Origin of the sequence: Stenotrophomonas sp., from assembly GCF_035634915.1 — a bacterium.
In the GTDB taxonomy this organism is placed as follows: Bacteria; Pseudomonadota; Gammaproteobacteria; order Xanthomonadales; family Xanthomonadaceae; genus Stenotrophomonas.
The window spans coordinates 113,347-338,955 of the sequence record NZ_DASQCB010000018.1 but is presented as its reverse complement, the minus strand read 5'-3'; the positions used below and the strand labels follow the sequence as shown (position 1 = coordinate 338,955).

Below are 225,609 nucleotides of genomic sequence, written 5' to 3'. Positions count from 1 at the left end.
ACAGGATGCCCGTGAAAGCCGCAGGACGTTGGATGACAGGATGTGCCATGGCGCTGCTGGCGCTGTGGGTTGCCGGTCTGTTCGCCTACCAGTTGCCGGGTCCCGGCTGGCTGTCGGCGGGCGTGGCCGCGCTGTGGCTGCTGGCAGCGCTGTACGCGGCCTGGACGGTGGCGCGCGGCAGGCGCAGCCGTCGCTGGAACGGTTTCTACCTCGCCTCGGTCGTGCTGGCAGGCGCGTGGTGGCTGCTGCTGACCCCGCGCCAGGACCGTGACTGGGCCGACGACGTTGCCCAGCGCCTGCATGTGGCCTATTTCGACGGACGCCATGTGGTGCTGGACAACGTGCGTGACTTCACCTGGCGCACGGAAACCGATTACGACGCGCGCTGGGTGCGCCGCGAATACGACCTGGACCAGCTGCGCTCGGCCGATCTGGTGCTGTCCTACTGGATGGGCCCGGCCATTGCCCACACCCTGGTCTCGTTCGGTTTCGACGATGGCCGCCACCTGGTGTTCTCGCTGGAGATACGCAAGGAACAGGGCGAATCGTTCTCGGCGCTGGGTGGCTTCTTCCGTCGCTTCGAGATGACCCTGGTCGCTTCGGAAGAGACCGACATCCTGCGCACGCGCACCAATGCCCGTGGCGAGGATGTCTACCTGTACCGCCTGCATGGGCTGGACCGCGGCCAGCTGAAGGCGCTGTTCGCCGCCTACCTCGATGAGGCGAAGCAGCTGGACGCTGCGCCGGCGTTCTACAACACCGCCACCAGCAACTGCACCACGATCGTGTTCGACCTGGCCCGGCATATCGCCCCCGGCCTGCCGCTGGACTATCGCCTGCTGCTGTCCGGCTATCTGGCAGAGTATGCACAGGAGGTTGGTGCATTGATGCCCGGTGTGCCGTATGCCGAGCTGCACGCCAAGGGCCGCATCACCCAGCGCGCGCTGCACATGGCACCGGGCGAGAACTATTCCACCGTCATCCGCTGCGGTATTCCCGGCACCGGGCAGGACCCGCAGCAATGACCCTCGATTTCCCGATCCGCTGGCAGCGCGTGCTGCCGGCGCTGCTGGCTGCGTTCGTTCTGCTGGGTGGCAGCGGCTGTGCCATGGTCACCGTCAAGCAGGTCGCGTCCAGCGATTCGCTGGTGAACAAGCGTGCCGACGTGCTCAATACCGGCAAGCTCAGCCCGGCCTCGCGCGAGACGCTCAGTGCCGCCGGTCTGGACGAATCGCAGTGCGAGAAAGACTTCCTGGTCTGCCGCAGCACGCTGCTGATGACCGATGACCTCAACGTCGAGCAGCGGTTGTCGACGCTGTCCGAGCTGTGGGTGAAGACCGCGCTGGCACTGACCCCGAAGAAGCACGCCGTCGGCGAGCCACCGATGAGCGACGCCGCGCTCGATGCGTGGCTGGAAGCGGCGCGTTACGGCTATGCGTATCTGTTCTTCAGTGGCCGCTCGCCCTCGGACCGCGCGTTCGAGGACCGGCAGACGCAGGTGCGCGATTACTACAACTACGCAGCGGAAAAGGCTGCCGTGGTGCTGTTCGCGCGGGCCCGTGCGGCGGCGCTGGCCGGCGAGGATTACACCCAGCCGATGTCCGCCGGCAGCTGGACGCTGGCGGCGAACTACCAGCAACTGGCGCTGAAAAGCATCCCCTCGCAGCTGGTGCCGGCCGGCACGGTCAGCTTTGTCGGCCTGCGCAGCACCTACCGCCGCGATGGCTTCGGTGCCGAACTGGTGATGATGATGGACCGGCCGAAACTGGTGGTGCCGGTGGTGGCGGCCGATGGCCCCAAGGCCGAAACCGGCCAGGTTGCGGACGAGGCTGCACGTGGTGGTCGTCATCGTCGAGGCGACGGCGTGCCCGGGTTCAGCGAGATGTCCGCGATCAATGTCACCGCACTGCTGCGCTTCCAGGGTGAGACCTTGGACGATGTGATGCGCACGCGGCGGGTCGAGCTGGATGCGTACTCGCCGGAAGCGACCGAGCGCATCACCCTGCATGGCGAACACGTGCCGCTGGCCGGCAACTTCACCGCGGCCTACGGCCTGTGGCTGGCACAGAGCGGCTTCGCCACGCAGTCGCTGCGCACGTTGTTTGGGCTGAGCGAGGGCATCGGCGAGCCGCACATCTACCTGATGCAGCCGTGGGACCCGAACCGCCGCATCATCTTCATGCTGCACGGGCTGGCCAGCAGCCCGGAGGCCTGGGTGAACCTGGCCAACGAGATCATGGGCGACCCCGAGCTGCGCCGGCAGTTCCAGGTGTGGCAGGTCTATTACCCGACCAATGCGCCCATCGCCTTGAACCGCTACGAGATCGCCAACGCCTTCAACGACACGTTGAAGCACTTCGACCCCAGCGGAAACACGCGCGCGTCGAAGGACATGGTCTACATCGGCCACAGCATGGGCGGTGTGCTGGCGCGGCTGCTGGTCAGCGATTCGGGCGATGTGCTGTGGAACGATCTGCTGGCCAGCTATGACCTGAAGGGCGAGCGCCTGAAGCGCGTGCAGAGCAAGCTGGGACCGCTGCTGCATTTCAAAGCGCAGCCGAACGTGGAGCGCGCGATCTTCATCGCCGCCCCGCACCAGGGCACCGATATCGCCGGCAACAAGGTCGGCCGCCTGATCGGCCGCCTGGTGCGCCTGCCGCTGACCATCCTGGGCAAGTTCGAGGATGTGTTCCTGGCGCTGGCGCAGGCCGAGCAGCAGGTGGATGGCACCGCCAAGCCGAAGATCCCCAACAGCATCGACAACCTCAAGGCCAGCGACCCGTTCGTGAAGGCCGCCGCGCAGCTGCCGATCGAGCCGGGCCTGAAGTACCACTCGATCATCGCCCAGCGCAAACCGGAACTGCCGCTGGAGAAATCCGACGATGGCCTGGTGCCGTACTGGAGCGCGCACCTGACCGGTGCGCAGTCGGAAAAGGTGATCATCTCCGGGCACAGCGTGCAGGAAAGCCCGCAGGCGGTGCTGGAAGTGCGGCGCATCCTGCACCGGGACATTGATGAGGTGGGGGCCGATATCCGACCCCAGACAGCCACTACACCCGCCGCGCCACCACCGCGCCCAGCACCGCCAGGCCCACCGTGATTGCCAGGCACAACACATAACCGGTGTGCGGTGCCTGTTCGACGAACAGCGCGAACAGCGCCCCTGACAACGCCAGCGCGGTGGCCACGCACAGGGCCTCGCTCAGCTGCAGCGCCGAACTGTTGCGGCCCTGTTCCTGCGGCGCGGACAGTGACAGCGTGAGCACCGACAGGCTGGCGTAGATCATGCCCATGCCGAATCCGGTGACGGTCCAGCCGAGCAGCGCGACGGGCAGCGGCACCGCATTGAACAGCACGGCCAGGGTGGCGGTGATGCCGAGGGTCATCAGCACCGTGCCCACGCGCAGCAGCTGCTGCCGCGACCAGCCGCGCTGCTGGTGGCCCTGCAGCCACGAGCCGCTGAACCAGCCCAGCGCCCCCAGGCTGAGCACGGCGCCGGCCCAGCTCGGTGACAAGCCGCGCTCGCGCTGCAGCAGCAGGGGCAGGTAGGCTTCGCAGGCGAAGAACGCTGCCGCCGCCACGCCACGCAGCGCAATCACGCTGGGCAGGCCACGGCGCAGGCGCAGCGTGCCCGCAGGCAACAGGCGGTGCCCGCACAGCAGCAGGCCGAGCACCGCCACGCCCATGCAGGCCAGCGCCAGCACGCCCTGCTGCTGGCCGCCGAAATACAGCAGCAGCGCAGCCAGGGATGCACCGATGGCCCAGCGCACGACATCGCCGCTGCTGTCCTCGTCGCAGGTTTCAACGGGCGCTTGCCGCGCCAGCGCCGGCCGCAGCATCAACGCTGCCGGGATCGCCAGCAGCGGCACGATCAGGAACACCCAGCGCCAGCCCAGGTGCTGCACGATCAGGCCGCTCAGCGCCGGCCCGACCATCGACGGCACCACCCACCCGGCCGAAAATGCAGCGAACACCTTCGGCCGCAGCGCCTCGGGATAGTTGCGGCCGACCATCACATACAGCGCCACCGAGATCGCGCCGCTGCCCAAGCCCTGCAGCAGGCGTCCGGCCACCAGCGTGCCCATGCGCGTGGCCAGGCCGGCCAGCAGCAGGCCCAGCACGAAGCAGGCCAGTCCCCACCACAACGGGCGGGCCGGTCCGCTGCGGTCGGTCCATCGCCCGGCCACGGTCATGCCCACCACGCTGGTGGCCAGCGTGCCGCCGAAGGCCAGCGCGTACAGGCGCAGTCCATCCAGCGCCTCGGCCACGGTGGGCATGGCAGCGGCCACGGCCAGCGCTTCGAAGGCGAGCAGGGCGACCAGTACGACCATGCCGATGGTGGTACTGCGGTGGGCGGGGGAGAGGATGGAATCGTGCGCCGGAGTTGCCGTCGCCGGTGCTGCGCTGGGGGTGTTCATGCGGGGAAGATGCTCGGGCCGCGCTTGTCATCCGGCGGCGAAGGACGCAGCATGACACCTGAACCATGGTTGAGGTCAAGCGATGCAGGAACAGGAACTGAGCGTGGGCGAGGTGGCCCGCCGCAGCGGTGTTGCGGTGTCCGCGCTGCATTTCTACGAGCGCAAGGGCTTGATCAGCAGCCTGCGCACGGCGGGCAACCAGCGCCGCTATGCGCGCGACGTGCTGCGCCGGCTGGCGGTGATCCGCGTTGCACAGCGGGTGGGCATGCCGCTGGAAGCGGTGGCGCGCGCGTTCGAGACCCTGCCGCAGGGCCGCGCGCCGACCAAGGCGGACTGGGCGCGCTTGTCCGCCCGCTGGCAGCACGAGCTGGAAGAGCGCATCCACATGCTGCAACTGCTGCGCGATGAACTGACCGGCTGCATCGGCTGCGGCTGCCTGTCGCTGAAGCGATGCCGCTTGGCCAACCCAGACGACGTGCTCGGCGAACGCGGCGACGGCCCCATGCGCTGGGGCTGACAAAAAGGGGACGGAGCCTCCGGTAGCGCCGGGCCATGCCCGGCACAAAGGAAAAAACGACTTAATCCCCTCCGTCCCCTTTTTCTACCAGACGGTGAGGGTTTCGCCGCTCTGGATGCCTTCCACCGCGCGCTGGAAAGCCAGTGCCGCGCGCTGCGCGGGTACGGCTTCGAAGCCGGGGAAGTAGGGACCGTAGGACGCCAGCGACTCGGCCAACACGTTCGGGCTGACCGCGTTGATGCGCAGGCCGCGCGGCAAGAGTTCCAGCGCGGCGGCGCGCACGAAACCCTCCAGCGCCTGATTCACCGCAGTGGCGTTGACGCCGTCGCGGATCGGCTGCGCGCTGATGATGCCGGTGGTGAGGGTGATCGAGCCGCCCGGGGTCAGGTGATGCTGTGCCGCCAGCGCCAGCCGTACCTGGCCGAGCAGCTTGTCCTGCAGGCCGCTGTTGAACTGCGCGGCGGTCATCGCCTGCAGCGGGCCGAAATGCACGTTGCCGGTGGTCGAGATCACCGCGTCCACCGGGCCGGTCTGCGCGAACAGGGCCGAGACGCTTTCATCGTCGGCCAGGTCCACGCGCAGCGCGCCGCTGCGGCGGCCGGCGGCAAGAATCTCGTGATGCTGGCCAAGGTGGCGGGCGACCGCCTGGCCGAGGGTGCCGCTGGCACCGACAAGCAGGATCTTCATCGTGGCGTCCTCATGGGGAAGAACTGCAGTCTGCGCCGTCGGACATGGGTTTGGTAAGCGGCGTATGATTCGCATATTCCTAACCAAGGGTTAGCAATGGATACCTTGCGCTGCATGCAGGCCTTCGTGGCCGTGGCCGAGCACGGCAGCTTCGCGGCCGCCGCCGTGCAGCTGCAGGTGTCGGCGGTGATGGTCGGCAAATACATCCAGCAGCTGGAAGCGCACTTGGGTACCGCATTGCTGCAGCGGAACACCCGCCACCAGCGGCTGACCGAAGCGGGCGCGGCCTATCTGGCCGGCTGCCGGCAGGTGCTGGAGCAGGTGCAGCAGGCCGAGGCCGATGTCGCCGGGCTGCAGCGGCAGCCGCAGGGCCTGCTGCGGATCAGTGCGCCCACCACCTGGGGCAGCTGCGTGCTGGCACCGCTTTTGTCGGGCCTGCTGCGCGCGCAGCCGCTGCTGAACATCGAACTGGACCTCAGCAACCGCCGCGTGGATCTGATCGAAGACGGCTTCGATGCGGCGATCCGGGTCGGGCCGTTGCCCTCGCAGGAACTGGTGGCGCGTCCGCTGCCGCCCTATGCGATGAGCCTGTGCGCGTCACCGGCCTATCTGCGCCGGCGCGGGACGCCGCGCACGCCCGCCGACCTGGCCGGGCATGACTGCCTGAGCCACCTGGCTTGGCGCGGCGGCCATGGTTGGCAGCTGGCCAATGGCGAACAGGTGGATTGGGATGCGCGGCTGGCCAGCAACGATGGCTATGCGCTGCGCGAGGCGGCGGTGGCCGGGGCGGGGCTGATTCTGCAGCCGACCGCGCTGCTGGCTGTGGATATCGCGGCGGGGCGCCTGAAGCCGCTGCTGCGCGGGTACGTGCCGGAGCCGCGGCCGATGCACCTGATCTACCTGCCGGACCGGCGGCCCCGCCCGCGGCTGCAGTGCTTCGTGGAGTATGTGCTGCAGCACCTGGGGTAGATCGACGCCATGCGTCGATGCCGGCGTGTCGGTGCACCGGGAAGGCTCCATCCACGCATGGCGTGGATCTACTGGCCGGTGGATCGAGGCAGTACGTCGATGTCGGCGTGTCGGTGCACCGGGAAGGTTCCATCCACGCATGGCGTGGATCTACTGGCCGGTGGACCGACGCAGTACGTCGATGTCGGCGTGTCGGTGCACCGGGAAGGCTCCATCCACGCATGGCGTGGATCTACTGGCCGGTGGATCGAGGCAGTACGTCGATGCCGGCGTGTCGGTGCACCGGGAAGGTTCCATCCACGCATGGCGTGGATCTACTGGCCGGTGGACCGAGGCCGTACGTCGATGCCGGCGTGTCGGTGCACCGGGAAGGCTCCACCCATAGGGGTCAGGGCCCTTTGCGGTGGCAAAGGGATCCGACCGCGACGGGTCAATCATTCGCCGCCGACAACGCCCGCCCACGCTGCTGCGCCGCGCGCAGCGCCCTGGCCACCAGCGTCTCGAAGCCATCGGCCTGGAAGCTCTCGATCGCGGCCTGGGTGGTGCCGTTGGGCGAGGTCACCCGGCTTCGCAGTTCGGCCGGGCTTTCACCGGCTTCGTCCAGCATCCGCGATGCACCCAGCAGGGTCTGCACCACCAGGGTGCGTGCCGCGTCGGCCGACAGGCCCTGGGCAATGCCGGCCGCCTCCATCGCTTCGGCCAGCAGGAACACATACGCCGGGCCGCTGCCCGACACGGCGGTGACCGAATCCATCAAGGCCTCGTCATCAATCCACACCGTGCGGCCGGCGCTGGCCAGCACGCGATCCGCCTGCGCCTGCTGCTGCGCGTCCACCGTCGGCGTGGCATACAGGCCGGTCACGCCGGCGCCCAGCAGGGCAGGGGTGTTGGGCATTGCACGCACCACCGGCAGTGCACCGCCCAGCCAGCGCTGCAACTGCTCGCTGGTGATGCCGGCGGCAATCGATACCACCAGTGGTGCCTGCGCCTGGGCCAGGGCCTGCAGCGATTGGCAGACCGCGCGCAGCACCTGCGGCTTCACTGCCAGCAGCCAGGTCTGCCCCTTCGCGGCGGCGTCGGCGGCGTTTTCGTGGGTCTGCACGCCAAAATCAGCGGCCAGCGCCTCGCGCAGTGCGTCCACCGGTTCGGCCACGTGGATCTGCGCCGGCGGAACGCCCTGGCGCACCAGCCCGGCAATCAGGCTGCGGGCCATGTTGCCACCGCCGATGAAGGTGATCGATTCAACTGTCATGCGCAATTCCTTGGTTCAGGCTGGGCGCGGGCGCGCACCGAACAGGGCGGTGCCGATGCGCACCAGGGTGGCACCTTCGGCGATGGCCTCGGCGTAATCGCTGCTCATGCCCATCGACAGGGTGTCCACCTGTGGATGGCGCGCGGCCAGCGTCTGGAAAAGTGTGCGCATGCGCACGAAAGCATCGCGGCGGCGCTCGGCTTCCGGCCACGGCGCGGGAATGGCCATCAGCCCGCGCAGGCACAGCGTGGGTTCGGCGCTGATGGCTGCGGCCAGTGCGTCCACGTCCTGCGGCGCGCAGCCGTGCTTGCTGGACTCATCATCGATGTTGACCTGGATGAGCACGTTCAGCGGCGCGCGCCCGGCCGGGCGGTGGCGGGCCAGGGCGGTCACCAGCTTGGGCCGGTCCACGCTCTGCACCCAGTCGAAGTGGCTGGCCACGGCCTCGGCCTTGTTCGACTGCAGGTGGCCGATCAGGTGCCATTCCAGCCCCAGCGCCTGCAGCGCCTGCATCTTGGCCAGGGCTTCCTGCACGTAGTTCTCGCCGAAGGCGCGCTGTCCCTGCGCGGCCAGGGCGGCCACGCCCTCGGCCGGCTGGGTCTTGGAAACCGCCAGCAGGCGCGGCGGTGGCCGCCCGGCGGCCTCGGCGGCGTTGTGCAGGTTGCTCAGGATCTCGGGCAGGGCAGTGGCCACGTAACGCGTTCCAGTGTGACAGGAGGCTATACTGCCGCCAGGGGAAAGATCCTTCCAGTCGAAGCCGTTATTGGGGAGTAGCCGCTCATGGATATCGCCGAACTGTTGGCGTTTTCCGTAAAGAACAAAGCGTCCGACCTGCACCTGTCCGCAGGCCTGCCGCCGATGATCCGCGTGGACGGCGATGTTCGCCGGATCAACATCCCGGCCCTGGACCACAAGCAGGTCCATGCGCTGGTGTACGACATCATGTCCGACAAGCAGCGGCGCGACTACGAGGAATTCCTCGAGGTCGACTTCTCCTTCGAGATTCCGTCGCTGGCCCGTTTCCGTGTCAACGCCTTCAACCAGAACCGCGGCGCCGGTGCGGTGTTCCGTACCATTCCCTCCGAGGTGCTCACCCTGGAGGACCTGGCCTGCCCGCCGCTGTTCCGCGAGGTGATCCAGCAGCCGCAGGGCCTGATCCTGGTGACCGGCCCGACCGGTTCGGGCAAGTCGACCACGCTGGCGGCGATGATCGACTACATCAACAAGAACGAATACGGCCACATCCTCACCGTCGAGGATCCGATCGAATTCGTGCACACCTCGCAGAAGTGCCTGATCAACCAGCGCGAAGTGCACCGCGATACGCACGGCTTCAACGAAGCACTGCGCTCGGCGCTGCGTGAGGATCCGGACATCATCCTGGTGGGCGAACTGCGCGACCTGGAAACCATCCGCCTGGCGCTGACCGCCGCAGAAACCGGCCACCTGGTGTTCGGCACCCTGCACACCAGCTCGGCGGCCAAGACCATCGACCGCATCATCGACGTGTTCCCGGCCGGCGAAAAGCCGATGGTGCGCTCGATGCTGTCCGAATCGCTGCGCGCGGTCATTTCGCAGGCGCTGCTGAAGAAGGTCGGCGGCGGCCGTACCGCCGCGTGGGAAATCATGGTCGGCACCCCGGCCATCCGCAACCTGATCCGCGAGGACAAGGTCGCGCAGATGTACTCGGCCATCCAGACCGGCCAGCAGTACGGAATGATGACCCTGGACCAGCACCTGCAGGACCTGGTCAAGCGCAGCCTGATCACCCGCAACCAGGCGCGCGAGTACGCCAAGGACAAGCGTCTGTTCGAGTAAGGCGGGGCAATGCCGGGGCGGCGCGCGTGCATGCCGCCGTCCCGCGATGTCCAGTCCACCGACCGATTTCTGGCACATGCCCATTGGGAGCCCGCCATGAACAGCACCGCCAGTACTGCCAGCACCATCGATTTCACCTCCTTCCTCAAGCTGATGGCGCACCAGCGCGCCTCGGACCTGTTCATCACCGCCGGCATGCCGCCGGCGATCAAGGTCAACGGCAAGATCTCGCCGATCACGCAGACGCCGCTGACCCCGCAGCAGAGCCGCGACCTGGTCCTCAACGTGATGACTCCGGCCCAGCGCGAGGAGTTCGAGAAGACCCACGAATGCAACTTCGCCATCGGCCTGTCCGGTGTCGGCCGCTTCCGCGTGAGCTGCTTCTACCAGCGCAACCAGGTCGGCATGGTGCTGCGTCGTATTGAAACGCGCATTCCGACCGTGGAAGAGCTGAGCCTGCCGCCGATCATCAAGACGCTGGCGATGACCAAGCGCGGCATCATCCTCTTCGTCGGCGCCACCGGTACCGGCAAGTCGACCTCGCTGGCGGCGATGATCGGTTACCGCAACCAGAACTCGACCGGCCACATCATCACCATCGAAGACCCGATCGAATTCGTGCACAAGCACGAGGGCTGCATCATCACCCAGCGCGAAGTCGGCATCGATACCGACAGCTGGGAAGCGGCGCTGAAGAACACCCTGCGCCAGGCGCCGGACGTGATCATGATCGGCGAGGTGCGCACCCGCGAGGGCATGGACCACGCCATCGCCTTCGCCGAAACCGGCCACCTGGTGCTGTGCACCCTGCATGCCAACAACGCCAACCAGGCGATGGACCGCATCATCAACTTCTTCCCGGAAGACCGCCGCAACCAGCTGCTGATGGATCTTTCGCTGAACCTCAAGGGCGTGGTCGCGCAGCAGCTGGTTCCTTCGCCCGATGGCCGTTCGCGCAAGGTGGCGATGGAAATCCTGCTGGGCACGCCGCTGGTGCAGGACTACATCCGCGACGGCGAGATCCACAAGCTCAAGGAGCTGATGAAGGAATCGGTGCAGCTGGGCATGAAGACCTTCGACCAGAGCCTGTTCGAGCTGTACCAGGCCGGCGAGATCAGCTACGAGGACGCGCTGCGTTACGCCGATTCGCAGAACGAAGTGCGCCTGCGCATCAAGCTCAGCCAGGGCGGTGATGCGCGCACGCTGTCGCAGGGCCTGGATGGCGTGGAGATTTCCGAGGTCCGCTGATCGCCACGGGTGCCATCGGGCGCCCCTGACGCCAGGGAGGGCGGCATGCGTGCGATGGTGGTGGTGATCCTGATGGCGGCCGCGCTGCTGCAGCCGGCCTGCAGCCGGACGCCGGCATCGGCCGCGGCGCCCGCGCCTGTGGCCCAGAACTGCGAGGATCCGCAGGCACAGCAGTGGTATGTGCCGGAGGCCGAGATATTGCTGCCGGCCCAAAGGGAACTGCCGCCTTTCCCTGGTTTCCATGCTTCAAGCACGACCGACTACGTGCGCCAGCTGCGCTGGATCGATGGGCTGCCCGAGCCCTCGTTCCGATGCGGACGCCTGCCTGTGCAGGCCTACCGCTTTGCCTGGATTCCCGCGTTCTTCTCCGGCATCACCGTACGTGCGCAGCGCAATGCGGCGGGGCAGGCGTGGATCATTGCCCGTGGTGGCCCGGGGCTGGAGCCGCACCTGCAGCCACCGCGTCCACCGGGGTTCGAAGAACCGGACGTCACCCGCTGGGCATGTCCGCCGCCGCGTGCGTTGAGCGAGCGCGAATGGGCATCCGTCGTTGCCGCGTTCGCCGCGATGCAGGGCGAGGACGAACGGTTCGGTCTGGATGGTTCGACGTGGGCGTTCGAGTCGCTGCGCGGCGGCGAGCAGCGACTGTTTACCCGTTGGGAACCCCGTGATCCAACCTTCCGCAACGCCGGGCGACTGATGACGGAGCTGGCCGGATGCACCGACGCCCTGCAGGCGCTGGGGTGAGTTGAGCAGCACTGGCGCCGCTCCTGCGCCTCTGCGATAGTCGCGCTGTCACCGCGTTCGCGGGACAGGGGGAGCCGGCACCATGCCGGCGCGACACACAGGGTTGCACATGGAATTGCACGATCCGTACCGGGCGCCGTCCACTGCGGCGCCTCCGCCGTTGCCTGCTGCCCAGGGGCCGGTGGACATGGCCGCCATCGCCTTCAACAGCGAGGGCCGGCAAACGACGGCAGCGACCATCGCCGCCGGATATTCCTCCGGCCTTATCGTGCGCCGATGGTTCGCCACCATCATCGATTCTGTCGCGTTGGCGCTGATCTTCGTCGTCCCCAATGCCCTGCTGCGCGAGTCACTGGCGCAGGTGTTCCTGTCCGTGTCGCTGCTGCTGCTCGTGGCTTATTTCCCGGTCATGGAAACCCAGTTGGGTGGTTCGCTGGGCAAGCTGGCCACCGGCACGCGGGTGGTGAACCTGCAGGGCGCGCGGCCATCGTGGGGGCAGTCCATCATCCGCACGCTGATGCGGCTGATCGAGGTCAACCCCGCCTTGATCGGTGGTATCCCGGCGGGTATCGCGGTGCTTGCATCGAAGCATCACCAGCGCCTGGGCGACATGATGGCCCATACCTACGTGCTGCTTCGCGAAGACATCGACCGCGTGCGCAGAGCGTCGCGCCCGGGTGCCGCGCAGGCGTGATGCCGTTGGCCCTGCAACCGGCCTGAACCACGCCGGCACCCTGCCGGTGCGATCACACAACCACACCACACAACGTTTGCACATGGACATGCACGACCCTTACCGCGCGCCGGCGTTGACGCCCGTGCCGCCACCACTGCTGCCTGCTGCAGCGCGCAGCTTCGAGGTCTCCACCGCTGCGGTGTACTACTCGCCCTCGACGATGAAGATCGCCGCGCTGTCGCTGGCCACGCTGGGGCTGTACCCGTTGTACTGGTTCTGGCAGAACTGGCGCGCCATCAAGCGCGAAACCGGCGGCACCCAGTGGCCATGGGCGCGCGCACTGTTCTCGCCCATCTGGGCATTCTTCTGCTTCAGCGACCTGCGCGACATCGCCCAGTCGCGTCGGCGGCAGCTGGCATTTGCGCCGGGCCTGCTGGGGGTGCTGTTCTTCCTCCTCAATTTCGCCGGGCGCCTGCCCAGCGGCGGCTCCCTGCTCTCGCTGCTGACCTTCGTGCCGCTGCTGCCCGTCAACAGTCTGCTGCGCCGCTACCACATGGATGAGAAAGTGGACATGGAGCGCATGGATCGCTTTGGTGTCTGGCACTTTCTGGTGCTGCTGGCCGGTGGTTCGCTGCTGTTGCTCGCCATTGTGGCGTTTGTAGTAGGCGAAGTGGATTGATGAAATCCAGTCATGACCGACTGCCATCCAGGTCGTTCTATCCAGCAGGGGGAGGGGCGTATCGTCGTCGTTCCCCCTCTGGAGCACGACGATGCAGACACGTGAACTCGGCCGCAGTGGCCTGAAGGTTTCCGCCCTTGGCCTGGGCTGCATGGGCCTGAGCCACAGCTATGGCCCGCCGGTCGAGCACGGCCAGGGCATCGCCCTGCTGCATGCTGCCGTCGAGCGCGGCGTGACCTTCTTCGATACCGCCGAAGTCTATGGCCCGTACACCAATGAAGCTCTGGTCGGCGAGGCACTGGCGCCGTACCGCGACAAGCTGGTGATCGCCACCAAGTTCGGCTTCAAGGACGCCCGCACCGATACCGGCCTGGACAGCCGCCCGGAGAACATCCGCGCGGTGGCCGAGGCCAGCCTCAAGCGCCTGCGCACCGACCATATCGATCTGTTCTACCAGCACCGGGTGGACCCGAACGTGCCGATCGAGGACGTGGCCGGTACCGTGCGCGACCTGATCGCCGAAGGCAAAGTCGGCCACTTCGGCTTGTCCGAGGCCAGTGCGGCGACGGTGCGTCGTGCGCATGCGGTGCAGCCGGTGGCCGCGGTGCAGAGCGAGTACTCGCTGTGGTGGCGCGAACCGGAACGCGAACTGCTGCCGACGCTGCAGGAGCTGGGCATCGGATTCGTGCCCTTCAGCCCGCTTGGCCGTGGCTTCCTGACCGGCACCATCACCGCCGATACCACCTTCAGCGAGAACGATTTCCGCAACACCGTGCCGCGCTTTGAAGTGGAAGCCCGTCGCGCGAACCAGGCGCTGGTGGATCGCATCGGGACGATTGCCGCGTCCCGTGGCGCCACCCCGGCGCAGGTGGCACTGGCCTGGCTGCTGGCGCAGGCACCGTGGATCGTGCCGATTCCGGGCACCACCAAGGTCCATCGCCTGGAAGAAAACCTGGCCGCTACCGAACTGGGGTTGTCTGCGGACGAACTGCAGCGCATTGCACAGGTCCTGGAAGAAGTATCGATCGTCGGTGAGCGCTACAACGCACAGCGTGCGGCGCAAGCCAAGGGCTGATCTGATCTGATCTGGGCTGTGGTGGGTGCGGACCGTTGGTCCGCACTCCTTGCCCCTCACCCCATCGGCCCGCGCAGCGCGTCCAGCACCGTGCGCATGGCCACGCTGACGTGGCGGCGCGACGGGTAATAGGCATAGTAGCCATCGAAGGTCGGGCACCAGTCATCCAGCACCGACTGCAGGCGGCCCTGTTCCAGCAGAGCCAGCACCTGGTCCTCGGGCAGCCAGGCCAGGCCGCTGCCGGCCAGCGCGGCTTCGCGGGTCATGCCCATGGTGTTGAAGGTCCATTGCCCGCTGACGCGCACGCTCAGCTCGTTGCCATCCTGGCCGAAATCCCAGGGCATCAACCCGCCGTGCGTGGGCAGGCGAAGGGTGATGCAGTTGTGCGCGGCCAGGTCGTGGGGATGGCGCGGCACCGTGTGCTGGCGGAAGTAAGCGGGCGCACCGACCACGCGCATGCGCAGCGGCGGGCTGATCGGTACCGCCACCATGTCACGGGCCAGGCGCTCGCCCAGGCGGATGCCGATGTCATAGCGTTCGGCAACGATGTCCGCCAGCGCGTAGTCGGCGGTCAGTTCAACATTCAGATCGGGGTACTGCTGCAGCAGTGGGGCGAGCCGCGGCCAGGCCAGGTATTCGGCAGCGTGGCCGGTGGCGTTGATGCGGATGGTGCCGGCAGGTCGCTCGCGGTACTCGGCCAGCGCGGCCAGTTCGTGCTCGATCTCGGCCAGGCGCGGAGCGAGGGTTTCGAGCAGGCGCGCGCCGGCTTCGGTGGTGGATACGCTGCGGGTGGTGCGGGTGAGCAGGCGTACGCCGAGGCGTTCTTCCAGGCCGCGCATGGCGTGGCTGAGGGCGGACTGGGACACGCCGAGCTGGGCGGCGGCCTTGGTGAAGCTGCCCTGGCGGGCAACGTGGACGAAGGCCTGCAGGTCGTTGAGGTTTTCGCGGGGCATGAGGGGATGATACGGCCGGGCTGCGCCCGGCACCTGCCGAAGCAACGGCAACGTCAACTTCAAAAGCTGGCTATCCGAGGGTTGGCGGGGTGGGTCCGGTTGAGGGGGACGCCGTGAACCCGTCCATGGGGGCTTGGTCGCCGCATCCATGCGGCTCACACCCCCTCAACCGGACCCACCCCGCCTTCGACAGTTTCCCGCGAGTTGTCAGAACGGCAACCTACTTTGGTGGGTGCCGACCGTTGGTCGGCACTGGGTCGGACGTGTGGGTATGTCGATTTCTGCGTCTGTGGTTCGTCGAATGAATGACTTTCAACGGGAGCTGCACATGAGCACTGACACCAAGCCGAAAGGCCCGGCCTCGTACTTCCCCTCCATCGAGAAGACCTACGGCCAGCCGGTGGCGCACTGGCTGGGCCTGCTGGCGAAGAAGCCGGGCCTGAAACACATGGAACTGGTCAGCTACCTGAAGAGCGAACACGGCCTGGGCCATGGCCACGCCAACGCCCTTGTCGCCCACCACCTCAACGCCCAACGCTGACCCACCGTAACTGAGCGAAGCGACCCGCTACTGCTCTTGCTTTTCTTTTTTCTCTTACGTGGCTGGACGCACCCGGAACCTGTCAGAGGTCGGGTGGGGTGGGGGCGCGGGGGTGTCCGCGGCATGGATGCCGCGGCCAAGCCCCCAAGGACGGGTTCACGGCGTCCCCCGCGCACCCACCCTGCCCGGCCAAGCGCGGCTGTTGCTGCCAACCCGCCCAGCCACGAGGGGCTGCGCCGTTCGCGGGCAAGCCAACTGAACGATTTCATCTGCAACTGTCACCCGGATCGTGTCTAATACCGCTCCCCACCTGCGGTCCCCACCCGAATGTCCCTCCAATCCCATGGCCCGGCGCCGTGCGACGACGCTGACGGCCACCTCGTCACCGCCGGTCCGCTGACCCCGCCGCCCGACAGCGCCGGCACCCCCGCCGACGAAAAAGCGCTGCGCCACTCGGTCGCCGAGGACGTGCAGGGCATGGTGCTGGCCATGCTGGTGGCCTCGCTGGGCCTGGCCATCTTCGCCAAGGGCGGGCTGATGATCGGCGGCATGGCCGGCGCCGCCTTCCTGCTGCACTACGCCATGGGCTGGAACTTCGGCCTGGTCTTCGTGCTGGTGAACCTGCCGTTCTACTGGGTGGCCGTGCGCCGCATGGGCTGGGAATTCACCCTGAAGACCTTTGCCGCGGTCACCGCCTGTGGCGTGCTGACCGACATCCTGCCGCGCTGGGCCGATTTTTCGCATATCGCGCCGTTGTACTCGGCGCTGGTGGGCGGTGCCCTGTCCGGCCTGGGCATCCTGTTCTTCATCCGCCACCGGGCCAGCCTGGGCGGCATCGGCATCCTGGCGGTGTACCTGCAGCGCACCCGCGGCTGGAGCGCCGGCAAGGTGCAGATGTCCTTCGATGCCTGCCTGATGGTGGCCGCGTTCTTCGTGCTGTCGCCGTCGAAGGTGATGTACTCGGCCATCGGCGCGGTGGTGCTCAGCCTGGTGCTGATGTTCAACCACCGCCCCGGCCGTTACATGGGCGTGTAACCGCACACACCGCGTTCGCCGGGCCATGCCCGGCGGATGTGCGTCAGCGGCCCGCCGCCTGCACCCACGGCGGGGCCAGCTTCAGCAGCCGCGCATGCACCGGGCAATCCTCGGCGTGCGCGCCGGGCAGGTAACCCAGGCTCATCAGGAATTCGCCGGTGATCTCGCCGCCGGTGAAGCGGAACGTCTTCTTGAACAGCTTCACCCAGTCGGCCTTGCTGCGCGGGTGGTGCGCGTCCAGCCACGCGGCGAAGCTGCCATGGCTGGCCCGCAGCTGCTGGATCACCTGTGCGTTGTGGATCGCGGCCAGCACCTTCAGCCGGTTGCGGATGATGCCGGTGTCGGACAGCAGCCGTTCGATGTCCTGCTCGGCATAGGCCGCCACGCGGTCCACGTCGAAGCCATCGTAGGCCGCACGGAAGCCCTCGCGCTTCTTCAGGATGGTTTCCCAGCTCAGCCCGGCCTGGTTGATCTCCAGCACCAGCCGCTCGAACAACTCGCGCTCGTCGCGCTGCGGGAAGCCGTATTCATTGGCGTGGTAGAACTCATGCACCGGGTGGCCCGGGGCGATGCGGCAGTATCCGGACAAGGTGTTCTCCTGGCGGGCGGGCGTCCCATTATGCGCGGCGTGCAGGCGCCGGAGGCGCCCACCGGCTAGAATGGCCGCATGTCTGTAACGCCTACCTCCCTTGCCGATCACCTGCTCGTCGCGCTGCCGTCGCTGATCGACGCCACCTTTGCCCGCAGTGTCGCGCTGATCTGCCAGCACGACGAGAACGGGGCGATGGGTGTGCTGGTCAACCAGCCCTCCGAATACACGCTGGGCGAAGTGCTTTCGCAGATGGACATCACCACCGGTGATGATGAGCTGCAGGCGCGCATGGTGCTCAATGGCGGTCCGGTCCATCCCGAGCGTGGTTTCGTCATCCACGACGATGCGCGCGACTGGGATTCCAGCCTGCGCGTGGGCCAAGGCCTGTATCTGACCACCTCGCGCGACATCCTCGAAGCGATGGCGCGCGGTGAAGGCCCGGCCAATGCCGTGGTCACCCTGGGATGTGCCGGCTGGGGGGCAGGGCAGCTGGAAAGCGAGCTGTCCGAGAACAGCTGGCTGACCGTGCCGGCCGACGCCGAGCTGTTGTTCCAGGTGCCGCTGGAGCAGCGCTGGCAGGGCGCGGCCTCGCGCATCGGCGTGGACCTGTTCCGGCTGACCGATTACAGCGGCCATGTCTGAGCCGGCCGCCCCCGCCCCGGTTCCTGCCGCGCCGGTCATCCGCCGCGATGGCACCGTGCTGGGCTTCGATGTCGGCTCGCGACGGATTGGCGTGGCCATCGGCAGCGCGTTCGCCGCGCATGCCCGTGCCGTGGCCGTGGTCGATGTGCACGGCAATGGCCCCGACTGGGCTGCCGTGGAGCGCCTGATCAAGGAATGGAAGCCCGACGGCCTGGTGGTGGGCGATCCGCTTACCCTCGATGGCCAGGACCAGCCCAACCGCAAGCGCGCGCAGGGCTTCGCCCGCCAGCTGCGGGAACGTTTCAAGCTGCCGGTGGCGATGATCGACGAGCGTTCCAGCTCGGTCGAGGCCGCCCGCCGCTTCGCCGTCGAGCGCGCCGAAGGGCGCAAGCGCCGCCGTGATGCGGCTGCCCTCGACGCCGTGGCTGCGGCGGTGATCATCGATCGCTGGCTGTCGTCCCCTGACGACGCCACCCCCATTCCCTGACTGCACGACTCCCGCCATGACTGCCCAGCAACTCGATGCTTCCGGACGCCTGCGCCACCTGCTGACCCTTGAGGGCCTGCCGCGCGAAACCCTGCTGCAGCTGCTCGACCGGGCAGGGCAGATCCGCGATGCTGCCGTCGGCCGCGTCGGCAACAAGCGCCAGGTGCTGGCCGGTTCGGCGGTGTGCACGCTGTTCTTCGAACCCTCCACCCGCACCCGCAGCTCCTTCCAGCTGGCTGCCCAGCGCCTGGGTGCGGACGTGCTGAACTTCGATGCCTCCACCTCGTCGACGCGCAAGGGCGAAACCGCCTGCGACACGCTGAAGAACCTGGAAGCGATGGGCGTGCGCGGCTTCGTGGTGCGCCACCCCGATGACGGCGCGGTGGCTGCGCTGGCCGCCGCAGCCGGCGAGGGCACCGCCCTGGTCAATGCCGGCGACGGCCGCAGCTCGCACCCGACCCAGGGCCTGCTGGACATGCTGACCCTGCGCCAGGCCAAGGGTCCGGATTTCTCCAAGTTGAAGGTCGTGATCGTCGGCGACGTGAAGCACTCGCGCGTGGCCCGCACTGACCTGCACGCACTGCGCACGCTGGGCGTGGGTGAGATCCGCGTGTGCGGCCCGCAGTCGCTGCTGCCGGACGATGAAACCCTCAAGGGCTGCGTGGTCGGCGAGGACTTCGACGCGATGCTGGAAGGCGTGGATGCGCTGATGATGCTGCGTCTGCAGCGCGAACGCATGGAAGAAGGCCTGGTGCCGTCGCTGGAGCAGTACCACGCCCAGTACGGCCTGAACGCCGAACGCCTGGCGCGCGCCGGCAAGGATGCAGCCGTGCTGCACCCGGGCCCGATCAACCGCGGCGTGGAAGTGACCGACGAAGTGGCCGACGGCCCGCAGTCGTGGGTGCTGCGCCAGGTCGCCAACGGCGTCGCCGTGCGCATGGCCGTGCTGGAAACCCTGCTGGGCTGACCGCTGCCCGGGTGGGGGCAGCGCTCTGGTGGGTGCCAACCTTGGTTGGCACACCGCTCTGGTAGGTGCCAACCTTGGTTGGCACTATCGTCAGTGCCAGTGGATCCCAGACAACCACTTGGCAATTCCACCTCCCATTCGCACCACGCGTGCCGATACTGCCCGACCTGTGCCGCCAACCCAGCTCTGATCGGGTTACCCATCAGATACATCGCATGCCCGTACAGCGATTCATCTGATCGAATCGCGTGATCGTGATAGCCGCCCTGCCAGAAACGCCCGACTCGCCCTAAATATCGATTCACCTGCTGTGCCGTGCGCGACTTGAAACGCTTCATCACCGTTTCAAGTGTTCCTGCGCGCAGTTCTAGCAGCCAATGAATGTGGTCGGGCATGACCACGTAGGCAATGGAACGGGTGAAGCCTTCCTGATCGAGGCGCTGAAATTCGCGGATAGCCAGCTCTGCAGCAGCATCGCTGGCAAGCAACGGAACGCGGCCATGCACAACGGTGGTGAGGATGTAGCTGAGGCCGATGCCGGAATGACGGCCGAGCAGAAGTCGGGGGCTGTTCATGGAAGCAAGCATGGGCGGGCCTGCCTGCGGTGAACATCGGGGAATGACTTGGCTTTGGGTAAGCGTATGCCAACCAAGGTTGGCACCTACCAGAAGCTGTGCCAACCAAGGTTGGCACCTACCGAGCGCCGTCGGTCGCTATCGGGCTTCCATGGCGTCGATGTAGGCCAGCTCGTTCAACGATTTCGGGTCGTTCGGCTGGATCTCCAGCACCTGCTCGAAGGTGGCGCGGGCCTTCTTCAGTTCGCCCAGCTCGATGAGGGTAAAGCCGATGCCACGCAGCGCCACCGGGCGGCTGTTGACCGACACGCCGTCGCGATCTATCAGGGCCAATGCGCGCTGGTAGAAGCCCAGTGCATCCTGCGGGCGCCGCAGCTGTATCAGCGCAACTCCCATTTCGTTGAAGCTTTCCGGATCAAGCGGTGCCAGTGCGATGGCTTCTTCCAGTACCACTACCGCATCCTTGAAACGGCGTTGCTCCACCCGGATGTAGGCCAGCTGCTGCAGGGCCGAGGCGCAGGTGATATCCAGCCATTCGGTGGGCATGCCGTCAGTGTGTTCGGCCAGGTACTGCTCGTACTGCCGGCGCGTGCTGAAGGCCAGGGCGCGCCGCCCGGGTGTGTCGCGCTGCGCGCGGCAATAGGACAGCGGTGCCTGCAGCTGCTGCTCGGCCGCTTTCAGATCGCCGCTTCCAGTGATGCGCTTGGCGTTGCGGACGTCGCCGCGCAGATGATGGCCCAGGCCATTGTCGACGCCCTGCCTGACCGGTTGCAGCGTGGTCAGGTGGAAGGCTGGTTCCGCTTCCTGAGCCTGCGTCTGTGCACTACATGCCAGCAGCACACACAGTGCCGCCTGCAGCATCCCTGCTTTCATGGTCCCGCCCCCTGATGCGCCGCCACCGGCGCCGTCCGGGCAGCCTAGCAGGCCGTGGACCGACCGTCAGCGCTTCTGCGCGAACAGCCATGCCCACATCGCCGGGTCGGCGTAGGTCGCGTCCCAGGCGTTGTGGTTGCCGTCGGGGTATTCGGTGTAGCGCACGTCACGCGCACCAGCCGCCTCGAACGCTGCATGCAGGCGGCGGTCATCGGCCGGGGGCACCACGTCGTCCTGCGCGCCGTGGAAGATCCAGATCGGGGTCTGCTGCAGGCGCTGCGCGATTGCTGCGTAGGGATCGGCTTCGTGCGCCACCTGTTCGACGAACAGGGTCGGGCGCACCGCGCGCGGGGCCAGCACCGCGCCGCAAACCGGCACGATCGCCGCAAAACGCTGCGGCTCGTCCAGGGCGATGTTCCAGCTGCCGTAGCCGCCCATCGACATGCCGGTCAGGTACTGCCGCGCCGGGTCGGCACCGAATTCGGCGATCGCCGCATCCAGCGCGGCCATTGCCACGCGGTTGTTGCGGCCGCTCCATTCCTCGTCGGCGGGCACCTGCGGGAATACCGCCAGCGCCGGAAAGTCGGTGGCATGCTCGCGCAGGTACGGGCCCAGCCCGGCATGGGTCTGCTTGACGCCATCGCGACCGCGCTCACCCGAGCCGTGCAGGAACAGCACCACCGGCAGCGAACCGGGCGTGCGTGCCGCCACCGCGGGAATGAAGACCTGGTAGTAGGCGGTCTGCCCATCCACCTTCACCGCGCGTGATTCGAAATGGCCACGCGCGCTGTCGGGCGTGCTGGCGCAGGCGGCCAGCATCAGCAGGGACAGCAGCGGCAGCCAGCGCAGCAACGGACGGACCATGACGTTTCCCCAAGGGTTGGAAGCGTTTTCATGGTAGTGGGTCCGCGCCCGTTGGGCATCGTGCAGCGCGTCACTGCGGTCGCGGGAAACTGGCGATGATGTCCAGCTGTTCCTGCGCCTCTGCGTTGCCCTCGGCGGCGGCGGCCTGCACCTGCGCCATGTCCGGGTGCAGCACCACCAGCAGCGGGTTCTCGCATACCGGGCAGTCGTACTCGGTGGCGTCCTCGTCCAGCTCCATCACCATCGCCCGCGAGCTGCCTTTCCATTCGCAGGCGGCACAGGTGTGCATCTGCTCGCGCCAGCCGGGCTGGAAGTAGTTTTCAATCGTCGTGGCCATGGGCGCGTCCGGAGAGTATTGCCGTTGGGGTCAGAGCCCTGCTGCGCAGGGATCCGACCCCGTGCGGGGTCAGTGCAGCAGGATGAGGGTGGCCAGGCCGAGGAAGCTGAAGAAGCCCATCACGTCGGTCACCGCGGTCACCACCACGGTACCGGCCACGGCCGGGTCCACGTTCATGCGCTTGAGCAGCAGCGGCAGCAGCACGCCCGCCAGCGCAGCGGCCAGGAAGTTGATGATCAGCGCCAGGGTGATCACCAGCGACAGCAGGGCGCTGTGGAACCACACAAACGCGATCAGGCCCACCAGCAGGCCGATCAACGTGCCGTTGATCAGCGCCACGCGTGCCTCCTTCCACAGCAGGATGCGCGCATTGCTCTGGCCGACCTGGCCCAGGGCGATGCCGCGCACCATCAGGGTCAGCACCTGCACTGCGGCGTTGCCGCCCACGCCGGCGACGATCGGCATCAGCACCGCCAGCGCCACCACCTTCTGCAGGGTCAGTTCGAACTGGCCGATCACACTGGCAGCGAGGAATGCCGTGCACAGGTTGATGCCCAGCCAGACCACGCGGCCGCGCACGGCACGCTTGATCGGCGAGAACAGATCTTCTTCCTCGTCCAGGCCGGCGGCGCCCAGCGCCTGGTGCTCGGCCTGCGAACGGATGATGTCCACCACGTCATCGATGGTGATGCGGCCGAGCAGGATGTTGTTGTCGTCCACCACCGGAGCCGACACCCAGTCATGGTCGGAGAACTGCCGCGCCACCTCCTGGTCGCTCTCACCGACGTCGATGGCCGGCTGTTCGTCATCGATCAGACGGTTGATCGGCGTGGTGTCCTCGTGGGTGACCAGCGCGGCCAGCGACACGCGGCCCAGGTACTGGTGGCGGCGGCTGACCACGAACAGGTGATCGGTATGGTCGGGCAGTTCGCCGCGCAGGCGCAGGTAGCGCAGCACCACGTCGACGTTGACGTCGGCGCGCACGGTCACCACGTCCGGGTTCATCAATCGGCCGGCGCTGTCCTCGGGGTAGGACAGCACCTGTTCCAGGCGCTCGCGGTTCTCGCGGTCCATCGACTTGAGGACCTCGTCGATGACCGTATCGGGCAGGTCTTCGACCAGGTCGGCCAGGTCATCGATGTCCAGGTCTTCGACCGCGGCGATGATTTCGTCCGGATCCATGTCCGCGAGCAGGCTCTCGCGCACTTCCTCGCCGACGTGGACCAGCACCTCGCCATCGTCCTCGGGATCGACCAGCCCCCACACCACTTCGCGCTTGCCGGGCGGCAGTGATTCGAGCAGGTTGCCGATCTCGGCCGGCGCCAGGGTATTGACCAGACGCCGCACCGGACCCAGCCGACCACTGTCCAGTGCATCGGACAACAGCCGCAGCTGGCGCGCAGTCTTGTCGTGGCGTACAGCTTCAGCCATCGCAGCTCCCGCGGGAAGAGAAAAGCCGCGATCCCGGCAAGGATGCGGCAACAGGGGTGTTCAGCGCGTCATTATCGCAAGCCGATGTTTCAACGCATACCCCGCCGGGCACGGCCCGGCGAGGGTGGTCAGACCGCGTCGGCCACCAGCGCCAGCCAGCGTTCGATGCCGCGGCGGTCGCGTGCGGCCAGCAGCTTCGGTGCACGTGCGCGCAACGCGCCCAGGTCGGCTTCGCGGATCGCGCGGCGCACCTCCAGCAGCGTGCCCGGGTGCAGACTGAACTCGGTCAACCCCAGCGCCAGCAGCAGCGGGGTCATGCGTGCATCACCGGCCATCTCGCCACACACTGCCACCGGGATGCGGTGGCGCGCGCCGGTATCGATGACCATCTGCAGCAGGCGCAGCACCGCCGGGTGCAGCGGCGAATACAGCTCGCCCAGCGCCTCGTTGTTGCGGTCGGCGGCCAGCAGGTACTGCACCAGATCGTTGGTGCCGATCGACAGGAAGTCGACCAGGTCGATGAAGCTTTCCAGCGCCAGTGCAGCGGCCGGGACTTCGATCATCGCACCCAGCGGCACGTGGTCGGACACCATGTGGCCTTCGCCGCGCAGCTGCTCGCTCAGCTTGAGCATGCGCCGGCGCACCGCCAGCAGTTCCTCGCGGGTACTGACCATGGGCACCAGCACGCGCAGCTTGCCGTAGGCCGAGGCGCGCAGGATCGCACGCAGCTGGGTGTCGGACACCTTCGGCCGCGCCAGCGACAGGCGCACGCCACGCAGGCCCAGGGCCGGGTTCTCCTCGTTGCTCAGGGTCAGCCCGGTGCGGTCGGCCTTGTCCGCGCCCAGGTCCAGCGTGCGGATGGTGACCGGCCGCCCGCTCATGCCCAGGGCGGCATCGCGGTAGGTCTGGAACTGTTCTTCTTCATCGGGCAGCTCGTTGCGCTGCAGGAACAGGAACTCGGTGCGGTACAGGCCCAGCCCCTGCGCGCCCAGCGCGTGCGCCTGGGTCACGTCCTCCAGCGATTCGGCATTGGCCAGCAGGGCGATGTCGACCTGGTCGCGGGTACGGCTGGGCTTGCTGCGCAGGCGGCCCAGCTCACGCTGCTCGCGCGCATGCTCCTTCAGCCGCGCGCGGTAGTCGCGCAGGTTGTCGGCCTGTGGGTTGACGGTGATGCTGCCATCGGCGCCGTCGATGATGAGCACGTCGCCATCGGCGATGCGGCTGAGCAGCTGCGGCACGTTGACGATGAGCGGCAGGTGCAGGCTGCGGGCGAGGATCGCGCTGTGCGACAGCGCGCTGCCGGCGGCGGTGACGATGCCGACCACGCCCTGTGCCTGCAGCTGGGCCAGCTCGGACGGGGCGATGTTGTCGCAGACCAGGATCTCGCCGGCCAGGCCCTTCACCAGCGGCGGGCGATCGGGTTGCAGGAAGGCGTGGATGCGGCCGATCACATGATCCAGGTCGTCCATGCGGCTCTTCAGGTAGGCATCGTCCATGCCATCGAAGACCTTGGCCAGGCGGTCGCGCTGCAGGCGCAGCGCGTAGCCGGCACTGTAGGGACCGCTGCGGATCAGTTCGTCCAGGCCGTACAGCAGTTCGGGATCGTCCAGCAGCAGGGCGTGCAGGTCGAGGAACTCGCCGACATCCTGGCTCAGGGCGCCGTGCAGGCGCTGGCGCAGTTCATGCATTTCCGCGCGGGCTGCATCCAGAGCGCGGTGCAGGCGGGCCAGTTCAGCGTCCACCTGCTGCGGCGCGACGCGTTGCTCGGCCACTTCCAGAGCATGCGGCAGGCGCACCCGCGCCCGTCCCATCGCCGTACCACGTGCGGCGCCGTGGCCGGCCAGCAGCTGCACCGGCCGTTGGCCGGTGGCAGGTTGGCCGGCACGTGCGCGCGGCACGCTCAGCTGTCCTCGTCGAAGCGGCGCTCGAACAGGTCGACCACGGCGTCCATTGCCGCGGCTTCATCCTCGCCGTTGATGCGGATGGTCACCGGGGTGCCCTGGCCGGCGGCCAGCAGCATCACGCCCATGATGCTCTTGGCGTTGATCTCACGGCCCTTGGCGGCCATGGTCACGTTGCAGCGGAATGGGGCCAGCGTCTGCACCAGCTTGGCGGTGGCCCGGGCATGCAGGCCCAGGCGGTTGCTCACGGTGAGTTCTCGTTCAAGCATCGTCGACTATCGCTCCATTACGGGTGCCCGCCGCGGCTGTGGCGGGCAGTTGATCCAGTCCCTGTTCCGGATAATTCATCACCCGCAGCAACATCGGCAGACTCAGCGCCGACACCCGGCGAACCGGGGTTCCCAGCCGGGCCAGCTGCCCGGCAAGGTTGGCGGGGCTGGCGCCGTACAGGTCGGTCAGGATCAGCACGCCTTCGCCTCCATCGACCCGGCGCAAGGCAGCCGAGGCGAGCGGGAGAAGGGCATCCAGGTCTGCGTCGAACGGTACTTCGAAAGCTTCGGTTTTCAGCGGCAACTGCCGCAGGAGCCGGGTCGCCACGTCAAGCAGGGCGGTCCCGACCCCAGGATGTGTTACGAGGAGAATGCCACAGGTCATTACTGCACGTTAACAGGTCGAGGTGAATTGGCGATAGCAGCAGCAGAGGGGCACTGTGTCCCGTATTCAGCGTTGCCGGGGTCGGAGCCATTTTCCGTTGAAAAAGGATCCGCCCCCATCGTGTCGACCAAGGTCGACACCCAGCAACAGCACGGCAGCCCGGCTGCGCTCAATCCTGTTCGCGGTGGTAGGTCGCCACGTCGTCCCAGCCCTGCTCACGCGCGTGCCGCGCCATGCGTTCGGCCAGGAACACCGAGCGATGCTTGCCGCCGGTGCAGCCGAAGGCCACGGTCACGTAGCTGCGCGTGCCATCGCCCAGCTTGGGCAGCCAGGTATCGAGGAAGTCCATCAGCTGGCCGAGGTAGCGCTGCACGTCCGGCTGCGCTTCAAGGTACTCGCGCACGCCCGGCTCACGGCCGCTCAGCGCACGCAGCCTGGGGTCCCAGTGCGGGTTGGGCAGCACGCGCGCATCGAACACGAAGTCGGCCTCGGCCGGCACGCCTCGCTTGTAGGCGAACGATTCGAACAGCAGTGACAGGCGCGTGGCGTGGCCCATCGCGAACTCGGTGATGATGCGTCGGCGCAGCTGGTGCACGTTCAACGCGCTGGTGTCGATCACCACGTCGGCCTCGCGGCGCAGCGGCGCGATCACCTCGCGCTCGCGGGCGATCGCCTCCGGCAGTGACAGGCCCAGCTGGCTCAGCGGGTGTCGGCGACGGGTATCGGCGTAGCGCTTGAGCACGGCCTCGTCGCTGGCCTCGAAATACAGGACCCGGGTCTGCACGCCGGCATCGGTGGCCAGCTGGCGCCAGTTGGCCAGCTGGCTCAGGTCGGCCTGGCCGCGCACGTCGATGCCCACTGCCAGCCGGCGTGGTGCGCCACCGTCATGGTTGTCCAGCACGCTGCGCACGAAATCCGGCAGCAGCTGGATCGGCAGATTGTCCGAACAGTAGTAGTCCTGGTCCTCGAAGGTCTTCAGGGCGACGGACTTGCCCGAGCCGGACAGGCCACTGACGATGATCAGGGTCGGGGCGGTGGAGGGGGCGGTGTTCATGGACAGGCTCTTGGGGGCTCAGGGTGTTCGCCGTTCCAGCAGGTTGCTGTGGCGGGCGATGAACATCGCCGCCGGGTCGATACCCTTGGTACGTAAAATGTGCAGGCGGGTGGCCGCCTCGGTCAGCACTGCCAGGTTGCGGCCGGGCATCACCGGCAGGGTGATCAGCGGCACGTCCAGGTCCAGCACGTGGCGGGTGCCCGAATCGCCGGTCAGGCGTTCGTAGCCGTGCGGGGTCGGCTCGGTCATCGGCTTGGTCAGGTGGACGATCAGCCGAAGGTACTTGTTCTTCTTTACCGCCGTATCACCGAACATCTCGCGCACGTTCAGCACGCCCAGGCCACGCACTTCCAGCAGGTCCTGCAGCAGTTCCGGGCAGGTGCCATCGAGCACGTCGGGGGCGATCTGGGTGAATTCGGGGGCATCGTCGGCCACCAGGCGGTGGCCACGGCTGAGCAGTTCCAGCGCCAGCTCGCTCTTGCCCGACCCGGCCTCGCCGGTGATCAGCACGCCGATGGAATAGATTTCCATGAATACGCCGTGCAGGATCACCCGCGGCGCCAGCGTGCGTGCCAGGTGGTAGGACAGGTGATTGAGCAGTTCGTGGCCGCGCTTGGGCGAAAGCCACAGCGGCGTGCCGGATTCATCGGCGGCCGCGCGCAGGTCTTCCGGGCAGGGCTGGTTGCGGGTCAGCACCAGCGCCAGCGGGTGCGACTGCATGATCTTCTCGATGGTCTCCCAGCGCTGGCGCGGTTCCAGCGCATCCAGCCAGGACAGTTCCTCGGTCCCGAGGATCTGCACCTTGTTGGGGTAGATCGCATTGAGGTAGCCGGCCAGCGAAGGGCGGCGCGAGACCGTGTTGCCGGCTTCCAGCTCGCGCTTCTCGCCGGCCTTGCCGGCGGCCCAGCGCAGGCCCAGCCGCTCGCGCTGCTGGTCGAACAGTTCGCGTGCGGTGATGCTGGTATTCATGCGGCGCTCGCCGGTGGGGTGAGGTCCAGGGCTTCGCGCAATGCCCGTGCATCGCCCGCCGCGCGAAGGGCCGCGCGTATGGACGGCGTCGAGAACAGCTCGGCCAGTTCGGACAGCAGCATCAGGTGCTGGTGGGTGTAATGGGCGGGGACGGCCATGGCGAATACCAGGTCCACCGGTTCATCGCCGCCGAAATCGACCGGGGTCTGCAACCGCAGCAGGGCGCCGCGGGGGCGGTCCAGGGCGGGGGCCCGGCCGTGGGGAATGGCGATGCCGCACCCGATGGCCGTACTGCCCAGGGCTTCGCGCTGGCACAGGTTGAGGTAGATCTGTTCGGCGTTGGCCTGGCGGCAGGCCAGCAACCCGGCGGCGGCCTGCAGGACGCTGTCGCGGTCGGTGGCCGTGCAGAGCTGGGTCTGCACGGCCGCCAGGAGGTCAGTCAGTGGCATGTCTGCGGGGAGCGGTGGCGATCAGCCACCATTGTCGCCCACCGGCAGCGGTGCGTGCTGCTGTTTTTTCTCCTTGTGCTTGATCACCAGGCGGTCAAGCTTGTCCGCCAGCACATCGATGGCGGCATACATGGTCTGGCCGCCGGCTTCGGCGTGCAGGGTCTGGCCGGGAATATTGAGGCTGGCGTCGACGTGGTGTTCGGTCTTCTGCAGCTTGAGGGTGACCCGCGCTTCGCAGTGCTGGTCGAAGTGCTTTCCGACCCGGGCCAGCTTTTCTTCAACATACGACTGCAGGGCCGGGGTGACTTCGACATCTTTGCCAAACGTTTCGATGCGCATCGGGTTTCTCCTGTGTTCGGATGTGCCAATGAACCTCTCCGCCGGGCGCGGCGGCGCGTCAAGCGATTCTGACCCTTTCGTGCGAGGCGGAGATGTTCATGGCCTCACGATACTTCGCCACGGTGCGCCGCGCTACTGGGATTCCCGACGTTTTGAGCAGGTCAGCCAGCTTGGCGTCAGAAAGCGGCTTGCGTGGGTTTTCGTCATCGATCAGGCGGCGGATCATCGCTTGGATGGCGGTGCTGGAGGCTTCGCCACCACCTTCGGTGTCGATGCCCGATGCGAAGAACGCGCGCAGCGGCAGGGTGCCACGCGGCGTACGCACGTGCTTGCGGGCGATCGCCCGCGAGACGGTGGATTCGTGCAGGCCCAGCTCGGCGGCAACTTCACGCAGGGTGAGCGGGCGCAGCGCCTGTTCACCGAATTCGAGGAAGCCGGCCTGCTGCTGGATCAGGCTGCGCACCACCCGCAGCAGGGTTTCACCGCGCGCCTGCAGGCCCTTGAGCAGCCAGCGCGCTTCCTGCAGCTGGGCACGCAGGTAACCGGCGTCGGCCTCGCCACAGCGGCGGATCATCTGTTCGTAGCCACGGTGGATGACCACCCTGGGCCCGGCGTGGGCGGCCAGCGCGGCGCGCCAGAGCCCGTTCTGCCGCCACACCACCACGTCCGGCACCACGAAGGTGTCCTGCGCCAGCGGCGCGATCTGGGTGCCCGGGCGCGGGTCCAGCGAACGCAGCAGGGCAACAGCGGTCTCGACCTCGGCCAGCGGCTGCTTCAGTTCGTGGGCCAGGCCGGCCACGCCGCTGCGCGGCAGGCGCTCCAAGGGCCCTGCGGCCACCTGCCGGGCCAGCGCCAGGCCGGGGGTGTCGGCGGGCAGCACGTCCAGCTGCAGCTGCAGGCATTCGCCCAGGCTGCGTGCGGCCACGCCCACCGGGTCGAAGCGCTGCACCTGGTGCAGCACGGTGAGGATCTCGTCTTCGCCGGCGTGGATGGCCGGCAACAGGGTTTCGGCGATGGTCGCCAGCGGCTCACGCAGGTAGCCGTCTTCTTCCAGCGCATCGATCAGTGCGGCGCCGATGCTGCGGTCGCGCGTCGACAGGTGCGACAGATGCAGCTGCCACAGCAGGTGGTCGGCCAGCGTCTCCACCTCGGCCACGCGCTCGGCGGCGCTGCCGGTGTCTTCGTCGTCGTCGAAACTGCCGCTGCTGCCGGGGTTGCTCCAGTCCAGCTCGGCCGGGGCCCAGTCGTCACCGCTGGCCGCGGCCGGTTCCGGCGGCGCGTCGCTGTCGGTACCGCTGTCCTCGGCACCATCGCCGGTGGTACCGGTGCCTGCATCGCTGCTGTCGGCCCAGTCCAGCAGGGGGTTGCTTTCCACCGCCTGGGCGATTTCCAGCTCCAGCTCGGTGGTGGACATCTGCAGCAGCTTGATCGCCTGCTGCAGCTGTGGTGTCAGCACCAGCTGCTGTCCCAACGATGTCTGCAGCCGAGTCTTCATGCCTGTGCCGAAACGGAAGGGAAGGGCCCGGCGGCCGCGGTCACAGCTTGAAGGAGTCTCCAAGGTAGACGCGACGGACGTCGGCGTTGTCCAGGATCGCCTCCGGCGAGCCCTGGGCCAGTACGGTGCCCTCTGCGAGGATATACGCGCGGTCGCAGATTCCCAAGGTTTCGCGCACGTTGTGATCAGTGATGAGCACACCGATGCCGCGCTGCTTGAGATGGGTGACGATGCGCTGGATCTCGCCGACCGAGATCGGATCGACACCGGCGAAGGGCTCATCGAGCAGGATCAGGCGGGGCTTGGCGGCCAGTGCGCGGGCGATCTCGCAGCGGCGGCGTTCACCACCGGACAGGCTGGCGCCGAGCTGCTCGGAAACATGACCCAGCTGCAGCTCGTCCAGCAGGCTGTTGAGCTCGCGTTCGCGGCCGGCCGAATCGAGGTCATCGCGCAGTTCCAGTACCAGGCGCAGGTTGTCGGCCACGGTCAGCTTGCGGAACACCGACGGTTCCTGCGGCAGGTAGCCCACGCCCTGCTTGGCACGCGTATACATCGGGTCGCCGGTGATGTCCTGGCCGTCCAGCACGATGCTGCCGGCATCGGCTTCGACCAGTCCCACGATCATGTAGAAGCAGGTGGTCTTGCCGGCGCCGTTGGGGCCGAGCAGGCCGACCACTTCACCGGCATCGAGGGTCAGCCCGAAGTCCTTGACGACTTCGCGCTGCTTGTACTTCTTGCGCAGGCCCTTGGCGACAAGCATTACTTCTTGCTCCCGGCCGCCGGTGCCGCAGGCGTCTTGTTCTTGGGCGGAATAACCGTACGCACGCGGCTGCCGTCACCACCGGAATTCATCTCGCCGCTCTTCATGTTGTAGACCATGCGCTGGCCGGCGTTGGTGCCGCGCGCGCTGGTGACCTTGTAGTTGCCGGTCAGGGTGACGGTATCGCTCTTGACGTCGTAGTCGATGTTGTCGGCCACCGCATCAACCCACGTTCCGTCATCCAGCTGCTGCTTCATCTTGGCCTGCTTGCCGGTGAATACGGCACGCACGGCTTCACCGTCCTTCATGTAGATCTCGGCCTGCGCCGAACGCAGGTCCAGCGTGCCCTGGGTGATCACCACGCCCTGCGAGAGGGTGGTCTTGCCATCCCCGGTGAGCGAACCGGACTGGGCCCCGGCGTCGATGTGCATGTCTTCGTTGCGATCGCTGGATTTGGCGAACGCAGCGGCGGGAACAAGAAGACTGAGCGCGAGTACGGCTGCAAGGGAAATCTTCATCGGGGTCCGTTCTACCGGTGGGGGCGCGCGGCGCGGGCCGCGCGGCCGGGTGGGTGCTGGCTGCCTCGCGCCTGTCGCCAGGACGTCGCGGGCAGACGGCGGAATCAGCGTTTGGGCGTGTAGCGGCCCTTGGACTGGCTGAGGAAATGATACGTGTTGTTCTTCGAATCCACCTCGAAGCCGACGCCGGACTGCTCCATGCCCGGGCGGGTCATGGTCACCCTGGCATCGGTGCGGGCGCGGCTTTCCTTCGGGAACACATCCAGGTGGTCGGTACGGAAGGTGGTGGGCACCACGCCGGGGGCGGCCGGGCTGTCACCGGCCACATCGCCGCGCAGCTTCATCTGGTCGCCCTTGGCGCTGAGCCAGCCGGTCTGTGCGCGCAGGGTCCAGTGCTGGCCCTCCTTGTCGGGCATCTCGAACAGCGGGGTGGTGATGTTGATGGTCTGGTCGCCGCGCTGGCGCTCCAGCAGCGGCGCGCGCAGGGTGGTCGATTCCTTGCCCTGTTCGTCCAGCGCCACGATCTGGAAGTCGTGCAGGATGTAATCCACGCCGACCTCCTGGCCGGTCTGCACCGGCCCCTTGTCGCGGTTGCGCAGGGCGGCCCAGCTGCTCAGCAGGGCCGCCAGCAGCAGGCCGATGCCGAGCACGGTGCGCCAGTTCAGCGTCGGAGCATTCATGCGCCGAACCTCGCCAGCACCGTATCGATGTGCCCCTGCGCGGCCAGCAGCACATCGCACAGCTCGCGGGCGGCGCCACGGCCACCGTCGCTGCGGGTCATCCAGTGCACGCGCTCGGCAATCCACGGGTGGGCATTGGCCGGGGCCACGGCCAGGCCGACCGCACCCAGCGGCGCCAGGTCGGGCAGGTCATCGCCCATGAAGGCCACCTGGTCCAGGCCGATGCCGTGCTGGGCGCACAGCGCCTGCACGCTGGCCAGCTTGTCGCCCACCGCGATCTGGGTGTCGATGCCCAGGTCGGCGCCGCGCCGCAGCGCGGACTGGCTGTTGCGCGCGGTGATCAGCACGGGGTGGATGCCGTGCTGCTGCAGCAGTTTCAGACCCAGACCATCCTGCACGAAGTACGCCTTGCTCTCGTTGCCATCCTTGTCGTAGTACAGCCGACCGTCGGTGAGGGTGCCGTCCACGTCGAAGCAGGCCAGGCGGATACGGGCCGCAGCGGCATGCAGGTGGGCAGGGAAGGCGGGCAGCGGGGACCAGGGCATCAGGGCATCAGGCTCGATTGGGGCGGGTGCGGGGTACAGTCTGAATGGGGTCTACCGACTCTCGGTTAAACCACCCGCGCCCGCAACAGGTCATGAATGTTCAGCGCGCCGACCGCCCGGCCCTGGCCATCGACCACGATCAGGCCGTTGATCTTGTGGGTTTCCATCAGCCGGGCGGCTTCCACCGCCAGCTGGTCGGCGCCGATGGTGCGCGGGTTGCGGGTCATCACCTCGGCGATCTTCGCCGTACGCACGTCCAGCTCGGTGTCCAGCGCGCGGCGCAGGTCGCCGTCGGTGAACAGGCCGATCAGCACGCCCTGGGCATCGACTACGGCGGTCATGCCCAGCCGCTTGCGGCTCATCTCCACCAGGGCCTGGCTGAGGCTGGCTTCGGCATCGACCTTGGGCAGGTCATCGCCGCTGTGCATGACGTCGGTGATGTGCAGCAGCAGGCGACGGCCGAGGCTGCCGGCCGGGTGCGAACGGGCGAAATCGTCAGCGGTGAAGCCGCGTGCGTCGAGCAGGGCCACGGCCAGCGCATCGCCCATCGCCAGCGAGGCGGTGGTGCTGGAGGTCGGCGCCAGCGCCAGCGGGCAGGCCTCGGCCGGCACGCTGACATCCAGGTGCACGTCGGCGGCCCTGGCCAAGCTGGACTGCGGCCGGCCGGTCATGGAAATCAATACGTTGCCCTGGCGCTTGAGCACCGGCAGCAGCATCAGCACCTCATCCGATTCGCCCGAATAGGACAGCGCCAGCACCACGTCGTCTTCGGTGATCATGCCCAGGTCGCCGTGGCCGGCCTCGCCCGGGTGCACGTAGAAGGCCGGGGTGCCGGTGGAGGCCAGGGTGGCGGCGATCTTGCGGGCCACGTGGCCGGACTTGCCCATGCCGGTGGCGACCACCCGGCCGCGGCTGCCCAGGATCACCCGGCAGGCCTTCTGGAAGGCCTCGCCCAGCCCGCTGGCGACGGCCTGCAGCGCCTGCTGCTCGATCTCGAACACGCGGCGGCCACTGGCCACCAGGGCGGCAGGATCGACGGAACGGGGGGGCAGGGAGGACTCGGCCATGCGGACGCCACGCAGCGGAAGTAGAATGAGGGTTCATTTTATTAGGAAAGCCCGTTGGACGCCGACACCATCCGCAACCTGATCGAAACCGGCCTGCCGGGCGCCCGCGCCGACGTGCGCGGTGACGATGGCGTGCATTTCGAAGCGACCGTGGTCTGCGAGGCCTTTGCCGGCAAGATGCCGCTGGCCCGCCACCGGATGGTCTATGCCACCCTGGGCGACCTGATGGGCGGCGCGATCCACGCGCTGGCGCTGAAAACCGTGACCCCGGCCGAAGCCGGCTGAACCGCAGAAGATTCCCAATACATGGCCAAGATCGTTGTGACCGGCGGCGCTGCGCTGCACGGTGAAGTGAGCATCTCCGGCGCGAAGAACGCCGTCCTCCCCATCCTCTGCGCGACCCTGCTGGCCGATGCGCCGGTGGAGATCACCAACGTGCCGCACCTGCACGACGTGGTCACCACGGTGAAGCTGCTGGGCGAACTGGGGGCCAAGGTCACCATCGACCAGGGCACCCTGTCGCGCGGCAGCGCGATCGTGGTCGACCCGCGTCCGGTCAACCAGCACGTGGCACCGTATGAGCTGGTCAAGACCATGCGCGCCTCGATCCTGGTGCTGGGCCCGCTGCTGGCCCGCTTCGGCGCGGCCGAAGTGTCGCTGCCCGGTGGCTGCGCCATCGGTTCGCGCCCGGTCGACCAGCACATCAAGGGCCTGCAGGCGCTGGGTGCGGACATCGTGGTCGAGAACGGCTTCATCAAGGCCACCGCCAAGCGCCTGAAGGGTGGCCACTTCACCTTCGACATGGTCAGCGTCACCGGCACCGAGAACGTGCTGATGGGTGCGGTGCTGGCCGAGGGCACCACCATCCTCGACAACTGTGCGATGGAGCCGGAAGTGACCGACCTGGCCCACTGCCTGATCGCGCTGGGCGCGAAGATCGAGGGCCTGGGCACCGCCCGCCTGGTCATCGAGGGCGTCGAGCGCCTGTCCGGTGGCCGTCATGAAGTGCTGCCCGACCGCATCGAGACCGGCACCTTCCTGGTGGCCGCGGCGATGACCGGCGGCAAGGTGACCGTGAACCGCGCGCGCCCGAACACGATGGACGCGGTGCTGTCCAAGCTGGTCGAGGCCGGTGCGAAGATCGAGACCACCGAGGACAGCATCACCCTGGACATGCAGGGCAAGCGCCCGAAGGCGGTCAACCTGACCACGGCGCCGTACCCGGCCTTCCCGACCGACATGCAGGCGCAGTTCATGGCGCTCAACTGCGTGGCCGATGGCGTGGGCGTGATCAACGAAACGATCTTCGAGAACCGTTTCATGCACGTCAACGAACTGCTGCGCCTGGGCGCGGACATCCAGGTGGAAGGCCACACGGCGATCGCCCGCGGCCACGAACGCCTGAGCGGCGCACCGGTGATGGCCACCGACCTGCGCGCCTCGGCGTCGCTGATCCTGGCTGGCCTGATGGCCGACGGTGACACCACCATCGACCGCATCTACCACCTCGACCGTGGCTACGAGAACATCGAAGAGAAGCTGTCTTCGCTCGGTGCCACCATCCGGCGCGTGCCGTGATCCTGCGCGGCCGCTTCAGCCCCCGCCGCAAGGCGCTGCTGGCCCTGGTGCTGATCGTGCTGGCGTGGCTGGGCTATGCCTGGTACGCCAACCTGGCCATCACCAAGGGCATCGAGCAGAAGGACATGGACTGGAATGGCGATGGCACGGTCAGCCGTGACGAGATCATCCAGTCGTTCTATGCCGTTGCGGTGAATGACAGCCAGGAAGGCAACCGCCATTGCCGCACCTTCGTCTGGCGCAGCAGCGGCCAGCAGATCCGGGTGGACTGCCGTACCGAGTTCACGCCGGCCGCCGCCGAAGAGAAGAAGTAAGAAAAACGCCCGCGCAAGCGGGCGTTTTTTTGTTGGACGCGTATCCACGCATGGCGTGGATCTACTGGCGCTCTGCCCCGGACGCGTCAGTTCAGCGCCTTGATGGTCAGGTCCAGCGCGTCGCGGCCGCCTTCGCGCTGCAGGATGCGGGTCGGCACCGGGAACTCGGGCACGATCCAGGCGATCTGTTCCTTGTCGCCATCCACGCGCGAGACCTTGGTGGCCTGGTAGCTCTTGCCACCCACGGTCACTGCTTCCTTGCCCACGACCTTGTAGGTCATGTTCTTGATGCGGCCTTCGTCGACCATGCGATAGGTCAGCGGCTTGCCGGCGGCCAGATCGCGGGCGATCGCCAGGTTGATCAGCAGCGCATCCATGTCACCGGCCTTCAGCGCGACCGGTCCGGCGCGGTCCGGCTTGATGTCGCCGGTCCAGGTGGCCTGGTTGCTGGTCCAGTTGTAGTTGGCCTGCACGTTGCGCTTCTTCACCAGCAGCGCCGAGCGGTCCTGGCTGCTCAGCGGACGCAGCTGGCCACGCACCTCCTCGAACACGGTGCTCTGGCTGAGGTCGGCCAGCTGGTTCTTCACCTGCAGGTTGTAGCGCCACTTGCCGGTGCCTTCATTGGCCAGGGTCATGGTGCCGTTGGCCTGCATGCCCATGTAGCTGGCCAGGTAATCAGCCTTGAACGGCTGCAGGGCCATCGCCGGCAGGCTGGCCACCGACAGTGCGGCAGCAGCGATCCAGGTCAGCGGGCGGGTCAGGGTCGTCATGCTCATACTCCTTGGTATTCGATCAGGCGCAGGTCGACACGGTCCTCGCCATCTTCGCGTTGCAGGATGCGCACCGGAGTGGGGACACCGTTGGCGATCCAGAGAATGGTTTCGTTCTTGCCGCCGTTGGTGCGGTACACCTTCAGTGCGTTGTAGGACAGGTCGCCGACCTCGACGTTCTCGGTCTGTGCGGCGGCCTGGTAATCGTGCTGGCGCACCTTGCCCAGTTCGACGTAGCGGTAGTGCATCACCGCGCCGGGGCGGGCGTCGCGCATCAGCGACAGGTTCAGCAGCAGCGCGCTCTGGTCACCCGGCTGCAGCGGGATGGGCTGGGCGCGGTCCTTCTTCACGTCACCGCTCCACTGCGCGGTGCCGGCTTCCCAGTTGTAGGTGCCCACCGCCTTCTTGCCCAGGAACAGGCCCTTGCGCACGGTGCTCTGGCTCAACGGTGCGTAGACGCCATTGCGCTCCTCAAACACGGTGCTCTGTTCCAGGTTCAGGCCGAGCACGCTGGCGAATCCGCGGCGGCCGACCACCTGCATGTCCACCCGCCACTGGTTGCCGCCGGTGTGGGTGACCTGCATGGTCGCATCGCCGGCCTCCTTGCCCTTGTAGAAGGCCTGGTAGGTGGCCGTGAACGGCTGCAGCGGCGGCGCTTCCCAAGCCATCGCCGGCAGCGCGGGCACGGCCGGGGCCGGCGGCGCCTGCACCATGGGCGCCGGTTCGGCCGACGGCGGGGTCTGCGCCCAGGCGGCACAGGCAAGCACGGCGAGCGGCAGCAGCAGGACGTTGCGCAACGGAATCGTGTTCTTCATGGCGGGCAGGAACCGCAGGAGGAGGCAGGATGCCAGCCCCGCAGTCAGCAGGGCGTGTGCACGGGCGTTACCGGTTCAGGTTTCCGGCGGAATCTAGAGCCAACGGGCTAAACAGGGGGTGACCGTCGAAGATCGGCTGCCCCTCCCGTTCAGCCAGGCGCCCGCCGCACAGCAGCTGCAGGGTGGCGATCAGCAGCGGGTGCTCGACCGCCAGGACCCGTTCGGCCAGGCGGGTTGCGTCATCTCCGGGCAGCACCGGCACGCGCACCTGGGCCAGCACGGCCCCGGCATCCAGTTCCGGCACGACCAGGTGCACGCTGGCGCCGTGTTCGGCATCGCCGGCTTCCAGCGCCCGGGCATGGGTGTGCAGGCCCTTGTGCAGCGGCAGCAGCGACGGATGGATGTTGACCAGGCGGCCACTGAAGCGCTGGACGAACCCGGCGCCGAGGATGCGCATGTAGCCGGCGCAGACGATCCAGTCGGGCGCAGCGGCCTCTACGGCATCGCCCAGCGCCTGTTCGTAGGCGGCGCGGTCGTTGAAGGACTTCGGCGCCTGCGCCCAGCGCTGGCCGGGCCCGACCCGTTGCAGCGCGGCTGCATCGGGGCGGTCGGAGAACACCCCCACCACCTCGGCCGGCAGGCGGCCGGCGTCGATCGCATCAAGGATGGCCTGCAGGTTGCTGCCACGGCCGGAGGCCAGTACGGCGATGCGTGCGGTCATGCGACGGCGGCCATCGGGGATCTCAGGTACGGGAACGGGCGTTGGCTTCGAAGGCCGCCTTCACCTGCGGCCGCAGCAGCACGACCAGGGTGAACACGCCCAGCACGGTGCCGAACGGGGTGAACAGGCAGGCGATGGCGGCCACCACCATGCACAGCAGGTGGCGGCGCCGCTGCTTCAGGCAACGCCCGGCATAGGCGATGAAGCCCGCCAGGCCGAGCCCGAAGGACACCGCGCAGCCGCCCATGATGATGAACATCCAGCCCATGAACTGCTGCTCGTGCAGCGGCGTGGCCTGGCCGTTGGAGTTCATCGGCAGGGCGCCGCTGAGCATGGCGATGCCCATCACGATGTGCATGCAGAAGATCAGCCCGAACACGGCGGCCAGGCCGGCCACCACGTAATGGAAGATCGACAGCAGGCGCAGGTGGTCGAGGTCCTGCGCGGTCAGTGCGGGCGCCACCGGGGCCGGGGGCGGCACCGGTGCGGCGGACAATGGGGGCGTGGCGTCCATGCGGGCTCCTTGGGTGTCGATCAGGCGATGCGGACGCGTTCGGCGCCGCTGGCGGTGACCACCTGGCCGATCGGCCAGTGGTCCAGGCCCTGCGCCTGCACGGCTTCGGACACGGCAGCGACCTGCTCCGGGGCGACGATCAGCACGAAGCCGATGCCGCAGTTGAAGGTGCGCCACATTTCGCTGTCGACCACGGCGCCTTCCTTCTGCAGCCACTGGAACACCGGCGGCAGCGGCCAGGCCGACGCCTGGATGTCCAGGCCGAGCCCCTCGGGCACGACGCGGATGATGTTCTCGGTCAGGCCGCCACCGGTGATGTGGGCCATGCCGTGGATGGCCGCACCGTGCGACTTCAGCAGCGACAGGATCGGCTTGACGTACAGGCGGGTCGGCGCCATCAGCGCGTCGACCAGCTTGACCCCGTCTTCCAGCTCCAGGTCGGCCGGCTGGCCGGCGCGGTCGTAGATGCGGCGCACCAGCGAGTAGCCGTTGGAGTGCGGGCCGGAGGAGGCGATACCGATCAGCACGTCGCCGGCGGCCACGCTGGCGCCATCCTTCAGTTCGCTCTTCTCGACGGCAGCCACGGTGAAGCCGGCCAGGTCGTACTCGCCCGGGGCATACATGTCGGGCATTTCAGCGGTTTCGCCGCCGATCAGCGCGCAGCCGGCCTCGGTGCAGCCGTTGGCGATGCCGCCCACGACCGCTGCGGCGGTGTCGATGTCCAGCTTGCCGGTGGCGAAGTAGTCCAGGAAGAACAGCGGCTCGGCGCCCTGCACCAGCACGTCGTTGACGCACATGGCGACCAGGTCGATGCCGATCGTATCGTGGCGGTTCAGCTGGTGGGCCAGCTTCAGCTTGGTGCCCACGCCGTCGGTGCCCGACACCAGCACCGGCTCGCGGTACTTGTTGGACAGGTCGAACAGGGCGCCGAAGCCGCCCAGGCCGCCCATCACTTCCGGGCGGAAGCTGCGCTTGACCAGGGGCTTGATCCGCTCGACCAGCTCGTTGCCGGCGTCGATGTCGACGCCCGCGTCACGGTAGGTGAGAGGGGAGGGGGCGGAAGACGGGGTGTTGGTCACGGGCGTCGGCGCTGGCAGGGGTTGAACGGGCGATTTTAACAGGCCGCATTGGCGCAAAGTCCGTATTCGGGCAACAATTCCCCCCGGATACGTCGAGCCAATGGATGTCCTGATGCGCCGCAGCCTTATTCTCACCCTGCTCCTCGCGCTGTGCCTGCCGGTGGCCACGATGGCCCAGAGCGGCCTTCGCACCGAGGGAGATGTCGCCACCGCCAGTGGTGCCTACGAGGCCGAAGTGCCCGTCAACAGCCAGGCCGAGGCCGACCGCAACGGGGGCCTGGCCCGCGCGCTGGGCGTGGTCCTGGGCAAGCTGTCCGGCGACCGCAACGTGATGTCCCGCCCCGGTGTGGTGCAGGCGCTGCGCAACGCCAAGGACTACGTGGCCAGCTATGACTTCAAGCAGGACCAGAGCGTGGGCGCCAGTGGCGCGCCGAGCTACCGGACGCTGCTGGTGGCCCGTTTCCGCGAAGATGATGTCGACGCGCTGGTGTCCGCCCTGGGCCTGCCGCTGTGGCCGCAGCCGCGGCCCAAGCCGGTGGTCTGGCTGGCGGTGGATGATGGCAGCGGCCCGCGCCTGGTAAGCGTGCAGCAGGCCAATGCGGCCCGTCCGCTGCTGAACCGCGCCATCGAGCGCGGCTTCAAGCTGGGCCTGCCCAGCGGTGGTGCGGCCGAACAGGCCCTGGCCGGTGCCATCTGGCGCCAGGACAGCGCTGCGGTGGCCCGCGCCTCGTCCCGTTACTCGCCGCCGATGCAGCTGATCGGCAAGCTCTACCGCGCCAATGGCGGCTGGCAGGCCGACTGGGTGTTCGTCGACAACGGCCGTGAGCTGAACAAGTGGACCAGCAAGGACGCCAACGCCATGCGCGCCATGGCTGCCGGTGCCGATGGCGCCGCCGATGCCCTGGTCAAGCGCTACGCCAAGGCCGGCGCGGCCACCGGTGCGGCCGGCACCTACCGGATCGTGGTGACCGGCATCAGCAGCAGCGAGGAATACCTGCGCCTGGCCGCCGGCCTGCGCCAGGTGCCGGTGGTGCGCAACATCACCCCGCTGCGGGCGACGGCCGACCACCTGGAGCTGAATCTGGAAATGACCACCGGCCTGGCCGGCTTCAACCGGATGCTGGGCGACAACGGCGTGCTGGTGCCGTCGGCGACCCTGCCGGCCCTGCCGGCGCCGATCGATGACAGCACCGGCGCGCCGCAGGCGGCCCCGGTCAGCAACGAGTACCGACTGCGATGACCCAATCCCCGGAAGCGGAAATCGCGCAGTTCCTGCGACGGCTGAAATACGTGGCCGTCGCCCTGCTGATCGGCTGGGTGGTGTGGCTGCTGGCCCCCATCCTGACCCCGTTCGTGCTGGCGTTGGCGCTGGCCTGGCTGGGCGACCCGCTGGTGGACCGCATCGAGGCTACCGGCCGTTCGCGCAACACCGGCGTGGTGCTGGTGTTCGTGGCGATGGTGCTGGTGGTCACCGCGCTGCTGCTGGTGCTGGTGCCGATGATCGAGCGCCAGATCACCACGTTGATGGCCGCCGTGCCGCAGGCGCAGGCCTGGCTGATGCAGACCGGCATCCCGTGGTTCGAGCAGAAGACCGGCCTGGAAGTGATGCAGTGGATGGACCCGGACCGGCTGATCGAGTGGGTGCGCAGCCACTGGCAGCAGGCCGGCGGCTTCGCCACGACCTTCATGGGCTATGTCTCGCGCTCGGGTTTCACCGTGGTGACCTGGATGGTCAACCTGGCGCTGCTGCCGATCCTGGCGTTCTACTTCCTGCGTGACTGGGACAAGCTGGTCGAGCGCGTGGCTTCGGTGATCCCGCGCAACCACATCGGCACGATCACCAACCTGGCGCGCGAATCCAACGAGGTGCTGGGCGCGTTCATCCGTGGCCAGTTCCTGGTGATGGTGGCGCTGGGCGTGATCTACGCCGCCGGCCTGTCGCTGGTCGGCCTGAAGCTGGGCCTGTTGATCGGCCTGGTGGCCGGCCTGATCAGCTTCATTCCGTACCTGGGTGCGACCACCGGCATCGTGATGGCGGTGGTGGCGGCGCTGGTGCAGGCACAGGGCATCGACCTGAAGCTGCTGCTGCTGGTGGGCGTGGTGTTCACGGTGGGCCAGCTGCTGGAAAGCTATGTACTGACCCCGCGCATCGTCGGCGACAAGATCGGCCTGCACCCGGTGGCGGTGATCTTCGCGGTGATGGCCGGCGGCCAGCTGTTCGGGTTCCTCGGCATGCTGCTGGCGTTGCCGGTGGCGGCGGTCAGCAACGTACTGCTGCGCTATGCGCACCAGCGGTACCGCCAGAGCGAGCTGTACGTCGGCGAAAAGCCTGCGATCGTGCTTGATGGCGTGATCGACGCACCCCATATCATCCTCGACCCCTACGAGAACGGCCCGGACCCGAAGTGATTGGTGTGCCGCAACTTCCGCTGGCCCTGCATTACCCGCGGGACCAGCGCCTGGAGACCTTCATCGGTGCGCCGGATGGCGCACTGGCGCAGCTGCATGCGATCGCGGTGGGTGCCAGCCACGACTGGGTCTACCTGGAAGGTGCGGCAGGCACGGGCAAGACCCACCAGGCGCTGGCGATGTGTTCCAGCGCGCAGCAGGCCGGGCGCCTGCCGACCTACGTGCCGCTGGCCGGCGCGGTCGGCCGTGTGACGGCTGCGCTGGACGGGCTGGACCAGCGCGAGCTGGTGGCGCTGGACGGCCTGGATGCGATTGCCGGCCACCGCGAGGACGAGATCGCGCTGTTCGACTTCCACAACCGCGCGCGTGCGGCGGGAGTGACCGTGCTGTACACGGCGCAGCGTGCGCCGGGCGAGCTGGGCCTGGTGCTGCCGGACCTGCGTTCGCGGCTGGGCCAGTGCGTGCGGGTGCTGCTGCAGCCGCTGGACGAGGAAGGCCGGGCGGCGGTGCTGCGCGAGCGCGCGCTGCGGCGCGGGCTGGCGATCGACGAGGCGGCCATCGAGTGGCTGCTGTCGCACACCGGGCGCGAGCTGGGTGGGCTGATCACGCTGCTGGACTGGCTGGACCGGGAGTCGCTGGCGGCGAAGCGGCGGATCACCGTGCCGTTCCTGCGCCAGGTGCTGGAAGAAGGCCGGCCCCGGTACTGAGGGTGGGGTTTTCTTTGCAGGGCTGCTGCCCTGCACCCGCTGCAAGCCAGAGCAACGTCAACGTCAAATGCGTGCATTCCGTGGGTTGGCGGGGTGGGTCCGGTTGAGGGGGACGCCGTGAACCCATCCATGGGGGCTTGGTCGCCGCATCCATGCGGCTCACACCCCCTCAACCGGACCCACCACGCCTTCGACAGTTGGCCGGTGGCCTCGGGATTCGACCTTGTGATGTGCTCCGCTCTTGGTAGGTGTCGACCTTGGTCGACACAGGCGAGCGAGCGCAGCGACGCGATCCGCTTCTGCTTTTCTTTTTCTTTTCCGTGGCTGGATGCCCACGGAAATTGTCCGTGGCCGGGCGGATGGGTTGCGCAGGGGCGCAGGCGCCATGGATGGCGCCTACGAGCTTACAAGGACGTACTTGCAGCGTCCCCTGCGCAGCCCATCCGCCCGGCCAGACGTCAGTGATCCCAACGCATCACGCATCCAGCTACGAGGGGCTCAGCCGTTCGCTGCCAACTCCGCGTCCAGCGCACGCAGCCGATCCACCGTCCCGACATCGGTCCAGCGCCCGCGATGGTGCTGCCCGGTCATCAACCCCTGCGCCATGAAATGCTTCTGCAGCGGCACCACCGAGAACTTCGGCGGCACGCGCTCACTGCCCGGCGCATCGCCGATCACCGCGCGCCAGTCCGCCACGATCGACGGCCGGTACACGCCGATGCCGGCGTAGGTCAGGCATGGCCCGGCGCGGTCGTGGTGCAGCTGGCCCTGCGCATCCAGGCGGTAATCGCCCCCGGGATGTTGCGCCGGGTTGTCCACCAGTACCAGGTGCGCCTGGCCCTGCGGTTCGGCGGGGAGGCTGGCGAAATCGAAGTCGGTCCAGATATCGCCGTTGACCACCAGGAACGGCGCATCGCCCAGCAACGGCAGTGCGTTGAGAATGCCGCCGCCGGTTTCCAGCGGGGTCTCGCCTTCGTGCACGAAGTGCAGCTGCAGGCCCCACTGGCTGCCATCGCCCAGCATGGCCGGGAACTGCTCGGCCAGCCACGCGGTGTTGACCACCACCTCGCGCATGCCCAGCGCGGCCAGCCGCTCCAGGTGCCACACGATCAGCGGCTTGCCAGCCACCGCAAGCAACGGCTTGGGCGTGTGCAGGGTCAGCGGACGCATGCGCTCGCCGAGGCCGGCGGCGAAGATCAGCGCTTTCATCAGCGCACCACGCGCATCGGGGCGGCCAGATCGGCCAGCGCCGGTTTGATGCGCCCGTCCAGCAGCTGCTGCAGCGCGGCCAGCTCGGGGTAGCGCGGCAGCACTTCATCCAGGTAACCGATGAAGCGCGGCACGTCGTCCAGATAGTGGCCCTTGTTGTCGCGGTAACGCAGGCGGCTGAAGATGCCCAGACACTTCAGGTGCCGCTGGATGCCCATCCAGTCGGCATCACGCAGGAAGGTGGCGCGGTCGGGCACCGGCAGGCCAGCGTCGAGCGCGCGCTGGTGGTACTGCGCCAGCCAGGCGTCCACGCGTGGCAGCGGCCAGCTCAGGAACGCATCCTTGAACAGGCTCACCGCGTCGTAGGCGATCGGGCCGCGCACCAGATCCTGGAAATCGAGGATGGCCGGGCCGTCGTCGACCGGCATCAGGTTGCGCGGCATGTAGTCGCGATGGGTCATCAGCTGGGCCTGGCCCAGCGCGTTGTCCATCAGCAGGCGCTGCGCCTGCTGCAGGCTTTCAGCCTCGACGCCCTCAAGGGTGACGCCCAGGTGGCGCTGCAGGAACCATTCGTCGAACAGGCCGGCGTCACGCTGCAGCAGCGCTTCGCCGAAGCGGCCGAAATCTTCCGGCACCGGGATCGCCTGCAGGCGCAGCAGCTGGTCGATGGAACGGCCGAACCAGGCATCGGCATTGCGCTCATCCAGCACCTTGGCCAGGGTCGGGCCGCCGAGGTCTTCCAGCAGCAGGAAGCCGGCCTCGAGATCCTGGGCGAGCAGGGTGGGCACGCGCAGGCCGTGGTCGTGCAGCAGGCTGCGCATGCGCAGCCACGGCTGCGGATCCTCCAGGCCGGGCGGGGCATCCATCACGATGTGGCTGCCGCCCGTGCTGGTGGTGCGCCAGTAGCTGCGCAGGCCGGCATCGACCGAGGCGCGTTCGACCACCGCGTTGGCGTCGTCCAGCTGGGTGCGGGCCCACTGCAGGCGCTGCGCGCTGCGCTGGGGATCGGAAGCAGGTTCGGTCATGCAGGCGGTTCCGGACGCGACGGGCGCGCCAAGCTCAGGGGAAAGAGAGGAAAGGGATGTCAGCGGCGTGGGGTGAACAGCCGCATCAGCGCCAGCACGGCCACCGCGCCGACCACTGCGCCGAGGAAACCGGCCGGCTCGCCGGGCGAATACCAGCCCATGTACTGGCCGAACCAGCCGGCCACCAGGGCGCCGACGATGCCGAGCACGATGGTCAGCAGGCAGCCCATGCGGTTGTTGCCGGGCATGAAGAAACGCCCGAGCAGGCCGACGAAGAAACCGACCAGCAGGATGTACAGCCAGCTGCTGCTGCCGAACAGACCATTCATGTGCATGCGTTCCGCTTGGGGTGGACGCAGCCTAGCAAGGCCAGGCTGCGTCCGTCACGGGTGCGCGATCAGCAGCAGCCGTGGTCGCCATGACGGGTGCCGCTGTCGGCCGCGACCGGCGAACCGCTGGTCTCGCCACGCAGGCTGGCGGCGTAGTGTTCGCTGATCACCTTGGACACGCAGGCGGTGACCTTCTTGCCCATCGGGATGTGCAGGAATTCGTTCGGGCCGTGTGCATTGGAATGCGGTCCGAGCACGCCGGTGATCATGAACTGGGCGCCCGGGAACTTCTCACCCAGCATGCCCATGAACGGGATCGAGCCGCCTTCGCCCATGTACATCGCCGGCTTGCCGAAGAAGGCCTGGCTGGCGTCGTCGATGGCCTGGGTCAGCCACGGCGCCATGGCCGGGGCGTTCCACCCGGTGGAGGCCTTTTCCAGGTCCAGGGTGACCTGTGCGCCGTTCGGCGGATCGCGCAGCAGCGCTTCCTTCAGCAGCTCGCCGCAGGTCTTGCCGTCGGCGGTCGGCGGCAGGCGCAGCGACAGCTTCACCGAGGTCTGCGGGCGCAGCACGTTGCCGGCCGATTCCAGCGGCGGCATGCCGCCCACGCCGGTGACCGACAGCGCCGGGCGCCAGGTGCGGTTGAGCACCAGCTCGGCCAGGTCTTCGTTCATCGGGCGCAGGCCGTCGACCATCGGGAACTTCTCGAAGATCTCGGTATCGACCACTTCGGCGGCACGCTTGGCCTGGGCCTGGCGCTCGGCCGGGATCTCCACATTCATGCCGTCGATCAGGATGCGGCCGGTGTCCTGGTCCTCGATGCGCGACAGGATCTGGCGCAGCAGGCGGAAGCTGGACGGGATCACGCCGGAGGCATCGCCGGAATGCACGCCTTCGTTGAGCACCTTGACGGTGAAGTTGCCGCCGGTCAGGCCGCGCAGCGAGGTGGTGCACCACAGCTGGTCGTAGTTGGCGCAGCCCGAATCCAGGCAGACCACCAGCGACGGCTTGCCGATGCGGTCGGCCAGGTGGTCGACGTAGGCCGGCAGGTCGTAGCTGCCGGACTCTTCACAGGCTTCGATGAGGACCACGCAGCGGGCGTGCGGCAGGCCCTGGGCCTGCAGGGCCAGCACCGCCGCCAGCGAGCCGAAGATGGCGTAACCGTCGTCGGCGCCGCCGCGGCCATACAGCTTGTCGCCGCGCAGGACCGGGGTCCACGGGCCGAGGTCGTCATCCCAGCCGGTCATTTCCGGCTGCTTGTCCAAGTGGCCGTAGAGCAGGATGGTGTCGTCGCCGGTCTCGGCGCCGGTGGCGGGAATTTCCAGGAAAATCAGCGGGGTGCGGCCTTCCAGGCGCACCACCTCGACCTTCAGGCCGGGCAGCTGCTGGGCCTTGGCCCAGTTTTCCATCAGGGTGACCGCCTGTTCCATGTAGCCGTTCTGCACCCAGTTGGCGTCGAACATCGGCGACTTGTTGGGGATGCGGATGTAGTCGACCAACTGCGGGACGATCTCGCTGTCCCACTTGTCATTGACGAATTGGCCGAGCTTGGCGCTGTCCATCTGAAACTCCGGTTGCATGGGCATGTGATGCCGCCATTCTACGCCTGTGCCGGGGGTAGGGTTTTTCCTACAGCACGTCGGGTATTTGGCTGGCTTTTAGAAATCGGTGAAACCGATAGGCTGTGCACATGTGGTGACGGATACTGTTTCGACCGACGGGATTGCCGGTCGGGGCGGCCAGAACCACAAGGAGATACACGTCGTGCCTTGGTCAGTCGTGTTCAGGGCGTTGGTGCTGGGGATGTGGATGGTGGGGGCGCAAGCCGCCGAGCCGATCAACATCAACCGGGCTGATGCCCAGGCGCTGCAGCAGGGATTGACGATGGTCGGGGCCGTCAAGGCAGCGGCAATCGTCGAGCACCGGCGCAGACACGGCCCGTTTCACCGCGTCGAGGACCTGACGCAGGTGAAAGGGATAGGGAAAGCCATCGTCGAACGGAATCGACAGCGGATCACCGTCGGCAGCGGGATGTTGCCAGCGGATCCGGTACCCGGATCGGTACCGGTGCGCTCCGTACCCAGGCGTTGACAGCAGGATCGTCGGGACCGGCAGGAGGCTGGTTCACCGGACACGGACAGGAAGGCCGTGACCACCGACCGTCGCAGGGATGCGGCACCAATCACCAGGATGGTGGCATCACAGACCTGTGGAAGGGGCTGAGATACAAACAGGACGAACGCGGTCGCGTGCAGGATGCAACGCCGCCCTCACAGCGCAGGATGCGAGGGGGCGGCAGCAGACCGACAAGGATGTAACGAGTGCCCGGTACGACACATGGCTGTGTCGCCGGGCATTTCTCTTTCTGGCAGGGGCACGGTGTGGTCGAGGCATGCACCGCCAATGGTGTAGGTTGAGGGTTCCCCCACGGATTGGAACCTGCTGGATGCGCCTGCCCCGTCTGCCCCGTCTGCCCCTGATGCTCGCACTTGCCCTGGCCCTGCCCCTGATAGCGCAGGCGGCGACGCCGGCTGCCAAGAGCACCACTGCCACCGCCGAGGTGCGTGGCCCGACCGATCTCAAGCCCGGTGAATACCTGTGGCACCCGGAAGTGTCGCCGGCCGGGCCGATTGTGCTGGTGGTCAGCCTGGATGAGCAGCGCGCCTACGTGTACCGCAACGGTATCGCCATCGGCCTGAGCACGATCAGCTCGGGCAAGACCGGGCATGAAACGCCGACCGGGGTGTTCACCATCCTGCAGAAAGACAAGGACCACAAATCCAACCTCTACAACAGCGCGCCGATGCCCTACATGCAGCGGCTGACCTGGGACGGCATCGCCCTGCACGGCGGCAGCCTGCCCGGGCACCCGGCCTCGCACGGCTGCGTGCGCCTGCCGCAGGCCTTCGCGCAGAAGCTGTTCAGCGAAACCCAGCGCGGCGACACGGTGGTGGTGGCCGATGCCAAGAGCGCACCGATGACCCTGGCCTATCCGGCGGTGCTGGCCCCGGTGAATGCGCGTGGCCAGGCCCTGCCGGAAACCGAAGGTGCGAGCCCGGGCAAGGCCTGGTGGGATGATGCGGCCGCACCGAGCGGCCAGGTCGGCATTCTGGTCAGCCTGCACGACCAGCGCCTGTACGTGCTGCGCGACGGCGTGATGATCGGCGAATCGCCGCTGCGTGCCGATGCACTGCCGGCATTCCAGGGCACGACCCTGTTCGTGATGGGCCAGGGCTTCAGCGCAACGCCGAGCCCGCTGGACACCCAGCAGCGCCTGCACCAGTGGACCGCCTACCCGCTGCTGGGCCAGGACCGTGCGCAGGCCACCCCGGACCTGCTGGCCACGCCGTCGCTGCCGATGGCGCTGCCGGCCGATTTCGCCCGCCAGCTGTACCAGGTGCTGGTGCCGGGCACGACCCTGCTGGTCACCTCGCTGCCGGCGGTGCGCCCAAGCGCGGCTGAATCGGGGTTGCAGCCGGTCTTGGAATCCGAGCCGGCCACGCCCACCTCGAAGAAGTCCTGAGTGAATACCGTGTGCCCATGATTGCTTCACGCACGCGCTGGCGGGTCGCCTGCGGTCTGCTCGCGTTTCTTGCCGCGGGTGGCGCGATGGCGGCGGCACCGCCGGCCACTGCAAGCACCGACGACCTGACCGCGCTGCTGGCGCGCACGGCGCCCAACGCCGACCGCCACGTACTGAAGCTGGCGGCTACGGCACTCCGCTGCGCGCTGCAGCGGCCGGAACTGGGCATCAAGGCCGAGCGGCTGGGCGTGATCGATTATTCGCGGCCGTCCACCGAGCAGCGCCTGTGGGTGTTCGACCTGGCGCGGCAGCGGCTGCTGTTCGAGGAATGGGTGGCGCACGGCCGCAACAGTGGCGGCAACCGCACCGAACACTTCTCCAACCGTGATGGCAGCTTCATGTCCAGCATCGGTGCGTTCACCGCGCAGGAAACCTACATGGGCGGCAACGGTTATTCGCTGCGCCTGGATGGGTTGGAGCCAGGCTTCAACGACAAGGCGCGCGACCGGGCCATCGTCATCCACGGCGCGCCCTACGTGAACCCGACCATGGCCCGGCTGCAGGGTCGGCTCGGCCGCAGCCTCGGCTGCCCGGCCGTGCGCCTGTCGGTGTCGCGGCCGCTGATCGATTCGCTGCGCGGCGGCACCCTGGTGTTTGCCTACTATCCCGACCCGCAATGGCTGCAGCACTCGCAGCTGCTGTCGCCGCAGTGTGGTGAAGCAGGCGGCGTCGCTACCCGGTGATGCGCGATCGCGCGCGGCATGATGCAATGCGCGCATGGACATGGATTCTCTGCTGCGCACCCCGAGCCAGGTGATTTCCAGCCTGGACTACCGCCGCGAACGCTGGCGCAATGGCTTGGGCTGGACCCGCGAGATCCTGCGCCTGCCCGCGCAGGGCGATGACTGGGCGTTGCGCCTGTCGGTGGCCGAGATCGAACAGGACGCTGCGTTTTCCGCGTTCCCCGGCGTGGAGCGCGAGCTGGTGCTGCTGCAGGGCAATGGTGTGCGCCTGCGTTTCGCCGATGGTCGCGTGGCCGAGGTGCTGCCGCCACACGGTCGCGTGCGCTTTGCCGGTGAAGAAGCGCTGGACGGCGAGCTGGTCGATGGCACCACCCACGATTTCAACCTGATGTGGAAGCGCGGGCGGTTGCAGGCGGAGCTGCTGCATCGGCCGTTGGTAGGTTCGATGTTCTTCTTCTGCGAACCGGGCGTGGCCTGGGCGTTGTACCTGCTGGCCGGGCATGCGGAATTCGGTGCGGACAGTGGGTTGCCGCCGATGCAGGCCGGGGATGCCGCGTGGTTGGGTGCCGGTGAAAGGCGGCGGCATGCGTTGCAGGGCGGCGGCGAGTTGTTGGCGATACGGGTAACGACCGCCGGCTAGCGCCGGGCCATGCCCGGCGTGATGGGGTGTCATCCACGCATGGCGTGGATCTACTAGTAGACGTCGCGCCGGTAACGACCGGCCAGCAGCAGCGCTTCCTTGCCGTCGGCACCGAGCACCTGTTCGATCACTGCGTCCACCGCGGGGGCCATGCCCTGCAGGCTGCCACAGACCAGGATCGTGGCGCCTTCCTCCACCCATTGCCGCAGCGTCGCGGCCTCGGCCAGCAGTCGGTCCTGCACGTAACGGTGCGCGCCGCCATCGCGACTGAACACCGCATCCAGCCGGGCCAGCGTGCCGTCGGCCAGCATCGCCTGCAGTTCGTTGCCGAAATGGAAATCGTGTGCGGCCGAGCGTTCGCCGAACAGCAGCCAGGTGCGGCGCGCGCCATGGTGGGCACGTTCGTGCAGGTGCGCGCGCAGGCCGGCGATGCCGGTGCCGTTGCCGATCAGCAGCAGCGGCACCTCGGCCGCCACGCCGTGGAAATTCTGGTTGCGGCGCAGGCGCAGCTGCACGGGCTGCTGCAGCGCGGCGTGGTCGCACAGCCAGCCACTGCCGATGCCCGGCGTGCCGTCGGCGCGCAGCTGGCGGCGCAGCAGCAGTTCCAGTGCGCCATCGGCCATCACCGAGGCAATCGAGTATTCGCGGTGCGGCAGCGGCTGCAGTGCAGCCAGCAGCCCGGGCAGGTCGCCCGGTGCCACCAGGCTGGGCAGGTGCGAGCGCACGACGCGATCCAGCAGGGTGCTGCCATCGTCCAGGGGCAGTTCCGGATTGAAGTGGCGTTCGACCAGCCAGGCGCGCGTGCTGTCCTCGGCATGCTGCGGGCCGACTTCGGCGATATCGCCGGCCTGCCACCGCGCATCGCTGTCGGCCGGTGGCTGCAGGCGCAGCCAGTACACCGGCCCGCCGAGGCTGCCGGGGTTGAGGTGTTCGCGCTGCAGCAGCGGCCACGGCTGGTAGTCGGCCGGGCTCCAGTCGGGCAGTTCGCTGGCGCCGCCGCCGATCTGCCCCAGCAGCTGCTGCCAGTGGCGCAGCGCGGCCGGATCGGCGTTGTCGACGTCGATCGCATCGAACATCGGGTGCGCGCCGTGCTGGCGCAGCCAGTCATCGAGCTGGTGGCCGAACGCGCAGAAGTGGCCGTAGCTGCGGTCACCCAGTGCGAGCACCCCGAACTGCAGGTGGCCCAGCGTGGGCGCAGTACTCATCACCCGGCGCAGGAAGGGCAGGGCGTGGTCGGGGGCATCGCCTTCGCCGGTGGTGCTGGCGATGAACAGTGCACGCTGGCTCTGCGCCATCAGTGCAGCGTCGACTTCGTGCAGGCCGCGCACGCGCACCGGCAGGCCGGCGGCGCGCAGGGCCTCGGCGCTGCGTTCGGCCAGTTCGCGGGCAAAGCCGGTCTGGCTGGACCATACCAGCAGCAGGGGGGCGACATCACCGCTGGCGGCGTCATCGCGCGGGCGGCCGCGCCACCACAGTGCGGTGCAGGCCAGCGCATACAGCGCCGTGGCCAGCAGCGCGCCCTGCCAATGCCGCGCAGGCGGTGCGCCCTGCCACCAGGTTTCGCCCAGGTGCAGGCGCAGCAGTGCGTAGCCGGCCACGGCCAGCAGCACCATCACGATCAGGTTGCCGAGCATGGCGCGCGACGGTCGACCGCTCATGCGGCCTGCTCGTCGAGCAGGCGCTGGAAGGCGCTGCTGAGATGTTCGCGCGGGCCGTCGATGGCCCGTTCCAGATAGCGTGCGGCCAGGCCTTCGCGCTCGGCCAGGGCCAGGCCCTGTTCGCGGCCGAGGACGGTCAATGCGGTGGCCCAGGCATCGGCGTGCATCGCATCGTCGGCCACCACGGTCACGGCGGCGGCGACCTGGCGCACCGGCATGCCGCTGCGCGGGTCCAGACTGTGGCTGTAGGCCTGGCCATCGGCCTGGTACTGGTGCCAGCGGTCGCCGGAGGTGGCCACGGCCTTGCCGTCCAGTGCCAGCACGCGCGGCGGCGTGTCGGTGTGCGCGTCTTCTTCCGGCGCCGATTCCACCAGCACGCGCCACGGTTGCCCATCGGGTTTGCGGCCGTAGCCGGCCAGTTCGCCGCCCACTTCGATGAGCGCAGCGGTGATGCCCTGCGCGCGCAGCCAGGCGGCAACGTGGTCGACACCGAAGCCCTTGGCAATCGCAGAGAGATCCAGTTCCAGGCCACCGGGTTGCAGCAGCGCGTCATCGCGCCACTGCAGCTGCTGCCAGCCGCAGCGGGCACGGGTGGCCTGCAGGGTGGCGGCGTCGGGCACGCGGCGAGGGCCGGCCTGTGCACCGAAACCCCAGAGCGCGACCAGCGGGCCCAGCGTCGGATCGAACGCGCCCTCGCTGGCGGCGGCAATGGCCTGCGCGGCGGCCAGCACATGGCGGGTTTCGGCCGGCAGCGCGCACCACTGGCCGGCGTCGGCGCGGTTGTAGCGGCCAAGGTCCGAGCCAGCTTCCCAGGTGCTCATCTGCGCGACCACCTCATCCAGGCGCGCCTGGATGCCGGCATGCAGCGGGTGCAGGTCGCGCTGGCGGGGGACCACCAGCGACACACTCCAGGTGGTGCCCATGGTGGTGCCGCCGAGGCGGGCGATGTCGAGCAGGGAATCGGTCATGGCGGGCGTTGCAGGCGCGATGCCGGGATGGGGGCCCGGCACCGCGGTCCACGTCATTGCGGCAGCACTTCCAGGGTGGCGACGTAGCTCAGGCGGCGCTTGGCGGCCTGCTTCACCGAGGTCTTGTTGTCTTCGGTGCCGGTTTCCAGCCAGTACATGCCGGCTTCCGGCCAGGTCACCTTGATCTCGCCCTTGGCGTCGCTGGTCAGCTTCAGCTCGTCCTGCGCGTTGCGGTAGCGGGTGGCGCCACGCACGATCTCGAATTCCAGGCCGGCGGTCGGCTTGCCATCCACCAGCACGCGGAAGGTGGCTTCCTCGCCGGCGAACAGATCGTTCGGATGGCCCACGGCCACCAGTTCGATGCCGCGGTTGGTTGGCTTCAGCGCGGTGTCGTTCGGCGCGCCGTTGGTGACGAAGGTTTCCACGCGACCCACCGACTGGCTCACTTCCAGCTTCTTCGCATCCTTGGGCAGTTCGCCGAAGGTCGCGGCGGTGCCGCGCCAGCGCTTGCGCTCGCCGTTCTGTTCGTAGGTGGCGAACAGGCCGTCATTGACCGAGGCGATGCGGTAGGTGCCCTGCTGCTTCAGTTCCAGATCGAACACGCTGCGGTATTTGCCGGTGGCCGGGTTCTGCGGCTGCACGTTGCTGCCGTCCGGCGCGGTGATGACCAGCGATTCCAAGCGCAGCGGCACGTGGTTGAAATAGAACAGGTCGTTGGAGACGGCGCCGTCGACGGTGATCCACGGCGCGTTGCCGGCGATGACGGTCTGCGAGGGCAGCAGCCAGGCCTTGTGGGCCAGGGCGGAAAACGGAAGAGCAGCGGCCAGGGCGGCGGCTAGGACGAGCGTGCGCTTCATGCGGAAGACTCCAGGGACGTTGGGTGGGTGGGGTCAGAGCCCTTCCTGCGGAAGGGATCCGACCCCGGGTCAGGCAATCAGGGTTTTACGGCCAGGGTGACCTGGCCCAGTTCGGTGGCGCCCTGCGCCTTGCCGTTCTGCGCGGCAGTGGCCGGCCAGGTGAAGGGGATCTTCAGCAGTTCGCGGCCGCCGACTTCGCGCACCGCTTCCACCACCAGGGTGTAGCTGCCCGGGGCCAGCTGCTTCAGTGCCGGCTGCTGGTCGCTGAAGGACAGTGCGTGCTTGCCGGCCGGGCGGGTCGGGCCGGTCACGCCGTCGACCGGCACCTGCAGGGTGCGGCCGCTCTTGCGCCACCACTGGCGCAGGTCGGGCAGCCACTTGCTGCCATGGCCTTCGCTGTTGCCGGTCTGCTGGTACCAGACCGACAGGTTGGCGGCGACCTTCTGGTCGGCGCCTTCCAGCCACACGGCCACATACGGGCGGTGGTATTCGGCGACGTTGAGCTTGGGCACTTCGACGTTGATGTCGAGGGTGGCCGCATAGGCCGGCGAGGTGGCCAGCAGGCCGCTGAGGGCGATGGTGAGGGTGACGCGCATGGGGCGGCTCCGGAGGGAACGGATGGAAGTCAGTGGATCAGCAACAGGGCGATCAGCAGCGGGATCATCAGGCCCAGGCCGACCAGCGGCCAGGTCATGCGCCGCTGCCGCGCATGCAGGTGCAGCAGGAACAGGCCGGTGATGCAGAACACCAGGCAGGCCACCGCGAACAGGTCCAGGAACCAGCCCCACGCCGGGCCGGCATTGCGGCCCTTGTGCAGGTCGTTGAGGTAGGACACCACGCCGCGCGAGGTCGATTCGAATTCCACCGCACCGCTTTCGCGGTCGATGCTCAGCCAGGCGTCGCCGCCGGGGCGCGGCAGCGACAGGTAGATCTCTTCCGGCGACCATTCGGCGGGGCGCCCGCCGATGCCGATGTCCAGCTGCGCATCCAGCCATTGCCGGGCGGGCAGCGGAATGGGCGCTTTGCCGTCTTCGCGGTCACCCAGCGCGCCCAGCAGCTCGGCCGGCAGTTCCAGCTTCTGGTTCTGCACCTGCGGCGTGGCTTCGATCTTAGCCGCGTGGTTCAGGGTCAGGCCGGTGGCCGCGAACAGCAGCATGCCGATCAGGCACACCGCCGAGCTGATCCAATGCCACTGGTGCAGCGTACGCAGCCAGAAGCCACGGCTTTGTTGCTGCTGCACGGCGGAAGAGGCAGGACGGCTCACGGCGTTTTTCGGGGCGGGTGAAGACTACCCATTACAGCATTAATGAGAATGGCTCGCAATTAGATGTCGTTGTGTATCCCGTGCGGAGGAGCCCGGGTAGTGCCGGCCGCTGGCCGGCAAACCCGCAATGCCGGCCAGCGGCCGGCACTACCCCGAGCGCGGTCAGAACTTCGCGTTCAACGAGATCCAGTAACTGCGGCGCTGGTCCTTGGTCGCATAGTCATCCACGCAGTTGAACTCGCTCTGGCTGATCAGCAGGCACGACTGCGAGACGAAGTTCTTGTCCAGCAGGTTGTTGATGCGTGCATTGAAGGTCAGCCACGGGGTGGCGTCCCAGCTGCCGCCCAGGTGGAAGATCGTGTAGTCCTGGTAGTAGCGGTTGTGGCTGGCGCCGTTGGCATCGAGGATCGTGTCGCGGTAACGGTCGTAGCGGCCTTCGCCGATCAGCGACAGGCTGATGGCATCGTTGAGCTGCCAGTTGAGGCTGGCATTGGCCATGTGCTTGGCCGGGGTGGTACCGGCGATCGGCAGGCCCTTCTGTGCGCCGCTGGTCTGCTCGCTCTTGGTCCACGTGTAGTTGCCGCGCAGCTGCAGGCTGTCGAGCAGGTCGACGTGTGCGGCCATTTCCACGCCACGCGTTTCGGCCTTGTCGATGTTCACGCTCTGGGTGAAGGTGCTGTAGCCCAGTTCCGCCCAGCCCGGGCCGATGTCCACGCAGTAGCCGCTGCCGGCCGGGGCCACTTCGCAGTTCGGGAAGGTGCCGCCACTGGCGATCTTGTCCTCGAATTTGTTGATGAAACCGGTGACGTTCAGGCCCCAGCGCTGGCCTTCGTAATATGCGGCCAGCTCGTAGTTGGTGCTGGTTTCCGGCTTCAGGTTGGGCGAGCCCACCAGCGGCAGCACGCCCTGGCCGCCGAAGCCGCTGATGCCGGGGAACAGCTGGTCCGGGCGCGGGGTCTTGTAGCCGGTGCTGACGCCACCCTTGAGGGTCCAGGCGTCACTGGCATTCCACACCAGGTAGCCGCGCGGGCTGACATGGCTGCCGAACACGTTGTGGTCGTCGTAGCGCAGGCCGAAGGTCGCAGTCAGGGTGTCGGTCAGCGACCAGTTGTCCTCGGCGAACAGCGCCCACATGCGGTGCTTCTGCTTGGTGTTGCTGCGGTAGCCGGCGCCATCCATGCCGAACACGCCGTCGATCATGTCGGTGTCGTTGTACTGGCCGCCGACGGTCAGCTTGTGCGCGCCGAAGTCCAGGTCGAGCATCGTGTCCAGCACGTAGCCTTCCAGTTCCATGGTGCGCAGCGGACGCGGCAGGAAGGCCTGCAGGCGCGCCATCTCTTCGGCGTTGAGCGCACCAAGTGCGTTGGCGCGGCCGGCCGCGCAGTTGCTGGCGGCGCCGGTGCGCTGGCAGACATCGTTCCACAGGGTCTGCAGGTTGGCGCGCTCGTCCAGGGTGAGCGGCAGCGAGCGGCCGAGGTTGTTGCTCTTGCTGTGGGTCAGCGAGGTCTGCCACGTGCCGAAGCTGTAGCGACCCTGGTGGGTCAGCGACAGCTGGTCGCGCTCGTAGCGCTGGTAGGCGGTGTAGCCCACGCGCGGCTGCACCACGCGGCGGGTGATCGTGCCGCTGCCGTTCGGGTTGGGGATGACCGCGTTGCCGACGCGCCACAGGCTGGCCAGGCTGTCCAGGGTGCCGGTCTGGCCTTCACTGTTGTCGTACTTCTGCCGCGAGACGTCGTAGTCCAGCCACAGCTCGTGGTCGTCGTTGATGCGGAAATCCAGGCGCAGGCCGGTGTTCCAGTTGGTGTTGGCCACCGACTTGCCACCGCCACCGAAGCCGACGCTGCGCTCCCACAGCGTGCCATCGGGCAGGGTCAGCGCATCCCATTCGGGGTTGGAGGCCTTGGCGTCGTAGTAGCTGCCGCGCACGGCCATGCTGACGCGGTCCTTCAGCAGCGGGCCGCTGAGGTAGACATCGGTGGTGCGCGCGTCGCCGAACTGGTCGTCCTGCTGCACGGTGAAGCCCTGGCTGAGCGAGCCGTGCCAGCTGTCCTGGTTGCGGCGGGTGATGATGTTGATGACGCCGCCCATCGCATCCGAGCCGTACAGGGTGGACATCGGGCCGCGCACCACTTCGATGCGCTCGATGGCGTCCAGCGGCGGCAGGTAGGAGAACTGGCCGCCGCCGAAATTATTCGGGTACAGCTGGCCGACGTTGCTCTGGCGGCGGCCGTCGATCAGCACCAGGGTGTATTCGGACGGCAGGCCACGCATGGAAATGGTCGCGCGGCCGTTCTTGTCGGTGGCTTCCAGGCCGACGTCGATGCCTTCGACATCGCGCAGTGCATCGACCAGGCTGGTGTACGGGCGCTTGGCCAGTTCCTCGCGGCTGACCACGCTGATGCTGGCCGGCGCATCGACCACCTTCTGTTCGAAACCGGCGGCGGTGACCACCACCTTGTCCAGGGTCTGCGGGGCGGCGGCCTCGCCGTTTGCGAAGGCGGGGCTGGCGAAGGCGGCCAGCACGGCGCTGGTCAGCAGGTGGCGGGACAGGGACGAACGGACACGATGGCGCTGGGCCATGGCAGTAACCTCGAGAGATGCAGGGTGATGCGATGCCGGGCGCGGAATGCGCGGCATGCACGGGTAGCCCCGGTCAGGGGCAGCAGGGATGCAGCGGGGGATGGAGCAGGCAGCGGCGCGCAGGAGCGACCGCAGGCGCGGTCACGCGGGGCCGGAGATCAGGCCAGCGGTGGCGCTTGGCCGCGTTGCTGGCGGCGCCCGGGCGCATCGGCCCAAGGCATGTCCGGCGCGGCCAGCGGCCAATGCGGACGCACCCCGGCGTTGGCCGGGGCGAGGGGAAGCAGATCCAGTTCGCTGCGCAGCCACTGGCTGGCCAGCAGCAGCGGCGGTGGCGGCGCCTTGTCAGCCGTCTTGGTCGGCGTGCAGACGCAGCGGCGCAGCTTGGCCGGCGCGTCTTCTTCCACCGGCACTTCACCCCCGCGGCCTTCCATCGGCTGCTGCCAGGCCTGCGCAGCGGCGTCAGCCTGCCCGTGCGGCAGCAGCGGCAGGGTGCCCAGCAGCAACGCCAGCATCGCCACCCACAACAACAGGCTGGCCAGCGCCGGGCGATGACCGCGCATGGCGGTACCGAACTGCACGAGGCGAAGCGGGCGAGGGCGGAACGGGCGACGCAAAGTGGGCTACCCTTGGGCTAGGCCGGACCATCCGGCGTCAACGGGGCGTGATTGTAATGAGAGCCGTTAGCAGTTGCAAATGAGAACGATTGTCAAAATTGCGTTGTGGCCCGCCGCCGCCCTCAGACCTCGCTCCAGCGCCGCAGCAGGTTGTGGTACACACCGGTCAGCTGCAGCACCGCGCCGGCATCGCCGCCGGTCTGCCGCAGGCGTTCGATGGAAGTGTCCATTTCCCACAGCAGGCGCCGCTGCGCATCGTCGCGGACCATGCTCTGCACCCAGAAGAACGAGGCCACGCGCGCGCCACGGGTGACCGGGTTGACCTGGTGCAGGCTGCTGGACGGGTACACGATCAGATCGCCGGCCGGCAGCTTCACTTCGTGCTCGCCGTAGGTATCGCTGATCACCAGTTCGCCGCCGTCGTACTCCTCCGGCGCGGACAGGAACAGGGTGCAGGAGATGTCCGAGCGCAGCTGTTCGCCCTGGCCCAGGTTCATCACCGCGCCATCGACGTGGAAGCCATAGGTGCCGCCGCCGCTGTAGCGGTTGAAGCGCGGCGGCAGGTATTTCAGCGGCAGCGCGGCACTGAAGAACTGCGGGTGGCGGGCCAGCGCGACCAGGATGATCTCGCCCAGTTCGCGGCGCAGTGGCGAGGCCTCGGGCAGCTGCTGGTTGTGCTTGGCCTGCGCGCCGAGGTGGCCAACGGTCTCGCGGCCGTCGGTCCAGTCGGCGGCATCCAGCTGCTGGCGGAAGCGCGCGACCTGTTCGGCGCTGAGGATGTCGGGGAGGTGCAGCAGCATGCGGAGTTCCTCAGTGAGGCGAGGGCGCGACCAGGGCGCGCACCTGCGGATGCGGGGAAGCGGCCAGCTCCGGCACGATATGCGCCATGAACGCCGGGCTGCCGTGGGCCAGCGCCTTTCGCAGCCAATGCACGGCCTGGTCGACCTGGCCGGCCTGCAGCAGGATCGAGGCGTAGTTGGCCTGGCCGCGGAAATCGCCGGCCTCGGCCGCGCGCTGGTACCAGGCCAGCGCAGCCTGCGGGTCGCGCTCGATCTCCAGGCCGTCTTCCAGGTGGCGCGCCAGCAGGTTCATCGATTTGGCATGGCCCAGGTACGCCGCGCGGGTGTACAGCGCCAGCGCTTGTGCACGGTCCTGGCTGACGCCGCGGCCGGTGGCCAGCAGGTTGGCCAGGTTGTACAGGCCCCAGTCCAGGCCGGTGTCGGCCGCGCGCCGGTACCACACGGCTGCCAGGCTCGGGTCGGCCACCGTGCCCTGGCCCAGTTCATGGCAGCGGCCAAGCATGTTCATCGCCATCGGCGCGCCGTTGTTGGCCGCAGTTTCATACCAGAGCAGGGCCGCATCGGCGTCCTGCGTGGTGCCGCGGCCTTCCATGTGCAGCTGCGCAAGCAGCAGCTGGGCTTCCACCTGGCCGGCCTGTGCGGCCGCATGCACGTGGGCGAACGCGGCTGCCGGGTCGTGCTGTAGCAGCGCGGCCAGGGTGTCGCTGTCGATGGGGGCGGGGGACGCCATGCGTGCAGTATCACCGTAAACAAAAACGGCGGCAGGAGAACCTGCCGCCGGGTAGTGCCGGGGTTACATCAGAACGTGACGTTCAGTGCGAGGGTGGCCGAGCGACCCGGGGCGATGCTCGCGTAGTGCGAGGCGTAGGCCTTGGTGAAGTAGGTCTTGTCGGTCAGGTTCTGCACGTTCAACTGCACGCTGATGTTGTCCTGGATCGCGTAGCTGGCCATCGCATCGAAGCGCGTGTAGCTGGGAATCCACTTGGTGTTGGCCACGTCGCCGTACTGCTTGTCCGAGTAGTTGGCACCGGCGCCGACGGTCAGGCCGAACGGGAAGCGGTAGGTGCTCCACAGGGTCGCGCTGTGCTTGGCGGTGTTCGGGAACACGTTGCCGTTGTACGGCGACGGGATGTAGATGCCGCTCGGGCAGGTACGGCCGGACACGGCGCAGACGTAGCCGTTGTCCTTCAGTTCCGAATCCAGGTAGGTGTAGCCGCCGTACAGGCTCCAGGCATCGGTCAGCTGGCCGGTGAAGCCGAGTTCGACGCCGTTGATTTCCTTCTTGCCGGCGTTCTGGCTGGTGCCGTTGTCGACGGTGACGCGCGCGTTGTTCATCACCGTGTGGAATACCGCAGCGGTCAGGTTCAGGCGGTTGCCGAACAGGTCCCACTTGGTGCCCAGTTCCAGGTTCTTCGTATCCTGCGGCTTGAGGTCGGCCACGGCCGCGCTCAGGCCATCGGAACCGTCACCACCGTCCATGCCCGGCGGGGTGGAGGAGGTGCCCCAGGACAGGTAGATGCTGCCGTTGGCCGCCGGCTTGAAGACCACGCCGGCCTGGTAGTTCAGGAAGTCGTTGTCATTGCGCACGCGGGTCGGCGCGGCGTTGGCGACCGGGGTGGTCAGGGTGGTGCTGAAATCGTCGTAGCGCAGGCCCAGGTTGACGCTCCACTGCGAGGTCAGTTCGATGGTGTCGAACAGGTAGGCCGAGGTGGTTTTCGTGCGCTGCTCAACGTCCAGCGCCTTGTCGCTGCGGTACACCGCATGGGTGGCCGACCACGGATCGTTCGGGTTCGGGTTGGCGAAGTCGGTGCAGTTGTAGCCGGTGGCCGCGCCGCTGGTCGGGCACTTGCTGCTGTTGGTCAGCGGGTTGTTGGTGCCCGGGGTCATCAGGTAGCTGCCGCGGGTCATCTTCTCGTCGCTGTATTCCGCGCCGGCGCTGTAGCTGTGCTTCAGCGCACCGGTCTGGAAGGCGCCGGTCAGGCTCAGCTGGTCGGCGAAGCTCTTGACGTCCACCGCGCGGCTGTTGGTGCGGCGCCACAAGGTGCCGTAGTTGTTCGGGTTGCCCTGGCTGTCGTCCGGCTGGGTCCACAGGTAATCGTTGCTGGTGTTGCCCAGGCGCGCGATGTTGCGCAGCTTGTGGCCACCGAAGTCATAGCTGCCATCCAGGGTGCTGATGTCGGCGCGGGTGCGCTGGAAATCGCGGTCGACCAGGCCGTAGTAGTTGTTGCGGTCGGGCACCATCGGGCGGCCGTCGACCCACTTGGATACCGGCGCGCCGTTCGGGTTGCCGTACGGGAAGCCGCCGGCGTCGGGCAGGTCGTCGCTTTCCATGTGGTAGTGGCTGGCGATCAGCTGTGCCGGGCCGTCCAGGCCGAAGGCGATGGACGGTGCAATGCCCCAGCGGCTGACATTGGCCGCGTCACGGCCGGCGATGTCCGACTCGTGCTTCATCAGGTTCAGGCGGGCGGCGATGCCATCGCCCAGCATGTAGTTGGCATCGACGGTGCCGCGCGCGTAGCTGTCGGTACCGATGCCCATGCTGGCGCTGGTCTCGTTCTTCAGCTTCGGGGTCTTGCTCACCAGGTTCAGGCTGCCGCCGCCGGAATCGCGGCCGCCGTAGGCCGAGCTCGGGCCCTTGACCACTTCCACCTGTTCCAGGTCGAAGATTTCGCGGGTCTGCGAACCGACGTCGCGCAGGCCATCGACGAACATGTTGCTCTGCGAGTCGAAGCCGCGGATGAAGGGACGGTCACCGGTCGGGTTGCCGCCTTCGCCGGCACCGAAAGTGATGCCGGGGACCATGCGCAGTGCGTCCTGCAGGTTGGTCGCACCGGTCTCGGCGATCAGCTTCTCCGACACGATCGACACCGACTTGGGGGTGTCCAGCAGTTCGGCGGTGAACTTGGGCGAGGACGGATTGAACCAGCTGCCGCGCACCTGGATCTTGTCCAGGTCGGTGGCCTTGCTGGAGCCGGCATCGTCGGCTGCCTGTGCGGCCAGCGGCGCGAAGCCGGCGGCGAGGGTGGCGGTGGCGAGCAGCGAAACGCGCGGGGCGTGCTTGCGGGAGGTGATGTGGGTCATGGGCTGGGTACGGGTGACGTGGCTATCGAATGAGCGCGAGCCGCCGCGCGGTGATGGCGTGGCAGCGGGTGCGGGATTGGGATCTGGGTAGCGGCAGGCGATGCCTGGCGGGCAGTACAGACGGCGCAAGGCGCGCGGCAACGGCCGCGGGGCGCCTCAGCAGGCGTGCGGTGCGGGGGGCGCGTGGCCGGGGTTGAGGCGCAGTGTCGGGTCGGGCTGCTGCCAGCGCAGGGCATCGGAAGGCCACAGCGGTACATGGGCGACCAGCGGCGGACGCGCCGGGGTCACGCCAGCGCAGGCGGCGCCAGCTTCAGCGTCGAACGGCTTTTCAGGCGCGGGGGCGACGTGGTGCGGGCAGCCTTCGCCGGCCGGGGCGGGAGCGGGCACGGCCTGCGCACTCTCGTCCAGCTGGGCCTGCCAGCCGCCCTGGGCACCGACGCTGTCTGTACCGCGGCCTTCCTGCAGTGCCGACCAGCCCAACCACAGCGTCAGCAGCGCGGCCACAAGCAGGGGCAACCCCTGTCGGGCGAGCTGGCACAACGTGGCGGTGGGCGCGGGCGAGGCCATGGCGCAGTCGGTGACAAACCGTTACGAATCCGTTGCGCAGGATAACATCAACGATAATGATTCGCATATGCGCGCTTGGCAGGGGTAGTTGGGCGGCGCGCAGGGGGCCTGGGGGAGGCAGTAGATCCACCCCATGGGTGGATGGCGGTCGGCAGGGGGCATCGGCGCCCCCGCTCGGATCAGTCCCGGTCGTCGCGGGTCCAGATCGCGTCGTGCTCGCGCTTGGTCGGGAACTTGGGTACCGCGGTATAGGCCGGGGCGCACAGGGCACGGCCATCACGCACATCGAACCGGGCGCCGTGCAGCACGCACTCGATGCTGCCTTCGGCGGTGTTGAATTCGCCCGAGGACAGCTCGAATTCCTCGTGCGTGCACTGGTCTTCCAGCGCATACAGCTCGCCATCGAGGTTGAACACCACGATCGGCGTGCCGGTCACTTCATCGAACACGCTCTTCATTTCGCCCGGCAGCAGCTCGGCGCCGGCGCAGACGAAGGTCCAGGTGTCGCTCATGCCGAAGCCCCGGCCAGTGGCTTTTCCAGGATTTCAAAGCGCAGGTCGTCGCGCTTGGGAATGCCGAAGCGTTCGTCGCCGTACGGGAAGGGCTTCTTGATGCCGGTGCGCTGGTAGCCACGGCGCTCGTAGAAGGCGATCAGTTCATCGCGCACGTCGATCACCGTCATCTGCATGACCGGCACGTTCCATTCGCGCGCCGCATGGGTTTCGGCTGCTTCCATCAGCTGCTTGCCGACGCCACCGCCCTGCTGGGCCGGGTCGACCGAGAACATGCCGAAGTAGCCCTTGCCGTCGACATCGGCGACGTGGGCGCAGGCGACCAGGCAGCCCTCGCGTTCAGCCAGCAGGATGGTCGAGCGCGGGCGGTCCAGGTCGCCCTGGATGCCCTCGGCGTCGATGCGGGCGCCGTCCAGCAGGTCGGCCTCGGTGGTCCAGCCGGCGCGGCTGGCGTCGCCCCGGTAGGCCGAGGTGACCAGGGTGATCAGGGCGGGGATGTCGGCCGGCGTGGCGGCACGGAAAGTCAGGGTGCTCATGCCGCCATTCTAGGTGGGGCGGGGGCGCCCGCAAAATGGTGCGGGGTCAGATCCCTTCTGCAACGCAGGAGGGCTCTGACCCCCCATCCCCTTCAAAACAGCGGCAGTATGGGAACGTGGATCCAGGGAGGATCTTGAGGACATGACCATGCGATTCGACGCTGTTGTCTCTGTTCGCTTCCTGTCGAGCGCCGAGGGCGGGAGGCGGGGTGACATCGTGGGGCAGGTATACGCCTGCCCGCTGTTCGTGGCGGGCCGTGCATTTGAGTGCCGCGTGCTGTTGCAGCAAGGCCGCGCCGTGCTTGGGGACAGCTACGAACTTCCCGTTGCGTTTCTGTGCCCGGAGGAGGCGCTTGCCGTGGCCAACGAGGGAGCCGATGTCTCGCTGTGGGAGGGAAGGACGATTGCCAGTGGCCGGATACTGCGTGTCCTGCCCACGAACACCCTGATTTCGGCAGTGGGGGCGATGTCCCTTCGCACTGCGGATCTGCACGGCAGCGCTGAGGAATGACCAGAATGATGCATGCCTGGGAGGCCATGGCTACCGCGTTTCAGAGGTCGGGCCAGCCGAAGTTGGCGATAGCGGTGCTTGCGGTGTCGGCGTGCTCAGGGCAGACCGACACGGTCGTGGTCGTCAGCAACGTGGGCTCCCAGCGCATCGATGCGGTGCAGCTCGACGCTGGCGGACAAGTGACTGGACTCGGGGTGATCGATGCCGATGCACAGGTGTCGATGACGCCGGTGGTCCAGCAGGACTCGTCCGTATCGGTGCGCTATCGGGAAGCCGGCCGCGACGTTGCGTGCCACGGTGATGTGTACCTGACGCAGAACCTGCGCGCACGCATCGAGGTGCAGGTGGGCGAGGGCACGTGCAAGGTCGTGGACGTCACCCGCTAGCCGGGTGACCGAAGTCAGATCCCTTCTACCTACCCGGCGCCAGGCAGTAGCCCGACTGCCGCGCGCGCGGCGCTCGCAGATGCTGGGGTCATATCCCTTTCGCAGCGCGAAAGGGCTGTGACCCCACCAGCGTCTCCTTCAACCGCCGCTGCGACTGCAATGCCCGCCGTATCACCGCCAAGTCACCCGCTGGAACACCCTGCTCGATGAACTCCGCATAGCGGCTGCGCCGCGATTCCACATCAGCGGCAATGAGCTCGAACGCCGAATGCGGCGCGAGCAACGCATTCGCCCGGCCTTGTGCGTTGGCACGATAGCTCGACCAGCGATAGTCTCCGGGGTGCGTAACCATCCCCGCCCGCACCGGGTTGAGCTCGATGTAGCGCTGGCAGGCGAGCAGATACCGATCCGTATCAATCACCGTGGAATGGAAACGTCCTTCCCAGAGGCTGCCAGTGCGGCGTTCGCGCTCATTTACATGGCGCACGTAGGTGCGGTTCACTGCCTGCATCATCCGTGACATCCCGCCGGGTGCGTCGGGAGTCACAAGTAGGTGGACATGGTTGCCCATGAGCACATAGGCGTGAATCCTGCAGCGGTGTTCGTGCGCGCAATCGCGAAGCAGACCCAGATAAAGCGCGGGGTCACGGTTGCTGAAGAAAACGACCTGGCGGTCATTTCCGCGCTGGACGATGTGTTGCGGGAAGCCGGGGGCATCAATACGACGCGGCCGTGGCATGGGTGTCTCCGGAAGCCAAGGGGTCAGAGCCCTTCGCTGCGCGAAGGGATCTGACCCCAAGCATTCGCCAGAGTGACGTGCGTGACAGTCGGTTGACTACGTGACGTTGGGTAGGGAAATGGGGTCAGCCCAGCAGCTTGCGCACCTTGGTCAGTGCGGTCATGAAGCGCTCGATCTCGGCGTGGGTGTTGTAGAACGCCAGCGAGGCACGGCAGGTGGCGGCGACGCCGTAGTACTGCAGCAGCGGGTGGGCGCAGTGCTGGCCGGAACGCACGGCCACGCCTTCCAGATCGAGCAGGGTGGCCAGATCGTGGGAGTGCGCGCCGTCGATCAGGAACGAGACGACGGCTGCCTTGTCCGGCGTGGTGCCGAAGATGCGCAGGCCTTCGATCTTCTGCAGTTCCTCGGTGAAGTGCGCCAGCAGTTCCGCCTCGCGTGCTTCCACGTGCTCCAGCCCAAGGCCGTCCAGGTAATCGGCGGCCACGCCCAGGCCGATGAAGCCGGCGATGTTCGGGGTGCCGGCTTCAAACTTGTGCGGGGCGTCGTTGAACACGGTGCCGTCGAAGCTGACTTCCTTGATCATCTCGCCACCGCCGAGGAACGGCGGCATGGCGTCGAGATGTTCGCGGCGTGCCCACAGCGCGCCGGTGCCGGTCGGGCCGCACATCTTGTGCCCGGTGATGGCGTAGAAGTCGCAGCCGATCGCGGCCACGTCGACTTTGCGGTGCGGCACCGCCTGCGAACCATCGACCACGGTGACGATGCCGCGCTTGCGCGCTTCACGGCAGATCTCGCGCACCGGGTTGACCGTGCCCAGCACGTTGGAGACGTGGGCCACGGCCAGCAGCTTGACCTCGGGGGTCATCGCCTTGCGCAGCGCGTCCAGGTCCAGCGCGCCATCGGGGGTGATCTCGGCCACGCGGATGGTCGCGCCGGTGCGCTGGGCGACCAGCTGCCACGGCACGATGTTGGCATGGTGTTCCATGCGCGAGACCAGGATGACATCACCGGCCTTCAGCCGCGGCAGCGCCCACGAGTACGCCACCAGATTGATGGCGAAGGTGGTGCCGCTGCACAGCACCAGCTCGTTGCTGCGCACGTTGAGGAAGCGGGCCAGCTTGTTGCGCGCGCCCTCGTAGGCGTCGGTGGCCTCGGTGCCCAGCGCGTGCACGGCACGGCTGACGTTGGCGTTGTAGCGGCGGTAGAACTCGTCCACCGCGCCGATCACCTGCACCGGCTTCTGGCCGGTGTTGGCGTTGTCGAAATACACCAGCGGCTTGCCGTGCACTTCGCGCATCAGCAGCGGGAAGTCGAGGCGGACGCGGTCCCAGTCCGGCGTGCCGGCAGGGCTTTCGATCGGGCGCGGCGTGGACAGGTTCATGCCACACCTGCCTCGGCCAGGGCCTTGTCCAGGCGGCGCGCCAGCTGCTCGCGCAGGGCCTCGGGCAGCACCTTCAGCGGCTCGTGGCAGAACGCGGCACTCAGCAGCGCCTGTGCCTGCGGCTGCGGCAGGCCGCGCGAACGCAGGTAGAACAGCGCGTTGGCATCGAGCTGGCCGACGGTGGCACCGTGGGCGGCCTTCACTTCGTCAGCGTCGATCACCAGTACCGGCTGGGTGTCGATCTCGGCGTCGGCCGACAGCAGCAGGTTCTTGTTGGACAGGTTGGCGTCGGTGCCGTCGGCGCCTTCGCGGATCTGGATGCCACCATGGAACACCACGCGGCTGCGGTTGGCGGCCACGCCGCGCCACAGCAGCTCGCTGCTGGTATCGCGGGCGATGTGGTCGATGCCCAGGCGGGTATCGACGTGGCGGCGGCCATTGCCGAGCAGCACGCCGTTGGCGGTCAGCTGGGCGTTGTCACCTTCCAGGCGCACGTTCAGTTCGTGGCGGCTGAGCGCGGCGCCCAGTTCCAGGTCGACGCGGTGGTACTGGGCATCGCGTGCCAGCACCGCATCGGTACGCAGGAAACTGGTCTGGCGCGCGCTGCCAGCCTGCACGCGGGCGTGCTTGAGCACCGCATCGCGGGCGACGTGGGCATGCAGCACGGTGTTGTCCAGGTGCGCCGAGTCGCCCACGCTGAAGCGGTGCTCGACCACGCCCAGGCTGGCGCCGGCACGCAGTTCGATCAGGTGGCGGTGGTGCCAGGCCAGGTCGGTCTCGCCGGCCACGCTGGCGAACACCAGCTGCAGCGGCACTTCGACCTGCACGCCTTCGTCCACGCGCAGCACCACGCCTTCATCGGCCAGCGCGGCATTCAGGCGGGCGAACACTTCGTCGCTGCGCTCGTAGCGGCGGCCGAGGAAACGCGCGGCATCCTCACCGGCGGCCAGCGCCGAGGACAGCGGTTCCAGCTGCACGCCGGCCGGCAGGCCGTGGGTGTCGCTGAGCGCGTCGCTGAGGCGGCCGTTGACGAACACCAGGCGCGGCGCCGGGATGTCTTCCAGCACCGCTGCATCCAGCACCGGCGGCGACAGCGGCGCGGCGGCGAAGGCACGGCGCTCCAGCTGGCGCAGCGAGGTGTACTTCCAGGCTTCGCTGCGGGCGGCCGGCAGGCCATCGCGCAGCACGGTGTCGAGCACTTCGCGGCGCGCATCGCTGCCGCAGAAGGCCTGGGCCATCGAGTCGAGCAGGGCGCTCATCAGACCGCCGCCTCGCGCACCACGCGATCCTTGAGGAAATCGTAGCCGTGCGCTTCCAGCTCCAGGGCCAGTTCCGGGCCACCGGTCTTGACGATGCGGCCATCGGCCAGCACGTGCACCACGTCCGGCTTGATGTAGTCCAGCAGGCGCTGGTAATGGGTGATGACCAGGAACGAACGGTCGGCCGCGCGCAGCGCGTTGACGCCGTCGGCCACGCTCTTCAGCGCGTCGATGTCCAGGCCCGAATCGGTTTCGTCGAGGATCGCCAGCTTCGGCTCGAGCACGGCCAGCTGGAAGATCTCGTTGCGCTTCTTCTCGCCACCGGAGAAGCCTTCGTTGACGCCACGGTGCAGCAGTTCATCCTTCAGGTGCAGAACGGCCAGCTTCTGCCGCACCAGCTTCAGGAACTGCATGGAATCCAGTTCGTCCTGGCCGCGCGCCTTGCGCTGGGCATTCAGGGCTGCGCGCAGGAAGTAGGTGTTGTTCACGCCCGGGATTTCCACCGGGTACTGGAAGGCCAGGAACAGGCCGGCGGCGGCGCGCGCTTCCGGATCCCGGTCGAGCAGGTCGCTGCCTTCGAACTGCACGCTGCCTTCGGTCACTTCATAGCCGTCACGGCCGGCCAGGACATTGCCCAGGGTGGACTTGCCGGCGCCGTTGGGGCCCATGATGGCGTGCACCTGGCCGGGCTTCACTTCCAGCGACAGGCCCTTGAGGATTTCCTTGTCGCCGATGCGGGCGTGGAGGTTTTCGATCTTCAGCATGGTGGGGATTTCCGTGGGGCGGGCCGCGGCCCGCCGATAAAGAGAATGCGTTTGCGAGGGGCAGGGGCGGGCGGTCAGCCCACCGAACCTTCCAGCGAGACTTCCAGCAGCTTCTTGGCTTCCACCGCGAACTCCATCGGCAGTTCGCGGAACACCTGCTTGCAGAAGCCGTCGACGATCATCGACACCGCGTCTTCCTGGCTGATGCCACGGGCGCGGCAGTAGAACAGCTGGTCGTCGGAGATCTTCGAGGTGGTGGCCTCGTGCTCGACGGTGGCGCCCGGGTTCTTCACCTCGATGTAGGGGAAGGTGTGGGCACCGCACTGCTTGCCGATCAGCAGCGAATCGCACTGGGTGTAGTTGCGCGCGCCATCGGCGTTGCGGTCGACCTTGACCAGGCCGCGGTAGGTGTTCTGGCCGCGGCCGGCGCTGATGCCCTTGCTGACGATCTTGCTCTTGGTGCGCTTGCCGACGTGGATCATCTTGGTGCCGGTGTCGGCCTGCTGGCGGTGATGGGTCAGCGCCACCGAGTGGAACTCGCCCACCGAATCGTCGCCCAGCAGCACGCAGGACGGGTACTTCCAGGTGATCGCCGAACCGGTCTCGACCTGGGTCCAGGTGACCTTGCTGCGCGCACCACGGCATTCGGCACGCTTGGTGACGAAGTTGTAGATGCCGCCCACGCCGTTCTCGTCGCCCGGGTACCAGTTCTGCACCGTGGAGTACTTGATCTCCGCATCTTCCAGCGCGACCAGCTCGACCACCGCAGCGTGCAGCTGGTTCTCATCGCGCATCGGCGCGGTGCAGCCTTCCAGGTAGGAGACGTAGGCCTTGTCCTCGCACACGATGAGGGTGCGCTCGAACTGGCCGGTGTGGCCGGCGTTGATGCGGAAGTAGGTGCTCAGTTCCATCGGGCAACGCACGCCCTTGGGAATGAACACGAAGCTGCCATCGGAGAACACCGCCGAGTTGAGCGCGGCGAAGTAGTTGTCGCCCACCGGCACCACGGTGCCCAGGTACTGGCGCACCAGCTCCGGGTGTTCCTTGATGGCCTCGGACATCGAGCAGAAGATGATGCCCTTCTCGGCCAGTTCCTTGCGGAAGGTGGTACCGACGGACACCGAGTCAAACACCGCGTCCACCGCCACGCCGGCCAGCTTGGCACGCTCGTGCAGCGGCACGCCCAGCTTGTCGTAGGTGTCCAGCAGTTCCTTGGGCACGTCATCCAGCGAGGCGTACTTCGGGCCCTTCGGCGCGGAGTAGTAGCTGAGCGCCTGCAGGTCGATCGGGGCGATCTGCAGCTTGGCCCAGTTCGGCATCGGCATGGTCAGGAAGTGGCGGTAGGCGTCCAGGCGCCACTGCGTCATCCATTCCGGCTCCTCCTTCTTGGCCGACAGGGCACGGATGGTGTCCTCGTCCAGGCCCGGCGGCAGGGAGTCCGATTCGATCTCCGTGATGAAGCCGGCCGAATACTTGCGGCCGAGCTGCTCATGGATCTCGCGGTTGGGGGTGTCGTCGTGGGCGACGGTTTCAATGGTTTCGGTGGCCATGGGGGGGCTGCCTACGGATCAGGAGACGACATCGACAGCGATGCTGCGGCGCTGTTCGTCATCGACAAGGGGAAGGGGGGGCAGGATCTGGGCAAGGGTGACATCGCGCAGGGCCTCGGAGACCACGTCGTTGATCAGCCGCCAGCTGCTGCGCGCGCCGCACTTGGGCGCCATGCCGCACTGGTGGTGGTCGTGGCTGCATTCGGTCAGGGCCAGCGGCCCTTCCATGGCTTCGACCACTTCAAAGAGCGAGATCTCGATGGGCGGGCGGGTCAGCCGGTAGCCGCCGCGGACACCGCGCAGGCCCTCGACCAGGCCGGCCTGGGCCAGCGGCTTGAGCACCTTGCTGACGGTCGGCGGTTCCAGACCGGTGAATTCGGCCAGCTCGGTCGCACTGAGTACTTCGCCCGGGCGGGCGGCGAGTACGGTCAGCACGACGGTGGCGTAATCGGTGAGTTTGGTGACGCGCAACATGGGGGATGCGAGTGGTTCTTAAAGCGGACTGAAATTGTACGCTTTTCTTCGCCAGCATCCAACCCGGCCATTCAGCCGGCGCTCGGGGCGGTCGTCGGCCGACCGGGATCTACGCACCGGGGCGACCGGGGCGACATGCTGCGGCATGGGGGCTGTTTTCGCAATCACCCGTAATGGGTGAGAATCAGGGCTCCTTTCGCTGCAGACCTCACCTTGCCGATGCCCAAGAAGATCCAAGCCCGCAAGTCCGCCATCCATGGCAACGGCGTGTTCGCCGTGGCCCCGATCAAGCAGGGCGAGCGCGTGATCCAGTACAAGGGCCTGCTGCGCAGCCACGGCGACGTCGATGCCGACGACAGCGGCGACGTGGAAAGTGGCCATACCTTCCTGTTCACCCTCAACGATGACTGGGTGATCGACGCCAACTACAAGGGCAACGACGCACGCTGGATCAACCACAGCTGCGACCCGAACTGCGAGGCGGTGATCGAGGAAGACGAGGACGGCGACAGCCGTGGCGACAAGGTCTTCATCGAAGCGCTGCGCGATATCAGTGCCGGCGAGGAGCTGACCTACAACTACGGCATCGTGCTGGCCGAGCGCCACACCGCCAAGCTGAAGAAGATCTGGGAGTGCCGCTGCGGTTCGCCCAAGTGCACCGGCACGATGCTGCAGCCCAAGCGCTGACCGGTATTTGTAGAGTCGAGCATGGCTCGACTTTACAGGTCCGCCTCCACCTGCCGTGCACGGCAGGGTCACCGCCGTGCAATGGCCTTCGGCCGACCCTGTGGACTCCTCATCTTCTGGAGTACACGCCATGGCGCAGCGTCTGAGCGGCAAGCAGGTTGCCATCCTCGCCACCCACGGCTTTGAACAGTCCGAACTGATCGAACCCAAGCATCTGCTGGAAGCGCAGGGTGCGACGGTCACCGTGGTTTCCCCTGCGAAGGAGGCCAGCATCAAGGGCTGGAAGGACAAGGACTGGGGCGGCTCGGTGGCCGTTGACCTGCCGCTGGACGAGGCCGATGCCGGGCGCTTCGATGCGCTGCTGCTGCCCGGCGGGGTCATCAACCCCGACGCCCTGCGCACCGATGAGGCCGTACTCGACTTCATCCGCAGCGTGGCGGACGCCGGCAAGCCGGTCGCGGCGATCTGCCATGGTCCCTGGCTGCTGATCAACAGCGGGCTGGCCAAGGGGCGCGAGGTGACCTCGTGGCCGTCGCTGCAGCAGGACCTGGCCAATGCCGGTGCACGCTGGCGCGATGCCGAGGTGGTGGTGGATGGAAACCTGATCACCAGCCGCAAGCCGGACGATATTCCGGCATTCAGCAATGCGGTGGTCAAAGCCTTGGCCGCGTGATGCATTGCTGGTAGTGCCGGCCAGCGGCCGGCACTACTCTTATTTGCCGAGAAGGCCGGCCGGCACCAGGCTGCCCAGGTTCTGGTTGAAGGTGACCACCAGCTTGCCGTTCTTCACCTGGGCCGACTGCACCTGCAGAGCACCCAGCACGCCGGCCACGGCGGGGTCGAGCTTGTAGATGGGCTCGCGGCGCGCGTAGTCGCTCAGCGCGGCATTGAGCAGGGTGCGGGTGCGCGAATCGAGGCGGCCGCCCTGGCTGGCCGGGGTGAAGTCATCCACGGTCGGTTCCTGCAGGTGGAAGCCCTGGGTCTGCGCGTCGTAGCGCAGGCCGCTGCTGAGCTTCACCTTGCCCAGGTTGGTGGGATTGCCACCAGCGGTGGCCAGGGCCAGGTCCATGCCCAGGTTCAGGCGCTCGCCGGCCGGGAGGCTCAGCTGGGGGTGGCTCATGGTCAACGCGATCAGGCCGCCCAGTGCGTCCTGCGTGCGCGGGAAGCTGCCGTCCAGATACTGCTGTACGTCGCTGGCGCCGACGGACAGTTCGCGCCCGCTGATCGAGGGCGCGGCCTGTGCACCGATCGCCGCGGCGATCAACACGGTGGACGCAGCAAGGCGGGTCATCAGGGAGCGCAGGCGCATGGCAGTGGCCGGGGGGATGAATGAGGCCTACAGAGTAGCTTTGCCCGCTGAATCCTGCGTGCATGACGCGGCGGCGGTTCAGTCCAGCGTTGGCTGCAGCTGCGCCGACTGGATCTGCCAGCCCTGGCCGTCGGCACGCGGTTGCACGCGGTACCACCCGTGGTAACGGAACTGGCCTTCACCGGTGGACGCACGGATCCGCACCGGCACCTCCAGCAACCGCGGTGGCTGCTGCGCATCGCGTGGCACCGCCGGGTCGCTGTCCAGGCGAAGGTTGCGCACGTCCGGCAGCAGGCGCAGCACGGCATCATCGGCACGCCGCGCATCGGGCGGGGCGATGGCCCAGGCGTCGTCGATGCCGGCCTGATTGCCGTTGAGGAGGTCCAGCACGTAGCGGTTGAGCAGGCGCGCGGGGGATTCGCCGCCGGCAGCCACCGCGCCATACAGCGGGTCGATGCCCAGCTCGGCGACGGCGGGGGCTTCGTCGCTCACAACGGGGGCGCGCGCATCGGCGTCGCTCCGCCGGTCACCGGGGCGCGTCAGCGCCGATGGATCGGGCGGGGGCGGGTTGGAGCAGCCGAGTACGGCCAACGATGCAGCCAACAGCAGGATGGTACGCATGTCTGCCTCCTCCCCGAGGCGACCTGGAGAGGGGCAGTGTATCGGCTGGGCGGGGATCAGCGCGATGCGGGCAGCTGTTCCAGTGCATCCAGCGCGGGCAGCACCTGTGCCGCGACCGCTGCCAGCGCGTGGCCGTCGGTGTCGGCATGGCGCTGCACGATGTCGCGCAGCAGCTGGGTGGCGACCACCAGGGTGGCGCGCTCATCACCGCTCAGGCCGGCAGTGCGCGGGGCCGATTCCAGCAGGCGCATCAGGTCGCGGCTGGCGCGGTGTTCCAGTTCGATGGTGCAGCGCCCGGTGCACGGGTGCCCGTCCTTTTCAATCGGGGTCACCGAGATCCGGTAGCGGGTGGAGGGGCTGGCCATGAGGAGGTGCTCGCCTGGGTGTGGAGGAATGGTCCCACCATAGGCAAGGCGGCGGCTGGCGGCGATGGCCGGGGCTGCACGCAGTGTTCCACCCGGTTCGTTCCGGGAAGCAGAAGCCGGGGCGCAGCCAAGGCTGGCGCGGGTGTCGGCGGGGCAGTGCGGGTGCGGAAACGCTGTGTTGCGGTTTGCGTTGGGGGCATCCGATTGTGCCCAGACAAAAACGGGACGGCCTGCGCCGTCCCGTCGGAAGCTGCCGTTGGGCGCGCGCTTAGAGCGCGGCGTCCTTGAGCTTCTTGAGCGGGCGCACCTTCAGCTTGGTGGTGGCCGGCTTGGCAGCAAACCACTGCTCTTCCTTGGTGAACGGGTTGATGCCCTTGCGCTTCGGCTTGGCCGGCACATTGACGGTGGAGATCTTCAGCAGGCCCGGCAGGGTGAAGGAGCCTGCACCCTTCTTGTGGACCGAGGAAGCAACAGCGCTTTCCAGCGAGGCCAGCACCGCGCGCACGTCCTTGGCGACAACGCCGGACGCTTCAGCGATGTGTGCAACCAGGCCCGACTTGGTCAGCACTTCCTTGATCGGCTTCGGAGCGGCCGGCTTGGCGGCAGCCTTCGTCGCGACTTTCTTCACTGCCTTTTTCGGGGCAGCCTTCTTAGCGGTCTTTGCCATGGTTTCCTGTTCCGTGAACGGTTGGTTGTGTGGTCGGCGCCGAACCCCGTCGGCAAGCGCAATGTAGGGCAACTCTCGAGCGCCGCCAATAGCCCGGAGCGCTGAAAGTGCATGTTTTTTCATATCCAGGCCGATTCAGTACATGTCCGGACGCGGTCAAACAGGGCCTGCGCTGCACTGCGCAAGACACGCGGCCGATCATGAAAAGTGCGCGAAACCCCTGAAAACAAGAGGAAAATTCGTTTCGCGCTGGCCAGGAAGTGTCCACCGGGACTGGCCCCGGACAGCGGCATGCCCTGCGACGGGGCGACGCAGGGCTAACGCGTGCCGTGCGAGGGTGGCCGTTCATCACCGCCACGCAGGAGCAGCACATGGGAATCTCGCGACACGCCACCGCGCACTGGGAAGGGGACCTCAAGTCGGGCAAGGGTCAGTTGAGCACGCCGCAGAGCGGGCTGCTGGACAAGACCCGCTATGGTTTCAACAGCCGCTTTGGCGATGAGAAGGGCACCAACCCGGAGGAACTGATCGCCGCCGCGCATGCCGGCTGTTTCACCATGGCGCTGTCAGCCAAGCTGGGTGACGCCGGGTTTACACCGACCTCGCTGGATACCGAAGCCAAAGTCGATCTGTCGATGGAGGGCGGTCCGCAGCTGTCGCAGATCCGGCTGAAGGTGAAGGCCGTGGTGCCGGGCATCGATGCCGCCCAGTTCCGCGCGATTGCCGATGATGCCAAGCAGAACTGTCCGGTATCCAAGGCGCTGAGCGCGGTGCCGATCAGCCTGGAAGCCGAGCTGGGCTGAGGGGCTGCGACCCTGTAGAGCCGAGCCCGCGCCCGGCTGAGGCAGCGACCGCGATCTGGCCGAAGAACAGCCGAGCGTGGGCTCGGCTCTACAACCCATCACCTACCAATCAAGGGTGCCGCTGATCACCGTCTGCACCTGGCCACCGGACCACACCTCGCCGTCCTCATCCACGCGCAGGGTCAGCCGCGCATCGTGGCCGACCTCGCGGCCCTGGCTGACTTCATACGGTTCGCGGCCGCGCGGCAGCACGCCACGCAGGTCCAGCCAGGCTGCCAGCACGGCGTTGGCCGCACCCGAGGCGGCATCCTCGAAACGCCGGCCGTTGCCGACGAAGGCGCGCACGGCCAGGTCGAACCCCTCGCTGCCATCGCTGAAGGCATAGGCAAACACGCCCATGCTGTCGGTGGATTCGGCCAGCGTGGCGACAGCATCCCAGTCCGGCTGCAGTGCGCGCAGTGCGCCTTCATCGGCCACCTGTACCACCCACCAGCTGCGCCCGCCCTGCATGCGTGCCGGTGGCAGTTCGCCCAACGGCCAGCCGTGCAGTGCCGCCTGCAGACGGGGATCATCGGCCTGTACGGTTTCGGCCAGCTGCGCGCGCGGGGTGCGGATGGCGATGCGCTGCCCGGCGCCTTCGCCGATCACCTGCAGCGGCAGCGCACCGGCGATGCCGTCCTGCACCAGCACGCCATCGACCGGCGCGGCCAGGCCGGCCTGAAGTACCGCGTGGGCGGTGCCGACGCTGGGGTGGCCGGCGAACGGGACCTCTTTCTGTGGGCTGAACATGCGCAGGCGGTAGCTGCTGCCAGTGGTCTGCGGCGCGAACACGAAGGTGGTTTCCGGCAGCCGGGTCCAGCGCGCGATGGCCTGCATGGTGGTGTCGTCCAGGCCTTCGGCGTCGAGCACCACGGCCAGCGGATTACCGGCGCCGGCGCGCGGCGAGAACACATCCAGTTGCAGGAAACGGCGTGCGGACATCGGGGAAAGCTCCAGATTCAGATAGCGCGCAGCTTAGCGCGCCGATGTAGAGCCGAGCCCATGCTCGGCTGTGTCGGGGCATGAGAAGCAGCAGCCGAGCGTGGGCTCGGCTCTACATCCAGCGGATCTGGCCGTCGATCACTGGCTGCACCTGGCCGCCGATCCACACCGTGCCTTCTGCATCGACGCGGACGTGGACATGGCCGTCGCGGCCGACTTCGCGGCCCTGGCTGGCCACATAGGTAGCGCTGCCACCGGGCAGGGCGCCACGCTCGCGCAGCCAGGCGCCGATCAGCGCATTGGCGCTGCCAGTGACCGGGTCTTCGGGAACGTTCACCGCATCGCCGGGGCAGAACGCGCGCACCACGCGGCTGTGTCCCGCGGCGCTTTCATCGGCGAACACCGCTACGCCGGTCGCGCCGGTGGCATTGGTCCAGTCGCGCAGGGCGGCCATGTCCGGGGCCAGGCCGCGTACGGCGGCGGCATCGCGCAGCGGCAGCAGCCACCAGCGCGGGCCGTTGTCCCACAGCTCGGGTGGCTGGCCGCCCGCGGCCAGCGCCTGCAGTGGTTCCGGCACCGCGCCGGGGGCAGTCTGCAGGCGGCATGCCGGCGGGCTGGCCAGTTCGATGTGCGGGGCATCGGCGGCACCGCTCACCCGCACCGGCAGCAGCCCTGCTGCGCACTGCTGGACCAGCGCGCCGTCGCGCGGCGTGGCCAGGCCGCAGGTCACCGCCGCCCAGGCCGCACCCACGCTGGGGTGGCCGGCAAAAGGCAGCTCGCTGCCGGGGGTGAAGATGCGGATGTGGTAATCGGCACCGGCGACGCTGGGCTGCAGGAAGAACACCGTCTCGGACAGATTCAGCCAGGCGGCCAGGGCCTGCATGCGCCCGGCCGACAGCCCGTCGGCGCCCAGTACCACGCCCAGCGGGTTGCCGCTGCCGGGCTGGTGGGCGAAGACATCAAGCTGCAGGTAGCGGAAGGCGGCCATCGGCGGGTCCATTGGGCTTAGAATCGAAGGTTCCGCCCCCTCGGGCGGCTCCCCCACATTACACATAGCCTATCCATGTCAGCTTCCCCCCTTGTCGATCGTTGGATCGTACTGAAGTTCGGCGGCACCTCGGTGTCGCGTCGCCACCGTTGGGACACGATCGGGAAGCTGGCGAAAAAACGCGCGGAAGAGACCGGTTCGCGCGTGCTGGTGGTGGTCTCGGCGCTGTCCGGGGTCACCAACGAACTGACCGCGATCGCCGATGGCGCGCCGGACAGCCGCGACCGCGTGGCCGCCCTGGTCGAACGCCATGAGGGCTTCCTGGCCGAACTGGGCCTGGGCCGCGAGGTGCTGGGCGAACGCCTGGCCGCCCTGCAGGGCCTGCTGGATGACCCGCGTGCGGCCACCCGCCCGCTGGAATGGCAGGCCGAAGTGCTGGGCCAGGGCGAACTGCTGTCCTCGACCCTGGGCGCGGCCTACCTGCACGCCTCGGGCCTGGACATGGGCTGGATGGACGCCCGCCAGTGGCTGGATGCGATGCCGCCGCAGCCCAACCAGAGCGACTGGTCGCAGCGCCTGTCGGTGAACTGCCAGTGGCGCGCCGATGCGGAGTGGATGCAGCGCTTCCGCGCGCAGCCGACCCGCCTGCTGATCACCCAGGGCTTCATTTCCCGCCATGCCGACGGCGGCACCGCCATCCTCGGCCGCGGCGGCTCGGATACCTCGGCGGCGTACTTCGGCGCGCTGCTCGGCGCCAGCCGCGTGGAAATCTGGACCGACGTGCCGGGCATGTTCAGCGCCAACCCCAAGGACGTGCCGGACGCGCGCCTGCTGACCCGCCTGGACTATTACGAAGCGCAGGAAATCGCCACCACCGGCGCCAAGGTGCTGCACCCGCGCTCGATCAAGCCGTGCCGCGATGCCGGCGTGCCGATGGCCATCCTCGATACCGAGCGCCCGGAACTGCCGGGCACCAGCATCGATGGCAGTGCCGCACCGGTGCCGGGCGTGAAGGCGATCAGCCGCCGCAACGGCATCGTGCTGGTGTCGATGGAAGGCATCGGTATGTGGCAGCAGGTCGGCTTCCTGGCCGATGTGTTCGGGCTGTTCAAGAAGCACGGCCTGTCGGTGGACCTGATCGGTTCGGCCGAAACCAACGTCACCGTGTCGCTGGACCCGTCCGAGAACCTGGTCAACACCGATGTGCTGGCCGCGCTGTCGGCCGATCTGTCGCAGATCTGCAAGGTCAAGGTGATCGTGCCGTGCGCGGCCATCACCCTGGTCGGCCGTGGCATGCGTTCGCTGCTGCACAAGCTGTCGGACGTGTGGGCCACCTTCGGCCGCGAGCGCGTGCACATGATCTCGCAGTCGTCCAACGACCTGAACCTGACCTTCGTCATCGACGAGGCCGATGCCGATGGCCTGCTGCCGATCCTGCACGCCGAGCTGATCGACAGCGGCGCGATGCCGGTGGAAGAGACCGAAGTGTTCGGCCCGCGCTGGCGCGAGATCGCTGGCACCGTGCGCCCGCGTGGCACGCCGTGGTGGCGTGGCCAGCGTGCGCACCTGCTGCAGCTGGCTGACGCCGGTACGCCGCGCTACGTCTACCATCTGCCGACCGTACGTGCCCGCGCCCGTGCGCTGGCCGCGATCAAGCCGATCGACCAGCGCTACTACGCGATCAAGGCCAACAGCCACCCGGCCATCCTGCAGCTGCTGGAAGCCGAAGGCTTCGGCCTGGAATGCGTTTCGCACGGCGAGCTGAAGCACGTGTTCCAGCACCTGCCGGAACTGTCGCCCAAGCGCGTGCTGTTCACCCCAAGCTTCTGCCCACGCAGCGAGTACGAAGCCGCGTTTGCGCTCGGCGTCACCGTCACCGTGGACAACCTGGAAGCGCTGCAGCGCTGGCCAGACCTGTTCCGCAACCGCGAAATCTGGCTGCGCGTGGACCTGGGCCGTGGCGAGGGCCACCATGCCAAGGTCCGCACCGGCGGCAAGGATTCCAAGTTCGGCCTGCCGATGGCGCGCGTGGACGAGTTCGTGCGCACCGCCACCGATCTGGGCACCCGCGTGGTCGGCCTGCACGCGCACCTGGGCAGCGGCGTGGAAACCGCGCAGCACTGGCGCCTGATGTGCGATGAGCTGGCCGGTTTCGCCCGCCGCATCGGTAGCGTGGAGACCATCGACATCGGTGGTGGCCTGCCGATTCCGTACAGCGAGGAAGACGAGCCGTTCGACCTGGACGCCTGGGCCGCAGGCCTGGCCGAAGTGAAGGCGCTGCACCCGGCGTTCCGCCTGGCGATCGAGCCGGGCCGCTACCTGGTGGCCGAATCGGGCGTGTTGCTGACCCATGCCACCCAGGTGGTGGAAAAGGACGGCGTGCGCCGCGTTGGCCTGGATGCCGGCATGAACACGCTGATGCGCCCGGCCCTGTACGACGCCTGGCACGACATCGAGAACCTCAGCCGCCAGGGCGGTTACGCCGAGGCAGCATTCGATGTGGTCGGCCCGATCTGCGAGTCCAGCGATGTGTTCGGCAAGCGCCGCAAGCTGCCGGTGTCGACCGCGCCGGACGACGTGATGCTGATCGCCGACGCCGGTGCCTACGGCTACGTGATGTCCAACACCTACAACCAGCGGGCGATGCCGCGCGAAGACGTGATCGAATGATCGCTGCCCTTCGCGCCCTGCACCCGCCCACCGACACGTCCTGCGCCTTCGCGCGGGACGTGCCTGACCGCGCTTGAACTGGATTCACCATGACTGCTTTCGATAAACACCAGGTTTCCCGCTTCCGCTTCGTCCGCTGCGAGTTCGCCGCGGATACCGGCGTAGCCAGGCTGGTCTACGCCTTCGACGATGGCCCGGAGATGGTGGAAACCATCACCGTGCCCGGCGCGCCGTTCGTTCTGGACGAGGCGCGCGCGGCCGCCGTGCAGCGTGCGCTGCAGCTGCTGCACCTGATCGCCGGCGTCAGCTACTACAAGGCAGGCGTACCGGAAACGGTCAGCATCGACAGCTATGCGATCGATGCCGATACCGCGGCGCTGGTGGAAACGGTCTACCTCAACGGTTTGGGAGAATTCGCCTACCGCAACGGCCTGAACCTGCGCGGGCGTTTCCGCCTGCCAGTGCAGGGCGAGGCGGTGCAGGCGCCGGCACTGGGCCTGCAGCCGCACGCGCTGGTGGCCATCGGCGGTGGCAAGGATTCGCTGGTCAGCATCGAAGCGCTGCGCCGTGCCGGCGTGGACGAGACGGTGACCTGGATCGGCGGTTCGCAGCTGATCCGCGCCTGTGCCGAGCGCACCGGCCTGCCGACCCTGAACCTGGGCCGCGCGCTGGCGCCGGAGCTGTTCGAGCTGAACCGCCAGGGCGCGTGGAACGGGCATATCCCGGTGACCGCGGTGAACTCGGCGATCATGGTGCTGGCCGCGCTGCTGCAGGGCGTGGACCAGGTGGTGTTCTCCAACGAGCGTTCGGCCAGCTACGGCAGCCAGATTCCAGGCACTGGCGAAGTGAACCACCAGTGGTCCAAGGGCTGGGCGTTCGAGCAGGCCTTCGGCAACCACGTGCAGAAGCAGGTGGCCGCCGATCTGCAGTACTACTCGCTGCTGCGCCCGATGTCGGAGCTGGCGGTGGCCCGCCAGTTCGCCAAGAGCGATTTCTACGACGCGCATTTCTCCAGCTGCAACCGCAACTTCCACATCCTCGGCGAGCGCCCGGTGAACCGCTGGTGCGGCGTCTGCCCGAAGTGCCACTTCGTGTTCCTGGCGCTGGCCCCGTTCATGCCCAAGACCCGCCTGGTGCGCATCTTCGGTCGCAACCTGCTGGACGACGCCGGCCAGGCCGGTGGCTTCGATGCGCTGCTGGAGTTCCAGGACCACAAGCCGTTTGAATGCGTGGGCGAAGGCCGCGAATCGCGTGCGGCGATGGCCACCCTGGCGCAGCGCCCGGAATGGAAGGAAGACGTGCTGGTGAAGCGCTTCTGCAACGAGATCCAGCCGCAGCTGGATGCCGCTGAACTGGAACTGGCACCGCTGCTGCAGCTGCAGGGCGAGCACCGCATTCCGGCCGCGCTGTGGGAACGTGTGCGTGAAGATTTCACAGCTTGAAGGAAAGCGCGTTGCGCTGTGGGGCTGGGGTCGTGAGGGCCGTGCGGCGTTTGCCGTGCTGCGCGCGCGCCTGCCTGCGCTGGCCCTGAGCCTGTTCTGCCCGGCCGCCGAGGCCGAGGCGGCGCGCGCAGAAACGCAGGGGCAGCTGGACGTGCGTGGCGAGCCCTCGGCGGAGGCGCTGGCCGCGTTCGACGTGGTCATCAAGTCGCCCGGCATCAGCCCCTACCAGCCGATCGCGCTGGCGGCGGCAGGGCAGGGCACCGCCTTCATCGGCGGCACCGCGCTGTGGTTTGCCGAGCACGCGGCTGAAGATGGCATCGTGCACGACACCGTGTGCGTGACCGGCACCAAGGGCAAGAGCACCACCACCGCGCTGGTGGCGCACCTGCTGCGTGCGGCCGGCCACCGCACCGGTCTGGTCGGCAACATCGGCCTGCCGCTGCTGGAGGTGCTGGACCCGCAGCCCGCGCCCGACTACTGGGCGGTGGAACTGTCCAGCTACCAGACCGGCGAAGTGGCGCGCAGTGGCGCCCGCCCGCAGGTGGCGGTGGTGCTGAACCTGTTCCCGGAACACCTGGACTGGCACGGCAGCGAGCAGCGCTACATCGAGGACAAGCTGCGGCTGGTGACCGAGGCCGCGCCACGCATCGCCGTGCTCAACGCCGCCGATCCGCATCTGGCTTCGCTCTCGTTGCCTGACAGCGACGTGGTCTGGTTCAACCAGCCGCAGGGCTGGCACATGCGCGGCGACATCGTGCACCGTGGCGAGCAGCCCGTATTCGATACCCGCAACACGCCGCTGCCGGGCCGCCACAACCGCGGCAACCTGTGCGCGGTGCTGGCCGCGCTGGAAGCGCTGGGCCTGGATGCCGTGGCGCTGGCACCGGCAGTGCAGGATTTCCGCCCGCTGCCCAACCGCCTGCAGCGCATCGGCGCGGCCGCTGGCCTGACCTACGTCAACGATTCGATCAGCACCACGCCGCACGCCAGCCTGGCCGCGCTGGAATGTTTCGCCGGCCAGCGCATTGCGCTGCTGGTGGGCGGGCACGACCGTGGCCTGGACTGGAGCGACTTCATGCAGCACATGGCGCACGATGTGCCGCCGGTGGAGATCGTGACCCTGGGCAGCAACGGCCCGCGCATCCACGCGATGCTGCAGCCGCTGGCCGATGCCGGCCGCTTCGGCCTGCATGCTGCCGGCGACCTGCCCGAGGCGATGGCGCTGGCACGTGCGGCGCTGGGTGCGCAGGGCGGGGTGGTGCTGCTGTCGCCGGGCGCGCCGAGTTTTGGTGCCTATCGGGATTACGTGGCGCGCGGTCGCCACTTCGCCGAACTGGCCGGGTTCGACCCGGACAGCATCAGCGCGATTCCGGGCCTGGGCATCGGCTGATCCACGAGAAAGGGCGTGCGGTAGTGCCGGCCGTTGGCCGGCAACCTCTGCAGAACCCATCCACGCATGGCGTGGATCTACCGGGGGTGGATGTACCATGCAGGCCTCCCCGGACGGACCCGGACGCCCGCATGTGCACCTTCATCACCGTGTTCCTGCCCACCACGCTGGCCCACGATACGGCTGCTGCGATCTTCACCTGCAGCGGCCGTCGCCTGTTCGCACAGGCATCGCCCAGCCTGCAGGCCGCGGTCGGGCCCGGCTGGCAGCCGTGGCTGAGCGCCGCGCACTGCGATTGCGGTACCGCGCTGGCGTCGGCGCGGGCCGAGCCGGAATGGAAGGGTGATGCCGAACGCTGGCGGAAGAAGGGCTGGAGCGAGGCCAAGATCGCCCGCGCGCTGGCCGGGCAGCTGGCGCATTTCGAGCAGGAACGACAGGCGCGCCAGAGCGAAGGCCTGGCCGATGCCGGGCAGTGGTTGCTGCGCATTGATGCCCTGCTGCAGACTGGCGCGGCGCGGATTGGGTTGCTGGTACGCGACTACGACGGCGCGGTGGGCGCCCGGCAGCCGCCACCGCCGGAATGTCATTGGTCGCGGGGCCAGCTGGCCGCAGCGGATCTGCTGGCGCTCGCGCCGGGCACGTTGCATTGGATCGAGCGCGGGTGAGAGCGCGTGACCCCCATCCACGCATGGCGTGGATCTACTCGATGAACCTGTAATCGCGGTCGATCAGGTCCTGCAGGTAGGCATCGAAGCTCGGCGCGATGACCGCATAACTGTCCGGATCATGCAGGTAGCGCACCACCTGGCCGACGCTGCCGCCCGGTGCCGGGTCGAAATCCAGGTACAGCATCGAAGTGCCACCGTTGTTCATGCAGTGCGAGAAGCACAGGCGGCGGCTCATCGGCAGATCGCCGTCGATGCCGTCGCCGAGAATCTCCGGCTCGTCGTCCAGCCATTCCTCGTAGATGGACCGGATGCTGTCGTCCCACTGCCGCTGGTCGTCGAAGATCTGCGCGACCGAGCGCAGGTAGTAGGGGTACCCGCCGCCCTCGACATCCGAACCCAGCATCAGCACGCAGACCTCGCCACCGGGATACTTGCGGAAGTGCGTGCCATCGACCCAAGACAGCAATGCCAGCAGGCTGTCCGGCACCTGCGGCCATTGCGCGCGCAGGCGCTGCAGATCCTCGGTGCTGGCGCCCTGGACGTGCGCCCATTGCGCCGCGTCCTCGGCCGGCAGGCGCGGGACAAGGCCAGACAGAAAGCGATCAACAAGATTCATGAAAAAAAGGGACGGAGGGGATTAAGTCGTATCCAACCACACCTGCGTCACGTCGCCAATGCAGAATGCGACCCGGGAGGGTGTTCTGCGACTTAATCCCCTCCGTCCCCTTTTTTCACTGGAGCAGGCGCATGAACCGTTGGCGGTGTGGTGTGGCGATGGTGCTGGGGCTGGCGGCGATGCCGGCCTGGGCGGCGATGAAGACCCAGACGGTGGAGTGGAAGCACCAGGGCACGACCTTCAGTGGCGTGCTGGTCTATGACGACGGCGACAACGACAGGCGCCCGGGCCTGGTGATGGTGCCCAACTGGAAGGGCGTGAACGCGTCGGCCATCGAGAAGGCCAAGCAGCTGGCCGGCGATGACTACGTGGTGCTGGTGGCCGATGTGTACGGCAAGGGCGTACGGCCGAAGACCGATGCCGAGGCGGGCCCGGTGGCGACCAAGCTGCGCAACGACCGGCCGCTGCTGCGTGCGCGTGCGCTGGAAGCGGTGAATGTACTCAAGGCCCAGGCCGGCAAGGCGCCGCTGGATGCCAGCCGGATCGGGGCAGTGGGCTTCTGCTTCGGCGGCACCACGGTGCTGGAACTGGCCCGTGCCGGTGCGCCGCTGGCCGGCGTGGTCAGCCTGCATGGCGGGCTGGGCTCGCCGCTGCCGGCGCAGGCCGGTGGCAGCCATCCCTCGGTGCTGGTGCTCAACGGCGCCGACGACAAGAGCGTGACCGCTGAGGACATCGGCAGCTTCCAGAAGGAGATGGACGCGGCCAAGGTCGATTGGGAATTCACCAACTACAGCGGCGCGGTGCACTGCTTCGCCGAGCGCGATGCCAACAGCCCGCCGGGCTGCCAGTACAACGAACGGGCTGCCAAACGCGCGTGGAAGGCGCTGGATGAGTTCTTCGAGGAGCGGTTCATGTAGCGTGTAGCGTCGAGCCATGCTCGACTGTTGAAGGCGTGCCGACCAAGGTCGGCACCTACCGGTGCTTCTGTGCCGACCGAGGTCGGCACCTGCCGGCTGTTGTGGGTGCCGACCGTTGGTCGGCGCACCTTCACCGGTCAATGCGAGCGCTGCACCGCGTAGCGGGCCAGCCCGCGCAGGGCGGCAACCGCATCGTTGTCGCCAAGGCCGTCGAGCGCGCGCTCGGCGGCTTCGGCGTATTCCTCGGCACGGCGGCGGCTGTAGTCCAGGCCACCCGTGGCGTGGATGGCGGCCAGCACTTCCGGCATGGCCGAGGCGTCGCCGTCCTGCACGATGCTGCGCAGGCGCTCGCGGGTGGCGTCGTCCGAATGGGCCATCGCGTGGATCAGCGGCAGGGTGGCCTTGCCTTCGGCCAGATCGTCGCCCAGGTTCTTGCCCAGTTCCTCGGCATTGGCCGAGTAGTCCAGCACGTCGTCGGCAATCTGGAAGGCGTAGCCCAGGTGCATGCCGTAGTCGTACAGGGCCTGCTGGGTGGCTTCGTCCACGCCGCTGGCCAGCGCGCCCAGGCGGGTGCCGGCAGCGAACAGCACCGCGGTCTTGCGTTCGATCACGCGCAGGTAGGCCGCTTCGTCGGTGTCCGGGTTATGCACGTGCAGCAGCTGCAGTACTTCGCCTTCGGCGATGCGGTTGGTGGTGTCGGCCAGGATCTGCATGACCGGCATGCGGTCCAGTTCCACCATCAGCTGGAAGCTGCGCGAATACAGGAAGTCACCCACCAGCACGCTCGGCGCGTTGCCCCACAGGGCATTGGCGGTGCTGCGGCCGCGCCGCAGGCTGGATTCGTCCACCACGTCGTCGTGCAGCAGGGTCGAGGTATGGATGAACTCGATGATCGCCGCCAGCTGGTGGTGCTCCGGGCCGGCCTGGCCGACCGCGTGGCCGGCCAGCATCACCAGCATCGGGCGCAGGCGCTTGCCGCCAGCGGAAATGATGTGGTCGGCGATCTGGTTGATCAGTACGACGTCCGAAGACAGCCGGCGGCGGATCAGGGCATCGACGGCGGCCATGTCGGCTGCGGCAAGCGACTGGATCTGGGGCAGGCCCAGGGCGGGGCGGGTGTCTTCGGTGATGGTCATGCGATCAGGCTTTCAGGCTCGCCGCCAATTATAGGGTCTGGCCGTGAAATCGGGCGGAACTTGGCAGGACGGGCCATTTCGCGGGCCGTTGGCCGGCCCCGCGGCGTGAATACGTATGCAGGCAGCGCCATGCCCCGGAAGCCACCGCTAAGCTTGCCGGAGTTGGTTTTCGGCCCGCTGCCGGTGGGTCCCGCATGCCCGGAGGGGGGCTGTCGATGTCGCACAATCCATGGTGGCGCGGAGCCGTCATCTACCAGATCTACCCGCGCAGCTACCTCGACGCCAGCGGCGACGGGGTCGGCGACCTGCCGGGCATCATCCAGCGCCTGGACCACATCGCGGCGCTGGGCGCCGATGCGATCTGGATCTCGCCGTTCTTCAAATCGCCGATGGCCGATTTCGGCTATGACATTGCCGACTACCGCGACGTCGACCCGCTGTTCGGCAGCCTGGAGGATTTCGACCGCCTGCTGGCCAAGGCGCACGGCCTGGGCCTGAAGGTGATGATCGACCAGGTGCTCAGCCATACCTCGCTGGAGCATGCCTGGTTCCGCGAGAGCCGCCAGGACCGCAGCAACCCCAAGGCCGACTGGTACGTGTGGGCCGACCCGCGCGAAGACGGCACCCCGCCCAACAACTGGCTGTCGCTGTTCGGTGGCGGTGCCTGGCAGTGGGAGCCGCGCCGCGAGCAGTACTACCTGCACAACTTCCTGGTCGACCAGCCGGACCTGAACTTCCACAACCCGGACGTGCAGCAGGCCACCCTGGACAACGTGCGGTTCTGGCTGGACCGCGGCGTGGACGGCTTCCGCCTGGACGCCATCAACTTCTGCTTCCACGACGCGCAGCTGCGCAATAACCCGCCCAAGCCGGCGGACAAGCGCGTGGGCCGTGGCTTCAGCCCGGACAACCCGTACGCCTACCAGTACCACTACTACAACAACACCCAGCCGGAAAACCTGCCGTTCCTGGAGCAGCTGCGCGCGCTGCTGGACGAGTACCCGGGGGCGGTGAGCCTGGGCGAGATCTCCTCGGAGGACTCGCTGGCCACCACCGCCGAGTACACCCAGGATGGCCGCCTGCACATGGGCTACAGCTTCGAGCTGCTGGTGGACGACTACAGCGCGGCCTATATCCGCGATACGGTCTCGCGCCTGGAAGCGGTGATGACCGAGGGCTGGCCGTGCTGGGCCGTGTCCAACCATGACGTGGAACGGGCCGTGAGCCGCTGGGGCGGCCGCCCGTCCGACCCGCGCCTGGCCCGCATGCTGGTGGCGATGCTGTGCTCGCTCCGCGGTTCGGTCTGCCTGTACCAGGGCGAGGAGCTGGGCCTGGCCGAGGCCGAGGTGGCCTTCGAGGACCTGCAGGACCCCTACGGCATCACCTTCTGGCCGAACTTCAAGGGCCGCGACGGCTGCCGTACCCCGCTGCCGTGGACCGACGCCCCGCTGGCCGGCTTCACCACCGGCAAGCCCTGGCTGCCGATCCCGGCCGAGCACCGGGCGGCGGCCGTGGCCGTGCAGGACACCGACCCAAGTTCGGTCCTGGCGGCCTTCCGGGCCTTCCTGGCCTGGCGGCGGACCCAGCCGACCCTGCAGCACGGGGACATCCGTTTCCTGGACAGTGCCGAGCCAGTGCTGCTGTTCGAGCGTATGCTTGCAGATGAAACCCTCCTGCTGGCCTTCAACCTGTCGGCCGAGGCGGTCAGCCACCCGCTGCCGGCCGGTACCTGGCAGCAGGTGGCCGTACCGGGCCCGGATGCGGGCACGGTCGAGGGCAACGAACTGCGGCTGCCGCCGCGCGCGGTGTATTGCGCACGACGCAGCTGACCGATTTCTCCGGTGGCGGTACTTGCGGGGACGGGGCCGAAGCGCCCCGTCCCTTTTTTGTGGGTGGCTGTTGGCCGTCACTTTCCAACTATTGGAATGGAACCGGCCGGGATGGGCGTGGACACTGGTGGCCCCTACATGGTGGACCTCCGATGCGTTCCTTTGCTTCCCTGACCCGAGTGTTGTTGCTGGCAGTGGCGCTTTCCGCTGCATGCCCCCTCTCCGCCACACCCATCGTGATCGTGGGGCCCGCGCTGGAGGATGCCTTTGAGGGGGCTGACGTGGTACCTGGCCTGAAGCAGCTGCTCGGGCCGGAGTACCTGGCGTTCCGGCGCAACTTCGATGAGTCGGCGGTGCCGGTGCCGTTGAAGGATGGGGGCCTGCTGCTTGATGGGTGGCGATTGGGATTTCCCTCACATCACGCAGCTGCCGTGGTGGTCTACCCCGATGGGACGCTGCATGCGGCCTACTACAACGCTGAAGATCGAGTGGTGCGGTACTTCTCCACATCGGGTGGACTTCAGCACCGCGCACTGCTGGTCTGGGCAAAGCGATTTGACCTGCCTCTGGATCAATCGCCTTCCCCTCACCGTTCTGTGGAAGAGACTCCCAGAGCATCCGTGCTGGCAGTGCCGAGTTTGGAAGAGCAGGCAGCCATGCGATCGGTGGCCGCCGCGATCTGGTCTGCCGAGCTGGCCTCGGGTTGGAACATGAATACCGAAGTGGGGCGCGTTCTCGGTGAGGCCACCAAGCAGATCATGGACTGCTCTGCCGCCTTCAGCCTCGTGCCAAAGCCTGCGGGCTGGGTGCCAGGTTGGGCGTATGTTGCGCAGACATCGGTCCAGATCGTCGCCTATGTCACGGGTGCGTCGGCGCATAGGGTCTACCGATCCTGTGTCATTGCTACCGCCAGTCGCCAGCGCTCGTTCATCGAGTTTGCCTCGGGCGGGTTCTGAGCACGGAGCGACGGCATCGTGTGGGAACTGCTGGGCCAGATTGTTTCCGTTGTCCTCAACAATGTGGGCCACGCGCTTGGCAGGTTCAGTGGTCGTGTCTTGCTGGCGCTGATGCTGGTCATTGCGATCAGCTGCGCCTTTCTCATCCCGTAATCTTCTGGCGGGCGCATCCACGCCATGCGTGGATGCATTCAGTAGATCCACGCCATGCGTGGATGCGGTGGCTGGAGCGGTGTCGATGCGCAAAAGAAAACCCGCTGCCTGCGCAGCGGGTTTCCGGTCCTGCTCCCCTTGTTGCGTCGCCGGGCATGGCCCGGCGCTACCGGTGGGGTGCCGGCCAGTGGCCGGCACTGCCGATCATGCTCAGAACTTGTAGTTCACGCCCAGCACGTAGGTGCGGCCCCACTCGATGTACTCCAGCGGGCGGTCCTTGGTGCCGGCATAGGTGCGGTACGGCTCGTTGGTCAGGTTGCTTCCCTGCAGCAGCAGGGTCAGGCCACGCATGGCGCTGCTGTCGCTGAAGGTGTAGCTGATCTGCGCATCGGTCACGTTCTCGCCCACCACGTAGCGCAGCGTGCGGTTGCCGTTGAAGTTGCCGATCTCACCGATGAAGTCCGAACGACGGCGCTGGCTCACGCGTGCTTCGAAACCGTTGCGCTCGAAGTAGGCGGTGAAGTTGTACACGCGGTCGGACAGGCCGGGCAGGCTGATCGGATCCGAACCCACGCTGGAGGCGCTTTCCGGGTCGAGGATCTTGATGTCGCTCTTGTTGAAGGTGGCGCTGGCCTGCACGCCGAAGCCACGCAGGCTCTCGGTCAGCATGTCCAGCGGGAACGATGCGGTCAGTTCCAGGCCCTTCAGCGTGCCGCCCTTGCCGTTTTCCGGGGTGGAGAACGTACCGGTGGTCAGCACCGGCACGGTCATGCCCGGCGGCGGCACGTAGCTGCCCAGCAGGTCGGTGAAGTCGTAGTCGTCCACCGACTGGGTGTAGACGTAGCTCTTCAGGTCCTTGTAGAAGATCGCGGCGGCCACGTAGGCCTTTTCACCGAAGTACTTCTCGTAGGACAGGTCGAGCGCAGTGGCACGCCACGGATCCAGCAGCGGATTGCCGCCGCTGCCGCCGGGCTTGCCGGTGGCGGTATCCACGCCGAATTCCAGGCCGGCACGCATCTGGTCCACGCGCGGGCGTGCGACCTGCTTGGCCGCGGCGAAGCGCAGCGTCTGCTGGTGCGGGAACATGAAGGCCAGGTTCAAGCTCGGCAGCCAGTCGTTGTAGGTCTTGCCGTTGGAATACGGCTGGATGTTGCTGCCGGCCGGCTGCGAGCTGTCCCAGTAGCGCGAATCCGAGCTCTGGTCGGTGTGCTGCATCTGCACGCCGATGTTGCCGCGCACGCCTACGTCACCGATGTCGGTATTGAGGTTCAGGCGCGCCCAGGCGGTGGTGATCTTTTCCTGCACGACCCACGACTTCGGGATCAGGTAATCGAGGTTGTCGACCGGATCGAAGGTCATGTAGCGGCCGACGGCCGCCGGCACGTTCCACGCCGGGATGTAACCGATGCCGGCAAAGCCCAGGTTGACCGGCGAGTACTGCAGGTCCGAGGCGATGTTGGCATCGCCCTGTGCGCCCAGCAGGATGTTGCCTTCGGACTGGGTCTTCACCTTGCGGCGGTCGGCGTAGTTCACGCCCACATCGATGTCCGGCGCCCACGAGGCGATGGCCTCGGGCAGGCCGATGGTCGCGGCCAGCTTGGCACCCTTCAGGCGGTCTTCCACCTGCGGCACCTTGCCGTAGCCGGAGCCGTAGATGGTGTTGGTCAGGAACAGCGCATCGGGGTTGGAGTAATCCAGGCCCGGGGTGATCTGCGAGAAGCCATTCGGGCGGATCTGCAGGCCGATGGTGTCCAGCTGCGGCATCGGTGTGAGCTGCAGGTTGTTTTCCAGGTTCAGCTCATCGCGCGTGGCCTTGGAGTAGTTCACATCGGCGACCAGCTTGACGCTTCCGAAGGTGAACTCGTTGTTCCAGCCGAACGCGTCGATCTTGTCCTTGCGCTTGTTGTACATGCCGCGCACCAGCGGGTACACGCCGCTGGCGGTGCCACCGGTGAAGGTGCCATCGGCATTGACCTGCGGGTTGCTGATCAGCAGGCCCGGGGTATAGCCACCGTTGTAGTTGCTCAGGTTGAGCTCGAACTGGTTGGCGGTGTCGATCTGCTCGGCTTCGGTGTGGAACGCATCGAAGGTGCTGGTCCAGGCGTTGTTCGGCCGGAACTGGATGGTGGCCATCACGCCGTCGCGCTTGTTGTTGCCGGTACGGCGCAGCGCCTTGATGCCATCGGAGAAGTAGGTACCCGCGGCCACGCCCGGACGATTGCCGTTGGTGGTCTGCTCGGTGGTCCACGGCTCGTACAGGCCGACCTGGTTTTCCTGGATCGGGTTGTCGCTGTGCGCGTAGCCGATCGAGATGCCCAGGGTCTTGTCGAAGAACTGGTCGATGTAGCTGGCGCTGAAGCGGTTGCCGAATTCATCGACGTTGGCGGCTTCGCCGAGCGAGCTCTTCTGCAGGCGGCCGCTGACGGCGATCACGCGGTCGGGGAAGCTGAGCGGGCGCACGGTCTGCATGTCGATGGTGCCCGACAGGCCCTGGCCGACCAGGGCGGCGTCCGGGGTCTTGTAGACGGTCACGCCGTTGACCAGTTCCGAGGGGTACTGGTCGAACTCGACGCTGCGGTTGTCGCCGGTGCTGACCACTTCACGCCCGTTGAGCAGGGTGGTGGCGAAGTCGGGCGACAGGCCGCGCACGCTGATGACCTGTGCACGGCCGGCCACGCGCTGGGCGGCCAGGCCGGGCAGGCGGCCCAGCGATTCGGCGATGCTCACGTCGGGCAGCTTGCCGATGTCTTCGGCCGAGATCGCTTCGACCACCGAGGTGGCGTCCTGCTTGATTGCGATGGCGTTCTCGATGCCGCGGCGGATGCCGGTGACCTGCACGGTGTCCAGGTTGGTGGCGGACTCGCCGGTGGTGGCGGTGTCGGTGGACTGCGTGGACAGTGCCGATGCCAGCGACGGCACCAGTACAACGGCCAGCGCCAGACTCAGCGCGGTGCGCTTGTGGTTCAACATTTTCCCCTCCCAGGCAATGTTGTAGAGCATCTTGTGGTCGTCCCGGCGGTGCCGTGGACGTGCGACGCGGTGGCCGCTGTCGTCGCCGCTATGGTAGGCAGCGGCTTCCCCGCGGGAATCACCCTGCATACGTATTCAATGGCTTTCACAGCGTTGTAATCGATTCCAGTGTCCGTATTCCAACCCCGGCGCTGCGCGCCGCCGCCCGAGCGCGGGCCCGGGCACTACGGTGTAGAGCCGAGCCCACGCTCGGCTGCTCTCAGAGCGGGGTGAACCGGATCGCCTGGCCGCCGCCCGGTGCCAGTACCAGGGTCAGGGCATCGGCGCTGGTCACCTCGCGCGTCTCGCGCTTGAACGCGAACGGATTGCTGCGGAAATCCGCGCCTTCGCCATCGCGATAGATCTCGGCGCGGTAACGCACGCCCGGTTCGAGGAAGCCCAGCGACACCGGCAGCACGCGGCCGTGTTCATCGGTGATGCTGCCCAGGAACCAGTCGCGGCTGTTGCGGTCGCGGCGCACGATGGTCACGTAGTCGCCAACTTCGCCATCGAGCACGCGGCTCTGTTCCCAGTCCACCGCCACGTCCTCGATGAAACGGAACGCCTCGCGGTGCTGCAGGTAGTGCTCGGGCAGGTCGGCGGCCATCTGGATCGGGCTGTACAGCACCACGTACAGCGCCAGCTGGCGGGCCAGCGTGCTGGGAATGGCCTGGCCGTGGCGACCCTTCAGGCTGAGGATGCCGGGCGTGTAATCAAACGGCCCGGCCAGCATGCGGGTGAACACCAGGTTGACCTCATGTTCGGGCGGGTTGGGCGGCTGGCCCCAGGCGTTGTACTCCATGCCGCGCGCGCCTTCGCGCGAGATCCAGTTCGGGTAGGTGCGGCGCAGGCCGGTGTCCTTGATCGGCTCGTGCGGGTTCACCGACAGGTGCCGCTGTGCGGCCTCCTGCACCACCTTCAGATGGTGGCGGGCCATGAACTGGCCGTCGTGCCACTCGCGCCACAGCGGACCGCCGGCGGGACTGCGGCGGTCGATCTGGCCGTCATCGCAGACGTAGCCGGTCTTGAACTGGTCCACCCCCAGCCGCGCATACAGGTCCAGCGCGGCACCGAGCTGGTCTTCGTAGTGCTCGATGGCGCAGCCGGTTTCGTGGTGGCCGATCAGGTGCACGCCCTTCTTCAGGCCGTACGCGGACAGCGCCTCGATATCGAAGTCCGGCGTGGCGCGGGTGAAATCGAAGTCGTAACCGTTGCCGACCCACATGCCGTCCCAGCCGGGATTCCAGCCTTCCACCAGCACGCCGCGGAAGCCATGGGCGGCGGCGAAGTCGATCACCTTCTTCGTCTTCGCGGTGGTGGCGGCGTGCTTCGGGCCGGTCGCCCAGCTTTCGTTGTCCAGGTGCATCGACCACCACACGCCCAGGTACTTGGCTGGCTTCACCCAGCTCACATCGCCCAGCGCGTTGGGCTCGTTGAGGTTGAGGATCAGGTCCGACTCGACCAGGCCGCCGGCGCGGTCGGCGATCTGCAGGGTGCGCCACGGCGTGGCGAAGGGCAGGGTGCGCCGCACTTTCCAGCCTTCGGCCGAGGGCGAAAGCTGCGCGCGCAGGCGCTGGCCCTCGGTGCGGCGCAGCCACATGCCGGCGTAGTCCACCAGCGCGGCCTCGTGGATGGCCACGTGCAGGCCATCCACGCTGCGCAGGGTCATCGGCGTGTGCACCAGCGGCACCTCGCGCAGCGGCGTGCGCTGGTACAGGTATTCGTAGTGGATCGGTTCGCCGGCCGGAATCCACCAGGCGGTCGAGTCGGGCGCGATGGCGAACTCGGTCAGCTCGTCATCGATGATCGCCTCGCGCAGGTTGGGCTGCTCGGGGAACACATAGCGGAAGCCGAGGCCGTCGTCGTACACGCGGAACACCACGTCCAGGCGGCGCTTGCTGCCGGTGGTCTCGGCCAGCTGCACGGTCAGTTCGTTGAAGTGGTTGCGGGTGACCCGGCGCTCGCCCCAGGGCTGTTCCCAGCTGTCATCGACGCTGCGCCGCTGTTGGCCGAGCAGGGCGAAATCGCGGTCGAGGCGGCCGTCGCGCAGCTCGAAGCCGAGCTTGGAATCGGCCACCACGGGTTCGCCGAAGCGTTCGACGCGGTAGCGCGCGGTGCCACCGTCCAGCACCAGGCTGACCGTGAGCACCTTGCCCGGTGATTCAACGCTGGCGACCTGTGGCGCGGCCTGGGCCACGGTGGCCAGGCCCAGCAGGGCCAGCCCGGACAGATGCGCGAACACCGCGCGTAGTGCAGCAGATGAAGCCGGCATGTCCCCTCCCAAGGCGCCATTGGCAGACCAGGACCATAAGCCAGCGCGGTGGCCGGTCTTCACGCAACGGCGATGAATACGTATGCAACTGGCCGCAGGCCGCAGCGCCGCGTCTACCATGGGGCCAAGGCACCTTGAGGGAGGCGCCGCGCCCGCGCACCGTCATGGTGGCGCGGACCCACAACGGTGCAGAGAGGGAGGGAGGTCGACGGGCGCAAGCCGGTCTGCCGCTTCGATGCTGAAGATCATTTGCCTGACGGCTGCCCTCGGGGCAGCGCTGGGAACGACCGCGCACGCGGCCGACCTGGAATTCAACGGCCGCCATGCGCGCGCCGAAGCCGCTGCCAAGGGCAGCTTCGTGCTGCATGCGCCCAAGGGGGACGTGCAGATCGCCGCCGCGCCCATGCGCAGCCAGACCGCCAGCGTGATGTTCGACGCGCTGTTCGCACTGGCCCAGCAGGACATGGACCAGGACCGCGTCGATGCGATCCGCGATCCGTCCTTCGACGAAGGCCGCCCGGTGCCGTGCGAGTGCTTCCAGACCGGCGCGCGCTGGCCCTATGTGTGGACCCGCGATCTCAGCTTCGCCGCCGACCTGGCCCTGGCGAAGCTGGACCCGCAGCGCACCCGGCAGTCGCTGCAGTTCAAGCTGTCGGCCGCGCGCGATGGCCATACCCCCGGCCTGTTCGTGGCCCAGGACACCGGCTCCGGTGGCAGCTGGCCGATCAGCAGCGACCGCGTGGTGTGGTTCCTGGCCGCGCGCCACCTGCTGGATGATCCGGCCTTCGCCGACCAGGTCTGGCAGGCGCTGCAGGGCACGCTGGCGCAGGACCGGGCGATGGTGTTCGACGCGCAGATGGGCCTGTACCGCGGCGAAACCTCGTTCCTGGACTGGCGCGAGCAGACCTACCCGGACTGGACGCGTGAGAACGTGCGCTTCATCGGCGATTCCTACGCGCTTTCCACCAACGTGCTGCACTACCAGGCCCTGCGCCTGGGTCAGCAGATGGCCGCGCAGCTGGGTGTCGAGCGCAGCGAGCAGTACAAGGCCTGGGCAGATGCGCTGGCGCTGCAGATCGATGCACGCTTCTGGCGGCAGGACATGGGCCAGTACATGAGCTACATCGGCGAAGCGGCGCACCCGGTGCCTTACGCCAAGGTCGACCTGCTGGGCCTGTCGCTGGGCATCCTCGCCGACGTGCTGCCCACCGAACGCGCGCAGCGTGCGCTGGCCGCCTACCCGATGGGGCCGGCCGGTAGCCCGGTGGTGTGGCCGCAGGAAGCGCAGCAGCCGATCTACCACAACCGCGCCATCTGGCCGTTCGTCAGCGCCTATTCGCTGCGCGCCGCGCGCAAGCTCGATGATGCCCCGCGAATCGCCGCCGAGATCCGTTCGCTGATGCAGGGCGCGGCGTTGGCCGGTTCCAACATGGAGAACTACGAACTGGTCACCCAGGCCGTGCACGTGGACGAAGGTGCGCTCAGCGGCCCGGTGGTCAATTCCGAACGCCAGCTGTGGTCGGTGGCCGGTTACCTGGCCATGGTCAGCGAAGGCGTGTTCGGCCTGCAGGACGATGGCAGCGTGCAGCCCAAGCTGCCGGCCAGTCTGGTGCCGGACCTGTTCGGAAAGCAGCGCCGCATCAGCCTGGACGCCAACGGCAAGCGCTACGTGCTGGAGCGGCCGAAGCAGCTGGGCGACGGCCTGCTGGTGGCCGGCAAGGTGAAGACGCGCGGTACCACCACCACCGTGCAGCTGGTGCCGGCCGCTGCCGCGCCACGTGCGGCCGTGGCCAGCGCCGATGCCAATGCGCGCGCACCGGCGACGCCGGCTGCGCCGCAGGCCAGGCGCAGTGGCAAGGGCTGGACCGTGGCCGTGGCCGCCGACCAGGTGCTGTGGCAGGACGGCAAGGTCGTGCAGCCAGCCAAGGGCGTGGCACGCGTGGGCGACGATGGCCTGCAGCATTGCCTGAGCCTGACCCGTCGCGAGGGCGCGCTGGAATCGCTGCACAGCCCGATGCTGTGCGTGGGCCCGCAGCAGGTGCTGCGTGGTGATCGCCAGTGGCGCTTCAACAACGCCAAGGCCGGTCACGTGCGCCTGCGCCTGCAGTACAACAACCCGAACGGGCCGATCAACACTGGCGTGACCGCCGCGGTGAAGCAGTTGAACCTGCAGTGCGCGGGCAAGCCGGCGCAGCGACAGACCGTCACCCTGCCGCACAGTGTGGCCGCGCAGGAATCCACGGCGGTGAGCTTCGCCGTGCCCAAGGGCCGTTGCACGGTCACGCTTGAGGAAGGCTTCAACATGAGCGCACTGCAGCACTTCGCGCACTACACCGGCGGCAAGGGCGGGCGCGAGGGCGTGCTCAACCAGGCCCAGGTGCAGGCGCTGAAGGTGGCACCGGTCGCGGCGGTCGAGGGCGCACGATGAGCCGTCCCGCCAAGCCGCAGCTGTCGTTCTGGCAGATCTGGAACATGTGTTTCGGCTTCCTCGGCATCCAGTTCGGGTTTGCCCTGCAGAACGCCAACGCCAGCCGCATCTTCGAAACGCTGGGTGCATCGCAGGACGCGGTGCCAGGGCTGTGGATCGCCGCGCCATTGACCGGCCTGCTGGTGCAGCCGGTGGTGGGCTACCTGTCCGACCGCACGTGGACGCGCTGGGGCCGACGCCGCCCGTTCTTCATGATCGGCGCGGTGCTGACCACACTGGCCCTGCTGGTGATGCCCAACTCGCCCACGCTGTGGATCGCCGCCGGCACGCTGTGGGTGCTCGATGCCTCCATCAACGTGTCGATGGAACCGTTCCGCGCCTTCGTCGGTGACCAGCTGGCGCCCCGCCAGCGGCCCACCGGCTATGCGATGCAGAGCTTCTTCATCGGCGTCGGCGCCATCGTCGCCAGCTTCCTGCCCTTCATCCTCACCCACTTCGGTGTCAGCAACACGGCGGCGCCGGGTGAAGTGCCCGATTCGGTGCGCTATGCGTTCTATTTCGGTGCGGTGGTGCTGCTGGCCGCGATCAGCTGGACGGTGTTCAGCACGCGCGAGTATTCGCCCACCGAGCTGGCCTCGTTCGACGATGCCGAACCGCCGGCGCACCATGCCGGCGCCACCATCACCGGGCCCGCGCCCTGGGGCCAGGTGGCGCTGTGGCTGGGCCTGGGCGTGCTGCTGGCGTCGCTGATCGCCTGGCGCCAGGGCGACAGGATGCTGTACGTGCTGGCCGGCCTGTGCGCGGGCTACGGTCTGCTGCTGGCATTGGCCCGTGTGCTGCCCGGCACGCACATGCTGGCCGCCATCGTCGGCGATCTGCGCGCGATGCCGGTGACCATGCGGCGCCTGGCCTGGGTGCAGTTCTTCTCGTGGTTCGCGCTGTTCGCGATGTGGATCTTCACCACCGCGGCGGTGGCCGGTACCCACTTCGGTTCCACCGATCCGCAGTCGGCAGCCTACAACGAAGGTGCCAACTGGGTGGGCGTGCTGTTCGGTGCCTACAACGGATTTGCCGCGCTGGCCGCACTGCTGATCCCGCCGATGGTGCGCGCGCTCGGCCTGCGCTGGAGCCACCTGGTCAACCTGTGGCTGGGTGGGGCAGGGCTGATCTCGATGATGTTCATCGACGATCCGCGCTGGCTGCTGCTGTCGATGGTCGGCGTCGGCTTCGCCTGGGCGTCGATCCTGTCCCTGCCATATGCCCTGCTGTCGGACAGCGTGCCGGCGGCGAAGATGGGCGTGTACATGGGCATCTTCAATTTCTTCATCGTGATCCCGCAGCTGGTCGCGGCCAGTGCGCTGGGCTTTGCCCTGCGTGCGTGGCTGGGTGACCAGCCGATCCACGTGCTGGTGCTGGGCGGCTGCAGCCTGCTCGTCGCCGGCCTGTGCGTGCTGCGGGTTCCGTCCCGTCCGGAGGTGGTGTGATGCGTTGTGTGTTGGCTGTTGCTGTTTCCCTTGCCCTGTTCGCCGGCCAGGCCGTGGCCGCGCCGCGCCCGGACTACGTCGGCACCACCGAGCCGTTCGCCAGCGATGCGGTGTACTTCGTGGTCACCGATCGCTTCGTCAACGGTGATACCTCCAATGACCACCGCGACCAGGGCGGCAGGCATCGCACGTTCGACATCCCGGTGCCGTGCCCGGACAAGGTCGACGGCAATATCGGCTACCTGGGCGGCGATTTCCGCGGCGTGCTCGACAACGCGCAGTACATCCGCAACCTCGGCTTCGGTGCGGTGTGGATCACGCCCATCGTCGACAACCCGGACGAGGCCTTCACCGGCAGCAAGCCGATCAGCTGCACCAGCACGCTGACCGACCGCGGCAAGACTGGCTACCACGGTTACTGGGGCATCAACTTCTACAAGCTCGACGAACACCTGCCGAGCAAGGATCTGGATTTCGCCGGCCTCAACAAGGGCCTGCACGCTGCCGGCCTGAAGGTGGTGCTGGACATCGTCGGCAACCACGGTTCGCCGGCATGGACCATGCCGAAGCGGCAGCCGCAGTTCGGCCAGATCTTCGACAAGGACGGCAAGCTGATCGCCGACCACCAGAACCTGCCGCCGCAGAAGCTGGACCCGAAGCACAACCCGCTGCACGCGTTCTACAACAACATCGGCCCGGTCGACAGCAAGGACGGTTCGATCTTCGACGGCAACCTGGCCGAGCTGTCCGACTTCAACCAGGACAACCCGGCAGTGATGGATTACCTGGTTGGCGCCTACCTGCAGTGGACCGCGCAGGGCGTGGACGCGCTGCGTATCGACACCATCGGCTGGCTGCCGCACCCGTGGTGGCACGAGTTCGTCAACCGCATCCGTGCCGCGCATCCGGGCATGTTCATGTTCGGCGAGGCGTTCGACTACAACGCCGCCAGCATCGCCGAACACACCTGGCCGGCCAATGCCAACGTCAGCGTGCTGGATTTCCCGCTGCGTGGCGCGCTGGAACAGACCTTCGGCACCACCGGCAAGGGCTTTGAGACGCTGGCCGAACCGCTGCACCTGACCGGCGGCCCGTACGCCAACCCGTACGAGCTGATGAGCTTCTACGACAACCACGACATGCCGCGCCTGCAGGCCAGCGACACCGGCTTCATCGACGCGCACAACTGGCTGTTCACCGCGCGCGGCATCCCGGTGGTCTACTACGGCTCGGAAACCGGCTTCATGCGTGGTCGTGCCGAACATGCCGGCAACCGCGCCTACTTCGGCCAGCAGCGCGTGGATGACGCGCCGCAGAGCCCGATCTTCGCGCCACTGCAGCGCATCGCCAGGCTGCGTGAGGCCACCCCGGCCCTGCAGCGCGGCCTGCAGGTGAACGAGCGCCTGCAGGGCGATGAGGCGGTGTTCTTCCGCGTGCTGCAGCACGGCGATGTGGCGCAGACCGCACTGGTGCTGCTGAACAAGGGCGATGGCGCGCGCAGCATTGAAGTGGATCGCTTCCTGCAGCCCGGTACCTGGCGCGACGCGATGGACGGCGGCGAGCTGAAGGTACAGCGCTCGTTGAAGGTGCAGGTGCCAGCGCACGGGGTGAAGGTGTATGTGCTGGACGCCCCGGTGCGGCAACCCGCGCTGCAGGCCGAACTGGACAAGGCCATGGCTGACCAGCAGGCGCGCGACCAGCGCCTGAAGCGGTAGTGCCGGCCGCTGGCCGGCAGCCCCGGATGGATGGCATATTCAGCTGCCGGCGAGCGGCCGGCACGACAGCAAGGATGGGCTGAATGATGCGACGTCTGCTGGTTTCGCTGGGCGGTGGTGTGGCTACCGGTGCCCTGATCGCGGCAGTGACCTTCCCGTGGCTGGCGCGCACTGCCGCCATCGCCATGCCGCGCACGTTCAACGTCCATCTGTGGGACGCGCTGGTCGTATTCGGCCTCGGCGCCAGCCTGGTAGCGCTGCCGCTGACGCTGCTGGGCTTGCGCCTGACCCGGGTGCGAGGCACCGATGTGGCGACCCTGCTGGTGTCGGCCCTGTTCGCGCTGGTCGTCGCACTGAAGATGATGGACGCGCTGTACGCGGGCGGCAGCGTGATGCTGGCATGGGCCGTGGGCATGCTGTTGGCCGCGCTGCTGCACGGCCTCTGGCGGTCGTCTGGCCAGAGCCCGGTCCCCGCGCAGTAGAGCCAGGCCATGCCTGGCGGGAGCCCCGTGCAAGCTGTAGAGGCGAGCCTACGCTCGGCTGCGCTTGGCTGCGCTTGGGAGGGCAGAGGCAGCCGAGCATGGGCTCGGCTCTACAATAGGCCCCCCTGACTCCCTGCCGTACCGCCATGACCGACCTCTCCCCGCAGACCCCGATCGAGACCCTGCTGAAGGCCGCGATGGACGGCGCAGTGCCGATCCGCGCCTTCATGGAAGCCTTCGTGGCCTCCGAGGTGGTGCTGCTGACCGGCAGCCTGGTCACCCCCGATGGCAGCGGCTTCGACCCGCTGCTGTTCGACAAGCAGGGCACCCTGCACGTGGCGGTGTTCACCGATCCGGCGCGGGTGGGCATCCACGGCCAGCAGGCCCCGCACCAGATCCGCTGGCTGATGCTGGACGTGCTTCGCCGCGTGCCCGGTGGCTACGGCGTGGTGGTCAACCCCGGCACCACGCTGGGCTTTGAGATCTCCGCCAGCGGCGTGGGCGAGATCCTGAAGGATTTCGCGCAGGGGTGAGCAAGGTCTCCGGAATGGACTCGATGGCCCGCGCTGCCTCCCACCACGAACGGCGGGCGGCCATCTGGCTGGCGACTGGCGTGGCTCTGTCGATGGTGATTGGGTTGACGCTTGCATTCGGCTTCAATATCGACAACAGCCCCGCGCCGCTGCTGGCATGGGTCGGCAGCTGGGGCGCAGCGTGGCATCTGTACCGCCGTGCGCGGTTGCAGGGGCGCGGGGCATGGTTGTTGGGCGGCTTTGCCATGCTGGGGCCAGTGCCGGCAGTTCTGGTCCATCTCTGGTTGCGCTGGGCGTAGAGCCACGGAGGTCGATGCTGGCCATGCCGGTGTTGCGCAGGGCTGCCGCGTTCGTCGAGTCGAGCTTGCTCGACTGCTTCTGCAGACAGCAGTCGAGCAAGCTCGACTCCACGGAAGGGGTTGCCAGGCATGGTCTTGCACCACTTCAGACCGGGTAGTAGAGCAGGGCGGAGCCCTCGGCCAGTGCTTCTTCGTAGAAGCCGGAAAAGCCACGGTAGGCGTCGGTGTTGAGCGCGTCCACCTGGAGACGGCCACAACGCAGGTCGCGTATCTCATCGAAGCCAAAGCGTTCGCATTCGGTCACGGCCAGGTCGAAGGCATCACGCTCTTCCTCCTGCCTCAGGAACAGCAGGGCGTTGTGGACCACGCCGATGTCAGGCGCGTTCCATTCAAACTCCGACGTGCCGGCATAGCGGCCGGTGAATCCATAGACCATCACGATCACGTTGTCTCTCCCGCCGGAACAGCGGAGGTGCCGGCAACCACCGGCACCCCCGCCTGCATCACATCGACACCTTCTTCCGGTTGTCGTCGCTGTCGCGGTCGATCAGCTTGTTGTACGGATCGAACCCGGCTTCATCCGGCCTGGCGTCCACGGTCACCGTGATCGTAGGGCCGGCCCCGGTGATGTGATGGCGCTGCAGGTACAGCACCTTCTGGTCACGCTCCTTGCCGGAAGGACCCTTGGCGAACACACCGATCTCAACCCAGTCGTCCAGCGGGGCCGGCGTTTCCTTGCCCTGGCCGTCGGCGTACACCTTGGCCGCGTGCAGTTTCAGGGTCACATCAAAGCGGCCATCGTCACGCTTGCGCGCGCTGGCCGATTCCAAGCGGTTGTCGTACAGGGTGATCTTCTCGAACAGGTCGGTCAGCAGCTGCTGGCGGTCGGCCGGTGTTTCCGCGCGCAGGTAGGCCACCAGTTCCCGCGAGGTGGTGTACGGCGGCTGCTGGTAGCCCTTGTCCTGCAGGAAACGCTGCAGTGCGCGGTTCACGGCAGCTTCGCCGATCTCTTCGCGCAGGCGGTAGAACACCAGCGAACCCTTGTTGTAGTGGATGTACTGCTGGTTCTCCACCCGCTCCAGCGGCAGTTCCCCGATGCGCTCGCTGCCACGTCCGGCCAGGTAGCGGTCCAGCTCGGTCTTCAGGAACTGGCGCATGTGCGCGCGGCCGTACTCCTTCTCCATCACCATCAGCGCCGAGTACTGCGAAAGCGATTCGGACAGCACCGTCGCGCCCTGCACATTGGCGCCGATCACCTGATGCGCCCACCACTGGTGCGCGATCTCATGGGCGGTCACGTAGAACACGTAGTCCACCTTGTCCGGATCGCGCAGGTCAGCGATGAAACCAATGGACTCGGAGTAGGGAATGGTGTTGGCGAAGGACTGAGCGAAACTGCGGTAGCCCGGGAACTCGATGATGCGCACCTGGCGGTGCTGGTAGGGGGTGAAGTTGGCCTCGTAGTAGGCCAGCGACTTCTGCACGGCCTCGATCATCCGGTCCACGTTGTAGGGGTGGGCCGGGTCGAAATACACCTCGATCGGGATGTCCTTGTACATGCCCTTCTTCACCTGCCAGCGTGCTGACAGATAGGCATAGAAGTTCAGCATGGGCCGGTCCATGGCGTAGCTGAAACAGCGGCGGCCATCGACCGTGGCTTCCTTCTGCAGGTAGCCCGGGGCCAGCGCGACCTGGTCCGGCGCAGTGCAGATGGTGGTGCGGAAGTCCAGCCAATCCGCGTCGTCGGAAATATAGGTATTGGCACGTGCCGCTTCATCTTCCAGCTTCGGCATGCGGGTCGGTTCGCCCAGGCCACGCTTGCGTCGCTCGTTGCGGTCTTTCAGCTCGCTGTTCTCGTCGTAGCCGAAGGACGGCAGCATGCCGCTGTTGAAGAACGTACCGTTGTCCACGATGTTGCTGGGCGCCTGGCTGGCCGTGATGCCCCTGGGCTTCTGTTCGACGCGGAAGTGCACCAGCCGCTGTTCGCCGGGTTGCAGCGGCGCAGCCAGCCGATAGATGCGGTAGCCCAGGTCTACGTCCTGGAAGGTCAGGCGCTGCCCGCCAAGGTCGACCTTGACCAGCTCGCGGTCGTCGCCCATCGAGATGTGGATGTCGCTGATCGGCGTCGCGTGCGTGTTGCGTATCGTCCAATCGGCGTCGAGCGTCATGCTCTGCGTTTCCGGACGCAGATCCACGCGGTTGTCGATGGCGATGATGCGTGGCTGCGGCAGGTTCCTGTATCTGGACAGCTCGCGCTCGTAGCGCACCTGCAGATCACGCTGCTGGTCCGGGGAGACGAACTCATTGCGGATGTTGGTGCTCCAGTACAGCCAGCCGCCCAGAGCGACGAAGGCCAGCAGGGAGACTGCAAAGCCGGCGCCGGTCGGGCCGCGCAGGCGGTGCCTGGCCAGCTTTACCCGGTCACGCAGGCCGGTGCCCACGCCGCGCACCCAGAAGGCCGACGCCAGGAACAGCAATGCGACCAGCAACAGGGCCCAGTAGCCTTGGAACACCAGCTGCCCGGGCAGGAAGTGGCCGTAGCCGTTCATGTCCGAATACGGTGCGTTGGGCCAACTGCCGAAGTTGTACAGGTTCTGGGTGTAGTCCAGCAGCCCCAATGCGACCTGGGCGATCATCACCACGATCAGCAGCGCGTAGCCGAAGAACTTGTTGTTGGTCAGCACCTGCAGGACCAGTGCCAGCCCGCCCATCAGGATGTAGAACACCGAGCCCAGTGCCAGCGCCTGCAGGTACAGCAGCGGCTGCAGATGGGTATAGCCCTGCGCCAGCTGCAGCACCATCGACACCACCGCGCCGATGAGCTGGAACGTGGCGACGATCACCACCAGCGTGGTGAGCCGGGCCAGCAGCGGTACCCAGTTGGGTACGGGCATGGCGTCGCTGACTTCGTTGAGGCGGACGCTGCGTTCCTTCCAGATCAGTTCGCCGGAATAGAACAGCACGATGATCACCAGCAGCCAGCTGTACGCCTGCTGCAGCGCCGTGAGCATTTCGCTGGTGACCGGCCAGATCGGCGTGCCGTACAGCGAACTCTGGTGCAGCGCGCCGGGGATGAAGTTGGCCAGGCCCAGCACCAGCAGCACGATGAACGGCACGCTGCGCAGCACGCCCACGGTGTCGAAGCGCACCTGGCGCAGGAACTGGCGCCAGCCGGTAGCGGCGGTGAACACCGGGCGCACACGCGGCGCCACGATCTGCACCGGACGCGCCGCATCAGCACCGGCCACGGCATTGCGCCGGCCCCAGCGGCGACGCCCGCTGCCGGAACGTTCGGTGCGGAAGACGGCGAAGGTGGCAGCGAACAGCGCCGCGGCCACGCCCAGCCACAGCGCACGGTTGGCCAGCAGGTAGCCGGCCATCTGCGGCAGCTGGGTGTTGCTCTGCTCGGCCGCCCAGTAGCGTACGGTACGGCCCAGCGCACGCATGCCCAGCGGTTCGGTCAGCGTGGCGATCCAGACGTTGTCGATGTCGCTCAACAGCGACGCGCTGACCCCGTACAGCACGAAGTACACGATCAGGCCGATGTAGACCCACAGGATCGAGCGGGTTGCCGCGGCCAGCAGCGAGAGCAGGGCGGTGGTGAACACCACGTTGGGCAGGACGATCCAGGTGAATGTCCAGACGTAGGCGCCCAGCGATACCGGGCCGACCCGCGCCTTGTCCACCCAGGGCATCAGCGGCCCCAGCAGGATGCCGAGCGCGATGATGAGATAGACCACCAGGCTGGCGCAGATCGCCGCCAGGATGCGCCCGGTCAGGTAGTCGCGACGCTTGATCGGGCTGGCGAAGATCAGTTCGGCCGTACCCAGCTCGAAGTCGCGCAGCAGGGCATTGCTGACGAACATCGTGGACACCAGCATGCACATCATGGTGAACACGCCCATGAAGCGCGCGATGACGATGGGCGCGTTGCTGTGCACGTTGCCGGCGCCGCCGCCGATCTGCACGGCTTCGGTGGAGGTGGCGGCGAAGGCCAGGGCGGCAAACAGGAAGGCCAGCAGCCACAGCAGCGGCGATCGCAGCTGCTCGCGCAGCTCGAAGCGGAAGAAGGTCAGGATCATGGTCTGCTCCGCTCAGGCCGCGCGGGCACGCGCCTGCAGGCGCAGGCGCTGGAAGTAGACGTCCTCGAGATCGGGGGCCACCGCGCGGAAGCCATCGCCGGGATCGCTGGCACTGTGGATGTGGATGACCGGGCGACCGCCGACCAGGCGGGTGGACAGCACCACGTAGCGCGCCTCATGGTCAGCCAGCTCGGACGGCTCCACCTGCTTGCGCCAGACCTGGCTCTGCAGCGCGTCGATGGCGTCGCTCGGGCTGCCGGTCAACAGCACCTCGCCCTTGTTCATGATGGCCATGCTCGGGCACAGGTCGGTGACGTCCTCCACGATATGGGTGGACAGGATCACCGCCACGTTCTCGCCGATCGCAGCCGGCAGGTTGAGGAAGCGGTTGCGTTCCTCCGGGTCGAGGCCGGCGGTGGGCTCATCGACGATGACCAGGCGCGGGTCGCCCAGCAGCGCCTGGGCGATGCCGAAGCGCTGGCGCATGCCGCCGGAATAAGTGCCCAGCTTGCGCTTGCGTGCGTCCCACAGGTTCACCTGCTGCAGCAGGCCATCGACCACCTCGCGGCGCTGCGCGCGCTGGGTCAGGCCTTTGAGCACCGCGAAATGCTCCAGCAGGTCCACTGCGCTGACCTTGGGGTAGACGCCGAAATCCTGCGGCAGGTAGCCCAAGCGGCGGCGCACGGCGTCCTTGTCGCGCAGCACGTCGATCGGCGATTCACCGGGGATGGTCAGCACCGCGCTGCCACTGTCGGCTTCCTGCAGGGTGGCCAGGGTCCGCATCAGCGAGGATTTGCCGGCGCCGTTGGGGCCCAGCAGGCCGAACATGCCGCGCGGAATGTCCAGAGTGACCGCGTTCAACGCGTGGACGCCGTTGGCGTAGGTCTTGGACAGCGAGTCGATCTGCAGCATGCGGCGTACACCTCTTCCCTGTGTGTGAAGAGCCGTTTATCGCGCTGAATACGCTGTTGGTCAATGCCGAAGGTCATGGTTCGTGCCCGAGGGGCGGACGTTGGCGGTGAGATCAACCTGAACGCGGTCCCAAAGCGGCCTTCGATCACACAATGCCTCTACAGCGGCCTCGCTAGGCTTTCATCATCTTCAAAGCCATGCAGGCGCACATGCGGATCGCCACCGGAGTGGAAGGACTGGACACGATTCTGGGCGGCGGCCTGCCGCAGGCCCGGCTGTACCTGCTTGAAGGTCCACCCGGCTCAGGCAAGACCACCCTGTCGCTGCAGTTCCTGCTGGAAGGCCTGCGCCGGGGCGAGCAGTGCCTCTACATCACCCTGTCCGAGACCGCCGAGGAGCTGCGCGAGGTCGCCAACGCGCACGGCTGGTCGCTGGAGGGCCTGCACCTGTTCGAGCTGGGCTCGGCCGAAGGCGCAATGGGCAATGGCCGCCTGCAGTCGGTGCTGCACTCCTGGGAAATGGAGCTGGACGAGACGGTCAACATGATCATGTCCAAGGTGGACAGCATCGGGCCAACCCGGGTGGTGTTCGATTCGCTGTCCGAGCTGCGCCTGCTGGCCCAGGATTCGCTGCGCTACCGACGGCAGATCCTTGCGCTCAAGCAGTTCTTCGGGCCGAAGAGCGCCACCGTCATCCTGGTCGATGATCTGACCTCTACCGGCGAGGAGCGCGATGGCCAGCTGCACAGCCTGTGCCATGGCGTGATCTCACTGGAGCGGCTGACCCTGGATTTCGGCCCCGCGCGCCGCCGCATGCAGGTGCAGAAGCTTCGTGGTGTCGAGTTCGTCGCCGGCTACCACGACATGGTCATCCGCCACGGTGGCCTGGACATCTTCCCGCGACTGATCGCCTCGGAGCACCATGGGCGCTTCCTGGGCACGCCGATCAGCAGTGGTGTTCCGGAAATCGATCAACTGCTTGGTGGAGGCCCCCTGCGCGGCACCTCCACGCTGTTGACGGGCCCGGCCGGCAGCGGCAAGACCAACGTTGCCCTGCAGTACGTCTGGGCCGCGTGTGAACGGGGCGAGCGCGCCTGCATCTTCGAATTCGATGAGCGAGTCGGCACCCTGCTGGCCCGTGCCAAGGCGCTGGACATCGACCTGCACAAGCATCTGGACAGCGGGCTGCTGGAGATCCTGCAGATGGATCCCGCCGAGGTCTCACCCGGCGAGTTTTCCTGGAACCTGCGCAAGTCCGTCGAACAGCGCAACTGCAGCGTGCTGGTCATCGACAGCCTCAACGGCTACGTGACCGCCATGCCGCAGGAAAAACAGCTGATGCTGCAGCTGCATGAGATGCTGTCCTATCTCAACCAGAAGGGCGTCGTCACGTTCCTGGTCAACCCGCAGCACGGCCTGGTCGGCACCATGTCCACCGGCAGCCTCAACGTGTCCTACATCGCCGATGCGGTGGTGTTGTTCCGTTTTTTCGAGGCCAAGGGCCGCATCCGAAAGGCCATCTCGGTCATCAAGAACCGCGGTGGCGCGCATGAGGACACCATCCGTGAACTGAAGATCGATGGGCGCGGTATCACCGTCAGCGCACCGCTGGCCGACTTCCAGGGCATTCTTACCGGGACGCCGGAATTCGTCGGCGATGGCGCGGCGCTGCTCGGCCAGTCCGATGCCCGATAGCGGAGCAGGAGGGCCGGTTGTCCGCATCGTTGCACCGTTCGGGCGTGACGCTGACAGCATCGCGGCGGTGCTCGGCGCTGCGGGCCTTGCCACCAGCATTGCGCCCAACCTGGAAGCGCTGGCAAGCCAACTCGACGACAGCACCGGGCTGGTTGTCGTCACCCAGGAAGCGATGGCGCGTGGGGGCGATGCGTTGCTGCCGGCATTGCAGCAGCAACCCACCTGGTCGGATATTCCCTTCATTCTCCTGCGCTCCGCGCGGTCTTATCGCCGCCCCACACGTGATCCATTGCTTCCTTCATCGATCAACGTCGTTGAGATGGACAGGCCGCTGGGCAGTGTCTCCCTGCTCAGCGCGGTACAGGGTGCCTTGCGCGCACGCGACAAGCAGTTCCTGGTGCGCGACCAGCTGCAGGCGCTGGCTGATGGCCGGGCTGCACTGGCGCGCAGCGAGTCCGAACTGCGCCTGATCGCCGACACGATGCCGGTGCTGATCGCTTTCGTCGATACGACGATGTGCTTCCGCTTTGCCAACACCGCCTATGAAGACTGGTTCGGCCTGGCCACCGGCGAAGTGATCGGCCGCCACGTGCGCGACGTCATCAGTGAACCCGTCTGGCAGCAGCGCAGGCCGGCGATGGAGGCGGCGCTGCAGGGGCAAGGCGCGGTGTTCGAGATCGAATGGCCACACCGCCTGCGCGGTCGCCGCGACTGCGAAGTGCGTTACGCGCCTCGCCGCGATGCGCAGGGCCACGTCGATGGCTTCCATGTGTTCGTCACCGATATCACCACCGCCAAGCTGGCCCTGGCCAGCAGCCAGCAGCACGCCCAGGCTCTGGAAGCGAAGGTGGCCGAGCGTACCCGCGAGCTGGAAATGCAGATGGCCGCGCGCGAGGCCAGCGAGGCGGCACTGCGCCAGGCGCAGAAGATGGAGGCGATCGGCCAGCTGACCGGTGGCATCGCCCATGACTTCAACAACATGCTGACCGGCATCCTGTCGGCGCTGGATATCGTGCGGATGCGCCTGGAAATGGGCCGGGTGGATGACCTGGATCGCTTCCTCGACACGGCGACCGCATCGGGCCAGCGGGCGGCCGCGCTGACCCAGCGGCTGCTGGCGTTCTCCCGCCGGCAATCGCTGGACGCACGACCGGTGGAGATCAACGCGCTGCTGGAATCGGTACAGCACCTGCTGCGCAGCACGCTGGGCGAGTCGGTGCGGATCATTGCCGAACCCAGCGCCGGTGAACTGCACGCCACCCTCGACGCCAACCAGTTCGAGAGCGCCATCCTCAACCTGGCCATCAACGCCCGCGATGCGATGCCGCATGGCGGCCAGCTGACCCTGCGCACTGCCTCAGCCAGTGTGCGCGAGGGGCAGTATCCGGCCGTGCCGGCCGGGCGCTACGTGCAGGTGGTGGTGGCCGACACCGGGGCGGGCATGGCGCCGGCCGTGGTCGAACGCGTATTCGAGCCCTTCTTCACCACCAAGCCCATCGGCAAGGGCACCGGCCTGGGCATGTCGATGGTCTACGGCTTCATGCAGCAGTCCGGTGGCCATATCGCCATCCAATCGCAGGTGGGCGAGGGCACGGTGGTGTCGCTGTTCATGCCGATGGACGAGGCGCCCGGGGCCAGCGCGCCGGCAGCGGCCACGCAGGCGATCCGCCGCGGTGCCGGCCAGTCGATCCTGGTGGTGGAGGACGATGCCCAGGTACGCATGCTGGTGACCGTGGTGCTGGAAGACCTCGGCTACCACACCCAGGTGGTGGGCGATGCCGATGCGGCGATTCCGATCCTGGCCTCGGCGCAGGCCATCGACCTGCTGGTGACCGACGTCGGCCTGCCCGGCATGAACGGCCGGCAGCTGGCCGAGATCGCCCGGCAGTCACGCCCGTCGCTGCCGGTGCTGTTCATGACCGGCTATGCGGAGAAGGCCCAGGAGCGCGCATCGTTCCTCGACGAAGGCATGGCGATGATCGCCAAGCCGTTCCTGTTGGATGAATTCAGCGCTGCAGTGCGTACCGCCATGCCGGGAGCCCGGTAGAGTCGAGCTTGATCGACTGCCGTGCCTGTCGATTCCCGTCGGTGCGCCGATCGGTCATCATCGGGCGCTATCCAGGGAAAGGGAGCAGGGCGTGGGCGGATATCTGTTGCTGAAGGACGATTTCGAGGCGCGCATCCGCCTGCTGGCACCTCAAGAAGGCGGCCGCCGCCACCCCGCGTACAACGGCATCCGTTGGGACTTCGCCTATGCCGATCCGTCGGGCGAGCTTGAGCTGTTCATGATCTTCCCGGAGTTTCTGGGCGAGGATGGCCAGCCTCTGGTCGGTGACATCGCATTGCCGGTCGGCCCGTGGCTGCGGGCAAGGATGCGTATCGTGAACCGGGAACTGCGGCAGACCCTGCATCGCGATCGGATCGCCGAGGGCGTCCGCTTCCATTGCCATGAGGGCCCGCACGTATCCGCGGTAGGGGAAGTCACGCGGATTACCGGCTTGCACGAGACCCTGTAGAGCCGAGCCATGCTCGGCTGCCGTTGCTCGGCGCTACATCCGCTGCGACGACTCGCGCACCACCAGCTTCACCGGAATGCTCAGGCTCTCTACCGGCTGGCGGCCGATCAGCGCCAGCAGTTTCTCCACCAGCAGCTGGCCCGCCTGTTTGGTGTCCTGCTGCACGGTGGTCAGTGCCGGCGACACCGAGGCTGCCAGCGGGATATCGTCAAACCCGGTCACCGCCACGTCCTGCGGCACGCGCAGCCCGGCTTCCCGCAGCGCCCGCATCGCGCCGATGGCGATCAGGTCGCTGGCGGCGCAGATCGCATCGATGCGTTCGCCGCGTGCCAGCAGCGCCTGGCAGGCTTCCTGCCCGGACGCCTCGGTGGTGATGGCATCGTGCTGCAGTGCCGGGTCGGCGGCCAGGCCGTGCGTGCGCAGCGCCTCGACATGGCCGCGGTAGCGCTCCTCGAATTCCGGGTAATGGCTGGAGGCATGGCCGAGGAAGGCGATGCGGCGGCAACCCTGCTGCAGCAGGTGGGCGGTGATGTCATGCCCGCCCTGGAAGTTGTCGCTGCCGATCGACACGCCTGGTTGGCCGGGCAGGGCGGCGCCCCAGCGCACGAAATGCGTGCCCTGTTCGACCAGCCGCTGCAGGCGGTCGCGCGACTGGTGGTAGTCGCCGTAGCCGAGCAGGATGATGCCGTCGGCCTTGTTGCTGTCCTCGTAATCGGCCTGCCAGTCGGTGGACAGTTGCTGGAAGGACACCAGCAGGTCCTGCCCGTGCAGCGCGCAGGCGCGGGTGATCGAGCCCAGCATCGAGTGGAAGAACGGGTTGATCAGCGAGTCGTCATTGGTCGGGTCTTCGAAGAACAGCAGGGCCAGCGTGCCGGCATTGCGCAGGCGCAGGCTGGAGGCGTTCTTGTCGACCTTGTAGTTCAACTCGCGGGCGATGCGCAGGATGCGCTCGCGGGTTTCGGCATTGACCATCGGGCTGCCGCGCAGGGCACGCGACACCGTGGGCTGGGAAACTCCGGCCAGGTGGGCGATGTCCAGGGAGGTGGCTTTGCCTTTGATGGTCATGGGCGGTGCGGGTGGAGGGATTCATGGATGATGCCACGGGTGGCCGGCGCTGGCCCTGACCCTGTCCTGTGGGGCGGGGCGGACGGACAGTGATTGACCGTCCCGCGACAGCCGGGTTGCTGGTGTGGGGCGTCGGCTGGCATGTCCCGCCGCCGACGCAGTGCAGGGCCCGGTGGGGGATGGGGCCACATTCCGGCCGTCGTCGGGGGCTTTCCTGACCGGGCGCACGGCGGCAGCGATGATAAGATGGCGTATTCCTGCATCCCCCAATTTCAACGGGGGCGGCCCCGGCCACTGCCTCCCGTCTGGAGGACGTGCTATCACTGGCGGCCTGCCCCTGTACAACGGACGAACACACCTATGGCGCGTGGCATCAACAAAGTCATCCTGGTCGGCAACCTCGGCAACGACCCGGACGTGAAGTACACCCAGGGCGGCATGGCGATCACCCGCATCAGCCTGGCCACCACCAGCGTCCGCAAGGACAAGGATGGCAACCAGCAGGAACGCACCGAATGGCACCGCGTGGTGTTCTTCGGCAAGCTCGGCGAAATCGCCGGCGAATACCTGCGCAAGGGCAGCTCGGTCTACGTCGAAGGCAGCCTGCGCTACGACAAGTACACCGGCCAGGATGGCGTGGAGAAGTACTCCACCGACATCATCGCCGACGAAATGCAGATGCTGGGCGGCCGCGGTGATGGTGGCGGCGGTGGCGGTGGCGGCAACTACGGCGGCGACCGTCCGCAGCGCCAGCAGGCCCCGCGCCAGGAATACGGCGGCGGTGGCGGCGGCCAGCGTGGCGGCCAGGGCGGTGGTTACGGCAACCAGGGCGGTGGGAACCAGGGTGGCGGCTATGGCAACCAGGGTGGCAATCAGCGCCCGCAGCCGCAGCAGGCCCCGCCGATGGACGACTTCGCGGACGACGATATTCCGTTCTGATCGACAGTCTGGTTGACGCCAGCACAGAACCCCGGCAAGGCCTTTGGCCTGCCGGGGTTTTCTATTGCACGTTGTGGCGTCGATCACCCCACCGCGTTCATCCACTCCACCGCGTCATCGCCCCCGGGAATGCGCATCGGCGCATTCTCGTCGGTCACCGCGCGCCACACCGCTTCGGCCACGGCCTGCGGCGTGGTCACCGGGCCGCTGCTGTCGCGGAAGCTGGCCAGCACGCCCTGCACCAGCGGCCCATAGGCCGGGTGCTCCACGCCGCCCAGGTGCGGGAACGCGTTTTCGCCGAAGCGCGTGGTCGGCGAGCGGCCGGGCAGCACCAGGCGCACGCGCACGCCCAGCGGCGCGACCTCGATGGCCAATGACTCGGTGAAGGCATTCACCGCCGCTTTGCTGGCGCTGTAGACGCCAACCAATGGCAGCGCCTTCACCGTCACCGTGGAGGTCACGTTGACGATCACGCCATGGCCGCGTTCGCGCATCTGCGGCAGCACGGCCTGGGTCATCGCCAGCGTACCCAGGGTGTTGGTGTCGAACAGGGCGCGTGCCGTATCCAGCGGTGTCAGTTCCACCGGCACCGGTGCGCCGAAGCCGGCGTTGTTGACCAGCACGTCGATCGGGCCGGCTTCGGCGATGGCGTGCGCGATGCTGGCCGGGTCGGTGATGTCCAGGGCGAGCACGCGCAGCTGCTCGGACGCAGGCAGCAGGTCGGTGCGCAGGGTGCGCAGGGTGGCGATGACCTTCCAGCCACGATCGAGGAACAGGCGGGCGGTTTCCAGCCCGAAGCCGGAGGAACAGCCGGTAATCAGTACGGTTTGCATCGGGTCCATCTCAGCGGGAACGAGTGACCATGGTCGGCCCCGCTGGCTGGACGGGCTACAATGGAGCGTCCGTATTTCCTCGTCGAGCGTCCAGTGTTGTCCGATCCGCTGTCCGAGGTCGTTTCCCTGCTGCAGCCCACGGCACGCTTTTCCAAGCGGGTCGAGGCGGCCGGCGAGTGGTGCGTGCGCCGCGAAGGCGAGGGCGAGCCGTTCTACATGGCGGTGCTGCATGGACAGTGCCGGCTGTCGGTGGACGGTGGCGCGCCGATCACCCTGCAGACTGGCGATTTCGTGCTCGTGCCGGCCCTGCGTGAGCTGGTCAACACCAGCATGCAGGCGCCGCCGGACATCAGTCCCAGCCTGCCGATGCGCATCGCCGAGGGCCACTTCCGGGTGGGGCGCGAGGACGGACCGGCAGCGTTGTGCGCGCAGATCGGCCACTGCGGTTTCGCCTCGCCGGACGCTGCCTTGCTGGTCTCGTTGCTGCCACGCCTGCTGCATGTACGCGGCGAGCCGCGTCTGGCCATGCTGGTGCAGATGGTGGGCGAGGAGGCGCGCGCGCAGCGGCCGGCCCGCGATGTAGTGCTGGAACGCCTGCTGGAAGTGCTGCTGATCGAGGCGCTGCGCAGCGGCATGGACAGCGTCGGCGGCAGCGGCCTGGTGCGTGGGCTCGGCGATGAGCGGCTCGCCGCTGCGCTGCGTGCGCTGCACGCGCGGCCACAGCATGCATGGACGGTGGCGGAGCTGGCCGGGCAGGCAACGATGTCACGCTCGGGCTTCGCCGCGCGTTTCATGCATGTGGTCGGCGTGGCACCGATGGAATATCTGCTGCAGTGGCGCATGGCGTTGGCCAAGCGCCTGCTCGTTGACCGCTCGCTGAGCCTGGAGCAGGTGGCCGAACGGGTGGGCTATGCCAGCGCCGTCACCTTCGGGGTGGCCTTCGCGCGGTTGGTCGGGATGCCTCCGGCGCGGTTCGCCCGCCTGCGCGGTGCAGGCGCCTGAACGAACGTTCAAAGCCTGCTCCGGAACCGCCATGCCGATCCACTACCATGGGCCACCCCCGTGGAAGCCCTGCCATGACTGAAGCACGCCTCGCCCTGCCCAAGCCGCCCGCTGCCCGCATCGCCGCCTGGCTGCTGATGCTGCTGGGCATGTGGCTGGCGCTGAAGCTGGGGCTGGTGGTCACCCTGTTGTCGGGCCTGCTGGTGTTCCAGCTGACCCATGTGCTGGCCAATAGCGTGGAAGGCAAGCTGCCGCCGGGGCGCGCGCGTGCGGTGGCGGTCATCGTGCTGTCGGCGGTGATCATCGGTGTGCTGGTGCTCGCCGGTATCGGCGTGGCCTCCTTCTTCCGCAACGAAACCGGCGGCCCGGACGTGCTGCTGGCGCGGCTGATGGACATCCTCAACACCTCCCGGCACCAGGTGCCGGCGCTGCTGCAGCCGTACATTCCCGAAGACCTGACCCGACTGCGCGAGGCACTGAACGAATGGGCCGCCGAACACCAGCGGCAGCTGGGCGTGGCCGGTACCTCGGTGGTGCAGGTCGGGGTGCGCATCCTCATCGGCATGGTGCTGGGCGCGATGATCGCCCTGTACGACGAGCTGCCGCTGCCGCAGATGGGCCCGTTGGCGCAGGAACTGATCGGCCGCACCACCCGCTTGGCGGTTGCCTTCCGCCAGGTGGTGTTTGCCCAGGTGAAGATCTCCCTGCTCAATACGGTGTTCACCGCGGTGTTCCTGCTGGGCGTGCTGCCGCTGTGCGGCGTGCACCTGCCGCTCTCCAAGACGCTGGTGCTGATCACCTTCCTGGCCGGCCTGCTGCCGGTGGTGGGCAACATCATTTCCAACACCATCATCACCATCGTCGCGCTGTCGGTGTCGTTCTACGTGGCGGTGGCTGCGCTGCTGTACCTGATCGTCATCCACAAGCTGGAGTACTTCCTCAACGCGCGCATTGTCGGCGGTGAGATCCAGGCGCGGGCCTGGGAGCTGCTGCTGGCCATGCTGGTAATGGAAGCGGCGTTCGGCCTGGCCGGGCTGGTGGCCGCGCCGGTGTTCTATGCCTACCTCAAGCGCGAGCTGGTCGACCAGGGCTGGATCTGAGCGCTGACCGCAGCGGCGCGCGGCAACGGTTGTGCCGCGCAGCATGGATTTTCGTGCACCGCGTCTTGCAAAAAAAATAATTCCTCCCTTATGGTGCAATCGATTGCATTGCGGTGATTCTTCAGCGTATGTACCGGTTGGGAGGCCGGCAAGTGGATGTCCATCCATTCAGTCGAACCGGTGCCGGCGCCGGGCATCAGCCGTCGCGACGCGCTGCGCACGGCGCTTGCGGGCGGATTGGGTCTCGGCCTGGCCGCGGCCGGTGCATTCCCCGCCACGGCCGCCACCGCGCCGCTCAAGGGCAGGCTGAAGCAGTCTGTTGCCCGTTGGACATTCCCGCAGCTGTCGGTCGGCCAGCTGTGCCAGACGGTCAAGGGGATTGGCTTTGACGCAATCGACCTGGTTGGCCCGGAAGACTGGCCTGCGTTGAAGGCCCATGGCATCTACAGCGCGATGTGCAACGGTGCCGAGCTGGGCCTGACCAAGGGCTTCGCGGGCAGCGGATTCCACGATGAACTGGTGGCGCGCTACACACGGCACATCGACCTGGTGGCCGATGCCGGGTATCGCAACCTGATCTGCTTCTCCGGCAACCGCAACGGCATGGATCCGCAGCAGGGCCTGGCCAATGCCGAAGCCGGGCTCAAGCGCATCCTGGGCCATGCCGAAAAGCGCGGCGTGGTGCTGGTAATGGAGCTGCTGAACTCCCGCGTCGACCATCCCGACTATCTATGCGACCACTCGGCCTGGGGCGTGGAGCTGTGCAAGCGGCTCGGCTCGGACAATTTCGGCCTGCTCTACGACATCTACCACATGCAGATCATGGAGGGCGACATCATCGCCACCATCGGTCGGCACCACGCGTGCTTCAAGCACTACCACACCGCCGGCGTGCCGGGCCGGCATGAGATCGGCGACCAGCAGGAACTGAACTACCCGGCCATCTGTCGCGCGATCCGCGACACCGGTTTCGATGGGTATCTGGCTCAGGAATTCACGCCTGCAGCGCCCGATCCCGTTGGCTCATTGCGCGAGGCGATCCGTCTCTGCGACGTCTGAAACGATATCCACCCAGGTGATAGACCCATGGCAGATAATCATTACGACGCCATCGTTGTTGGCTCGGGAATCAGTGGCGGTTGGGCGGCGAAGGAACTGACCGAAAAAGGTCTGAAGGTCCTGATGCTGGAACGCGGGCGCAACATCGAGCACGTGAAGGACTACGTCAATGCGATGAAGGAGCCCTGGGACTTTCCGCACCGCAACCGGCCTACCCAGGCGATGAAGGCCGCCTTTCCGGTCCTGATGCGCGACTACGGCCTGGCGGAGAACCTGGAGGGCATGTGGGCCGATGAACAGGACTCGCCCTACATCGAGACCAAGCGCTTCGACTGGTTCCGCGGCTACCACGTCGGTGGCCGTTCGCTGATGTGGGGGCGGCAGAGCTACCGCTTCTCCGATCTGGATTTCGAAGCGAACCTCAAGGACGGCATCGCCACCGACTGGCCGATCCGCTATGCCGACATCGCGCCCTGGTACGACTACGTGGAGAAGTTCGCCGGCATCGCCGGCACGCGTGAAGGGCTGGACGTGCTGCCCGATGGCGAGTTCCTGCCGCCGATCCCGCTGAACATCGTCGAGAAGGACGTGGCTGCACGGATCAGGAAGGCCTTTGGTGGCACGCGCCACATGATCCATTCGCGCACTGCCAACATCACCAAGCCGATGCCCGAGCAGGGCCGGGTGAACTGCCAGTACCGCAACAAGTGCATCCTCGGCTGCCCGTTCGGTGCGTACTTCTCGACCCAGGCGGCCACGCTGCCGGCGGCGATGAAGACCGGCAACCTGACCCTGCGGCCGTTCTCGATCGTCAAGGAAGTGCTCTACGACAAGGACCGCAGGCGTGCGCGCGGGGTGGAAGTCCTCGACGCCGAGACCGGCCAGACCTACCAGTACACGGCCAAGGTCATCTTCCTCAATGCGTCGTCGTTCAATTCGACCTGGCTGCTGATGAACTCGGCCACCGATGTCTGGGAAGGTGGGCTGGGCTCGTCGTCCGGCGAACTCGGGCACAACGTGATGGACCATCACTTCGGTGCGGGCGCATCGGGGCGCGTGGAAGGCTACGACGACAAGTACTACTTCGGTCGCCGTCCCTGCGGCTTCTATGTTCCGCGCTTCCGCAACGTGGCCGCCGACAAGCGTGGCTACCTGCGCGGCTTCGGCTACCAGGGCGGTGCCAGCCGAAACGGCTGGTCGCGCGAGATCGCCGAGCTGAACATCGGTGCCGATCTGAAGGAGGCCCTGAGCCTGCCCGGTGACTGGCGGATCGGCATGACCGGTTTCGGCGAAATGCTGCCACACCACGACAACACCATCCGCCTGGACCACGCGCGCAGGGACAAGTGGGGACTGCCGGTGCTGGCCATGGACGTGGCCATGCGCGAGAACGAGAAGGCGATGCGCAAGGACATGGCGGCCGATGCGGCCGAGATGCTGGAGGCCGCCGGTGTCAAAGACGTGGAGATGCACGACAACGACTACGCGCCGGGCAAGGGCATCCATGAAATGGGCACCGCGCGCATGGGTCGTGACCGGAAGACCTCGGTCCTCAACGCCAACAACCAGGTCTGGGATGCGCCCAATGTCTATGTCACCGACGGTGCCTGCATGACCTCCAGTGCCTGCGTGAATCCTTCGCTGACCTACATGGCGCTGACCGCGCGCGCGGCCGACCACGCCGTGCGCGAACTGAAAGCGGGGAACCTGTGATGGACCGCCGTGAACTGCTGAAGATGATTGTCGCCGCCACCGGTGCGGCGATGGTCGGCCTGCCTGCGCTGTCCAGTGCCAGTGCCCCCACTGCGGGTGCTGCCTTCTCCGCTGCGCAGATCGCCACGCTGGATGAGATTGCCGAAACCATCCTGCCGCGCACGCGCACACCGGGCGCGAAAGACGCGGCGACGGGCGCTTTCATGGCGCAGTTCGTCAGCGACTGCTACACCGCCCAGCAGCAGGCGACGTTCCGTGCAGGCCTGGCGGACATCGACAAACGTGCCGGCGGCCGATTCGTTGCGCTGACGCCGGAAGCGCGGACCCAGCTGCTGCGTACGCTGGACGCGGAGGCCCGCAGGCGTGCGGTGGAGGTGAGCGAGACCGGCACCGCTGAGGCCGACAAGGCGAAGCTGCATCCATTCACGATGATCAAGCAGTTGGCCATCTTCGGTTTCTTCACCTCGAAGCCGGGCGCGACGGACGTGCTGAAGTACGTCGCCGTGCCTGGCCGCTATGACGGCGACATGGCCTATACGCCCGGCACGCCGGCCTGGGCGACCAGCTGATGGAGTACGACAGGATGATCAGAGCTTTCCTGATGACCGCAGGTGCGCTGGCTGCGGCGCCGGTCTTTGCACAGGCTGCTGCCGGCCCCGATCGCGATCCGGCGAAGACCGAGGTATGGGCGGCCGTAGCCGAGGTGGCCACGCCCGCAGGCGCGGCACCGTCCAATGCCATCGTGCTGTTCGATGGAAAGGACACGTCGGCCTGGGAGGCCGAGCAGGGCGGGCGCGTACCGTGGACCGTGGCTGACGGCGCGATGACCGTGGTTCCCGGCAGCAAGGGCATCCGCACCCGGCAGCGCTTCTGCGACATGCAGCTGCACGTGGAGTGGCGTACGCCCAGCGACATCAAGGGATTCGACGGCCAGAACCGCGGCAACAGCGGCATCTTCCTGCAGGAGCTGTATGAGCTGCAGGTGCTCGACAGTCACGAAAACCCGACCTACGCCAATGGCCAGGCCGGTTCGATCTACAAGCAGGCCATGCCACTGGTGAATGCCTCGCGTGCGCCGGGTCAGTGGCAGGCCTACGACATCATCTGGAAGGCGCCGCGTTTCTCGGCCGGTGGCGGGCTGGCCTCGCCGGCGCGCATCACCGTGCTGCACAACGGTGTGCTGGTGCAGAACGACACCGTGCTGGCGGGCAGGACCGAGTACATCGGCGCGCCGTCGTACTCGCCGCATGGTTGCGCGCCGCTGTACCTGCAGGAGCACGCCTCCAGGGTCAGCTACCGCAACATCTGGGTGCGCGAGCTGTAACGCGCGCCTACTTCGCCAGGAAGCTGGCGAGGTCATCGATCTCCTGCGCGGACAGCTGGGAGAAGGGCGGCATCAGGCCGCCGCCCTTGCTGATCTTTTCCTTGATCTGCGCAGGCGGCAGGCGTTTGCCGATGTCGGTTAGCGCGGGGAATGTGCCGGGCATGCCGGCACGATCGGCACCGTGGCAGGCCACGCAGTTCGTCGCGTACAGCTTGGCGCCGGCAGCAGGGTCTTCCTTGGACCACGCCGGCAGCGCATGGGTTGCCGCGCACAAGGTCAGGGCCAGGGTCAGGACAGTTTTCAAACGAAGCTCCTTGGCCGGCTAGCGCGATGCGCGGGCGGGCAGGCTGACGGTCAGGTGTTCACGCAGGTAGTCGGCGCCGGTCTGGATCACCTTGGCCGGGTCACGCGGCTGGTCGTGCTCGACGATGTACCACGTCACGCCCGCACGGGCGGCAGCCGGCAGGATCGCGTTCCAGTCGAGTACGCCCTGGCCGACGGCGGCGAATCCGCCTTCGTCTTCGGCCTGGCCTTTGGGCGCGTTGTCCTTGGCATGCACTGCGAACAGGCGGCCGCGGAACTTGCCCAGCATCACCACCGGGTCGTGGCCGGAGCGCGCCACCCAGGCCAGGTCCAGCTCGGTCTGCAGGTTCGGGCCGGCGGCTTCGAACAGCAGCTCCAGGCCGGTACGGCCATTGAAGTCGACCAGCTCGAAATCGTGGTTGTGGTAGGCCAGGCGCATGCCCTTGGCGCGCACGCGTTCGGAGATGCGGCCCAGTTCCTTGCCCAGCGCTGCCCAGCCGGCGGCATCGCTCGGCCGGTCCTTGCTGTCCAGGTAGGGCACCACCAGCGTGGTGTTGCCGATGGCACGGTTGAAGGCCACCACCTTGTCGAGGTCATTGCGCAGGTCGGCCAGTGCCGTGTGCGAGGAAATCGCCTTGATCCCGTACTTGTCGAGCAACTGCTTGAGTTCGGCCGCGCTGACGTTCTGCGTGCCGACCGTTTCCACCGCATGCACGCCTGCGTCGTGGACGATCTTCAGCTGCTGGTCGAGCGTGCCGGCGTTGCGCAGCGTGTACATCTGCACCGCGATGGGCTTTCCAGGGCTGCCGGTTTCCGCGGCGAAGGCGGGCAGGGCGGCGAGCAGCAGTGCGAGGGTGGCGATCCTGCGTGTTGGAGCCTTCATCCGTAGATCCTCCCGGGGTTCATTCGAGGGTGGTCCAGGCGCGCGACCTGGCCGATGCGATGACGCGGTCGACGATCCGCGCCGAGCGCGCGCCGTCTTCGAAGGTAGGCAGGCCCTGCGGCGTCTCGCCGTCGATGGCGCGATAGGTGTCGGCGACGAAGGCCTCGAAGCACTGCGCGTAACCCTGCGCATGGCCTGGCGGCAATGTAGACAGACGACGCTGCTCGGCGCTGCCGGCGCCGGGGCCACGCACGAAGGATTCCTCGCGCTGGTCGGGCCGACCGATCCACAGCCGCTCGGGATCTTCCTGGTTGAACGCCACGCTGGCCTTGGCGCCATCGATCTCGAACCAGAGGCGGTTGTGGCGCCCGGCCGAGACCTGGCTGACGGTCAGCGATGCCAATGTGCCTGCGCCGGTGCGGAACATCGCCATGGCCACGTCCTCACTGGACACCGCCTGCGTCGCGCCGCCTGCCGCAGGTGCGCTGAAGCTCTGCGCACCCTCGGCGCTGCGCTCGGCGATCACCGTGGCGAAGGCCGCGCTGACCTCGGCGAAGCGCTCGCCGCTGACCCATTCCACCAGGTCGCACCAGTGCGAGCCGATGTCGGCGAACACGCGCGAGGTGCCGCCCAGCACCGGGTCGACGCGCCAGTTGTTGCTGGCCGGGTCGAGCAGCCAATCCTGCAGGTAGCTGCCGTGGATGAGGTGCAGGGGCCCGAGGTCGCCGGCGGCGATGCGTGCGCGGGCCTCGCGGACCACCGGGTGGTAGCGGTAGACGAAGGGCACCGTGGCGACCAGGCCGCTGGATGCAGCCAGCGACGCCAGCGCCTGCGCATCGTCGAGGGTCGTGGCCAGCGGCTTTTCGCAGATCACGTGCTTGCCGGCTTCCAGTGCGGCCTGCGCCATCGGCCGGTGCAGGTGGTTGGGCGTGCAGATGTGCACGACCTGGACCTGCGGATCGGCGATCAGCGCTTCGATATCGGGGTAGGCGTGCGGCACATTCCACGCCCGCGCCACCTCCTGCGCGCGCTGCGGAGAGGACGCGGCCACGCCGCGTACTTCGGCACCGGCGAGCACGGCGGCGCGGCGGTGCACCGCGGCGATCATCCCCGTGCCGACAATGGCGATTCCAAGCTTTGGCATCGGCGTTGTTCTCAGCGTGTGGTGGCTGCGGCGGCAGCGGCGGGGCGGTCGCGGAACAGCAGCAGGAAGGCGACCAGCACGACCAGTGCAACGCCGGCCGGGAACAGCCAGATCTGCTGCCAGTCCGGGCCCGCGGCCGTGGTGTAGTGCTCCACCACCGCGCCGGACAGGAAGGTGCCGATCAGCATGCCCACGCCGTAGGTGGCCAGGGTGATGAAGCCCTGCGCGCTGCTGCGTGCTTCAGGACCCGCATGTGCATCGGTGTAGATCTGCCCGGTGACGAAGAAGAAGTCGTAGCAGATGCCGTGAAGGACGATGCCGATCACCAGCAGCGAGAAGCCGCCACCGGCATCACCGAAGGCGAACAGCGCATAGCGCACCACCCACGCGGCCATGCCGACCGCCAGCATGGTTTTCACCCCCAGCCGCACGAACAGGAACGGCATGGCCAGCATCAGCAGCACTTCGGACACCTGGCCCAGCGACTGCAGGCCGGCCGCGCCGCGCACGCCCAGGTCGTTGAGGTAGGGGTTGGTGAAGTTGTAGTAGAACGACAGCGGGATGCAGATGGCGATGGACGCCAGGAAGAACACCAGATAGGCGCGCGACTTCAGCAGGCGCAGCGAATCCAGGCCGAGGATCTGCCCGAGCCCGGCGTCGCGCTGCTTCGCCAGCGGCGGCGTGTGCGGCAGGGTGAAGGCATACAGCCCCAGCAGCAGCGATGCCAACGCGGCCATCCGGAAGGTGAGTTCAAGCCGGTGCGCCTGCTCCCAGCCCAGCCAGCCGATCAGCACGCCGGCGATGATCCAGCCGATGCTGCCGGCCACCCGCACCAGCGGGAACTGCTTCTCGGGCGACTGCATGTGCCGCATCGCCACGCTGTTGGCCAGCGCCAGGGTCGGCATGAACAGCAGCATGTAGCCCATCACGCAGGCGGAGAACATGCTGAAGCTGGTCGCGGTGGACGCCAGCCACATCAGCACCGCCCCGGCCAGGTGCAGTACTGCAAGGATGCGTTGCGCGGCGAAGTAGCGGTCGGCAATCAGGCCGACCAGGAAGGGCGCGACGATCGCACCGATGGACTGGCTGAGGAAGGCGGTGGCCACCTGGCTGGCGCTGGCCCGCAGCGGGCCCTGCACCAGGTAGGTGCCGAGGGTGACGAACCACGCCCCCCAGATGAAGAACTGCAGAAACATCATCGCGCCCAAGCGCGACATGGCGTGCGTCATGGCTTGCCCTCCCGGGGCGGTGTCAACTCAGATGCCCAGCATGCGGTGCAGTGATGCGGCGTCGGTGCCGCTGTCGGCGAAGTCGTCGAAGGCGCGCTCGGTCACCCGGATGATGTGGTCGCGGATGAAGGCGGCGCCCTCCCGTGCGCCGTCCTCGGGGTGCTTGAGGCAGCACTCCCACTCCAGCACCGCCCAGCCGGGGAAGTCGTACTGCGCGAACTTCGAAAAGATCGCCTTGAAGTCGACCTGCCCATCACCGAGCGAACGGAAGCGGCCCGGACGGTCGATCCAGTCCTGGTAGCCGCCATAGACGCCGCTGCGGGCACTGGCGTGGTACTCCGCGTCCTTGACGTGGAAGATGCCGATGCGCGGGTGGTAGCGGTCGATGAAGCCGAGGTAGTCCATCTGCTGCAGCAGCAGGTGGCTGGGGTCGTAGAGGATCTTCGCGCGCGGATGCTGGTCGACCACTTCAAGGAAGCGTTCGAAGGTCGCGCCGTCGTGCAGGTCCTCGCCCGGGTGGATCTCGAAGCACAGGTCGACGCCGCAGGCATCGAAGGCATCGAGGATCGGGTGCCAGCGGCGGCCCAGTTCGGCGAACGCTTCTTCCACCAGGCCCGGCGGGCGTTGTGGCCAGGGATACAGGTACGGCCAGGCCAGCGCGCCGGAGAACGTGGCATGTGCGGTGAGCCCCAGGCGCTGGCTGGCCTGTGCTGCCAGCATCAGCTGATCCACCGCCCAGGCCTGGCGGGCGGCAGGCCTGCCACGCGCGTCTGCCGGGGCAAATCCGTCAAACAGGCTGTCGTAGGCGGGGTGGACCGCGACCAGCTGGCCCTGCAGGTGGGTCGACAGTTCGGTGATCTGCACGCCGTGCCCGGCCAGCATTCCAGCCACGTCGTCGCAGTAGGTCTGGCTGCGCGCCGCCTCGGCCAGATCGAACAGGTGGGGCGCGGTGGTGGGGACTTGTAGGCCAGAATAGCCCAGACCCGCAGCCCATCCGGCCAGCGTGTCCAGTCGATCAAAAGGAGCTTTGTCGCCGATGAACTGCGCCAGGAACAGCGCTGGACCCTTGAGCGTCTTCAAGGTGATTCACCCCGCATGCAATCGATTGCATTACCCTAGCATGGGCCTCCCGCAGACCCGTTGTGCAGTGCACAGCGCACAGAAGAGCTGAGAACATGGCAACCATCTACGACATCGCCAGGCACGTGGGCGTCTCCGCCGGCACGGTGTCGCGGGCCTTGTCACGGCCGGACAAAGTGCTGCCGGCCACGCGCGCGCGTATCGAGGAGGCGGCCGCCACGCTGGGCTATGTGCCCAACACGGTGGCCAGAACGCTGAAGACCCAGCGCAGTGGCAAGATCCTCGTTACGGTGCCGGACATCGCCAACCCGTTCTTCGCGCAGATCCTGCAGGGCGCCGAAGATGCGGCGCAGACGGCGGGCTACGCGGTGCTGCTGGGCGACACCCAGCACCAGCCCGACCGTGAGGAGCGCTACGCGCAGATGCTCCGGCGCAACGAGGCCGATGGCCTGATCGTGCTGGGGCATCGGCTGCCGCCCACCGCGCGGGAGATCGTGCGGGCGCAGGGAGCGGCTGCGCCGGTGGTCAACGGCTGCGAGTTCGATCCCGCGCTGGGCATTCCCAGCGTGCACATCGACAACGCGGCGGCCGCACGCGCGGTGATGGAGCATCTGTATGGGCTCGGCCACGAGCGCATCGCCGTGGTCGGCGGGCCGCCGGACAATCCGCTGCACCAGCAACGGCTGGAAGGGGTGCGCAGTGTGGGCAAGGCACGCGGCCGGCTGCGCAGCCTGCGCGTCGTGCCGGGTGATTTTTCGCTGGAATCGGGCCACGCTGCCGCAACGGCGCTGCTGGCCGGTCCGCAGCCACCGACCGCGGTGTTCTGCTTCAGCGACCAGATGGCACTGGGTGCGCTGGCGGCCTGCCGCGATCTGGGCATCCGCGTGCCGGACCAGTTGTCGATTGTCGGCTTCGATGATCTCGCCTCGTCCCGCTTCCTGACACCGCCGCTGACCACCATCCGCCAGCCGATGCGCGACATCGGTGCCCGCGCGGTCAACCTGCTGCTGGCCATCATCGAGCGGGTGGATGTACCGCTGCAGCGGACGCTGGATTTCAGCCTGATGCTGCGCGGATCCACAGCGGCGCCCAATGAAACGGCAGCGCCGGGCCATGCCCGGCGGCTCAGCCCGCCGTAGCCACACCCGCACCCGCCCAGTCCGCCAGCTCCGGCGCCAGCGCATGTTCCACTGCACGCCGCAGCAGGGCCGGGGCGATGTAATGGCGGTGTACGGCATCAATCAGCGCCATGTACACACGGCCGAACCGGTTATGCGTCTGCACGCGCGAGCCCAGGCTGATCTGCACGGTGCCGTCGTCGTTGAGCTGCACGCGTACGCTGCTGCGGAAGCGCAGGTGGCGGTCATCCGCACCGAGCAGCACTTCCGCACTGCGGTCATCGTCATCCACGCGCGCGTCCAGCACCGGGAAGCGGCTGGCGAACAGGCGGCTGCGGTCGGTGGACAGCAGCGACGATACCGGGCAGCCCAGCGGCGAGGTACGCAGGCGCAGCGGCGCGACCAGGCGATTGCGCAGTGCCATCAAGCGGCCGACGCCGCCGGGTGGATTGCGCAGGAACCCTTCCAGCACCCCGGCCAGCAGCGCAGAGGCCGAGCGCTGCGTGCAGTGCCCGCTGCGCAGGGTCAGCACGGTCAGGTCCTGGTAGTGGCTGTGTGCCAGCGCACCGGCCAGCAGCCCCTGCGGGTCAGGGTGGCCACTGTGCACCGGGTAGCGCGGGGTGCTGCGTTCGACGAACCCCTGCAACGGGCGCAGATTGATCTGCCGCAGCGGGCCCAGCAGTGAACGGGTCTGCGCGCACAGGCGCGCGCGCAGACTGGGCGGCGCGGCCTGCAGTGACAGCTGCAGCAGGGGCGCGGTAGCCAGCATGGCCGCGCTCGGCCAATGCGCTGGCGGCAGCACGTCGGTCAGGCTGGGGATATCGGCGCGGTTGGCCTGCACCTGCGCACGCGTGGTCTCGCTCATGGCCCCGGCCAGTTCATTGCTGTGGCACGACAGCGCGAACAGGGCAGGGTGGGCGGCATGGTTGGAGGCAAACTGGTGCCAGGTGCCACCGCCGAAGCGCACGGTGAACAGGCAGTCCGGCGGAATGCGGATGCGCCGCAGGCTGCGCAGGAAAGCCGCCGGGTCGTTGGCCAGCTGCGCGTCGGCGACGGTGGCGAAGCGCAGTTCGGCCCCCGCGCTGCCGGCGATGGCGGTGAACATGCGCGGGCCGGCATGGCGATGGAACGGGTGGCCACCGCCGGCGACCACGAAGCTGTACAACGAGGACGCATCGCCGTGCTGCAGGTGCATCCCGCCCAGGCGCGCGGAGGGTTCATCGAGCGCATCGATGAAGGCCGGGTGGTGGCGCTGTCGTTCCCCCGCGTCCTTCACCAGTGCATCGCCGGCGCCGATGCCGAGCTGGGCGATGAGGGTGACTTCAATGGGGCCGATGCCATCCTGGGCAGGCAGCTGGATACCTGGAAACGAACGGTGGTTGCGGGTCGTACCAGGCATCGTCGTGCTCCTTGTCAGCGGGCAGGGGATTTGCGGCGGGCGCGGGCTTCGCGCTTGAGCGGGCCACCGACCGGACACACTTCGGCCGCCCAGGAGAACAGCGTGTTGGCCAGGCGCTCGGGGACCTGGCGGAAGTACACGAACTGGCCGCGCTTCTCGCGCTCGATGAGGCCGGCGTCCTCGAGGATGCGCAGGTGGCTGGACAGCGCAGGCTTGCTGAAGTCGAAACGCTCGGCCAGTTCGCCCGCGCTCAACTCACCGGCACTGAGGTAGGCCAGGATCTGCCGGCGGGCGCCGGAGGCGAGGGCTTCGAAGATGCGGTCCATGGGTTGATAGTTAACTAATTCGTTAATTGATGATCCGGCGAGGCCGGGCGCGTGTCAAGCCGTCCTGCCCGGAGACGGCGATTCATCCAATCGTTCTCGATGTGGTATATCGTTTATCGATAAATCCATCCCGGGCGGCGAGGCTGCCCCACACCGGAGGCTGCTTGACCGCTCGTCCCGCCCGCGCCGAACCCGCGCGAGGCTTGTTCACCCTGGCCCAGACCGCCGTGCAGGCCGTGCGGGCAATGTGCTGGCTGGGCATCCTGGCCGCGCTGCTGGCCGTTCCCCTGGTGGCCTACGACCGTCGCTGGCTGCTGGACAGCGTGCATGACACGCACGCCGCGGCCGTCCACGGCAGCGATCTGTTCCTGCATTTCTGCATCGGCTTGGGCAGCATCGTTGCCTTGCTGGTGCTGTGCCTGGTGTTCCTGCGGCACCTGTCGCGCCTGCTGCGCTCGGCCGCCGGCGCGCGCCCGTTCACCCATGCCAATGCGCAGCGCCTGCAGCGCATGGCCTGGCTGATGCTGGCGATGGAAGTGCTGTCGATCATCATCGGCGTGTACGCCTCCTGGATGGGCCCGGACTTCGCCTGGATGGAAGTCGGTGGCGGCATGTCCATCACCGGCCTGATCGCGGTGCTGATGCTGTTCGTGCTGGCGCGCGTGTTCGCCGTCGGTGCGGCCATGCGTGATGACCTCGACGGTGTCATCTGATGGCGATCGTCATCACCCTGGACCGCATGCTGCAGGAACGGGGCATGACCCTGTCCGAACTGGCCGGGCGCATCGACATCACCCTGGCCAATCTGTCCATCCTCAAGACCGGCAAGGCACGCGCCATCCGCTTCTCGACGCTGGATGCGATCTGCCGCGAGCTGCAGTGCACGCCGGGTGACCTGCTCGGACACGACCCGCTGCAGGCGCACGACGACAACTGAAACACCCCTCTCTCCCTTACCTCATGAAGAAACGGAACCGAAATGGAATGGTTGGCTGACCCCTCGATCTGGATGGGCCTTGCGACCCTGATCGTGCTTGAGATCGTGCTCGGCATCGACAACCTGGTGTTCATCGCGATCCTGGCCGACAAGCTGCCGCCGCACCAGCGTGACCGCGCGCGGGTGATCGGCCTGGGCCTGGCCCTGCTGATGCGCCTGGTGCTGCTGGCCGCGCTGGCGTGGATCATGAAACTGACCGAGCCGCTGCTGACGCTGTTCGATCACAGCTTCTCCGGGCGCGACCTGATCCTGCTGGGCGGCGGCCTGTTCCTGCTGTTCAAGGGCACCATGGAACTGCACGAGCGCCTGGAAGGCCGCCAGCACGAGGACAACGGCAAGAAGGTCTATGCCAGCTTCGCGATGGTGGTGGCGCAGATCGTGGTGCTCGACGCGGTGTTCTCGCTGGACTCGGTGATCACCGCCGTCGGCATGGTCGACAACCTGGGCGTGATGTATGCCGCGGTGACCATCGCCATGGTGCTGATGCTGCTGGCCAGCAAGCCGCTGACCCGCTTCGTCAACAAGCATCCCACCGTGGTCGTGCTGTGCCTGGGCTTCCTGCTGATGATCGGCTTCAGCCTGGTGGCCGAAGGCCTGGGCTACAAGATTCCGAAGGGCTATCTGTACGCGGCCATCGCCTTCTCGATCCTGGTGGAAGCCTTCAACCAATGGGTGCGCTTCAACCGCGAGCGCAACGAGCGCCGCCAGCCGTTCCGCCAGCGCACCGCCGATGCAGTGCTGCGCATGCTGGGTGCACGCCCGGCCAACGGCCACGATGACGCCGGCGAAGAGGAGCACGGTGATGCGGAGGAGCGCCTGCAGCCGGCCGAGCACGAGATGATCCGCAGCGTGCTGGGCCTGGCCGACCGGCCGGTGTCGAGCGTGATGACGGTGCGTGCCGACGTGCAGTGGATCGACCTGGCGCGTGGCCAGGACGACGTGGTGGCGCGCCTGGTGGCGTCGCCGCATACGCGGCTGCTGGTGGGCGAGGGCGACCTGGACAGCCTGCGCGGCGTGGTGCAGAGCCGCGACCTGCTGGCCGACCTGCTGCAGGGCCGGCCGCTGCAGCTGGAGGGCAACCTGCGCGCACCGCAGTACGTGCTGTCCAGCGCCAGCGCATTGCAGGCATTGGAACTGATCCGCCAGCACCCGGTGCCGCTGGCGGTGGCCGTGGACGAGTACGGCAGCGTGGAAGGCCTGGTGACCGCCAACGACCTGCTGGCGGCGATCGCCGGCGACCTGGCCGATACCCAGGACGAGCGCTACGGCGTGGTGGCGCAGGGCGAGGACCAGTGGGAAGCCGACGGCGCACTGACCCTGGACGACCTGCAGCGCCTGGCGGGCGTGTCTCTGCCGCGCAGCAGCGATTACATGACCATTTCCGGCCTGGTGCTGGACCAGCTGGGGCGCCTGCCTGACGAGGGCGATGCCGTGGACGTGGCCGACGTGCGCATCACCGTGCTGGCCATGGAGAAGCGCCGCATTGCCCGCCTGCGCCTGCAGCGGCTGACGCAGCCGTAACGCGCGGCGCATTTTTTGTAGAGTCGAGCCATGCTCGACTGCCGTACGCAGAAGCAGTCAAGCAACGCTCGACTCTACCCATTGCAACCTCCGCCCGTCACCATGGCGGGCCCCACGTTCTGGAATGCCGCAGTGCTGAGTACGATTGGTTTGTTGATGGGCCTGTACGTGGCCTGGCGCCTGTTCTGGCCGCTGCGTCTTCCGCTGTGGGCCAAGGCCCTGTTGTCGCTGCTGCTGGTGGGCCTGGCCGTGCAGCTGCGCATCGTCGCCACCTTCTGGGGCACGATGGCTTCGCCGGAAATCCCGAAGATGGCCATCGCCGTGCTGGCCACCGGCTCCACCGCCGTGCTGCTGCTGGCGCTGGCGATGCTGCTGTTCGATGCCGGCCTGCTGTTGGCGCGCGTGCTGCGCCTGCCGCGAGCAGTGTCGGCCCTGCGTACGCCGTTGCTGCGTCCGCTGGCTGCAGGTGTCGCCCTGCTGCTCAGTGCCTACGGCGTCAGCCAGGGCATGGCGGTGCCGAAGCCGCGTCAGGTCGAGGTGGCCATCAAGGATCTGCCGGCAGCGTTCGACGGCTATCGCGTGCTGCAGCTCACCGACATCCACGCCAGCCGCCTGCTGACCGGTGACTGGGTGCGCCAGGTGGTGGCCGAAAGCAATGCGCTGAAGCCCGACCTGATCGTGATCACCGGTGACCTGATCGATGGCACGGTGGATGCACGCCGCGATGATTTCCGTCCGCTGGGCGACCTGCAGGCGCCGGACGGGGTGATCGCCATCACCGGCAACCACGAGTACTACGCGCAGTACAGCGAGTGGATGCAGGCCTTCCGCGCGCTGCACATGCAGGTGCTGGAAAACAGCCATGCCCAGGTGCGGCGTGGCGATGCGGCGCTGACCATTGCCGGCGTCACCGACCCGGTGGCGGCGCGCTACGGCCTGCCGCTGCCCGACCTGCAGGCGGCGCTGGCCGGAGCCAATCCGGCCGCACCGGTGATCCTGCTGGACCATCGCCCGCGCAATGCTGCCGATGCGGCCGCGCGCGGGGTGAAGCTGCAGCTGTCCGGCCATACCCATGGTGGCCAGATCATCGGCATGGACCAGCTGGTGAAGCGGGCCAACGGTGGTTTTGTCTCCGGCCGCTACGAGGTGGATGGCATGACCCTGTACGTGAGCAACGGCGCTGGCCTGTGGGCCGGCTTCCCCGCGCGCATCGGCGTGCCTTCGGAAATCACCCTGTTCACCCTGCGTCGCGCGCCGTGATGCCTGCCAAGGGGCGGATCCCTTTGCCAACGGCAAAGGGCTCCGACCCTGGTTGGCAGGTGCACCACGCCGTCACCCCGGCCGTGACACCCTCCGGGCATGAATGAAATGACGGCGGCGCGGCAGCGCTCGATGTGGGTCGCGGGCCTGTCCACCGTGGTGGAGTGGTACGACTTCACCCTGTACCTGTATTTCGCCACCGTGTTGTCGCGGGTGTTCTTCGGTGGTGGCGAGCAGGCAATGCTGGTCACGCTCGCGGGCTTCGCCGTCTCCTACCTGATGCGCCCGCTCGGCGCGCTGTGCTTCGGCCACCTCGGTGATCGCCTCGGCCGGCGCTGGATGCTGCTGGCCTCGATGGCACTGATGGCCGCAGCGATGCTGGCCACCGCCCTGCTGCCGACTGCGGCGACGGCGGGTACCACGGCGGGCGTGCTGCTGCTGGTCCTGCGCTGCGTGATGGCCTTTTCGGTGGGCGGCGAATACACCGGGGTGGTCGCCTACCTGCTGGAGAGCGCGCCGGCGCGTCGTCGCGGCCTCATGACGTCGCTGGCCTCGGCGGCCAGTGAAGTAGGCGCGCTGCTGGCGGTGGCGATCTCCGCGGTGACGGTGGCGATGCTCACGCCCGCACAGCTCGATGGCTGGGGCTGGCGCATTCCGTTCTTCGTCGGTGCCGCGCTGGCGCTGGTGATCCTCATCGCGCGCTCGGGCATGCACGAATCGCCCGAATTCGAGCGCCAGCGGCGCGAGGGCAGCATTCCGGCGACGCCGCTGCGCCACGTACTGCGCAACCATCCCGGCGCGGTGGCGCGCACCTTCGCGATTTCCGCACTCGGTTCGATCACTTACTACGTCGGCATCACGTATGTGCCGGCCTTCCTGCACGCGCAGGGGCACGATGAAGGCGATGCGCTGTGGCTGTCGACCGTCGCGGCGGTGGCGGTCATCGCCATCACGCCGCTGTGCGGACTGCTGTCCGATCGCTTCGGGCGGCGACCGCTGCTGCTGGGCCTGACCGTGCTGGCGGCGCTGCTGCCGTTGTCGATGTTCGCCTGGATGGCCGAGGCCGCGCCGCTGGGCATCGCGCTGGCGGCGGTGGTGCTGGCCTGCGTGGCGGGTGGCATCAGCGCGGTAGCGGCACCGGCCACGGCCGAGCAGTTCCCGGGCGAGGGCCGGCTGAGCGGGCTGGCACTGGGGGTGACCATGGCCACGGCGGTGTTCGGCGGTGCGACACCGTGGCTGGCGCAGTGGTGGGTGGAACGCAGCGGCTGGACGGCGGCGCCGGGCGCGATGATCGCGCTGGTGGCGGTGCTGGTGCTGCCGGTGCTGTGGACCCTGCCCGAGACGACCCCGGGCAGGGGCAGGCGCTAGGCGATCAGACCGCCAGGGTCTGCGCGATGTCGGCCAGCACGGCCGGTGCGTCCACGCCGATGGCGATCGACTGCAGCACGTGGCCATCCCACACGCTGGGGCCGAAGGCCAGGCCTTCCGGCTTGGGGATGGTCATGCCGCGGGCAACGCCGTCGGTGGCCACGCGCACGCTGGCGCGCTCGAACTGGAACAGCTCCGGGCGGGTCAGGGCGATGCAGGCGCAGCAGTCGTGCACGACCATGCCCTTGTGCCCGGCCTGCAGGTAGAAGTCCACGTAGTCCTGCGACAGCGCACGCACCAGCTCGGCATCGGCACCGCCGATGGCGGCCAGCGTGTCCAGGCCGTCACGGTCCATTTCCACGCGGGTGGTGACGTCCAGGCCGATGGCGGTGACCGGCCACTGCGCGGTGAACACGATGTCGGCCGCTTCGGCGTCGCCCCAGATGTTGGCCTCGGCGGCCGGGGTGATGTTGCCGTTGACGTGGAAGGCGCCGCCCATCAGGACCACGCCGCGCACCAGGCCGGCGATGTCCGGGGCCTGCTGCAGGGCCAGGGCCAGGTTGGTCATGCGGCCGACCGCGACCAGGGTCACCTCGCCCGGGTGGGCGCGGACCAGGTCGATGATCAGCTGGTGGGCCGGGCGCGCATCGGCGGCCACGTCCAGCGCAGCCGGCACCGGGTGGTTGCCCAGGCCATTGTGGCCATGGATGTGCACCGGCCAGGCTTCCGGGGTGGCTTCGGGCTGCAGCGGGCCGGCGGCGCCGCGCGCGACCGGGGCGGCAAAGCCCCATGCCTGCTTCAGGTACAGCGCGTTGTGGGTGGTCGAATCCACCGACGCGTTGCCGAAGGTGGTGGTGACGCCGACCAGGTCGATCTGGGCGTGCTTGTGCAGGTAGAGCAGGGCCAGCGCGTCGTCGACGCCCGGATCCGTATCGAAAATGACTTTCAGCATGTTGTTGTTCTTCTTCTTCCGTGTGGTGCAGGGGGGCCGGCGGGACCCTTGGGGCCGGGCCGGCGCGCCCTACATTGTCCCATCTTCATGACAGGCAGGGCGAACCGGGGGCGCGGCGGGGGCATAATGCCGCCACCCCCTGCGCAAGGAGCTGCGCCATGCTGGTTGTCACCCTGGTCCTGATCGCCCTGGTGCTGGGCCTGAATCTGGTCGCCACGTATGTGGTGGTGCGGCGCGAGGATGTGTCGGTGGGAGGGCGGACGGTGCAGCTGCTGCTGGTCTGGCTGCTGCCGCTGGTCGGGGCGATCCTGTGCATGGCGATTGCCACTGCCGATGGCTCGGTCAACCGCAGTGAGGGCAGCTACGCGGGCAGCTACGATTCCTCGGGCGGGGATGCCGGTGACGGCCACAGCAGCCACAGCCATGGCGGATCGGACTGCAGCAGCGACAGTGGTGGCGGCGATGGTGGCAGCTGCGGCGATTGAGGCGATGTAGAGTCGAGCTTGCTCGACTGCTTCCGAAAAGCAGTCGAGCAGGCTCGACTCTACAGAATAGCGGTCAGCCGTGGTTCGTCGTGGCGGGCCACAGAACAGCGGTCAGCCGTGGTTCGTCGTGTCGGGCAACAGCCCGCTCAGCCGCCGCCTTCGGTCGGCAGCGGTGCGGGCACGTTCAACAAGCCACCATCGGCCACGTACGCGGCCAAAGCCTGGCCCTGGCTCAGCAGGTGGCGTTCCATCGTGCGTTCGGCCGCCTGGGCGTCACGGCGGCGGAAGCAGTCCATCAGCTCGCGGTGCTCGGCCAGCGACTGCGCGGTGCGGCCCGGTGCCAGCAGCTGGCGGCCACGGTGCATCTTGAGGATGCGGTGCAGGTCGTGGGTGATGCGGATCAGCCACGGGTTGCCGGCGTAGTGCTGCACGGTTTCGTGGATGAGGTAGTTGTTGCGGTAGTACTCGGCGATGTTGCCGTTGGCGGCCGCCGCTTCCATTGCCGCATGCAGGTCTTCCAGCTGCTGCACGCCGGCATCGTCGATGTGCTTGACCGCCTCATGCGCGCAGCGGCCTTCCAGCATCGCCATCACCGGGAACAGCTGGTTGAGGTCTTCCAGGGTGAGTCGGGTGACCCGCGCACCGCGGCCGGCATCGATCTGCACCAGGCCTTCGGCGGCCAGCAGCTTCAGGGCCTCACGCAGGGGCGTGCGGCTGATGCCCAGTTCCTCGCACAAGGCCGGTTCGTCGATCCACTCGCCCGGCGGCAGCCGGTAATCGTAGATGCGCTCGCGCACGTGCTCGGCCACCTCTTCGTACAGAGGTGCGCGCTTCTTCGGTGAACGCGGGGCGGGTGCGATGGCCATGGTGGAAAGTGTACTGCATCCCTGCGTGGAACCTGTAACGCGATACGACCGACCCGGAAAACGACGGGCAAAACCGACTCTACCCAGCCGAAGTCGGCCCGTGCATTGAAGGGCGCCGGAATCGTCCGGCGCCCTTCGCGCTCACATCCAGCCCGGTACCACGAATACCAGCCAAGCCAGCAGGGGGCCAAACGCCACCACCAGGCCGCTGTACACCAGGAAGCGGCGGAACAGTGTCTCGCGCTCTTCCTTCGCGGCCGAGGCCACCACCAGCGCGCCGTTGGTCGAGAACGGGCTGACGTCGACGATGGTGGACGACACCGCCAGCGCGCAGATCACGCCGGCCGCACCCAGGTGGCCCTGCAGCAGGAACGGCACCGCCAGCGGAATGGTCGCGCCCAGCACCGCCGCCGACGAGGCGAATGCAGACACGATGCCGCCGACGTAGCACACCAGCAATGCACCCAGCAGCGGGATGCCGATGCTGGACACGCCATTGCCGATGAAGTCGACCGCGCCGGCATGCTCGAGCACGCCGATATAGGTCACCACGCCGCAGATCAGCAGCACCGTCGACCAGCTGATGCCATCGACCGCTCCCTTCTGGCTCTGCGGCGACAGCAGCGCCAGCGCCACCGCAACGGTGATCGACACCAGACCAACGTTGAGGTTGTAGATCAGTGCGGCCACGCCCAGGCCGAGCAGGCCGATCAGGGTGAACAGACGCTCGCGGGTGAAGCCCACTGCATCCAGCGCGGCCGGGTCATTGGACAGCGTGCCACCACCGGCCGACACCAGCGCGCCGTGGCCTTCAATGGCGAACTGACGCGACGACGCCTGCGGACCACCGGCCATGGCCAGCTCGGCATTGCCTACGATGCCGCTGGCGGTGATCGAACCGCGGCGCATCAGCGCAATGCCACCGAAGGCCAGGAAGCAGATGATGGCCATCATGAAGTTGAAGCCGAGGCTGGTCAGGAACACCGCCATCTCGGTCACTTCCAGGCCGGCCTTCTGCACCACGCCGTTGGTGATGCTGCCGTACACGCTGATCGGCGAGAAGCCACCGGCCTGTGCACCATGGATCACCAGCAGGCCCATCATCAGTGGGTTGATGTGGTACTGCTTGGCAAAGCGCAGTGCCACCGGGCCGATGATGGCCACCGCAGCCGGGCCCAGCGCGCCGAAGGCGGTCAGCACGGCGGTGATGACGAACATCACCCACGGAATGGCCACGATGTGACCGCGCACGGCTTTCACCGCCCAATGCACCAGCAGGTCGATGGTGCCGTTCTTCTGCGCGATGGCGAACAGGTAGGTGATGCCGACCAGGGTCAGGAACAGGTCGCCGGGGAAACCTGCAAGGACTTCCTTGCCGCCCATGCCGACGAACACACCGCCGATGATGAAGGCCAGCGCGAAGGCTACCGCACCCATGTTGATGGGCATCGCGGTGGCGACGATGAACATGATCACCAGACCGATGATCGTTGCGATTTGTGGACTCATGCGCCCTCCCAGACACGTGACTCACGTACAGCTTCGATGGAGACCCGCCATCCCGGGGTAAGGCGTCGTACAACGTGATGCGTGATACGTACTGCTCGAACCCGTTACTGCAGCCGCGCCAGCGCGCTGCGGACCCATGCCGCCGCGCCGTCCAGGCTCTGGAACTCTTCCACCGCGCGCACCTCGCAGCACGGGTAGGACGGCGCGACCATGCGCGCCAATGCATTGCCCGGGCCCAGCTGCAGGAATACCCGCGCGCCGCGCTCGAAGGCCTGGCGCATCACCTGCGCCCATTCAATGGTCTGTGCCAGCTGCGCCGACAGCGTGTTCACCGCTGCCGCGCGGTCCCGCACCGGGCGCGCATCGATGCCGGCCAGCAACGGCAGGCGCGGCGCCTGCAGCGCCGAGGCATCGAGTGCGGCGGCGAAGGGTGTGACGGCAGCGTGCAGCAGCGGCGTATGCGCGGGAACCTGTACCGGCAGCGGGCGGATCTCCGCACCCTGCGCGCGCGCGGCATCGGCCAGCGCCTGCAGGGAGGCCCGCGTGCCGCCGACGATGAAGTGATCGCGGCCGTTGGCAATGGCCACGTGCGCGCCGTGTGCATCGCACAGCGGCTGCAACGTGTGGCGCTCCAGCCCCAGCACGGCCTGCAGGCCTGCATCGGCGGGGCTGGCGGCATCCATCAGCCGTGCGCGCTGCGCGGCCAGGGCCAGGCAGGTGCTCGCATCAACGCTGCCGGCAACCGCATGCGCGGCCAGTTCACCGATGCTGTAGCCGGCCACCAGCAGCGGTGCCGGCAACGCATCGCGCAGGCCGTGCCAGTGCGCCAGCGTTGCGGCACACAGCAGGGGCTGCGCCAGCGCGTTGTCGAAGCGTGCTTGGTCGGCGGCGGCCGCGGACACATCACGCCCGAGTACAGCGCTGGCCGGCGCCAGCACATCGCGGGCCGCAGGCAGATCGCGCACGCGGTCGAACATCGCCGCGTGCTGCGCGCCTTGTCCGGGGCAGAGCAGGGCCAGACTCATGCGCCCTCCTGCTGCAGCAGGAACCAGCTGCAGGCCAGCAGGTCGGCGCTGCCACCCGGGCTCAGGCGGCGCGCGACGAAGCCCTCGCCGATGCCGCGCAGGCGTGCCTGCCAACCGGGTGCGAAGGCACCGCCCGCGTCGATGAAGCGGCGCGCCTGCTGCTGCGCCCAGGCCAGGCCTTCGGTGCCGCCCCGGTGCAGCAGGTTCAGATCGTCCACCTGCGCGACCAGCTGCATCAGGGTCTGGCACATGGCCGCATCACGCGCCAAGCCGTTGTGCAGGGCATGGCGCAGGGTCGGTACGGCCAGCTCGCGCAGCATGGGGTAACCGGCGGCGGCCTGTTCGCGCACGCCCGGCACGCCATGGCGCAGGCGCGCGCGCTGGCCGGGGCTGGAGGCATCCAGCGGCGCCGCGGCGAACGCATCGGCCCAGTGCCGCACGGCCAGGCAGACCTGCGCGGCCGGCGCGGCGTGGCCCTGCTGGCGGCGGCAGCGAGCGGCAGCGGCGACCAGCAGGCCCAGGCTGAAGATGGCACCGCGATGGGTGTTGATGCCGCCGGTGGCGCGCAGCATCGCGTGCTCGGCGGCGATGCCGTGCGTGCGCAGGAGGGCGAACGGCGCATCAGTGGCACCGGCCTCGGCGATCGCGGTGAAGTAGTGGCGCAGCGCGAACAGGCTGCGCAGGAAAGTGCCAGCATCCATATCGTCATGGCTGCCGGTATCGAACGGCGTGACCAGGCCCGGCTTGGGTGCGCAGGCCAGTTCGGCATGCAGGCTGGCGATGGCCAGTCGGCCCAGGCGTGCGCTGTCGACGCGGCGCGCGACGGGGCGGGTGGCGTGGGTCAGAGCCAGAGCGTTCATGCGGCCACTCCGGTGGCCACGAACAGCCGCTCGCGGGCTTCCAGCGCGGCACCTTCCAGGCGCTTGACCAGCACCTGGCGGCTGCCGCCGGCGTACTCGCGCCAGTTCACCGCGCCGCCGTCAGCCAGGCACAGTTCGCCGTCCACACGACGGCCGTGCTCGGCTTCCCACTGCTGCAGGCGTGCCACCAGTGCGTCGGCCTGCGTGGTGGCGTCCACCTGCCACAGCAGATCGATGTCCGATGCCGCATGTACATAGGGCAGGCCACTCAGGTGCTGCCAGGCGAACGCACCGAACACACGGGCCGGCGCAAGGCGTGCCAGGGCGTGCAGCGCGGCCTGCCAGTCGTTGGCGACGCCGGTGGTGAGGATGGCTTCCAGCGTCGGCGGCGGGTGCTGGCGCAGCACGTCATGCAGCGGTACGCGCAGGGCCAGGCGCTGCTTGCCTTCGCTCGGCGGCAGCGGCACGCCCAGGCGCAGGCGAGGGTCCGGATCATCCACGGCGCGCCGCGCCACCATGGCCGGCAGCCCCTGCGCGAACCACGCCGCCAGACGCGGTTCCTGCGCGGCCACATCGGCCCGCCAATCGGCATGCGCCGACAGCCAGACCAGTGCGTGGCGGGCGGGCCGGTCAGGCATCGCCGCGGGCCACCGCAGTGCAGACATCGGCCGCCAGCGCACGTCCGCCACGTTCGGCACCGCGCGCGGCACGCAGGTCGCCGTCGCTGGGCGTGCGCAGCGCCTGCAGCAGGTGCTGGGCGAGGTCGCCATCCCACAGCGATTCGACCGCACCCATCGCCACATAGTTGGCCACGCCCGGTGCGAACACCGGCGAGGTCTGGCTGAGGGCCTGCAGCTTTTCCAGCGGTTGCTTGGTCACCCGCGCCATCGCGCGCAGGTCCATCACCCGCACCTGCGCATCGGGCAGCGCATGGATGTGGTCGGCCATCAGGCCGAAAGACAGGAAGCCGCCGCTCACCGATTCGCCGTAGACCAGGGTGACCAGGCGCGCGCCACGTCGGCGTGCCAGGTCGAGGGTCTGCGCGAGGTGGGCGAAGCAGCCGTTGATGCCCAGCAGTTCATCGCGGCGGGCCAGACGCTGGCCGGCAGTGTCGGCCAGCATCACGATCGGCCGCTGCGGATGCGTGGCGGTACTGGCCAGCACGGTCTCGGCCAGGGCCAGCGCATGGTCGACGCCGACCTCGATGCGGTCGGTGGTGCCGATCACCGTCACCTCGCCATCCTCGGTGGTGGCCGTGCCGGTCAGCACCGAATCGTGGATGTCGATGCGGTGGCCGCGCGGGAACAGGGCGTCCAGCAGGGTCTGCAGCGGGGCGCTCATGGCAGGCTCCGGTCGGCGGTGGCGGCGAGGAAAGCCTCGGTATCCAGCAGCGGCAGGCGCTCGGGCTCGGCGATGCCCTGGCGGGCCCAGATCTCGAGTCCATCGCGGCAGTCGCCCCAGGCCTGCACGCGTGCCTTCAACGCGGCGTGGCGGGCCTGCAGGTCGGCCAGCGCAGCGTCGGTATCTGCGCTGACGGCGTCGGCCTGCAACGCATTGGCGGTGGCGCGGGCGAAGGCTTCGATGGCGTCGGGCACCAGCACCTGCGCCTGGTCGATCAGGTAGCGGTGCTTGCCACCGGTCACCCGCCAGACCAGTGCGCGGTCGCGCGAATCGAACTCTTCCACGCCGCGCACGGTCTCGATCACTTCCGGCCCGGACAGCGACAGCCGGCCTTCCTCGGACATGATGACGGTGGTGCAGCAGCGGGCGACGATGCCCATGCCGCCGAACGCGCCGTTGCCGCTGCCGATCAGGGCCACGACCGGAACGCCGGCGGCGCGTGCGCCCAGGGTGGCGCGCATGATTTCGGAGATCGCGATCAGCCCGGCATTGGCTTCGTGCAGGCGCACGCCGCCGGTATCCAGCAGCAGCAGCACACCGTCGGGGCGGGTTTCCGCCGCACGGCGCAGCAGCCCGGTCAGCTTGGCGCCGTGCACTTCGCCGACGCCACCGCCCATGAATTCACCCTGCTGCGCGGCCAGCAGCACGCGCTTGCCCTGCAGCGTCGCTTCGCCGACGACGATGCCATCATCGAAGGCGGCCGGCTGGTCGAGCTGGGCCAGGTGCGGGCTCATCACCCGCCGTGCGGGGCCGAGGAATTCGCGGAAGGAACCCGCATCGACCAGCCCGGCGATGCGTTCGCGTGCATCGGCTTCGTAATAGCTGTGGCGTTGTACGTGGCTCATGGGGTGCCTCCGGCCAGCAGGGTTTCCACGGCCTGGTCCAGGCGCAGGCTGACCACGGCCGGGGTCGCGCCGGCATCGTTGATCGACACGCGCACATCGCGCAGCGGATGGCGCTGGGCGAAGTCGGCAATGACCGCCTGCCAGATGGTGCCGAAGCCCTGCGCGGCGGTGATGATGCGCACCGTCATCGCCCCGTCCTGCGTGGCGGGTTCCAGCAGGATTTCCAGGTTGCCCGAGGCGAGCACGCCCACCAGCACCGCATCGCGCGGGAACTGCACGCGGGTGCGGCCGTCGAATCGATAGTCGAGGGTTTCCATGCTCAGTCCCTTACCAGTTGCGGAAGCGCTTGGGCGGGTCGTACAGGCCGCCGGACCAGCGCACCAGGTCCTTCACCGAACGCGCGGCCAGCAGGTCACGGCTGGCATCGCGTGGCGAGATGCCGAGATCTTCCGGGCGACGGATCACGCCGCGGTCGCGCAGGTTTTCCACCATCGCGCGGTCGCGGCCGAGGCCGACGGCGGTGTAGCCGGAGACGCCGCGGATCGCCTGTTCGCGTTCCTCCGGCGTGCGGCACAGCAGCAGGTTGGCGATGCCTTCCTCGGTCAGCACGTGGCTGACGTCGTCGCCGTAGATCATCACCGGCGGCAGCGGCATGTCTGCGCGCTCGGCCAGTTCCCAGGCGTCCAGTCGTTCAACGAAGGCCGGCGCCATGTGCTCGCGGAAGGTTTCCACCATCTGCACCACCAGCTTGCGCCCGCGCGGCATTTCACCCGGCCGCGCGGCCTGCTGGCCAGCCTTGATCCAGGCATCGCTGGCGTGGCGGCGGCCGCGTGCGTCCGAGCCCATGTTCGGCGCGCCGCCGAAACCCGCGATGCGATCACGCGTGGCTGTCGAGCTGTTGCCCTGCAGGTCGATCTGCAGGGTGGAACCGATGAACATGTCGCAGGCATACAGGCCGGCGGTCTGCGAGAACGCGCGGTTGGAGCGCATCGAGCCGTCGGCACCGGTGAAGAACACATCGCCACGCGCGGCGATGTACTTCTCCATGCCCAGTTCCGAACCGAACGAATGCACCGATTTGACGAAGCCTGACTCGATCGCCGGAATCAGCGCCGGGTGCGGGTTCAGCGCCCAGTGCTGGCAGATCTTTCCCTTCAGCCCCAGTGACTCGGCGTAGGTCGGCAGCAGCAGTTCGATGGCTGCGGTGTCGAATCCGATGCCGTGGTTGAGGCGGTTGACGCCGTACTCGGCGTAGATGCCCTTGATGGCCATCATCGCCATCAGCACCTGGATCTCGGAGATCTGCGCCGGGTCGCGGGTGAACAGCGGCTCGATATGGTTCGGGCGCGGCGCCTGCACCACGAAGTTGACCCAGTCAGCGGGGATATCGACGCGGGGGAGGGTGTCGACGATTTCGTTGACCTGGGCGATGACGATGCCGCCACCGAAGGCGGTGGCCTCGACGATCACCGGGGTGTCTTCGGTGTTCGGGCCGGTATACAGGTTGCCGTGACGGTCGGCGGCCTGCGCGGCGACCAGCGCCACGCGCGGGGTGAGGTCGATGAAGTAGCGGCCGAACAGTTCCAGATAGGTGTGGATGGCCCCGATCTGGATGCGGCCTTCGGCCACCAGGTTGGCCAGCCGCACCGACTGCGGGCCGGAGAACGAGAAATCCAGTTTCGAGGCGATGCCGCGTTCGAACACATCCAGATGCGAGGGCAGGGACAGCACCGACTGCACCATGTGCAGGTCGTGCACCCGGGCGGGGTCGAGATCGGCCACGGCCTGGGCGAGGAAGTCGGCCTGCTTCTGGTTGTTTCCTTCCAGGCAGACCTTGTCGCCCGGCTCCAGCAGGGCGTGCAGCAGTTCGGCCACATCCGCGGCGGCGACCTCGCGGCCCCTGGCCCATGGCGCGGCCCGTTCCAGGCGGGCCTGGCGGCTGCGTTCCAACGTGTCCCAGCTCGGGTTCATCGACCGGCTTCCGATTGGCGTTGGAATAATTACGGCATAATTACGGTGGCGTGTGCAACCCGCGGCGCAGCAAAAAAAAGGGCCCGCACGCAGGCGGGCCCATTCAGGTAGGCCGCGACCGTTGGTCGTGGCAGCGCGGGGGAGGCATGTGCCGACCAACGGTCGGCACCCACCCGCATTGCGCCAGTACATCCACGCCATGGGTGGATGGAGCCCGCGATGGGGTCAGAGCCCTTTCCTGTGGAAAGGGATCCGACCCCAGGCATGCGGCGGGATTAGAACTTCCAGCGCAGGCTGGCCGCCACGAAGCGCGGTTCGCCGTAGTTGTTGTAGTCCAGGTTGGCCCAGTAGGTCTTGTCCAGCGCGTTGCGCACGCTCAGCGTCGCCGTCCAGTTGTCACTGATGCGGTAGTTGGCGTTGAACTGCACCAACGCGTAGGCCGGCTGGTTCACCGTCACCGTGCCGCCCAGCGGGTAGGTGACGTTGTAACCCTGCACCTTGCTCTGCCACTGCAGGCCAGCGCCCACGCTCAGGCGTTCCAGCGCGCCGCGCAGGCGCACCTGCGTGTTGAGCTGCAGCAGGTCTTCGGCCGGGTTGGCGTACAGCAGGTCGGTGGCCGCGCGGGTCACCTTGACATGGGTGAAGCCGGCGTTGACCGTCCAGCCCGGCAGGATCTCGCCGTTGATGTCCATTTCCCAGCCGCGCGCCTTGGTGCCGTTCACCCCGATGTAGGCCGAGCTGCCATCGCTGAGCGAATTGTCCGGCACGCTCATGTCACGCACCGCATAGTTGTCCTGCTTGGCTTCGAACACCGCAGCATTGGCGGTCAGGCGGCCGTCGAACCACTGCGTCTTGATGCCGGCTTCCAGGTTCGAGCCCTGCACTGGTGCCAGCAGGTTCTCGTCCTTGTCCTTGTAGTTCTGCGGGTTGAAGATTTCGGTGTAGCTGGCATAGGCCGATACGTTCGGGGTGATGTCATACACCAGGCCCACGTACGGGGTGACTTCATCGGTCACCTTGTAAGCGCCGCTGGTGCCGGTGTAGGCACTGGCCGCGTTGTAGCTGCGGGTCAGTGTTTCCCAGCGGCTCAGGCGCGCGCCTGCAACAAGCGAAAGCGGATCGGCCAGGCGCAGGCGGGTGGCCACGTAGGCGCCACTCTGCCGGGTGCGCGCAATGCGGCGTGCGCCGGTGCGGCTGGCGGTCAGTTCCGGAATGTCGCCGTCCCAGTTGTAGATGTTGGGAATGTCGTAGCGCCAGCTGGCCACCGAGGTCAGCGTCCAGGTGGTGGCTTCAAGGTCGTTCCAGCTGCCGCCGATCACCAGGTCATGCTCGCGCCCAAATGCAGAGAACTTGCCGGAAAGGAACAGGTCGGCGTTCCTGCGGGTGTCTTCGGCGTCGCCGGCACCGGCCAGCAGGTACATTCCTGCGCCGGTTGTCGGGTTCGGGTAGCCGCTGCCGTAGATGCGCACGTTCTGCACGTTGCCGCGGGTGTAGGCGGTGTTGAGCTTGAGCACCCAGTCCTCGCCGAAGCGCTGCTCGAGGTTGGTGAAGGCCGTGCTGGTCTCGCGCTGCCAGTAGCTCCATTTCGGCGCCAGGCTGGTGGACCGCGGCAGATGGGCGAAATTGCCTTCGCTGTCGAAGAACGGCACGGTGCCCCAGGTCGAGCCGACCGGGTTGTTGTCCTGGGTCTGGTAGCCCACGGTCACGGTGGTGGTGTCGGTCAGGTCGCCTTCCAGCACGGCCATGCCGGCCATCTTGTCTTCGTGGTAACGGTCGTAATAGGAATCACGGTCGGTGTAGGCGGCGACCACGCGGCTGCGGAAGCGGCCATCGGCGGTCAGCGGTGCGGTCACGTCCGCTTCCATGCGGCGGTAATCCCAGCTGCCGGCACTGACCGAGAACGAGGCATCGAACTCCTTGCCCGGGCGCTTGCGCAGCAGGTTCACCGTCGCCGAGGGCACGCCGGCGCCGGTCATCAGGCCGTTGGCGCCGCGGATCACTTCCACGCGGTCGTAGAACGCGGTGTCGTATTCCTGGTTGGTCGAACCGCTGTAGGAGGGAATGCCATCCACCTGGAAATCGGTGATGGCAAAACCGCGCGCGTAGTACAGCGGGCGCTGGGTGTCGTAGAAGGACACGCTGACGCCGGTGATGTTGCGCATCACGTCGTTGATGCTGAACAGCGACTCGTCCTGCAGTCGCTGCAGGCCGATCACGGTGGAAGACTGCGGGGTTTCCTGCAGGGTGATCGGCAGGCGGGTGGTGCTGGCCGGCACCACCTGCTCGGCGCGCACGCTTACCCGGTCCAGGGTCTTGGCGTCAGAGGCATCGGCACCGGCATCGGCGGCCGAGGCAGCGGGCGCGACCACGGCCAGGCAGGACAGCAGGGCCGCCGGCAGCAGCGCACGGCGGGGCAGGGAGGAACGGACAGGCAGGGTCATGGAGGGCTCGGGGGACTATGGGAGGGGGGCGGCAGCCTTCGACCAGCACCCGGGCGGCGGCATCGGGTGGGCTCAGATCCATCTGGGAGGCGTGCGGGTGTTGCGCGGGACGCAAATGTAAATCGTTCCTAACAACATTACAATTCGTGACACTGGGAAATGGTCCTTGCGCATCCAGAAGGGGCCAGATCCCTGCGCCGCAGGCGGAGGGCCCTGATCCCCCCGGAACCCCGAAACGCGAACGGCCACCCGAAGGTGGCCGTCCGTTTCCAGCACTGGCGCGCAGGCTTACAGCGCCTGCAGTTCCTCGTTGGCATTGCGCTTTTCCGGCGCGGCCGGGGCAGCGGCCGGGGCCAGCGCCGGCGTCGTACCGCCTTCCACCGGCACGTCCAGATACGGCAGGTGCAGGGTCTGGCTGGTCAGGGTACGGATCTCGTTGGTCAGCGCGGCGCTGTCGTTGAGCTTGCGACCGTACGAAGGCACGATCTCGCGCAGGCGGGCTTCCCAGCCGGCCTTCATCTGTTCCGGGAAGGCCTTGGCCATCAGGTCCAGCATGATCGGCGGCGAGGTCGAGGCACCCGGCGAGGCGCCCAGCAGCGCGGCGATGGTGTGGTCCTTGTCGGTCACGATCTCGGTGCCGAACTGCAGGACCGGCCCCTTCAGCGGGTCACGCTTGATGATCTGCACGCGCTGGCCGGCGGTGATCAGCTTCCAGTCGCTCGGCTTGGCATTGGGGAAGTACTTGACCAGTTCGGCCTGGCGGTCGGCATCATCCAGGCGTGCCTGGGCCATCAGGTACTGCACCAGGTCCAGGTTGTCCTTGCCGACTTCCAGCATCGGGCCGACATTGTTGTGGTTGACCGACGAATACAGGTCCCACCACGAGCCGTGCTTGAGGAACTTGGTGCTGTACAGCGCGAACGGCCCGAACAGGATCACCGGCTTGCCATCCAGCTTGCGCGCATCCAGGTGCGGCACCGACATCGGCGGCGAACCGGTCTCGGCCATGCCGTAGGCCTTCACGTGGTGGCGCGAAGTCACGTCCGCGCCCTGGAAGGCGAGGAACTGGCCGCCCACCGGGAACCCGGCGTAATCCTTCGATTCGGGAATGCCGGACATCTGCAGCAGCTTCAGCGCGGCGCCACCGGCGCCGATGAACACGAAGCGGGCGTGGGTGGTGGTTTCGGTGTTGGCCTTCAGGTCCTTCACCGTCACGTTCCAGCTCTTGTCGGCGTTCTGCCGCAGCGCGCGCACTTCATGGTTCAGGTGCAGGCTGAAGTTCGGGCTGCGCTGCAGGCCGGCGGTCAGCTGGCGGGTGATGACGCCGAAGTTGACGTCGGTACCGAGCGGCATCCAGGTCGCAGCGACCTTCTGCTTCGGGTCGCGGCCTTCCATCAGCAGCGGTGCCCACTGCTTGATCTGCGCCGGATCCTCCGAGTACTGCATGCCGTAGAACAGCGGGTTCTTCACCAGCGCCTGCTGGCGCTTGTGCAGGTAGGCAATGTTGTCATCGCCCCAGACGAAGCTCATGTGCGGGGTCGGATTGATGAAGTCGCTGGGCAGGCTCAGCCGGCCTTCCTTCACCTGGTGCGACCAGAACTGGCGCGAAACCTCGAACGACTCGGCGATGCCGACTGCGCGCTTGGTCTCGATGCTGCCATCGGGCAGTTCCGGGGTGTAGTTCAGTTCGGCGAAGGCCGAATGGCCGGTGCCGGCGTTGTTCCAGCCGTCCGAGCTTTCGTTGGCCACGCCGTCCAGGCGTTCATAGACCTGGATGTTCCAGTCCGGCTGCAGTTCCTGCAGGTAGGTGGCCAGGGTGATGCTCATGATGCCGCCGCCGACCAGGACGACGTCGACGGGCTTGTCGTTGCTGGCGGCGGGCACCGAACGCTGGGTCAGCGGCCAGTACAGGAACAGCGCGGCCACCAGCAACAGCAGCACGAGCAGGGCGAGAAGAGCCTTGCCAAATTTCTTCATGGGAATAGTGGGGGCGTGGGGAAGGGGGCAGGATGCGCGCTGGGTCAGCAAATGGCGTGAAGAAACAATGCCTTGCAGCAGCCTGGCGCGATTTTAACCCGATATGGTCCCATTTTGATGCAATGCAGCATCCCGGTCCCCGGCTTCGCGCCCTCAGACCAGTTCCAGGATCTCGTCGCCTGCCTCGTCCACCTCGCCGGTGGCCTGCCAGCCCAGGTGGCGGTAGAAACCGTGCGAACGCGAGCGCGGATCGGCCGAGCAGGCCAGGAACAGGCGGCCATGGCCGGTGGCGCGGGCGAGATCGACCACCTCCTGCAGCAGCCGCCGGCCGATGCCGCGGCCTTCGTAGTCCGGCAGCAGCGCCAGCACCAATACCTCGCCACTGTCGCGGTCGGCGAAGCCGTAGCCGACCACCGTGCCGTCGTGCTCGGCGATGCGGCCGATGAAGTCGCCCTCGGCGATACCTGCCGCCCAGCTCTCCTCGGTGATGCCCAGTTCGGCCAGCTGCGCGGCACTGAAGGCGTTCTCGCGGGTGCGTCCGCGCAGGTCGATGCAGGCGGCGGCATCAGCGGCAAGGGCGGGGCGGTAGTGGATCGTCATGGGTGTTCCCTGGGGAGCGCCAGGCCCTGCCTGGTGGAGGTTTTTGGAAGCCAACCAAGGTTGGCAGCTACCGGTGCGCTGGTGGCGTTCAATCACTGCCGATGGTGAAGTACTCCGCAGCGAAATAGCCCACCTGGTAAGCCAGCGCGACCCCGGCCAGCACCACCTGCGCGCGCGCGGTGCGCAGCTTCCAGCCCAGCACGCAGACCACCAGCATCAGCGCGGTGTGCAGCGGATACGCCTGGCCCAGCAGGTGCCAGCGACTCTGCCCCTTGATCGCCGTATCGACAAGATCCAGAAGCGTCAATGCCGCAATGACGCTGAAGATCCAGCGGCGGCGCTGCATCAGGTACGTACCGTAGCTGCCGAACTCGCGCAGGTCATCGGGGAACAGCAGCGCGCACAGCAGGAACCACGCGGCGCAGTAAGCGATCACGAACAGATAGGTCTCGAACGTCCAGCGATGCACTTCAATCAGCCGGAACTCCCACCACCAGAACGTCACCAGCGAAACCAGCGTCCACGCCACCCAGCACAGATGCAGGGCCGAACAGCCACGCCGCTGCGGGTGCTCGATGATCTGCGCCAGGCCCTTCAGCAACGTGGTGATCGACAGGCCCAGGATGATGCCCATCACCACGCGGATATGCAGGAATACCGGATCGGTCTGCATCGCCCAGCCCCAGAAGGTCGGTTGCCGCGATGCTGACACAGATGCAGGCCACGAAAAATGGGGGTGTTGGTAGGTGTCGACCTTGGTCGACACATCTGTCAGATATCGAATGAATTCAGCCATGCATGGCGTGGCTCTACTGTGTCGACCAAGGTCGACACCCACCAGAGCAGGACGCCGTTCTGCCAGATCGCGGCCAACCACCTGGCCACAGGAAGCCCGCTTTTGACGTTGACGTTGACGTTGCCGGCCAGCGGCCAGCGGCCAGCGGCCGGCACTACCGCTTCCGCCGCACCAGCGTGCTCGATGCCTCCAGCACCGCCCGGGTCAGCAGTGCCATCGTCTGCACATCGCCCTTCCAGTGCTGCCAGTACAGCGGCACGTCCTCCCACGCGCGCTGGCGCACGTAGACCAGGCGCCCGGCATCCAGATGGCGCTTGACCAGCGGCAACGGATTCATCGTCCAGCCGAGCCCGCCCAGGTTGGCCTGCACGAACGCCCGCGTGGAGGGAATCCACCACGTCGGCGCCGTGCCCGGCAGGTCATCACCGGCCATCCGCCGGGCGAAGCGCGACTGCATGTCGTCCTTGCGGTTGAACACCAGCACCGGGGCCTGCGCCAGTGCCTGCGCGGTTACCCCCTTGGCGAAATGGCGCTCGCGGAACGCCGGCGTACAGGTGGCCGCATAGCGGATGCTGCCCAGCGCGTGGATCTGGCAGCCCTGTACCGGCTCGTCCAGCGTGGTCACCGCGCCCAGCACCGTGCCCTGGCGCAGCAGCTCCACGGTGTGGTCCTGGTCTTCCACGCGCAGGTCCAGCGTGGTGCCGGTGTTCTGCGCGAACTGCTGTGCGGCCTGCGGGAACCAGGTTTCCAGACTGTCGTGGTTCACCGCGACCGGAATGCTGGCCTGCGGCAGGTCTTCATCGGCCAGGCCCATGCGGTGCAGGGCATCGTGTTCCAGCAGGGCGGTCTGTTCGGCCAGCTGCACCAGCAGCTGGCCTTCCGCGGTGGCCGTGGCCGGGGTGCCGCGCTTGACCAGCAGGCGGCCGATCCGGTCTTCCAGCGCCTTCACCCGCTGGGAGATGGCCGAGGGGGTCACATTGAGCGCCTGCGCGGCGCGGTCGAAGCTGCCTTCGCGGATCACTGCGGCCAGGGCACGCAGCTGGGCATGATCGATGCGCATCGAATTAAGTTCCACTAATGCTGTTGGGCGCAGTTTAGCTCCACTTTCACGTGGTACTCCGGATGCACGCCGCCACGCCGACGGCGAAGTGACGTTTTTGACGCCACGTCGCACCTAATCAATGTCGCGCATCGCACTTGCTCCGACCGATTCGAAAGCTCGCGTATCGCCTGCGCTGCCAAGCATTTGAACCGCCAGGCCAGGCGCTTGTCGCGAGGGCCGTGCCGCTTCCCGCGCTGCCGGTGGATTGCGCAGTGCATGGAATCCGTCGCGCGGATACCGCTCAATCAAAGGAATGCAGATGAAGCACACAGTGAAGCGATGGGTGGTGGTGGCGATGGCCTGTGGCGTGCTGGCTACCGGCAGCCTCGGCGTGGCCGCCGCTGACAACAAGGACCGCCGGCTGGGCCCATGCCAGAACCTCAAGCTGAGGCTGTTCTACCAGTCCAAGCGCATGCGGACCCTCAACGATGACATGCAGTCCTGGATCGATTCCCCGCTGCGCGAAGTGGTCGGCAAGTGGGGGCCGCCACAGGGCATGTTCGACAACGGCGATGGCAGCCGCATCGCCTCCTGGAAAGGAACGGGCCCACATTGGGGCGTCTGCACCAAGACCTTCCAGACCGATTCCAACGACGTCCTGAAGTTGTGGAGCGTGAGTGGAGATTGCGGCTGCACGGTGTCCGGCTCCGTGCCCAAGTCGGAGCCTGTTCCGTTGATGACGCTCTGACCGATCAGGGGTATTCCCGGCCGTAAGGTGGCGATGGCACCAGCGCGGTGCCATCCCGCTGACGAATGAATTAAGTTTCGCTAATGTTGGTTTAGTAAGTTTAGCTCGTCTTTTTTGTGTTGCGGCGCGACAATTGAGCCTGTCCCGGTGCTGTCCGCCTTCGCGAGGCACCGTCCCCCCAGCAAGAAAAGGCAGTTCCCCCATGTTCTCGGTCATCTCCGCCAGCACCGGCCTCGGTGCCTGGTTCTCTGGTGCAGCCACCGGCATCGGCCTGTTCGCCGTGGTCGGTGCCCAGAGCGCCTTCATCCTGCGCCAGGGCATCCTGCGCAAGCACATCGTGCCGGTGGTTGCCACCTGCGCGGCCATCGATGCGTTCTTCATCTTCGCCAGCGTGGCCGGTCTGCGCACGCTCACCTCGGCACTGCCGTGGCTGACCAGTGCCGTGCTGTGGACCGGTGTGGCCTTCCTCGCCTGGTACGCGATGAAGTCCGCGCGCCGTGCCTTTGCCGGTGGCGGTGGCATGGGCGAGGCGGACAGCGATGATGGCAGCCGTCGTGCGGTGCTGCTGGCCGCCGTCGGCTTCTCGCTCATCAACCCGCATTTCTGGCTGGACATGATGGTCATCGGCTCGATCGCCGAGAACTTCGGCCATGCGCGCATGGCATTCGCGGCCGGTGTGGTCACCGCCAGCTGCCTGTGGCTGACCGCGCAGGGCCTGGGCGCACGCCTGCTGGCGCCGCTGTTCACCAAGCCCAGCACCTGGCGCGTGCTGGACGGCACCATCGCCGTCATCCTCAGCATCCTGGCGCTTACCCTGGCCGTGCGCGGCGTGCACTGAGCGCTGCCCCTACACCACACTCTCTCCAAGGTCGTGGCTGCGGCGGCACCGGTAACGGTGCCGCCGTTCTTTTTTCTGCGTGGCGCTGGCGGCCCGGGGGGGGCTTGCCTAGAATCTCCCGCAGGCGGACAAGGTGTCCGCAATGAAGGGGATGGATGCGCAGTATGTTTCTGGCCACCGGGCTGGCCCTGGCCTTGGCCGCGATGCCCGTTGCCGCCGCAACGATCGACCTGGAGCGCTTCCTGCAGGAAGACGCCTTCTCCGAAATCAAGATCTCGCCCGCGGGCGACTACGTGGCCGCGACCGCGCCGGTGGATGGCGGCACCCTGGTGGCGATCTACCGGATCGCTGACATGCAGCTGGTGGGGTCGTTCCGGCCGACGCGCAACAACCACGCCAGCAGCTTCGACTGGGTCAGCCGCGATCGGCTGCTGGTGGGCCTGGCCATCTCCGATGGCCCGCTGGATCGCCCGCAGCTGACCGGCGAGCTTTACGCGGTCAATGCCGATGGCAAGGACGGCAAGCTTCTGGTCGGCTTCCGCTCACCCGGCCGCGGCCGCGACAGATCGGTGATGCCGGCAGATTCGGTGGTGGCGTTCCTCACCGACGAACTGCGCGATGACGAACAGAACGTGCTGCTGTCGGTCACCCCGTTCTCCCGTGATGCCTCCACCCAGGTCGAGCGCATGGACGTGGTCAGCGGGCGCCGCACCGCGGTTGCGCAGGCGCCGATGGCCGGTGCCGTGTTCACTACGGACAACCACGGCAATGTGCGGTTTGCCCGCGCGTCAGGTGATGACAACAAGGTTCGCCTCCACTACCGCAAGGGCGAAGGCAGCCCTTGGGTACTGGTGAACGACGAAGCGACCAGTGGCCACCTGGAAGTGGCGTTGGGCTTCGACCAAAGCGACGGCATCGCTTATCTGCAGGTGGAGCAGGCCGAGGGACCAGACGCCATCGTTGCGTGGAACCCGGTCAGCGGTGAGCGCCGCGACGTGCTGCGCGACCCGGTGCTTGATCCGGCGCGGATCCTGGTGCGTCCCGGCACCCGCCAGCCGGTGGGGGCGTTGTTCCTGGGCGAAACGCCGCGGACCCGCTTCTTCGATGAGGCATCGCCCGAGGCACGCCTCTACCGCAGCCTCGAAGCGGGCATTGGCAGCACGGTGTATGTCACCTCCAGTACCTACGATGGCCGCACGCTGCTGGTCGAGTCGTGGTCGGGCAGCAACCCCGGCGATGTCTATCTCTACGACACCACCGGCAAGGCCGCCCGCCACCTGATCGCGCGCAGTGACTGGATCGATCCGGCCGCCAGCGCCAGCGTCCGGCCGGTGCAGTTGAAGGCCCGCGACGGCCGCGCGCTGCATGGCTTCATCACCGTGCCGCACGGCCATGAACTGCGCGGCCTGCCGATGGTAGTGATGCCGCACGGCGGACCCTTCGGCGAGTTCGACAACGGCAATTACGATGCCGAGACGCAGATGCTGGCAGCGGCCGGCTACGCCGTGCTGCAGATCAATTTCCGTGGATCGTCCGGCTATGGGCACGACCATCTACTGGCCGGCCAGAAGCAGTGGGGCAGGGCGATGCAGGACGACGTCACCGATGCCACCCGCTGGGCCATCGCACAGGGTTGGGCCGATGCGGGCCGCATCTGCATCTATGGCGCCAGCTATGGTGCCTATGCGGCAATGATGGGCGCCGCGCGTGAGCCCGGGCTTTACCGTTGTGCCGCCGGCTTTGCAGGCGTCTACGACCTGCCATTGATGTATGTCCGCGGTGACATCCGCACCGATGTCTCCGGCAAGACCTACCTGCGCGAGTGGCTGGGTGACGCAGATGACCTGGCCCGCTGGTCGCCGGTGAACCTCGCCGCGCAGATCAAGGTGCCGGTCCTGCTGGCTGCGGGGCGCGACGATCAGCGTGCGCCGCTGGTCCACAGCGAGCGTATGGCCGCCGCGCTGCACAAGGCCGGGGTGCCGGTGGAAACGCACTACTACTGGAAGGAAGGGCATGGCCTGTACCGTGAGGCCAACCGGCGCGATTACTACACCCAGTTGCTGGCGTTCCTGTCGCGCAGTCTGGGCGGCGCCACCGCCAGTCCGGCGGCGGCACCTGCAGGTCGGGGCAGGCGGGCGCCCTGAGTGGGGCAGGGAATCCGGCACTGGCAGGCGCGTTGCCTGCCTGCCTACAATCCAGAAGCGGACAAGGTGTCCGCCGTATAGGGGGAAGGATGCGCAAGACAATGATGGCCGCGCTGCTGGCGCTGGCCTGCACCGTGCCGACCGTGGCCGGTGCCGTGGACCTGGAAAAGTTCGTACGCCAGGAGACGTTCAAGGACGTCAAGATCTCGCCGGGGGGCGACTACTTCGCGGCCACCGTGCCGATGGAGGACAGCACCGCCGTGGTCATCATGCGGACCTCGGACAACAAGATCACCGGCAGTTTCCGGCCGCCGCGCAACAATCACGCCACCCGCTTTGACTGGGTCAGCAACGAACGCCTGCTGATCGAGCTGTCGCAGAAGTTCGGGTCGCTGGACACGCCGCAGCGTACCGGTGAGCTGTACGCCATCGACGCCAACGGCGGTCGCGGCGAACTGCTGGTCGGCTACCGCGTGGAAAGCAACGGCCCCGGCACCCGCATCCAGCCGAAGAAGGTGGAAGCGGTCGCGGCGTTCCTCACCGACGAACTGGTCGGCGACGACCGCAACGTGCTGGTTGCGATATGGCCCTTCAACGATGATCCGTTCACCCGCGTGGAGCGCCTGGACGTCCGTTCCGGCCATCGCGTGCCGGTGGCACGTTCGCCGGTGCGTCGTGCCGATTTCGCCACTGACAACAAGGGCGAGGTCCGGTTTGCGCATGGCGCGGGCAGCGACAACGTCAACAAGCTCTATTACCGCGAATCGGGCAGCAGCCAATGGGCACTGATCAACGATGAAGCCGTCACCGGCCGCATCGAGACAGTGATCGGCTTTTCCGACGACAACAGCCTGGCCTACCTGAAGGTGCAGGAGCCAAAGGGACCGGACCAGCTGGTCAGCTGGAACCCGGCCACCAAGGAGCGCCGCACCGTGCTGGTGGACGAGGTGGTCGATCCCTACCGCATCATCTACCGCAACGGCACCAGCGTGCCGGTGGGCGCGCTGTACGTGGGTGACACCACGCGCAGCCGTTTCTTCGACGAGGCATCGGCCGACGCGCGGCTGTACCACAGCCTGGAAGCGGCCTTCAAACAACCGGTGCTGATCACCTCCAGCACGCGCGATGGGAAGACCGTGCTGGTGGAGACCTGGACCGGCAACGACCCGGGTTCGTTCTACGTGTTCGACACCGTGGCCAAGTCGGCCCAGCACCTGATCAGCCGCAGCGACTGGTTGGACGTGGAGACCACCGCGCCGGTGCGCGCGGTGTCCCTGAAGGCCCGCGACGGCCTGCCGCTGCATGGCTACCTGACGCTGCCGCATGGCAGTGACGGCCGCAACCTGCCGATGGTGGTCCTGCCGCACGGTGGCCCGTACGACATCTTCGACGACGGTCGTTACGACATGGAATCGCAGATGCTGGCCGACGCCGGCTATGCCGTGCTGCAGATCAACTTCCGCGGCTCGGGCAACTACGGTCGCGCGCATACCCAGGCGGGTGCACGGCAGTGGGGCGGCACGATGCAGGACGACGTGACCGATGCCACGCGCTGGGCCATCGGGCAGGGCATCGCCAACAAGGACCGCATCTGCATCTACGGTGCCAGCTACGGCGCGTACTCGGCGATGATGGGTGCCGCACGCGAACAGGGCCTGTACAAGTGCGCCGCCGGCTACGTGGGTGTGTACGACCTGCCGATGATGTTCACCCGCGGTGACATCCAGAATCGTGGTTCCGGCGCGACCTACCTGCGCGAATGGCTGGGTGATCCGGCCACGCTGGGCACGCTCTCGCCGGTCAACCTTGCCGGGCAGATCAAGGTGCCGGTGTTCCTGGCCGCAGGCGGCGAAGACGAGCGTGCACCGATCGAGCACACCAGGCGCATGGAAGCGGCATTGAAGAAGGCGGGCACGCCGGTGGAAAGCCTCTACTACAGCACCGAAGGCCACGGCTTCTACCGTCCCGAGCACCGCCGCGAGTACTACTCGCGCCTGCTGGCGTTCCTGTCGCAGAGCCTTGGCGGAGCCACGGCCAGCGCCACGCCGCCGGCAGGCGGCAGCAAGGCACCGTAACGCCATCCAGCGCACGCGGTTGGTGCGCTTCAGCATGCCGGGCAGCCCAGGCTGCCCGGCATGGAGGGGGTCCCATGAAACATGTGTTCCTGCTCGCCGGGCTGCTCGCGCTGTGCGGCGCCAGCCCTGTCCAAGCGGCCGACGTCGCGCTGGACGACTACCTGCGCCGTGCCGAATTCAACGACATCCAGCTCTCGCCCACCGGTGAGTACCTGGCGATGACCGTGCCGCTGGAAGGGGCGACGGCGGTTGCCGTCCTGCGCACCAGCACCCTGGAACTGGTCGGCAATTTCCGCCCGCCGCGCAACAACCACGCCAACAGCGTCGACTGGGTCAGTGACAACCGCCTGCTGATCGGCCTGGCCGAGAAATGGGGGGCGCTCGACGCACCGCGGCCCACCGGCGAGCTGTACGCGATGGACGCCAACGGCAAGCGCGGCGACCTGCTGGTCGGTTACCGCGCGCGCCCGGATGAGCCCGGGCTGGTCAGCGGCCGCGTGGTCGAGCCGGTCGCCGCCTTCCTTGCCGATCCGCGGCTGGGAGATGAGCGCAACGTGCTGATCTCGCTGTGGCCGTTCGCCAACGACACCAGCGCGCGCCTGGAACGGATGGACGTCATCACCGGCCGGCGCGTGCTGGTATCGCGCTCGCCGGTGCAGCGGGCCACGTTCACCACCGACAACGGCGGTGTGCTGCGCTTCGCCCGTGGTGCCGCCGAGGACAACGTCAACAAGCTCTACTACCGGCAGGACGACGGTGGCTGGACCCTGCTCAACGACGAAGGCATCAGCCAGCGCATCGAACGGCCCATCGGTTTTTCCGCCGACAACCAGCTGGCCTACCTGGTGGTGGAACAGGCCCGCGGGCCCGATGCGGTGGTCAGCTGGAACCCGCGCAGCGGCGAGCGCCACATCGTGCTGCAGGACACCGTGGTCGACCCGACCTACATCATCCACCAGCCCGGCACGCGGGTGCCGGTGGGCGTGCAGTTCGTGGGCGCGGCGCCGCGCAGCGCATTCTTCGACGAACAATCGCCCACGGCGCGGATCCAGCACATGCTGGAGAAAGCGTTCCCCGGCCAGGTGGTCAGCCTGCTGTCGGCCACTGCGGACAATGCCCGGATCCTGGTCAAGGTCGGATCCGGGCGCAATCCCGGCGACTGGTTCCTGTTCAATACCGCGACCCGTGAAGCGGCATTCCTGACCGCACGCCATCGCTGGTTCGACCGTGACGGCGGTGCCAGCGTGCGCCCGGTCAGTCTTGCCGCGCGCGATGGCCTGCCGTTGCACGGTTATCTGACCGTGCCTGCGGAAAGCGACGGCCGTGGGTTGCCGATGGTCGTGATACCGCACGGTGGCCCGTTCGGCGAGTTCGATGAGGGCGGCTTCGAGCGCGACAACCAGCTGCTGGCGGCGGCCGGTTACGCCGTGCTGCAGGTCAATTTCCGCGGTTCGGGCAACTACGGTCGTGCCCACACCCAGGCCGGCGCGAAGCAGTGGGGACGTGCCATGCAGGATGACGTGACCGATGCCACGCGCTGGGCCATCGCCGAGGGCATCGCCGACCCGCAGCGCATCTGCATCTATGGTGCCAGCTATGGCGCGTACTCGGCCATGATGGGGGCGGCGCGCGAGCCGGCACTGTACAGGTGCGCCGCCGGCTACGTGGGTGTCTACGACCTGCCGATGATGTTCAAGCGCGGTGACATCCAGGACCGCACCTCGGGCCTGAACTACCTGCGTGACTGGCTGGGGGATCCGGCTGGCCTTGCGGCGGTATCGCCAGTGAACCTGGCTGCGTCCATCAAGGTGCCTGTGCTGCTGGGTGCGGGCCGCGAAGACCAGCGTGCGCCGGTGCAGCACACCGAACGCATGGAGGCGGCGCTGAAGCAGGCCGGCGTGCCGGTGGAAGCGGTGTACTACCCACGCGAAGGGCATGGCCTGTATGGCGATGCCAGCCAGCGCGACTACTACACCCGGCTGCTGGCGTTCCTCGCACGCAGTCTGGGTGGGGCGACTGCAGCGCCGGCTGCAACGGGCAAGGGCAAGGCGCCCTGAGCGGGCAACACTGCAACGGGGTCACTTGACCCCGTGCATCATCCGCTTCAGCAGGGGCGCGGCGATGAAGGCGGCCACCGCACAGCCCAGGCCGATCCACATCAGCAGCCAGAACAGGTGTGCATAGGCACCTGCGGCAGCCACCATGTCCAGTGATTCGCCTTCGGGTACCTCGATGGCCGCCAGCTTGCCGAACAGCGCGGCCAGCGTTTCGGAAAACGCGGTGGCCAGGAACCAGGTACCCATCATCAGGCTCATCACCCGCGGCACGGCCAGCTGGGTCACCGCTGACAGGCCCACCGGCGACAGGCACATCTCGCCGCTGGCCAGCAGGAAGTAGGCCAGCACCAGCCACCACACGCTGGCCATTTCGCCGGTGGCGCCCACCTGCTGCGCGGCCAGTGCCAGCGGCACGAACGACAGCGCACCGATGACCAGACCCCAGGCCGACTTCACCGGCTTGCCCGGCTCCCAGCCGCGGCGGTCCATCCAGGTCCACAGCGCGGCAAAGGCCGGGGCCAGCAGCACCAGGAACAGGCCGCCCAGATAGGTGAGCGAACCGGCGGTCTGCGGAATCACCAGGCAGTCGCGCACCAGCAGCACCAGCATCAGCGCGACGATGGCGATGAAGAATGCACGCGGCGCGTTCGAGCCCGGGCGACGCTCGGACAGGCGTGCGCTGACCACGAAGCCCAGCGGTGCCAGCAGCAGCGAGACGATCGACCACGGCAACGGGGTGCCGCCGGTGATGACCAGCGCCGGCACGATGTCCTTGGTCAGCAGGCGGTCGGTGAAGGTGACCCACGAGCCGTAGGACTGCTCGTACATCGTGAAGAACACCAGCGCCATGAAGATCAGCACCATCAGCGCGATCATCTGCTGGCGCTGCACCGGGGTGCACTTGCTGCCGGTGAACCAGGCGAACCAGACCAGCACGCCGCCCAGCACCACCAGCATCAGCATCAGCGCCAGGCTGATCTCGCCGCCGAGGGCGAAGGCACCGTTGCCGGCCGCCCACATCAGCCACGCCACCGGCAGCACGCCGACCACCGCGCACAGGTAGATCAGCCATTCGCGCGGCAGGCCCAGCACCTTCTGCTTCAGTGCGGCCGGCTGCGGCGGCTCGGCATGGCCCTGCAGGTACTTCTGGCCCCACAGGAACATCGCCAGGCCGGCGATCATGCCGATGCCGGCGGCGCCGAAGCCGTACTTCCAGCCATAGGCCTCACCGAGGAAGCCGCAGACCAGCGAGGAGAACAGCGCGCCGAGGTTGATGCCGGCGTAGAACAGCGAGAAGCCCGAGTCGCGGCGCGGGTCGTCCTGCGGGTAGAGCTTGCCGACGATGGTGGAGATGTTGGGCTTGAGGAAGCCGACGCCCATGATGATCAGCGCCAGCGAGAGGTAGGTCACTGCCAGGGCCGAGGTATCGCGCACCACCTCACCGTTGACCCGGTAGGCGGCGTGGCCCTCGAAGGCCATGCCGAGATGACCCAGCACCAGCAGGATGCCGCCGAACAGCACCGCCCGGCGCATGCCCAGCCAGCGGTCCGCCAACATGCCGCCGAACACGGGGATGCAGTAGACCAGGCCGCCGTAGGCGCCCAGCAGGTCCAGGCCGGCCTTGTCGCCGAACAGGTGGTACTTGGTGAGATACAGCAGCAGCAGCGCCTTCATCCCGTAGAAGGAGAAGCGCTCCCACATTTCGGTGAAGAAGCAGACGTAGACGCCTTTCGGGTGGCCGAGGAAGTCGTCGGAAGCAATCGCGGTGGAATTCATCGGCGGATTATAGAAAAAAGGGGACGGAGGGGATTAAGTCGTTTGTGCCGCAAACGACTTAATCCCCTCCGTCCCCTTTTTTCTACAGGTAGCGCAGCCAGGGCAGGTCGCGGCGGCAGGCCTTGAACCGGCCGAACAGCAGCGTCGGCGGGTACATCGCCACCGCCAGCGCGCAGGCCACCAGCAGCAGGCCGGCCACCGAATCCAGTGCGTACAGGCTGCCGTGGGTCGGCCCCCAGATCGCCAGTGCGGCCACGTACAACAGCTTCAGCACGTACAGGTGCAGCAGGTAGAAGAACATCGGCGCCGCACCGATGTCGGCCAGCGGTCGCAGGGCACGGGCCAGCGGCGGCCATTCGTACAGGCGCAGCAGCAACAGGCCGATGCCCAGGGTCAGCAGCAGGAACTGCAGCGACGGCGGGTACTTGGTCACGTTGAACACGCTCATCCAGGTGCGCAGGGCGCTGTCCTGGGGCTGCCACGGCGTCTCGCCATAGCCGTTGGCCAGGCGCAGCAGGGCGAAGGCGGCCAGTGCACCCAGCCCGGCCCACAGCAGCCAGCGCTGGCGTTGTGCCGGCGGGCGGTCGCGGGCGAACCACGGCCCCATCAGGTAGCCCAGCACGATCACCCCGATCCACGGCAGCACCGGGTAGGACGTACGCAGACGCAGCACGCCGGTCTCGATCCAGTCGCGCTGGTGCAGCACCTTCCACAGCACCGCCAGCACGCCGTTGCCGTCCACGCGCACGCCATCGAACAGGTTGTGGCCGGCCACCAGCAGCACGCCCAGCACGAGCAGCACCGGGTGCGGCAGCCACAGCAGGCCGGCCAGCGCGATCATGCTCAGGCCGATGGCCCAGATCACCTGCAGGTACAGCGTGTCCGGCGGGAACTGAAAGGTCCAGGCGAAGTTGACCAGGGTCAGTTCCAGCACCACCAGGAACAGGCCGCGCTTGAGCAGGAAGGCGGCGATGGCGCGCCGCGGGTCGGCCTGGCGCTGGCCGTACAGCCACGCCGACAGGCCGGTGAGCAGCACGAACACCGGGGCACACAGATGCGCCAGCAGGCGGCAGGCGAACAGGGCAGGGGAGACGCTGGCCGCGTCCATCGGGTCGCCGACCTGGTACTGAAGGAAGAAGGTCTCGCGCACGTGGTCCAGCAGCATCAGCAGCATCACGGTGCCGCGCAGCTGGTCGATGGAGGCCAGCCGTGGGGAGGGGGAAGGGGACATGCGCTGCAACCGCAGACTATCGATATAAAGATATAACATATCATTTGCAGGACGACCAGCCCGGCTTTGCGCCATCGGCCGGTTGCCCATGCCCGCACAGGCCCGTTGCACTGCAGCAGCCGGCCCCATCCTTTGGCACGCTGGACTTGCACTGCCCTGAACGCTAGCGTGGCAGGGATTTTTTGCCAGCAGGGGCTTCCATGAACCATGACGCTGCGCCCAAGCAGCTCACCTTCCGCGCAGTGGCCCTGGCCATCGTGCTGGCGGTGGTGCTGTCGGCGGCCAACGCCTATCTCGGTCTGTTCGCAGGCCTGACCATCGCCACCGCCATTCCCGCAGCGGTCATCTCCATGGGCGTGCTGCGCCTGCTGGGCGGTGGTTCCATCCTCGAAAACAACATCGTCCAGACCGGCGCCTCGGCCGGTTCGTCCATCGCCGCCGGTGTCATCTTCACCATCCCGGCGCTGGTCATCATGGGCTACTGGCCGGACTTCAAGTACTGGTGGGTGCTGGGCATCGCCGGTCTGGGCGGCCTGCTGGGCGTGCTGTTCTCGGTGCCGCTGCGCCGTTCGATGATCGTCGAAGATCCGCTGCCCTTCCCGGAAGGCAAGGCCGCGGCCGAAGTGCTCAAGGCCGGTGAGAACCCCGGCCCGGGCCTGAAGATCCTCGGCCTGTCGGCCGTGATCGGCGCCTTCGTCAAGCTCGCCGCCGAAAGCGGCCTGCGCCTGATCCCCGATGCCTGGTCGACCTCGGCCTACGTCGGCAGCTCCAAGATCACCGCCTTCATCGGTACCAACCTGTCGCCGGCCCTGCTGGGCGTGGGCTACATCGTCGGCCTGAACGTCGGCATCGTAGTCGTGTCCGGCTCGATCCTGACCTGGCACATCGCCATTCCGATCTACCAGGCGTTCTTCATGAACACCGATCCGGCCCTGGCCGCGTCGGTTGCCGCCGCCTCGTCCACCGAGGCTGCGTTCGCCATCTGGGGCGCGAAGATGCGCTACCTCGGCGTCGGCGCGATGCTGATCGGCGGCATCTGGACCCTGATCTCGCTGCGCAAGTCGCTGCTGAACGGCGTCAAGAGCGGCTTCGCCGCAGCACGCAAGAGTGGCGGCCCGGTGCTGGCGCATACCGAACGCGACCTGCCGATGAAGTGGATGCTGGTCGCCCTGGTGGTCTTCGTGCTGCCGCTGCTGGCCCTGTACCAGGCCATCGTCGGCCAGTGGCACGTGTCGATCCCGATGACCATCATCATGATCGTCGCCGGCTTCCTGTTCGTGTCGGTCTCGGCCTACCTGGCCGGCCTGATCGGTTCGTCCAACAACCCGGTCTCGGGCATCACCATCTCCACCATCCTGTTCGCCTCGGCCGTGCTGGTCGTGCTGCTGGGCGCTGACGGCCTGAAGCCGGTCGGTGCCGGCGGTGCGCCGCTGGGTGCGGTGGCGGCCATCATGATCGGTGCGGTGGTCTGCTGTGCCGCGGCGGTGGGTGGTGACAACCTGCAGGACCTCAAGGCCGGCTACATCGTCGGTGCCACCCCGTGGAAGCAGCAGCTGATGCTGGGCATCGGCGCGTTCTCGTGCGCGCTGATCATGGCCCCGGTGCTGAACCTGCTGGCCACCGCCTACGGCATCGGCGTGAAGTCCGAGCTGCACCCGAACGCGCTGGCCGCCCCGCAGGCAAACCTGATGGCCTCGGTGGCCAAGGGCCTGTTCGGTGGCGAGCTGCCGTGGACCTTCATCGGCATCGGTGCCGTGGTCGGTGCAGTCATCATCGCGTTCGACAGCTGGCTGAAGTCGCGCAATTCGCGCTTCCGCGTGCCGGTGCTGGCTGCCGCCATCGGCATCTACCTGCCGCTGGAACTGATGGTGCCGATCTTCCTGGGCGGCCTGATCGCCTACCTGGTCGAGCGCTTCCACAAGGTGCGTGGCGATGATGAAGAAGGCCGCGACCGCGTGCACAAGCCGGGCGTGCTGTTCGCCGCCGGCCTGATCACCGGCGAGGCGCTGATGGGTATCGCCATCGCCGTGCCGATCGTGGTCAGCAGCCGCGCCGACGTGCTGGCCCTGCCGTTCCACCTGCCGGCCGCACAGTGGTTCGGCCTGGCCGTGCTGTTCCTGGTCGGCCTGCTGATCTATCGCACCGGCAAGCGCGCACAGGCGTAATAGCAAGGGGTCGGATCCCTTCCCGCCAGGAAGGGCTCTGACCCGTCGCCACCCACAAACCGCGCTACGGCGCGGTTTGCTTTTTCTGGCGGCGCGGCGAACCCGCCCGGGCGGCCATGACCGATGGCCTTGGCAGCCCCGCCTGCACGGGCCTACCATCGGTTTTTTGCCGTCCTGCGGAGATCCCGATGAAACTGCGTCATGCCCTGCTGCCACTGAGCCTGCTGGCCGCCCTGCCCAGCGTCGCCGCTGCCCGTGGCCTGGAAGTCCGCGACATGGTGGCCATGGATCGCGTCTCCGCCCCGGTCCTGACCGCTGACGGTGGCACCGTGGTGTTTGCCAAGCGCAGCACCGATGCCAACCTCAAGGCCAGCACCGCGCTGTTCGCGCGCAACCTGCGCACCCGCGATGCGGCCCCGCCGAAGCAGATCACCCCGGCCGGCTGGAACGTCAACTCGGCCTCGCTCTCGGCCGACGGCCAGACCGTGTACTTCCTCAGTGCCAAGAACGGCAGCCAGCAGCTGTACGCACAGGCCCTCAGCGGCGGCACCCCGCGCCAGCTGACCGATTTCCCGGTGGACGTGGACAGCTACCACGTCTCGCCGCAGGACGACCGCGTGCTGTTCAGCGCCGGCGTTTTCCAGGCCTGTGCCTCGGATCTGGCCTGCACCGGGAAGAAGCTCAAGGACGTGGCCGACGCCAAGGCCAGCGGCAAGGTCTTCGATTCGCTGTTCGTGCGCCATTGGGACACCTGGAACGATGGCCGCCGCAACACCCTGTTCGTGGCCCCGCTGCCGGCGGCCAAGGCCGGCCCGGTGAAGGGCGCCTCGGCGCTGAGCGCGACCATCGATGGCGACGCACCGTCCAAGCCGTTCGGCGGCAATGACGATTTCACCTGGTCGCCGGACGGCGCCAGCGTGGTCGCCAGCATCCGCGTGGCCGGCAAGCAGGAACCGTGGTCGACCAACTTCGACCTGTACCGCTTCGATGCCGCCGGCAAGCAGGCGCCGGTCAACCTGACCGCTGCCAATCCGGCCTGGGATGCCGGCCCGGTGTTCAGCGCTGACGGCAAGACCCTGTTCTACCGCGCCATGAAGCGCCCCGGCTTTGAAGCGGACCGCTTCGGCCTGATGGCGATGGACCTGGCCAGCGGCAAGGCCCGCGAGATCGCCCCGCAGTGGGACCGCTCGGCCGGTGAGATCACCCTGTCCGCCGATGGCGCCAGCATCTACACCACCACTGACGACCTCGGCGAGCACCCGCTGTTCCAGATCGACGTGGCCAGCGGCAAGGCCACCAAGGTCATCGGCGATGGCACCGTGTCCTCGGTCAGCGTGGCCGGCAACAGCGTGGCCATCACCCGCAACAGCCTGAAGAGCAACGACCAGGTGCTGGTCGGCATGCTGCCGGCCGCCGGCCAGCCGATCGGCGAGCTGCGCGCGCTGACCCCGGCCGCCGGCGAGGTGCTGAAGGACGTCAACTTCGGCGACTTCGAACAGTTCGAGTTCAAGGGCTGGAACAACGACACCGTGCACGGCTACGTGGTCAAGCCGCACAACTACCAGGAAGGCAAGTCCTATCCGGTTGCGTTCCTGATCCACGGCGGCCCGCAGGGCAGCTTCGGCAACGGCTGGAGCTACCGCTGGAACCCGCAGACCTACACCGGCCAGGGCTATGCCGTGGTCATGATCGACTTCCACGGTTCCACCGGCTACGGCCAGGCCTTCACCGATGCGATCAGCCAGCACTGGGGCGACCGCCCGCTGGAAGACCTGCAGAAGGGCTGGAGCGCGGCGCTGAAGAAGTATTCCTTCCTCAACGGCGACAAGGCCTGCGCCCTGGGCGCCAGCTACGGCGGCTTCATGGTCAACTGGATCGCCGGCAACTGGAACAGCCCGTTCAAGTGCCTGGTCAACCATGACGGCGTGTTCGACCAGCGCATGATGGGGTACGCCACCGAAGAACTGTGGTTCACCGAGTGGGAGCAGGGCGGTACGCCGTACGAGAAGGCGGCCAACTTTGAGAAGTTCAACCCGGTCAACCACGTGGCCGACTGGAAGAAGCCGATCCTGGTCATCCATGGCCAGCAGGACTTCCGCATTCCGGTCGAGCAGGGGCTGGCCGCGTTCACTGCCGCCCAGCGCCAGGGCATCGAATCAAAGTTCCTGTACTTCCCGGACGAGAACCACTGGGTGCTGAAGCCGAACAACAGCATCCTGTGGCATGACACCGTCAACGCCTGGCTGAAGCAGCACATCGGCGAATAAGCCGGTCCAGCGCCAAGGGGTCGGATCCCTTCCGCACCGCGGAAGGGCTCCGACCCCGTCATTGACCGTCCCTGGGGTCAGAGCCCTTTCGCGTGGCGAAAGGGATCCGACCCCGTACCCAGAGCGCCTGCATGATCCAGAACGACATCGTCGTCTTCGGTTTGATCGCCGCCACCCTCGGCGCCGTGTTCTGGACCGCCTCGCGCGAACAGGGTGCGTGGAAGCGCTTCTACACCTTCGTGCCGGCCCTGCTGCTGTGCTACCTCATTCCCGGCATCTACAACACCGTCGGCCTCATCGACGGGCAGAACACCACGCTCTACAACCCCATCGCACGCGACATCCTGCTGCCGGCGGCGCTGATCCTGCTGACCCTGGCGGTGGACATCAAGGGCATCCTGCGGCTGGGCCCAAAGCTGGTGCTGATGTACCTGGGTGCCTCGGCCAGCATCATGCTCGGCGCGGTGGTGGCCTTCCTGGTGATGCGCGCGATCCATCCCGATACCGTGGCCGGCGACACCTGGGCCGGCATGGCGGCACTGGCCGGCAGCTGGATCGGTGGCGGCGCCAACATGCTGGCGATGCGCGAAGTGTTCGATGTCAACGCCACCACCTTCGGCCAGTTCGCCGTGGTCGATGTCGGCGTGGGCTATGTGTGGATGGCCGCGCTGATCTTCCTGGCCGGGCGCGCAGCGAAGATCGATGCGCGCAGTGGCGCCGATACCTCGGCCATCGATGAACTCAAGGAGCGCATCGCGCGCTTCCAGGCCGAGCACGAGCGCATTCCCAGCCTGACCGACCTGATGCTGATCGTGGCGGTGGCCTTCGGCGGCGTCGGCCTTTCGCACGCCATCGGCGCGCCGCTGGCGGCGTGGTTCAAGGACAACGTCAGCTGGGCCTCGCAGTTCAGCCTGGATGCGCCGTTTGTGTGGGTGGTGGTGCTGTCGACCACGCTGGGCCTGAGCCTGAGCTTCACCCGTGCGCGCACCCTGGAAGGCGCGGGCGCCTCGCGCCTGGGCTCGCTGCTGCTGTACTTCCTGATTGCCTGCATCGGCATGCAGATGGACCTGCTGGCGCTGCTGGACCGCCCATGGCTGTTCCTGCTGGGCATCATCTGGATCGCCGTGCATATCGCCCTGCTGTGGTGCCTGGGCAAGCTGCTGAAGGTGCCGTTCTTCTATTTCGCCATCGGTTCGCAGTCGAACATCGGTGGCCCGGCCTCGGCGCCGGTGGTGGCCGCCGCGTTCCATCCGGCGCTGGCGCCGGTGGGGGTGCTGCTGGGAACGATGGGTTATGCGACGGGCACGTACCTGGCCTACATCGTCGGCATCACCCTGCGCGCGCTGGCCACGTAGTAGATCCACGCCATGCGTGGAGGGTGCGGACCAAGGTCCGCACCTACCAACGGCGCCGGGGATCTGACCCCGGTTCACAGGGCATCACGCCACCGGCAACCCGCGTTCGATCAACCACGCCCGTGCGTATTCGGCATCCTGCTCGAACCGCGCCGAGTGAAAAGAGGGGCGCCGCAAGGTTCGGCGCGTAGCCACGCGCCCACGGCCGACCGCACCTGCGGCTTTACGCCTGCAGCAACCCGCGTTCGATCAACCAAGCCTTCGCGTCCTCGGCATCCTGCTCGAACCGCGCCGAGTGAAAAGAGGGGCGCCGCAAGGTTCGGCGCGTAGCCACGCGCCCATGGCCGACCGCACCTGCGGCTTTACGCCTGCAGCAACCCGCGTTCGATCAACCACGCCTTCGCGTCCTCGGCATCCTGCTCGAACCATGCTCGGGTCGACCCCAGCCGGTACGTATACCCCCACGCATCCATGTCGGCCATCAGCCGGTCGCTGCCCACGCCGGGCAGCTGCCCGGCCAGTACGATCTGCAGGTAGCAGGTGGCATCTTCCTCGGGCACCGAATCGGTGGCGTCGGTATGCACCTGCGCGCGCCGCTCCGGCGGCAGCACGATCAGGTGGCAGGCTTCGTGCAGCATCGAATGCACCGGCGTGTCGTCGCGCACATAGACGTCGCTGGCGATGATCCCGGCCTCGGGTTCACCCCAGTAGCTGCCGGGAATCGGCTGCCCGGCCGCCACGTGGTGCAGGCACAGGTCATGCGCGGCAAGCAGGCGCTGCGCATCGGCGAAGGCGATATCGCCGACGCGGGTGACGTTCGGTTCGGGTGCGGTGTCGGTCATGCGGGGTCACACTGCCCCGCCCATGCAGGCACGGGCGGGGCAGGGGGTCAGGGCTTTTCCGGGCCTTCAGGCAGCGCCACGGAGATGTCCAGCACATCGTGCTGGCCATCCTTCACCAGGTCGACCTTCACCGCGTCGACGTCGATGTTGACGTACTTCTTGATCACTTCCAGCAGCTCGCGCTGCAGCAGCGGCAGGTAGTCCGGGCCACCGCGATGGCTGCGTTCCTGCGCGATGATGATCTGCAGGCGGTTCTTCGCGGTTTCGGCGGTGGTCTTCTTCGCTTTGAGGAAATCGAACAGGCCCATGCTTACCCTCCGAACAGCTTGCTGAAGAAGCCCTTCTTCTCGACGTTGGTGAAGCGCATCGGGCGTTCTTCGCCGAGGATGCGCGCGACGGCGTCGTCGTAGGCCTGGCCGGCCGCCGATTCCACGTCCAGGATGACCGGCTCACCCTTGTTGGAGGCATTGAGCACATCGCCCGATTCGGGGATGACACCGATCGCCTTCAGGCCCAGCACTTCCTCCACGTCGGCGATGCTCAGCATCTCACCACTTTCCACGCGCACCGGGGTGTAGCGGGTCAGCAGCAGGAAGGCCGGCACGTTCTGGCCTGATTCGGCCTTGTGGGTCTTCGAATCCAGCAGGCCGATGATGCGGTCCGAGTCGCGCACCGAGGACACTTCCGGGTTCACCACCACCACGGCGCGGTCGGCGAAGTACATCGCCAGGAAGGCGCCCTTCTCGATGCCGGCCGGGGAGTCGCAGATGATGTAGTCGAAGCCGTCGGCTGCCAGGTCCTTGAGGACCTTGCCCACGCCTTCCTGGGTCAGCGCATCCTTGTCGCGGGTCTGCGAGGCAGCCAGCACGTACAGGTTGTCGAAGCGCTTGTCTTTGATGAGGGCCTGCTTGAGGGTCGCTTCGCCGTGCACGACATTGACGAAGTCGTACACCACGCGGCGCTCGCAACCCATGATCAGGTCGAGGTTGCGCAGGCCGACGTCGAAGTCGATCACGGCCACCTTCTTGCCGCGCCGTGCCAGGCCGCAGGCCAGGCTCGCGCTGGAAGTGGTCTTGCCGACGCCGCCCTTGCCGGAGGTGACTACGATGATTTCAGCCAAAGGACTTCTCCTGATGATTCTGTTTGTGGGCTGCGTCAGTCCAGCGCAGCGATCTTGATCTGGTCCTGTTCCAGCCACACCTGCACGGCCTTGCCGCGCAGGTTGTCCGGCACATCGTCCAGTACCTTGTAGTGGCCTGCAATGGCGACCAGTTCCGCATGGAAATCGCGGCAGAAAATGCGTGCCGCGGTGTTGCCCTGGGCCCCTGCCAGCGCGCGGCCGCGCAGGGTGCCGTAGATATGGATGCTGCCGTCGGCGATGACCTCGGCGCCTGCGCCGACGGTGGCCATCACGGTCAGGTCGCAGTTTTCCGCATACAGCTGCTGGCCCGAACGCACGTTGCCCAGCTGCATGCGGCCCGGCTGCGGCGCGGCGGCATCGGCCGCCTTGCCGACCGGTGCGGCCGGTGCCGGTGCAGGCTCGGCCTTGGCCGCACGGCGCGGCGCGGGCGCCGGCGGCGGTGGGGCCGGTTCGGCCTCGGCACGTTCGTACTGCGCGCGGAACTTGGCCAGCAACGGCAGGCCCAGCTGCTGCGAGAGCAGGTCGACCGCCGAGGTGCCGTAAGCCAGCGCCACCGGCAGCACGCCGGCGCTGCGCAGGCCGTCCACCAGCGCCTGCGCGGTGGCCACGTCGGGCACCTGGCTCAGACCGCCGAAATCGAGGATGACCGCCGCGCGGCCGAACAGCTTCGGTGCCCGGTTCACGCGTTCCTGCATTTCCTGCACGAGGCGTTCGACATCAAGGGTACGGATGCGCAGGTTGGCGATGCCCACCTGGCCGATCTTCAGTTCACCGGCCTGTTCGTAATCGAAATTCACCGCCACGCTCAGGTCCCCGTCGGCCGCTGTGCCTGTACCGGCAGCTGCCGGTCACGCGCCCATGTCACGTCCGGCAGCTTGCCGCCGTAGGTTTCCTTCACCCACGGGTAGCTGCACAGTTCCTTGGCCAGCATGCTGGCCCGCACGTCCACGTGCGGCATGGTGTTCTGGCCCAGCTCGCGGAAGCCGAAGCTGCCATGGAAGAGCAGGGCGGCGTCGGCGCCGTGGTCCAGGAACACCTCGCAGGTCATCTGCGGGTAGCGCAGTTCGGCAAAGCTCTGCGCATCGGCATAGAACGCACGGCCGACGCCACCGCCGCGGCGGCGGCTGGCGACCACGATGCGGTCGATATAGAAGAAGGGGGTGTCCAGCTGCTGCTTGAACCAGGCGAAGTTGCTGCTGTCGTGCTGGCTGTCGCTGCCGAAGCCGATCAGGAAGCCGGCCAGGTTGCCGTCGCGCTCGGCGACGCGGAAGTACTCAGCGGTTTCGTAGAACAGGTGCAGGCGCGCGGCATCCAGCGGGAGGATGGCCAGGCCAGCATTGTTGTTCAACGCCAGGACGGAATCGAGCTCGTGCTCGCGCACGTCGCGGATGACAATCGACATTGTGACTCCGTGGGGTAACGCGGTTGGTCCATCAACGGACCCTGCGCACGATTATTGCATGCCCGGGGCGGGCTGCGGCATGAACAGGGGAACCGGCAGGCATGACTTCCGTGGGAGTGCAGCAGGCGCGGTTCAACCGTAGAGTGCTGGCATGTTGGGAGCCCTCAGCCATACACGTGTCCTGCGCCTGGCCGGCCTGTTTACCTGGGTCATGGTCGGCCTGCCCCTGGCCTATTCGCAGTTCGAGAACCTGCATGCCCGTGCCGACATGGGCGGCTGGGCGGTGCTGCTGTTCCTGTCCTACCTGTCCTTCGGGGCCGCCTACTACTGGCTGACCCGCGCGCTGCGCAGCGACAGCCATACCACCTGGCTGGACCGTGGCCTGCTGCTGCTGCTCACGGTGTCCGCGCTGGGGGTCAGCTTCCTCAGCGGCTCGGGCCTGGGCAGCATCCTGATGATGGTCGCCGCCGGCGTCATCCCGTGGATGCTCTCGATACGGCTGGGCGTGCTGTGGCTGCTGGTCAGCCAGCTGGCGGTGGCGCCGGTCTACTACATGCTGCTGCGCTTCCCGCTGTTCGAGGCGGTCATGCAGTCGCTGCTGTACGGCGGCTTTTCCATGTTCATCTTCGTGACCAGCCTGGTGGCGCGGCAGCAGACCGAGGCCCGTGACGAGCAGCGCCGGCTGAATGCCGAACTGCGTGCGACCCGCGCCCTGCTGGCCGAGAGCGCGCGGGTCAACGAGCGCACCCGCATCTCGCGCGAGCTGCACGATGTGCTGGGCCACCAGCTGACCGCGCTGACCCTGAACCTGGAAGTGGCCGGGCACCTGGCCAGCGGCCAGGCCCTGGAACACGTCAAGCGCTCGCACACCCTGGCCAAGCTGCTGCTGGGCAACGTGCGCGAGGTGGTCAGCCAGCTGCGCGAGACCGGCGCCATCGACCTGGCCGCGGCGCTGCGCCCGCTCACCGAGAACGTGCCCTCGCTGGACATCGTGCTGGACGTGGAGGAGCCGCTGAACGTGGAAGACCCGCAGCGCGCCCACGTGCTGCTGCGCTGCACCCAGGAGATCATCACCAACGCCGTGCGCCATGCGCAGGCCCGCCACCTGTGGATCCGGGTGTACCGTGAGGCGCCGGGCCTCGTGGTGGTGGAAGCCAACGACGATGGGGTCGGCGCGGAAATGGTCAATGTGGGCAATGGTTTGCGCGGCATGCGCGAACGCCTGCAACAATGTGGCGGCCAGCTGCAGGTGGACACCCACCCCGGCAAAGGCTTCCGCCTGCGGGCCACGGTACCGGCGACGGTACTGGCGGCCCTCACCGAGGTTCCTGAAGGAGTGCGTTGATGATTCGCGTCTGCCTGGTCGATGACCAAACCCTGGTGCGGCAGGGAATCCGCTCCCTGCTGGCGCTCGACGACGGCATCGAAGTGGTGGCCGAAGCCGCCGATGGCCGCCAGGCCGTCGAGCTGGTGCCGCAGGTGCGTCCGGACGTGGTCCTGATGGACATGCGCATGCCGGTGATGTCCGGGCTGGAAGCGCTGCAGGTGCTGTCGCGCCAGGAACAGCTGCCGCCGACCATCATCCTGACCACCTTCGACGACGACCAGCTGGTCCTGGCCGGGCTGAAGGCCGGCGCCAAGGGCTACCTGCTCAAGGACGTCACCCTGGAGCAGCTGGTCGGTGCCATCCGCACCGTGGCCGATGGCGGCTCGCTGGTGCAGCCGGCGGTGACCCAGCGCCTGCTGTCGGGCCTGGAGCACATGCGCAACGATTTCGTCAGCCTGGACCGCCCGGACCCGCTGACCGACCGCGAGACCGAGATCCTGCGGCTGATGGCCAGCGGTTTCTCCAACAAGGAGATCGCCAATTCGCTGGGGGTCGCCGAAGGGACCATCAAGAACCACGTGTCCAACATCCTGTCCAAGCTCGGGGTGCGCGACCGCACCCGCGCCGTCCTGAAGGCGTTCGAACTTCAGTTGGTCTGAGAAAAATCCTTCTGCGACAAAGGCTTGGATGAAATTCCGGGCGACAGGGCAGGGCGCCCCCCTACATCCCGGGGGGCTGGATGCGTTACCCTTCAAAATCTTTGTCCATACAAATACGCAGCCGGCACGGAAACCGGTGCGCCAATCCGATAAACAATGCCTGCGAAGCCTGCTAGGATTGGCGCTTCGCTTCAATCAACCCGGCCGTGGGATCGGCCCCGGAGACTCTCTGAATGACCCGTATTATCGAGTTCCTGATCGCCTTGGGGATCGTGGCTGGCCTGTTCGTCATTATTGGCGTCTGTCTGCCGGGCGAGCGTCACATCACCGAAAGCATCGAGACCAACCGCAAGATGACGATCGTGTACGACACGGTCAACAGCCTGCGCCGCTTCAAGGACTGGAACCCGCTGGTACTGCGCGATCCCGCCGTTGACCTGAAGCTGTCCGGCCCGGCCTCCGGCGTCGGTGCCACCCTCGACTTCTCCTCCAAGGACCTGGGCAACGGTTCCTGGAAGATCACCGAGTCGGAAGAGAACAAGCGTGTTGTGATCGCCGTCGAAGACCCGACCAAGGGCCACGACAAGGTGACCACCTTCACCCTGGAGCCGACCGGCAAGGGTGGCCGTAACGTCAAGATCACCCAGGATTACTCGGTGAAGTACGGCTTCGACCTGTTCGGCCGCTACGCCGGCCTGTATGTCAGCCGCCAGATCGGCGATGACATCAAGATGGGTCTGTCGCGCATGGCGAACATGCTGGCCACCGTGCCGAACGTCGACTACCGCACCGCCGAAGCCCCGCTGACCGATCTGGCGATCGTGGAAGTGCCGGCCGAAGACCTGCTGGTCGTCAACGCCGGTAACGTCGACCGCGGCCAGGACACCATCACCAAGTCCATCAAGGACAACCAGGAGTGGATCAAGCGCGTGATGGAGGCCAATGGTCTCGAAGCCGCTGGCCCGTTCCGCATCATCACCACCGATTTCGGTGCTGAGAAGTACGCCTTCGACATCGCCCAGCCGGTGAAGAAGAAGGGTACCGAAGGCACCGCCGCTGAAGAACTCAGCGTCAAGATCGACGGTGGTGCACCGGTCAAGTACGTCCGCGTTGCTCCGCACCGCTCGGCCCACGCGGCCTACACCGGTCACATGGCTGGCCTGGACATCGCCCGCAACGCACTGCGTGCCTGGGCTGTGACCAACGGTTCGGAAGTGGTCGATCGTCCGTACGAATCCTGGAATGGCGGTCTGGACAAGTCGTTCACCCAGGACGGTACCTACGACATCTACTGGGCCGTCAAGTAAGCCTCGGCTGACCCATGTAGTGCTGGATACGAAAACGCGCCGCTTCCTGCGGCGCGTTTTTTTTGATCTGCGCCCTGCGGGGTGCTGCGCAAGGAGCAGTCATGTTCAATCCGGAACGACGCGCGCGTAAGCCTTCCCTGCTGGCCTGTCTGGGGGCACTGCTGGCAGCGGCCTCCATCGGCCTGTCCGCCTATGCGGCGCACGGCGTGGCCGATCCGCTGGCCCAGCAGCATCTGAACATGGCCGCGCTGTATGCCTTCGCCCACGGCGCGGTGCTGCTGGCGCTGGGCCCGCGCGCACAGGGGGCGATCGCCCACCTGGGGCTGTATGTGCTGCTGCTGGGCGTGCTGCTGTTCTCCGGCAGCCTGGCCGGTGCGGCGCTGTGGCAATGGCCGACGCGCCTGGCGCCGGTGGGCGGCACCACGCTCATGGCAGGCTGGGTGCTGCTGGCGATCAACGCGCTGAGGCGCTGAACGCTGGTGCGACTACGGCCGCCGGGTACCGGGTCAGCGGGCGCCGTGTAGAGCCGAGCCTGCGCTCGGCTGCTTTTGATCGGCGCAGCGAAGGAGCCGAGCATGGGCTCGGCTCTACAGGACGTCCATGCCGCGCCGGGTCAGCGTGAGCCGTTCCAGCACCAGTGCCACGGCTCGTAGACGATGCCGTGCGGGTTGTCGCGTGGGTAGCTGAGGCTGAAGCCGTGTGCGCCCGCGTGCGCCTGCAGCCAGGCAAACGCGTCGGTGGCCTCGAAGGTTTCCTCGGCCGGTGCATCGCCCGGCGTGCCGATGTCCAGTGCATGGCCGCTGTGGTGTTCGCTGAACCCCGGCGCCGCGTTGACCTTGAGGATCTCGGCCACGCCCAGGCCGCGCGCGAGCTTCCGTTCGAAGATGCCCAGCTGATAGGCGTGGCTGCGGAAGCCGGAAATCGCATCCAGAGCGATGCCATCGCGCGCAGCGTGCACGCGCATGCGACGCCAGCCCTGCGCGGCACCGCGACGCAGCCACAGCGGCCGGCCGAAGCGGTCACGGCCAGCGAAATGCAGCACGCAGGGTTCGGCTTCCAGCGCCAGGCCGCTGGCCTGCGCGTAGTCCTGCGCATCCAGCCCCAGCTGCTGCAGGCGCTGCTGCAGGCCGGCCAGCGGCAGCCACTGCGCGTCCAGGGGCGCTGCAAACGGGCGCGCATTGGCGCCGCCGTCCAGCAGCGTCAGCGCGTCCTCCACACCGGGTTCGCGCGGCAGGTGCGGCACCAGCGAATGCACGCCCTGTGGCAGCACCGCGGCCAGGTAGCGGCCATCGCGCTTGCGCCGCAGCACCCAGCGCGCACGCGCCAGCAGGCGCGCATCCAGGTTGCTGCGCGCACGCAGCAGGGCGGCCGGCCACAGTTCCACGGCCTCGGTGTTGATCAGCAGGGGGGCATGACGGTGCATGCCCGCAGCTTACTGCGGTGGCGTGGTGCCAGCCACCTTGCGCAGCGCGTCCAGCAGGGCCTGCGGCCGGTCCAGGCTGAGCAGCAGGGTGCTGCCGCCGCGCACTGGAATCACCAGCGTGTGCTGGCGATCAGTGACCAGGGCGAAGCCCTTGCTGCCGCCCTGCAGGCGGAAGTGCCCCGAGTAGAAGCCCGGCATCGCGTAGCCGTTGGTCTTCATGCGCAGGCCATAGCGGCGGTCGCGGCCAAGGTCGACCACCTCGGCCTGGTCCAGCTGCATCTGCGCCACTGGCGTGCGGCGACGGTACAGGGTCGAGCGCACGTCCAGCACATCGCCCGCCAGGCTGACCCGGCGGCGGAAGAACGCGGCACCCAGGCCCGCACCGATCAGCACCAGCGTGGCCAGGCTCCAGGCCGCGCTGCCCCACATCCGGAAGAACGGCGGCGACAGGGTGATTTCCATCCATGGCGCATCGGCGGGCGCGTCCTTCAGTTCGGCCCAGACACAGAGAGCAAAGACCACCAGCACCGGACCGAGGATCCACAGCACGCGCAGCGGCGAGCTTTCGGCAATGTCGAACGTACGCGGATCGCTGCCGCTCATCGCTGTGCCTCCACCCAGTGCGCGACATCGGCGATCAGCGCCGGGTCGACGTGCCCGGGCTGGGCGTATTCCTTCAGCGAGCTGGGGCCGCTGCCGGCCACGCCGATATGGTTGAGGGCCGGGTAGGCCTGCCACTGCACATCCCTGCGGCCCTGCAGCGCCTGCTTCCACAGCTGCCAGTCCGCATCGGGCACCTGGAAGTCGCGGCCACCGTGCAGCATCAACAGGGGCTTGTGCAGTGCCTTTGCATCTGCCCGTGCGTTGACCGCTTCGATGCTCTTCCAGAAGCTCTGCGGCACGCCCAGCGGCAGTTCGCTGGCGGCGACCGGTGCGCTGCCACGGGCGGCGGCGATCTGTGCGTCGAGCTTGTCGAGGAAGGTCTGTTCCGGCGCACTGATACCGCCGTCCAGGCTGAGCAGGTAGCGGTTCTGCTCGGGCAGCAGTTCCAGCAGCGTGCGTGCCGGTGCCGCCCAGAGGATCGCGCCACGTGCCTGTGGCCAGCGGCTGGCGATGCGCGGGGCCAGCATGCCGCCCTGGCTGTGGCCGAGCACGAACACGCGGCGGCCATCGATGTGCGGGTTGGCCGCCAGTGCCGCCAGAGCGGCCACCGCGTCGTCGGTGGTTTCGTCATCGACGGTGAAGGTGCCGCTCTGGAAATCCTGCGGGCGGGCGAAGGTGCGCTTGTCATAGCGCAACACCGCGATGCCCTGCGCGGCCAGGCCACGGGCGATGTCCAGGAACGGGCGGCTGGCGCCGATGGTTTCGTCACGGTCCTGCGGGCCCGAGCCATGCACCAGCAGCACCGCCGGGAACGGCCCCTTGCCCTTCGGCAGGGCCAGCGTGCCCTGCAATGCGCCACGCGCCTGCGGGACACTGAAATCCGTCTCGGCGTAATCGGCGTCGGCCGGCGGCGGTGCTGCCTTGGCCGGCGGGGCAGGGCGTAGCATCAGCCCGGCGATCCTGTCCTGCGCGTCCACCGCCACCTGGGCGATCACCGCGCCGCTGGCGAACTGCAGTGGCACTTCCACCAGATGCACGCCCTGCTGTTCGCTGCTGTGGGCGGTGCCGCGCTGTTTCAGCTCACCCAGTGATTGCCACAGCCCCTGCAGCTTCCCGGCGGGGACAGCGGCGGCCATCTGCGGGGTGAACATGGCTTCGGCCTCGGCCATGCGCCCGGCCTGCAGATGGTCCAGCAGCTGCGAGGCCACCTGCTGCGGCTCGGCGGCGAGGGCGCCGCCGCTGAAGGCGGCCAGTGCGACGGCGAACAGGGAGGGGCGCAGGCGCATGGTCACTGCTCCTTCTTGAAGACCAGCATGGCCGGGCGCATCGGCGCCGGGATGACGATGTTGACCAGTTCCCAGCCGAGCTGGCCCTGGCGGCTCAGTTCCGCCTGCACATCTTCGGGCTTGAGGACGCCCATCAGCGAGGTCTTCACTTCAACAGTCAGGTAGCTCCAGCGCTTGCTCATTCCTTGTCCTCCGACGGTGGCTTGTTTTTCGGCAGGCGGCCTGCCTTGCGCAGGGCGTCGCGCAGCACGTATTCGATCTGCGCGTTGAGGCTGCGCAACTCGTCGTCAGCCCAGCGCTGCGCGGCGGCCAGGACCTCGGCATTGATGCGCAGCGGGTAGGCTTTCTTCTCACTCATGCAAGCTCCTGGCGGGGCGGTGGAGCGCCCCGTTGCGAGGGTTCAGTACAGCGAACCAGCGTTGACGATCGGCTGGGTGCCGCGGTCCGAGCACAGCACGGTGAGCAGGTTGCTGACCATGTGCGCCTTGCGCTCTTCATCCAGCTGCACCACGCCGTTCTTCTGCAGTTCGGCCAGGGCCATTTCGACCATGCCCACCGCACCGGCGACGATGCGGGTACGCGCGGCGATCACCGCGTTGGCCTGCTGCCGCTGCAGCATCGCCTGGGCGATCTCGGCGGCGTAGGCCAGGTGGCTGATGCGAGCGTCGATCACCTGCACGCCGGCATCGGCCAGGCGCTCGGCCAGCTCGTTCTTCAGGTGCTGGGAAATCTCGCTGGCGTGGCTGCGCAGGGCCAGCTGGCCCTCTTCATGCTGGTCGTACGGGTAGCTGGTGGCCATCGCGCGCAGCGCCGATTCGGACTGGATGTGCACGAAGCTCTCGTAGTCGTCCACGTTGTAGACCGCTTCGGAGGCATCGACGACCTGCCAGACGATCACCGCGGCGATCTCGATCGGGCTGCCGTCCAGCTCGTTGACCTTCAGCTTGCCGCTTTCGAAGTTGCGCACGCGCTGGCTGACCCGGCGCTTGCTGTAGAAGGGGTTGTTCCAGCGCAGGCCGTTGTCCTTGACGGTGCCCACGTACTTGCCGAACAGGCTCAGCACTGCCGCCTGGTTGGGCTGCACGGTGTACAGGCCGGCCAGCGCGAAGATGGCCAGCGCCGCGATCACGATCCCGCCGAACAGCATCAGCAGGTTCGGCGAGCCGGCAGTCGCCTTGGCCGCGACGCCGAGCACGAACAGCGCGCCGCCAGCCAGCGCGACCAGCAGTGCGCCAGCAAGCGTGCCCAAGCCGTTGAGGGAGGAAAGCGACTTCTCTTTCATGGCAGTACGTCCTGGAGGGTTCGGAAAAAAGATATCAAATTGATATCAGTTCGCAAGTGCCGTTCGTCGGCTGGCCGGGGCAGACCGGCTAGAATGCCCACCCGCCTTCACATCGCTGCCGGACCCCCGCCATGGCCAAGCTTGGAACCCCGTTGTCCCCCTCCGCCACCCGCGTACTGCTGCTGGGCTCGGGCGAACTCGGCAAGGAAGTGGCCATCGAACTGCAGCGCCTGGGCGTGGAGGTGATTGCCGCCGACCGCTACGCCGATGCCCCGGCCATGCAGGTCGCGCACCGCTCGCACGTGATCGACATGCTCGACGCGATGGCGCTGCGCGCGCTGATCGCCCAGGAACAGCCGCACCTGGTGGTGCCGGAAATCGAAGCCATCCACACTGAAACGCTGGTGCAGCTGGAGCAGGAGCAGGGCCTGCGGGTGATTCCGACCGCCCGTGCCGCGCGCCTGACCATGGACCGCGAAGGCATCCGCCGCCTGGCCGCCGAGACCCTGGGCCTGCCGACCTCGCCGTACCGCTTCGTCGATACCGAAGCCGAGTACCGCGCCGCCGTCGCCGCCATCGGCCTGCCGTGCGTGGTCAAGCCGGTGATGTCGTCCTCGGGCAAGGGCCAGAGCACCCTGCGTAGCGACGCGGACATCGCCCCGGCGTGGGAATACGCGCAGACCGGCGGCCGTGCTGGTGCCGGCCGCTGCATCGTCGAGGGCTTCATCGATTTCGATTACGAGATCACCCTGCTGACCGTGCGCCACGCCGCTGGCACCTCGTTCTGCGCGCCGATCGGCCACCTGCAGAAGGACGGCGACTACCGCGAAAGCTGGCAGCCGCAGCCGATGTCCAGCGCCGCGCTGGCGCGTGCTGAAGAGATCTCGCGCGCGATCACCGATGACCTCGGTGGCTGGGGCCTGTTCGGCGTCGAGCTGTTCGTGAAGGGTGACGAAGTGTGGTTCAGTGAAGTCTCGCCGCGCCCGCACGACACCGGTCTGGTGACCCTGGTCTCGCAGGAACTGAGCGAATTCGCCCTGCACGCGCGTGCCATCCTGGGCCTGCCGGTTCCGGTGATCCGCCAGAGCGGCCCGTCGGCCTCGTGCGCGCTGCTGGCGCATGGCGAAGGCGTGCCGTACTTCAACAACGTGGCCGCCGCGCTGCATGTGCCGGACACCGCCGTGCGCCTGTTCGGCAAGCCGAGCGTGCACGGCCACCGCCGCGTGGGCGTGACCCTGGCGCGTGCGGAGACCATCGACGAAGCGCGTTCGATCGCGCGCGATGCCGCCGAAGCCATCGGCGTCGAATTGCGCCCGTAACGCAAAAAAGGGGACGGAGGGGATTAAGTCGTTTGTGCCACAAACGACTTAATCCCCTCCGTCCCCTTTTTTTATTTCACGTCCACCCACACCAGGTGGTGGTCGCTGCCGTCGGCAATCTTCGCTTCCGGGCTTTCATTGGCCGGCCAGAAGACGCCGCCGCCGACGTACTCGAAGCCGGTCGAGGGCAGCACGTAATCCAGGCGCATGGTGCCGGACTTCGGGCCGAAATCGCCGGTGGCGTGGAACGGTGCGCCCTTGCGCACGATGCCCTTGGCCGCATAGGCCAGGCTGGTCTGCTCGCCACCGACGCTGCGCGGGGTGGGGTAGCGCAGCACGCGCGGGTGCTCGATCAGGTTGACGATGGCGTCGTGGCGGCCGTCGCCGTCCACCGGGTCGTTGTTCAGATCGCCGAAGATCACGAAGCGCGCGTCCTGGGCCAGGCCGCCGCAGTGGCCCTTGTCATCGCACAGCCACGGCGTGTCGCCGGCCGACAGGTATTCCTGCCACAGGCGCAGTTCGTCGTGGTTGCGCGCGGCATTGCGCTTTTCCGGGCCGTCGAACACCGGCGGCGTCGGGTGCGAGACCAGCGCGTGGACCACGCCGGCCGGGGTCTTCACCGGCACGTCCCAATGCGACTTGGAGGACAGGCGCAGCTGCGACCACACCTGGTCGTTGTAGAAGCTCTTGCCGGTGCGCGGGTCGACCGGACGGATCGCGCCGGGCATCGTGCTCCACTTCAGCAGCTGGAAGCTGCGCACCTTGGCTTCGTCGATCGGGTAGCGCGACAGCACCAGCATGCCGTACTGGCCCGGGTGCAGGCCGTAGCCCCAGGCGTCGTTGCCGCGGCTGCGGCCTTCGCCGCCAACCGTGCCGTTGCCGTCCAGGTCCAGGCCGCTGGGCACGCCGGTGTTGACCGGGGCCAGGTAGCGGTAGGCGAAGTGCAGCGGCTTGCCGCCGCCGGGCTGGGCCACTTCCAGGTAGCGCTTCTGGAACAGGTCGGCCGCGCGATGGGCGTCGTCGAAGTCGAATTCGTTCAGCAGCACCAGGTCCGGGCGCACCTGCTGCAGCACCGCGGCGATCTTGCGCGCGTGCTCGCTGTCGCCTTCCAGTTCCTTGATCAGGCCACCGGCATCATCCGAGTACAGCGAGGTGTTGTAGGTGGCCAGGCGCAGCGTCGAGGACGGCTTTTCGGTCATCGCAGGGGACTTGGCGAAGGCGGGGGCGCTGGCGCCGCAGAGCAGGGCCAGGGCGAGGATCAGGGGATGGCGGCGGGTGATGTTCATGGGCCGTATTGTGCACCTGGCCCGGTGTCAGCGGTTTGTCAGCGTCCGTCCAGTTCGCTGTCGAAATCATGCCAGCGGCGGCCGTCGTAGGCCTCCAGCGGACGGTAGCGGCGCTTGTAGTCCATCTTCAGATGGTCTCGGATCCAGTAACCCAGGTACAGGTGCGGCAGGCCCTCGCGGCGGGCCCACTCGATCTGCTGCAGGATGGCGAAGGTGCCCAGCCCGCGCGCGGCATGGTCCGGGTCGAAGAAGGTGTAGACCGCTGACAGGCCGTGTTCGGTCACGTCGGTCACCGCCACCCCCAGCAGCTGGCTGGGCTGGCCGTCATGGCCGGGCAGGCGCATCTCCAGGAAGCGGGTGTGCGACCAGCTGCCGATCAGGAACTGCTCGAACTCGTGCGGGCCGTGGTCATCCATGCCGCCGTTGGCATGGCGGTGGGTCAGGTAGCGGTGGTACAGGTCGAACAGGTCCTGGCGCGGCATGGCGGCGGTGATGCGTACTTCCAGATCGGCATTGCGCGCGGCGCAGCGGCGCTGGCTGCGGTCGGCGGCGAAGCGCGCCACCGGGATGCGCACGGCCACGCAGGCGTGGCACTGCGCGCAGTGCGGGCGGTAGACCAGATCCCCGCTGCGGCGGAACCCCCAACTCAGCGCCAGCGGGTACAGCCCGCCCAGACGGCGATCCTGCGGGTCCAGCACCAGATCGCGCGCAACGCGGTCCGGCCAATACCCGCAGGGGTGCTCGCCGGTCTGGAACAGTCGCAGTTCGTCGTCTCTGTCGCCGTGGATCGCCATGGGCACAGCATAGCCCCAGCGTGTCGCAATGGCCGCGACTGTCCGCCGGATGAACGGAACCGGCAGCGGCGTCAACCGATGTCGCGCCCGGGCGTTGTTGTCTCCCGAGGGTGAAGTGTTCACCCCGACGCAATCCCACACCAGGAGTGACTCCATGATCCGTACCCCTCTGCTGCTGGCCCTGCTGCTGGGCACCTCCGCCACCGGCATTGCGCTGGCCGCCGATACCCCGGCCACCCCGAACGCCCCGGCGCAGCGTCATGCCAAGCTGGACACCAATGGCGATGGCGTCATCGACCGCAGCGAAGCGGCGGCCAACCCGCGCCTGGCAGCCAAGTTCGACGAACTGGACAAGAACAAGGACGGCAAGCTGTCGCGTGACGAGCTGCCGCGCTGGAAGCATGACCGTCGTGGTGGCCCCGGTGCCTGGATGGCCAAGCTGGACGTCAACAAGGATGGCCGCATCAGCCGCGAGGAAGCCAAGGCCGACCCGCGCCTGGCGGCCCGCTTCGACCAGCTGGACGTCAACAAGGATGGCTACCTGGACAAGGCCGACCGCGAGCTGCGCATGAAGCAGCACCGTGATGCCTGGTTCGCCGCCGCCGACACCAACAAGGATGGCCAGCTGAGCAAGGCCGAGTTCGATGCCGCCAAGGGCCCGATGCACGGTGGCCCGCGCCATGGCGGCCCGCGTGATGGCAATGCACCGAAGCCGCCGCGCAACTGATCGCGCGTACTTCGGGTTCCAGCATCGCCGGCATCATGCCGGCGATGTTCTTTGCGGGTCAGGCCAGCGACTCCAGCCAGTGCAGGGCGGCGACGACCAGCAGCATCAACACGCAGCAAGTGATGATCGCCGATCGCCCGTACATGGATTCGTACACCCAGTTGCGGCCCGTGCGTCCGCGTCGTGCGTTGTCGCGGGCGATCATCGGCGCCATGATCCGCTGCAGCGGCCCCAAGCACTGGTAGCTGACCACGCCCATGCCCAGCAGCAGCGACGAGGTCATCACCCACGTCGGCGCCTTCAGCATTTCGCCGATCAGCACCAGCAGGCAGGTGCCCATCGCGGTGAAAGTGCTGTAGCGGACGAAGCGCATGATCTGCGCCTGCTCGGTGGGCGTTTCGGTGAAGCACAGCAGGTAGCGCCCGCCGAGGTAGCAGCCGACGAAGCCGCCGATCACCCCGCCGACCACCATGCCTGCGTTGAAGCCGTTGCTGACCAGCGGGCTTTCACCGACCGCCGCCGCCAGCGAGCCCAGCGCAGTACCGCCGGCGGCACTGACCCCGCCCAGGCCCAGTTTGCTGCCGCCCACGCCGACCCCGGTACCCAGCAGGATGGCCGCACTGGCCGTGCCCGGTGCTGCGATCAGCACCATCGACACCACCGTGGTGGCGAACGCGGCGCTGGGTGCACTGCTGCGTGCGAATTCGCCGAAACGCTGCAGCAGGCCGTCGCGCACCTGCGCGCGGGCACGTGACAGGCGCTTGCGCACGGCGGCATCGGACAGCCCGAGCAGGTCAGCCACCTGCTGCGAGCGCTGGCCCTCGCGGTAGTAGAGCAGCAGCACTTCGCGGCTGTCGCTGGGCAGGGCCGAGATGATGTCTTCGGCGGCCACCTCTTCTTCCAGCCGCTGCAGGCGGTCGGCCGCGCCCGGCGTCGGGTCGGCGGCCATGCCCAGCGCGACCTCGGCGGCGTCGCCGGTCAGCGGGCGTCCGCGCTGCGCGCGCAGCCAGTCGCGGGCCAGGTTGCGGGTGATCTGCCGCAGCCACGGCAGGAAGCTGGTCGAGCTGCGCAGCTGGTGCAGCTGCTGCCAGCCTTTGACGAAGGCCTCCTGGGCGATGTCCTCGCTGGCCTGGCGGTCGCGGGTGATCGCCAGGGCGATGGCGGTGACCGTGTTCTGGCAGGCCAGCACGATGCGCCCATAGGCGTGCTGGCAGCCACTGCTGGCCGCCGGCAGCTCGCGTTCAAGCGTCTCGTCAATCGTTGCAGCGAAAGTCGTCATGGCGGCAGCTCCTGCTGGGATTGTGTCCCAAGACGGAGCCACGCGCCCGATGTGACCAAAAAAGGGGACGGAGGGGATCAAGTCGTTTGAGCCACAAACGACTTGATCCCCTCCGTCCCCTTTTTTGTGCCGACCGTTACGTGGACGGCTGGATGCGGACGCGGACTTCTTCCTCTTCCGGTGCGGTCTGCGGGGCCGGCTGCGTCTGCTGCGGCTGGGCCTGCGGGGCCGGGGCCGGAGGCGGTGCTGCGGGCGCCGGGGCACCGCGGTGGCGCAGGCCGATCACCAGCGCCACGCCGGCAATCACCACCAGCAGGGCGATGCGGATGCGCCAGGCCCAGCCGCGGCCGCTGTTCGAGGTCTCGGCGGTATCGCGGAAGGCGAATTCGGCGGTCGGGTGGTCGCGGCGGGTGGTGTCGAGCAGGCGTGCGTCACGCAGGATCTCGCGTGCACGCGGCTGGTCGTCGGCGCGCACGATCCACACTGCCGGGTAGCCCTGGCTGTTGCCCAGGTCGGTATAGCTGAACTGACCGCGCCGCCGGGTCTTGTACGAACGACCATTGGTCACCTTCACCTCGATGCCATGGCTGCGCAGCAGCTCGGCCACGCCCTCGACGGTTTCCACGCGCTGGCTGCTGAAAATCTGGCGCATTGCTTACTCCTTGGCCGGCACGGCGGCGGCGGCATCCTGGTCCGGCACCACGCGGATCAGGCCTTCCTGGGCGGTACTGGCCACCAGCACGCCATCACGGGTGAAGAACTGGCCGCGGGCCAGGCCGCGCGAATCCTGCGCGCTGGGGCTGTCCAGCGAGTACAGCAGCCAGTCGTCGGCGCGGAACGGGCGGTGGAACCAGATCGCGTGGTCCAGCGAGGCCATCTGCACGTGCGGATGGTAGTAGCTGATGCCGTGCGGGAACGTGGCCGTGCCCAGCAGGTGGAAATCAGACGCGTAAGCCAGCAGTGCCTGGTGCAGCTCGGGCGCATCGCCCACCGGTTCGCTCAGGCGCAGCCACACCTGGTGGTAGGGCGGGCGCTTGGGCGGGTTCAGTTCGTCACGCGGGTACACGTGGCGGAACTCGAACGGGCCGCCGCGCGAGAGCCAGCGCTGCACCTTGATCGGCAGCCGTTCCAGCACTTCGGCCGGCAGCGGGCGGTTCGGCTCGATATCCTCCGGCTGCGGCACTTCGGGCATCTTGTGCTGGTGCTGGGCACCGGTCTCGGCCTGCTGGAACGAGGCCGCGCAGAAGAAGATCACCTTGCCGTGCTGGATCGCGGTGACCCGGCGCACGGAGAAGCTGCCGCCATCACGGGTCCGGTCCACGTCGTAGACGATGGGGTGGTCGATGTTGCCGGCGCGCAGGAAATAGGCGTGCAGCGAGTGCACGTGGCGGCCGTTGTCGACCGTGGCCTGGGCCGCGGCCAGTGCCTGGCCCAGCACCTGTCCACCGAACACGTACTTGGTGCCGATGTCGCGGCTCTGCCCGCGGAACAGGTTGTCCTCCAGCCGCTCCAGGGTGAGCAGGTCGATCAGCTCGGAGACGACGGGTTCGGGCGTGTCGTTCAAGGGGGCGGCCACAGCAGTGAAGAAGGCCCGATTATACCGGTCCGGGGTCAGATCCCTTCCGCTGTGCGAAAGGGCTCTGACCCCGGGGGTACGCAGTCGAGCAGGCTCGACGCTACTTGCCCAGCCGGGCGGCCAGCGCCTGCAGTGCGTTCTGCGCATCCGGCGCGAACCAGGCTTCAACGAAACGGTCCAGCTGGATCAGGTCCGGGTGCAGGGCTTCGTGCAGGTCGGCGCGGGCCACCGCGCGGGTCAGCAGCATCGGCTGGCGCGGCTGCTTCAGCAGGTTCTGCAGCCAGGCAATGGCGCGCGCCACCACCAGGTCGCCCTCGGCCAGCTCATCCACCAGTCCGATCTGCAGCGCCTGTTCGGCCGGTACCAGCGCGCCGGTGCTGAGCAGGATGCCCGAACGGTGCACGCCCACCGCGCGGCGCAGCAGGCGCTGGATGCCTTCCGGCGCCACCAGGCCCACCTGTACCTCGTTCAGGCCGATCGCATACGGGCGGGCCGGGTCGGCACTGCGCGCCATCACCCGGTAGTCGCAGCACAGCGCCAGCACGCAGCCGCCGGCCGGCGCATGGCCGGTGATGGCCGCCACCACCGGAATACGGCTCTCGGCCACGCTGCGCACCGCGCCGAAGAAGGCGTTCCAGCTGTCCAGCAGCTTGTGCCTGTCATCGCCGTGGGAGAGCAGGTGCGGCACGTCCATGCCGCCGGTGAAGACCCGCTCGCTGCCCGACAGCACGATGCCGTGCGCGTCCTCGGCCATCGCCAGCTCGATGGCGTGGATCAGCTGCCGGCACAGCTCGGTGTCCAGTGCGTTGACCGGTGGCCGCGCCAGGCGCAGTTCACGGATGGGGCCATGGTTGATCACCTCGATCAGCGTCGTCATGCTGCGGTCTCGTTGCGGACAGGAATCTGAGGCGATGATAACCAAACCATTCGTTGGCGTATTGTTGTGGCTCTGTGCGGGCACGGCCTCGGCGGCGGCCGCGGTGCCGGCCTGCGTCACCGTGCAGCAGGGCTGGGCGCGCCTGCCGCCAAACCCGGCCATGCCGATGACCGCCGGCTACGGGGTGATCCATAACGGCTGCGCCAAAGCGGTAGCCATCACCGGCGCGCGCAGTGCCAGCTTCGGCGACGTGTCGCTGCACGAAACCACGATTGTCGATGGGGTCAGCCGCATGCGTGCGGTCGAGCGCCTGCCGCTGGCACCGGGTGCACGCGCCGTGCTCAAGCCTGGCGGCCTGCACCTGATGCTGATGGAGGGAAAGGGCGCGCTGACGGAAGGGCAGGTCGTGCCGCTGCAGCTGCAGCTGGACGGCGGTGGCGAAGCCAGCGTGACGTTGACGGTGCGCAAGGCTGCCCCGTAACGGGATAGTGGGGCCGGCCGCAGTAGAGTCGAGCTTGCTCGACTGCTCCGGCCAACAGCAGTCGAGCAGGCTCGACTCTACGCAGCGCAGGCGAAATACCCGGCAGGGTTCTACGACCAGTCGAACGTAAACAGGACCGTGCGGCTGTTTGGTTCGTAGAACATCACGATGGCGTCAGGACCGGCGGCGCACCAGTGGTAGGCGGCCACACTGGCCACATGGAAGAACGGCTGGTCGTCGCGGGTGATGCGGATGCCATCGTCGGGCAGGTGGTCGCTGCTGTTGCGGAAATGCAGGTTGCCGCGCTGGGTGGTACCGGCGAGGTCCTCGATCACGAAGGCAGACGGAATGCGTGTGTACCCGGTCCAGTTGCCGAACCAGATCGGGCCGCCCAGCTGGTCCAGCCATGCCTGTTCCTCCGGTTCCCCATCGCCGTAGCGCGAGAAGCTGGCCAGACAACCGTGCTGCTGGAAGTGCGCCTTGGCCTGGTCATGGCTGTCGCGCATCTCGGCCACGTGTGCACGTGCGTCTCCATCATCGGCCGCATCGCCCAGGAAGTACGCTTCGTTGCCGAGGAAGCGCATCTGGTTGTCGGCAGTCAGCTCGAAGGCGATCCAGTTGCTGGCGGTAAACGCGTTGTGGTGGGCCGTGGTCTCGTCACCGATGCAGCCTTCATAGGGCTCGATCGGGCACAGCATCGTGGCCACCTGGCCAGCCAGTTCCGGCCGCAGTACGCCCAGGTCGATCTTCAGCAGCGGCAGCAGGTGCTGGCCCAGCCAGGCCTGGTCGTCGGGAAAGACGCCAGTGGGGAAGGCGACCATGCCGGGCAGCAGGTCGCGCAGTTCCGTGTGGTGGATCATCTCAGTCCTTTGGACGGGGGGTAGCGTCGAGCTTGCTCGACTGATCCGGCAGACGGCAGTCGAGCAAGCTCGACGCTACGAAGAGCAGCATCCGGTAGCGCCGGGCCGTGCCCGGCGGGCGAAACGCCGACCAAGGTCGGCATCTACCAGAAGCGGATCAGGTCGAGGCGTTGCGGATCGCGTCCGGCAGCGGTGCGCTCTTGCCCGTCTGCGTATCCATCCACACCACCACCACGTTGCCATCCGAATACAGCTTGGCATCGTCCTGCTGGTCGACGATGCGATGGCCGATGGTCACGCTGCTGTTGCCCAGGCGCTCGACGAACAGCTCGACGAGGATGTCGTTGGGCCACACGATCGGCAGCCGGTAGTTGACGTTGGTGGCGGCCACCACCGGTGCGATGCGGTCGGTCATGGAAACGCCTTCCACGCCCAGCATCCAACGCACGCGCGCTTCTTCCAGGTAGGAAATGTACTTGGCGTTGTTGACGTGGCCCATGCTGTCCATGTCGCGCCAGCGCACGCTGATCGGGATGCGGGCCAGGATCTTGTGTTCGCTGCTCATCAGGCGTCCTTCTTCTTGGTCGTGCTCTTGCTGGCTTTGCCGGTGCTCTTGGCGGCCACGCCCTTCTTCGCCACCTTGGCGGGCTTTTCAGGCTTCACCTTGCGCGGCGGGCGGGCGTCGGGCTTGTTGGCCACGGCGGCCGGCTGCTCGGGGCGTGCGCTGGTCGAGGGCAGCATGCGCGCCAGGAACTGGCCGGTGTACGACTGCGGGCAGGCCGCCACGTCTTCCGGCGTGCCGGTCACCAGGATGGTGCCACCACGGTGGCCGCCTTCCGGGCCCAGGTCGACAATCCAGTCGGCGGTCTTGATGACATCCAGGTTGTGCTCGATCACCACCACCGTGTTGCCTTCGTCGCGCAGCTTGTGCAGCACGCCCAGCAGCGCCTCGATGTCGTGGAAGTGCAGGCCGGTGGTCGGCTCGTCGAGGATGTACAGGGTGCGGCCGGTATCGCGGCGCGACAGTTCCTTGGACAGCTTCACGCGCTGCGCTTCACCACCGGACAGCGTGGTCGCGCTCTGGCCCAGCTTGATGTAGCTCAGGCCCACGTCCACCAGGGTTTCCAGCTTGCGGGCGATGGACGGCACCGGCTCGAACAGCTTCAACGCATCTTCGACGGTCATTTCCAGCACGTCGTTGATGTTGTAGCCCTTGTAGAGGATCTCCAGCGTTTCGCGGTTGTAGCGCTTGCCGTGGCAGACGTCGCAGGGCACGTACACGTCCGGCAGGAAGTGCATCTCGACCTTGATCAGGCCATCGCCCTGGCAGGCCTCGCAGCGGCCGCCGCGCACGTTGAAGCTGAAGCGGCCCGGCGAATAGCCGCGCGCGCGCGCTTCGGGCACCTGCGCGAACAGCTCGCGCAGCGGGGTGAACAGGCCGGTATAGGTGGCCGGGTTCGAACGCGGGGTGCGGCCGATCGGCGACTGGTCGATGTCCACCACCTTGTCGAACAGGTCCAGGCCATCGATCTCCTTGTAGGGGGCGATCGGGTGCGAGGAACCGTTGATCTCGTTGGCGGCCAGCGAGAACAGGGTGTCGTTGATCAGCGTCGACTTGCCCGAACCGGACACGCCGGTGACGCAGGTCAGCAGGCCGGCCGGGATCGACAGGTCCACGCCCTTCAGGTTGTTGCCGCTGGCCCCGCGCAGGTGCAGGGTCGACTTCGGGTTCGGCGTGTGCCGGCGTTCCGGAATATTGATGGAGCGCTTGCCCGACAGGTACTGGCCGGTCAGCGAACGCGGCGCCTCCAGCAGATCCTGCAGGGTGCCCTGGCCGACGATCTCGCCGCCATGCACGCCCGCACCCGGCCCGATGTCCAGCACGTAGTCGGCCAGGCGGATCGCATCCTCGTCATGCTCGACCACGATGACCGTGTTGCCGAGGTCGCGCAGGCGGGTGAGGGTGCCCAGCAGGCGTTCGTTGTCGCGCTGGTGCAGGCCGATGGACGGCTCATCGAGCACGTACATCACACCGACCAGGCCGGCGCCGATCTGGCTGGCCAGGCGGATGCGCTGCGCTTCGCCGCCGGACAGGGTGTCGGCCTTGCGCTCCAGGGTCAGGTAATCCAGGCCGACGTCGACCAGGAAGCCCAGGCGTTCGCCGATCTCCTTGACGATCTTGGCGGCGATCTCACCGCGCCAGCCCGGCAGGCTCAGCTCGCTGAAGAATTTCAGCGCTTCGTCGATCGGCAGCACCACCAGCTCCGGCAGCGGCCGGTCGGCCACGAACACGTTGCGCGCCGCCTTGTTCAGGCGTGCGCCCTTGCACTCGGGGCAGGCGTGTTCGCTGATGTACTTGCCCAGTTCTTCCTGCACCGCCGCCGATTCGGTTTCCTTGTAGCGGCGTTCCAGGTTGGGAATGATGCCCTCGAAGCGGTGCTTGCGCTGGGTGCGGCCACCGGCTTCGGTGAAGTAGGTGAAGGTGATGGCCTCATCGCCGCTGCCGTACAGCACGGCCTGTTGCACCTTGGCCGGCAGCGAGTTCCATGCGGCATCGACGTCGAACCGGTAGTGCTTGGCCAGCGAGGCGATCAGCTGGAAGTAATAAGCGTTGCGGCGGTCCCAGCCGCGCACGGCACCAGCGGCCAGCGACAGCTCCGGGTGCACCACCACGCGCGCCGGGTCGAAGAATTCGGCCATGCCCAGGCCGTCGCAGCCGGGGCAGGCGCCCATCGGCGCATTGAAGGAGAACAGGCGCGGTTCCAGCTCGGGCAGCGAGTAATCGCAGACCGGGCAGGAGTACTTGGAAGAGAACAGGGTCGGGGTGGCGTCGGCCGCGTCCAGGCTCTGCACCGAGGCCATGCCGTCGCCCAGTTTCAGCGCGGTTTCGAAGCTCTCGGCCAGGCGCTGCTTGATGTCCTCGCGCGGGCGGAAACGGTCGATCACTGCTTCGATGGTGTGCTTCTGGCGCAGCGCCAGCGGCGGCACCGCGTCGATCTCATACAGCTCGCCGTCCACGCGCACGCGCACGAAGCCCTGCGCGCGCAGCTGGTCGAAGACCTGCGCGTGCTCACCCTTGCGGTCGCGGATGACCGGGGCCAGCAGCATGTAGCGCTGTTCCGGGTCCAGGGTCAGCACCTGGTCGACCATCTGGCTGACCGTCTGCGCTTCCAGCGGGTAGCCGTGATCCGGGCAGCGCGGGGTGCCGACGCGGGCGTAGAGCAGGCGCAGGTAGTCGTAGATCTCGGTGATGGTGCCGACGGTCGAGCGCGGGTTGTGCGAGGTCGACTTCTGCTCGATCGAGATGGCCGGGGACAGGCCCTCGATGTGGTCCAGGTCCGGCTTTTCCATCACGCTCAGGAACTGCCGTGCATAGGCCGACAGCGACTCGACGTAGCGGCGCTGGCCTTCTGCATAGATGGTGTCGAACGCCAGCGAGGACTTGCCCGAGCCGGACAGGCCGGTGATCACGATCAGCTTGTCGCGGGGCAGGTCGAGGTCGATGTTCTTGAGGTTGTGCGTCCGCGCGCCGCGGATGCGGATGAAATCCATCGCCATGGGGGATCCGGTTATGGGGGGCGTTGGCTGGGTGCCGGGCCAGCAGGGGGACGGCAATCGGTCAGCCTACCGAGGTGACCAGATGGGGGCAATGGGCGACAATGCCAGCCGGGTGTCTCACCCTGTGAGACCACGCGACAGCTTTGTGTAGAGCCGAGCCATGCCCGGCTGCCTGGACCTTCAACCGTTCAGCCGAGCATGGCTCGGCTCCACAGGGGTGGGGCAGGGGGCCGTTCAGGGCCGCCCAGGGGTTGACTTGACCGGCTGGCATTGATCTGCGTACAATCCCGCTTCTGTTCGCCCTCGATGGCGGCAGTCCATAGGCCACAATAACTACAAAGGAAGTCTGGTCATGTACGCAGTACTGGTCACCGGCGGTAAGCAATACCGCGTGGCGCAGGGCGAAAAGCTCCGCGTCGAAAAGCTCGAAGTCGAAGTCGGCAGCGAGATCAAGTTTGACAACATCCTGATGCTGGGCGACAGCGATGGCGTGAAGCTGGGCGATGCGCTGAAGGGCGCTGCCGTCACCGCCAAGGTCCTGTCCCAGGGTCGTGCTGACAAGGTCCGGATCATCAAGTTCCGTCGCCGCAAGCACCACATGAAGCGTCAGGGTCACCGTCAGTACTACACCGAAATCGAGATCACCGGCATCGCCGGCTAAGCATCAGGAGAAGCAGTCATGGCACATAAAAAGGGCGTAGGCTCCTCGCGCAACGGTCGCGACTCCAACCCGAAGTACCTGGGCGTCAAGATCTTCGGCGGCCAGGCCATCGAGGCGGGCAACATCATCGTGCGTCAGCGCGGCACCCAGTTCCACCCGGGTTCGGGCGTCGGCCTCGGCCGCGACCACACCCTGTTCGCCCTCGTGGACGGCAAGGTGGAGTTCTCGGTGAAGGGCGCCAAGAAGCGTCGCACCGTCAGCGTCGTGTCGGTCGAAGCCTGATAAGGCCTGGCCGGCCGCCATGCCCCGGCATGGCATTGCTGGTCGAACCGCACGTTGCATGAAGAGCCCCGCTTCGGCGGGGCTTTTCGTTGGAATCAGTGGTACAACGGGCACGGCCCGATCGCGGGGCGCGGCCCCGGCAGCCGGGGCGCATCCGGCACGACATTCAAGCAAGGCGGCGGCATGCAGGCCGCGCCCATCGCAGGCATCGAAACAATGAAACTGGTAGACGAAGCAGAAATCGAAGTGTTCGCCGGCAACGGCGGCAACGGCTGCATTGGCTTCCGTCGCGAGAAGTTCATTCCGCTCGGCGGCCCGGACGGCGGCGACGGCGGTGCGGGCGGCAGCGTGTACATCCGCGCCGACGAAAACCTGAACACCCTGGTCGACTTCCGCCATGACCGCATCTTCAAGGCGCAGCGCGGCGAGAACGGCATGGGCCGCCAGGCCTATGGCAAGGGTGGCGAAGACCTGACCATCACCGTGCCGGTCGGCACCGTGATCATCAACGTGGCCACCGACGAAATCATCGGCGACCTGACCCAGCACGGTGACCGCCTGCTGGTGGCGCAGGGCGGCCGCGGTGGCCTGGGCAACATGCACTTCAAGAGCTCGACCAACCGCTCGCCGCGCCAGGCACTGCCGGGCGAGCCGGGCGAAGAGCGCACGCTGAAGCTGGAGCTGAAGCTGCTGGCCGACGTCGGCCTGCTGGGCTTCCCCAACGCCGGCAAGAGCACCCTGATCCGCGCGGTGTCGGCGGCGACGCCGAAGGTGGCTGATTACCCGTTCACCACGCTGTACCCGAACCTGGGTGTGGTGAAGGTGGAAAACTACCGCAGCTTCGTCATCGCCGACATTCCGGGCCTGATCGAAGGCGCGGCCGACGGTGCCGGCCTGGGCGCGCAGTTCCTGCGCCACCTGCAGCGCACCCGCCTGCTGCTGCACCTGGTGGATATCTCCCCCATGGAGGGTGGCGTGGAAGGCATTTCCCCGGTCGAGCAGGTGCGTGCCATCGAGCGCGAACTGGAAAAGCACGACCCGGAGCTGCTGCAGAAGCCGCGCTGGCTGGTGCTGAACAAGGCCGACCTGATGTTCGAGGACGAGGCCAAGGCCGCGGCCGAGCAGATCGTGGCCGAGCTGGGCTGGAAGGAGCCGTGGTTCCTGGTCTCGGCGCTGGGTCGTGAAGGCACCTTCCCGATCATGAGCCGGATCATGGCGTTCTTTGATCGCCAGAAGGAAGACGAGCTGGAAGCCCGCAACGCGCAGTAATGCCGTTGAGGTTCCGCACGAAAAACCCGGCTTCGGCCGGGTTTTTTGTGGGCTGCCGCTTTTCTGTAGAGCCGAGCCCATACTCGGCTGGCCGTGCGAACAGCAGCCGAGCATGGGCTCGGCTCTACATGGGGCGGATCGCAGGCAACAAAAAACCCGGCCGGGGCCGGGCTTTTGTCTGCTGCCCGCACCCCGAAGGGCGGGGCGGCAACGCCGGATCAGGCGGCCTTGAGGGCCTTGATGCGGTCGTTCAGGCGGCTCTTATGACGAGCAGCCTTGTTCTTGTGGATCAGGCCACGCGCGCTGAAGCGATCCAGGATCGGCTGGGCAACGGCGAAGGCGGCTTCGGCGCCGGCGGCATCGTTGGCGTCCAGCGCCTTGATCACTTTCTTGACAGCGGTGCGCAGCATCGAGCGCTGAGCCACGTTGCGCGCGTTGCGCACGACGGTCTGCTTGGCGCGCTTCTTGGCGGACTTGATATTGGCCACGGTGGTGGTTTCCTGAAAAAATCGGTGTTATGGGAACAGCAAGCTAGCTAGTATGATGGCGTAAGAAATGCACGTCAAGTCGATTGTCAAGAGGGACGCTGAGTGAGTTCACCCAAGTTGTTGCGGGGCCTGCTGTCGTTCAGCAGCATGACCATGGTCTCGCGCGTTCTCGGACTTGTCCGGGACTTCGTGGTGACCACCACGTTCGGCACCAACGCCATCACTGATGCTTTCTGGGTCGCCTTCAGGGTACCCAATTTCCTGCGCCGTTTGTTCGCCGAAGGCTCATTCGCGACCGCTTTCGTGCCGGTGTTCACGGAAGTGAAAGAGACCCGCAGCCATGCGGAGCTGCGCGAACTGATGGCGCGCACGGCCGGCACCTTGGGTGGCATCCTGATGCTGGTGACCGCCGTGGCGCTGATCTTCGCGCCGCAGCTGGCGTCGGTGTTCTCAAGCGGCGTTGATACCGATCCGGTCAAGCAGGGTCTGCTGGTCGACCTGTTCCGCCTGACCTTCCCGTTCCTGCTGTTCGTCTCGCTCACCGCCCTGGCCGGTGGCGCGCTCAACAGCTTCCAGCGCTTCGCCATGCCGGCGCTGACCCCGGTCATCCTCAACCTGTGCATGATCGCCGGCGCGCTGTGGCTGGCGCCGCGGCTGGGCGGCACCCCGGAAAAGCAGATCCTGGCGCTAGGCTGGGCGGTGTTGGCCGCCGGCATCCTGCAGCTGCTGTTCCAGCTGCCCTCGCTGAAGGGCATCAACCTGCTGACCCTGCCGCGCTGGGGCTGGACCCACCCGGGCGTGCGCAAGGTGATGACCCTGATGGTGCCGACACTGTTCGGCTCCTCGGTCGCGCAGATCAACCTGCTGCTGGATACGGTCATCGCCGCCAAGCTGACCGACGGCTCGCAGTCCTGGCTGTCGCTGGCCGATCGCTTCCTGGAGCTGCCGCTGGGCGTGTTCGGCGTGGCTTTGGGCACGGTGATCCTGCCGGCACTGGCCCGCCACCACGTCAGCACCGACCGCGAAGGCTTCTCGCGCTCGCTGGACTGGGGTCTGCGCATGACCCTGCTGATCTCGGTGCCGGCCATGCTGGGCCTGCTGTTCCTGGCCGAGCCGCTGATCGCCACCATCTTCCAGCACGGCCAGTTCAGCGCTTTCGACACCCGCATGACCGCGCTGTCGGTGTACGGCCTGAGCTTCGGCCTGCCGGCCTTTGCCCTGCTGAAAGTCGTGCTGCCGGCCTTTTATGCCCGCCAGGACACCCGGACCCCGGTGCGCGCCGGCGTGGCCGCGCTGGTGGCCAACATGGTGTTCAACTTCGCCCTGCTGGCCGTGCTGTACCAGGTGATGGTGCCCGACGAGCTGAAGGCGCAGGGCGTGATGGCCGCCATCGGCAAGCAGCCCGGCCTGCACCTGGCGCTGGGCATTGCCAGCGCGCTGTCCAGTTACCTGAACCTGGGCCTGCTCTGGTACTGGCTGGGCAAGACCGATGTCTACCAGCGCCGGCCGGGCTGGGGCAGCTATCTGGTGCGCCTGCTGGTGGCCTGCGCGGCCATGGTCGGCGTGCTGCTGGCCCTGCTGCACTGGCTGCCTGCCTTCTCGGCGATGGGCGTGTGGGAGCGGATCGGCGCCTTGGCGCTGCTGGTCGGCGGCGGTGGCGCGACCTATGGCGTGGCCATGCTGGCCATGGGCTTCCGCCCCCGCGACCTGCGCGGGCATTGATCGTGGCCCACCACGGCTATACTTCAGGGTTACACCATTGAAGCGGCGGCCCCGGGTGGGCCGGAACGAGAGTTGATGAGCAGGCTGTTCAGAAGCGTCGAGGGCGGGGAGCTGTTCCCCAACGGAAGCGTGGTCTGTATCGGTGCATTCGACGGCCTCCACCTGGGCCATCGTGCGCTGGTCCGCCACGCGGTCGCCCGCGCGCGCGCCTTGGGCGTACCCGCCGTGGCCGTGGCCTTCGAGCCGCTGCCGCGCGAATTCTTTGCCCAGGGCACACCGCCGCCGCGGCTGACCCTGGCCCGCAGCAAGGTCGCGATCCTGCGCGAACTGGGCGCCGATGCGGTCGGCCTGCTGCGCTTCGATGCGGCGATGGCGGCCATGCCGGCCGAGGATTTCGTGCGCCAGCTGCTGGTCCATCGCCTGGGTGCGCGCGAGGTATGGATCGGCCCGGAGTTCTGCTTCGGCAACCGCCGCCGTGGCGATCTGGCGCTGCTGCAGGCCATGGGCGGCGAGCTGGGCTTCAGCGCCGGCGAGATCGAAGCCGTCGACCTGCACGGCGAGCGTATTTCCAGCACCCGCATCCGCCAGCTGCTGCAGGCCGGTGATTTCACCCGTGCCAACGATCTGCTCGGTCGCCCTTATGCAATCAGCGGGCGGGTGGTGCGTGGGCGCCAGCTCGGTCGCACGCTGGGTTTTCCCACCGCCAACCTGCGCTTTCCGAAGACGCCTGCGCTGTCGGGCATCTACGCCACCTGGGTGCACGGGGTGTTCGACCAGCCGTGGCCGTCGGTCTCCAGCTTCGGCACCCGGCCGACGGTGGACGGCGTGGAGCCGCTGCTGGAAGCCCACCTGTTCGATTTCCAGGGCGACCTGTACGGCCGCCACATCGACGTGGAATTCGTTGCCAAGCTGCGCGACGAAGAGAAATTCAATGATCTGGCGGCACTGACCGACCAGATGCACCGCGACGCCGACCAGGCGCGTGCCATCCTTTCCGAACATAGATTGCGAGCCACTGCGTGAGCCAGGACTACAAGACCACCCTGAACCTGCCAGCCACCGAATTCCCGATGCGCGGCGACCTGCCCAAGCGCGAGCCGGGCATTCTGGCGCAGTGGGAAGCGCAGGGGCTCTACCAGCAGCTGCGTGACAACGCCGCCGGCCGCCCGCTGTTCGTGCTGCACGACGGCCCGCCGTACGCCAACGGCCGCATCCACCTGGGCCACGCGGTCAACAAGATCCTGAAGGACATCATCGTCAAGTCGCGCTACCTGGCCGGCTTCGATGCGCCCTACGTGCCGGGCTGGGATTGCCACGGCCTGCCGATCGAAATCGCGGTGGAAAAGAAGTGGGGCAAGGTCGGCACCAAGCTCGATGCCGTCGAATTCCGGCAGAAGTGCCGTGAGTTCGCCGAAGAGCAGATCAACATCCAGCGCGCCGATTTCAAGCGCCTGGGCGTGACCGGCGACTGGGACAACCCGTACAAGACCCTGAGCTTCGATTTCGAAGCCAATGAGATCCGTGCGCTGGCCAAGGTGGTGGCCAATGGCCACCTGGTGCGCGGCGCCAAGCCGGTCTACTGGTGCTTCGACTGCGGCTCGGCGCTGGCCGAAGCTGAAATCGAATACCAGGAAAAGGAATCGCCGGCCATCGACGTGGCCTACGCCGCGCGCGATGCGCAGGCCGTGGCCCAGGCCTTCGGCGTGAGCCTGCCGGGCGACGTGGAAGTGGCCGTGCCGATCTGGACCACCACCCCATGGACGCTGCCGGCCTCGCTGGCCGTGTCGCTGGGCGCTGACATCCGCTACGTGCTGGCCGAAGGCCCGGCGCACAACGGCAAGCGCCGTTGGCTGGTGCTGGCCGCCGCTCTGGCCGAGCGCGCGCTGCAGCGCTATGGCGTCGAAGAGGTGGTGCTGCACGGTGAAGCCAACGGTGCCGCGCTGGAAAACCAGCTGCTGGCGCACCCGTTCTACCCCGAGCGCGAAATCCTCGTGCTGAACGGCGAACACGTGTCCGACGAGGACGGTACCGGTGCGGTGCACACCGCCCCCGGCCACGGCCAGGAAGACTACGTGGTCAGCCAGAAGTACGGCCTGCTGGACAAGTACAACGCCGGCCAGGTGACCCCCATCGACGGCCGTGGCGTGTACCTGGAATCGACCCCGCCGGCCGGTGACGTGGTGCTGGCCGGCCAGCACCTGTGGAAGGCGCAGGAGGCCATCGTCGGCGTGCTGCGCGACAACGGCTCGCTGCTGGCCTTCCACCCGATCCGCCACAGCTACCCGCACTGCTGGCGCCACAAGACGCCGGTGGTGTTCCGCGCCACCCCGCAGTGGTTCATCTCGATGGACAAGGCCAACCTGCGCAACGACGCGCTGGCCGCCATCGACACCGTGGGCTGGTTCCCGAGCTGGGGCAAGGCGCGCATCCAGAGCATGGTCGACGGTCGCCCCGACTGGACCATCTCGCGCCAGCGCACCTGGGGCGTGCCGATCGCACTGTTCACCCACCGCCAGACCGGCGAGATCCACCCGCGCACGGTGGAGCTGATGCAGCAGGTCGCCGACCGCGTCGAAGCCGAGGGCATCGACGTGTGGTATTCGCTGGACGCGGCCGAACTGCTGGGCGCCGAAGCGGCCGACTACGAGAAGGTCACCGACATCCTCGACGTCTGGTTCGATTCGGGCGTCACCCATGAAGGCGTGCTGGCCGCACGTGGTTTCGGCAAGCCGGCCGATCTGTACCTGGAAGGTTCCGACCAGCACCGCGGCTGGTTCCAGTCCTCGCTGCTGACCGGCGTGGCCATCGACCAGCGTGCCCCCTACAAGCAGTGCCTCACCCACGGTTTCACCGTGGACGAGCACGGCCGCAAGATGTCCAAGTCGCTGGGCAACGGCATCGAGCCGCAGGACATCATGAACAAGCTGGGCGCGGACATCCTGCGCCTGTGGATCGCCTCGGCCGACTACAGCAACGAGATGTCGCTGTCGCAGGAAATCCTCAAGCGCAACGCCGATGCCTACCGCCGCCTGCGCAACACCGCGCGCTTCCTGCTGGGCAACCTGGATGGGTTCGATCCGGCCCAGCACCTGCGCCCGCTGAACGAGATGGTCGCGCTGGACCGCTGGATCGTGCACCGCGCCTGGGAACTGCAGGAGAAGATCAAGGCCGCGTTCGACAACTACAACATGGCCGAGATCGTCCAGCTGCTGCTGAACTTCTGCAGCGTGGATCTGGGCTCGCTGTACCTGGACGTGACCAAGGACCGCCTGTACACGATGCCGACCGATTCGCACGGTCGTCGTTCGGCGCAGAGCGCGATGTACCACATCGCCGAAGCGTTCACCCGCTGGATCGCACCGATCCTGACCTTCACCGCCGACGAACTGTGGGGCTACCTTCCGGGCGAGCGTGCCGGGCACGTGCTGTTCACCACCTGGTACGACGGCCTGGCGCCGCTGCCGGCCGATGCCCAGCTCAATGCCGCTGATTTCGACCAGCTGCTGGCCGTGCGCGAGCAGGTGGCCAAGGTGCTCGAGCCGATGCGTGCCAACGGTGCCATCGGTGCCGCGCTGGAAGCGGAGATCACCATCGCCGCCAACGAAGAACAGGCCGCGAAGTGGCAGCCGCTGGCCGATGAACTGCGTTTCCTGTTCATCAGCGGCGATGTGCAGGTGCGCCCGGCGACCACCGACGAGGTGTTCGTCAGCGCCCAGCCGACCCAGAAGACCAAGTGCGTGCGCTGCTGGCACCACCGCGCCGACGTCGGCAGCCATGCCGACCACCCGGAACTGTGTGGTCGCTGCGCGGGCAACATCACCGGTGCCGGTGAAGTGCGGAGCTGGTTCTGATGGCCGCGCCCCGTCCGCATCCGAACGCCTTGGTCTGGCTGCTGCTGTCGGCCGCCATCATCGGCCTGGACCAGTGGTCCAAGGCCTGGGTGCTGTCGAGCCTGCCGGAGTTCCAGCCGGTGGTGGTCATCGACGGCTTCTGGAACTGGTACCGCACCTACAACACCGGCGCGGCATTCAGTTTCCTGAGCGACGCCGGTGGCTGGCAGAAGTACCTCTTCACCGTGCTGGCCATCGCCATCAGCGGCCTGATGGCGTGGTGGCTGCGCAGCACCGCCCGCGGCAACTGGAAGGCGGCCGTGCCGTACGCGCTGATCATCGGTGGTGCCATCGGCAACGTGATCGACCGCCAGGTGCACGGTCACGTGGTCGATTTCATCCAGTGGTATATCGGTGACCACGTCTGGCCGGCATTCAACGTTGCCGACTCGGCCATCGTGGTCGGTGCCGTGGGCATCGCTCTGTTTGGCCTGTTCGACGGCAAGTCCGCCAAAAAGGCGGATAATGCCAGCCCGAAACCGTAAGCCGGCCGCTGCCGGGAGACTGAACTGATGGATGTGCTGCTCGCCAACCCGCGTGGTTTCTGTGCCGGTGTCGATCGCGCGATCGAGATCGTCAAGCGCGCGATCGAAACGCTGGGCGCGCCCATCTATGTCCGCCATGAAGTGGTGCACAACCGCTTCGTGGTCGATGACCTGAAGCAGCGCGGCGCGATCTTCGTCGAGGAACTCGATGAAGTGCCGGACAACAACACGGTCATCTTCAGCGCGCACGGTGTTTCCCAGGCCGTGCGCCAGGAAGCCGAGCGCCGTGGTCTGAAAGTGTTCGACGCCACCTGTCCGCTGGTGACCAAGGTTCACTTCGAAGTGGCCCGCCACTGCCGTGCCGGCCGTGACGTGGTGCTGATCGGCCACGCCGGCCATCCGGAAGTGGAAGGCACCATGGGCCAGTGGAACCGCGAAGCCGGTACCGGCCAGATCTACCTGGTCGAGGACGTGGAGCAGGTCGCCACGCTGGAGATCAACCAGCCGGAGAACTTCGCCTACACCACCCAGACCACGCTGTCGGTGGACGACACGCGCGGCATCATTGAGGCACTGCGCGAGCGGTTCCCGCAGATGCAGGGCCCGAAGAACGACGACATCTGCTACGCCACGCAGAACCGCCAGGACGCCGTGCGTGACCTGGCCAAGCGCTGCGACCTGGTGCTGGTGGTGGGTTCGCCGAACAGCTCCAATTCCAACCGCCTGAGTGAGCTTGCCCGCCGCGAAGGCGTGGAGAGCTACCTGATCGACGGCGCGCACGAGATCGACCCGCGCTGGGTGGAAGGCAAGCAGCACATCGGCGTGACCGCCGGCGCCTCGGCACCGCAGGTGCTGGTGGATGGCGTGCTGGCCCGCCTGGCCGAACTGGGCGCCAACGGCGTGGGCGAGCTGGATGGCGAGCCGGAATCGATGGTGTTCGCGCTGCCGAAGGAACTGCGGCTGCGGTTGGTCGACTGACCGGCAATCCCCTTGGTGGGTGCGAACCAGCCCGAGTGGTGGGTGCGAACCAGCCCGAATGGTGGGTGCGAACCCGCCCGAATGGTAGGTGCGAACCTTGGTTCGCACTGCTTGTGGATGTAATTCATCCATGCATGGCGTGGATCCACTTCTGGCAGGTTGATCGCCGGGCATGGCCCGGCGCTCGGATGAGGCTGACATCGGTCGAACTGCTGGAGGCGGACAAACGCGCGTCGCATTTTCACGTAGGGGACGCGGGCGGACAATTGCGGGATCCTCGTCCACAGCAGTGACCTGGCACCATGAGGGCCACTACGATGCGAATCATCTTCGCTGAATTCGTGAGAGTGACAATGAAGTCATTACTGATCACGTCTGCGCTCATTCCCCTCGCAGCGGTTGCGGCGGCACCTTCTTCTCAAGCATGGAGTCCCGCCGCAAAAGCTTCGCAACTGGCAGCGCTGGACTACATCGAGAGGCTGGAGGTGGCGCGAAGCGTCGGGCCGCAGGCCGCCGCTGATGCGTTGGATATCGAGAGCGGCTCCGGCGCGGACGCTGCGTTGGTCTCTGGGATCGCCCGGAATTTCGGTGGAATTGAACTTGCCACCGAGCTTGATCAACGGTCAGGCCAGACCGTGATCGTTGTGAAAGCATCTGGCGGGTGTGTCGAGCGGGAGGTTGCGAAGACGAAGCTGACACTTGGCAAGATCGTATGGGCGCCGCTGGCCGATTCTCCTGCGCCGGTACTGGGTTATGCGCACTTTCAGGGAGGCTCGGCGTCGACGGTGTTTTTCGATGCAACCGGCTCAAGGTGCTTGACCGGTGTCAGGATCGAAGATCCGGCGCGATTGAAAGCGCAAATCGACGCGGCTGAAAAGGAAGGGGCGTCGAATCAGCTCCCGTGATGGTCGTGCCTCACCAGTTCTCTCGACCATGACCTTCGGCCATGGGGTTCTGCACTGCACGGGCCTAGCATCAAAGGTTCTACCGTAGCTGGAACCTGCCTGATGAAGACCCGTGCCCTGGTGATGTCCGTGCTGTTCGCGCTGGCGTCCACGCCTGCGCTGGCGCAGACCCCGCCACCGGGCGATGCCGCGGCGCCTGGCCTGCTGCGCATCGATGTGGATGCACGTGACCTTGCCCGTCGCATCTTCAAGGTGACCGCCACCGTGCCGGTCACGCCCGGTCCGGTCACCCTGCTGTACCCGCAGTGGATTCCCGGCAACCATTCGCCCACCGGCCCCATCGACAAGCTGGCCGGCCTGCGCGTGACCGCCAACGGCAAGCCGCTGGCCTGGCAGCGCGACCAGTTCAACGTGTACGCGTTCAAGGTGGACGTGCCCGAGGGTGTCAGCGAGATCGTCGCCCACTTCGATTTCCTCTCCTCGCAGGGCGGCAGCCAGGGCCGGGTGGTGATGACCCCGGAAATGCTCAACCTGCAGTGGAACGCCAACTCGCTGTATCCGGCCGGCGTCGATGCGCGCAACCTGCAGGCGCAGGCCAGCGTGACCCTGCCCAAGGGCTGGGCATATGCCACCGCCCTGGAAACCGCGCGCCGCGACGGCGACACCGTGGTGTTCAAGCCGATCTCCTATGACCACCTGGTCGATTCGCCGCTGTTTGCCGGCGAGCACCACCAGCGCATCGACCTCGACCCGGGCGCGAAGGTGCCGGTGCACCTGAACGTGTTCGCCGACGACGCCAAGTCGCTGAAGCCGACCGAGGCGCAGATCAAGCAGCATCGCGCGCTGGTGCAGCAGGCCGACAAGCTGTACGGCGCGCGCCACTACGATCACTACGAATTCCTGCTGGCCCTGACCGACCGCCTCGGTGGCATCGGCCTGGAACATCACCGTTCCAGCGAGAACAGCGCGGCCCCGGGCTACTTCACCGAATGGGACAAGAACGCGTGGATGCGCGATCTGCTGCCGCATGAGTACACCCACTCCTGGAACGGCAAGTACCGTCGTGGTGCGGACCTGGCCACGGCCAATTTCAACGTGCCGATGGGCGACAGCCTGCTGTGGGTCTACGAAGGCCAGACCCAGTTCTGGGGCCAGGTGCTGGCCGCGCGCTCGGGCCTGTGGTCGGCCGACCAGGCCCGCGACATGCTGGCCAATGTCGCGGCGACCTATGACCGTGGCCGTCCGGGCCTGGCGTGGCGGCCGCTGCAGGACACCACCAACGACCCCACCATCGCCCAGCGTCGCGGGCTGGCCTACCGCAACTACCAGATGAGCGAGGATTACTACTCCGGTGGGCAGATGCTGTGGTTGGACGTGGAAGGCAAGCTGCGCGAGCTGAGTGGCAACCGCCGCAGCCTGGATGATTTCGCACGTGCGTTCTTCGGCGTCGGCAACGGCACGTGGGACGTCAATACGTACACCTTCGACGACGTGGTGGCGACGCTCAATGGCATCGCAGCCTTCGATTGGGCCAGCTTCCTGCGGGAGCGTCTGGATGGCCATGGCACGCTGACCGGTGGCCTCGAACGCGCCGGGTGGAAGCTGGCCTACCGCGATACGCCGAACGAGGCCTACAAGGCCCAGGAAAAGCGCGCCAAGGCCGCGCTGCTGGCCTACTCGCTGGGTGCCACCGTGCTCGACACCGGCGTGGTGGGCGACGTGATCTGGGACAGCCCGGCCTTCAATGCCGGCCTGGCACCGGGCATGAAGGTGATTGCCGTGGGTGGCCGCGAATACAGCAGCGAGCGCCTGAAAGACGCCGTCTCTGCCGCGGCCAAGGACAAAGCGCCCATCGTGCTGCTGGTCAAGCAGTTCGACCGCATCGAGACGATGAACATCGACTACCACGGTGGCCTGCAGTACCCGGTGCTGGAACGCATCGCCGGCAAGCCGGACCGCCTTGCCGAGCTGTGGAAGGCCCGATGATGCACGGGCGCCGCGATGGCCTGATCCTGCTGGCAGCGATCCTGGCCATCGTTGGCGCCTTCCTGCACGGCGATGGCCGCTGGCTGCACTGGCTGGCCAAGCCAGCGACCACGCTGCTGATCGCGGCCATTGCCTGGCAGGCGCGGCCGGCGGCATCGCCGTCCTATCGGCGCGCCGTGCTGCTGGGCATGCTGCTGTCCTGCGCAGGCGACATCGCGCTGATGCTGCCGGTGGATGCGTTCGTGCCGGGGCTGGTCGCGTTCCTGCTGGCCCACGTCTGCTACATCGTCGCGTTCCGTGCTGGCTTGCGTGCGGGCCGTGGTCTGGTGGCCGCGTTCGTGTTGCTGGGCGCGTTCGCCACGCTCAATGTGATGGGCCTGTGGCCGCACCTGCCGGCGCCGATGCGCATGCCGGTGCTGGCCTACGTGGTGGTGCTGGCGTCGATGGCGGTGCTGGCGCTGGCACGTGCGTGGGCTCGCCCGCAGGCGCCTGCGCCGGAATCGTGCAGCGCACGCTGGGCAGCGGTGGGCGCCGTGTTGTTCGTCGCCAGCGATTCACTGCTGGCCTGGGATCGGTTTGCTGGCGGATTGCCACTGGCCAGCCTGCTGGTGCTGTCCACGTACTACGCCGCGCAGTACGCCATCGCTCATTCGGTGGGCAGCCGGCCTTTGTAGAGTCGAGCTTGCTCGACTGCTTCTGCCAACAGCAGTCGAGCATGGCTCGACTCTACATACAAATGCGGTCATTCGACATCGGCCGCGGTTTCGCAGGTGCGCTCTGGGGCGCACAGACGATCCAGCAGCGCCAACGTGACGCCGTTGCTCCAGCCGAAGCCATCCTGCAGCGGGTATTCGCCGCCACCGCCGCCGCTGGCCGAGCCATCCACCACGTACTTTTCCACCAGCTTGCCGTCGCGGTCGTAGACCGATTGCACGGTGCGCAGGAAACGCACGCCCAGGGTCCGTGCCAGCGCCTGCTGGCCGTAGTGCTGCAGCCCGTCCACGGCCACCCACTGCAGCGGCGCCCAGCCGTTCGGCGCATCCCATTGCTGTCCAGTGTCGCGCTGGGTGGTCAGCAGGCCACCGGAGCGCAGCAGGCCGGCTTCCACGGCATCGGCGGTACGTCGTGCCTGCGCAGTGTCGGCAATCTTCAGCCACAGCGGGAACAGCGCCGCGGCGGTCAGGGCGGGGCGTTGCTGGTCGCTGTCCAGGTCGCGGTCGACGTAGTGCCCCTGGCGTGAATCCCACAGCTGCGTGTTGATGGCTTCGCGGCGTGAAGCCGCCAACCGCTGGAAATGGCGCGCATCGCCAGTCGCACCGGATACCGTGCTGGCGCGCGCCAGCGTCTGTTCCAGCTGGAACAGCAGGCTGTTCAGATCCACCGGCACGATGGACGTGGTACGGATGCTGGACAGCTGCGCCGGGTCATCCAGCCAGCGCGAGCTGAAATCCCAGCCGGATTCCGCACCGGCCCGCAGATCGCGATAGACCTGCGAGGGCCGCCGCTGCGATGCCTGCGCAGCCGTCGCCAGATCATCCGTCCACGATTCGGTACGCGGCACGGCGCGCGCATCCCAGTAGCGGTTCAACAGCTGGCCGTCGGCCAACCGCACCACGCGTTCGCGCGCCTGGCCCGGTGCAAGGTCTTCGGCGCCGTGCATCCAGAACGCGTGTTCGATGCGCAGCTGCGGCAGGTAGCGCCGGTACGCGTCGTTACCTTCGTGGCGGGCCAGCAGTTCCACCATCAGGCTGAAGAACGGTGGCTGCGAACGGCTCAGGTAGTAGCTGCGGTTGCCGTTGGGGATGTGGCCGTACTGGTCCAGCTGCCAGGCAAAGTTGTCCACCATGTCGCGCACCTGCTGCCAGCGCTGGCTGGACGCCAAGCCGAGCAGGGTGAAGTAGCTGTCCCAGTAGTAGACCTCGCGGAAGCGGCCGCCGGGCACCACGTAGGGATGCGGTAGTGGCAGCAGTGAACCGTGTGGATCGACGCGGCTGGTGTGCCGTTGCAGCACCGGCCAAAGGCCTTCGATGTGCGCGCGCAGCGTCTCTCCGGAAGGGGGCACGTAGGCGGGTGCATCGCCGGGTACGTCGAAGCGGGTCGCGACGAAATCGCGCAGGGTGTAGCCGGGTTGCTGCTGGGCGGTTTGCCAGTCGGCCAGAACGGCCGCCGCCGGCTGGCGTGGCACGGCGTCGGCGAAGGTCTTCTGGTCGGCAAACAGGTGCGCGCGTTGTACCTGCTGGAACAGCGGGGCCAGCTGCTGGTCGGGAGGCGCAGTGGCGTGGGTGGGTGCTGCGGCGGCTGCAGCGGCCATGCAGAACAGCAATGCAAGCGACGCACCGGCCTGGAACATCGAGGGACGCATGGCGTGCCTCCAGAAGGGTGTGGTGCCACTGTAGGTGAGGAGGCGTGAAAGCGGTTTGCGGGCTGCCGTGCAATGCGTAGCGTCGAGCTTGCTCGACTGCTTCTGCCAACAGCAGTCGAGCAAGCTCGACTCTACAAAAGCGCGTCAGCGGAACTGCAGGGTCAGCAGGAAGTAACGGCCAAGCGGATCATCCAGGCCGGCCATCTGCCCGCCGCTGCCGACCAGGTAGTTCACCGGTGCGGTATCCAGCACGTTGTGCACGTCCAGCGCGGCCACCACGCGCGGGCTCAGCTTGCGCGCCAGGTGCAGGTTCCAGCGCAGCTGCGCGGGGTTCATGCAGCGATGCGCCTCATGCTGTGCCTGCGGGCAGTCCTCACCGGCCAGCCACGCACGCGTGCGGCCCACGCGGTTGCCGCGCAGGGCGATGTCCCACGCCGGGTTCTGCCACTGCACGTTGATGATGCCGGCAAGCGCAGGCGTGGCATGGCCGCGCAGGTCAATCGATTCACCGTGGGCGCGGTCGCGGCGCAGCGTCTGCTGCTTCAGTGCGTCCAGCGAGAACAGCCATTGGCCATCACGGCCGGTGTCGATGCGGTACTCGCCACGCAGCACCCAGTTGCGCGAGCTGGTGCGGCCGATGTTGTCGAAGGACAGGCGCAGGTCACGCAGGCGGCCACGCTCGTCCAGTTCCCACGTGTCGGGGTTCCACAGCGCATCGCTGGGTTGCAGTGCGAGGATCTCGTTGCGCAGTTCAACGATGTTGTGGGTCAGCGTCAGCGAGAACGTGTCTGTCGGCGTCCAGCTGGCCGCCAGCGAATGGCTGCGCGAGGTCTCGGCGCGCAGCGCATCGTTCTCCACCACGTCCACCCGCACCGCGCAGCCGCCGTCACGCAGGGGGCGCGCGCACGGCGGCAGGGTGTCCGAAGGCGGCAGGGCGTACAGGCCGAAGTAGGCCGGCGGGCGCCGCTGTTCAAACAGACTGGGGGCACGATAGCCGCGGCCACTGGCCAGCAGGAACGACCAGTGCGGGCTGGGGGTCCAGCGCAGCCCGGCTCGCGGGGAAAACGCATCATCGCCGCCATCGTGGTCGAGCCGCGCGGCCAGATCGGCCCGTAGTGTCGAGGTCAGCGGCAGCCCCAGTTCGGCGTATGCGGCACTGCTTTCACGCGACAGCCGGCGCTGCTCCAGTGGCATGCCCAGGGCCAGCTCACCCTTGCCCAGCAACGGGTCGGGCAGCGACAGCCAGCGCTCCTGGCGCAGGTCGATGCCGGTGGCCAGCTGCGCCTTGCCGCCCGGCAGGTCCATCAGCTCGCGTTGTATGCCCCACCAGCCCTGCAACTGCGTGGTGCGCCCGCGGTTGCGGATGGAGGGAAACAGATCCTCGGCCAGGCCCGGTGGCAGGGTGGAAAAGCCCGGCAGGAAGTCCAGCGCGAGCGCCGCTTCCAGCAGGCGCTCACTGCGCACGGCGCCGCCGGTACGCAGGTCCACCTGGCTGCGCTGCGCGCTCAGTCCGGCCTCCCAGCGTCGGCCTGCCTGCTCACGGCCCACGCCGAAGGTCAGGTCACCTTCGCTGCTGCGCACGCGCGGCTGCACCTCGCCACCTTCCTGCAGCACCACGTTCAGCAGTGCACTGCCGAAGTTCAATGCCACCGCCGTCGGCCCCAGCTCGAAGCGCTGGCGGCTGTGGCTGCCACGCGCTTCCAGGTAGGCATAGCGGCCTTCGCCACGCTCGTGACGATAGCGAAGATAGCCGGCCACCGTGTCCGAGGCCGGCTGCAGCGAACGCGGGCGCACGCTGTCGTACCAGCAGCCGTCCTCCTGCTCCTGCAGTGGCGCATGGCATTCGGTGGCGGGGTAGTAATCGCCATTGGCCAGGATCAGGCCGATCGGGTACAGCGCGCTGTCGGCATGCCAGCGGCGGCGGTCGCCGGCCACGTGGCGGATGCGGTGCAGGTCGATGCCGGCAAACCAGCGGTCGCCGTTGTCGCGCACGCCGCCGGTGGCGGCCTGCATGCGCTGCTGGTCGCCGTCGCCACGGCTGCTGACCCCGGTCTGCAGCGTGGCCTCGGGGCCTTCGGCCTGGTCGCGCAGGATGATGTTGACCACGCCGGACATCGCGTCGGCACCGTAGATGGCCGAAGTGCCGCCGCGCACCAGTTCGATGCGTTCGACGAAACTGAGCGGGATGCCGCCAAGATCGGTCAACGCGCCTTCCTCCAGCGACACCATGGGATAGCGCGGCAGGCGGCGGCCGTTGACCAGGAACAGGGTCGCGCGCGGCCCCATGCCATCCAGGCTGGTGGTCGCAGCCGCGCCCACCGGCAGGTACAGCGAATCCCCTCCGCGCGAGGTGCTCAACGGCGGGTGGCCGTTCATCCCGGGAAGATGGCGCAGCAGGTCGAACAGGGTGCCGTAGCCGCTGCGCAGGATGTCCTCGTGCTCGATCACGGTCACCGGCAGGGTGGTCTGCACCGAGGTGCGCGGCAGGCGGCTGCCGGTGACGTGGATCGGCGCCAGCTCCACCTGCGCTGGCCGCTGTGGGGGCGGTGGGGCAGGTGCCGGTGCGGGTGTGGATGGCGCTGCCGCAGGCACGGCATGGCGACGCAGCACGAAGCCGCCGCTGGGCGTGCGCAGGATGTTGACCGGCTTGCCGGCCACCAGCGCCTTCAGTGCGGCGGCCGGTTCCTGCCTCCCCTGCGTGCCGCTGGTGCGCAGATCAGCCAGTTCGCGGGCGTCGAATACCAATGCCTGGCCGCTCTGCCGCGCCCACTGCTGCAGTGCCGGTACCAGCGGGCCGCCGGCAATGCGGTATTCAGTGCTGGCCGTGGCAGCCGGTGGGGTTGCAGCAGCCGTAGCAACGGGCGTACCCAGGGCGTCGGCCGCGGCAAGCCACAACAGGGCCATCAGGCCCTGCCGCAGTGCCCCGGCGGTCGGCATCCGCGCCGCCTCAGTACGTGCGGCGCAGTTCCAGCGCGCCATCCTTGCGCGGCTGGCCAGCGATGGACCACCCCAGTTCCAGGGCGGACAGCAGTTCGTGCGCATCGCCGGCACGGAAACTGCCGCTCACTGCCAGGTCGGCGATGTCCGGGTCGGCGATCACCAGCGGCGTGCTGCCATAGCGGTTCATGCGTTCGACCACGGTGGACAGTGGCGTGGCATCGAACACCAGCCGCCCCTCCGGCCAGGCCTCGGCTGCAGCGGTGGAGGCCAGCTGCGGGCCCGGCTGGATGCGCCCGGACGGCAGCACCTGCAGCTGTTGGCCTGGCGCCAGCGTGTGCTGGGCACGGCCGCTGGTCACTTCCACCACACCGTCCAGCAGCGCCACTTCCACCCGTCCATCGTTCAGGCGCTCGACCTGGAAGGTGGTGCCGATGTCACGGATGCTGCTGCCACCCGCCTGCACCCGCAGTGCGCGCAGGGACGCGGCCACCTGCAGCTGCACGCGGCCACGCTCCAGTTCCAGCTCGCGCTTGCGCCAGCCGAACCGGGCGCTCAGCGTGGTGCCGGCGTCCAGGGTGGCGATGCTGCCATCGGCCAGCGTGCGGACCTGCGGCAGGTGGCTGGCGTTGGCGTAGATCTGCGGTGTGGGGTTGCCGTCGGTATAGACCATCCAGCCCATGCCCACCGCCAGGCAGATGCCGGCCGCCGCCGCCACCGAAGGCAGCCAGCGTCGCACGGGCGCGCGCGCGGTGCGTGCGGCAGCGGTACGCAGCCACGGGTCACCGGACAGGCCGGCGCTGCGCTGGTGCAGCGTCTCGGCCTGTACCCAGGCTTTGACGTGGGACGGGTGCTCGGCCAGCCAATCCTCGAAGGCCTCGCGCTCGATCGAGGTGCAGTCGGGGGCCTCCAGGCGGGCCACCCAGGCGCTTGCGCGTTCAAACAGCAACGTGTCATCCATGTAGGCGTCGCGGGTCACTCACTATCTCCATCAGTGTGGAGAGGATTGCTGCCCAGCTCCTTGCGCAGGCCCTGCAGGGCACGGGCGATGTGTTTTTCCACCGTCTTGGCGGTGATGCCGCAATGCCGGGCGATCTGTGCGTAGCTCATCCCGGTGATGCGGTTGAGCAGGTACACCTCGCGGGCACGTTCGGGAAGCTTGAACAGTGCCTGTCGCAGCAGGGCGATCATCTGCCCGGATTCTGCCTGACGCAGCGGATCGGGAGAAGTGCCTTGCGGCTCCTCGCTGCCATCGCGTTCATCCAGTGCCAGGTGGCGGCGCGCCTGCGGCGATCGCCCGCGGTCGGCCAGGCGATTGCGGGCGATGCGGTACAGCAGCAGGCGCAGCGCGTCGTTGTCATGGCCGCGATAGCGGATCAGCCGTTCCATGCAGTCCTGCGCGATGTCCTCGGCATCCTCCCGGCCAACACCGCGCGCACGCAGGAAGGCGCACAGCGGCGCATGTTCCTCACGCACGAACGCGGCGAACGCATCCGGAACCCCGGCCGGGTCCGGCGGGCGACGGGGCAGGGGGGAAAGGGCGGACAGGAGCAAGGCCTCGAACGACGGACGCGGGATCGAGTTTTACAAGACGGTGACTCCAGGGGGAAGCCCGCAGCGTTTCTGATGGAGCATTCATGAATGCATTCAGATTTTTGCGCGGCCGCCACTGGGGGAGATGAGCGCGCTGCTGCGTTCTGCTTCCGTCCCGCGTGGTGCGGGTTTGGAGAGAGAAACCGCAATGAAGCATTCGAAGTTGAGCCTGGCCCTGGCCGGCCTGGTGGGAATGGCAACGCTGGGCGCGATCGGCGACGCAGGGGCGATGAACTACCACGTGCAGGATGATCGCGTCGTCCTCAGCGGTGGCGTCACCTTCGCCGACGTGGTCGCGCTGCCGGCGCTGCTGGCCAAGGCACAGGCCGAAGGCCGCCCGATCCGCGAAGTGGTGCTGCGTACCTCCAACGGTGGCGCGCTGATCGCCGGTGAATGGCTGCAGGCCGTCATCCGCACCAACGGCCTTGACACCATCGTGTCCGGCCACTGCATTTCCTCGTGCTCGATCATGCAGTCCGGCGGCGTCAACCGTTACCTGGCCGGCGATCTGCCGGTGGTCGATTCGGTGCAGATCCACGCGGCCAGCAGCGGTGGGCGGATCACCTATGCGCCTTCGCCGCGGATGACCGAGATCTACACCGGCAACTATGGCGGCGGCATGGACGCCGGCCTGCTGCACAAGGCCATGTATGAAGTGGTGGCGCCCAACGGCCTGCTGGTCTTCCGCGACCCGGCCCGTACCACCGGCACCTCGGTCAGCTTCGATCCCGATGGCAGCGGCCGCAGCCTGCAGCTCTTCCCGGGCCAGGACATCTACAGCAACAACATCATCACCGAGGCCGGCTACCGCGACCCGGGCGATACGCTGACCGTCACCGGCAACGTCAGCGGTGACATCAACCCGGGCTACCTGTCCACCGCTCGCCAGCTGCAGGCGTTTGTCGAGGATGACTTCGCGCGCTGGAACGACGACGAGTACGACACCACCTACATCAACTACGCGGTCAGCATCTACAACGCCGCCAGCAACGGTCCCAACGGCATCGGCGCGTTCTCGGTACAGGATTACCTCAACGATGCCGGCATCCAGCAGGAACTGCTGGGCCAGCTGCGCCTGGCCGACCTCGACGCGTCAGCATTGGCCAATTCGGCCGGCGTGATCCGCGTCGCCAAGGGCGGCACCTGGCGCACCTCGGCCACCACCGGTGCCGATTTCATGCTGGTCGATGGCGGCACCATCGCCCTGGAAGGCGGTGCCCTGCGCGCGCCGGAAGTGCGGGTGATGGCCGATGGCATGGTGGTCGGCCACGGCGACATCGCCTCGCTGGAAACCGATACCGATGCCCTGCTTGGCGCGACCGGCCCGTCGCTGCGCGAGGATGGCTTCAACCGCCTGCGCGTATACGGCACGCTGATGCCGCGCGGCGGCGATCTGGTCACCCATGGCTACGTCAACATCATGCCGGGCGGCAAGGTGCTGTTCGATGTCACCGAAGCCGGTGGCAGCGAAGCGGGCCGCCTGCGCGTGGGCAGCTTCTACAGCGGTGGGCAGAACGATGGCGCATTGGTCATCTCGCCCGGCGCGCACCTGGAACTGAATGTCGCCCAGGGCTTCTACGCCGGCAACTACCAGCGCGAACTGGTCACCGGCCCGATCTACGAGGAGGGCTTTGCCGATGCCGTGCGCCTGGGCGATACCGGCTACAGCGCCAGCATCACCGACAACGAAGTCTTCCGCCCGCGCCACAACTCGCTGCTCAGTTTCAACATCCACCAGAGCGAAGACGGCCTGTCGCTGACCGCCAACCCGGGCTTCGACGAGCTGGCGCAGCTGACCGCCAGCAACGGCAACCAGAGCCTGGGCGTGGCCCTGGCTGCAGCGGGTGAGCGCCAGGACGCCGGCTTGAAGTCGCTGCTGGGCGCGCTGCAGTTCGCTGACCGCGATGTCATCGCGCAGCAGACCGGTGCCCTGCGCGGTGATGCGCACGCCACCCTGCGCCTGGCCGACAACGCCCTGCTGGGCAGCATCGGCAGCGTGGTCACCCAGCACCAGGCCGGCCTGCGCAGTGGCAGTGGCGATGCCGGTGGCTTGGCCGCGCAGGCAGCGCAGGCCGCCTCGGCACAGCCGGGCATGGCCAACGGCAGCCTGTTCAACCAACTGGCGATGCATCTGGTGGAGCCGGCCGCGCAGGCGGTAGCGGGTTCGGACGGCGGCGCAGGCACGCGCAACCACGGCTTCTGGGGCCGCGGCTTCGGCAGCCACGGCCGCATCGATGGCGACGGCGGCGTGGCCGGCCTGACCCACACTGTGGGCGGCATCGTGCTGGGTGCCGATACGCGCGTGGCCGATGACCGCGTCAGCCTGGGCGTGAGCGTTGCCGCGGCCGACATGTCGACCAAGGCCCGCGATGGTTCCGGCTTCACCGGTGACGTGCGCGCGCTGGATATCGGTGGCTACATCGATGCCACCTATGCGCGAGGCTACCTGTCTGCAGCCGTGCGTTACACCGACCTGCGCCACGACACCCGTCGCGGCATTGCCGGCATCGACGGCCTGGGCGATCCGCTGCGCGCCAAGTACAACAACGATGCGATCTCCGCGCGCCTGGAACACGGCTTCAGCTTCACCACCGGCAACGGCCTGGTGGTGCAGCCGTTGCTGCCGGTGGTGGATTACGCGCGTACCTCGGCCACGCGTTTCAATGAAGGGCAGGGCGCCGGCGCACTGGCCGGCCGTGGCGACAGCCTGGAAAGCATCCGCGTGGGTGCCGGCCTGCAGCTGTTCAAGACCTTCGATGGAAAGAATGGCGAGCGCATCACCCCGCGCGCGCGCGTGGTCTGGCAGAAGGAACTGGGCGACACCCAGGCCCGCTACAGCACCGGCTTCGCCGCCGCCCCGGACCTGGTGTTCGGTAGCAGCAGCCAGACGCTGGGCGAGCAGGTGCTGGCCTGGAACCTGGGCGTCACCAGCCGCGCCAGCGACCGCCTGTCGGTGATGGTCGACTACGTCGGTGAGCGCCGCGATGGCCAGGTGCAGAACGGCGTGATGCTGGGCCTCGGCTACGCGTTCTGAGTAAAGGGCGCACCGGCGGCAGCATCGCCGCCGGTGCGCTATGGTCTGCGCAGGTTTCCCGTGCAGGCCCGCCCATGCAGATTGCCGTGTTCAGTGCCCGTCCCTACGACCGCCGCTTCCTGGAAGAAGCCAACGCGCGCGACGGCGCCGGGCAGGGCTTCCAGTTCGTCCATTTCGACGCTGCACTGGATGTGCACACCGCGGCACTGGCGCAGGACTGCGCCGCCGTCTGCGTGTTCGTCAACGACCGCCTCGATGCCCCCGTGCTGCAGGCGCTGCATGCACTGGGCGTGCGCGCCGTGCTGCTGCGCTGCGCCGGCTTCAACAACGTCGATCTGGCCGAGGCCGCGCGCCTGGGCCTGTTCGTCGCCCGCGTGCCGGCCTATTCGCCCGAAGCCGTGGCCGAGCACGCGCTGGCGCTGGTGATGACCCTCAACCGGCAGACCCACCGCGCCTACAACCGCGTGCGCGAAGGCAACTTCATGCTGGATGGCCTGCTGGGCCGCACCCTGCACGGACGCACCGTGGGCATCGTCGGCACCGGCAAGATCGGCCTGGCCACCGCGCGCATCTTCCGTGGCATGGGCTGCACCGTGCTCGGCCATGACCCGTATCCCTCGCCGGATTTCGTTGGCGTGGGCGAGAGCGTGGCGCTGGACGAGCTGCTGGCGCGCGCGGACATCGTCTCGCTGCACTGCCCGCTGACGCCGGACACCCAGCACCTCATCAACGACGCCTCGCTGGCGCGGATGAAGCCCGGCGCGATGCTGGTCAATACCTCGCGCGGCGGGCTGGTGGATACCCACGCGGTGATCCGCGCGCTGAAATCGCGGCGGCTGGGCCATCTGGCCATTGATGTCTATGAGCAGGAAAGCGCGCTGTTCTTCCAGGACCTGTCCGGCGAGATCATCGACGACGAGGCCTTCCAGCGCCTGATGACCTTCCCCAACGTGCTGGTGACCGGCCACCAGGGCTTCTTCACCGTGGAGGCGCTGCAGGAGATCTCGGCCATCACCCTGGGCAACCTGGCCGATTTCGCCGCCGGGCGGGCATGTGCCAACCGGGTACGGGCGGATTGACCAGCGGGGTAGGCTGCCCGTAAAATCGCCTGCTCAGCCGGAATAGCTCAGTTGGTAGAGCGGCGCATTCGTAATGCGTAGGTCGCAGGTTCGACTCCTGTTTCCGGCACCAGTTGTATAAGAGCCCCGGCCTTGGTCGGGGCTTTTTTTGTGCTCTGGTAGCGCCGGGCCATGCCCGGCGGAATGCCGGCCCCGGTAGTGCCAGCCCATGGCTGGCAGCCCCCAATTTCCGAATCTCGCGGCTGCCCAGCCCCGCTGGCTTGCCAGGCGCTTGGCTCCTCGCACAATTCCTGACCCGGAGACCGCAGCCCCCCATTTCCGTGCTACGAATACCCAGCCTTGCTTCAGGGATTGGACGGATGCGCAGGTTCGGGGGGAGTGTTGGCCAATCGCCATCAGCAATTACCCAGACGACGGCTACCTACATCCACGCTGACGACCTGGGCTCAACAACAATGGTGGATGGACCAATGGGCTTTTCAACCTCGATCATCAGACCCGCCCTTCAATGAGGCATCCGATGAAATTAAATGAGCTTTGTCGTTCTGGCGATCTTCTTCGTCATTTGTGCGTGGTCATTGTGGGCACAGTTGCTCTTCTCGTTATGGGCTGCGCCACCACGGCTGGACCAGTGAGGCTCGAGGATCGATCATTTGCCGACAAGCTTGGCCTGCAAAAATGCAAGGTGTCGATGCCGCTGAGCTCGAGTGAGGCAGTTGAGATCGGGAGGAAATGGGAAATCTATCCAGATCCAGAGAAAGATCCGGATTGGATGAAAATGCTGTCCATGCAGCAGTCAGGCGATCAGTTGCGCCTGATTTCCTGCAGTGAAGGAAATCCATACTTTTATGCGCTGACTCGAAATGGCGAGGTGATCTATAGGTACCTCTTGCCAGTATTGGATTAGCTGTTCTGCCTGGGAGAAAGCTCAGGTCCGCAGTTGAACGTGTTCCTGTCGGTGGATCCGGTGACTGCATATGAGCAGTGCGCTAAGTTCTCGTGGAAGTGATTCAGGCATGAAATCAGATCGTAGAACTGCAGTGTTACGGCTATCGGCTTCGCTGGCGGCCGCTGCGTTACTGTTCGTGCTTCTTTTTGATCGGTATTCCTACTATGACTATCATAAAGGAAAATGCGAGGCGGCAGGCCCTGTTGAGTTGGTCGTCAGTCTGGTCGGGAACTTCGATTCCGGCCGGACAAGAGAAAGATCGTCTCCTTACTATTTAAGAGTTGAGATCGTCGGCGAGAACGAGGGGCGTGTTGTTCTCAGCGAAGCCAGGCTGACCTCATTGAGGTCGAGGGAACGTGTTGATCTTGGTGGCATCAAGAGAGCTGAAGTGGCAAGGCAGGGCGACCCTGTTCCTGCGGTCGTGTACTCGGTGGACTCTCTCCGGCTGGACTACGACGACTACGTTTTTGAGGGGCCGGTTGCCACAGATCCAGTCGGCAGGAGTAGCTCGGTTGCATTTACCTGCTCTTTGACTAGAAGCTATCGAAGTGAGTGGCGTATTCCTTTCTGGGACGCCTTGATGAGTGTTTAGCCTGCATAGGGCGGACGTAGCTCGGGAGATCGCAGTAGTGGGAACTGAGGACCGCGCCTTTCTCGCACATCTGCTTGAATCGGGTCTGTTGGCCGTCGGCGCCGGTATCGATCCAGTGCAGATGGACGCGTATTGGTCAGGAAACATCATGGTTCCGGTGCCTATCGATGCGGATGTTGAGGCGTATCTGCTGCGTGCGGACGCCGATGCATTGATTCGCGCGGCGTTGTGGCTCGTGCGCAATCACTTCCTGTCCGCTAGACATCCCGCGTTGCATATGCGCGTGGTTCGCTGGCTGTTCGCCCATGAGCGGCTGGCACGGTCCGAGCTGCTTGGCTTGTTTGCGCTGATATCGCGCCAAGGGCTGGACCAGGACGGTGAGGAGATCGCCCTGATCGCGGAGGACACGCTGGAAGAGGGAAGGTTGCACGAAGGCGAGGAACTGATTGTTCCCATGCTGTGGTGCCTTGGTCCGTGCACAGCGAGACTGTCTGTTGATTTCAACAACCGCGATGCCGACGGCCACCTGCGGCTCAATCTGTGCGGCACGCAGAACGACGTTGCCGCGCAGTCGCTCGTTCTGCAAGACGGGTTGATCGCCACTGGCTATGACGGCGACCTGGCTGCGGCCATCATCGTGATCGGGCCGGGCAGGGAAGGTGTGTGGCGAGCCAGGATCGTGGATGGCCCATGGGCGGAGCTGCGAAAGTTGAACGCTTGAGGTTGCGGAGGCGAAAGCCCAAGCTGCCGCAATTCAATGGAAGAACGTTGCATCGGGGTGCAATGATGAAGTCGGGTGGTCTGGTTCTTGCGGTTCTCGTTTTGCTGGCGCTGTCCGGCTGTGAAGCCCCGCCGCGCTTCGACATCTGCAAATATCGTGGAAACTCACATTCTGAGAATTTCTGCGTTGTTTCCTATGTATATCTGATGGCGCATCCCGAGCAGTTTGAGGGGCGGGATGTGGAGTTCCGGGCCTGGGCTCGCGTGGCCAGCGATGCCACCCTTTTCTTCCCGACCAAGGAGGCCATGGACGATGCTGAGTCTGTCTCGTCCATGGTTGTTCATGGGGAAGCGATGGCGCCTGATCTTCTGCAGAGAGCGCGTGTTGCACGCGTTCTTGTGCGGGGCAGGTTCCATCTGCCTGATGGAGAGGTGCATCCGTTGGACGCCGAGCGACTTGGTGTCATCCAGAACGCCGCGATCCTGCCTTAGGCCGAAGTGCCACCGCCAAGGCTGTCGGTTCCTGCACGCCACATCGGCCGTTTGCGTCACAACGGCCCGGGTCCATGCGTTGTCCGTGCCTGCCTTGGAGGTTCCTCATGCAACAACTGGGAAGCGGAAAGCGTCACACGCCCTGCTGATTTCCGGTCCGTCTGCGCCACCCGATGTCTTGTCTGCCCTCGCATCGGCGCACTCGCGACTTTCCATGTCGCCTCCGCCACTCCCGCGCGCATGCAACACTCCCTCCCGCACGCTCGATGCATCCGATCCTTTCGGAATTTTCTCATTGAATCGAACGTGCAGGCGTAAACAACATGGCGCGCCACCGAAAACGGGTGGCCGGGCATCCAAACCCGAAGACGTTTAGTTTTTTACGCTTGCCAGTCGGCACCGTCCTGAAGCGGTGTCGGCTGGCAATCCGTCGGCCTCTATGGCGGGCGGTGCGTGGGGATCTTCGGATCCGCCGGTCTCAGCTAAACGTCCCGGTTTGGAACCCGCACCGTCCGCCACCCGCTTCCGCGCGGTGGCGCTGTTAAGTACAGCCACGGAAGCCGATGCCATGACCACCCGCAGAACTCCGCCGTTCCCCATCGATGACCCCATCAACGACGACGCCAACCCGGCCGACGAACTGAGCACCTTCCAGGGCTGCCTCCGGCGCATCCGTGATGGCGAAGGCTCCGATGGCATGCTCTGGCCGGAAGAAAACCTGTCCGAAGGCCGGCGCCAGTCGCTGGCGCGCATCGGCCGCGCGGCCGTTGCCATCCTCACCGCGGTGGAGATGCTGCACGCGGCCAGTCGCTGCGAGTCGGTGGCGACGCCCAAGCGCCATCTCGATGAAGGCGTGGTCGAAGGACTTTTCTTCGCCTGCCGCGAACTGGCCGAACTGGTGTGCAGGGAAGTCAGGCCAAGCTGACCGCCCATTCGCACTGGTGGGGCTATTCAAACCCGCTGTCCCGCCACTGGGCTGCCTGATACGCTGCGTCTGCACGCCGCGCCGCGCGGCCCCAGGGAGTGTGTGCCATGGCATCAGGGAATGTGTTGAGCCGGTCCATCCTCGCCGCAGCCCTCGTGGTTGCGGCTGCACTGCCTGCGCTGGCAGGGGCCGCGCCGGAAGCCGAGACCGCCCGTTTCGTGCGCGAAACCCGTCAGCTGGAAGTTTCTCCGCTGCAGCCCGGCGCGGATGACATGCGGCGGTGGCTGTTCAACTGGGCGCTGGAAACCCCGGATTATCAGGTGATTATCTGCCCGGTGCTCGGGCTGCCCGAGACCGTGGATGAGGAAACCTCGATCGCGCCGGAAGTACTCGCGCAGCAGACCTTCGGAAACCTGGCGTACCAGATCACCGAAGGCCGCGACGGCGACGAGCTGGATCGGCAGCTGGCCGGCGTGGAAAGTGCGCTGAAGGCCTACGCGGTGTTCATCAAGGCTGATCCGTCGTTGAAGATCCCGGGCGTGGATCACTTGGCCGCGCTGAAGAAGGCCGGCACCCTGCGCGCGCATGTGGCGGCGGTCCTTGAGGAGAAATGCGGCGCCGATGCTCCCCGGGAAACCCTGAGCTTGGATGCGGAGGATGCAGCGCCGTCGGACCTCACGGTGTTTCTGGGCGATTTTCTGCGCGGCACCAGCGTGGTCTATCCGATGCAGGTGGGCCAGTGGCAGGCGGTAGATGAGCGCCGGTACGACGATGTACTGGGTGGCGCTTCGGTCCGCTTCGAGCGGCCGGGCGACAAAACCGGCTGGATCGACCTGTACTTCTATCCCGCCGGCGTGCAGGAACCGGCCCAGCGGCGGGAGGCGGCCGAAGGCGAGCGCGAGGCGTTGCTGGACGCGCGCAGGGAAAAGATGGCCAGCGAGCGCGACATGTCCCCGCTGCAATCCATGGGGGTGCCGGTCGCCAGTCTCGGGCCCGGTGGGCCTGCACGGGTGGATGCGAATGTGCTGGACTTCCGTTACAGCCACGAGGGCACGGCTTACAGCTCGGTGATGGTCTTCGCGATCGACCGCATGTACGCCATCAAGTTGCGCTACAGCGTGGAGGCGACGGCGGCCAGCCGCGAGCAGGCGCGACGCGAGGCGGAAACCTTCTTCAGGACACTGCTGTCGGGCGTTGAGATCACCAGCTTCGGCAGTTGCGGCGGGGTGCCTGCGGAGGATCAGCTGCGGCTGCGCATGGGCTGCGTGGGCGTCGATCCGCTGCTGCCGGTAGTGGGCGAGGGCCAGCGTGAGCTGCGCTTTGAGTACCCGGCGGTCCATGACGCTGCGGCCCGGTAAGGGGCGCCAGCCATGCAGCCGGACGATCTCTACATGCACCACGCCCTTTGGAAGCGCCTGCCGCACGGCGCCTGCGTCCGCTACACGGTGCTGCACCACCTGGGCACCGGTCGGTACGCGGTGCAGAGTGCCGATTTCTTCACCGATGACGATCCGGCGGCGTTCACCCGGTTCGAGCGGCAGTTCGTCGAACTGCTGCGCGAGCAGTGCCCGCTGCAGCGCTGCACCTGGTTCGATTCGATCGAGAAGGCGGTGCAGGCGCACGACCAGGACTTCGCCGGGCTGCCAGACACGCCCTGGCTGCATTCCTGAATGCGTTCATCGTGCTTTGCCGATTCCGGCATCCCCGCGCTTGCGCACCCGGTGCGACAACGTGTCGCAGCGATATCCGGCCACTTCCTGCGCTGGATCATTGTCAATGCCCTTCTTAAATGATGCGTGACGGCCTAAAATTGAAAGGCTGACTCGACCCCACCTCACTGCCTGTCTCAACCGCAGGCGGGACCGGCTTTGGCCGGAGCGGGCAGGACGGGGAACGGCATTCCCTCGCAATTGGATCGACCGATGATTCCGTTGAAAACCCTTGGGCGCTGGTTGCGCCCGGGCCTGCTGCTGTCGTTGCTGGTGATGCTCACCGGTTGCGATGCAGTGGCCATCCTCAGTCCGAAGGGCCAGATTGGCCAGGATGAGAAGACCCTGCTGATCACGGCCACCGTGCTCATGCTGCTGGTCGTCATCCCGGTCATCATCATGACCCTGACCTTCGCGTGGAAGTATCGCGCCTCCAACACCAAGGCCCGTTACGAGCCGAAGTGGTCCCACTCGACGGCGATCGAGGTGGTGGTGTGGTCGATCCCCTGCATGATCGTGCTGGTCCTGGCGGTGCTGACCTGGCGGTCCTCGCACGCGCTTGACCCGTACAAGCCGCTGGAATCGGACGTCAAGCCGGTCACCATCGAGGCGATCTCGCTGGACTGGAAGTGGCTGTTCATCTATCCGGAAGAGAAGGTTGCGGTCGTCAACGAGATCAAGTTCCCGGTCAACACGCCGCTGAACTTCAAGATCACGTCCGACACGGTGATGAATGCGTTCTTCATCCCGCACCTGGGCAGCATGATCTATTCGATGGCGGCGATGGAGACCAAGCTCCACCTGATCGCCAACGAGACCGGTGAATTCCCGGGCATGTCCTCGCACTACAGCGGCCTGGGCTTCGCCAAGATGCATTTCACCGCCTATTCGGTCACCGATGCGCAGTACCGCCAGTGGCTGGACCAGGTCCGCGCCGGCAAGGAAACGCTGGACCAGGCCTCCTTCAAGGCCCTGGGCGAAGCGAAGAACTCCGAGTGGTACCCGGTGACCTACTACGGCACCGTCGAAGAAGGCCTGTTCGACTGGGTCCTCGCCAAGCACATGGGTGACAACAAGCACTACGGCATGAAGCATTCCCACACGGGTGCTGCTGCGGCAGATGCGGCCAGCCATGAAGCGCACGAGGGGCACGCCCCGACCGACGCGCATGACTCCAAGGAATCCGGGAAGAACCTGGACGCCACCGAAGAACACGAACACGCTGGCCACGAAGGCCACATGGGTTCGGGAGAATGAACATGCTGGGAAAACTCTCTCTTGAGTCGATCCCCCACGATCCGATCGTGCTGACCACCCTGGTCGGCGCGGTGCTGGGTGGCCTGGGCGTCATGGCCCTGGTCACCAAGTTCAAGCTGTGGGGCTATCTGTGGAAGGAGTGGTTCACCTCGGTGGACCACAAGAAGATCGGCGTGATGTACCTCATCGTCGCCTTCGTCATGCTGCTGCGCGGTTTCTCCGACGCCATCATGATGCGTACCCAGCAGGCCATCGCCGTCGGCGGGTCCGAGGGTTACCTGCCGCCGCACCACTACGACCAGATCTTTACCGCCCACGGCGTGATCATGATCTTCTTCGTGGCGATGCCGCTGATCACCGGCCTGATGAACCTGGCCGTGCCGCTGCAGATCGGTGCGCGCGACGTCGCGTTCCCGTTCGTCAACTCGCTCAGCTTCTGGCTGTTCGTGTCCGGCGCGGTGCTGATCATGCTGTCGCTGTGGATCGGTGAATTCGCCGCCACCGGCTGGCTGGCCTTCCCGCCATTGTCGGGTATCGAGTACAGCAACAATGTAGGTATGGACTACTACATATGGGGCCTACAGGTAGCGGGCCTGGGTACCACCCTCAGTGGTATCAACTTCTTCATTACCATCCTGAAGATGCGCACCCCCAGCATGAAGCTGATGCAGATGCCGGTGTTCACCTGGACTGCCCTGGTGACCAACGTGCTGATCGTCGCTGCCTTCCCGGTGCTGACCATCACCCTGGTGCTGCTGACCCTGGACCGTTACCTGGGTACGCACTTCTTCACCAATGATGGTGGCGGCAACGCCATGCTGTACATCAACCTGATCTGGATCTGGGGCCACCCGGAGGTGTACATCCTGGTCCTGCCGGCGTTCGGTGTGTTCTCCGAAGTCATCGCGACCTTCTCGCGCAAGGCACTGTTCGGCTACAAGGGCATGGTCTACGCCACCGCCTGCATCGGCGTGCTGTCGTTCATTGTGTGGCTGCACCACTTCTTCACCATGGGCTCGGGTGCCAACGTCAATGCCTTCTTCGGCATCACGACGATGATCATCTCGATCCCGACCGGCGTGAAGATCTTCAACTGGCTGTTCACCATGTTCCGCGGTCGCGTGCAGTTCACCACGCCCGTGCTGTGGACCATCGGCTTCATGGTCACCTTCACCATCGGCGGCATGACCGGCGTGATGCTGGCGATCCCGGCCATCGACTTCGTGCTGCACAACAGCCTGTTCCTGATCGCCCACTTCCACAACGTCATCATCGGCGGCGTGGTGTTCGGCATGTTCGCCGGCATCACCTACTGGTGGCCGAAGATGTTCGGCTTCCGCCTGAACGAGTTCTGGGGCAAGTGCGCGTTCTGGTGCTGGTTCATCGGCTTCTATGTGACCTTCATGCCGATGTACGTGCTGGGCTTCATGGGCATGACCCGTCGCCTGCAGAGCACCGTGAACCCGGCCTACGAGCCGTTCCTGCTGGTTGCTGCCGTGGGCGCCTTCATCGTGGGTGCCGGCATCCTGTGCCAGATCATCCAGGTGGCCGTGTCCATCCGCGACCGCAAGAAGACCGCCGACCTGACCGGCGACCCCTGGGATGCCCGTACGCTGGAGTGGGAAACCTCTTCGCCGCCGGCCTTCTACAACTTCGGCACCCTGCCGGAAGTCACCGAGCTGGACGATTTCTGGGAGCGCAAGCAGCGTGGTGAAGCCTGGCCGAAGCCGGCCAAGTACACCGACATCCACATGCCGCGCAACACCGGCACCGGTGTGGTGATCGGCGCCTTCAGCCTGGTCTTTGGCTTCGCGATGATCTGGCACATCTGGTGGCTGGCCATCATTGGCTTCGTCGGCATGATCGCCACGTTCATCTACCGCACCTTCGACCAGGACGTGGACTACTGGGTCCCGGCCGCCGAGGTGGAACGCATCGAGAACGAACACCGCAAGCACCTGGAATCCCAGGGCCTGGTGAAGTCGGAGCTGAAGGCATGAGCACCAATACCTCGACCCTGAGCCACGGGCACGCCGCACACGCGGCGGCCCATGGCCATGACGACCACGAGCACCACGACACCGGCGGCAACACCGTCTTCGGTTTCTGGGTGTACCTGATGAGCGACTGCCTCATCTTCGCCTCGCTGTTTGCCACCTACGTGGTGCTGGCTGGCGGCACCGACGGTGGCCCCGGCCCGAAGGACCTGTTCGAGCTGCCGTTCGTGGCGTGGGAAACCGCGCTGCTGCTGACCTCGTCGCTGACCTTCGGCCTAGGCATGATCGCCATGCACCGCAAGCAGGTTGGCCAGATGTTCCTGTGGCTGGCGGTGACCTGGCTGCTGGGCTTCGGCTTCATGTGCATGGAAGTCTATGAATTCCATCACCTGATCCATCAGGGCTACGGTCCGGACCGCAGTGCCTTCCTGTCGGCGTTCTTCGCCCTGGTCGGTACCCATGGCCTGCACGTCAGTGCCGGCCTGCTGTGGCTGCTGGTGATGTTCGTGCAGCTGAAGAAGTACGGCCTGACCCCGACCAACAAGACCCGCATGGCGTGCCTGAGCCTGTTCTGGCACTTCCTGGATCTCATCTGGATCGGCGTGTTCTCGGTCATCTACCTCAATGGAGCGCTGTAATGGCACATGACAACCATGCACACGACCACGCAGCGGGTGGCGAAAGCCACGGCAGCGTCAAGTCGTACCTGATCGGCTTCGTGCTGGCGGTGGTGCTGACCGTCATCCCGTTCTGGGTGGTGATGTCCGGCGACTTCTCGCGCACCGTCAGCGGTGTGGTCATCGCGGTCACCGCGGTGCTGCAGATGCTGGTCCACCTGGTGTTCTTCCTGCACCTGGACCGCTCGTCGGAAAGCCGCTGGAACGTCAACGCTGCGGCCTTCACCATCGTGGTGATCGGCATCATCGTGGTCGGTACCCTGTGGGTCATGCACAACATGAACGTGCATATGATGCACTGACGTCTTCGCGACGTTGCCACACACGAAAGGCCGCCCTTCGGGGCGGCCTTTTCGTTTGGGTGGGGGGGGGGGGCTTCGTCCGCCCGCCGGGCATGGCCCGGCGCTACCGGTTGGGGGGGGCTTCGGTAGCGCCGGGCCATGCCCGGCGTCAGTAGATCCACGCCATGCGTGGATGAGCCGCCCGCTTACCCCACCTTGCGCAGGAACTCGTCCGGGTCCATCGGCCGGCCCAGGTGATACCCCTGCAGCTGGTCACAGCCCAGGCCGCTCAGATACTCCTGCTGCTCGCGCGTTTCCACGCCCTCGGCCACCACCTGCAGCTGCAACGAACGGCCCAGCGCCACGATCGACGACACGATGGCCGCGTCTTCGGCGTTCTGCTCCAGGTCACGCACGAACGCGCGGTCGATCTTCAGTTCGGTGGCGGGCATGCGCTTGAGGTACAGCAGGCTGGAATAGCCAGTACCGAAATCATCAATGGAAATGTGCACCCCCATCGCGGTCAGGTCGTTGAGGATGGCCAGGCTGGCTTCCACGTCCTTCATTGCGGTGGTTTCGGTGATCTCCAGGGTCAGTCGCTGCGGCGCGATGTCATGGCGCGCCAGCGTGTCGCGCACGTTGTCCACCAGCGACGGCGAGGAGAACTGCAGCGGCGACAGGTTCACCGCCATCGTCCATTCGGGATGCCCCGAATCGTGCCACGCACGGAGCTGCGCGCAGGCCTGGTCCAGCACCCAGTCGCCGATCGGCAGGATCAGGCCGCTGCGCTCTGCGATGGGAATGAACACATCCGGGCTGAGCATGCCCAGTTCCGGGTGCTGCCAGCGCAGCAGCGCCTCGGCGCCCACGGCCGGGGTGCCGGCGGCGACGAACTTGGGCTGGTAGTGCAGGCGCAGTTCGCCGCGGTCGGCAGCGCGGCGCAGGTCCTGCAGCAGCCGCAGCTGGCGGTTGGCGCTGACCTGCATCGACGGGGTGAAGAAGGTATAGCCGTTACGGCCGCCGTCCTTGGTGTGGTACATCGCCGCGTCGGCGTGGGCCATCAGCTCGCGTTCGGTGGTGGCATCGTCCGGGTACAGGGCGATGCCGAGGCTGGCGCTGACCTGCAGCTCGGCCGCATCGATCAGGAACGGTTCGGCCACCGCAGCGATGATCCGCTCGGCCACCACCACGGCATCGTCCGGCTCGTCGATGGCCAGCACGATCACGAACTCGTCGCCGCCCAGCCGGGCGAAGGTGTCCTGCGGGCGCAGCAGGCTGCTGACGCGCTCGCTCATGCGCACCAGCAGGCGGTCGCCCAGTTGGTGACCATAGGCGTCGTTGACCGCCTTGAAGCCGTCCAGATCGCAGAACATCACGGCCAGGCCATGGTGACGGCGGCGCGCCTTCTCGATGTACTGCTCGATGCGGTCCTGCAGCAGCATGCGGTTGGGCAGCTGGGTCAGCGGGTCGTGCAGGGCGGCCTGCAGCAGCCTGTCGTTGGCCTTTTCCAGCGATTCGGCCAGCAGCCCGGTGCGCTCGCGCATCTGCCGGTCGAACAGCGAGGCGACCAGGGCGATGCCGATGGTGCCCAGGGTGGTCACGATGACCAGCACCGCCAGCCAGCGGCTGTCGATGCCGCCGCCGATCACTGCGCCGCAGATGCTGCCTTCGGGGAAGCGGGCGGCGGCCATGCCGGTGTAGTGCATGCCGACAATGGCCAGGCCCATCACCAGCGATGCAAACAGGCGCAGGCGGAAGGTGCGCTCACCCTCTGCGCGCAGGCGGAAGGCGATCCACAGCGCGGCACCGGCCGCGCCGATGGCAATGAGGATGGAGGTGCCGAACCACCACGGGTCGTAGTCGATGCCCGGCTGCATGCGCATCGCGGCCATGCCCAGGTAATGCATGGTGGCGATGCCCAGGCCCATCAGCACCGCGCCGGCCAGCAGCCGGCGGCGGGGCAACTGCGGGCGCGAGACCAGCCACAGGGCGTAGGCCGAGGCACCCACCGAGACCGCCAGCGAGTACAGGGTGATGGCCAGGTCGTAGCCGATCGGGATGGGCAGGTTGAAGGCCAGCATGCCCACGAAGTGCATGGACCAGATGCCCAGGCCCATGGCGGTGGCACCGCCGGTGAGCCACCAGCGGGCAACGCGGCCTTCGGTGGTGGCCAGGCGGCCGGCCATGTCCAGTGCGGTATAGGACGCCAGGATGGCGACCAGCAGCGAGAAAACAACCAGGCTCTGGCTGTAGGTGCCAGTCATTGAGGGTCCTTCGTGGGCGGGGAGGGGGCACGGCGGCGCGGACTATAGCGGCTGTGCGGCGCTGAACCTTAGACCAGAAAAGTGTGATGTTCATCTCATAGTCGAAGATGTCATGACCGGGGCTGGCTTATGCCCTGGGTCGCAGCGCCTGCGACCGGCCTCGGCTATCCTCCCTGACCTCCCCGCACCGAAGTCCTGCCCCATGGCCAAAGCCCGCCTCACTGCCTATGTCTGCAACGAATGCGGCGCCGAGTACAGCAAGTGGCAGGGCCAGTGCACCGAGTGCAACGCCTGGAACTCCTTGTCGGAAATCGTGCTGGAGAGCGCGGCGGCGGCCAAGGCGCCTGCCTCGCGCCGGGCTGGCTGGGCCGGCAAGATCGACCCGCCGAAGATCACCGCGCTGAAGGACGTCGAGCAGACCGAGCACCGCCGGGTCAGTACCGGCATCGGTGAGTTCGACCGCGTGCTGGGCGGCGGCCTGGTCGAGGGCGCGGTGGTGCTGGTCGGCGGCGACCCGGGCATCGGCAAGTCCACCCTGCTGCTGCAGGCGGTGGCGAAGATGGCCGCCGTGCTGCCGGTGCTGTACGTCACCGGTGAGGAATCGCTGGCCCAGGTGGCCGGTCGCGCGCACCGGCTGGAACT

At 67.3% G+C, this 225,609-nt stretch carries 217 protein-coding genes, 1 tRNA gene and 1 pseudogene (1 of these 219 only partly in view); 102 read left to right on the top strand and 117 right to left on the bottom strand.

From position 1 onward, the window contains the following. Nucleotides 1-47: 47 nt before the first annotated feature. Nucleotides 48-1,025, top strand: coding sequence for a DUF4105 domain-containing protein (locus VER16_RS14610; protein ID WP_324809344.1), 978 nt, complete (start codon nt 48-50; stop codon nt 1,023-1,025). Further along, on the top strand, nt 1,022-3,100 hold the full coding sequence (locus VER16_RS14605; protein WP_324809342.1) for an alpha/beta hydrolase: 2,079 nt from the start codon (nt 1,022-1,024) through the stop codon (nt 3,098-3,100). Before VER16_RS14610 ends, VER16_RS14605 begins: the two co-directional genes overlap by 4 nt. On the opposite strand, the gene VER16_RS14600 is transcribed toward VER16_RS14605, so the two are convergent. Beyond that, the gene (locus VER16_RS14600; RefSeq protein WP_324809340.1) at nt 3,051-4,418 is read right to left on the bottom strand and encodes an MFS transporter; all 1,368 of its coding nucleotides are present in this window, start codon (nt 4,416-4,418) and stop codon (nt 3,051-3,053) included. The genes VER16_RS14605 and VER16_RS14600 overlap by 50 nt on opposite strands. Before the next feature lie 82 nt (nt 4,419-4,500). Between VER16_RS14600 and soxR the strand changes: the two genes are divergently transcribed. Next, entirely contained in the window at nt 4,501-4,935 is a 435-nt protein-coding gene (gene soxR, locus VER16_RS14595) for a redox-sensitive transcriptional activator SoxR (RefSeq protein WP_324809338.1), read from the top strand. Nucleotides 4,936-5,019: 84 nt separating this feature from the next. Here the strand turns inward: soxR and VER16_RS14590 are convergent, their stop codons facing one another. Next, the gene (locus VER16_RS14590; protein ID WP_164075571.1) at nt 5,020-5,622 is read right to left on the bottom strand and encodes a short chain dehydrogenase; all 603 of its coding nucleotides are present in this window, start codon (nt 5,620-5,622) and stop codon (nt 5,020-5,022) included. A 96-nt stretch (nt 5,623-5,718) separates the two neighbouring features. Here VER16_RS14590 and VER16_RS14585 point away from each other — a divergent pair, with 96 nt between their 5' ends. Beyond that, nucleotides 5,719-6,591: a LysR family transcriptional regulator gene (locus VER16_RS14585; protein ID WP_324809337.1), complete on the top strand. Its 873-nt coding sequence runs from the start codon at nt 5,719-5,721 to the stop codon at nt 6,589-6,591. A gap of 430 nt (nt 6,592-7,021) precedes the next feature. Here the strand turns inward: VER16_RS14585 and proC are convergent, their stop codons facing one another. Continuing rightward, nucleotides 7,022-7,843: a pyrroline-5-carboxylate reductase gene (gene proC / locus VER16_RS14580; protein WP_324809335.1), complete on the bottom strand. Its 822-nt coding sequence runs from the start codon at nt 7,841-7,843 to the stop codon at nt 7,022-7,024. Between the two features lie 15 nt (nt 7,844-7,858). Next, nucleotides 7,859-8,536, bottom strand: coding sequence for a YggS family pyridoxal phosphate-dependent enzyme (locus tag VER16_RS14575; RefSeq protein ID WP_324809334.1), 678 nt, complete (start codon nt 8,534-8,536; stop codon nt 7,859-7,861). 87 nt (nt 8,537-8,623) lie between these two features. On the opposite strand from VER16_RS14575, the gene VER16_RS14570 reads away from it, so the two are divergent. From VER16_RS14570 to VER16_RS14545, 6 genes are all read left to right on the top strand, one after another. Continuing rightward, nucleotides 8,624-9,661: a type IV pilus twitching motility protein PilT gene (locus VER16_RS14570; protein ID WP_004147099.1), complete on the top strand. Its 1,038-nt coding sequence runs from the start codon at nt 8,624-8,626 to the stop codon at nt 9,659-9,661. A gap of 96 nt (nt 9,662-9,757) precedes the next feature. Further along, nucleotides 9,758-10,909 carry a PilT/PilU family type 4a pilus ATPase gene (locus VER16_RS14565; RefSeq protein ID WP_324809331.1) on the top strand — a complete coding sequence of 384 codons (1,152 nt, stop codon included), beginning with the start codon at nt 9,758-9,760 and terminating at the stop codon, nt 10,907-10,909. A gap of 45 nt (nt 10,910-10,954) precedes the next feature. After that, nucleotides 10,955-11,656 carry a hypothetical protein gene (locus VER16_RS14560; RefSeq protein ID WP_324809329.1) on the top strand — a complete coding sequence of 234 codons (702 nt, stop codon included), beginning with the start codon at nt 10,955-10,957 and terminating at the stop codon, nt 11,654-11,656. Nucleotides 11,657-11,843: 187 nt separating this feature from the next. Next, nucleotides 11,844-12,350, top strand: coding sequence for an RDD family protein (locus VER16_RS14555; RefSeq protein WP_324809327.1), 507 nt, complete (start codon nt 11,844-11,846; stop codon nt 12,348-12,350). Nucleotides 12,351-12,432: 82 nt separating this feature from the next. Then, nucleotides 12,433-13,011, top strand: a complete 579-nt coding sequence (locus tag VER16_RS14550; RefSeq protein WP_324809325.1) for a hypothetical protein — start codon at nt 12,433-12,435, stop codon at nt 13,009-13,011. A 91-nt stretch (nt 13,012-13,102) separates the two neighbouring features. Next, on the top strand, nt 13,103-14,086 hold the full coding sequence (locus VER16_RS14545; RefSeq protein WP_324809323.1) for an aldo/keto reductase: 984 nt from the start codon (nt 13,103-13,105) through the stop codon (nt 14,084-14,086). 56 nt (nt 14,087-14,142) lie between these two features. On the opposite strand, the gene VER16_RS14540 is transcribed toward VER16_RS14545, so the two are convergent. Continuing rightward, nucleotides 14,143-15,039: a LysR family transcriptional regulator gene (locus tag VER16_RS14540; RefSeq protein WP_324809321.1), complete on the bottom strand. Its 897-nt coding sequence runs from the start codon at nt 15,037-15,039 to the stop codon at nt 14,143-14,145. A 328-nt stretch (nt 15,040-15,367) separates the two neighbouring features. Here VER16_RS14540 and VER16_RS14535 point away from each other — a divergent pair, with 328 nt between their 5' ends. Together VER16_RS14535 and VER16_RS14530 are read left to right on the top strand one after the other, a co-directional pair. Further along, a complete protein-coding gene (locus tag VER16_RS14535) occupies nt 15,368-15,580 on the top strand; it encodes a DUF4287 domain-containing protein (protein WP_283220706.1) in 213 nt (70 codons plus the stop codon). Between the two features lie 327 nt (nt 15,581-15,907). Then, a complete protein-coding gene (locus VER16_RS14530; protein WP_200733422.1) occupies nt 15,908-16,615 on the top strand; it encodes a YitT family protein in 708 nt (235 codons plus the stop codon). 43 nt (nt 16,616-16,658) lie between these two features. Here VER16_RS14530 and VER16_RS14525 read toward each other — a convergent pair whose 3' ends face one another. Then, on the bottom strand, nt 16,659-17,204 hold the full coding sequence (locus VER16_RS14525) for a DNA-3-methyladenine glycosylase I (RefSeq protein ID WP_324809317.1): 546 nt from the start codon (nt 17,202-17,204) through the stop codon (nt 16,659-16,661). Between the two features lie 78 nt (nt 17,205-17,282). On the opposite strand from VER16_RS14525, the gene VER16_RS14520 reads away from it, so the two are divergent. Genes VER16_RS14520 through VER16_RS14510 form a run of 3 tightly spaced genes read left to right on the top strand, consistent with a single transcriptional unit; the run spans nt 17,283 to nt 19,303 of the window. Beyond that, nucleotides 17,283-17,849 (top strand): YqgE/AlgH family protein, encoded by a 567-nt coding sequence (locus VER16_RS14520; protein WP_324809315.1) that lies wholly within the window; start codon nt 17,283-17,285, stop codon nt 17,847-17,849. Continuing rightward, on the top strand, nt 17,842-18,336 hold the full coding sequence (gene ruvX, locus VER16_RS14515; RefSeq protein WP_324809313.1) for a Holliday junction resolvase RuvX: 495 nt from the start codon (nt 17,842-17,844) through the stop codon (nt 18,334-18,336). Before VER16_RS14520 ends, ruvX begins: the two co-directional genes overlap by 8 nt. A 16-nt stretch (nt 18,337-18,352) precedes the next feature. Continuing rightward, nucleotides 18,353-19,303: an aspartate carbamoyltransferase catalytic subunit gene (locus tag VER16_RS14510; protein WP_324809311.1), complete on the top strand. Its 951-nt coding sequence runs from the start codon at nt 18,353-18,355 to the stop codon at nt 19,301-19,303. 125 nt (nt 19,304-19,428) lie between these two features. On the opposite strand, the pseudogene VER16_RS14505 reads toward VER16_RS14510, so the two are convergent. From VER16_RS14505 to VER16_RS14420, 18 genes and pseudogenes are all read right to left on the bottom strand, one after another. After that, a pseudogene (locus VER16_RS14505) lies at nt 19,429-19,878 on the bottom strand (REP-associated tyrosine transposase); the annotation flags it as partial. Nucleotides 19,879-20,016: 138 nt separating this feature from the next. Then, nucleotides 20,017-20,751, bottom strand: a complete 735-nt coding sequence (locus tag VER16_RS14500) for a tetratricopeptide repeat protein (RefSeq protein ID WP_324809309.1) — start codon at nt 20,749-20,751, stop codon at nt 20,017-20,019. Between the two features lie 66 nt (nt 20,752-20,817). Then, nucleotides 20,818-21,615 (bottom strand): prolyl oligopeptidase family serine peptidase, encoded by a 798-nt coding sequence (locus VER16_RS14495; RefSeq protein ID WP_324809307.1) that lies wholly within the window; start codon nt 21,613-21,615, stop codon nt 20,818-20,820. Nucleotides 21,616-21,685: 70 nt separating this feature from the next. Further along, nucleotides 21,686-21,952 carry a hypothetical protein gene (locus VER16_RS14490; protein ID WP_324809305.1) on the bottom strand — a complete coding sequence of 89 codons (267 nt, stop codon included), beginning with the start codon at nt 21,950-21,952 and terminating at the stop codon, nt 21,686-21,688. Between the two features lie 69 nt (nt 21,953-22,021). Continuing rightward, on the bottom strand, nt 22,022-23,383 hold the full coding sequence (mgtE, locus tag VER16_RS14485; protein ID WP_324809303.1) for a magnesium transporter: 1,362 nt from the start codon (nt 23,381-23,383) through the stop codon (nt 22,022-22,024). 128 nt (nt 23,384-23,511) lie between these two features. After that, a complete protein-coding gene (gene ptsP / locus VER16_RS14480) occupies nt 23,512-25,281 on the bottom strand; it encodes a phosphoenolpyruvate--protein phosphotransferase (protein WP_324809302.1) in 1,770 nt (589 codons plus the stop codon). Between the two features lie 2 nt (nt 25,282-25,283). After that, nucleotides 25,284-25,553 carry an HPr family phosphocarrier protein gene (locus tag VER16_RS14475; RefSeq protein WP_324809300.1) on the bottom strand — a complete coding sequence of 90 codons (270 nt, stop codon included), beginning with the start codon at nt 25,551-25,553 and terminating at the stop codon, nt 25,284-25,286. Further along, nucleotides 25,546-25,938 (bottom strand): PTS sugar transporter subunit IIA, encoded by a 393-nt coding sequence (locus VER16_RS14470; RefSeq protein ID WP_010483657.1) that lies wholly within the window; start codon nt 25,936-25,938, stop codon nt 25,546-25,548. Before VER16_RS14470 ends, VER16_RS14475 begins: the two co-directional genes overlap by 8 nt. Nucleotides 25,939-26,107: 169 nt before the next feature. After that, nucleotides 26,108-26,992: an RNase adapter RapZ gene (gene rapZ, locus VER16_RS14465; protein ID WP_324809297.1), complete on the bottom strand. Its 885-nt coding sequence runs from the start codon at nt 26,990-26,992 to the stop codon at nt 26,108-26,110. A gap of 18 nt (nt 26,993-27,010) precedes the next feature. Continuing rightward, nucleotides 27,011-27,961, bottom strand: coding sequence for an HPr(Ser) kinase/phosphatase (hprK, locus tag VER16_RS14460; protein ID WP_108764291.1), 951 nt, complete (start codon nt 27,959-27,961; stop codon nt 27,011-27,013). After that, complete coding sequence (locus VER16_RS14455) at nt 27,958-28,410, bottom strand: PTS sugar transporter subunit IIA (RefSeq protein ID WP_324809294.1); 453 nt, start codon at nt 28,408-28,410, stop codon at nt 27,958-27,960. The genes hprK and VER16_RS14455 overlap by 4 nt, the downstream gene beginning before the upstream one ends. Nucleotides 28,411-28,431: 21 nt before the next feature. After that, on the bottom strand, nt 28,432-28,749 hold the full coding sequence (gene hpf, locus VER16_RS14450) for a ribosome hibernation-promoting factor, HPF/YfiA family (protein ID WP_079220898.1): 318 nt from the start codon (nt 28,747-28,749) through the stop codon (nt 28,432-28,434). Nucleotides 28,750-28,807: 58 nt separating this feature from the next. Next, a complete protein-coding gene (locus tag VER16_RS14445; protein ID WP_324809290.1) occupies nt 28,808-30,244 on the bottom strand; it encodes an RNA polymerase factor sigma-54 in 1,437 nt (478 codons plus the stop codon). 40 nt (nt 30,245-30,284) lie between these two features. Further along, nucleotides 30,285-31,004, bottom strand: coding sequence for an LPS export ABC transporter ATP-binding protein (lptB, locus tag VER16_RS14440; protein ID WP_324809289.1), 720 nt, complete (start codon nt 31,002-31,004; stop codon nt 30,285-30,287). Beyond that, the gene (gene lptA / locus VER16_RS14435; RefSeq protein ID WP_324809287.1) at nt 31,004-31,522 is read right to left on the bottom strand and encodes a lipopolysaccharide transport periplasmic protein LptA; all 519 of its coding nucleotides are present in this window, start codon (nt 31,520-31,522) and stop codon (nt 31,004-31,006) included. Before lptA ends, lptB begins: the two co-directional genes overlap by 1 nt. A 104-nt stretch (nt 31,523-31,626) precedes the next feature. Next, entirely contained in the window at nt 31,627-32,202 is a 576-nt protein-coding gene (gene lptC / locus VER16_RS14430; protein WP_324809285.1) for an LPS export ABC transporter periplasmic protein LptC, read from the bottom strand. Continuing rightward, nucleotides 32,199-32,747, bottom strand: a complete 549-nt coding sequence (locus VER16_RS14425) for a KdsC family phosphatase (RefSeq protein WP_324809283.1) — start codon at nt 32,745-32,747, stop codon at nt 32,199-32,201. The genes lptC and VER16_RS14425 overlap by 4 nt, the downstream gene beginning before the upstream one ends. 65 nt (nt 32,748-32,812) lie before the next feature. Next, entirely contained in the window at nt 32,813-33,814 is a 1,002-nt protein-coding gene (locus tag VER16_RS14420; protein WP_324809282.1) for a KpsF/GutQ family sugar-phosphate isomerase, read from the bottom strand. A 54-nt stretch (nt 33,815-33,868) separates the two neighbouring features. On the opposite strand from VER16_RS14420, the gene VER16_RS14415 reads away from it, so the two are divergent. From VER16_RS14415 to VER16_RS14405, 3 genes are read left to right on the top strand one after another with little or no spacing between them, the layout of a single operon-like run. Continuing rightward, nucleotides 33,869-34,099, top strand: a complete 231-nt coding sequence (locus tag VER16_RS14415) for a BolA family protein (RefSeq protein ID WP_021202589.1) — start codon at nt 33,869-33,871, stop codon at nt 34,097-34,099. Between the two features lie 21 nt (nt 34,100-34,120). Then, complete coding sequence (gene murA / locus VER16_RS14410) at nt 34,121-35,392, top strand: UDP-N-acetylglucosamine 1-carboxyvinyltransferase (RefSeq protein ID WP_324809279.1); 1,272 nt, start codon at nt 34,121-34,123, stop codon at nt 35,390-35,392. Continuing rightward, nucleotides 35,389-35,706, top strand: coding sequence for an EF-hand domain-containing protein (locus tag VER16_RS14405; protein WP_324809277.1), 318 nt, complete (start codon nt 35,389-35,391; stop codon nt 35,704-35,706). The genes murA and VER16_RS14405 overlap by 4 nt, the downstream gene beginning before the upstream one ends. Nucleotides 35,707-35,792: 86 nt before the next feature. On the opposite strand, the gene VER16_RS14400 is transcribed toward VER16_RS14405, so the two are convergent. The 5 genes from VER16_RS14400 to purM all read right to left on the bottom strand — a co-directional run bounded on the left by VER16_RS14400 (nt 35,793) and on the right by purM (nt 39,605). Next, nucleotides 35,793-36,476 (bottom strand): DUF3108 domain-containing protein, encoded by a 684-nt coding sequence (locus tag VER16_RS14400; protein ID WP_108768044.1) that lies wholly within the window; start codon nt 36,474-36,476, stop codon nt 35,793-35,795. A gap of 2 nt (nt 36,477-36,478) precedes the next feature. Then, nucleotides 36,479-37,291, bottom strand: coding sequence for a DUF3108 domain-containing protein (locus tag VER16_RS14395; protein ID WP_324809274.1), 813 nt, complete (start codon nt 37,289-37,291; stop codon nt 36,479-36,481). A 67-nt stretch (nt 37,292-37,358) separates the two neighbouring features. Then, nucleotides 37,359-38,012, bottom strand: a complete 654-nt coding sequence (gene purN / locus VER16_RS14390) for a phosphoribosylglycinamide formyltransferase (RefSeq protein WP_324809272.1) — start codon at nt 38,010-38,012, stop codon at nt 37,359-37,361. Between the two features lie 22 nt (nt 38,013-38,034). Further along, complete coding sequence (locus VER16_RS14385) at nt 38,035-38,526, bottom strand: hypothetical protein (protein ID WP_324809270.1); 492 nt, start codon at nt 38,524-38,526, stop codon at nt 38,035-38,037. Nucleotides 38,527-38,546: 20 nt separating this feature from the next. Further along, nucleotides 38,547-39,605 (bottom strand): phosphoribosylformylglycinamidine cyclo-ligase, encoded by a 1,059-nt coding sequence (gene purM / locus VER16_RS14380; RefSeq protein ID WP_108764305.1) that lies wholly within the window; start codon nt 39,603-39,605, stop codon nt 38,547-38,549. A 112-nt stretch (nt 39,606-39,717) separates the two neighbouring features. Here purM and VER16_RS14375 point away from each other — a divergent pair, with 112 nt between their 5' ends. From VER16_RS14375 to hda, 3 genes are read left to right on the top strand one after another with little or no spacing between them, the layout of a single operon-like run. Then, nucleotides 39,718-40,845, top strand: a complete 1,128-nt coding sequence (locus tag VER16_RS14375; RefSeq protein WP_324809266.1) for a DUF2066 domain-containing protein — start codon at nt 39,718-39,720, stop codon at nt 40,843-40,845. Then, complete coding sequence (locus VER16_RS14370; protein ID WP_324809264.1) at nt 40,842-42,014, top strand: AI-2E family transporter; 1,173 nt, start codon at nt 40,842-40,844, stop codon at nt 42,012-42,014. Before VER16_RS14375 ends, VER16_RS14370 begins: the two co-directional genes overlap by 4 nt. Then, entirely contained in the window at nt 42,014-42,721 is a 708-nt protein-coding gene (gene hda, locus VER16_RS14365; protein ID WP_324809585.1) for a DnaA regulatory inactivator Hda, read from the top strand. The genes VER16_RS14370 and hda overlap by 1 nt, the downstream gene beginning before the upstream one ends. Nucleotides 42,722-43,219: 498 nt before the next feature. Here hda and murU read toward each other — a convergent pair whose 3' ends face one another. From murU to VER16_RS14345, 4 genes are all read right to left on the bottom strand, one after another. Next, nucleotides 43,220-43,930: an N-acetylmuramate alpha-1-phosphate uridylyltransferase MurU gene (gene murU, locus VER16_RS14360; RefSeq protein WP_324809262.1), complete on the bottom strand. Its 711-nt coding sequence runs from the start codon at nt 43,928-43,930 to the stop codon at nt 43,220-43,222. Then, on the bottom strand, nt 43,930-44,955 hold the full coding sequence (locus VER16_RS14355; protein ID WP_324809260.1) for an aminoglycoside phosphotransferase family protein: 1,026 nt from the start codon (nt 44,953-44,955) through the stop codon (nt 43,930-43,932). Before VER16_RS14355 ends, murU begins: the two co-directional genes overlap by 1 nt. Nucleotides 44,956-45,014: 59 nt before the next feature. Continuing rightward, nucleotides 45,015-45,284 carry a GlsB/YeaQ/YmgE family stress response membrane protein gene (locus tag VER16_RS14350; protein WP_079220926.1) on the bottom strand — a complete coding sequence of 90 codons (270 nt, stop codon included), beginning with the start codon at nt 45,282-45,284 and terminating at the stop codon, nt 45,015-45,017. A gap of 68 nt (nt 45,285-45,352) precedes the next feature. Continuing rightward, on the bottom strand, nt 45,353-46,846 hold the full coding sequence (locus VER16_RS14345) for a M20 family metallopeptidase (protein WP_313144943.1): 1,494 nt from the start codon (nt 46,844-46,846) through the stop codon (nt 45,353-45,355). A gap of 133 nt (nt 46,847-46,979) precedes the next feature. On the opposite strand from VER16_RS14345, the gene VER16_RS14340 reads away from it, so the two are divergent. The 4 genes from VER16_RS14340 (at nt 46,980) to VER16_RS14325 (ending at nt 50,190) form a co-directional block, all read left to right on the top strand. Further along, nucleotides 46,980-47,375: a ComEA family DNA-binding protein gene (locus tag VER16_RS14340; protein WP_324809254.1), complete on the top strand. Its 396-nt coding sequence runs from the start codon at nt 46,980-46,982 to the stop codon at nt 47,373-47,375. A gap of 355 nt (nt 47,376-47,730) precedes the next feature. Then, nucleotides 47,731-48,807 (top strand): L,D-transpeptidase, encoded by a 1,077-nt coding sequence (locus tag VER16_RS14335; protein ID WP_324809252.1) that lies wholly within the window; start codon nt 47,731-47,733, stop codon nt 48,805-48,807. Between the two features lie 17 nt (nt 48,808-48,824). Further along, the gene (locus tag VER16_RS14330) at nt 48,825-49,550 is read left to right on the top strand and encodes a murein L,D-transpeptidase catalytic domain family protein (RefSeq protein ID WP_414716053.1); all 726 of its coding nucleotides are present in this window, start codon (nt 48,825-48,827) and stop codon (nt 49,548-49,550) included. A gap of 34 nt (nt 49,551-49,584) precedes the next feature. Continuing rightward, nucleotides 49,585-50,190 (top strand): HutD family protein, encoded by a 606-nt coding sequence (locus VER16_RS14325; RefSeq protein ID WP_324809250.1) that lies wholly within the window; start codon nt 49,585-49,587, stop codon nt 50,188-50,190. A gap of 53 nt (nt 50,191-50,243) precedes the next feature. Here VER16_RS14325 and VER16_RS14320 read toward each other — a convergent pair whose 3' ends face one another. From VER16_RS14320 to VER16_RS14260, 13 genes are all read right to left on the bottom strand, one after another. Beyond that, a complete protein-coding gene (locus VER16_RS14320; RefSeq protein WP_324809248.1) occupies nt 50,244-51,848 on the bottom strand; it encodes a sulfite reductase subunit alpha in 1,605 nt (534 codons plus the stop codon). Then, entirely contained in the window at nt 51,845-52,816 is a 972-nt protein-coding gene (locus VER16_RS14315) for an FAD:protein FMN transferase (protein ID WP_324809246.1), read from the bottom strand. Before VER16_RS14315 ends, VER16_RS14320 begins: the two co-directional genes overlap by 4 nt. A gap of 53 nt (nt 52,817-52,869) precedes the next feature. Continuing rightward, complete coding sequence (locus VER16_RS14310; protein ID WP_324809244.1) at nt 52,870-53,673, bottom strand: DUF4198 domain-containing protein; 804 nt, start codon at nt 53,671-53,673, stop codon at nt 52,870-52,872. A 77-nt stretch (nt 53,674-53,750) separates the two neighbouring features. Then, on the bottom strand, nt 53,751-54,269 hold the full coding sequence (locus VER16_RS14305) for a DUF2271 domain-containing protein (protein ID WP_324809242.1): 519 nt from the start codon (nt 54,267-54,269) through the stop codon (nt 53,751-53,753). A gap of 29 nt (nt 54,270-54,298) precedes the next feature. Further along, complete coding sequence (locus VER16_RS14300; protein WP_324809240.1) at nt 54,299-54,937, bottom strand: PepSY-associated TM helix domain-containing protein; 639 nt, start codon at nt 54,935-54,937, stop codon at nt 54,299-54,301. Nucleotides 54,938-55,099: 162 nt separating this feature from the next. Continuing rightward, on the bottom strand, nt 55,100-57,517 hold the full coding sequence (locus VER16_RS14295; RefSeq protein WP_324809238.1) for a TonB-dependent receptor domain-containing protein: 2,418 nt from the start codon (nt 57,515-57,517) through the stop codon (nt 55,100-55,102). Between the two features lie 158 nt (nt 57,518-57,675). Beyond that, nucleotides 57,676-58,077, bottom strand: coding sequence for a hypothetical protein (locus VER16_RS14290; RefSeq protein ID WP_324809237.1), 402 nt, complete (start codon nt 58,075-58,077; stop codon nt 57,676-57,678). Between the two features lie 176 nt (nt 58,078-58,253). Beyond that, on the bottom strand, nt 58,254-58,931 hold the full coding sequence (locus VER16_RS14285; RefSeq protein WP_324809236.1) for a Fe2+-dependent dioxygenase: 678 nt from the start codon (nt 58,929-58,931) through the stop codon (nt 58,254-58,256). Between the two features lie 10 nt (nt 58,932-58,941). After that, on the bottom strand, nt 58,942-59,661 hold the full coding sequence (locus VER16_RS14280; protein ID WP_324809234.1) for a tetratricopeptide repeat protein: 720 nt from the start codon (nt 59,659-59,661) through the stop codon (nt 58,942-58,944). 68 nt (nt 59,662-59,729) lie between these two features. Continuing rightward, entirely contained in the window at nt 59,730-62,012 is a 2,283-nt protein-coding gene (locus VER16_RS14275; protein WP_324809232.1) for a TonB-dependent siderophore receptor, read from the bottom strand. 156 nt (nt 62,013-62,168) lie between these two features. Then, nucleotides 62,169-62,579 carry a hypothetical protein gene (locus tag VER16_RS14270; protein WP_324809230.1) on the bottom strand — a complete coding sequence of 137 codons (411 nt, stop codon included), beginning with the start codon at nt 62,577-62,579 and terminating at the stop codon, nt 62,169-62,171. A gap of 179 nt (nt 62,580-62,758) precedes the next feature. Then, nucleotides 62,759-63,091: a non-heme iron oxygenase ferredoxin subunit gene (locus VER16_RS14265; RefSeq protein ID WP_324809228.1), complete on the bottom strand. Its 333-nt coding sequence runs from the start codon at nt 63,089-63,091 to the stop codon at nt 62,759-62,761. Then, on the bottom strand, nt 63,088-63,627 hold the full coding sequence (locus VER16_RS14260; RefSeq protein WP_324809226.1) for a GNAT family N-acetyltransferase: 540 nt from the start codon (nt 63,625-63,627) through the stop codon (nt 63,088-63,090). Before VER16_RS14260 ends, VER16_RS14265 begins: the two co-directional genes overlap by 4 nt. 142 nt (nt 63,628-63,769) lie before the next feature. Here VER16_RS14260 and VER16_RS14255 point away from each other — a divergent pair, with 142 nt between their 5' ends. Both VER16_RS14255 and VER16_RS14250 read left to right on the top strand, forming a co-directional pair. After that, entirely contained in the window at nt 63,770-64,138 is a 369-nt protein-coding gene (locus VER16_RS14255; RefSeq protein WP_324809224.1) for a hypothetical protein, read from the top strand. A 5-nt stretch (nt 64,139-64,143) separates the two neighbouring features. Beyond that, nucleotides 64,144-64,524, top strand: coding sequence for a hypothetical protein (locus VER16_RS14250; protein ID WP_324809222.1), 381 nt, complete (start codon nt 64,144-64,146; stop codon nt 64,522-64,524). 88 nt (nt 64,525-64,612) lie between these two features. Here the strand turns inward: VER16_RS14250 and VER16_RS14245 are convergent, their stop codons facing one another. The 6 genes from VER16_RS14245 to VER16_RS14220 all read right to left on the bottom strand — a co-directional run bounded on the left by VER16_RS14245 (nt 64,613) and on the right by VER16_RS14220 (nt 70,691). Next, nucleotides 64,613-65,263, bottom strand: a complete 651-nt coding sequence (locus tag VER16_RS14245; protein ID WP_324809219.1) for an REP-associated tyrosine transposase — start codon at nt 65,261-65,263, stop codon at nt 64,613-64,615. Between the two features lie 124 nt (nt 65,264-65,387). Further along, nucleotides 65,388-66,644, bottom strand: a complete 1,257-nt coding sequence (locus VER16_RS14240; RefSeq protein WP_324809218.1) for a cysteine desulfurase — start codon at nt 66,642-66,644, stop codon at nt 65,388-65,390. Beyond that, a complete protein-coding gene (sufD, locus tag VER16_RS14235) occupies nt 66,641-67,903 on the bottom strand; it encodes a Fe-S cluster assembly protein SufD (RefSeq protein ID WP_108768073.1) in 1,263 nt (420 codons plus the stop codon). The genes VER16_RS14240 and sufD overlap by 4 nt, the downstream gene beginning before the upstream one ends. Further along, complete coding sequence (gene sufC, locus VER16_RS14230) at nt 67,903-68,667, bottom strand: Fe-S cluster assembly ATPase SufC (protein ID WP_324809216.1); 765 nt, start codon at nt 68,665-68,667, stop codon at nt 67,903-67,905. The genes sufD and sufC overlap by 1 nt, the downstream gene beginning before the upstream one ends. 74 nt (nt 68,668-68,741) lie before the next feature. Continuing rightward, entirely contained in the window at nt 68,742-70,217 is a 1,476-nt protein-coding gene (gene sufB, locus VER16_RS14225) for a Fe-S cluster assembly protein SufB (RefSeq protein ID WP_079220956.1), read from the bottom strand. Nucleotides 70,218-70,235: 18 nt separating this feature from the next. Further along, complete coding sequence (locus VER16_RS14220) at nt 70,236-70,691, bottom strand: SUF system Fe-S cluster assembly regulator (protein WP_324809215.1); 456 nt, start codon at nt 70,689-70,691, stop codon at nt 70,236-70,238. Between the two features lie 219 nt (nt 70,692-70,910). Here VER16_RS14220 and VER16_RS14215 point away from each other — a divergent pair, with 219 nt between their 5' ends. Next, nucleotides 70,911-71,378, top strand: a complete 468-nt coding sequence (locus tag VER16_RS14215) for an SET domain-containing protein (protein WP_324809213.1) — start codon at nt 70,911-70,913, stop codon at nt 71,376-71,378. A gap of 130 nt (nt 71,379-71,508) precedes the next feature. Then, the gene (locus VER16_RS14210) at nt 71,509-72,051 is read left to right on the top strand and encodes a type 1 glutamine amidotransferase domain-containing protein (RefSeq protein ID WP_324809211.1); all 543 of its coding nucleotides are present in this window, start codon (nt 71,509-71,511) and stop codon (nt 72,049-72,051) included. Between the two features lie 39 nt (nt 72,052-72,090). Here VER16_RS14210 and VER16_RS14205 read toward each other — a convergent pair whose 3' ends face one another. The 4 genes from VER16_RS14205 to VER16_RS14190 all read right to left on the bottom strand — a co-directional run bounded on the left by VER16_RS14205 (nt 72,091) and on the right by VER16_RS14190 (nt 74,340). Beyond that, a complete protein-coding gene (locus VER16_RS14205; RefSeq protein WP_324809209.1) occupies nt 72,091-72,687 on the bottom strand; it encodes a DUF1439 domain-containing protein in 597 nt (198 codons plus the stop codon). Nucleotides 72,688-72,765: 78 nt separating this feature from the next. Next, entirely contained in the window at nt 72,766-73,308 is a 543-nt protein-coding gene (locus VER16_RS14200; RefSeq protein WP_324809207.1) for a hypothetical protein, read from the bottom strand. 56 nt (nt 73,309-73,364) lie between these two features. Next, nucleotides 73,365-73,673, bottom strand: coding sequence for a DUF3861 family protein (locus VER16_RS14195; RefSeq protein WP_324809205.1), 309 nt, complete (start codon nt 73,671-73,673; stop codon nt 73,365-73,367). A 268-nt stretch (nt 73,674-73,941) separates the two neighbouring features. Further along, the gene (locus VER16_RS14190) at nt 73,942-74,340 is read right to left on the bottom strand and encodes an HU family DNA-binding protein (RefSeq protein ID WP_108748848.1); all 399 of its coding nucleotides are present in this window, start codon (nt 74,338-74,340) and stop codon (nt 73,942-73,944) included. A 371-nt stretch (nt 74,341-74,711) separates the two neighbouring features. Between VER16_RS14190 and VER16_RS14185 the strand changes: the two genes are divergently transcribed. Then, nucleotides 74,712-75,143 (top strand): OsmC family protein, encoded by a 432-nt coding sequence (locus VER16_RS14185; protein ID WP_079220964.1) that lies wholly within the window; start codon nt 74,712-74,714, stop codon nt 75,141-75,143. 102 nt (nt 75,144-75,245) lie between these two features. On the opposite strand, the gene VER16_RS14180 is transcribed toward VER16_RS14185, so the two are convergent. Together VER16_RS14180 and VER16_RS14175 are read right to left on the bottom strand one after the other, a co-directional pair. Next, nucleotides 75,246-76,124 carry a PhzF family phenazine biosynthesis protein gene (locus VER16_RS14180; protein ID WP_324809200.1) on the bottom strand — a complete coding sequence of 293 codons (879 nt, stop codon included), beginning with the start codon at nt 76,122-76,124 and terminating at the stop codon, nt 75,246-75,248. A gap of 112 nt (nt 76,125-76,236) precedes the next feature. Next, the gene (locus tag VER16_RS14175; RefSeq protein WP_324809198.1) at nt 76,237-77,112 is read right to left on the bottom strand and encodes a PhzF family phenazine biosynthesis protein; all 876 of its coding nucleotides are present in this window, start codon (nt 77,110-77,112) and stop codon (nt 76,237-76,239) included. Nucleotides 77,113-77,187: 75 nt separating this feature from the next. On the opposite strand from VER16_RS14175, the gene VER16_RS14170 reads away from it, so the two are divergent. From VER16_RS14170 to VER16_RS14155, 4 genes are all read left to right on the top strand, one after another. Then, nucleotides 77,188-79,782: a bifunctional aspartate kinase/diaminopimelate decarboxylase gene (locus VER16_RS14170; RefSeq protein ID WP_324809196.1), complete on the top strand. Its 2,595-nt coding sequence runs from the start codon at nt 77,188-77,190 to the stop codon at nt 79,780-79,782. Nucleotides 79,783-79,871: 89 nt separating this feature from the next. Continuing rightward, nucleotides 79,872-81,224, top strand: coding sequence for a UDP-N-acetyl-alpha-D-muramoyl-L-alanyl-L-glutamate epimerase (murL, locus tag VER16_RS14165; protein WP_324809193.1), 1,353 nt, complete (start codon nt 79,872-79,874; stop codon nt 81,222-81,224). Continuing rightward, nucleotides 81,205-82,614, top strand: coding sequence for a UDP-N-acetylmuramoyl-L-alanine--D-glutamate ligase (gene murD, locus VER16_RS14160; RefSeq protein ID WP_324809191.1), 1,410 nt, complete (start codon nt 81,205-81,207; stop codon nt 82,612-82,614). Before murL ends, murD begins: the two co-directional genes overlap by 20 nt. Nucleotides 82,615-82,745: 131 nt before the next feature. Further along, nucleotides 82,746-83,279, top strand: coding sequence for a hypothetical protein (locus VER16_RS14155; protein WP_324809188.1), 534 nt, complete (start codon nt 82,746-82,748; stop codon nt 83,277-83,279). 34 nt (nt 83,280-83,313) lie between these two features. On the opposite strand, the gene VER16_RS14150 is transcribed toward VER16_RS14155, so the two are convergent. Then, nucleotides 83,314-83,898 carry an SMI1/KNR4 family protein gene (locus tag VER16_RS14150; RefSeq protein WP_324809186.1) on the bottom strand — a complete coding sequence of 195 codons (585 nt, stop codon included), beginning with the start codon at nt 83,896-83,898 and terminating at the stop codon, nt 83,314-83,316. Between the two features lie 131 nt (nt 83,899-84,029). Here VER16_RS14150 and VER16_RS14145 point away from each other — a divergent pair, with 131 nt between their 5' ends. After that, entirely contained in the window at nt 84,030-84,815 is a 786-nt protein-coding gene (locus VER16_RS14145) for a dienelactone hydrolase family protein (RefSeq protein WP_324809184.1), read from the top strand. Nucleotides 84,816-84,952: 137 nt separating this feature from the next. Here the strand turns inward: VER16_RS14145 and VER16_RS14140 are convergent, their stop codons facing one another. Next, a complete protein-coding gene (locus VER16_RS14140) occupies nt 84,953-85,951 on the bottom strand; it encodes a polyprenyl synthetase family protein (protein WP_324809182.1) in 999 nt (332 codons plus the stop codon). Between the two features lie 215 nt (nt 85,952-86,166). Here VER16_RS14140 and VER16_RS14135 point away from each other — a divergent pair, with 215 nt between their 5' ends. The 3 genes from VER16_RS14135 (at nt 86,167) to VER16_RS14125 (ending at nt 88,889) form a co-directional block, all read left to right on the top strand. Beyond that, nucleotides 86,167-87,780: an alpha-glucosidase family protein gene (locus VER16_RS14135; RefSeq protein ID WP_324809180.1), complete on the top strand. Its 1,614-nt coding sequence runs from the start codon at nt 86,167-86,169 to the stop codon at nt 87,778-87,780. A gap of 152 nt (nt 87,781-87,932) precedes the next feature. Further along, complete coding sequence (locus tag VER16_RS14130; RefSeq protein ID WP_324809179.1) at nt 87,933-88,736, top strand: hypothetical protein; 804 nt, start codon at nt 87,933-87,935, stop codon at nt 88,734-88,736. Nucleotides 88,737-88,754: 18 nt separating this feature from the next. Next, nucleotides 88,755-88,889, top strand: a complete 135-nt coding sequence (locus VER16_RS14125; protein WP_256643904.1) for a hypothetical protein — start codon at nt 88,755-88,757, stop codon at nt 88,887-88,889. Nucleotides 88,890-89,099: 210 nt separating this feature from the next. Here the strand turns inward: VER16_RS14125 and VER16_RS14120 are convergent, their stop codons facing one another. Beyond that, on the bottom strand, nt 89,100-91,859 hold the full coding sequence (locus VER16_RS14120; protein ID WP_324809175.1) for a TonB-dependent receptor: 2,760 nt from the start codon (nt 91,857-91,859) through the stop codon (nt 89,100-89,102). A 259-nt stretch (nt 91,860-92,118) separates the two neighbouring features. Beyond that, complete coding sequence (locus VER16_RS14115; protein WP_324809173.1) at nt 92,119-94,170, bottom strand: glycoside hydrolase family 97 protein; 2,052 nt, start codon at nt 94,168-94,170, stop codon at nt 92,119-92,121. A 235-nt stretch (nt 94,171-94,405) separates the two neighbouring features. Between VER16_RS14115 and VER16_RS14110 the strand changes: the two genes are divergently transcribed. The 6 genes from VER16_RS14110 to VER16_RS14085 all read left to right on the top strand — a co-directional run bounded on the left by VER16_RS14110 (nt 94,406) and on the right by VER16_RS14085 (nt 101,111). Beyond that, nucleotides 94,406-96,598, top strand: a complete 2,193-nt coding sequence (locus VER16_RS14110) for a Six-hairpin glycosidase-like protein (protein ID WP_324809171.1) — start codon at nt 94,406-94,408, stop codon at nt 96,596-96,598. Beyond that, the gene (locus VER16_RS14105) at nt 96,595-98,082 is read left to right on the top strand and encodes an MFS transporter (RefSeq protein ID WP_324809169.1); all 1,488 of its coding nucleotides are present in this window, start codon (nt 96,595-96,597) and stop codon (nt 98,080-98,082) included. Before VER16_RS14110 ends, VER16_RS14105 begins: the two co-directional genes overlap by 4 nt. After that, nucleotides 98,082-99,797, top strand: a complete 1,716-nt coding sequence (locus VER16_RS14100; RefSeq protein WP_324809168.1) for an alpha-amylase family glycosyl hydrolase — start codon at nt 98,082-98,084, stop codon at nt 99,795-99,797. The genes VER16_RS14105 and VER16_RS14100 overlap by 1 nt, the downstream gene beginning before the upstream one ends. 83 nt (nt 99,798-99,880) lie before the next feature. Next, nucleotides 99,881-100,279: a hypothetical protein gene (locus VER16_RS14095; protein ID WP_324809166.1), complete on the top strand. Its 399-nt coding sequence runs from the start codon at nt 99,881-99,883 to the stop codon at nt 100,277-100,279. Nucleotides 100,280-100,425: 146 nt separating this feature from the next. Continuing rightward, nucleotides 100,426-100,812, top strand: a complete 387-nt coding sequence (locus tag VER16_RS14090) for an SseB family protein (protein WP_324809164.1) — start codon at nt 100,426-100,428, stop codon at nt 100,810-100,812. Further along, a complete protein-coding gene (locus VER16_RS14085) occupies nt 100,809-101,111 on the top strand; it encodes a hypothetical protein (protein WP_324809163.1) in 303 nt (100 codons plus the stop codon). The genes VER16_RS14090 and VER16_RS14085 overlap by 4 nt, the downstream gene beginning before the upstream one ends. Nucleotides 101,112-101,256: 145 nt before the next feature. Here VER16_RS14085 and VER16_RS14080 read toward each other — a convergent pair whose 3' ends face one another. Genes VER16_RS14080 through VER16_RS14070 form a run of 3 tightly spaced genes read right to left on the bottom strand, consistent with a single transcriptional unit; the run spans nt 101,257 to nt 106,105 of the window. Further along, nucleotides 101,257-101,556 carry a hypothetical protein gene (locus VER16_RS14080; RefSeq protein ID WP_324809161.1) on the bottom strand — a complete coding sequence of 100 codons (300 nt, stop codon included), beginning with the start codon at nt 101,554-101,556 and terminating at the stop codon, nt 101,257-101,259. A gap of 58 nt (nt 101,557-101,614) precedes the next feature. Continuing rightward, nucleotides 101,615-105,193, bottom strand: coding sequence for an ABC transporter permease/M1 family aminopeptidase (locus VER16_RS14075; protein ID WP_324809159.1), 3,579 nt, complete (start codon nt 105,191-105,193; stop codon nt 101,615-101,617). Nucleotides 105,194-105,205: 12 nt separating this feature from the next. Next, entirely contained in the window at nt 105,206-106,105 is a 900-nt protein-coding gene (locus VER16_RS14070) for an ABC transporter ATP-binding protein (protein ID WP_324809156.1), read from the bottom strand. A gap of 197 nt (nt 106,106-106,302) precedes the next feature. Between VER16_RS14070 and VER16_RS14065 the strand changes: the two genes are divergently transcribed. From VER16_RS14065 to VER16_RS14055, 3 genes are all read left to right on the top strand, one after another. Continuing rightward, nucleotides 106,303-107,799 carry an ATPase domain-containing protein gene (locus tag VER16_RS14065; RefSeq protein ID WP_324809154.1) on the top strand — a complete coding sequence of 499 codons (1,497 nt, stop codon included), beginning with the start codon at nt 106,303-106,305 and terminating at the stop codon, nt 107,797-107,799. Further along, nucleotides 107,789-109,846 (top strand): PAS domain-containing protein, encoded by a 2,058-nt coding sequence (locus VER16_RS14060; RefSeq protein ID WP_324809152.1) that lies wholly within the window; start codon nt 107,789-107,791, stop codon nt 109,844-109,846. Before VER16_RS14065 ends, VER16_RS14060 begins: the two co-directional genes overlap by 11 nt. A 91-nt stretch (nt 109,847-109,937) precedes the next feature. Further along, nucleotides 109,938-110,315, top strand: coding sequence for a hypothetical protein (locus tag VER16_RS14055; protein ID WP_324809150.1), 378 nt, complete (start codon nt 109,938-109,940; stop codon nt 110,313-110,315). Between the two features lie 33 nt (nt 110,316-110,348). Here the strand turns inward: VER16_RS14055 and VER16_RS14050 are convergent, their stop codons facing one another. After that, entirely contained in the window at nt 110,349-111,380 is a 1,032-nt protein-coding gene (locus VER16_RS14050; RefSeq protein WP_108768104.1) for a LacI family DNA-binding transcriptional regulator, read from the bottom strand. Between the two features lie 360 nt (nt 111,381-111,740). On the opposite strand from VER16_RS14050, the gene VER16_RS14045 reads away from it, so the two are divergent. Next, a complete protein-coding gene (locus VER16_RS14045) occupies nt 111,741-112,319 on the top strand; it encodes a single-stranded DNA-binding protein (RefSeq protein WP_324809148.1) in 579 nt (192 codons plus the stop codon). Between the two features lie 83 nt (nt 112,320-112,402). Here VER16_RS14045 and VER16_RS14040 read toward each other — a convergent pair whose 3' ends face one another. Next, the gene (locus VER16_RS14040; RefSeq protein ID WP_324809146.1) at nt 112,403-113,152 is read right to left on the bottom strand and encodes an SDR family oxidoreductase; all 750 of its coding nucleotides are present in this window, start codon (nt 113,150-113,152) and stop codon (nt 112,403-112,405) included. Nucleotides 113,153-113,248: 96 nt separating this feature from the next. On the opposite strand from VER16_RS14040, the gene VER16_RS14035 reads away from it, so the two are divergent. The 6 genes from VER16_RS14035 (at nt 113,249) to VER16_RS14010 (ending at nt 119,350) form a co-directional block, all read left to right on the top strand. Then, nucleotides 113,249-114,154 (top strand): AraC family transcriptional regulator, encoded by a 906-nt coding sequence (locus tag VER16_RS14035; protein WP_414716057.1) that lies wholly within the window; start codon nt 113,249-113,251, stop codon nt 114,152-114,154. A 74-nt stretch (nt 114,155-114,228) separates the two neighbouring features. Continuing rightward, the gene (locus VER16_RS14030) at nt 114,229-115,254 is read left to right on the top strand and encodes an AI-2E family transporter (RefSeq protein ID WP_324809142.1); all 1,026 of its coding nucleotides are present in this window, start codon (nt 114,229-114,231) and stop codon (nt 115,252-115,254) included. A 156-nt stretch (nt 115,255-115,410) separates the two neighbouring features. Next, the gene (locus VER16_RS14025; RefSeq protein WP_324809140.1) at nt 115,411-116,313 is read left to right on the top strand and encodes a hydroxypyruvate isomerase family protein; all 903 of its coding nucleotides are present in this window, start codon (nt 115,411-115,413) and stop codon (nt 116,311-116,313) included. Between the two features lie 27 nt (nt 116,314-116,340). After that, nucleotides 116,341-118,026: a GMC family oxidoreductase gene (locus tag VER16_RS14020; protein ID WP_324809138.1), complete on the top strand. Its 1,686-nt coding sequence runs from the start codon at nt 116,341-116,343 to the stop codon at nt 118,024-118,026. Beyond that, a complete protein-coding gene (locus tag VER16_RS14015; RefSeq protein WP_324809137.1) occupies nt 118,026-118,595 on the top strand; it encodes a gluconate 2-dehydrogenase subunit 3 family protein in 570 nt (189 codons plus the stop codon). The genes VER16_RS14020 and VER16_RS14015 overlap by 1 nt, the downstream gene beginning before the upstream one ends. Then, a complete protein-coding gene (locus tag VER16_RS14010) occupies nt 118,595-119,350 on the top strand; it encodes a 3-keto-disaccharide hydrolase (protein WP_414716052.1) in 756 nt (251 codons plus the stop codon). The genes VER16_RS14015 and VER16_RS14010 overlap by 1 nt, the downstream gene beginning before the upstream one ends. A gap of 7 nt (nt 119,351-119,357) precedes the next feature. Here the strand turns inward: VER16_RS14010 and VER16_RS14005 are convergent, their stop codons facing one another. Genes VER16_RS14005 through VER16_RS13985 form a run of 5 tightly spaced genes read right to left on the bottom strand, consistent with a single transcriptional unit; the run spans nt 119,358 to nt 123,989 of the window. Beyond that, nucleotides 119,358-119,654, bottom strand: coding sequence for a cytochrome c (locus VER16_RS14005; RefSeq protein ID WP_324809133.1), 297 nt, complete (start codon nt 119,652-119,654; stop codon nt 119,358-119,360). 18 nt (nt 119,655-119,672) lie between these two features. Next, entirely contained in the window at nt 119,673-120,536 is an 864-nt protein-coding gene (locus VER16_RS14000; protein ID WP_324809131.1) for a sugar phosphate isomerase/epimerase, read from the bottom strand. A 19-nt stretch (nt 120,537-120,555) separates the two neighbouring features. Continuing rightward, nucleotides 120,556-121,680 (bottom strand): Gfo/Idh/MocA family oxidoreductase, encoded by a 1,125-nt coding sequence (locus VER16_RS13995; protein ID WP_324809129.1) that lies wholly within the window; start codon nt 121,678-121,680, stop codon nt 120,556-120,558. An 11-nt stretch (nt 121,681-121,691) separates the two neighbouring features. Further along, complete coding sequence (locus VER16_RS13990) at nt 121,692-122,909, bottom strand: nucleoside permease (protein WP_324809127.1); 1,218 nt, start codon at nt 122,907-122,909, stop codon at nt 121,692-121,694. A 27-nt stretch (nt 122,910-122,936) separates the two neighbouring features. Next, a complete protein-coding gene (locus VER16_RS13985; protein ID WP_324809124.1) occupies nt 122,937-123,989 on the bottom strand; it encodes a sugar phosphate isomerase/epimerase family protein in 1,053 nt (350 codons plus the stop codon). A gap of 95 nt (nt 123,990-124,084) precedes the next feature. Here VER16_RS13985 and VER16_RS13980 point away from each other — a divergent pair, with 95 nt between their 5' ends. Next, nucleotides 124,085-125,128: a LacI family DNA-binding transcriptional regulator gene (locus VER16_RS13980; RefSeq protein ID WP_324809122.1), complete on the top strand. Its 1,044-nt coding sequence runs from the start codon at nt 124,085-124,087 to the stop codon at nt 125,126-125,128. On the opposite strand, the gene VER16_RS13975 is transcribed toward VER16_RS13980, so the two are convergent. Both VER16_RS13975 and VER16_RS13970 read right to left on the bottom strand, forming a co-directional pair. Further along, on the bottom strand, nt 125,115-126,506 hold the full coding sequence (locus VER16_RS13975; protein ID WP_324809120.1) for a DUF2867 domain-containing protein: 1,392 nt from the start codon (nt 126,504-126,506) through the stop codon (nt 125,115-125,117). The genes VER16_RS13980 and VER16_RS13975 overlap by 14 nt on opposite strands. Nucleotides 126,507-126,520: 14 nt before the next feature. Next, the gene (locus VER16_RS13970; protein ID WP_108748880.1) at nt 126,521-126,832 is read right to left on the bottom strand and encodes a metalloregulator ArsR/SmtB family transcription factor; all 312 of its coding nucleotides are present in this window, start codon (nt 126,830-126,832) and stop codon (nt 126,521-126,523) included. A 245-nt stretch (nt 126,833-127,077) separates the two neighbouring features. Here VER16_RS13970 and VER16_RS13965 point away from each other — a divergent pair, with 245 nt between their 5' ends. The 5 genes from VER16_RS13965 (at nt 127,078) to VER16_RS13945 (ending at nt 131,978) form a co-directional block, all read left to right on the top strand. Then, a complete protein-coding gene (locus VER16_RS13965; protein WP_324809583.1) occupies nt 127,078-127,545 on the top strand; it encodes a DUF2975 domain-containing protein in 468 nt (155 codons plus the stop codon). Beyond that, a complete protein-coding gene (locus tag VER16_RS13960; protein ID WP_324809117.1) occupies nt 127,545-127,769 on the top strand; it encodes a helix-turn-helix transcriptional regulator in 225 nt (74 codons plus the stop codon). The genes VER16_RS13965 and VER16_RS13960 overlap by 1 nt, the downstream gene beginning before the upstream one ends. A gap of 42 nt (nt 127,770-127,811) precedes the next feature. After that, nucleotides 127,812-129,350 carry a TerC family protein gene (locus tag VER16_RS13955; protein WP_324809115.1) on the top strand — a complete coding sequence of 513 codons (1,539 nt, stop codon included), beginning with the start codon at nt 127,812-127,814 and terminating at the stop codon, nt 129,348-129,350. A gap of 102 nt (nt 129,351-129,452) precedes the next feature. Next, a complete protein-coding gene (locus VER16_RS13950; protein ID WP_324809113.1) occupies nt 129,453-130,610 on the top strand; it encodes a metallophosphoesterase in 1,158 nt (385 codons plus the stop codon). A 108-nt stretch (nt 130,611-130,718) separates the two neighbouring features. Further along, the gene (locus VER16_RS13945; RefSeq protein WP_324809582.1) at nt 130,719-131,978 is read left to right on the top strand and encodes an MFS transporter; all 1,260 of its coding nucleotides are present in this window, start codon (nt 130,719-130,721) and stop codon (nt 131,976-131,978) included. A 4-nt stretch (nt 131,979-131,982) separates the two neighbouring features. Here VER16_RS13945 and VER16_RS13940 read toward each other — a convergent pair whose 3' ends face one another. Further along, complete coding sequence (locus VER16_RS13940; protein ID WP_324809111.1) at nt 131,983-132,930, bottom strand: nucleoside hydrolase; 948 nt, start codon at nt 132,928-132,930, stop codon at nt 131,983-131,985. A gap of 158 nt (nt 132,931-133,088) precedes the next feature. Between VER16_RS13940 and VER16_RS13935 the strand changes: the two genes are divergently transcribed. Then, entirely contained in the window at nt 133,089-133,415 is a 327-nt protein-coding gene (locus VER16_RS13935; protein ID WP_324809109.1) for a hypothetical protein, read from the top strand. 146 nt (nt 133,416-133,561) lie between these two features. Here VER16_RS13935 and VER16_RS13930 read toward each other — a convergent pair whose 3' ends face one another. The 14 genes from VER16_RS13930 to VER16_RS13865 all read right to left on the bottom strand — a co-directional run bounded on the left by VER16_RS13930 (nt 133,562) and on the right by VER16_RS13865 (nt 148,766). After that, entirely contained in the window at nt 133,562-134,281 is a 720-nt protein-coding gene (locus VER16_RS13930) for a GntR family transcriptional regulator (protein WP_108768136.1), read from the bottom strand. Nucleotides 134,282-134,422: 141 nt separating this feature from the next. Further along, nucleotides 134,423-135,790, bottom strand: coding sequence for an SLC13 family permease (locus VER16_RS13925; protein ID WP_324809106.1), 1,368 nt, complete (start codon nt 135,788-135,790; stop codon nt 134,423-134,425). Nucleotides 135,791-135,894: 104 nt separating this feature from the next. Beyond that, nucleotides 135,895-136,815 (bottom strand): malonate decarboxylase subunit epsilon, encoded by a 921-nt coding sequence (gene mdcH / locus VER16_RS13920; RefSeq protein ID WP_324809104.1) that lies wholly within the window; start codon nt 136,813-136,815, stop codon nt 135,895-135,897. Next, a complete protein-coding gene (mdcB, locus tag VER16_RS13915) occupies nt 136,812-137,675 on the bottom strand; it encodes a triphosphoribosyl-dephospho-CoA synthase MdcB (protein WP_324809102.1) in 864 nt (287 codons plus the stop codon). Before mdcB ends, mdcH begins: the two co-directional genes overlap by 4 nt. Beyond that, the gene (mdcG, locus tag VER16_RS13910; protein ID WP_324809100.1) at nt 137,672-138,313 is read right to left on the bottom strand and encodes a malonate decarboxylase holo-[acyl-carrier-protein] synthase; all 642 of its coding nucleotides are present in this window, start codon (nt 138,311-138,313) and stop codon (nt 137,672-137,674) included. The genes mdcB and mdcG overlap by 4 nt, the downstream gene beginning before the upstream one ends. Beyond that, nucleotides 138,306-139,016 carry a biotin-independent malonate decarboxylase subunit gamma gene (gene mdcE / locus VER16_RS13905; protein WP_324809098.1) on the bottom strand — a complete coding sequence of 237 codons (711 nt, stop codon included), beginning with the start codon at nt 139,014-139,016 and terminating at the stop codon, nt 138,306-138,308. Before mdcE ends, mdcG begins: the two co-directional genes overlap by 8 nt. Continuing rightward, entirely contained in the window at nt 139,013-139,921 is a 909-nt protein-coding gene (locus tag VER16_RS13900; protein ID WP_324809096.1) for a biotin-independent malonate decarboxylase subunit beta, read from the bottom strand. Before VER16_RS13900 ends, mdcE begins: the two co-directional genes overlap by 4 nt. Continuing rightward, on the bottom strand, nt 139,918-140,238 hold the full coding sequence (gene mdcC / locus VER16_RS13895) for a malonate decarboxylase acyl carrier protein (RefSeq protein WP_324809094.1): 321 nt from the start codon (nt 140,236-140,238) through the stop codon (nt 139,918-139,920). The genes VER16_RS13900 and mdcC overlap by 4 nt, the downstream gene beginning before the upstream one ends. 10 nt (nt 140,239-140,248) lie before the next feature. Further along, nucleotides 140,249-141,892, bottom strand: coding sequence for a malonate decarboxylase subunit alpha (mdcA, locus tag VER16_RS13890; RefSeq protein ID WP_324809093.1), 1,644 nt, complete (start codon nt 141,890-141,892; stop codon nt 140,249-140,251). A gap of 275 nt (nt 141,893-142,167) precedes the next feature. Beyond that, entirely contained in the window at nt 142,168-144,333 is a 2,166-nt protein-coding gene (locus tag VER16_RS13885; RefSeq protein ID WP_324809091.1) for a TonB-dependent siderophore receptor, read from the bottom strand. Between the two features lie 288 nt (nt 144,334-144,621). Beyond that, entirely contained in the window at nt 144,622-146,310 is a 1,689-nt protein-coding gene (gene mqo, locus VER16_RS13880) for a malate dehydrogenase (quinone) (RefSeq protein WP_324809089.1), read from the bottom strand. A 153-nt stretch (nt 146,311-146,463) separates the two neighbouring features. After that, nucleotides 146,464-146,910 (bottom strand): GNAT family N-acetyltransferase, encoded by a 447-nt coding sequence (locus VER16_RS13875; RefSeq protein WP_324809087.1) that lies wholly within the window; start codon nt 146,908-146,910, stop codon nt 146,464-146,466. Between the two features lie 88 nt (nt 146,911-146,998). Continuing rightward, entirely contained in the window at nt 146,999-147,583 is a 585-nt protein-coding gene (locus VER16_RS13870) for a hypothetical protein (protein ID WP_324809085.1), read from the bottom strand. A gap of 277 nt (nt 147,584-147,860) precedes the next feature. After that, nucleotides 147,861-148,766, bottom strand: a complete 906-nt coding sequence (locus VER16_RS13865) for a LysR family transcriptional regulator ArgP (RefSeq protein WP_324809083.1) — start codon at nt 148,764-148,766, stop codon at nt 147,861-147,863. A gap of 301 nt (nt 148,767-149,067) precedes the next feature. Here VER16_RS13865 and VER16_RS13860 point away from each other — a divergent pair, with 301 nt between their 5' ends. The 5 genes from VER16_RS13860 to VER16_RS13840 all read left to right on the top strand — a co-directional run bounded on the left by VER16_RS13860 (nt 149,068) and on the right by VER16_RS13840 (nt 156,610). After that, nucleotides 149,068-149,496, top strand: coding sequence for a hypothetical protein (locus VER16_RS13860; RefSeq protein WP_324809081.1), 429 nt, complete (start codon nt 149,068-149,070; stop codon nt 149,494-149,496). 202 nt (nt 149,497-149,698) lie between these two features. Beyond that, on the top strand, nt 149,699-150,334 hold the full coding sequence (locus VER16_RS13855) for a LysE/ArgO family amino acid transporter (protein ID WP_324809079.1): 636 nt from the start codon (nt 149,699-149,701) through the stop codon (nt 150,332-150,334). A gap of 155 nt (nt 150,335-150,489) precedes the next feature. After that, the gene (locus VER16_RS13850) at nt 150,490-152,478 is read left to right on the top strand and encodes an alpha/beta hydrolase family protein (RefSeq protein ID WP_324809077.1); all 1,989 of its coding nucleotides are present in this window, start codon (nt 150,490-150,492) and stop codon (nt 152,476-152,478) included. An 89-nt stretch (nt 152,479-152,567) separates the two neighbouring features. After that, nucleotides 152,568-154,553 carry a S9 family peptidase gene (locus VER16_RS13845; protein ID WP_324809075.1) on the top strand — a complete coding sequence of 662 codons (1,986 nt, stop codon included), beginning with the start codon at nt 152,568-152,570 and terminating at the stop codon, nt 154,551-154,553. Between the two features lie 74 nt (nt 154,554-154,627). Then, complete coding sequence (locus VER16_RS13840) at nt 154,628-156,610, top strand: alpha/beta hydrolase family protein (RefSeq protein WP_324809073.1); 1,983 nt, start codon at nt 154,628-154,630, stop codon at nt 156,608-156,610. Between the two features lie 21 nt (nt 156,611-156,631). Here the strand turns inward: VER16_RS13840 and VER16_RS13835 are convergent, their stop codons facing one another. Continuing rightward, nucleotides 156,632-158,386 (bottom strand): oligopeptide:H+ symporter, encoded by a 1,755-nt coding sequence (locus VER16_RS13835; protein ID WP_324809071.1) that lies wholly within the window; start codon nt 158,384-158,386, stop codon nt 156,632-156,634. An 82-nt stretch (nt 158,387-158,468) separates the two neighbouring features. Next, a complete protein-coding gene (locus VER16_RS13830; RefSeq protein ID WP_324809069.1) occupies nt 158,469-159,617 on the bottom strand; it encodes a DUF1624 domain-containing protein in 1,149 nt (382 codons plus the stop codon). 200 nt (nt 159,618-159,817) lie between these two features. Here VER16_RS13830 and VER16_RS13825 point away from each other — a divergent pair, with 200 nt between their 5' ends. From VER16_RS13825 to VER16_RS13815, 3 genes are all read left to right on the top strand, one after another. Then, on the top strand, nt 159,818-161,782 hold the full coding sequence (locus VER16_RS13825) for an OPT family oligopeptide transporter (protein WP_324809067.1): 1,965 nt from the start codon (nt 159,818-159,820) through the stop codon (nt 161,780-161,782). Nucleotides 161,783-161,970: 188 nt separating this feature from the next. Further along, nucleotides 161,971-164,049 carry a S9 family peptidase gene (locus VER16_RS13820; protein WP_324809065.1) on the top strand — a complete coding sequence of 693 codons (2,079 nt, stop codon included), beginning with the start codon at nt 161,971-161,973 and terminating at the stop codon, nt 164,047-164,049. 131 nt (nt 164,050-164,180) lie between these two features. Further along, a complete protein-coding gene (locus VER16_RS13815; protein ID WP_324809062.1) occupies nt 164,181-165,404 on the top strand; it encodes a DUF819 domain-containing protein in 1,224 nt (407 codons plus the stop codon). A gap of 362 nt (nt 165,405-165,766) precedes the next feature. Here the strand turns inward: VER16_RS13815 and VER16_RS13810 are convergent, their stop codons facing one another. The 5 genes from VER16_RS13810 to VER16_RS13790 are packed head-to-tail and all read right to left on the bottom strand — an operon-like array spanning nt 165,767 to nt 168,789. Further along, nucleotides 165,767-166,246 (bottom strand): hypothetical protein, encoded by a 480-nt coding sequence (locus tag VER16_RS13810; RefSeq protein WP_324809060.1) that lies wholly within the window; start codon nt 166,244-166,246, stop codon nt 165,767-165,769. Between the two features lie 47 nt (nt 166,247-166,293). After that, nucleotides 166,294-166,554, bottom strand: a complete 261-nt coding sequence (minE, locus tag VER16_RS13805) for a cell division topological specificity factor MinE (protein ID WP_053516176.1) — start codon at nt 166,552-166,554, stop codon at nt 166,294-166,296. Between the two features lie 2 nt (nt 166,555-166,556). Next, nucleotides 166,557-167,366, bottom strand: coding sequence for a septum site-determining protein MinD (gene minD / locus VER16_RS13800; protein WP_108755675.1), 810 nt, complete (start codon nt 167,364-167,366; stop codon nt 166,557-166,559). Nucleotides 167,367-167,401: 35 nt separating this feature from the next. Next, nucleotides 167,402-168,184 (bottom strand): septum site-determining protein MinC, encoded by a 783-nt coding sequence (gene minC, locus VER16_RS13795; protein WP_324809055.1) that lies wholly within the window; start codon nt 168,182-168,184, stop codon nt 167,402-167,404. Between the two features lie 8 nt (nt 168,185-168,192). Next, the gene (locus VER16_RS13790) at nt 168,193-168,789 is read right to left on the bottom strand and encodes a GNAT family N-acetyltransferase (protein ID WP_324809054.1); all 597 of its coding nucleotides are present in this window, start codon (nt 168,787-168,789) and stop codon (nt 168,193-168,195) included. A 151-nt stretch (nt 168,790-168,940) separates the two neighbouring features. Between VER16_RS13790 and VER16_RS13785 the strand changes: the two genes are divergently transcribed. From VER16_RS13785 to VER16_RS13770, 4 genes are all read left to right on the top strand, one after another. Next, complete coding sequence (locus VER16_RS13785) at nt 168,941-170,134, top strand: sensor histidine kinase (RefSeq protein ID WP_324809052.1); 1,194 nt, start codon at nt 168,941-168,943, stop codon at nt 170,132-170,134. Beyond that, nucleotides 170,134-170,775, top strand: coding sequence for a response regulator (locus tag VER16_RS13780; RefSeq protein ID WP_108748925.1), 642 nt, complete (start codon nt 170,134-170,136; stop codon nt 170,773-170,775). Before VER16_RS13785 ends, VER16_RS13780 begins: the two co-directional genes overlap by 1 nt. 233 nt (nt 170,776-171,008) lie before the next feature. Continuing rightward, nucleotides 171,009-172,082: an SRPBCC family protein gene (locus tag VER16_RS13775; RefSeq protein ID WP_324809047.1), complete on the top strand. Its 1,074-nt coding sequence runs from the start codon at nt 171,009-171,011 to the stop codon at nt 172,080-172,082. 101 nt (nt 172,083-172,183) lie between these two features. Next, nucleotides 172,184-172,555 carry a DUF423 domain-containing protein gene (locus VER16_RS13770; protein ID WP_108768161.1) on the top strand — a complete coding sequence of 124 codons (372 nt, stop codon included), beginning with the start codon at nt 172,184-172,186 and terminating at the stop codon, nt 172,553-172,555. A gap of 140 nt (nt 172,556-172,695) precedes the next feature. Here VER16_RS13770 and VER16_RS13765 read toward each other — a convergent pair whose 3' ends face one another. Genes VER16_RS13765 through VER16_RS13740 form a run of 6 tightly spaced genes read right to left on the bottom strand, consistent with a single transcriptional unit; the run spans nt 172,696 to nt 176,676 of the window. Beyond that, on the bottom strand, nt 172,696-173,505 hold the full coding sequence (locus VER16_RS13765) for a M15 family metallopeptidase (RefSeq protein ID WP_324809045.1): 810 nt from the start codon (nt 173,503-173,505) through the stop codon (nt 172,696-172,698). Nucleotides 173,506-173,514: 9 nt separating this feature from the next. Beyond that, the gene (locus tag VER16_RS13760; RefSeq protein WP_324809043.1) at nt 173,515-174,108 is read right to left on the bottom strand and encodes a hypothetical protein; all 594 of its coding nucleotides are present in this window, start codon (nt 174,106-174,108) and stop codon (nt 173,515-173,517) included. Beyond that, the gene (locus VER16_RS13755; protein WP_324809041.1) at nt 174,105-175,394 is read right to left on the bottom strand and encodes an alpha/beta hydrolase; all 1,290 of its coding nucleotides are present in this window, start codon (nt 175,392-175,394) and stop codon (nt 174,105-174,107) included. Before VER16_RS13755 ends, VER16_RS13760 begins: the two co-directional genes overlap by 4 nt. 2 nt (nt 175,395-175,396) lie before the next feature. After that, on the bottom strand, nt 175,397-175,576 hold the full coding sequence (locus VER16_RS13750; protein ID WP_324809039.1) for a DUF4177 domain-containing protein: 180 nt from the start codon (nt 175,574-175,576) through the stop codon (nt 175,397-175,399). Beyond that, nucleotides 175,573-175,752 carry an Arc family DNA binding domain-containing protein gene (locus tag VER16_RS13745; RefSeq protein ID WP_324809037.1) on the bottom strand — a complete coding sequence of 60 codons (180 nt, stop codon included), beginning with the start codon at nt 175,750-175,752 and terminating at the stop codon, nt 175,573-175,575. The genes VER16_RS13750 and VER16_RS13745 overlap by 4 nt, the downstream gene beginning before the upstream one ends. A gap of 42 nt (nt 175,753-175,794) precedes the next feature. Then, on the bottom strand, nt 175,795-176,676 hold the full coding sequence (locus tag VER16_RS13740; RefSeq protein WP_324809035.1) for an SPFH domain-containing protein: 882 nt from the start codon (nt 176,674-176,676) through the stop codon (nt 175,795-175,797). A 131-nt stretch (nt 176,677-176,807) separates the two neighbouring features. On the opposite strand from VER16_RS13740, the gene purT reads away from it, so the two are divergent. Next, entirely contained in the window at nt 176,808-177,995 is a 1,188-nt protein-coding gene (gene purT / locus VER16_RS13735) for a formate-dependent phosphoribosylglycinamide formyltransferase (protein WP_324809033.1), read from the top strand. Between the two features lie 71 nt (nt 177,996-178,066). Here purT and VER16_RS13730 read toward each other — a convergent pair whose 3' ends face one another. Both VER16_RS13730 and VER16_RS13725 read right to left on the bottom strand, forming a co-directional pair. Further along, on the bottom strand, nt 178,067-179,281 hold the full coding sequence (locus VER16_RS13730; RefSeq protein WP_324809032.1) for an endonuclease/exonuclease/phosphatase family protein: 1,215 nt from the start codon (nt 179,279-179,281) through the stop codon (nt 178,067-178,069). Nucleotides 179,282-179,319: 38 nt separating this feature from the next. Further along, nucleotides 179,320-180,075 (bottom strand): arginyltransferase, encoded by a 756-nt coding sequence (locus tag VER16_RS13725; RefSeq protein WP_324809030.1) that lies wholly within the window; start codon nt 180,073-180,075, stop codon nt 179,320-179,322. 154 nt (nt 180,076-180,229) lie between these two features. On the opposite strand from VER16_RS13725, the gene VER16_RS13720 reads away from it, so the two are divergent. Then, nucleotides 180,230-180,802, top strand: a complete 573-nt coding sequence (locus tag VER16_RS13720) for an EF-hand domain-containing protein (RefSeq protein ID WP_324809028.1) — start codon at nt 180,230-180,232, stop codon at nt 180,800-180,802. Between the two features lie 58 nt (nt 180,803-180,860). Here VER16_RS13720 and VER16_RS13715 read toward each other — a convergent pair whose 3' ends face one another. From VER16_RS13715 to VER16_RS13700, 4 genes are all read right to left on the bottom strand, one after another. Continuing rightward, nucleotides 180,861-182,081 (bottom strand): sigma-70 family RNA polymerase sigma factor, encoded by a 1,221-nt coding sequence (locus VER16_RS13715; protein WP_324809026.1) that lies wholly within the window; start codon nt 182,079-182,081, stop codon nt 180,861-180,863. A 136-nt stretch (nt 182,082-182,217) separates the two neighbouring features. Further along, nucleotides 182,218-182,733, bottom strand: coding sequence for a pathogenicity-like protein (locus VER16_RS13710; RefSeq protein ID WP_324809025.1), 516 nt, complete (start codon nt 182,731-182,733; stop codon nt 182,218-182,220). Nucleotides 182,734-182,736: 3 nt separating this feature from the next. Further along, nucleotides 182,737-183,657, bottom strand: a complete 921-nt coding sequence (gene tesB, locus VER16_RS13705; protein ID WP_200752761.1) for an acyl-CoA thioesterase II — start codon at nt 183,655-183,657, stop codon at nt 182,737-182,739. A 100-nt stretch (nt 183,658-183,757) separates the two neighbouring features. Continuing rightward, a complete protein-coding gene (locus VER16_RS13700) occupies nt 183,758-184,534 on the bottom strand; it encodes an enoyl-CoA hydratase/isomerase family protein (protein WP_324809024.1) in 777 nt (258 codons plus the stop codon). Nucleotides 184,535-184,568: 34 nt separating this feature from the next. Here VER16_RS13700 and VER16_RS13695 point away from each other — a divergent pair, with 34 nt between their 5' ends. Beyond that, nucleotides 184,569-185,015 (top strand): copper chaperone PCu(A)C, encoded by a 447-nt coding sequence (locus VER16_RS13695; protein WP_324809022.1) that lies wholly within the window; start codon nt 184,569-184,571, stop codon nt 185,013-185,015. Nucleotides 185,016-185,125: 110 nt separating this feature from the next. Here the strand turns inward: VER16_RS13695 and VER16_RS13690 are convergent, their stop codons facing one another. The 3 genes from VER16_RS13690 to uvrA all read right to left on the bottom strand — a co-directional run bounded on the left by VER16_RS13690 (nt 185,126) and on the right by uvrA (nt 189,433). Beyond that, entirely contained in the window at nt 185,126-185,875 is a 750-nt protein-coding gene (locus tag VER16_RS13690) for an enolase (RefSeq protein ID WP_324809020.1), read from the bottom strand. A 157-nt stretch (nt 185,876-186,032) separates the two neighbouring features. After that, nucleotides 186,033-186,440 carry an acyl-CoA thioesterase gene (locus VER16_RS13685; protein WP_200734376.1) on the bottom strand — a complete coding sequence of 136 codons (408 nt, stop codon included), beginning with the start codon at nt 186,438-186,440 and terminating at the stop codon, nt 186,033-186,035. Further along, nucleotides 186,440-189,433 (bottom strand): excinuclease ABC subunit UvrA, encoded by a 2,994-nt coding sequence (gene uvrA, locus VER16_RS13680; RefSeq protein WP_324809016.1) that lies wholly within the window; start codon nt 189,431-189,433, stop codon nt 186,440-186,442. The genes VER16_RS13685 and uvrA overlap by 1 nt, the downstream gene beginning before the upstream one ends. Nucleotides 189,434-189,785: 352 nt before the next feature. On the opposite strand from uvrA, the gene rplU reads away from it, so the two are divergent. The 3 genes from rplU to cgtA all read left to right on the top strand — a co-directional run bounded on the left by rplU (nt 189,786) and on the right by cgtA (nt 191,645). Continuing rightward, a complete protein-coding gene (rplU, locus tag VER16_RS13675; protein WP_006424709.1) occupies nt 189,786-190,094 on the top strand; it encodes a 50S ribosomal protein L21 in 309 nt (102 codons plus the stop codon). Between the two features lie 18 nt (nt 190,095-190,112). Next, entirely contained in the window at nt 190,113-190,376 is a 264-nt protein-coding gene (gene rpmA, locus VER16_RS13670) for a 50S ribosomal protein L27 (RefSeq protein ID WP_004148333.1), read from the top strand. 216 nt (nt 190,377-190,592) lie between these two features. Next, a complete protein-coding gene (gene cgtA / locus VER16_RS13665) occupies nt 190,593-191,645 on the top strand; it encodes an Obg family GTPase CgtA (RefSeq protein ID WP_324809013.1) in 1,053 nt (350 codons plus the stop codon). Between the two features lie 218 nt (nt 191,646-191,863). Here cgtA and rpsT read toward each other — a convergent pair whose 3' ends face one another. Continuing rightward, on the bottom strand, nt 191,864-192,133 hold the full coding sequence (gene rpsT / locus VER16_RS13660) for a 30S ribosomal protein S20 (protein WP_005408560.1): 270 nt from the start codon (nt 192,131-192,133) through the stop codon (nt 191,864-191,866). A 117-nt stretch (nt 192,134-192,250) separates the two neighbouring features. Between rpsT and murJ the strand changes: the two genes are divergently transcribed. The 8 genes from murJ (at nt 192,251) to VER16_RS13620 (ending at nt 202,773) form a co-directional block, all read left to right on the top strand. After that, nucleotides 192,251-193,855, top strand: coding sequence for a murein biosynthesis integral membrane protein MurJ (gene murJ / locus VER16_RS13655; protein ID WP_324809581.1), 1,605 nt, complete (start codon nt 192,251-192,253; stop codon nt 193,853-193,855). A 75-nt stretch (nt 193,856-193,930) separates the two neighbouring features. After that, on the top strand, nt 193,931-194,878 hold the full coding sequence (locus VER16_RS13650) for a bifunctional riboflavin kinase/FAD synthetase (RefSeq protein ID WP_324809009.1): 948 nt from the start codon (nt 193,931-193,933) through the stop codon (nt 194,876-194,878). After that, a complete protein-coding gene (gene ileS / locus VER16_RS13645) occupies nt 194,875-197,706 on the top strand; it encodes an isoleucine--tRNA ligase (protein ID WP_324809007.1) in 2,832 nt (943 codons plus the stop codon). Before VER16_RS13650 ends, ileS begins: the two co-directional genes overlap by 4 nt. After that, nucleotides 197,706-198,230 (top strand): signal peptidase II, encoded by a 525-nt coding sequence (gene lspA, locus VER16_RS13640; RefSeq protein ID WP_324809005.1) that lies wholly within the window; start codon nt 197,706-197,708, stop codon nt 198,228-198,230. The genes ileS and lspA overlap by 1 nt, the downstream gene beginning before the upstream one ends. 27 nt (nt 198,231-198,257) lie before the next feature. Then, nucleotides 198,258-199,208: a 4-hydroxy-3-methylbut-2-enyl diphosphate reductase gene (gene ispH, locus VER16_RS13635; protein ID WP_324809003.1), complete on the top strand. Its 951-nt coding sequence runs from the start codon at nt 198,258-198,260 to the stop codon at nt 199,206-199,208. A 317-nt stretch (nt 199,209-199,525) separates the two neighbouring features. Next, complete coding sequence (locus VER16_RS13630; RefSeq protein WP_324809001.1) at nt 199,526-200,113, top strand: hypothetical protein; 588 nt, start codon at nt 199,526-199,528, stop codon at nt 200,111-200,113. Between the two features lie 102 nt (nt 200,114-200,215). Continuing rightward, on the top strand, nt 200,216-202,099 hold the full coding sequence (locus VER16_RS13625) for a peptidase M61 (RefSeq protein ID WP_324808999.1): 1,884 nt from the start codon (nt 200,216-200,218) through the stop codon (nt 202,097-202,099). Then, nucleotides 202,096-202,773 carry a lysoplasmalogenase gene (locus VER16_RS13620; RefSeq protein WP_324808997.1) on the top strand — a complete coding sequence of 226 codons (678 nt, stop codon included), beginning with the start codon at nt 202,096-202,098 and terminating at the stop codon, nt 202,771-202,773. The genes VER16_RS13625 and VER16_RS13620 overlap by 4 nt, the downstream gene beginning before the upstream one ends. Before the next feature lie 68 nt (nt 202,774-202,841). Here VER16_RS13620 and treA read toward each other — a convergent pair whose 3' ends face one another. The 4 genes from treA to VER16_RS13600 all read right to left on the bottom strand — a co-directional run bounded on the left by treA (nt 202,842) and on the right by VER16_RS13600 (nt 208,874). After that, nucleotides 202,842-204,461: an alpha,alpha-trehalase TreA gene (gene treA / locus VER16_RS13615; protein WP_324808995.1), complete on the bottom strand. Its 1,620-nt coding sequence runs from the start codon at nt 204,459-204,461 to the stop codon at nt 202,842-202,844. 144 nt (nt 204,462-204,605) lie between these two features. Next, nucleotides 204,606-207,398, bottom strand: a complete 2,793-nt coding sequence (locus tag VER16_RS13610) for a TonB-dependent receptor (RefSeq protein WP_324808993.1) — start codon at nt 207,396-207,398, stop codon at nt 204,606-204,608. A 10-nt stretch (nt 207,399-207,408) separates the two neighbouring features. Continuing rightward, nucleotides 207,409-208,359: a FecR family protein gene (locus VER16_RS13605; protein ID WP_324809580.1), complete on the bottom strand. Its 951-nt coding sequence runs from the start codon at nt 208,357-208,359 to the stop codon at nt 207,409-207,411. Nucleotides 208,360-208,373: 14 nt separating this feature from the next. Beyond that, nucleotides 208,374-208,874 (bottom strand): RNA polymerase sigma factor, encoded by a 501-nt coding sequence (locus VER16_RS13600; RefSeq protein WP_324809578.1) that lies wholly within the window; start codon nt 208,872-208,874, stop codon nt 208,374-208,376. 265 nt (nt 208,875-209,139) lie between these two features. On the opposite strand from VER16_RS13600, the gene VER16_RS13595 reads away from it, so the two are divergent. From VER16_RS13595 to cyoD, 14 genes are all read left to right on the top strand, one after another. Further along, complete coding sequence (locus VER16_RS13595; protein WP_324808991.1) at nt 209,140-212,025, top strand: autotransporter domain-containing protein; 2,886 nt, start codon at nt 209,140-209,142, stop codon at nt 212,023-212,025. Nucleotides 212,026-212,099: 74 nt separating this feature from the next. Next, nucleotides 212,100-213,104 carry a 2-hydroxyacid dehydrogenase gene (locus VER16_RS13590; RefSeq protein WP_324808989.1) on the top strand — a complete coding sequence of 335 codons (1,005 nt, stop codon included), beginning with the start codon at nt 212,100-212,102 and terminating at the stop codon, nt 213,102-213,104. 36 nt (nt 213,105-213,140) lie between these two features. Then, a tRNA-Thr gene (locus VER16_RS13585) sits at nt 213,141-213,216 on the top strand. A 408-nt stretch (nt 213,217-213,624) separates the two neighbouring features. Next, nucleotides 213,625-214,011 carry a hypothetical protein gene (locus VER16_RS13580; RefSeq protein ID WP_324808987.1) on the top strand — a complete coding sequence of 129 codons (387 nt, stop codon included), beginning with the start codon at nt 213,625-213,627 and terminating at the stop codon, nt 214,009-214,011. A gap of 109 nt (nt 214,012-214,120) precedes the next feature. Further along, a complete protein-coding gene (locus VER16_RS13575) occupies nt 214,121-214,645 on the top strand; it encodes a hypothetical protein (RefSeq protein ID WP_324808985.1) in 525 nt (174 codons plus the stop codon). Between the two features lie 37 nt (nt 214,646-214,682). Then, entirely contained in the window at nt 214,683-215,366 is a 684-nt protein-coding gene (locus VER16_RS13570; protein ID WP_324808984.1) for a hypothetical protein, read from the top strand. After that, entirely contained in the window at nt 215,336-215,857 is a 522-nt protein-coding gene (locus VER16_RS13565; RefSeq protein WP_324808982.1) for a hypothetical protein, read from the top strand. Before VER16_RS13570 ends, VER16_RS13565 begins: the two co-directional genes overlap by 31 nt. A 568-nt stretch (nt 215,858-216,425) precedes the next feature. Then, nucleotides 216,426-216,782 (top strand): hypothetical protein, encoded by a 357-nt coding sequence (locus VER16_RS13560; protein WP_324808980.1) that lies wholly within the window; start codon nt 216,426-216,428, stop codon nt 216,780-216,782. A 107-nt stretch (nt 216,783-216,889) separates the two neighbouring features. Beyond that, complete coding sequence (locus VER16_RS13555) at nt 216,890-218,140, top strand: hypothetical protein (protein WP_324808978.1); 1,251 nt, start codon at nt 216,890-216,892, stop codon at nt 218,138-218,140. Between the two features lie 33 nt (nt 218,141-218,173). Beyond that, on the top strand, nt 218,174-218,452 hold the full coding sequence (locus VER16_RS13550) for a hypothetical protein (protein WP_324808976.1): 279 nt from the start codon (nt 218,174-218,176) through the stop codon (nt 218,450-218,452). 252 nt (nt 218,453-218,704) lie between these two features. Then, nucleotides 218,705-219,748 (top strand): ubiquinol oxidase subunit II, encoded by a 1,044-nt coding sequence (gene cyoA, locus VER16_RS13545; RefSeq protein WP_324808974.1) that lies wholly within the window; start codon nt 218,705-218,707, stop codon nt 219,746-219,748. Between the two features lie 2 nt (nt 219,749-219,750). After that, the gene (gene cyoB, locus VER16_RS13540) at nt 219,751-221,748 is read left to right on the top strand and encodes a cytochrome o ubiquinol oxidase subunit I (RefSeq protein ID WP_324808972.1); all 1,998 of its coding nucleotides are present in this window, start codon (nt 219,751-219,753) and stop codon (nt 221,746-221,748) included. Further along, the gene (cyoC, locus tag VER16_RS13535) at nt 221,745-222,383 is read left to right on the top strand and encodes a cytochrome o ubiquinol oxidase subunit III (protein WP_108764451.1); all 639 of its coding nucleotides are present in this window, start codon (nt 221,745-221,747) and stop codon (nt 222,381-222,383) included. The genes cyoB and cyoC overlap by 4 nt, the downstream gene beginning before the upstream one ends. Further along, complete coding sequence (gene cyoD, locus VER16_RS13530; RefSeq protein WP_108764452.1) at nt 222,383-222,724, top strand: cytochrome o ubiquinol oxidase subunit IV; 342 nt, start codon at nt 222,383-222,385, stop codon at nt 222,722-222,724. Before cyoC ends, cyoD begins: the two co-directional genes overlap by 1 nt. Before the next feature lie 185 nt (nt 222,725-222,909). Here the strand turns inward: cyoD and VER16_RS13525 are convergent, their stop codons facing one another. After that, nucleotides 222,910-224,967 carry a putative bifunctional diguanylate cyclase/phosphodiesterase gene (locus VER16_RS13525; RefSeq protein ID WP_324808969.1) on the bottom strand — a complete coding sequence of 686 codons (2,058 nt, stop codon included), beginning with the start codon at nt 224,965-224,967 and terminating at the stop codon, nt 222,910-222,912. Nucleotides 224,968-225,169: 202 nt separating this feature from the next. On the opposite strand from VER16_RS13525, the gene radA reads away from it, so the two are divergent. After that, nucleotides 225,170-225,609, top strand: the 5' end (the start) of a protein-coding gene (gene radA / locus VER16_RS13520) for a DNA repair protein RadA (RefSeq protein ID WP_324808967.1). It continues 940 nt past the right edge of the window; only the first 440 of its 1,380 coding nucleotides appear in the window; its start codon is at nt 225,170-225,172; the stop codon falls past the right edge of the window.

Coding starts and splice junctions, on each gene's coding strand:
- VER16_RS13610 (WP_324808993.1), bottom strand. CDS start 207,398: ATGCCGACCGCCGGGGCACTGCGGCAGGGCCTGATGGCCCTGTTGTGG.
- VER16_RS14220 (WP_324809215.1), bottom strand. CDS start 70,691: ATGTTGCGCGTCACCAAACTCACCGATTACGCCACCGTCGTGCTGACC.
- proC (WP_324809335.1), bottom strand. CDS start 7,843: ATGACAGTTGAATCGATCACCTTCATCGGCGGTGGCAACATGGCCCGC.
- VER16_RS13900 (WP_324809096.1), bottom strand. CDS start 139,921: ATGAGCCACGTACAACGCCACAGCTATTACGAAGCCGATGCACGCGAA.
- VER16_RS14280 (WP_324809234.1), bottom strand. CDS start 59,661: ATGGCGTCCCCCGCCCCCATCGACAGCGACACCCTGGCCGCGCTGCTA.
- VER16_RS13695 (WP_324809022.1), top strand. CDS start 184,569: ATGATAACCAAACCATTCGTTGGCGTATTGTTGTGGCTCTGTGCGGGC.
- VER16_RS14190 (WP_108748848.1), bottom strand. CDS start 74,340: ATGGCAAAGACCGCTAAGAAGGCTGCCCCGAAAAAGGCAGTGAAGAAA.
- cyoD (WP_108764452.1), top strand. CDS start 222,383: ATGGCACATGACAACCATGCACACGACCACGCAGCGGGTGGCGAAAGC.
- VER16_RS14025 (WP_324809140.1), top strand. CDS start 115,411: ATGTCCATCCATTCAGTCGAACCGGTGCCGGCGCCGGGCATCAGCCGT.
- VER16_RS14000 (WP_324809131.1), bottom strand. CDS start 120,536: ATGAAGGCTCCAACACGCAGGATCGCCACCCTCGCACTGCTGCTCGCC.
- VER16_RS14095 (WP_324809166.1), top strand. CDS start 99,881: ATGATGCGACGTCTGCTGGTTTCGCTGGGCGGTGGTGTGGCTACCGGT.
- VER16_RS13730 (WP_324809032.1), bottom strand. CDS start 179,281: ATGAACATCACCCGCCGCCATCCCCTGATCCTCGCCCTGGCCCTGCTC.
- VER16_RS14075 (WP_324809159.1), bottom strand. CDS start 105,193: ATGATCCTGACCTTCTTCCGCTTCGAGCTGCGCGAGCAGCTGCGATCG.
- VER16_RS13690 (WP_324809020.1), bottom strand. CDS start 185,875: ATGATCCACCACACGGAACTGCGCGACCTGCTGCCCGGCATGGTCGCC.
- VER16_RS14175 (WP_324809198.1), bottom strand. CDS start 77,112: ATGGCCGCCTTCCGCTACCTGCAGCTTGATGTCTTCGCCCACCAGCCC.
- VER16_RS14490 (WP_324809305.1), bottom strand. CDS start 21,952: ATGGCCACGACGATTGAAAACTACTTCCAGCCCGGCTGGCGCGAGCAG.
- VER16_RS13715 (WP_324809026.1), bottom strand. CDS start 182,081: ATGACGACTTTCGCTGCAACGATTGACGAGACGCTTGAACGCGAGCTG.
- VER16_RS14570 (WP_004147099.1), top strand. CDS start 8,624: ATGGATATCGCCGAACTGTTGGCGTTTTCCGTAAAGAACAAAGCGTCC.
- VER16_RS13940 (WP_324809111.1), bottom strand. CDS start 132,930: ATGCTGAAAGTCATTTTCGATACGGATCCGGGCGTCGACGACGCGCTG.
- VER16_RS13930 (WP_108768136.1), bottom strand. CDS start 134,281: ATGGCCATCGCACCCGCCCCGCGTTCACCGAAGAAGCGCGCACCTCTG.
- VER16_RS13560 (WP_324808980.1), top strand. CDS start 216,426: ATGACCACCCGCAGAACTCCGCCGTTCCCCATCGATGACCCCATCAAC.
- uvrA (WP_324809016.1), bottom strand. CDS start 189,433: ATGGCGATGGATTTCATCCGCATCCGCGGCGCGCGGACGCACAACCTC.
- VER16_RS13810 (WP_324809060.1), bottom strand. CDS start 166,246: ATGACCGACACCGCACCCGAACCGAACGTCACCCGCGTCGGCGATATC.
- VER16_RS13550 (WP_324808976.1), top strand. CDS start 218,174: ATGCACCACGCCCTTTGGAAGCGCCTGCCGCACGGCGCCTGCGTCCGC.
- VER16_RS14520 (WP_324809315.1), top strand. CDS start 17,283: ATGTCTGTAACGCCTACCTCCCTTGCCGATCACCTGCTCGTCGCGCTG.
- VER16_RS13630 (WP_324809001.1), top strand. CDS start 199,526: ATGCGAATCATCTTCGCTGAATTCGTGAGAGTGACAATGAAGTCATTA.
- VER16_RS13595 (WP_324808991.1), top strand. CDS start 209,140: ATGAAGCATTCGAAGTTGAGCCTGGCCCTGGCCGGCCTGGTGGGAATG.
- VER16_RS14370 (WP_324809264.1), top strand. CDS start 40,842: ATGACCCAATCCCCGGAAGCGGAAATCGCGCAGTTCCTGCGACGGCTG.
- VER16_RS13760 (WP_324809043.1), bottom strand. CDS start 174,108: ATGAGCGGCAGCGATCCGCGTACGTTCGACATTGCCGAAAGCTCGCCG.
- VER16_RS14155 (WP_324809188.1), top strand. CDS start 82,746: ATGTGCACCTTCATCACCGTGTTCCTGCCCACCACGCTGGCCCACGAT.
- VER16_RS14170 (WP_324809196.1), top strand. CDS start 77,188: ATGTCAGCTTCCCCCCTTGTCGATCGTTGGATCGTACTGAAGTTCGGC.
- VER16_RS13845 (WP_324809075.1), top strand. CDS start 152,568: ATGCGCAAGACAATGATGGCCGCGCTGCTGGCGCTGGCCTGCACCGTG.
- VER16_RS14140 (WP_324809182.1), bottom strand. CDS start 85,951: ATGACCATCACCGAAGACACCCGCCCCGCCCTGGGCCTGCCCCAGATC.
- VER16_RS13720 (WP_324809028.1), top strand. CDS start 180,230: ATGATCCGTACCCCTCTGCTGCTGGCCCTGCTGCTGGGCACCTCCGCC.
- VER16_RS14015 (WP_324809137.1), top strand. CDS start 118,026: ATGGACCGCCGTGAACTGCTGAAGATGATTGTCGCCGCCACCGGTGCG.
- VER16_RS14250 (WP_324809222.1), top strand. CDS start 64,144: ATGATGCATGCCTGGGAGGCCATGGCTACCGCGTTTCAGAGGTCGGGC.
- VER16_RS13780 (WP_108748925.1), top strand. CDS start 170,134: ATGATTCGCGTCTGCCTGGTCGATGACCAAACCCTGGTGCGGCAGGGA.
- VER16_RS14030 (WP_324809142.1), top strand. CDS start 114,229: ATGACTGAAGCACGCCTCGCCCTGCCCAAGCCGCCCGCTGCCCGCATC.
- VER16_RS14355 (WP_324809260.1), bottom strand. CDS start 44,955: ATGACCGAACCTGCTTCCGATCCCCAGCGCAGCGCGCAGCGCCTGCAG.
- VER16_RS14240 (WP_324809218.1), bottom strand. CDS start 66,644: ATGAACCTGTCCACGCCGCGCCCGATCGAAAGCCCTGCCGGCACGCCG.
- VER16_RS14500 (WP_324809309.1), bottom strand. CDS start 20,751: ATGAAAGCAGGGATGCTGCAGGCGGCACTGTGTGTGCTGCTGGCATGT.
- VER16_RS14060 (WP_324809152.1), top strand. CDS start 107,789: ATGCCCGATAGCGGAGCAGGAGGGCCGGTTGTCCGCATCGTTGCACCG.
- VER16_RS14585 (WP_324809337.1), top strand. CDS start 5,719: ATGGATACCTTGCGCTGCATGCAGGCCTTCGTGGCCGTGGCCGAGCAC.
- VER16_RS13835 (WP_324809071.1), bottom strand. CDS start 158,386: ATGAATTCCACCGCGATTGCTTCCGACGACTTCCTCGGCCACCCGAAA.
- VER16_RS14200 (WP_324809207.1), bottom strand. CDS start 73,308: ATGCGTACCATCCTGCTGTTGGCTGCATCGTTGGCCGTACTCGGCTGC.
- VER16_RS13970 (WP_108748880.1), bottom strand. CDS start 126,832: ATGGACCGCATCTTCGAAGCCCTCGCCTCCGGCGCCCGCCGGCAGATC.
- VER16_RS13990 (WP_324809127.1), bottom strand. CDS start 122,909: ATGACGCACGCCATGTCGCGCTTGGGCGCGATGATGTTTCTGCAGTTC.
- VER16_RS13995 (WP_324809129.1), bottom strand. CDS start 121,680: ATGCCAAAGCTTGGAATCGCCATTGTCGGCACGGGGATGATCGCCGCG.
- lptC (WP_324809285.1), bottom strand. CDS start 32,202: ATGAATGCTCCGACGCTGAACTGGCGCACCGTGCTCGGCATCGGCCTG.
- lptA (WP_324809287.1), bottom strand. CDS start 31,522: ATGAAGATTTCCCTTGCAGCCGTACTCGCGCTCAGTCTTCTTGTTCCC.
- VER16_RS14205 (WP_324809209.1), bottom strand. CDS start 72,687: ATGCGCCTGCGCTCCCTGATGACCCGCCTTGCTGCGTCCACCGTGTTG.
- mdcH (WP_324809104.1), bottom strand. CDS start 136,815: ATGAGTCTGGCCCTGCTCTGCCCCGGACAAGGCGCGCAGCACGCGGCG.
- VER16_RS14040 (WP_324809146.1), bottom strand. CDS start 113,152: ATGCAAACCGTACTGATTACCGGCTGTTCCTCCGGCTTCGGGCTGGAA.
- VER16_RS13765 (WP_324809045.1), bottom strand. CDS start 173,505: ATGCACCGTCATGCCCCCCTGCTGATCAACACCGAGGCCGTGGAACTG.
- VER16_RS14315 (WP_324809246.1), bottom strand. CDS start 52,816: ATGACCGATTCCCTGCTCGACATCGCCCGCCTCGGCGGCACCACCATG.
- VER16_RS13955 (WP_324809115.1), top strand. CDS start 127,812: ATGGAATGGTTGGCTGACCCCTCGATCTGGATGGGCCTTGCGACCCTG.
- VER16_RS14545 (WP_324809323.1), top strand. CDS start 13,103: ATGCAGACACGTGAACTCGGCCGCAGTGGCCTGAAGGTTTCCGCCCTT.
- VER16_RS14130 (WP_324809179.1), top strand. CDS start 87,933: ATGCGTTCCTTTGCTTCCCTGACCCGAGTGTTGTTGCTGGCAGTGGCG.
- sufD (WP_108768073.1), bottom strand. CDS start 67,903: ATGAGCGCCCTGCTCGACTCGATGGCCCAGGCCTTCTGCGGCAGCGAT.
- VER16_RS14375 (WP_324809266.1), top strand. CDS start 39,718: ATGCGCCGCAGCCTTATTCTCACCCTGCTCCTCGCGCTGTGCCTGCCG.
- VER16_RS14325 (WP_324809250.1), top strand. CDS start 49,585: ATGGACATGGATTCTCTGCTGCGCACCCCGAGCCAGGTGATTTCCAGC.
- VER16_RS14050 (WP_108768104.1), bottom strand. CDS start 111,380: ATGACCATCAAAGGCAAAGCCACCTCCCTGGACATCGCCCACCTGGCC.
- VER16_RS14335 (WP_324809252.1), top strand. CDS start 47,731: ATGCGCCTGCCCCGTCTGCCCCGTCTGCCCCTGATGCTCGCACTTGCC.
- VER16_RS14145 (WP_324809184.1), top strand. CDS start 84,030: ATGAACCGTTGGCGGTGTGGTGTGGCGATGGTGCTGGGGCTGGCGGCG.
- sufB (WP_079220956.1), bottom strand. CDS start 70,217: ATGGCCACCGAAACCATTGAAACCGTCGCCCACGACGACACCCCCAAC.
- VER16_RS13935 (WP_324809109.1), top strand. CDS start 133,089: ATGCTGGTTGTCACCCTGGTCCTGATCGCCCTGGTGCTGGGCCTGAAT.
- VER16_RS13975 (WP_324809120.1), bottom strand. CDS start 126,506: ATGCCTGGTACGACCCGCAACCACCGTTCGTTTCCAGGTATCCAGCTG.
- VER16_RS14400 (WP_108768044.1), bottom strand. CDS start 36,476: ATGACGACCCTGACCCGCCCGCTGACCTGGATCGCTGCTGCCGCACTG.
- VER16_RS14260 (WP_324809226.1), bottom strand. CDS start 63,627: ATGAGCACCCTGACTTTCCGTGCCGCCACGCCGGCCGACATCCCCGCC.
- VER16_RS14070 (WP_324809156.1), bottom strand. CDS start 106,105: ATGCTGCAGATCGACTCGCTGTCCAAGACCTACGCCAACGGCGTCCAC.
- VER16_RS14455 (WP_324809294.1), bottom strand. CDS start 28,410: ATGCCACTGACTGACCTCCTGGCGGCCGTGCAGACCCAGCTCTGCACG.
- murL (WP_324809193.1), top strand. CDS start 79,872: ATGACTGCTTTCGATAAACACCAGGTTTCCCGCTTCCGCTTCGTCCGC.
- VER16_RS13790 (WP_324809054.1), bottom strand. CDS start 168,789: ATGTCGATTGTCATCCGCGACGTGCGCGAGCACGAGCTCGATTCCGTC.
- VER16_RS14425 (WP_324809283.1), bottom strand. CDS start 32,747: ATGCCCTGGTCCCCGCTGCCCGCCTTCCCTGCCCACCTGCATGCCGCT.
- cyoA (WP_324808974.1), top strand. CDS start 218,705: ATGATTCCGTTGAAAACCCTTGGGCGCTGGTTGCGCCCGGGCCTGCTG.
- VER16_RS13775 (WP_324809047.1), top strand. CDS start 171,009: ATGACCCGTATTATCGAGTTCCTGATCGCCTTGGGGATCGTGGCTGGC.
- ruvX (WP_324809313.1), top strand. CDS start 17,842: ATGTCTGAGCCGGCCGCCCCCGCCCCGGTTCCTGCCGCGCCGGTCATC.
- mdcC (WP_324809094.1), bottom strand. CDS start 140,238: ATGGAAACCCTCGACTATCGATTCGACGGCCGCACCCGCGTGCAGTTC.
- VER16_RS14560 (WP_324809329.1), top strand. CDS start 10,955: ATGCGTGCGATGGTGGTGGTGATCCTGATGGCGGCCGCGCTGCTGCAG.
- VER16_RS13525 (WP_324808969.1), bottom strand. CDS start 224,967: ATGACTGGCACCTACAGCCAGAGCCTGGTTGTTTTCTCGCTGCTGGTC.
- ispH (WP_324809003.1), top strand. CDS start 198,258: ATGGATGTGCTGCTCGCCAACCCGCGTGGTTTCTGTGCCGGTGTCGAT.
- VER16_RS13870 (WP_324809085.1), bottom strand. CDS start 147,583: ATGCAGACCGATCCGGTATTCCTGCATATCCGCGTGGTGATGGGCATC.
- VER16_RS14285 (WP_324809236.1), bottom strand. CDS start 58,931: ATGCTGCTGCACCTCCCCGACATCCTCAGCGCCGAACAGGTCGCGCGC.
- mdcA (WP_324809093.1), bottom strand. CDS start 141,892: ATGAACCCGAGCTGGGACACGTTGGAACGCAGCCGCCAGGCCCGCCTG.
- VER16_RS14420 (WP_324809282.1), bottom strand. CDS start 33,814: ATGGCCGAGTCCTCCCTGCCCCCCCGTTCCGTCGATCCTGCCGCCCTG.
- VER16_RS13770 (WP_108768161.1), top strand. CDS start 172,184: ATGTTCAATCCGGAACGACGCGCGCGTAAGCCTTCCCTGCTGGCCTGT.
- VER16_RS14510 (WP_324809311.1), top strand. CDS start 18,353: ATGACTGCCCAGCAACTCGATGCTTCCGGACGCCTGCGCCACCTGCTG.
- VER16_RS14565 (WP_324809331.1), top strand. CDS start 9,758: ATGAACAGCACCGCCAGTACTGCCAGCACCATCGATTTCACCTCCTTC.
- VER16_RS13875 (WP_324809087.1), bottom strand. CDS start 146,910: ATGACGATCCACTACCGCCCCGCCCTTGCCGCTGATGCCGCCGCCTGC.
- VER16_RS13980 (WP_324809122.1), top strand. CDS start 124,085: ATGGCAACCATCTACGACATCGCCAGGCACGTGGGCGTCTCCGCCGGC.
- mgtE (WP_324809303.1), bottom strand. CDS start 23,383: ATGGCTGAAGCTGTACGCCACGACAAGACTGCGCGCCAGCTGCGGCTG.
- minE (WP_053516176.1), bottom strand. CDS start 166,554: ATGGGCCTGTTCGATTTCCTCAAAGCGAAGAAGACCACCGCCGAAACC.
- VER16_RS14550 (WP_324809325.1), top strand. CDS start 12,433: ATGGACATGCACGACCCTTACCGCGCGCCGGCGTTGACGCCCGTGCCG.
- hpf (WP_079220898.1), bottom strand. CDS start 28,749: ATGCGCATCGAAACGTTTGGCAAAGATGTCGAAGTCACCCCGGCCCTG.
- VER16_RS13860 (WP_324809081.1), top strand. CDS start 149,068: ATGAAGCACACAGTGAAGCGATGGGTGGTGGTGGCGATGGCCTGTGGC.
- VER16_RS13725 (WP_324809030.1), bottom strand. CDS start 180,075: ATGGCGATCCACGGCGACAGAGACGACGAACTGCGACTGTTCCAGACC.
- purN (WP_324809272.1), bottom strand. CDS start 38,012: ATGACCGCACGCATCGCCGTACTGGCCTCCGGCCGTGGCAGCAACCTG.
- VER16_RS14310 (WP_324809244.1), bottom strand. CDS start 53,673: ATGAAGCGCACGCTCGTCCTAGCCGCCGCCCTGGCCGCTGCTCTTCCG.
- VER16_RS13960 (WP_324809117.1), top strand. CDS start 127,545: ATGGCGATCGTCATCACCCTGGACCGCATGCTGCAGGAACGGGGCATG.
- mqo (WP_324809089.1), bottom strand. CDS start 146,310: ATGAAGAAATTTGGCAAGGCTCTTCTCGCCCTGCTCGTGCTGCTGTTG.
- VER16_RS13555 (WP_324808978.1), top strand. CDS start 216,890: ATGGCATCAGGGAATGTGTTGAGCCGGTCCATCCTCGCCGCAGCCCTC.
- VER16_RS14605 (WP_324809342.1), top strand. CDS start 1,022: ATGACCCTCGATTTCCCGATCCGCTGGCAGCGCGTGCTGCCGGCGCTG.
- VER16_RS14290 (WP_324809237.1), bottom strand. CDS start 58,077: ATGCGCGGTCATCGCCCGGCGCTGGCCAGCCTGTTGTTGTGGGTGGCG.
- cgtA (WP_324809013.1), top strand. CDS start 190,593: ATGAAACTGGTAGACGAAGCAGAAATCGAAGTGTTCGCCGGCAACGGC.
- treA (WP_324808995.1), bottom strand. CDS start 204,461: ATGCGTCCCTCGATGTTCCAGGCCGGTGCGTCGCTTGCATTGCTGTTC.
- VER16_RS13925 (WP_324809106.1), bottom strand. CDS start 135,790: ATGAGTCCACAAATCGCAACGATCATCGGTCTGGTGATCATGTTCATC.
- VER16_RS14530 (WP_200733422.1), top strand. CDS start 15,908: ATGTCCCTCCAATCCCATGGCCCGGCGCCGTGCGACGACGCTGACGGC.
- VER16_RS14185 (WP_079220964.1), top strand. CDS start 74,712: ATGGGAATCTCGCGACACGCCACCGCGCACTGGGAAGGGGACCTCAAG.
- VER16_RS14090 (WP_324809164.1), top strand. CDS start 100,426: ATGACCGACCTCTCCCCGCAGACCCCGATCGAGACCCTGCTGAAGGCC.
- VER16_RS13855 (WP_324809079.1), top strand. CDS start 149,699: ATGTTCTCGGTCATCTCCGCCAGCACCGGCCTCGGTGCCTGGTTCTCT.
- VER16_RS14535 (WP_283220706.1), top strand. CDS start 15,368: ATGAGCACTGACACCAAGCCGAAAGGCCCGGCCTCGTACTTCCCCTCC.
- VER16_RS14600 (WP_324809340.1), bottom strand. CDS start 4,418: ATGAACACCCCCAGCGCAGCACCGGCGACGGCAACTCCGGCGCACGAT.
- VER16_RS13710 (WP_324809025.1), bottom strand. CDS start 182,733: ATGCGCCAGATTTTCAGCAGCCAGCGCGTGGAAACCGTCGAGGGCGTG.
- murA (WP_324809279.1), top strand. CDS start 34,121: ATGGCCAAGATCGTTGTGACCGGCGGCGCTGCGCTGCACGGTGAAGTG.
- VER16_RS14210 (WP_324809211.1), top strand. CDS start 71,509: ATGGCGCAGCGTCTGAGCGGCAAGCAGGTTGCCATCCTCGCCACCCAC.
- lptB (WP_324809289.1), bottom strand. CDS start 31,004: ATGCTTGTCGCCAAGGGCCTGCGCAAGAAGTACAAGCAGCGCGAAGTC.
- VER16_RS14215 (WP_324809213.1), top strand. CDS start 70,911: ATGCCCAAGAAGATCCAAGCCCGCAAGTCCGCCATCCATGGCAACGGC.
- VER16_RS13745 (WP_324809037.1), bottom strand. CDS start 175,752: ATGAGTGAGAAGAAAGCCTACCCGCTGCGCATCAATGCCGAGGTCCTG.
- rpmA (WP_004148333.1), top strand. CDS start 190,113: ATGGCACATAAAAAGGGCGTAGGCTCCTCGCGCAACGGTCGCGACTCC.
- VER16_RS13620 (WP_324808997.1), top strand. CDS start 202,096: ATGATGCACGGGCGCCGCGATGGCCTGATCCTGCTGGCAGCGATCCTG.
- VER16_RS13565 (WP_324808982.1), top strand. CDS start 215,336: ATGGGCGGAGCTGCGAAAGTTGAACGCTTGAGGTTGCGGAGGCGAAAG.
- rapZ (WP_324809297.1), bottom strand. CDS start 26,992: ATGAACACCGCCCCCTCCACCGCCCCGACCCTGATCATCGTCAGTGGC.
- VER16_RS14150 (WP_324809186.1), bottom strand. CDS start 83,898: ATGAATCTTGTTGATCGCTTTCTGTCTGGCCTTGTCCCGCGCCTGCCG.
- sufC (WP_324809216.1), bottom strand. CDS start 68,667: ATGCTGAAGATCGAAAACCTCCACGCCCGCATCGGCGACAAGGAAATC.
- VER16_RS14395 (WP_324809274.1), bottom strand. CDS start 37,291: ATGAAGAACACGATTCCGTTGCGCAACGTCCTGCTGCTGCCGCTCGCC.
- VER16_RS13850 (WP_324809077.1), top strand. CDS start 150,490: ATGCGCAGTATGTTTCTGGCCACCGGGCTGGCCCTGGCCTTGGCCGCG.
- VER16_RS13650 (WP_324809009.1), top strand. CDS start 193,931: ATGAGCAGGCTGTTCAGAAGCGTCGAGGGCGGGGAGCTGTTCCCCAAC.
- VER16_RS14495 (WP_324809307.1), bottom strand. CDS start 21,615: ATGGTCCGTCCGTTGCTGCGCTGGCTGCCGCTGCTGTCCCTGCTGATG.
- VER16_RS13840 (WP_324809073.1), top strand. CDS start 154,628: ATGAAACATGTGTTCCTGCTCGCCGGGCTGCTCGCGCTGTGCGGCGCC.
- cyoC (WP_108764451.1), top strand. CDS start 221,745: ATGAGCACCAATACCTCGACCCTGAGCCACGGGCACGCCGCACACGCG.
- VER16_RS14245 (WP_324809219.1), bottom strand. CDS start 65,263: ATGCCACGGCCGCGTCGTATTGATGCCCCCGGCTTCCCGCAACACATC.
- VER16_RS14385 (WP_324809270.1), bottom strand. CDS start 38,526: ATGGACGCCACGCCCCCATTGTCCGCCGCACCGGTGCCGCCCCCGGCC.
- VER16_RS13700 (WP_324809024.1), bottom strand. CDS start 184,534: ATGACGACGCTGATCGAGGTGATCAACCATGGCCCCATCCGTGAACTG.
- VER16_RS13865 (WP_324809083.1), bottom strand. CDS start 148,766: ATGCGCATCGATCATGCCCAGCTGCGTGCCCTGGCCGCAGTGATCCGC.
- VER16_RS13785 (WP_324809052.1), top strand. CDS start 168,941: ATGTTGGGAGCCCTCAGCCATACACGTGTCCTGCGCCTGGCCGGCCTG.
- VER16_RS14010 (WP_414716052.1), top strand. CDS start 118,595: ATGGAGTACGACAGGATGATCAGAGCTTTCCTGATGACCGCAGGTGCG.
- VER16_RS13965 (WP_324809583.1), top strand. CDS start 127,078: ATGTGCTGGCTGGGCATCCTGGCCGCGCTGCTGGCCGTTCCCCTGGTG.
- VER16_RS14105 (WP_324809169.1), top strand. CDS start 96,595: ATGAGCCGTCCCGCCAAGCCGCAGCTGTCGTTCTGGCAGATCTGGAAC.
- VER16_RS14195 (WP_324809205.1), bottom strand. CDS start 73,673: ATGGCCAGCCCCTCCACCCGCTACCGGATCTCGGTGACCCCGATTGAA.
- VER16_RS13815 (WP_324809062.1), top strand. CDS start 164,181: ATGATCCAGAACGACATCGTCGTCTTCGGTTTGATCGCCGCCACCCTC.
- VER16_RS14540 (WP_324809321.1), bottom strand. CDS start 15,039: ATGCCCCGCGAAAACCTCAACGACCTGCAGGCCTTCGTCCACGTTGCC.
- VER16_RS13885 (WP_324809091.1), bottom strand. CDS start 144,333: ATGACCCTGCCTGTCCGTTCCTCCCTGCCCCGCCGTGCGCTGCTGCCG.
- VER16_RS13575 (WP_324808985.1), top strand. CDS start 214,121: ATGAAATCAGATCGTAGAACTGCAGTGTTACGGCTATCGGCTTCGCTG.
- VER16_RS13945 (WP_324809582.1), top strand. CDS start 130,719: ATGACGGCGGCGCGGCAGCGCTCGATGTGGGTCGCGGGCCTGTCCACC.
- mdcB (WP_324809102.1), bottom strand. CDS start 137,675: ATGAACGCTCTGGCTCTGACCCACGCCACCCGCCCCGTCGCGCGCCGC.
- VER16_RS14065 (WP_324809154.1), top strand. CDS start 106,303: ATGCAGGCGCACATGCGGATCGCCACCGGAGTGGAAGGACTGGACACG.
- VER16_RS14470 (WP_010483657.1), bottom strand. CDS start 25,938: ATGACCTGTGGCATTCTCCTCGTAACACATCCTGGGGTCGGGACCGCC.
- VER16_RS13820 (WP_324809065.1), top strand. CDS start 161,971: ATGAAACTGCGTCATGCCCTGCTGCCACTGAGCCTGCTGGCCGCCCTG.
- VER16_RS13590 (WP_324808989.1), top strand. CDS start 212,100: ATGCAGATTGCCGTGTTCAGTGCCCGTCCCTACGACCGCCGCTTCCTG.
- VER16_RS14135 (WP_324809180.1), top strand. CDS start 86,167: ATGTCGCACAATCCATGGTGGCGCGGAGCCGTCATCTACCAGATCTAC.
- cyoB (WP_324808972.1), top strand. CDS start 219,751: ATGCTGGGAAAACTCTCTCTTGAGTCGATCCCCCACGATCCGATCGTG.
- VER16_RS13625 (WP_324808999.1), top strand. CDS start 200,216: ATGAAGACCCGTGCCCTGGTGATGTCCGTGCTGTTCGCGCTGGCGTCC.
- VER16_RS14590 (WP_164075571.1), bottom strand. CDS start 5,622: ATGAAGATCCTGCTTGTCGGTGCCAGCGGCACCCTCGGCCAGGCGGTC.
- VER16_RS13950 (WP_324809113.1), top strand. CDS start 129,453: ATGGCGGGCCCCACGTTCTGGAATGCCGCAGTGCTGAGTACGATTGGT.
- VER16_RS13580 (WP_324808987.1), top strand. CDS start 213,625: ATGAAATTAAATGAGCTTTGTCGTTCTGGCGATCTTCTTCGTCATTTG.
- VER16_RS14445 (WP_324809290.1), bottom strand. CDS start 30,244: ATGAAGACTCGGCTGCAGACATCGTTGGGACAGCAGCTGGTGCTGACA.
- VER16_RS13755 (WP_324809041.1), bottom strand. CDS start 175,394: ATGCGCCTGCGCCCCTCCCTGTTCGCCGTCGCACTGGCCGCCTTCAGC.
- VER16_RS14475 (WP_324809300.1), bottom strand. CDS start 25,553: ATGCTTGAACGAGAACTCACCGTGAGCAACCGCCTGGGCCTGCATGCC.
- VER16_RS14100 (WP_324809168.1), top strand. CDS start 98,082: ATGCGTTGTGTGTTGGCTGTTGCTGTTTCCCTTGCCCTGTTCGCCGGC.
- VER16_RS13605 (WP_324809580.1), bottom strand. CDS start 208,359: ATGGATGACACGTTGCTGTTTGAACGCGCAAGCGCCTGGGTGGCCCGC.
- VER16_RS14270 (WP_324809230.1), bottom strand. CDS start 62,579: ATGGCCTCGCCCGCGCCCACCGCCACGTTGTGCCAGCTCGCCCGACAG.
- hprK (WP_108764291.1), bottom strand. CDS start 27,961: ATGAATACCAGCATCACCGCACGCGAACTGTTCGACCAGCAGCGCGAG.
- mdcE (WP_324809098.1), bottom strand. CDS start 139,016: ATGAGCGCCCCGCTGCAGACCCTGCTGGACGCCCTGTTCCCGCGCGGC.
- VER16_RS14330 (WP_414716053.1), top strand. CDS start 48,825: ATGATTGCTTCACGCACGCGCTGGCGGGTCGCCTGCGGTCTGCTCGCG.
- VER16_RS14115 (WP_324809173.1), bottom strand. CDS start 94,170: ATGCCGGCTTCATCTGCTGCACTACGCGCGGTGTTCGCGCATCTGTCC.
- VER16_RS13685 (WP_200734376.1), bottom strand. CDS start 186,440: ATGAGCAGCGAACACAAGATCCTGGCCCGCATCCCGATCAGCGTGCGC.
- VER16_RS14295 (WP_324809238.1), bottom strand. CDS start 57,517: ATGGCCCAGCGCCATCGTGTCCGTTCGTCCCTGTCCCGCCACCTGCTG.
- rplU (WP_006424709.1), top strand. CDS start 189,786: ATGTACGCAGTACTGGTCACCGGCGGTAAGCAATACCGCGTGGCGCAG.
- VER16_RS14020 (WP_324809138.1), top strand. CDS start 116,341: ATGGCAGATAATCATTACGACGCCATCGTTGTTGGCTCGGGAATCAGT.
- purT (WP_324809033.1), top strand. CDS start 176,808: ATGGCCAAGCTTGGAACCCCGTTGTCCCCCTCCGCCACCCGCGTACTG.
- VER16_RS14255 (WP_324809224.1), top strand. CDS start 63,770: ATGACCATGCGATTCGACGCTGTTGTCTCTGTTCGCTTCCTGTCGAGC.
- VER16_RS13750 (WP_324809039.1), bottom strand. CDS start 175,576: ATGAGCAAGCGCTGGAGCTACCTGACTGTTGAAGTGAAGACCTCGCTG.
- VER16_RS14320 (WP_324809248.1), bottom strand. CDS start 51,848: ATGAGCGGTCGACCGTCGCGCGCCATGCTCGGCAACCTGATCGTGATG.
- VER16_RS14045 (WP_324809148.1), top strand. CDS start 111,741: ATGGCGCGTGGCATCAACAAAGTCATCCTGGTCGGCAACCTCGGCAAC.
- VER16_RS14110 (WP_324809171.1), top strand. CDS start 94,406: ATGCTGAAGATCATTTGCCTGACGGCTGCCCTCGGGGCAGCGCTGGGA.
- VER16_RS13830 (WP_324809069.1), bottom strand. CDS start 159,617: ATGTCCCCTTCCCCCTCCCCACGGCTGGCCTCCATCGACCAGCTGCGC.
- VER16_RS14350 (WP_079220926.1), bottom strand. CDS start 45,284: ATGAATGGTCTGTTCGGCAGCAGCAGCTGGCTGTACATCCTGCTGGTC.
- VER16_RS13740 (WP_324809035.1), bottom strand. CDS start 176,676: ATGAAAGAGAAGTCGCTTTCCTCCCTCAACGGCTTGGGCACGCTTGCT.
- lspA (WP_324809005.1), top strand. CDS start 197,706: ATGGCCGCGCCCCGTCCGCATCCGAACGCCTTGGTCTGGCTGCTGCTG.
- VER16_RS14555 (WP_324809327.1), top strand. CDS start 11,844: ATGGCCGCCATCGCCTTCAACAGCGAGGGCCGGCAAACGACGGCAGCG.
- VER16_RS13825 (WP_324809067.1), top strand. CDS start 159,818: ATGAACCATGACGCTGCGCCCAAGCAGCTCACCTTCCGCGCAGTGGCC.
- VER16_RS14275 (WP_324809232.1), bottom strand. CDS start 62,012: ATGACCCACATCACCTCCCGCAAGCACGCCCCGCGCGTTTCGCTGCTC.
- murU (WP_324809262.1), bottom strand. CDS start 43,930: ATGAAAGCGCTGATCTTCGCCGCCGGCCTCGGCGAGCGCATGCGTCCG.
- VER16_RS14120 (WP_324809175.1), bottom strand. CDS start 91,859: ATGTTGAACCACAAGCGCACCGCGCTGAGTCTGGCGCTGGCCGTTGTA.
- VER16_RS14265 (WP_324809228.1), bottom strand. CDS start 63,091: ATGAGCGACACCTGGACCTTCGTCTGCGCCGGCGCCGAGCTGCTGCCG.
- VER16_RS14610 (WP_324809344.1), top strand. CDS start 48: ATGGCGCTGCTGGCGCTGTGGGTTGCCGGTCTGTTCGCCTACCAGTTG.
- soxR (WP_324809338.1), top strand. CDS start 4,501: ATGCAGGAACAGGAACTGAGCGTGGGCGAGGTGGCCCGCCGCAGCGGT.
- mdcG (WP_324809100.1), bottom strand. CDS start 138,313: ATGCCTGACCGGCCCGCCCGCCACGCACTGGTCTGGCTGTCGGCGCAT.
- VER16_RS14345 (WP_313144943.1), bottom strand. CDS start 46,846: ATGGACAGCGCCAAGCTCGGCCAATTCGTCAATGACAAGTGGGACAGC.
- VER16_RS14305 (WP_324809242.1), bottom strand. CDS start 54,269: ATGCGCGTCACCCTCACCATCGCCCTCAGCGGCCTGCTGGCCACCTCG.
- VER16_RS14180 (WP_324809200.1), bottom strand. CDS start 76,124: ATGTCCGCACGCCGTTTCCTGCAACTGGATGTGTTCTCGCCGCGCGCC.